Raw genomic sequence first — 228630 nt, forward strand, 5'->3', positions numbered from 1 at the left:
CCTCTCGGCGCGCTCTCCCGTAAGTACGGCAAACATGCGGTGCGCCAGCCCCCCGGCTCGGACACCCCGCATCGGTCCGTGTGCACCTGCCCGAGGGCGGGTGTGGCGAAATGATCCCCGTTTGATCCCTTCTTCGCCGGTCGGACTTGACCCCCTTGTTATTCATTCCAACGCTGCCGCCTCAAACATCTGAGCGGCTGGCTCGCGTTGTGTTTTCCCGTCCCTCTTCTTTCGTTGCCTTGCGGCTCGCCATGTTTGCATGGCACTCCTGCCCACTAACGGCAGGATTTAGCCGAACTTTAGGCGGCGCTTGAAACCCATCAGGCAAAGGTGTCGATGGCACCTTCGTGGCTGGAAACACGGCGCGGCGCCACGGCCAGGGTATCGGTCCGGTCTTGCGCGTTGCCGCTACCAAAGCGGCTACCGCTGCCCCCGTTGCCCGAACCACTGCCCTGACCTTGCGCCGACGAGCCTTGCGAGGCGCTCTGCTGCTGACTGAAATCGCCCGTGCTGACGGAGGTCTGCGTCAGTTGCATGCCGCCCTGGTGCATGGCGTCCCGCAGGCGCGGCATGGCGTCCTGCACGAGTTCAGCTACAGCCTGGTGCTGACACACGAAGCTCGCGTTGACCGCGCCGTTGTCCACCTCCAGCTTGACGTGCAGGCCGCCCAGCTCGGCTGGGTTCAGCTGCAGCTCGGCCGACGACTGGCGATGCACCTGCATGAACGCGAGCTGGCTGGCCATGCTCTGCGGCCATCCGGCGTCGCCAAAGGTGGGCAACGTATGGATTTGCTGCGGCGTGATCGATGCGGCCGCTGCAGCACCGCCTGTGCTGGCCGTGCCAACCGCAAATGTCGGAGCGGCTGCGCTGGCGTCGGCATGGGCGCGCGACAGGATGCCCTGGAACTGCGGGCCGGCGCCTTGCGCGTTAGCTTGCGCGTCTGCGTTGTCTGCGTTGCCGCCATTGCCGGTGCGGCTGGTGGCGTCGGCCACAGCGGCGGTTGCCGCCTGGGTGACGTTGCTATGGGCGTTTATTTCGGCGCGGCGCGGCAGGTCGCGTTCGCTGTTGGTGTTCTGTGCCGCTGACGCACTGCCAAGCTGGCGCACGGCCGGCGGCGTGTTATCGGCCACGGCGCGTGTGCGTGCCAGCGACTGTGCCAGCGCATTGCCGTCGGGCAGCGCCACGGCGGGCGGCGTCGGCGTACCAGCCACTTTGGCCTTGGCGTCCTTGGCCTCCTGGCCTTCCCTGGCGATCGGCACGGCGGGCAAGGTGACGCCCGCCGCTGCGGCAGGATCAGTGGGAGCACCCACGCCCTGGGCGCCGCCAGCGGCGGCATTCAGCGCGGCCAGCGTGGCGGTATCGGTCGCGGCCGATTGGCTCGCGGCCGGCTTCGACACGTCCACCGTGGCGTTGGAATCCGATTGCGCAGCGGGCTGCGGTGCCGGCAGTTGTGTCGCGGCAGCCGTCTGCTGGGCAGCCTGGCGTGCGGCTTCGATCTGGGCGGCCAATTGCGTGGCCGGATCGGCAATGGCCTGCTGCGCGGCGGTATCGATGTCCTTGGCGTTGACAGGGTGCAGCGGCTTGGCGCTGGCCGTGTCGGTCAGGCTGGCGGGCAGCGGCGTGGCGGCCTGAACTGGCGTGGCGTCATCCGCAGGCTTCGTGTCCTGATCGTTGCGCGCGGCATCGGTGCGCGCGGCATCCTTGCGAGCGCCGTCGGTACGGGCGGCTTCAGCGCGGCGGCTGGCATCGTCGGCGGCCGATTGCGCATCGGCGCGGCGGCGCGCGGCGTCTTGCATCATGCGGTCCGACAGCAGATTGCCGAACGTATCGGTGCCGGACGAGCCACCCTGCGCCTTGTCGGCGGCGGCGTTGCTGGCCGACAGCATGGCGCCCAGGTCTGTGGCGGCGGTGTTGGGGGTGGCACTCAAGCCCACGTTGACTCCGTCTTGCGAATGCGTGTTGGTACTCAAACTCAATGTCAATTGCCGCCCTGCGCCGCACGCATGCGGATCAGTTTGGCGGCGTGCTCGTCGTTGTCGCGCTGGGCGCGGCGCTCCTGGTCCAGGCGCTGCTCTTCAATGTGACGCTGGCGCAGGATGTCGAACGACTGTTCCCGGCGTTGCTTCTCGATCCAGTTGGCGCGGCTGGCCGCCAGTTGCTGCTCCAGCGCGTTGATGGTGCCCTTCTGGTGGTGCACGGCAGTGCCCAGCCGATCGATGAATGCGGTGTAGTTGCGCAGGCGCGTGGCATCGATGCCGCCCTCGGCGGTCGAGAGCATCTGCTGGTGGTAATTGTTGCGGTAGTCGGACAGCAGCGCCAGCTTTTGCGTGGCGGCCTCACGCGTGTTCATCAGGCGGCCGACTTCCTGCGTGGCGCGCTCGGTGTCCTTCTGAGCCAGTTCCAGCACGGTTTCGAGGCGGAACGGCGCGGTTCTAGTGGTCATGCGAGGCCCTCCAACTTTCCGTTACTTCAACCCAACGGTCACAAATCCGGCAGCTTTAGCCACGGGTTTGCCCAAGGGGGATGAGGCTTGCGTCTTCATAGTGTCAAGCGAGCACTGCATGCATCTTCTCCAGCGTGTGCTCGCGGCTTTCGCTCTCGAACATGCCCTGCTGCAGGAAGGCTTCCATGTCGGGGTAGCGGGCGATGGCCTGGTCGGTCACCGGGTCGCTGCCGCGTGCATAGGCACCCACGGCAATCAGATCTCGGTTGCGCTGGTACCGGGCGTAGAGCTGCTTGAAGCGGCGCGCGGTATCGAGCTGCTCGCGCGGCACGATGGCCGACATCACGCGGCTGATCGACTGTTCGATATCGATGGCCGGGTAATGGCCTTGCTCGGCCAGCTTGCGCGAGAGCACGAAGTGGCCGTCCAGAATGGCGCGCGCGGCATCGGCAATCGGGTCTTGCTGGTCATCGCCTTCGGCCAGCACGGTGTAGAACGCGGTGATGGAGCCGCCGCGGCCGCTGGCATCCACCATGCCGTTGCCGGCACGCTCCACCAGCGCCGGCAGCTTGGCAAACGCCGAGGGCGGATAGCCCTTCGTGGCCGGCGGTTCGCCGATGGCCAGGGCGATCTCGCGCTGGGCCATCGCATAGCGCGTGAGCGAATCGACGATCAGCAACACGTTGCGGCCGCGATCGCGGAAGTATTCGGCAATGGTGTGCGCATAGGCGGCGCCCTGCAGACGCATCAGCGGCGAGGTATCGGCCGGCGCGGCGACCACGGCCGAGCGTGCCAGGCCCTCTTCGCCCAGGATCTCGTCAATGAATTCCTTCACTTCGCGACCACGCTCGCCGATCAGGCCCACGACGACGACATCGGCCTGCGTGTAGCGGGCCATCATGCCCAGCAGCACGCTCTTGCCGACGCCGGAGCCGGCAAACAAGCCCAGCCGCTGGCCCTGGCCCACCGTGAGCAAGCCATTGATGGCGCGTACGCCGACGTCGAGCACGTGCTCGATCGGCTTGCGCTTGAGCGGGTTCAGCGGTGCCGGAGCCAGCGTGCCCCAGGCGAGTTCTTCATGCGTGCCCAGTGGCCCCTTGCCGTCGAGCGGCTCGCCGTTGGCATCGACCACGCGGCCGAGCAGGCGCGGGCCCACGGGCAGGAACTTGCTGTGCGAAATCGTCGGATCGGCCGCGTCTGCGGGCAGGCGCTGCGGTTCGAGCGGGAAGACGCGTGCGCCGGGCACCACGCCCACCAGGTCCGTCTGCGGCATCAGGAAGGCGCGTTCTTCGGCAAAACCCACCACTTCGGCCAGCACGTGGCGGCCATGCGGCAGTTCAACACGGCAGGCGCTGCCCACCGGCAGCTTCAGGCCGACGGCTTCCATGACCAGGCCGGCCACGCGCGTGAGCTTGCCGCACGTCACCACCGGGCGCGCCAAGTGCGCGCGCTTGGCCGTCTGGCGCAGGTGGGCTTGCCACATGCGCACGTTGGGGTTGTTGGCCGCGGTCTGATCAGCCGGCTGCACGGACTCAGGCAACATGCAGCGCCCCTCCCGCCACGCGTTCAGCTTCCGAGCGTTCGCTCGCAAGCCACGCGGTATCGCGGCCCAGCGCGCGGGTGAGTTCGGCCCAGCGGGTTTGCAGCGTGGCGTCGGTCTCGCCAAAGCGGGTCTGCACACGGCAGCCGCCGCGCTCGATGGCGGCATCGACGATGAGCGTCCAGCCGGCGGCGGCCAGCTCGGTACCGAGCGTCTGGCGGATCAGCTCCGCATCGTCGGCATGCACGCGCAGCATGGCCGGCGCCGGTGCGGTGGGCGCATCGCCCAGCACCTCGCGGATGAGCGGCAGGATGCGTTCGGGCTGTGCGTGCAGCGCGCCGTGCAGAAACTGCTGCGCCAGCTGCAGCGCAAGGTCGACGAGTTCTTCGGCAACGCTGCCGTTCAGCTGGTCGATCGCCTCGCGCACGGATTGCATCAGCGTGGCGATCTGCTTCGAATCTTCCTCACCCTGGCGGCGGCCCTGTTCAAAACCGTCCTGAAAACCCTGGGCAAAACCGTCGCGGCGGCCTTCATCGCGGGCAGTGGCCAGTTCAGCGTCGAGCGCAGCCTGCCACTCCTCTTCGGAAATCGGCGGCTCTTCGGGCTCGGGCGGCGGCGGAGGCGGTGCCGCTTCAGCGGCGACCTGGGTGGCCTGCATGGCCTGGCGCTCGAAGTCGGTCGGCTCCCACGGCTGGTACTCGACGAGCGTGTCACGCGGGATGATCGGCGGGCGCGGCATCTCAGCGCTCCATCACAGCAATGCGGCCGGCACGATCAAACATAGGCGTCCTCCGCCTTGCGGCCGATGGTGATCTCGCCTTCGTCGGCCAGGCGGCGCGCGACCATCAGGATTTCCTTCTGCTGCGCTTCGACTTCCGAGACCTTGACCGGGCCCAGCACTTCCAGCTCTTCCTTGAGCATCTGGCCGGCACGCTGCGACATGTTGGCGAACACCTTGTCGCGGAATTCCTGCTTGGCGCCCTTGAGCGCGACCACCAGGATGTCCTGGCCGATTTCGCGCAGCAGCGTTTGCAGCGCGCGGCCATCCAGGTCGATCAGGTTGTCGAAGACGAACATCTTCTCGACGATGGCGTCGGCCAGTTCCGGGTCGCGCGAGCGCACACCCTCGATAACGGCGGATTCCACGGCGCTGGGCACCAGGTTGAGGATTTCCGCCGCCGTGAGCACGCCACCCATCGCGTTCTTCTTGCGATGGTCGTTGCCCTGCAGCAGCTTGGTCAGCACGTCGTTCAGCTCGCGCAGGGCGCTGGGCTGAATGCCGTCGAGCGTGGCGATGCGCAGGATGGTGTCGTTGCGCAGGCGCTCGCTGAAGTAGGTGAGGATTTCCGAGGCCTGGTCGCGATCCAGGTGGACCAGGATCGTGGCGATGATCTGCGGGTGCTCGTTGCGGATCAGCTCCGCCACCGACGACGCGTCCATCCACTTGAGGCCTTCGATGCCGCTGGTGTCGCCGCCCGACAAGATGCGGTCGATGATGTTGGCGGCACGGTCTTCGCCCAGCGCCTTGCGGAAGACGGTGCGGATGTACTCGTTGGAGTCGACATCCAGCGGCAGGTCTTCGGCTTCGACAAAGAACGCGTCAAATGCGTCGAGCACGCGGTCGCGCGAGACGTTCTTCAGCGCGGCCATCGTCGCGCCCAGCTTCTGCACTTCGCGCGGGCCCAGGTGCTTGAGCACCTCGGCGGCTTCGTTTTCGCCCAGCGACATCAACAGGATGGCGCTGCGTTGGAGTCCTTCGGCGCTCATTCGTTACTCACCCATTGCTTGATGACGGCCGCGACGGCGCGCGGATTGCTCTGTGCCACGCGGCGCATGGTTTCGAGCTTCTTCTCGAAGTCGTTGTTCTTGAGCTGCGGCAGCGCGTCCGGCAGCGCTTCGGCGTCGGCTGCGGCCGCTGCCGGGCCTTCCAGCTCCGGCCCGGCCGAAGGCGCGGCGCCGGTGATGATCGGGGCGTTCGGGTCTTCGCCCTCGCGGCCGACGAAGGTGGGCGAGGCAGGCTCGTCCTTCTTATTCACCGAGCGGATCAGCGGGCGGATCACCGCAAACACCAGGATCAGGAAACCGATCGCCAGCGCACCATACTTGGCGGCCTGGATGCCGTACTGGATCATCTCCGGCTGCTTCCACAGCGGCAGGTCATCCTTGGCCACCGGCAGCGTGCCCGAGAACTGGCTGTTGACGACGTTCACGGAATCGCCACGCTTGGCGTCGAAGCCGACGGCGTCCTTCACCAGCGCGTTGAGATTGGCCATTTCGCCTTCGGACAGCGGCTTCCAGGTCTTGCCGTCGCCACGGTAGTTGACCACCACGGCCACCGACAGGCGGCGCACGGTGCCCACCGCGGCACGGGTGCGGCGCACAGTCTTGTCGACTTCGTAATTGGTCGTGGTGTCGCGCGTGGTCGACGAAGCGCCGGTCGACGTCGTGCCGCTGGTATTGGCTGCAGCGGCCGGTTGTTGCGGCTGGCCGGCTGCGGCCGGTTGCGAGGCCGACGCCGGGGCCGGTGCGGTCGGCAACATGCGCGGCGCGGTCGGCGGCTGGTTGGACAGCGCGCCCGGCACGCCGCCCTGGGCGTCGGCCTTGTTCTGCGTCGCTTCTGCGGTGTGCGTGCTGCGCACGGCAGCGTTGGCCGGGTCCTGGTTCGGACGGTACGTCTCGGCCATCTGCTCGGTGCTGTCGAGGTCGACATCGGCCGTCACCTGCGCGCGCACGTTGTCTTCGCCCACCACGGGGCCGAGGATGGCCTCGATGCGCTTGATATAGCCCTGCTCGATCTCGCGCACGTAGTTCAGCTGCGTCGGGTCCAGGCCGGAGGCGTTCTCCTGGAATGCCGTCGACAGCAGGCGGCCGGATTGGTCCACCACGGTCACGTTGGCCAGCGGCAGGTTCGGCACGCTGCTAGACACCAGGTGGCCGATGGCCTGCACCTGCGAGCGGTCGAGCATGCGACCCGGATACAGTTTGAGCAGCACCGACGCGCTGGGCTTGGCCTGCTCGCGCACGAACACCGACGGCTTGCTCATGGCCAAATGCACGCGGGCGGACTGCACCTCCTGCATGGCCTGGATGGTGCGGGCCAGTTCGCCCTCCAGGGCGCGCTGGTAATTGACCTGTTCGGCAAACTGGCTGGTGCCGAATTTCTGGTTTTCCATCAGCTCGAAGCCGGCCTGGCCGCCCTTGGGCAGCCCTTGCGACGCCAGCTTCAGGCGCGCTTCGTGCACATTGGCCTCGGGCACCATGATGGCGCTGCCGCCATCGGCAAAGCGGTACGGCACGTTCATTTGTTGCAGCGCGGCAATAATGGCGCCGCCATCGCTATCCGTCACATTGCTGTACAGGACGCGGTAATCCGGGGCACGGCTCCACAGCATGGCGGCGGCAATCACGGCCACCAGCGCGGCACCGCCAATCATCATCAGCAGGCGCGGCGACAGACGGCCGAGCGGGCCCAGCGCAACCAGCGCTCCCGCGTTCTGACGCCCCTTGGCGCCCTGGCCCACCGCCGGCATATCCACCGTACCGAGCGTGTCGGCGACAGCAACCGAATCGGCTGTCGTTGGCATCCCAAATCTCCTGACTGACTACGTTGCCTGGGCCAATACCCGAACTCAGGGCATGGCTCCGTGGTTGCCATTATCGGCAGCGGTCTGCCAAGCAAATCGGCAAGAAGAGGGCCTTTTCCCGCTCTTTTGAGGGCTTGAGAACGGGAGGCGGGCGGCTACCTTTGCATCACCGTGGCGTCATGGCGACCGGAAAAAGCCGGGCGGCAGCCGCCAGCAGAAAAGAGGAGCTCTCTTCACATGGATATTACGAACGCCAATTCAGTCGTGTCGCTGATGAACAGCGTCCTGGCCCCGACCAGCACGGTGGGCGGCATTGGCGGCAGCGCGGGCGGGGACGATGCCAAGGTCAGCGTCGACTTCGGCTCGGTGCTCAAGTCGTCGCTGGACCGCGTGGATGCTTCGCAGCAGAAAGCGGAGTCCGTTTCGCGCAGCTTTGAAATGGGCAGCAATGACGTTGATCTTCACGACGTGATGCTCTCGCTGCAGAAGGCCAACATCGACATGCAGACCGCGGTGCAGGTGCGCAACAAGCTGGTGTCGGCGTACCAGAGCATCATGAGCATGTCGATCTGAGCATCATGCGCCCCGCCGCCATCCGTGCTGGGCGCGCTCTCCTCACCGTGGGCGCCACGAATCTCAGGCAATGAAGACAGTCATCCTCGCGGGCGGGCTGGGCACGCGCATCAGCGAAGAGTCGCACCTCAAACCCAAGCCCATGATCGAGATCGGCGGCCGGCCGATCCTCTGGCACATCATGAAGATCTACTCCCACTATGGGATCAACGACTTCGTGATCTGCCTGGGCTACAAGGGTTATGTGATCAAGGAGTACTTCGCCAACTACTTCCTGCACATGTCGAACGTGACCTTCGACATGGCGCAGAACAAGATGGAAGTCCACCAGCGCTATGCCGAACCGTGGCGCGTGACGCTGATCGACACCGGGGCGGAAACGCTCACCGGCGGGCGCCTGAAGCGCGTGCGCGAATACGTGGGCGACGACACCTTCTGCTTCACCTACGGCGACGGCGTGACCGACCTGGACATCGGCGCGCTCCTGCAGTTTCACCGCCAGCACGGCAAGCTGGCCTCGGTCACGGCCATCCAGCCGCCGGGGCGCTATGGCGCGCTCAACTTGAACGGGCCGGCGGTGCAGAACTTTCAGGAGAAACCGGCCGGGGACGGTGCCTGGATCAATGGCGGATTCTTCGTTCTGGAACCCCAGGTGTTCGACTATATCGAGGGCGACCAGACCAGTTGGGAATCGACGCCGCTGCAGTTGCTGGCCGATCAGGGCGAGCTGATGGCCTACCGGCACGACGGCTTCTGGCAGGCCATGGACACCCTGCGCGACAAAAACCAGCTTGAAGACATGTGGGTCAGCGATCCGCGCTGGAAGGTGTGGGCATGACAGCGTTCGGTGACGCCTTTCGCGGCCGGCGCGTGCTGCTGACCGGGCACACCGGCTTCAAGGGCAGTTGGCTGGCCCTGTGGCTGCACCAGCTCGGCGCGCATGTCCATGGTTACAGCCTGGCGCCCGCTACCCGCCCGAGCCTGTTCGCGCTGGCCGACGTGGAGTCGACCCTCGCCAGCCACGTGCTGGCCGACATTCGAGATGCCGACACGCTGACCAAGGCCATGGCCACGGCGCGGCCCGATATCGTCTTCCACCTTGCGGCACAACCGCTGGTGCGTGCTTCCTATCAGGACCCGACGCTGACCTACGCCACCAACGTGATGGGCACGGTCAATGTGCTGGAGGCCGCCCGCCGGTGCGGCAGCGTTGCTGCCATTGTGGTGGTCACCACCGACAAGTGCTACGAGAACCGCGAATGGGCATGGGGCTACCGGGAAACCGACGCACTGGGCGGTCACGACCCCTACAGCGCCTCCAAGGCCTGCACGGAGCTGGTGGCGGCAAGTTACGCCCGAGCGTTCTTCGGTAGCGGGCCATTGCTGGCCACGGCACGTGCGGGCAACGTCATCGGCGGCGGCGACTGGTCTGAAGACCGCCTGATTCCCGACGCTGACCGTGCCGTGCGCGCCGGCGCCCCGCTGATCATCCGTTCGCCGCGCGCCACCCGGCCGTGGCAGCATGTCTTGGACTGCCTCAACGGCTATCTGATGCTGGCCGCGCGTCTGCTGGCCGGCGATACCGCCTGCGCCAGGGCCTGGAACTTCGGGCCGGACGCGCACGCTGTGCAGACGGTCGAACAGGTTCTGCAACGCCTGCAGCAGCATTGGCCGAAGCTGCACTGGGAGTGTCCGCCCGCCACGCGGCAGGCGCCGCACGAAGCAGGCTTCCTGCACCTGGATGCCAGCCTCGCGCGCCAGGGGTTAGGCTGGCAGACGATGTGGCCGATCCACATCGCCATGCAGGAAACGGCGCGCTGGTATGCCGACCTCCGCGAGGAACGCAGTGATGCCCGCACGCTGCTCGCATCGCAAATCGCGCGCTTCACCCAGGACGCGAAGGCAGGCTTGGCATGAACCGGCTGACGCTTCTTGGCACGCCGCTGAACGGTCTGTACGAGGTGACCCGGCAACTGCTGGGCGACGAGCGCGGATTCTTCACCCGCCTCTTCTGCGCCGAAGAGCTGGCAGCGCACGGGTTTCACGCACCGATCGCCCAGGTCAACCATTCGTACACCCAACGCCGCGGCACGATCCGCGGCGTGCACTTCCAGCACCCACCGCACGCCGAGACCAAACTGGTCAGTTGCCTGCGGGGTCGCGTCTTCGATGTTGCCGTCGACTTGCGGCACGGCTCCGCGACCTTTCTGCGCTGGCATGCGATCGAGCTGTCGGCGCAACGGCACAACAGCCTACTGATCCCGCCAGGGTTTGCCCACGGCTTCCAGACACTGGAAGACGATTGCGAAATGCTCTACCTGCATTCCGCACCCCATGTCGCCGCGGCCGAAGGCGGACTGCGCCCGACCGACGACAGGCTTGCCATCACGTGGCCGCTTGCGGTCACTGCATGCTCGGAGCGCGACCGCAGCCATCCTGCACTGACGAGCGCCTTCACCGGATTGACCGTATGAACTGCCGCCACTGCGCTGCCCCACTGCACCTTCCGCTGATCGACCTGGGCAAGGCCCCGCCGTCCAATGCGTATCTGGAGCCCGCTGCGCTGGCCCGGCCCGAATCGAGCTACCCGCTACGTGTCATGGTGTGCGAGCAATGCTGGCTGGTGCAGACAGAAGACTTCACGCGAGCAGATGAAGTCTTCAACGCGGACTACGCGTACTTCAGCGCCTACTCCGCCAGTTGGCTCAAGCATGCAGAGCGCTATGTCGCCGACATGTGCGCGCGTTTCGAGTTGAACGTGCACAGCCTGGTCGCAGAAGTCGCCGCCAACGACGGCTACCTGCTCCAGTACGTGCGCGCACGCGGCATCCCATGCTACGGCATCGAACCAACGGCCAGCACCGCCGCCGCGGCCAGAGCGCGCGGCATCGACATCATCGAGGCATTCTTCGGAATGCCGCTAGCTACTGCACTGGTTGAAGCCGGCAGGCAGGCGGACCTGATCGCGGCCAACAATGTGCTCGCCCACGTGCCGGACATCAACGATTTCGTACGCGGCTTCACGGCGCTGCTCAAGCCACAAGGCGTGGCGACGTTCGAGTTCCCGCAGTTGCGCAGCCTGATCGAAGGCGCCCAATTCGACACCATCTATCACGAGCATTTCTCGTATCTGTCGCTCACTGCGGTCGAGCACATCTTTGCGGCCAACGGACTGCACGTGTTCGATGTGCAGGCGCTGCCGACCCATGGCGGCAGCCTGCGCGTCTTTGCCCAGCGCGCAGACACGGGCCAATACCCGCGCGCCCCTGTCGTCGATGCGCTGCTTGCCGACGAACTCGCAGCCGGCATGAAAGACCCGGCGTACTACAGCGGCTTGCAGGCGCGTGCCGAGCAGACCCGCAATGGGCTGGTCGCTTGGCTGACCGAGTGCCGCAAGGCGGGCCTGCGCGTGGCCGGATACGGTGCCGCAGCCAAGGGCAACACCCTGCTCAACTTTGCCGGCATCACGCGGGAGCTGTTGCCGTATGTCGTCGATCGCAACCCCGCCAAGCAGGGCCGGTTTCTGCCGGGCAGCCGGATTCCCGTCAAGACGGAAGACACCCTGAGCGAGGACCGGCCCGATGTCGTCGTCCTGCTGCCGTGGAACCTGAAGGACGAACTGGCCGAGCAACTCGCCTACGTTCGGAAATGGGGCGGCCGGCTTGCCGTGGCCGTGCCGGCCGTTGAATGGCTGTAAGCGCCGCGCCGACAACCATCGCCACCTTCAACCCAATTGCTAACCGGGATAGGCGAGCGCAGTGTCTCGATCCTCCAACCCAACATTGACTCCCACATCATGAGTGAAATTGAAAAGTTCAAGAACGAGGTCCGGGAAAACATCCAGTCCCTAGGTCAGGATACGGATTTGCAAGAACTTTCCCGCCACTGGGCACTCAAGGCGAGCGCGCACAAATACACCTATAACTTCCGCTGGCTGGGACGCCCAATCATTCAACACCCGCAAGACATCCTGGCGATGCAGGAGTTGATCTGGGAGGTCAAGCCGGACCTGATCATCGAAACCGGCATCGCGCACGGCGGCTCGATCATCTTCTACGCGTCCATGCTCGAATTGCTGGCCCAATGCGGACACGGTGACGGTCTGGTGCTGGGCATCGACATCGACATCCGCCAGCACAACCGGGAGGCAATCGAGGCACACCCGATGCACCGACGCATCCAGATGCTGCAGGGCTCCAGCATCGACCCCGCCCTCGTTGAGCAGGTCCGGCAGATTGCCGCCAGCAAGCGCACCGTGATGGTCGTGCTCGATTCAAACCACACACACGACCACGTCCTGGCCGAATTGAACGCCTACGCACCACTCACCAGCGTGGACAGCTACTGCGTCGTGTTCGACACCTTTGTGGAAGACACCCCCAAATCGGCCTTCCCCGACCGTCCGTGGGGCCCGGGCAACAACCCGAAAACGGCCGTGCATGCTTACCTGCGGGCACACCCGGAATTTGCCGTCGACAAGGCGATCGAGCACAAGCTGTTGATCACTTCGTCGCCCGATGGCTTTCTTAAGCGCGTCAGCTAAGCATTGGAACGGAACCCGAAATCATGTCGAGCCCCGCTGACGTCATTACGCTGAGCATCTGCATTCCGACCTACAACCGAGCACGCTATCTCGATCAGCTGCTCAAGACGCTGGTCGACGACATTCCCGCGCTGGAGTTCAGCTACGAGATCGTGATCGGCGACAACGGCTCGACCGATCACACGCCCGAGGTGGTGGCTCGCCACACCGGCGCACTCAATATCCGCGCCTACCGCAACCCGCGCAACATCGGCCCCTACGAGAACCAGCGCAAGATTTACCAAAGCGCCCACGGCAAATACTGCCTGTACCTAGCCGATGACGATCTGCTGCTCATGGAGCAGATCAACGAGAACATCCGTACCCTGGAGAACAACCCCGGCGTGAGCGCAATCTACGCGCCGTGGGTGATGTACGACCGCGTGCGCGACGAGACCAGCTCGGCGTTCTACCAGCTGGATCAGGACTACCTGATCCAGCAGAATGACCACGCTGCGATGATGGCGCTCCTGCTCACGCGCCATATCTTTCCCGAGATCTATATCGCGCGGCGCGAATGCTTCCCTCTGCTCTACTTCGCCTACAACGACTACGCTTACTGGGCGTTCGTGCACAGCGCCGAGATTCTCAGTCGCGGCGCGATCCTCTTCAGCGCCACGCCGTACTACCGGGTCGTCACCCAATATTTTGACGACCACGTGCGTGTGCAAGCCGGCACAGAGGAAGTCAAAGTCTCGTGGGACCGCTACCGCGGTGGTCTGGAATATCTCTTCAATAAATTCAACAGCAGCCTGACGCCAGAGCAGAAGACCCAGTGGTTCGACGCCATCAACCAGTTCATCCGGATACGCATGAATGTTGCGCTGCGCATCCGGACCTTCGAGAACACCAGCCCCATCGACAACTACTACGTCGCCAACCGGCTGCGCGGGCTGGGCGATGGACAGGACTTACCGGTGCACTACGACTTCTACCGCGTCAACGCCGCGTTGGAATATCTGAACGCGCTGGACCCGTTCGTGAACGGCGCGACGCGCTTCGCGTACTTCCGCAGCCGGCCGCTGAGAATCCTGCCGCTTGCCCAGAAGTTTGGCGAGCTTGAATTTACTGCATTGGAAGACGGCCAACTCCCCACTGAGCCCACCGTCATCGTGACGCCGCACGGCGATGAACCAGGCCGGCCTGTGAGCAACTGTCACGATCACCTGGTCTTCACCTCGGAGCTAGACCTCATCTCCATGTTCCCCTAATGCGCCGACCACCCGACGCCTGCGCGCCTGTGCCCACACCATGATCGAGATCCATCCCAGCGCTTCTGTCTCCCGTCTCGCCGACATCGAAGATTCGGTGCGCGGCACCCGTATCGTCGTCGGCCCGGGCGCGCGCATCGATGCGTTCGTCAAGATCAAGCCCGCCGGCGGCAGCGGCGATGTGATCATCGGCGAGCAGTCCGTCATCAACTCCGGCTGCGTGCTCTACACCGGCAACGGCATCCGCATCGGCACCGGGGTTGCGGTGGCGGCCAATTGCACGCTTGCGCCAGTCAACCACGCATATCAGGATCGCGACACACCCATCCGGCAGCAAGGCTTCCTGCCGAGCAAGGGCGGCATCGTCGTGGAAGATGACGTTTGGATCGGGGCGAACTGTGTACTGCTCGACGGCGCAGTGCTGCGCCGGGGCTGCGTGATCGGGGCGGGCAGCGTGGTACGTGGGGAGGTCCCCGCCTATGCGGTAGTGGCCGGCAGTCCGTTGCGCATTGTCGGGCAGCGCCAATGACGCACACCTATACCATCCTGGGCGCCAGCGGTTTCATCGGCCAGCACGTGGTGCGCGCCATCCGCGCCGCCGGCGGTACGTGCTTCACCCCTCGGCGCGACGCACCGGAAGTCTTCGAACGCGATCTGGGCCACGTGATCTATTGCATCGGGCTCACCGCCGACTTCCGCCAGCGCCCGCTTGACACGGTGCATGCGCATACCGGATACCTGGCCCGCGTGCTGGAACGCGCCCGCTTCGACAAGCTGGTGTATCTGTCTTCCACACGGCTGTATGACGCGCTGCCGACCTCCACCTGCAGCGAAGACACCCCGCTGCAACTGGACCCGGCCAACCCACGCCACCTGTATGACCTGTCCAAGGCGCTGGGAGAAAACCTCTGCCTGACCGCCGCCGATGGCCGCGCCAGCGTCGCGCGACTGTCTTGCGTGTATGCACAGGCATCAGGCGCACCGGGCTTCCTATCGGACCTGCTGGCACGCTTGGCGCACGCACGCGCCGTGCATCTGAACTCCTCCTCTGGCTACGTGCGGGACTACGTTCACGTGGACGATGTGGTTCGGGCGTTGCTCCGCATGCTCGAGCAGCCCGCGCCCGGCATTTACAACGTCGCCAGTGGGGAGAACCTCTCCAACCAGGCGCTGGCCGACCTACTGCGCGCGCATGGCTACACGCTCACGCTGGCGCACAACAGCGCGCGCCAGCCGATGCCTGTTTGCGATATCACTAAGCTCAAATGCGCGCTGGGGGTCGACCCAATCACGGTCGGCGCCTTTCTGTCGCGCCATCTGCGAACAGTTGAACATGGGTCTGATTAACCATTGCGCCACACCCAAACGGGTTGGCAACCAGTCATGTCGAAACCATCCTTGAGCCCTGCTTCTCATCACCGGCTACCGACTTTGGCGCTGGTCGTCATCGCCCGCAACGAGGCAGCCTGCATCGAGCGCTGCCTGATGAGCGCTAAGCCCTTTGTCGATCGCATGGTTGTACTCGACACCGGGTCGACCGACAACACCGTGGCAATTGCGCAGGACTGTGGCGCACAGGTTGGGCACTTCACCTGGATCAATGACTTCTCGGCAGCCAGAAATGCGTCATTGGATCTTGCCAATGCCGACTGGAATCTGGTCATGGACGCAGACGAATGGATCGAAAGCGGTGGCGAAGCATTGCGTAGCGTCTGCAGTGGCAATCCCGTGATTGGCGTCGTGTGCCAACGCAGCGACTATGAAGTCTTCGGATCGGTCGAGAGAAAAAATACTTGGGTTTCACGGCTGCTGCCGCGTGGCGTTCGCTATGAGCGACGCATTCATGAGCAGCCCGTGTCGTCGTTGCCGCGCGCACGGCTGCCGCTTGTGCTCAGCCACGATGGCTACCTCGACGCAAAAATAGAAAAGAAGCTCGACCGCAATGTCAGCCTCTTGCTGGAAGAACTGGCCGACCGCCCTGATGATCCTTATGTGCTCTATCAACTCGGCAAGGATGCCGAGGTCATTGCCGAGGATTTCGCAAGAGCGAGTGACTTCTATACACGGTCGGCGGCGCTTGTTCCCAAAGACGCCGCGTACCGTCACGACCTGTGCGTCCGGTTGCTGTTTTGCCTAAGCAAATCGGGGCGATTGGAGGATGCCATTACCCGCTCCGGCGAGTGGATGGAAGACTGGTCGGAATCGCCCGACTTCTTCTTCACCGTGGGCATGCTGATGTTTGACGCCGCCGCGGCCCAGCCGAAACAGGCTGACGAGCAATGGCTCCCCATGGCCGAAAACGCATTCTTGCGGTGTCTTGAGATCGGCGAGCGCCCGGAGCTTGATGGTGTGGCCGGACGCGGCAGTCACATGGCCGCACACAATCTGTGTGTCATGTACCAAACACAAAGCAATACCGCGCGGCTTAAATCAAATTACTACCTCGATTTAGCGCGCAAATTAAGAACGAATGCTGAAGCCATCTAAAAACCCGTGCAAGGGGCCGTTAACCCAGAGTAGTGTCAGCCCCCTTCTGTAGGTCGAAAGCGAACATCATGTCAAAAAGGCATCATCACGGCCCCTATCCCAGTTTGGCACTCGTCGTCATTGCACGTAACGAGGCCGGGTGCATCCAGCGCTGCCTGATGAGCGCCAAACCGTATGTCGATCGCCTGGTGGTGCTCGACACCGGTTCCACCGACGACACCGTGGCAATCGCTCAAGCCTGCGGCGCAGAGGTCGGCCATTTCACCTGGATCGACGATTTCTCCGCGGCCAGAAATGCGGCATTGGTCTTGGCCAACTCCGACTGGAATCTGGTCATGGACGCAGACGAATGGATCGAAAGCGGTGGCGAGCATTTGCGCAGCCTATGCACCGCCACGCCTTACATGGGCGAGGTGTGTATCAGCAGCCATACGTTTCACGAGGACATCAAGATACAGGCCAATTCGCAGATCATTCGCTTGTTGCCGCGCGGGGTGCGTTATGAGCGGCGCGTGCATGAACAGCCGGTGGCACCGTTAGTCCAAAAGCGGGTGCCGATCGTCTTCGGGCACGACGGGTACACCGATGAAAAGGTTGAGAAAAAGCGCGGCCGCAATACGGCCCTGCTGCTCAAGGAACTCGTGGATCACCCGACTGACCCGTATGTGCTGTTCCAGTTTGGAAAGGACCTCGAACAAACCACTCTGGATTTCACCAGGGCTGCCGATTACTACGCACGCGCCCTCGAACTCACTGCGCCAAATGCGCCCTATCGGCACAATCTGTGCATGCGGCTCCTGTTTAGCCTGAACCGTGCGGGCCAGCTGGACACGGCCATCACGCGCGCCGGCGAGTGGATGGATGAATGGGCTGAATCCCCAGACTTTTTCTATCAGGTGGGGATTCTCATGACCGACGCGTCAACCAAATACCCCGACCAAGCATTGTCGCAATGGTTGCCAATGGCTGAGCAGGCGTTCCTGCGCTGCCTGGAAATTGGCGATCGACCAAATCTGGATGACAGCACGCTTGGCGTCGGCAGCCACTTCGCCGCCGAACGGTTGGCTGATGTCCACCAGCGACGTAGCCATTACCTTGCCAACAAGGCACATTATTACCTCACGCTGGCGGAGGAGCTCAAGCGCGGCGCCGCAACCACACCGTCGGCCGCAACATGAAATGCATCGGGGATCGACGGGGTGATGCGGAACACGCATATCGCATCTTTTAAGCGACGGCTGAAGCGCTTGTACGAGCCCTACACGGCGGACGCCCCAATTCCGATGCCGTCCGTGGCAAGATTGGCATCCCCTTGTCCATGGTCACGCGCCAAACGTTCGCACGCAGCACTGTCGCCCGCGCGCCGAGACCATTCCCCGGGAGTGCTCCGTGACCGACGCGCTGGCGCTTGATCAACAGCTTTGCTTTCCGCTCTATGCCGCCGGGCATTTGATGACGCGGCTTTACCGCCCGCTGCTCGATGAGCTGGAGCTGACCTATCCGCAATACCTGGTGATGCTCGCGTGCTGGCAACAGTCTCCATGCGCCGTGGGCGATCTCGGGCGCACGCTGTACCTCGATACGGGAACATTGACGCCGCTGCTCAAGCGGCTGGAAGAACAAGGACTGCTGACGCGTACGCGCGATCAAGACGACCAGCGTCGCGTGATCATTGCCCTGACCGATGCCGGGCAGGCGCTACGCGGGCGTGCCACCAAGGTGCCGGAAACACTGATGTGCCAGATTCCGCTGGAACCGGCAGAGATCGGCGCCACGCGTAATGTACTGCATAAGCTGCTGGATGCGCTTGCGGCAGCGGAAGACCGCGCTTAAGGCTGCTGCCGCACCGGCGCGCTTCAAACTCGGCGCGCTTGTTCAATAGCGCGCCATGGAGTCATACATCTGGCTGGCATTGTTGGCACGGCGCGCCGTGTCGATGCGCTTCTGCAGCCGGTCCAGACGCGGGTGCACGATGGCACGCACGCGGGCGTCGTCCTCCAGGATGCGCGTGAGCAGCGTGCGCTTGCGCTCCAGGTCCGCATGCGAGAGTTGCGGATGCGGCTCGGCGCGACGAAGCATCTCCACATACTGCGCACCCTCGCGCTCGAGTTCACTGACCACTTCCCAGTTACCCACTTCGGCGGCGCTGACCATCTCGGCGGTGAGATGCGCAATCGCCTCATAGCAGGCGAACAGACTTTCGCTGTCCTTGATGGGGAATTTCCGGAACATGTCTGTTGATCTCCGTAGTAGGCCGGAAAGATTCGAATGGACGCTGTCTGTTGAGCTAGCTGACAACATTCAAATGACGAGTGGGTACCGCTGCGGCCTGGTTGCCCTGACCGATTGCAAGCCATGCTTCTTGGATCGGCGCAAGCAGCCGGTCGACCTCCTCCAGCATGGCCTCGTCGTTGTTGATGTTAGCCAACGTGAGACGTCGCAGCATGTAGTCGTACAGGCTATCGAGCTGCTGGGCGATTTCGCCGCCACGCTGCGTGTCCAGACTGGCCCGCAAGCCTTGCCCGATGATAGAGACGGCCTTGTCGAATGCACGCACCTTCACCAGCACGTCGCCCGCGCGCGTTGCCAGCAACGCCTGGTTGATGGCTGAGCGCGCGCCTTCAAACAGCATGGCAATCAGCCGATGCGGGTTGGCATCGACCACCGACGTCTCTATACCGATTTTTGCGTATGCCCCAATGGCGCGTTGAGCTGCGTACATGAGAGGTTTCCTTGTCTTAGCGATCTTAGTTGGAACACCGATACGTCAAAGCGTGGAGATACGGCGTCTTTACACGTTACTTCGAAGATGGGCTCGTACCATTGGTCTGAGCGGCGAGCGCGGCGAGTTGCTGCGTTAGATACGACTGCGTCTGGCTCATGCTTGCCACCAGCGACGAGAGCGAGTTGAACTGCTTCAGGTACAGCGCCTGCTGCTGGTTCAACTGGTTCTGCATCGTGCTGATGCGGTTGGCCAGCGATGTCAGGGTGCTGTTCAGCGAGTGCTGCTCGTTCTGAACCATGCCGTTGGAGGCGAGCAACGTGGTCGCGGTCGTAAAGAATTGCGATGCGTAGCCGCGCTGCACCGTGACCGTCCCACGGCTACCCAGCGCCCCGCCGTTGACCTGCAAGGTCAAGCCAGCCACAGCCGAACCGGTGGCGCCAAACAACTGCTGCCCCGACGAGGTCGCCGCGACGCCATTGATCGTGCCTTGAACATCCACCCCGGTGGTGCTGGTGGGGCTACCACCGAACAGCGACGATGCTGCATTGCCCGAGACCGCGACGTTGGAAGTCGAACCGTACTGGTTGTTGCCGATGGTCAGCACGCCGTTGGCGTCGGCAGAAACATTGGCCGTGAGTTTGTGCGCCTGCAACGCGGCAGAGCCGTTGATCAAGCTCTGAAGCTGCGTGGCCAGCCCGCTGGCGGAATAGGTACCAGGTGGAATCGTCAGCGTAACCGGGGTGTTGCTGATAGTCACGTTCAGCGTGTCGTTTACGCCTTGCGTAATCGTGGTACCGGCTGCAGCCGAGCCGGTGAGCGCCCCTTGCGTGGCCAGTTGCGTGACGTTGATGGCATAGGTACCGGCCTGCGTCGTCTTCGCATACGCGTTCACACCAACCAGGGAATCCGTTGCCGTACCGGACTGCGCAAACAGCCGGGCGACCGCCGTAGGCGCCGTGGTAACGGCCGTTTGGAGCGCAGCAGAGTTCACCTGCATGGTGCCATCCTGCGCCAGCGTGATGCCAACGCTGCCCAAGGAAGAATACGAACCTGACCCGATCGCCTGGTTGAGCACGCCATTGACCTGCTCCACCAGGAGCCGCGTGGACGCATCGAACGCCAGGGGACCATTGTTGGCGCTGTTGCTGGTATCAACCTTGGTCGCCGCATTGAGCGTGGACTTCAGCGCGTTGTAAGCGCTGACGAAATTGTTGACCGCATTCACCGCCGCACTGGGGTTGTTCGCCACCGAAACGGTGGAACTGCCGGTGCCGGTCAGGGCGAGCGACATGCCCGGAATCGTGCCGCTGAGCGTGTTGGTCGGGCTCTGCACCTGCAGGCCGTTGATGGTGGCCACGGCGTTCTGCCCCGTGGTCACCTCGCTCATGTTCTGCGTGCCGGCCGGGTCTTGGCCCAGCAGCGATTGCAGTGCCGCGTCGCCCGAGACCGAGATCTTCATCTCGGAATTAGAGCCCCCGGCGGTTGAGGTCAGGGTCAGGCGATAGGGCGTGCCGGAACCATCATTGACGATACTGGCCTGCACACCGACATGGGCGGCGTTGATGGCGCTGGCAATCCCTTGCAGCGTATTGTTGGACGCGTTGATGGTGACGGTGCCGGTTGGCAGGTTGGCGTTGGGCGTGAATGTTGCCCCGCTGTATGCACCACCGGAAAACGTACCGCCCGAGACCGAGCCGAACGAAAACGAGATTGTCGTCGCAGCACCGCTGCCGATGGCAGTGCTGGTACTGGTCTGTCCTTGCGCCACCAGCGTTTGCGACTGGGCAAGCTGACTCACGTTGACCGCGTACGTGCCGGCCGACGGCCCCCCCGTCACAGACGCACCTACCACGGATGTATTCGAACTGCTCGCCTGCATAGCCGAGTAGCCCGACGTAAACGACAGCCCCGCCATCGCACTCTGGAACGTATACAGGGCGCTCTGCAATGACCCCACCGCCGACAATTGCGTCTGGTAAGAGGTCTGCTGCGCCTGCAGGTTGTTCAGCGGAATGGCCGCCACCTGCATCAGGCCCGACACGAGTGAGCTAAGGTTCAGGCTTGTGCCGGCACCGGGGTTGGCAAGCACCTGGGCAATGCTGGATGCAGCCGAACTGGCCGCATTGGAAGACGTGGCGGATGTAGTCGTCATGATCGAGGCGCTTCTAAGCGCGTATCGCTACGGGCATCGTTTGGAATAACGGCCGCTTTCCCCGCTTCTTTAATCGTTTGAGCGATCTGCCGCCGGCGCCGCTTAAGCAGAAAAAAAGCCGGGGCGCCTATTAAGGTGTCCCGGCTTTTTTTGTCCGCGTGAATCCATCAGAATTCACGCGACTCTCACCTATTAGCCCTTGAGCAGGCTCAGGATGCTGTTCGGTGCCGAGTTGGCTTGCGCCAGCATGGCCGTACCCGCTTGCTGCAGGATGTTCTGGCGGGTCATGTTCGACGTTTCCGACGCGTAGTTCGTGTCAGTGATGGCCGACCTTGCTGCGTTCAGGCTGATATTCACCGACGTCAGCGTGCTGACGTTGGAGGAAATACCTTGCAGTTGAGCACCGATTGCTGCGCGAGCCGTCTGAACCGAGGCCAAGTCCGCATCAACCTTGTTCTGCGCCGTCGTACCGTCAGCGCCACCGGTGTTGGAGGTGATTTGGCCAGCAGCCGAAGTAATGCTGGCGGTCATGTTCATGGTCTTAGCGACGACCGTGTCGTTCGTCGCGGACTGGCCAGTCTGGAACGTGACACCGGTGGCAGCCGCTGCGGTGAACAGCGAGTTGCCGTTGTAGTTAGCGCTGGTCTTGATCGCCGCGTTGGCACCAGCCAGTTGGTCATACACTGCGCCCAGGTTTTGCAGGTCAGCCGTACCGAGCGAGCCATCGTTGGCCTGCACAGCCAATTGGCGCATTTGCTGCAGGTTGTTTTCAACCTGGCCCAGGTACGAGTCGGCCGTTTGCAGGTACGAGCTGGCGTTGTTCGCGTTGGCGATACCCTGGTTTTGCGAGTTGATCGTCGTGGTCAGCTGCGAAGACACGGCATAGCCAGCCGCATCGTCCTTCGCGCTGTTGATGCGCAGACCGGTCGACAGGCGTTGCAGCGACGTTTGCAGCGCGCTCTGCGAGTTGTTCAGTGCTTGCTGCGTTTGCAGGGAGGAAAGGTTGGTATTGAGGCTGAGCATGACGGCTCCTAAGTTTCCCGATGGTTGAGCGCCCGAAGGGGTCGCGGGTTCCGGCGAGTGGCCAGCAACATGACCTGCAACTTGAAGGGGATCAGGTCCGTTGTACTCAGGTTATCGGTGGCCTCGGCAAAAAGTTTAGGGCCAACTTGACAAATTCGTGCGCGATGGGCGGTTTGGGGTTTCGGGGCACCGGCCCGGCGCCTCTCCGCCGAAAGAGGCGCCGGGCCATCTTCTGGGCAGGAAGGCACTCGGCTATACTCGATCGACCCAACCCGAGGCGCCCGGGATTTCCCTATATAGAAGCGCGCCACCGCACAGATGGGGAGTTGCAAGCGCGCCGACATGTCGCAACGACCTGGCGGCGGTGATCAGAGCGCAATGCGAGCCGCTTGAGCGCATTTGTGCCCGTTTGACCTGCAACACCCGCCATGCTGAATGTCCTGATCGTCGAACCGCACGATATTGCCCGTGTCGGCCTGCGCCAGATCCTCAAGGATTCGCGCCTGGCCCGGCAGATCGAGGCCGTGCCGGACCTGCGCGACGCCAACAACGACCTGCTCACCCAGCGCGAGTGGGACGTCATGCTGTTCTCGGTCGAGTCCGCCACCGGCGATGAATTCCAGACCATCAAGGCGGTGCGCCAGCAACATGCGCGCCTGGCCGTGCTGGCGCTGGGTCGCCACCCTGAAGCGCTGCTCGCCGTACGGGCGCTCAAGGCGGGCGCCGCCGGCTACCTGCCGATGGATGCCAGCCAGCCGCAGCTGCTCGCGGCCGTGAACGCCATTTCCAAGGGCAAGAAATACCTGCCCTCCGACCTGGTGGAGGTGCTGGCCGACAACCTGAACGTCGATTGGGACAAGCCCCGCCACGACATCCTCTCCGACCGCGAATTCCAGACCCTGCGCATGCTGGGCTCCGGCCGCACGCTGGGCGAGATTGCCGAGGCGCTGCAGATCAGCGTCAAGACGGTCAGCGTGTATCGCGGGCGCGTGCTATCGAAGATGAAACTGCGCAACAACGCCGAGCTGACCATGTACGTGGTCAGCAACAGCCTGCAGCTTTGAAGGCGCTATAAGAACCGCGGGGGGCGCTCGCCGTAGCGGCGCGCGTTCTCGCGCACGAAGTCCTGCACCGCTGCCGGTTCGAGCGGCCGCGTGAGCAGGTAGCCCTGGAACTCGTCGCAGCCGATTTCACGCAGGAACTCCAGCTGGCCGGCGGTCTCCACGCCTTCGGCCACGGTCTTCATGCCCATGGCCTGCGCCATCATGATGATGGCCCGCGTGATGGCCGCGCGCTCAGCCACGTGCGGCAGGTCCTGCACGAATGACCGGTCGATCTTCAATGTGTCGATCGGAAAACGGTGCAGATACGACAGCGACGAATACCCGGTGCCGAAATCGTCCAGCGCAAGCGACACGCCCATCGCGCGCAGCTCGGTCAGCAGCGCATGCAATGACGGATCGTCGCGAATCAGGATGCCTTCGGTCATCTCCAGCTCGACCGCGTTGCCCGGCAGGTTGCTGGTGGACAGCGCCCCGCGCACCATCGCGCTCAACTGGCCCGAGCTGAACGCCTGGCCCGAGAGATTGATCGACATACGCAGCTGCGGCAGCCCGATGCGGCGCCAGCGCGCCAACTGCTCGCAGGCGGCCCGCAGGATCCAGCGGTCGATCTCGACGATCAGGCCGGTCTCTTCGGCGTCCTGGATGAACTGGCCAGGCATCATGCGGCCGAAGTCGGCCGAATTCCAGCGGATGAGCGCTTCCACACCGACGATGCGGCCGCTCTTCACGTCCACGCGCGGCTGGTAGTCGGCATAGAACTCGTTGCGGTCGCTGGCGCGGCGCAGGCCCGATTCAATGCGGAAGCGGCGTGAGACACGGTCGTCCAGATCGCTCGTGAAGGTCTGGAAATTGTTGCGGCCGCGCTCCTTGGCCAGGTACATGGCAGCGTCGGCCTTGCGCAGCAGCGTGTTCGGGTCGTCGCCGTCGTGCGGTGCCACGGCAATGCCGATCGACACGCCCAGATACAGTTCCTGCCCCTCAATATGGAACGGTGCGCTGATGGCCGCGAGGATGCGCTCTGCCACGCGCCGCGTGCCCAGGCCATCGAGCGCTTCGAGCATGACGACAAACTCGTCCCCGCCCAGGCGGGCGACGGTATCGGCCTCTCGCGCGCAGGCCTGCAGGCGGGCGGCCACTTCGCGCAGCAGCATGTCGCCAAACTGGTGGCCCAGCGTGTCGTTGACGTTCTTGAAGCGGTCCAGGTCCAGAAACATGACCGAGACCCGCGAATGATTGCGGCGCGCAATGGCCAGCGCATGCTCCAGGCGGTCTTCCAGTGCGGAGCGGTTCAGCAGGCCGGTGAGCGTGTCGTGCGTGGCCAGATGCCGGATGCGCTGCTGCGCCTCGCGGATCTGCGTGATGTCGACCAGCGACACCAGCACCGAATACGGCGCCGCGCCAAGCTCGGGCGGACGCGGCGATGCCGTCATCGATTGGCCGCCGTCGGCATAGAGCGGCGTCCAGTTGCTCGACACCCACACCGTGCGGCCGTCCACGCAATGCAGCCCGAAAATCTGGTTCAGCTGGGGCTGGCCCTCGGCGAGAACATCGCGATCAGGCCAATCGGCTTCCTGGATGGCCGCGTCAAACTCATCGACGGCGGACGCCACCACAGCGGGCAGCAGGCGCCCTATCAGCGCTTCCACCGGCAACCCCAGCAGCCGTGCGGCACTCGGGTTGGCGTAGGTGACGCGGCGGTCCAGGTCGCACACCAGGATGCCCTCGGTCAGCGCATTGACCATCGACAGCAGGTCAAGCTTCGGGCAGAACCCCGGAGCTGCCCCGCGCGCCGGGCAGTCCGTCGGCAGGCCGCGGGTATCGGCAAGCGCAAAGTCGACGCGGGTAGGCAGGGACAAGGAATTCAAGGCGGCTTCCGGCAAAGGCAACGCAGGTTTTGCAGGGCCGGACGTACCGGCACCTTCTGCCCTCTACATCGGCAAGCGCACGCAAATCTTTCGGGCCGACGTCACTTTTGTGGCACATCGGCTGGATCAAGCGCCGGAAACGTCGCTTCCGTGATCGTTCCCGAGGCCGTTTAGTGATTTATTGGTCACTATTTTAGTGTGCCGCCATCCTCCTCACGGGCTGCAAACCCACGAGATAGGCAGGATTGACCGCGTTTCTTGGCGGAATGAGCTGGACAGGGGTAGGGAAGAATGCCATCCGAGAACCCGACTCTGTGTTTTGCGGCCGTTTTGCGCTGCTCCGCATACGCCGAGGCGGGAAAGCCCACCCCCCCTAGTCCCCCGAGTGATCCCCATGGCCGAAGCCGCTGCTGCCACCACTGCCCCCGCCCCCGCAAAGGGCGGCTCCACCAAGCTGCTGCTGATCATCCTGATCGTGCTCGTGCTCGTCGGCATGGGCGGCGGCGCTGCCTGGTTCTTCCTCGGCGGCGGCAACCACGCCGGATCCGCCTCCGCGCCGCCCAAGCCCAAGGAGCCGGTGTTCGTGGCCATGGAAACCCTCACCGTCAATCTGCAGCCCGAAGAGGGCAGCGACCGCTATTTGCAAATCGGCGTGACATTCAAGAGCTTCGACAAGCACGCCGAAGAAGAGATCAAGGCCTATACGCCCGAACTGCGCAGCAAGATCCTGATGCTGCTGGCCAGCAAGAGCCCCGCCGAGCTGTATTCGGCAGACGGCAAGTCCAAGCTGTCCAAGGAAATCGTCGAACTGTGCGAACACATCTTCAAGGCTGTCGGCAAGGAATCGCCGGTGGCGGATGTCTTGTTCACCAACTTTGTGATCCAGTGACATGCTCAAGGAAGAGTTTCTTTCCCAGGAGGAGATCGATGCGCTCCTCAAGGGCGTCACCGACGAGGTCGACGAGGAGCCTGCCGCAGCCGACCCCTCCGGTGTACGCATCTACAACCTGGGCTCGCAGGAGCGCATCGTCCGCGGGCGCATGCCCACGCTGGAGATCATCAACGAGCGGTTCGCGCGCAACTGGCGCATCGGGCTGTTCAACTTCATGCGGCGCAACGCGGAGATCTCCGTCGGCCCCGTGAAGGTCCAGAAGTACAGCGAGTTCATCCGCAACCTGGTGGTGCCGACCTCGCTCAACCTGGTACACGTCAAGCCGCTGCGCGGCACGGCGCTGTTCGTGTTCGACCCCAACCTGATCTTCCTGGTAGTCGACAACCTGTTCGGCGGCGACGGGCGCTTCCACATGCGCGTGGAAGGCCGCGACTTTACCGATGTCGAGCAACGCATCATCCAGCGCATGCTGCAGCTCGTGTTCGAGCACTACGCCAAGGCGTGGCAGCCGGTGTACCCGATCGATTTCGAATTCCTGCGCATGGAAATGCACACCGAGTTCGCCAACGTGGCCACGCCCAATGAAGTGGTGGTGACCACCAGCTTCAGCATTGAGCTGGGCAGCAATGGCGGCGACGTGCACATCTGCATGCCCTACACCATGATCGAGCCGATCCGCGACCGGCTGACCTCGGCCATCCAGGGCGAAGCGCTGGAAGTCGACAAGCGCTGGCTGCGGCTGCTGTCGCAGCAGGTGCAGACCGCCGAGGTGGAGCTGATCGCCGACCTGGCTACGGCCAATGTGCGCGTCTCCGACATCCTGAACATGAAGGCGGGCGACGTGGTGCCGCTGGAGCTGGACGACAGCGTGACGGCCAAGGTCGACGGTGTACCCGTCATGGAATGCAGCTACGGCACCTTCAATGGCCAATACGCCCTGCGGGTCAACCGCATGCTGAATATGAGCGGCAGCGAGCCTGCCATGGAGTCTGACGATGACAACTGAACCGACCATGAACCCCGAAACCGCCGCCGACGACTTCGATGTCGAGATGACGATGGAAGAGGCCATGGCCCTGGAAGCGGCCCAGCGCGCCGCCGCCAACCCGGCAACCAGCGCGCCCGCGGCTGCGCCGGTTGACTCCGGCCCGGTGTTCAAGCCCCTGACGGCCGACGGCCTGGGCAGCGCCCAGCGCAACGACATCGACATGATCCTGGACATCCCTGTGCAGCTGACGGTGGAGCTGGGCCGCACCAAGGTGCCCATCAAGAACCTGCTGCAGCTCGCGCAGGGCTCGGTGATCGAACTCGACGCGCTGGCCGGTGAACCGATGGATGTTCTTGTCAACGGGTACCTGATCGCCCAAGGTGAAGTGGTGGTGGTGAATGAAAAGTTCGGCATTCGCCTGACGGACATCATCACGCCGTCCGAACGCATCCGTAAGTTGAACCGCTGAGCTGAACCGTTAAGCCGCACGCCGGCACCCTGACAGCGACCAATGCTCCCCCCGGGCAAGGTGTTGAAATGAACCATGCAGTGGATTGGGCCCGCACGCTTGGCGGGCTGTTTGTAGTGTTGGCGATGATCGTGGCGGCCGGCTGGCTGCTGCGTCGCCTGCAGCACCGTGCGGGCATGGGCCCTGCGGGTCCGGGCCGACGTCGCGGCCAGGTGATCAGCGTGGTCGCGCAGCAAATGCTGGGCGCCCGCGAGAAGGTCGTCGTCGTGGATGTGGAAGGCACGTGGCTCGTGCTGGGCGTGACGCAGCAACACGTGCAGACGCTGCACACGCTGCCGCGCCCGGCGGAAGACACGCCCGCCACGCCGGACGACCCTTCCGGCACCGCCAAGCCGCCCCGCTTTGCGGACGCGCTATCGATTCAGCTCAAGCGCCACCTGACGGGGAAGTCGGAATGAACGCGCGTGCCTTCCTTCGTTGCCTGATAGCACTGGCACTGCTGGGCGCCGCGCCCGCCGTGTTCGCCCAGGCCCAACCGGGCCTTCCGCTGCTCACGGGCACCGCCGGTGGCCAGAGCTATACGCTACCGGTCCAGACGCTGGTCTTCCTTACGTCGCTGGGTTTCCTCCCGGCCATCATCCTGATGATGAGCAGCTTCACGCGCATCATCATCGTGCTGTCGTTGCTGCGCCATGCGCTGGGCACGCAAACCACGCCGCCCAACCAGGTGCTGATCGGGCTGGCGCTGTTCCTCACGTTCTTCGTCATGTCGCCCGTGCTCGACAAGGTGTACACCGACGCCTACGTGCCGCTGCGCGACAACAAGATCACCGTGGAACAGGCCATGGACACGGCCGCCACGCCGCTGCGCCACTTCATGCTCAAGCAGACCCGCGAGCCGGATCTCGCGCTCTTCGTGAAGATGGGCAACATCCCGGCCATCGCCAGCCCCGAGCAGACGCCCATGCGTGCGCTCATCCCGGCCTTCGTCACCAGCGAGCTGAAAAGCGCGTTCCAGATCGGGTTTGCCATCTTCATCCCGTTCCTGGTGATCGACATCGTGGTGGCAGCGGTGCTGATGTCGATGGGGATGATGATGGTCACGCCGTCGATCTTCTCGCTGCCGTTCAAGATCATGCTGTTCGTGCTGGTGGATGGCTGGCACCTGCTGCTGGGCTCGCTGGCCCAGAGCTTTGTGCAATAGCCGGATAAGGAGCCAGAGCACATGACACCGGAATACGTCTTGAACATGGCCCGCCAGGCCATGCAGGTTGCCATGATGGTGGGCGCGCCGATGCTGTTGGTGTCGCTCATTGTCGGCCTGCTGGTGGCGGTGTTCCAGGCCGCCACGCAGCTGAACGAGCAGACGCTGTCGTTCATCCCCAAGCTGCTGGCCGTGGCCGCCACCATGGTGCTCGCCGGCCCGTGGATCCTGAGCGTGATCGTCGATTACACGCGCGATCTGCTCACCAACATTCCCAACTACGTGAATTGACGCAGCCGAGCTGACGTAGCCGCGAATCAGCCCTGAATCAGCCATGATCCAATTCACCGCCGCCCAGCTCAACGGCTGGATCGCCATGTACTGGTGGCCGCTGGTGCGCGTGCTGGCGTTCATCGCCATTGCGCCGCCGTTTGCCAACACCGAGATCCCAACCTCGATCAAGGTGGCGTTTGGCGTGGTCATCACGGTGGCGCTGGCGCCCATGCTGCCCCTATCGCCGGACTTGGCCGGCGTGTCGGTGGGGTCGTACGAGGGGCTGTGGATCACGCTGGTGCAGGTGGCGATCGGGCTGGCGCTGGGGTTTTGCGTGCAACTCGTGTTCTCGGCCATCAGCGGCGCCGGCGAGGTGATGTCGGTGCAGATGGGCCTGGGCTTCGCCTCGCTGCTGGACCCGGCACAGACCGAAAGCAGCATGCTGCTCGGCCGCTTCCTCAGCCTCACGGCCATCACGGCGTTCATTGCCGGTGACGGCCATCTCGTGCTGCTGCACGCCCTGTTCGACAGCTTTACCGCCCTGCCCGTCTCGGCCGCACCCCTGGCCAACCCGGGCTGGCAGACGCTGGCCGGTGGCGGCACGATCGTCTTTGCGCTGGCCGTGCGCATCGCCCTGCCCATCATCGCCATCATGATGGTGGTCAACCTGGCCTTTGCCGTGCTCTCGCGCACGGCGCAGGCGCTCAATCCGTTCGCCGTGGGCATCGCCGCCACGCTGGTGGTCGGGTTGATGCTCGTCATGGTGATGATGACGTCGCTGGCGCCGGTGGTGGAGCGCTCGGTCATGGACGCGCTGGATCTGGGTGGGCGGGCATTCGGCCAATTTGGCACGCGCTGAATTCGCATTTCGCGGCATCCGCCAACGTAAATCGCCCGCCGTTTTACCCCCCCATTAGGTGGTCCGCAATCCGGTTTCAAAATGCGCGAACTCATAATCCCGCAATGACGGCATTGCGTCTTTCCGCGTTCGTCGCGCAAGTGACACGAAGTCACGTAAATGGTTGTTTTCCTGGGGAACTTTTCAGTATGATTCGGCCCGGGGTTGGGAAATAGCAAGCGCTTTGAAAGACAAAATCGGCCACGATAGCGGCCTGCGCGCTTACCCAAATCAATCGAAAACAATGAGAGCGAATCGGGTTCAGGCAACGTCGCGATAATGCGCGGCCGCCGACCCCGCGCCGGGCGTCGCGCAGCAAGGCGGCCACTGGCGGTGCTCCACACGCGAACACCGATATGCCCGATTTGCACTGGACTATCCCGGTTGCTCGCTGGTCCTGCTGGCCTGCCATTGGTTCTGATTCAGCGTCATCTCCAAACCTCGGTTTTATTGAGCCGATGGTGCGGCGCCGTCTGAGCACACTCTCTAAAAATGCCCTCCATGTCGCACACGATTGCGCATCCGACGTGCCCCGCGCGCGCATCGTGTTTGCCTCGCGCCATGGCGAATTGCGCCGCACCGCCGGCATCCTCGCCGACATGGACGACGCGCAGCCCGTTTCCCCCACCGCATTCAGCCTGTCCGTGCTCAACGCCATGAGCGGCGTCTTCGGCATTGCGCGCGGCGACACCTCGCCCGCCATTGCCGTATCGGCGGGCCCCGCCACGCTCGGGCTGGCGCTGCTGGAAGCGCACGCCCAATACGTATCGGACCCCGCCTTGCCGGTGCTGCTTGTCTATGCCGACGAGCCCGCCGACCCACGCTTTGGCGCGGTGGCCGATGAAGTGGAGGATTGCGCTCTTGCCATCCTGCTCGACGCCTCGGCGCCGGCCTCGCTGGTGTGCTCTCACAGTCCACAGGCTGAGGCCCACGACGCTGATGACGGCCTCACCACGCAAAGCCAAGCCGTGCTGCACTGCCTGGCATCCCGCACGTCCAGCACCTGGCGCCATGCAGACAGCGCCTGGACGTGGCAATGGCGCGAGGGCCCATGGCAACCACACTGAGCGCCCGCCTGAATCTGGCATGGCGCCTGGTGGCAACGGGGCTGGCCTTCATCGTTTTCGGCATCTGCGGGGTGCTGTTTTCCATCGTCGTGTTTCCGCTGGCGTGGTTGTGGCCGCACCGCGCCTCGCGCCAACGCACCGTCACATTCGTCATCCACTGGTTCTTCCGCGCGCTGGTACGTGCGCTGCAATGCCTGGGCGTGATGAAGCTGGAGTTGCAGGGCGTGGAGCAACTGCGCGCGGGCGGGCCAGCCATCGTGGTGGCCAACCACCCGACCTACCTCGACGTGATGGTGCTGCTATCGCTCACGCCATCCGCCTGCTGCGTGGTCAAGAACGCACATTGGGGCAACCCATGCTTCTGGGGCATCGTGCGCGCGGCCGAATACATCAGCAATGCCGACCCGACCGAGCTGGTGGAAGCCGGTGCGCGCCAATTGGCTGCCGGTTACACCATGATCATCTTCCCCGAGGGCACGCGCAGCCCTGCCAAGAACCGACTGCACCCGTTCTCGCGCGGCTTTGCGCACATGGCGCTGAACGTGGGCGCCCCCATCCTGCCCGTGCTGATGGACTGCGACCCGCCTGCCTTCACCAAGACCATGCGCTGGTACGACGTGCCGCCCCGTGCGTTCTGCATGAAGGTCGCCGTGCTCGAGCCCGTCAGCGTCGCACAGTACGTGCCGGAGGGCTCGCCGGCGGCATTGGCCGCGCGCGCACTCACCACCGGTATCGAAACCCATATCACCGACCACCTTCTGCAATATGGATTCCTTGAAGCTCGAAATTAAGCAGCTCCTGATCGAGGCGCTCGATCTGGAAGACATGACGCCGGCCGACATCGACGACGACGCCCCGCTATTCGATACCAACGGCATCGGCCTGGATTCCATTGATGCATTGGAAATCGGCATCGTGCTGCGCAAGCGTTATCAATTGACGATTGCCGCCAACGACGAACATACCCGCGAGCATTTCCGCTCGGTGAATACGCTGGCCGCACTGGTCAAGAGCCAACAATAATCGGCCGGGCATTGGCACCGGCAGGTACAGGGAGAAAAGAAAATCATGACGGACATCGAGATCCTCGAGCGCATCCGCGCCATTTTCAAAGAGAACTTCGATATTGCACCCGAGCGCGTCACGCCCGAGGCGCATCTGTTCGAAGAACTGGATCTGGACAGCATCGACGCGGTGGATCTGGCGATCAAGCTGCAGGAAATGACCGGACGTCGCATCAAGCCGGAAGAATTCAAGACCGTGCGCACGGTGGGCGACGTCATCGGCGCGGTCGAATCGCTGCTGGCGGCATAAGCGGATGCAGGCGCAACCTGCCCGCCCAGCCGCAGCACTGCCCCCCTGGATGCGCGGCGTCGCACAGGTGGCGCTGAAGATCGCGTACCCGCTGGTGCTGATCGGGGCGTGGCATTTCGGCAAGCCGCGCTATGCAGGCGTCGCGCTGCTGGCGTTGCTGTGGATGCAGCGCTGGATTGGCGCGGGTAGTGTGTCGGCATTGCTGCGCCGGCTCACGCCGCTCGATTGGCTGATCGCGGGAACGCTCACCTGCACGTCGGCCGCCGTCGCCATCACGGACAGCGAGCTGTTGCTGCGCCTGTATCCGGCGCTGGTCAACGCGGGGCTGCTGCTGAGCTTCGCGGCTACGCTGCGCTCGGGCCCTTCCATGATCGAAAAGTTTGCACGCATGCGCCTGCCCGATCTGCAGCCGCGCGCCGTTCGCTATACGCGACGCGTCACGCAGGTCTGGTGTGTTTTCTTCGCAATCAATGGGCTGACGGCCCTGTGGGCGGCGCTGACCTGGTCGCGTGGGGCATGGGCGCTGTACAACGGCGTGATCGCCTACGTGCTGGTGGGCGTGCTGATCGCGGCGGAAGCGGCGTTTCGCCACTGGGTGGTTCGCCCGCATGCGCCTGCGCATGTGCGTGGGTCGGGGGCTGCATGATCGCGCTGCATACCTTGCTGTCGGTGGCACGGCCAGATGATGCCGTCGTCTGCGTCGATGGCCAGCACGCCATTCCGTACGGTGCCTTCCGCGCCCGTGTGGCGGCTTGCGCAGCGGCATTCGCCAGCCAGCCGGCAACGCGCTACGCCCTGTGCGTGGACGACCCATTCGATTTCACTTGCGCACTGTTCGCGCTGTTTGCGTGCGGCAAGCCTGTCGTGATTCCGGCGAGTGCTGCCCCAGCGTATCTCGATACGCTGGCGGATGCGTACGACGCGCTCGTCACCGATGCCGACCTGGCTGCCATGGGCCCGCACGCCGGCGCGGTGACCTTCAACACGATTGCCCCGCACGCGCCGATCACGCTGTACACGTCGGGCAGCACCGGCGCGCCGAAGGCCATCCACAAGACGCTGGCGCAATTCGACGCCGAAGTCGTGACCCTGGAGCAGCAGTGGGGCGCGCAACTCGGCACCGGCGCGGTGATGGCCAGCGTGCCGCATCACCATATCTACGGGCTGCTGTTCCGCGTGTTCTGGCCGCTGGCGGCCGGGCGTGCGTTCAGCCGCGAGACGGTTACCGAGCCTTCGGCGTTGCACCGCGCGCTTGTGCAAAACGCAGCCGCAGCCTTTGTCTCCAGCCCGGCACAGCTGGCGCGCTGGCCACTGCTGGCGGGCTTCGATGCGCTGTCATCGCAGTCGCCGCTGCCGGCAGTGTTCTCGTCGGGCGGCCCGCTGGATGCGGTGGCGGCCGCGGCGTTTGCGGCCGCACATGGCAGCGCGCCCATCGAAGTGCTCGGCAGCACCGAAACCGGCGGCATCGCGTGGCGCCGCCAGGACCAGACCCTCGCATGGCAACCCTTTGCCAGCATCGAGGTCCGGCAGGAAGACGACGGCGCGCTCGCCGTGCGCTCGCCGCATTTGCCACACAACGACTGGCACCGCACCGACGACGCCATCGCCTTTGATGACAGCGGCCGCTTCATCCTGCGCGGCCGGTTGGACCGTGTCGTCAAGGTAGTCGGCAAACGTGTCTCGTTGCCGGAGGTGGAAGGCTGGCTGGGCGCGCATCCGTTTGTCGCGCGCGCCGCCGCTACGCTGCTGGCGGCGTCATCGCGTGAACGCCTCGGCGCGTTGATTGCGCTCACGCCTGCCGGCGTGGAAGCGCTGCGCGCACAGGGTCGCGTTGCACTGGCCAAGACGCTGCGCCGCCATCTCTCCGCTTACACCGAGCCCACGCTGATCCCGCGCCGCTGGCGCTTCTGCATGGCGATGCCGGTGGATGCGCGCGGCAAGCTGCCCGCGTCCGCTGTCGCCGCGGCATTCCGCCCGGGCACAGAGGGCTTCGAGACGCTCGCGCACGTGAGCGACGCCGACGGCGATCACTACGAGCTGCGCGTCAGCCCCGACCTCGCCCACTTCTCGGGCCACTTCCCCGGCCTGCCGATCCTGCCCGGCGTGGTACTGGTCGACTGGGCCGTGCGCCTGGCGGCTGCCCGCAACCCTGTCGCCCGCGCAATCACCTCGGTCGATCAGCTGAAGTTCATGGCGCCAGTCCCGCCGGGTGCCGTGGTGTCGCTGCGTCTGGCGCACGAGCCGGAGCGCTGCCGCGTGCGTTTCACCGCCCGGCTGGGCGCGCGCGATTGCGCCTCGGGTGTACTGGTCCATCGGGAGGCAACGTGAGCCCGAACACCGCCATCGTCATCCCGATCTATAACCACAAGGATGCGATCGGCAATACCGTCGCGCACCTGGCGGTGCATGGGTTGCCGATCTTCATCGTCGATGACGGCAGCGATGCGGCCACGCAAGCCGTGCTCGCCGCGCTGGCACAGCAGTACGGGCACCAGATCACGCTGCTGCGCCTGCCCGTGAACGGCGGCAAGGGCGCCGCCGTGATGGCCGGTCTGCGCGCCGCCTACGCCGCCGGCTATACGCACGCCCTGCAGATTGACGCCGACGGCCAGCACGATGCGGGCGATGTGCCGCGCTTCCTGGCCGCCGCAGCTGCCTCGCCGGACGCCGTCATCCTCGGGCGCCCCGTCTACGACGAGAGCGTGCCCAAGGCTCGCCTCTACGGCCGCTACGTCACCCACGTGTGGGTGTGGATCGAAACGCTGTCGTTCGACATCCGCGATTCGATGTGCGGCTTCCGCATCTACCCGCTGGCGCTGGCCTGCGAGCTGATCGACGACGTGGCATTGCCCACGCGCATGGATTTCGACATCGAGATTCTGGTACGCCTGCACTGGCGCCGCGCACGCATCGTCACGCTGCCCACACGCGTGACATATGAGCCGGGCGGCCTGTCGCACTTCGATGTGCTGTGGGACAACGTGCGCATCAGCAAGAGCCACACGCGCCTGGTGGCCGGCATGCTGCTGAGGCTGCCGCGGCTGCTCGCTGGCAAGTTGATGCCGCGCTGGCGCCATCCTGCCGCCTCCAACGCAACGCAAGGCTGGTGGCGCATGGCCGAGCGCGGCAGCCAGTTCGGCATGCAGTTGCTTGCGCTGAGCTGCCGCCTGTTCGGCACGCGGTTCACCTCGCTGTGGCTGTACCCGATCGTTGCGTACTTCCTGCTGACAGGGCGCACGGCGCGCGAGGCGTCTCGACAGTATTTCGCGCGGCTGCACTCGACAATGCCGGGCGCCGGCATGCCGCAGCCGGGGTGGTTCAGCGCCTACCGCCACATGATCGCGTTCGCGCAGTCGGGGCTCGACAAGCTGGCCGCGTGGTCGGGTCAAGTCAAAGCCGAACGCGTGCGCTTTGATGACCCGTCCGCGTTCGAGGCACTCATCGCCAGCGGACGCGGTGCGCTGGTGATCGGGGCTCACCTGGGCAACCTGGAGATGACGCGCGCACTGGCGGCCCGCAACGGGCACGCCAAGGTGACGGCCGTGGTCTACACCGAGCACGCGCAGCGCTTCAACCGGGTGCTGGCCCAGGCGCACCCCGATGTCGTCTCGCACCTGATGCAGGTGACCGATTTCGGCCCCGCCACCGCCATGCTGATGCAGGAGCGCATCGACGCCGGCGAGCTGCTGGTGATCGTGGGCGACCGCGTGCCCGCGCATGAATCGGGCCGCACGGTGCAAGCGCGCTTCCTTGGCGCATCGGCGCAGTTTGCGCAGGGCCCCTACGTGCTCGCGCACGCGCTGGGCTGCCCGGTCTACCTGTTCTTCTGCCTGAAGACCGGGCAAGACCACACGCTGTATTTCGAGCCGTTTGCCGAGCGCATCGAGCTGCCGCGTGCCGATCGCGCCCGCCACCTCGGCGCCCTCGCCCAACGCTATGCCGAGCGTCTGGAGCACTACTGCCGCAAGGCGCCTTTCCAATGGTTCAACTTCTTCGACTTTTGGGCGCGCCCCAAGAACGACACCGCCCATGGCTGAACATGATCTGAACGTGACCACAGAGCGGCACGTCGAGCCCGTCGTCATCGGCAACCGCCACCTGACGATCGAAGACGTCGTGGCCATTGCGCGTGGGCAGCAGCCAGTGGCGCTCAATGCCGATGCCGCCTGGCGTGATCGCATCGAGCGCGGCGCGCAATTCCTGCGCGAGCGCCTGGCCGAGGGCGCGACCATCTACGGCGTCAACACGGGTTATGGCGATGCCTGCCAGGTGAGCGTGCCGATGGCGCTCGTCGAAGCATTGCCGCTGCAGCTCACGCGCTACCACGGCTGCGGCATGGGCCGTCACCTGGAGCCATCTGAAACGCTGGCGGTGGTGGCCGCGCGGCTGAACTCGCTCGCGCACGGCTATTCGGGCGTGCGGTACGTGCTGCTGCAGCGCCTGTCCGATCTCATCAACCATCGCATCCTTCCGCGCATTCCTGCCGAAGGCTCGGTGGGTGCCAGCGGTGACCTGACGCCGTTGTCGTACGTGGCGGCCACGCTGGTGGGCGAGCGCGACGTGCTCTTCAACAACACACTGCAGCCGGCCGACAAGGCGTGGCGGCAGATCGGCCATATGCCCATCACCCTGGCCCCGAAGGAAGGGCTCGCGCTGATGAACGGCACGGCGGTGATGACCGGCCTGGCTTGCCTGGCGTATACGCGCGCCGAACAACTGATCCGCCTGTCGTCCAGGCTGACGGCATTGGCCACGGTGGCGCTTGACGGCCGCGCCGCGCACTTCCACCGGACCATCTTCGCGGCCAAGCCACATGCGGGCCAGGCGGAGGTCGCAAGCTGGATCCGCGCCGACCTGGCCGACTGGGACGACACCTCCGCCCACCGCGTGCAGGACCGCTACTCGATCCGCTGCGCGCCGCACGTGATCGGGGTCGCGCGCGATGCGCAATCGTGGATCCGCCGCGACATCGAGAACGAACTCAACAGCGCCAACGACAACCCGCTGATCGACCCTGATGCGCAGGAAATCCTGCACGGCGGCAACTTCTACGGCGGGCACATCGCGTTTGCAATGGATGCGCTCAAGACCGCCATTGCCAACCTGGCCGACCTGATGGACCGCCAGTTCGCGCTGCTGGTGGACGACAAGTTCAACAACGGTCTGCCGCGCAACCTGTCCGGCGCCACGGCGGAGCGCGCGCCGATCAACCACGGCTTCAAGGCGGTGCAGATCTCGTCGTCGGCATGGACGGCCGAGGCGCTCAAGCACACCATGCCGGCCAGCGTGTTCTCTCGCTCGACCGAGGCGCACAACCAGGACAAGGTCAGCATGGGCACGATTGCCGCACGCGACTGCCTGCGCGTGCTGGAGCTGACCGAGCAAGTGGCCGCCGCACACACGCTCGCCGCTGTACAGGCGGTGCGGTTGCGCTGCCAGCTCGACCCGTCGACGCAGGTTCCGGCGCCGGTGCAGGCGTTTGTCGACCGTGTGGGCGCGCTCTCGGCCTTCGTGAGCGAAGACCGTCCGCTGGAAGCCGATCTGCGCGCGCTCACGCTTGCCATCGAGCGCGGCGCACTCACCGAAGGGAATGCCCATGACCGCCCGTGACCTGCCTCCTGGCCATCCACCACTCGCCGCCAGCGCCCGCGTTGAGGTGCCCTTCCACGACGTCGACGCCATGGACGTCTGCTGGCACGGCCACTACCTGAAGTATTTCGAGATCGGCCGCGCCGCGCTGCTGCGCCGCTTCGACTACGACTACCGCGAAATGCGCGACTCCGGCTTCCTCTGGCCCGTGGTGGAAGCGCACCTGAAGTACATCAAGCCGGCCACCTACGGCCAGCAGATCGAAGTGCGCGCCACGTTGGCGGAATATGAGAACCGCCTGAAGATCGCGTACGAGATCGTCGACTGTGCCTCGGGCGCGCGCCTGACCAAGGGCCACACCACGCAAGTAGCGGTGTGCGCCCGCACCGGCGAGCTGCAATTCGTCTCGCCGCCCGTGATGATCGAACGCGTGGAGCGCGCATGGCTGGGCTGAACAACACGGTACGCGCCTGGGTTGCTGCCCTGATGCTGGCGACGTCCACGCTTGCCTACACGGCAACTGAAGCACCGGCGGACAGCATCCTCGTCTCGCAAGTCGCCGCGCAGTTGGCGCAGGCGCACGGCGTACGCGCACAGTTTGTACAGACGCAATCGCTGCAGGCCATGCAGAAGCCGCTGGTGAGCAGTGGCACGCTGCTGTTCCTGCGTGATCAGGGTGCCGTGTGGCGAATCGAGCAGCCGACCCGCATGACGTATGTGATGACCGACGCCGGCGTCACCACGCTCGATGCCAACGACAAGCCCATGGCACGCGGTGCGCGCAATGGTGCCGGTGTGGCGCAGGTCTCGCGCATGATGCGTGCGATGCTGGCGGGCGACCTGTCGGCGCTGTATTCGCAGTTCAGCGTCAATGCGCAGGGCAACACCAGCCGCTGGCAACTGAAGCTCACGCCTGCCCAACCGCAATTGGCACAGGCGCTGCGCGGGCTCGACCTGGCGGGCGATACCTACGTGCGAAGCATCCGCATCCGTGCGGCCAACGGTGATGAAACGCGCATCGAGTTCACCGGCAGCACGCGCGTGGATGCACCCAACGCCGCCGAGCGCACACTGCTGGGAGCCCCCTGATGGCGCAGGAACTGGCGCTGCGCACACCGAGCCAATCTTTCTGGGCCATCCGGCTCGGGTGGCTGGCGGTCGTGCTAACCGCTCTGCTCTATTGCGGCGTGCGCCTGCACGACGGCGCGGCGCTGCAGACCAACCTGCTCTCGCTGCTGCCCGCCACCGAGGCTGACGCGATCGCGGAGAAAGCCGTCGACACGCTCGCCACCTCACTGGGAGACCGCACCGTCTTCCTCGTCAGCAGCCGCGACGCCATGCACGCCAAGGCAGCCGCCATGCAGTTGGGCGCGCAGCTCACGCGCAGTGCGGCGTTCCGCAACGTGATCGCCGAGTTGCCGCCGTTCGATGCCAGCCAGATCACGCGGTTCTACCAGCCCTATCGCTTCAGCCTGCTGAGTGCCGCCGATCGCGCCGCGCTGGATAACGGGTCCACCGCATTGCCCGCGTTGCTCGCGCACCGGCTCTATGCGCCGGTCGAAACCGGCCTCAGCGCACCGCTGGCCGACGACCCATTCGGCTGGCTCAGCCACTGGCTGGCTGACCTGCCGCTGGCCACCACGCGGCTCGAGCTGGAAGACAACTTCCTGATCGCCCACTCCAGTGACGCAAGCGGCGACACGACCAGCGTGCTGGTCACCACCACGCTGGCGGCCTCCGCTTACGACGCGCAAATCCAGGCCGACGTCCGCACCGCTGTTGCCCAGGCCGAGCAATCACTGGCCCGCACCTTCCCCGACGTGACGCTCCTGCGTACCGGCGCGGTGTTCTACGCGTCGGCCGCGCGCAGCGCGTCGGAGCAGGAGTTGCACCGTATCGGCATCGTCTCCACCCTGGGCATTGCGCTGCTGATGCTGTGGGTGTTCCGTTCGCCGCGTTTCCTGTTGCTCGGGTTCGTATCGACCGGCATCGGTATCGTGTTTGCGTTGGCGGCGACGCTGCTCGTGTTCGGCAAGCTGCACCTGCTCACGCTCGTGTTTGGCGCCAGCCTGATCGGCGAGGCGGTGGACTACTCCATCCAGTATTTCGTCAGCCACCTCGGTGCAGATGCCGGCCAGGACGCGCGGCAAAGTGCCCGCGTGGTGCGCCCGGCGTTGCTGGTGGCGCTCACCACGAGTCTGCTTGGTTACGCGATCCTCGTGGGTGTGCCGTTTCCGGCGCTGCGCCAGATTGCATGCTTTGCCATCGCCGGGATCGGGGCGGCGTTCCTGTCGGTCGTGTCGCTGTTGCCCGCGCTGCTGGTGAATGCACCACGGCAACCGCACCGATCGTACCGCCGTGCCGCGCGTTGGTTGGGCGGCTGGCAGGCCGCGCTCTCGCGCCGGGGCGCCTGGCTGTGCCTCGCACTGATTGCGGCAGCCGCCGTGCCCGGCTGGCTGCGCCTGACCAGCGACGACGATATCCACCTGCTGATCCAGCGCGACCCCGAACTCGCGCGCCAGGAAGCCATCGTGCGCAAGGCCGTCGGCGTGGAGAACACCACGCAGTTCTTCGTCGTGAAGGGCGATTCCGCCGAGCAGGTGTTGCAGCGCGCCGAAGCCCTGCAGCGCAAGCTGGAAGCACCCATTGCAGGTGCGCCGCTCAAGGGCGTGCAGTCGGTCGCGCAGTTCGTGCCGTCGGCACGCCAGCAGTCGGAAGACCGTGCCCGCTTGGCCCGGCGCGTGTTCGCCGACCCACAAGCCCTGCGCGCCACCTTGACGGACGCCGGTTTCCGCGCCGACGTCGCCGCCGGTTACCTCAACGCCTTCGAGAGTGCCGCGAGCGACCCGCTCACCGTGGAGGCCTGGCTGGCGAAGCCGTGGTCGCAGCCCTATCGGCATCTGTGGCTCGGTCAGGTAGCGAACGGCACGGCAGCACCCGTGTTTGCGGCCATCGTCGTCCCAACCGGTGCCACTGCGGCGCAGTTGCCGGCCCTCGCCGCGCTGGCCGATGCCAATGCGGGCATCCGCTTCGTCGATAAGCCGGCCAGCGTTGCGCGCCTGTTCGCCACCTACCGCGTCGACAGCGGCTGGTGGCTGGCCGGAGCACTCACGCTGATCCTCGTGCTGTTCTGCGTGCGCTACGGGCTGGCCGCAGGGGTGCGGGTGACGTTGCCGGTAATCTGCGCGGTGGGCATTACGTTTGCCGTGTACGGCTATGCGGGCATCCCACTGAACCTGTTCCATTGGCTCGCGCTGATGCTGGTGCTGGGCGTGGGCGCCAACTACGCCGTGTTCCTGCGCGAAGGCTGCGCACGCGACCATGCCGACATCGGTGGTGTGTGGGTGGGCGTGCTGCTCTCAGCGGCCACCACGCTGCTGTCGTTTGGGCTGCTGGGCACGAGTGCCATGCCGGTGCTGCGCAGCTTCGGCATGACGCTCGCCCTGGGCATCGTCATTGCGGTGGCGTTGGCGCCGCTGGGGATGCCACTTTCGAGACATCGATCCTCATGACCGCCTCTTCTGTCTATCTGCATGCGCTGGGCATGGTCAACGCGCTGGGCGATGACGTGCCGGCCATTTGCCGCAACCTGGACGCCGGACACGCACCGGGCATGATGGCAGCCGAACGGCCGGATGGCACGACGGCCATCATCGGGCGTGCACTGGCTGCGCTCGAACTCGCGCCCCCTGCACCACTGGCTGCCTACGACTGCCGCAACAACCGGCTGTTGCTTGCCGCTCTCGCGCAGATCGAGCCTGCGCTGGACGCCGCACGTGCACAGTACGGCGCGCACCGGATCGGCATCGTGCTCGGCACCAGCACATCGGGCATCGACGCGGCAGAAGCGGCGCTTCGCCATGCCAAGGCGCACGGTATGCTGCCCGCCGCCTTCGACTATCGCCAGATGGAAATCGGCACGCTGGCGCCGTTTGCCGCCGCCGCGCTCGGCACCACGGGCCCGGCCTATACGGTGTCGACCGCATGCACGTCGAGCGCCAAGGCCTTCGCCTCGGCACGCCGGCTGCTGCAACTGCGTCTGTGCGATGCGGTGGTCGTGGGTGGGGTGGATTCGCTGTGCGAGCTGACGCTGCAGGGCTTTGCGTCGCTGGAGTCGACCAGCGCCGCGCGCACCAACCCGATGAGCCGCAACCGCGCCGGCATCAATATCGGCGAAGGCGCGGCCGTCTTCCTGATGACGCGCGAGCCCGGCCCCGTGCGCCTGGCCGGCGCGGGGGAGTCGAGCGACGCCCATCACATTTCGGCGCCCGACCCCACAGGGGCTGGCGCCGAGCGTGCATTGCGCGCCGCCCTGGCCGAAGCCGGCATCGACGCCAGCGCCATCGGCTACGTCAACTTGCACGCCACCGCCACGCGCAAGAACGACGGGATGGAAGCGCACCTCATGGCACGCGTCTTCCCGCACGGCGTGCCGACCAGCGGCACCAAGCCGCTGACCGGGCACACGCTGGGCGCGGCGGGCGCCACGGAACTCGGCTTTGCATGGCTTGCACTGGCGCATGACGGCATCACCCTGCCGCGCCACGTATGGGATGGCGAAGCCGACCCCGCACTGCCCGCGCTCGACCTGATCGAAGACACCCGCCGCCTGGCCGCCGGCCAGTATGTGATGAGCAACTCGTTCGCCTTTGGCGGCAGCAACGCCAGCCTCGTGCTGGGCCGGGGATGAGCATGACGGATACGCAACCGGGCGCGGCCTTTCCCACCGCGCCCATCGAATCGATCCTGCCGCATCGCGGCACCATGCTGCTGCTCGCAAGCGTCGACAGTTGGGACGAAGAATTCCTGGCGGCCATTGCGCACGCCGACCCCGCCGCCTGGTATGCCGACGCGGAGGGCAACATGCCAGCGTGGATCGGCATCGAGCTGATGGCGCAGGCGATTGCCGCGCACGTCGGCCTGCTGTCGACGCGCGACGGCAAGCCCGCACGGCCCGGCGTGCTGTTGGGTTCACGCAAATACGAAGCCAGCGTGCCGGCGTTCCCGCACGGGCAGCCGCTGCGCATCGAGGCGCGCGAGCTGTTGCGCGGTGCCGAGGGTCACGGCGCTTACGAGTGCACAATCAGCACTGACGGCGGTGGTGCCAAAAAGCGCCTGGCCAACGCGGTCATCAAGGTGTATCAGCCGACCGATTTTCAAGCATTCATCGAAGGGAGTTTCACAGCATGAGCCGCCGTGTTCTTGTGACGGGCGCCAGCCGCGGCATCGGCCGCGCGATCGCCTACCAGCTGGCGTCGGACGGGTTCGACGTCTCGGTGCATTGCCGCAGCGGCCGCAACGAGGCCGAGGCCGTGGTGGCCGGCATCCAGGCGCAGGGCGGCACAGCGAGCGTGCTGCAGTTCGACGTGCGCGACCGCAACGCCTGCCGCACCCAACTCGAAGCCGATGTCGAAGCGCACGGCGCCTACTACGGCATCGTCCTGTGCGCGGGCGTCACGCGCGACGCCGCCTTCCCCGCACTGACCGACGAAGACTGGGACATCGTGCTGGAGACCGGCCTGGACGGCTTCTACAACGTCGTGCATCCGCTCACCATGCCGATGGTGCGGGCGCGCAAGGGCGGGCGCATCGTCACCATCGCGTCCGTCTCGGGCGTGATGGGCAACCGCGGGCAGGTCAACTACAGCGCCGCCAAGGCCGGGTTGATCGGCGCCACCAAAGCGCTGGCGGTGGAACTGGCCTCGCGCAAGATCACCGTCAACTGCGTGGCGCCGGGGCTGATCGAGACCGAGATGCTCTCGCACGTCGAACATCTGGACCAGGCCCTGCAAACCGTACCGATGAACCGCGTCGGCCAACCGGCCGAGGTGGCGGCGGTGGTGGGCTTCCTCATGTCGGATGCGGCGTCGTACGTCACGCGGCAGGTGATCGGCGTCAACGGCGGGATGATCTGATGAAGCGCCTGATGAAACGCGTGGTCGTCACCGGCATGGGCGGCGTCACCGCGCTGGGCTCCGAGTGGAGCGAGATCCAATCGGCCATCGAACAAGGCCGCAACGCCGTGCGCCGCATGCCGGAGTGGGATTACTTCGACACGCTGCACGCGCGCCTGGCGTGTCCGCTGCCGTCCTTCACCACGCCGCCGGAATACCCGCGCAAGAAAACGCGCTCGATGGGGCCGGTGTCGGTGTACGCCGTGCGTGCGAGCGAGCTGGCGCTGGCCGATGCGGGGCTCACGGGTGACACCTCTATCGCCGATGGCCGCATGGGCGTGGCCTATGGCTCGTCGTCGGGCTCGGTGCAGCCGATCCGCGCGTTCGGCAGCATGCTCGATACGGGCTCCATGCAGGGCGTCACCTCCAACAGCTACGTGCAGATGATGCCGCACACCGCGGCCGTGAACGTGGCGCTGTTCTGGGACTTGAAGGGCCGCATCATCCCCACGTCGTGCGCATGCGCATCGGGCAGCCAGGCCATCGGCTATGCGTACGAGGCCATCGCCACCGGCAAGCAGACCATGATGCTGGCCGGCGGCGCGGAAGAGCTCTCCGCCCCTGCCGTGGCCGTGTTCGACACGCTCTACGCCACCAGCACGCGCAACGACGAACCGCACCTCACACCGCGCCCGTTCGACAAAGCGCGCGATGGCCTCGTGGTGGGCGAAGGCGCGGCCACGCTGGTGCTCGAAGACTACGACCACGCCGTCGCGCGCGGCGCACGCATCCATGCGGAGGTGGTCGGCTTCGGCTGCAACTCCGACGGCGCGCACATCACGCAGCCGACCGCCGTCACCATGGCCCAGGCCATGCGCATGGCCCTGCAGGACGCGCAACTGCCGCAAGACGCCATCGGCTACGTCAACGCGCACGGCACCTCTACCGACCTGGGCGACGTTGCCGAAAGCCAGGCCACGGCAGAAGTGTTCCGCCCCACCCTGCCGATCAGCTCGCTCAAGAGCTACATCGGCCACACGCTGGGCGCATGCGGCGCCATCGAGGCGTGGTGGACGATCGAGATGATGAAGCGCAACTGGTACGCGCCCACGCTCAACCTCGAACACGTCGACCCGGCCTGCGCGCCGCTGGACTACATCGCCGGGAGCGCACGCACGCTCGACACCGACTACGTGATGAGCAACAACTTCGCGTTCGGCGGCATCAACACCTCGCTGATCTTCAAGCGCGCCGCCTGATGCCGGTCAGCACCTTGCGCCCAGTGGGTCCGTTTGCAGCACCGGAACGCGTGGTCGTGACAGGCCTGGGCATCGTGTCGTGCCTGGGCAATACGCTCGACGCGGTATCGGCCGCGCTGCGCGATGGGCGCTCGGGCCTGTCGCACATGCCGGCCTGGCAGGCGATGGGGTTGTCGTGCCAGGTCGCGGGCGTGGCTGACCTGCATGACCTGCCGCTGTTTGCCCGCAAGTTCGAGCGCTTCATGGGTGACACCGCACGCATGGCGTGCCACGCTGCCCGCAACGCCATCGACGACGCGGGCCTCGATGCTGCCGACCTGCACACGCCGCGCGCAGGGCTCGTCGCCGGCTCGGGCAGCGGTGCGCTGGCTGCCTACGACACTGCGCTGGACACCGTCCGCACACGTGGCGTCGAACGTGCCTCGCCCTACATCGTGCCGCAGGTGATGAGCAGCACGATCTCGGCCAACCTCGTGCAGGTGTTCGGGATGGGCGGCATCAGCTATTCGCCGTCATCGGCCTGCACCACGTCGGCGTTGGCGATCGGGCAGGCAGCGCATTGGATCCGCTCGGGCCAGCAGGACGTCATGCTGGCCGGCGGCGCGGAAGAGCTGCACGACAGCTACGCGCTGTTCTTCGATGCCATGGGCGCTCTCTCGCGGGCGCCGGGCGACATGCCCCAACGTGCATCGCGCCCATACGACGTGGCCCGCGACGGTTTCGTGCTGGCCTCCGGGGCCGGCATGCTGGTACTGGAATCGCTCAGCCACGCGCGTGCCCGGGGCGCCCGCATCTACGCAGAGCTGACGGGCTTCGGGCAGAGCACCGATGTCGGTTCCATGGTGTCGCCGCGCGCGCCAGGCATTGCCCGCGCCCTCCAGGGCGCGCTGGATGAAGCCGGCGCCCGCCCCGACTACATCAACACGCACGCTCCCTCGACACCGTCGGGCGACGTGGAAGAACTGCTCGCCCTGCAAGCCGTGTTCGGGGCGGAAGTGCCGCCGTTCTCGGCCACCAAGAGCCTCACGGGCCATCCGCCGGGCGCAGCAGGCGCACACGAAGCCATCTATACCTTGCTGATGATGCGCGACGGCTTTATCGCAGGTTCGGCCGGCATTGAAACGCCCGACCCGGCCGTCGCAGGCCTGCCGCTGGTTCGGCAGACGCGTGCGGCGCGCATCGGGCGGGCGCTGTCCATTTCCTTCGGGTTCGGCGGCAGTTGCGCCGGCCTGATGTTTGACGCCAATGCCATCCATGGCGGCGATTTTTCAACGCAATAACAAGAACAGGAGTGCTCACGATGAAAACCCGATTGCTGCTGGCCGCAAGCATCGCCATGCTGACCCAGGTTGCGCACGCGCGCACCGAGGTCGTGACGTATCCGATCCAGCCCGTGCTGCAATCGCAGCAGTTCGCGCCCGGCGTGGCCTTGTACTTTGGCGACCAGCCGCATCCGGCCGTTCTGACCAAGCTCGGCGAAGTCACCAAGTCGTCCCACCCGCCGCGCAAGACCGCCACCGAGGTCGAGATCTGCAACGCCACGCTGGCCGATGCCCTGCGCCAGCTCGCAAACGTTGCGCACGACCGCGGCGCCAACGCCGTGATCAACATCAAGACCTGGTTCCACTCGACCGTGAGCACCGACGCCAGCAACTACACCTGCGGCGTCAGCGGCGTGTCGGCGGCACTGCGCGTGAGCGGCGAGCTCGTTACCGTCGAGCCCAACAAGTAGTCAGTCGTCGCAGGCCCTTCCCCAACCGTCATACCAACAACAAGGAGTCTGGAATGAAACGTCACCTGATGCTGGCTGCCCTGTGCCTTGCCACGTTGAGCACCGCCGCCCTGGCCCGTAACGACGTCGATTCGTACTCGATCGACGCCGCCCTCCACAGCGAGGGCTCGGAGAAGGTCGGTAGCGACATCGCGCTGGTTTTTGCCGGCCAGAAGCACGCAGCGGTTGCGAAGTCGATGGGCGAGATCGCCACCAACAAGAAGACCAACGGTGTTGGACGCAGCGACGAAGCGGCGTGCCAGTACGTCTTCCTGTCGGCCGTGCTGGCCCTGCAGGAACGCGCGCGCCAAATGGGCGGCAACGCAGTCATCAACATCAAGAGCAACTACAAGAACAACCTGACGGAGAGCGCAACGGACTTCAAGTGCGGCTCGGGCGCCATCATGTCGGGCGTGGCGCTGAAGGGCGAGGTCGTGACCCTGAAGAAGTAAGACGCCAGCAGGCGCTGCCGGCCGAAGCACTCGGCCGGTGGCCCGGCCACCTTCAGACAGCAGGCTTGGTGGCGACGACGTTGACGAGTGTCTCCCGCCGCTTGCCCGGCTTCGGATGATGCAGGCCCAGGCGCTCGAACAGGCCGAAATCGGTCGCGCGGCTCCACCACAGATACGGCAGCGAAACGTTGCGCTGATCAAAATCGAAACCGCTGGTACGCAGCATCTGCAGATAACCGTCGGCGCTCTTTTGAACTTCCATCGGATGCCGGAACAGCAAACGGATCACCCAGGATTTGATATACGCGTCGGTCGATTCGGCAAACAGCAGCACACCACCCGGTTTCAAGATGCGGCGGAATTCGGCCAGCGCCCGTTCCTGTTCGACGAGATGATGAAACGTCTGGTGGCAGAACACGATGTCGGCGCTGGCATCGGGCAGAGGCAGCGCCGCGCAGTCGCCCTGCAGGATATCGACGGAAGTGCCGACTGCGCTTGCCGCCTTGCGTGCGGCATCGAGCGACGGCGCATGGCAATCCACCCCGACAATGCGCCGCGGCGCAAACGCTTGCTCCAGTAGACGGAACGAAATGCCTTGTCCGCAGCCTACATCCACCAACACGGGCGCTTCGGGCAACGGCGTGGTCATTAGCCGCTTGAGGTCGTTGATGGCAACGCGCAGCACATGGTGCTCCCACGTATACGTGCGCAGGAACCAGACACCAAATGCGGTTTCCGGCACAAACGAACCGACATGCGCAGGCGTTGAAGTGGTTTCCATGGATGAACGGTGTTGTTCTGAAAATCAGCGCGGGTATTCAAAGCTGGCGCATTGTACCGACAATGAATGCCGGTTTTCAAAGCGATTTGGAAGACGTAAGCTCGCGCGTTATCTCGGCAGCGGCCAAACAGACAGCGATATTTACAAACGATAATGCACTCCACCTCTCAAGCCATCGAAAAGCACGAACACGTTGACGTCGCCATCATTGGCGCGGGCCCTTCCGGTGCGGTGGCAGCAGCACTGCTGCGGCAGGCCGGTCGCAATGTGCTGGTGCTTGAACGCCAACATTTTCCGCGCTTCTCCATTGGCGAAAGCCTGCTGCCGCAAAGCATGGCCTATCTCGAACAGGCGGGCATGCTGCAGGCCGTCGTGGAGGCCGGATTCCAATACAAGAACGGCGCATATTTTGTACACCGCGACAAAACCGCGTCGTTCGATTTTCGCGACAAGCATTCCGCCGGCTGGGGCACGACGTATCAAGTCGAGCGCGCGGTATTCGACAACGTGCTCATTCAATGCGCCGCCCAGCAAGGTGCTCACGTGCGTTTCGGCCATACGGTGCGCGCCATGCAGCCGGGCGATGCTCCCGTGCTGGAAGTGGAGGACGAGACCGGCAACGCCTATGCCGTCCACGCCCGCTTCGTGCTCGACGCGAGCGGCTTTGGCCGCGTGCTGCCCCGCCTGCTGAACCTCGAAGCGCCGACCGGCATGCCGACACGCGCGGCGCTGTTCTCGCACGTACGCGACGCACTGCCCGCCGGCAGCACCGACCGCGACAAGATCTGCATTGCCGTGCACCCCGAGCGCCGCGACGTCTGGTTCTGGATGATCCCGCTGGCCAACGGCCGCTCGTCGGTGGGCTGCGTGGCCGAAGCGAGCTTCCTCGATGTGCCGGAGGCCGAACGCGAAGCCACCCTGCGCCGCCTCATCCAGAGCGAGCCGAACATCGCCGCGCTGATCGGCGACGCGCCGTTCCTGATGCCGGTACGCCAGATCGGCGGGTATGCCGCCAACGTCGAGCGCCTGTATGGGCCGGGCTATGCGCTGCTCGGCAACGCAGGGGAGTTCCTCGACCCGGTGTTCTCGTCGGGCGTGACAATCGCCCTACGGTCGGCCGAGCTGGCCACGCGCGCGCTCATCCGCCAGCTCGACGGCGAAACCGTCGACTGGCTGGCCGACTACGACAAGCCGCTGCGCAAGGGCGTCGACACGTTCCGCGTCTTCGTCGAGCGCTGGTACACGGGCGAGCTGCAGGACATCATCTTCCACCCACGCCACGCCCCCGGCATCCGCCGCATGATCAGCGCAATCCTGGCCGGCTATGCGTGGGACGAAAGCAATCCGTTCGTGGCGGATCCGGTGCGGCGCTTCAATACGTTGTACGAGGTGTGCCGGATGGAGAACGCCTGATCTGCGCGGCGCTCGGCGATGTGTCGGCCGCTACCGGCGGCGCGTCAGCAGATCATCCACCACCGGCACCACGGCCAGCAGCATCAGGATCGAAGCCAGCGGAATGGTGGCCGCATAGCCAAGGTGCTTGAACCCGAGGGCACCGGCCACCCCACCCACGAAGAACATCCCCAGCAACGAGGCCAGCAACCGCAGCTTGGGTCGGTTGGCGACCACCGTCGGCAGGTGGGGATGGCCGTGGTTCCAGTACAGCGCCTTGCCGATCTCGATACCGATATCGGTGGCCAGGCCGGTCACATGCGTGGTGCGGATCTCCGCCTTCGAGATCTTGGTGATGATGGCGTTCTGCAACCCCATCAGGAAACACAGCAGCGCCACCGTGGCGGGCACGAACACGACGCGGTATTGCCCCAGCGACGTGCCCATCAGCCCGAAGAGCAACAACAGCCCCGCTTCCAGCATGAGCGGCAGCGCGAACTCGCTTTGCGTGCTGCGCCGGCGCCCCCAGTTGACGAGCACCGCCGTACAGGCCGCCCCGCACAGGAACGCCAGCAGCGAGGCAAAGCCCGCCAGCACGAGCACCAGATCGCCCAGCACGAGGTCGTCGGCCATCGCCGAGACGATGCCGGACATGTGCGACGTGTACTGTTTGACGGCGAGGAATCCGCCTGCGTTGGCCGCGCCCGCGACAAAAGCAAGGGATTGCCCGAGGCGCCGGTTTGCCGCCTCCGAGCGTTCGGGGCTGGTCAGGCGGCGGAGGTATTGGATGGGCATGGCCAATCCCGACGGTAGGTGAGCCGACATGATACGCCGCGCCCTCCTGCCGCCCACCCGCAGCGGATCAGGGGTTGATGTACTGGAACAGCGACAGCCCCTGCATGGACGCAAAGGTCTTCTGCGCGGCCTGCAAGGCGGTCTGCTGCTGCGAGAACTGAGAAATGGCGCTGGTGTAGTCGACCGATTGCAGGTTGGAGATCTGCTCCTTCAACTGCTGCGCATAGTCGGAACCGCTGCTGTTGAGCGTGGTGATCTGCGCCTGCTGCGAGCCCACGGTCACCTGCGCCTGCAGCGCCGCCTGGTACGCGCTGTTCAGGTTGCCTTCGGCGGTCTGCACGGCCGTCTGGATGGCAGCAACGCCGCCACCGCCCGCCGTGATCGGCTGAGACAGTGCCGCGATCAGATTCTCGTAGGTCTTGAAGACGCTCTGGTTGGCATTGGGGTTGGCCGGGTCACTGTTCGGAACCCGCATGAACACAGCATCGCCCGCCACCGAATTCTGCATGGAGATGTTCGACGCAACCTGGACGGTAGGCGGTTGCCCGGTACCTACGTACTGCACCGTGCCGCCACTGGTGATGAATGGCGTGGCCACGCTGTTGGCGCCGCCAAACAAGGACACCCCCGTGGCGTCCTTGCGGTTAGCGATCGACACCAGTTGTTGATACTGCTGCTGAACCTGCGACAGGATGGAGACGCGCTGCGCGTCCGACAGCGTGCCGACGTTGGCCGAGATCGTCGACTGCAGGCCCTGCTGAATGGTGGAGATCGTGTCCGTCAGCGCCGAGGACACCGTGTTCAGGCGCGCATTGGTCGCGTCTCGGTTGGCCTGGTACTGGTCGTTGGCATCCTGCGCCTGCTGCAGCTGCAGCATCTGGTCCATCTTTGCAGGATCGTCGCCGGCCGAGTTCAGCGCAACGCCGGAGGCAAGCTGCTGCTGCAGCTTGACCAGGTTCGACTGCGCGCCCTGCATCGAGGTAGTGGACTGGGAATAAAACTGCGCGGTGCTGACTCGCATGATCGGGCCCGGAAAGGAATCTCTAGCGTTCTATATCGGCAGATGTGCGCGATTCTTCAGCGCCTGGCTCAGCGGCCGGCAATCGACAGCAGCGAATCAAACAGCGAATTGGCCGTCTGCATGACCTTGGCCGAGGCTTGGTAGGCCTGCTGGTACTTCATCAGGTTCATGGCCTCTTCGTCGAGGTTGACGCCGGACACCGACTGCTGCTGCGCGGTGGCGCTGGCGAGCAAGGCCTGCTGCGAGGTGAGGTTGCTGCTGGCCTGATTGGCCTTCAGGCCCACCTGCGTGACCACGCCGCTCCACACCGAGCCGATGGTGGCCGTACCGCCGTTGAGCAGTGTGGCATTGCGTAGGCCGGCCAGTGCGCTGGCGTTGCCGTTGTCGGTGCTGTTGGCCTTGTTGGCCGACACCGTAAAGGTATCGTTGTTGGCCGGGCTGCCGGTCAGCGTGAGCTGGACGCCGTTGAATGCGTAGGTGGCGCCCTGGGTATAGGGCACGCTGCCCGAATAGGTGGTCGAGACGCCGTTGGCCGTGACCGTCACGCTGCCCGGAAAGCCCGACAGCGTGCCGCTGGCAGAACTGTATGTCAGGGTCACGGGGGAGGTGAGCGGCGCCCCGGGATACGTGCTGTTCACCGTCAGCGACGACACCGATGCGCCGCCCGTGTTGTTGCTGCCCAGGTTGGCGACCACCGGCGTGGCTGCCGCCACGTTGTGGTAATCGGTGATCAGCGTCTGCATGGTCGATGCCGCATTGGCAGTCGGCCGCACCAGGAACGAATCGCCGTTGTTCATCGTACCGGCCAGGTTGAGCGTGACGCCGTCGATGGTGGTCGGCCAGCTTGTCACCGTCACGGCGGCGGAGCCATCCGGAGGGTAGTGCGACACCGTGTAGTTGCCGCCCGCGTACTGCACCTGGTAATCGAGGCCCTTGCCAACGTTGGCATTGGTGATGGTGGCCGTCAGCGTACCGGTGCCGGTGTTGGCATTGCTGGCGGCCACGCTCGGGCTTGCCGTGGAAAACATCGCCGTGCCCATGTTGCCGTTGGCATCCATGCCCAGCTGGTTCTGTGCGTTGATATCGGCCGACACCGCAACCGCCAGCTGGCCCAGGCTGTTCTGCGCCGGCACCAGCGTGTTCTGGCGAAAATCCATCAGCCCGCCGAGCGCGCCGCCGCCCAGTTGGCTGTCGGCAATCATCACAATACCCGCCGGCCCCTTGTAGCCGACCGACAGCTGATTCGGATCGTACGGCGAGCTCACCGCCGCCAGTTGATAGCTCTGGTTGCCCTGCACCAGCGCCTGCCCGTTGCCGACGTAGACGTTGTACTGGCCGTCGCTGGTCTGCACCACGCTGGCCTTGACCGACTGGTTGAGCGTCTGCACCAGTTGGTCGCGCTGGTCACGCAGATCGTTGGCCGGCTGGTTGGATTGCGCTTCGGCCTCGGCGATCTGCTTGTTCAGCGCGGCAATCTGCTGGCTGATGCCGTTGACCGTGCTGACCTGCGACTGAACCTGCTGATTGACCTGACTGGCCAGCCCGTTCATTTGATTGGCGATGGCATTGAACCGGCTCTGCAACGCCGAGGCCGCGCTGAGGAACACCTGCCGCGTGGAGGTATCGGAGGGATTCGACGCCAGCCCATCCGCGGCATTGAAGAAATTGGTGAGCGCCGGGCCCAGGCTGCTGTTGCTGTCCGAGAGAAACTTGTCGAGGCTCGAAGCCAGCGTGTTGAGCTGGTTTGCCGCACTGGCCGACGCCTGGCCGCTTTGCACCTGCGCGGTCAGGTACTGGTCATAGATGCGCTTGACCGTGGTGATGTTAACGCCCTGCCCCAGAAAGCCCGCGCCGCTGGCCATCGGGATGTTCTCCGTCTGCACTGCCTGCTGCCGCGAATAGCCCGGCGTGCTGGCGTTGGAGATGTTGTTGCCGGTCACCTGCAGGTTGATGTCGGCAACACGCAGGCCGGTCGCGCCAATGTTCAGGAGGGAGCTGCTCATGTCTGTCTCGCGGATGGTCTCGAACCAGGCAGCACAACGCCGCCTGGATGAACCCTAGAAACAACATCGGCCGGCCCAGAACAAACTTGAGCCAGCCGATGCGGTGTTGTGTGCTTCAGGCGTCACCTAAGCGATCTGCTTGAGCACCGCCATGATCTTGTGGGCGTAGTTCGGATCGGTGGCGTAACCCGCGCGCTGCAAGCCCTTGGCGAACGACGCCGCATCGTTGCCGTTGCCGGCCGCCACCACGTGGCTGTAGCGCGGGTTGTTGGACAGCAGGTTGGCGTAGTCCTTGAACGCCTCGGCGTATGAGCTGTAGGCGCGGAACTTCTCCTTGACCTTGTGGGCGATGCCGCCCACGTATTCGGTGGTCGTCACCTCGGCCGTCTTGCCCGTCCACGAGCCGCCGGCCTTGATGCCGAACAGGTTGTGCGTGTTGCTGCCGTCGCGGGCCTTGATCTCGCGGCGGCCCCAGCCGGATTCCAGCGCGGCATGGCCGATCATGAAATTGGCCGGAATGCCGGTTTCCTGTGCCGCCTGCGAGGCATGTCCGATCAGCTTGTTGTAAAAGCTGCTCATGCGATCGCCGCGCGGCTCGGACGCCACCGTGGACAAGTCCACATCGGGCGGCGCACTGGCCGTCGTCTTTTCCGCTTCGGCCTGCTTGCGCAGGGCGGCGAGCGCACGCTGCACGCGTTCTTCCAGGCCGGGGCGCGGCACGGTGCTGATCCCCGAGCCGTCATCTTCGGTGCCGGATGCGGCAGACGTGGCAGACGCGGCAATGCTGTTGAGCGACGAACGCGCGATGGCCTTGGCTGCATCGCCCGTGGCGCCGGTGCTGCCCAGCGCGGTGTTGGTGGCCGTGGTGTTGGACAGCGCGGTGTTCACCGGCGTGGTCGCCGCATCCGGGTTCACGCGGTTGGCCTGACGCAGCATCTGCTTGAGCAGCTGGTCGGCCACACCCACGCCGCGCGCGGCCATGGTTTGCGAAAGCTGCTGGTCGAGCATCGACGTGTACATCTTGCTCGACGATGAATCGAGCGGCCCGTTCTGCGGCGATGCATCGCGCATCTGCTTGAGCATCATGTTCACGAAGATCGCGTCGAACTGCTTGGCGACGGTCTTGGTGGCGCCGGTGGGGTCGGTGCGCGCGGTCTGCTTGAGCGACTCGAAACCCTTGGAGTCGAGCGCCAGACGGCTAGTGAGGTCGGTCGGGTTCATGGTGAGTTTTCCTTACCTTGCCCCGGCGTCAGATGATTTCCAGCTCGGCGCGCAGCGAGTTCGCTGCCTTCATGGCCTGCAGGATCGAGATGAGGTCTTGCGGGTTGGCGCCAATCGCGTTGATGGCCTTGACCACGTCCGCCAGGTTGGTACCGCCCTTCACGTTGATGAGGCTGCCGCCCTGCTGCTTGACTTCGATGTTCGAACGCGCGGCCGCCACCGTCTGCCCTTGCGAGAACGGCGCCGGCTGGCTCACCACCGGATCGGTGCTGATGGTGACCGACAGGTTGCCGTGCGCCACTGCACAGGGTTCAAGCTTGACGAGCTGGTTCATCACCACCGAGCCGGTACGGGCGTTGACCACCACGCGCGCGGCGGCCAGCGCCGGCGTCACGTCAATGTTCTGCAGCTTGGCAAGAAACCCAACGCGGTCCGACGCCAGCGCCGGCGCACGCACGTTGATCGTGCGGCCGTCAGCAGCTTGGGCGACATCCGAACCGAACTGCTTGTTGATGGCGGTGACGATGTTCTGCACGGTGCCGAAGTCGGTCGTGCCGGTGTCGAGCTGGACGCTGCCAGCCTCGCCCACCGTGGCCGCCACCGCGCGTTCCACCGTCGCCCCGTTGGCGATGCGGCCGGCGCCCAGCTGGTTGATCTGCACCTTGCTGCCGTTGGCCGACGCGCCTGCGCCGCCGATCACCACGTTCCCTTGCGCCAGTGCGTAGAGCTGGCCGTCCACGCCCTTGAGCGGCGTGAGCAGCAGCGTGCCGCCGCGCAGGCTCTTGGCGTTACCGATGGACGACACCGTCACATCAATCGTCTGGCCCGGCCGCACAAACGCGGGCAGCGTGGCCGTCACCACCACGGCGGCGGTGTTCTTCAACTGGATGCTCGCGCCGGCTGGCACGTTGATGCCGAACTGCGTGAGCATGTTGTTGAAGCTCTGGACGGTAAACGGCGTCTGCGTGGTCTGGTCACCGCTGCCATCCAGGCCGACGACGAGGCCGTAGCCGATCAGCGCGTTGTCGCGCACGCCGGCAACGGTGGTCAGGTCCTTGATGCGGTCTGCGTGCGCCGCACCTGAAATTGCGCTCAGTGCCACCAGGGCCGCGCCGATGATTCGCTGCAAAGTCATGGCAGACCCCTTAGAACGGTGACACGGTCAGGAAGAACCGCGACAGCCAGCCCATCTGCTGCGACTCGGCTACATAACCCGTGCCGCGGTATTCCATGCGTGCGTCCGCCACCTGGGTGGACAGCACGGTGTTTTGATTGTTGACGGTGGTCGGGTTGACCACGCCCGAGAATTTGATGGACTCGGTGCCCTGGCCCACGGCCATCTGCTTCTCGCCGCTCACCACTAGGTTGCCGTTGCCCAGCACCTCCACCACCGTGACGGTGATGGTGGCAGTGAAGTTGTTCTGCGCACCGTTGGCGCCCTTGCTGTCGAACTTGTTGGCGTCGCTGGCCGAGATGCCCAGCAGCGACAGCACGCCGGCGTTCATGCCGGCAAACGTCGGCACCGAAGCGCTCATGCTGCCGGAGCGGTTCACGCTGCCCGAAGTCTGCTTGCTGGCCGCCGTGTTCTCGGTGATCACGATGGTGATGGTGTCGCCCACCATGTGTGCGCGGCGGTCTTCAAACATGCCGCGAAAGCCGCCGCTGCCCGATGCCACTTCCTGGTAGATCGCCCCGTTCTGACGCGGCGCCATCACCGGCATCGGCGGGCGCGCGGTGGTCGGACCCTGCACGATCGGGGCCGGCGGCGGCAGCATGCCGCACGCCGTCGCGAGCAAGGCTGCCGTGCCGAGCACAGCCAATCGAACGAACCGGACAGCGCGGCCGCTATCCGCAAGCGAGTAAACCGGGGGGGTATGCATCGCACTACATCCTTAAAAACTACGCTGTCCGGCTCAGAGCTGTGACAGCTTCTCCAGCATCTGGTCGGACGTCTGCACCGACTTGCTGTTGATCTCGTACGCGCGCTGCGTCTGGATCATGTTGACCATTTCTTCCACCACGTTCACGTTGGACGTTTCAACGTAGTTCTGATTGAGGGCGCCCACGCCGTTCGAGCCCGGGTTGGCCAGGGTGGCGGTACCGGACGCTTCGGTTTCGGCGTACAGGTTTTCGCCCATGCTGCGCAGGCCGGCCGGGTTGATGAAGTTGGCCAGTTGGAACGTGCCCACCTGCGTGTTGTTAACGGCGCCCGGCGTGGTGACGGTGACAACGCCATCTTTGCCGATGGTCAGGCTGGTGGCGTTTTGCGGCACGGTGATCGCCGGTTGGATCGGGTAACCGCTGGAGGTCACGAGCTGACCTTGTGCATTGATCTGGAAGCTGCCGTCGCGCGTGTAGGCCAGCGTGCCGTCGGGCATCTGCACCTGAAAGAAGCCGGCGCCGTTGACGGCCACGTCGGTTGAGTTGCCGGTCTGCTGCAGGTTGCCCTGCGTGTGCAGACGCTCGGTGGCGACCACGCGCGTGCCCGTCCCGATCTGCATGCCAGAAGGCAGCGTGGTCTGTTGCGAGGACTGCGCACCGGGCTCGCGCACGTTCTGGTACAGCAAGTCTTCGAACACGGCGCGCGAGCGCTTGAAGCCTGTCGTGTTGACGTTCGCCAGGTTGTTCGAGATGACATCCAGCTGCGATTGCTGGGCGTCCATCCCGGTCTTGGAAATCCACAGGGAGCGAATCATGTTCGAGTCCTTGGTTGAATCTGATTAAGCGCCGCCGCTTTTTGCATCAGGCGTGGCGCAGCAGTTCATTGGCCGACTGGGCATTCGTGTCGCTCGTGTGCAGCGATTTCATCTGCATTTCGAGCTGGCGCGAAATCTCAATCATGTTGACCAGTGAGTCGGTGAGGTTGACGTTGCTGCCTTCCAGCGCCCCGCCGGTAATGCGCACCTTCTCGTCCACGCCGGCGTCTTGACCGTCGCGCTGGCGGAACAGGCCGTCGGTGCCGCGGTCGAGGTTTGACGGGTCGATATTCACCAGCTTCAGGCGACCCAGTGCCACGGGCGGCGTGCGGCTGTCGGCGCTGATCGCGTTGACCGTGCCGTCCTTGGCGAACTGCACCGTGGTACTGGGCGGCAGCGTGATCGGGCCACCGTCACCCAGCACGGGCTGCCCCGAGAGCGTCTGGATCGTGCCGTCAGCGCCCAACTGGAACGTGCCGGCACGGGTGTAGGCCTCGCCGCCATCGGGCGTCTGCACGGCAAAGAAGCCTTGCCCGTCGATGGCCACGTCCAGGCTGCGGCCGGTGGTCTCGATCGGGCCTGGCGTGAGGTCCGTGCCGATGGCCGAGGCCATCACGTAGCTGCGCGTGGGCGAGCCGTCGCCCTGCACGCCCACCGTATGGAACGCGTCGATCTGTGCCTTGAAGCCGGTGGTGCTGGCGTTGGCGAGGTTGTTCGCGCTGGCAGCCTGTTGGTCGAACAGGTGCTTCACGCCAGTCATCGACACGTAGATCGAGCGGTCCATGCAGGGCTCCGGTGTAGGCGGTCAGCGAACGTTACAGGCCGGTCACCAAGGTCTGCAGGATGGTGTCCTGCGTCTTGATGGTCTGGGCGTTGGCCTGGTACTGGCGCTGCGCAATGATCATGTTGACCAGCTCTGCAGACAGATCGACGTTGGACTGTTCCACCGCCGACGCCTGCAGCAGGCCGAACGAGCCCATGCCAGGCGTACCGAGTGTGGGCGCGCCGGAATCCGCCGTTTCCACCCATTGGTTGCCGCCGATGTTCTGCAAGCCGTTATCGGCCTTGAAGTTGGCCATGGCGATCTGGCCCAGCACCGCGGTGCGGCCGTTGGAGTAGCGCGCCGTGATGGTGCCGTCGGTGCCCACGCCGTAGCTGGCGAGGCGGCCCGTGGCATAGCCGTCCTGCGTGACGGTGGTGTCGTTGAAGCCGCCACCGTACTGCGTCGTACCCGTCAGGTCGACGTTGGCAATCGTCATGCCGCCAAACGTGACCGGAATCTTGCTGGGGTTCGTGGTCAGCTGGCCGCTGCTGTTGAAGGTGAGCGTGGCGATCGCGCCGCCCGCGTTGGGCGAGGTCTGCCCGACGCCATCCACCTGCGAATACACGCTCCACTGACCGGGCGCGGTGTTCACGTAGTAGTTGGTCAGCATGTGCGGCGTACCCGTGCCGTCGTAGACCTGCTCGGACACCGAGTGGTTGAACGTGGCCGAGTTGGTGGAGAGGAACGGCGACGAGGCCGGCGGCGTGGCAGCCGCGTCCAGGTTGATGGCGAATGCGGTGTTGGTTGTCGCCAGCGGCGCCAGATCGTTCACCGGAATCCGCAGGTTCTGCAGGACGGCGGTGTTGACCTTGCCGGTGTTGTCCACGCCATAGCCGGTCAGGTTCTGGCCGGTGGCGGAGATGATGTAGCCGTTCTTGTCGGTCTGGAACTGGCCGTTACGCGTGTACGACACCTGGCCGCTGCCCGGATCGACCATGCGATAGAAACCCGTGCCGTTGACGGCGATATCGAGCGGGTTGCCCGTCACCGTGATGTTCCCCTGCGTGAACGCCTGCGTCACCTTGGTCACCTGCACGCCCTGGCCCACCGCATTGTCGGTGGCACCCACCAGCGAGCGCGCGTAGACGTCGCCAAAATCCACCGTGCCGGACTTGAAGCCCACGGTGTTGGCGTTGGCCACGTTGTTGCCGATCACGTCGAGGTTTTTGGAGGCGGCATCGAGACCGCTCAAGCCTTGCTGGAAACCCATTGATTTCTCCCGTCGGAAGATGAAAGCGCTGCGGACAGCCTGTTATTGAATGGTCGTAATGCTGGACAACGGGGCTGATCCGCCCGTGGCCAGTTGCAGTTGCGTGGTGCCGTTGTTGATGGTGACGCCGGTGACGGTGGTGGTGGCCAGCGTGCTGGCTGCCGCCGTCTTGCCCGCCAGCTTGGCCGACACCGACATCGCGTACTGGCCGTCGGCCAGCGCGTTGCCCTTGTCGTCCTTGCCGTTCCACGTGAAATTGCTGGTACCGGCCGGCAGCGCGCCCAGATCGACGGTGCGCACCGCCACGCCGGCAGCGTTGGTGATCGTGAGTACCGCGTCGTCCGCACCGCTGGGCGCCGAGATGCCGAAATTGGCCGCACCCGAAGCCAGAGTCAGGTTCGAAGCCGGCGCCGCCACCGTCCGGCCGATCAGCGCGGCACCTTGCGAGGCTGCCGACTGCAGGGCCATGTTGGACATCGTCGTGTTCAGCTGCTGGATGCCGCTGACGGTGTTGATCTGGGCCAACTGCGCGGTCATCTGCGAGTTGTCCATCGGGTTGAGCGGGTCCTGGTTCTTCAACTGCGTCACCAGCAGTGTCATGAACGTGTTCTGCAGGTCTGCGCCGCTCTGGCTGCTCATGCCGCCAGGGCTGGCGGCAGCTGCCGTGCTGGTGGCGCCGGTGGTCGAACTGATGGTCATGGTCGTCCCTTGTGGAATGGCAGGCGGCTTACTGGCCGAGCGTGAGGGCCTTGGAGGCCATTGTCTTGGTGGTGTTGGCAACCTCCACGTTGGCCTGGTACGAGCGCGACGCAGAAATCATGTTGACCATTTCATCCACCACGTCGACGTTCGGCATGGTCACGTAGCCGTCGGCATCGGCCAGCGGGTTGCCCGGCTGGTGCATGCGCTTCATGGGCGTGACGGTGTCTTCCACCACGCGGTCGACCGACACGCCGGTGGCGTAATCGTCGGACGCCTGCACCGGCGAGAACACCACCTGCTTGGCGCGATAGGCCTGGCCATCCGGGCCCGTCACGCTCTCGGCGTTGGCCAGGTTGGAGGCCACCACGTTCATCCGCTTGGACTGCGCGGTGAGCGCGCTGCCAGCCACATCCATCACCTTGAATAGCGACATGTTGATTCCGCTGTCTTCAAAACTGTTGCCGGTCCGAACCGGTGTGTCCTCGGTGTGTTCTGTATGGCGGCATGCTCCGGGCGGATATCACCCGCCCCGGAGCGCCACACAGTTCCCGCCCCTCTTTCGCCGCGCATTGCTGCTGCGCGGTCGTCTTGCTTCGTGCGTGCTAGCTGTTCTGGATGGCCGCCAGCATCGACTTGATCTTCTGCGTCACGATGGTCAGGTCGGCCTCGTAGCGCACCGTGTTGTCGGCAAAGCGCATGCGCTCGCCATCCATGTCCACCGTGTTGCCGTCAATGGAGGGCTGCTGCGACGTGCGGTACTGCACCTCGCCCTGCAGCGCCTTGGTCTGTTGTGACAGGGATGCTTGCATCAACGTCACATCGCCGGCCGGCGCGCCGTCAACCGACAGGTGCCCGGCGGCCGTGGCCGTCATCGGCAGGCTGCTGCCGTTTTGCTGGCCGACCGCTTTCTGCAGCGCCGACTGAAAATCGAAGTCGCGCGCCTTGTAGTTGGGCGTATCGGCATTGGCGATGTTCGAGGCCAGGATCTGGTGTCGCTGCGAACGCAAGTGCAGCGCCTGCTCCTGAAAACCGAACAACTGATCCAGCTTGTCGACCATGTCTGTCATTCCTTGCGCGTGGGCGCCCTGCTTGCTGCGCCACCCGCCGGGTTGTATTCCGTGTGCTTGTTGCGTGTTCCGTCACGCCGGAGAACCCGGCATCGGCAGCCCCTTCAAAACCGCCGATGCCGTCCCCCTAACCGCCGTGTTGCTGAGTTGCCGTCATGCAGCCTCAGTGGAAAAGACCTGTCTGCGAATCCGAAAGCCGGCCGGGAAACCGGCGCCCGGGACAGGCTGCACAGTCACAGACCGCACAACGCCAGGGACTTCACCACGTTGCAAAGTCTAGGGGCCGGCTGGCAAGACCATTCGTCCGAATAAGGGGGGGATTGGCCGACATTTCAGGATTTGGCGCCCCCGCGCGCGTGACTACACTTCACCGGACTTTTGATGAAGGGGCTTTCCATGTCCACGCGGTCTGCACGCAGCGCTCAGCAACCCACCCGATCCGCCGCCACGGCCAAGCCGCTGGCCGTGCACCGGCGCGCGCTGCTGCTGATCCTGGCACTGGGCCTGCTGGCCAGCGTTGCGCATCCGATCCTGGCGCACGCCCAGGGGATGGTGCGGGTCGGCTATCCGCCGGCCGCCGCCAACATGCCTGCGCCAGCCCCAGCCGTACAACCGGCCGCACAGACCACCATCCAGGGCCCGAACGCCATCCAGATGCAGATCCGGCAGCAACTGCAGTCGCAACTGGACATCCTGGGCGGCACCAACGAGGCCGGCGCGCCGCGTGCGTCCGTGGAAGTGGGCCCGGTCGACCCGCGCGTGGCCAACCAGCCGTGCGACCAGATCGACCTGATGCTGCCGGCGGCCAACCGTCTGCGCGGCCGTATACAAGTGGGCGTGCGCTGCCGCTCGCCGCACGCCTGGGCGGCGTGGGTCCCGGCCACCATCCAGATCACGGGGACGTATTACGTGGCCTCGCACCAGTTGCCGCCGGGCAAGACGCTCGACATGGCGGACCTGGAAGCCCGCACGGGGGATCTGTCGATGCTGCCGCCCTCCGTGGTGCAGCAGCCCGCCGACGTGGTGGGGCGCGTACTGCTCACCAGCGTGGCGGCCAACCAGCCGCTGCGCGCCGAGAGCCTGCGGCTGCCGATCGCTGTGCAGGCGGGCCAGACCGTCAAGCTCGTCGCTGAAGGTGGCGGCTTCCAGGTCACCAGCGACGGCCGGGCGATGAATCAGGCCGCGGTAGGCCAGGTGGCGCAGGTGCGCACCGCCAACGGCAACGTGATTTCCGGGATCGCACAATCAGCAGGCGTCGTGGCCGTGCAGTTCTGAGCGGTGATTGAGATTGATGGATCACTTTCACGCCGTGATGCGCAATCCATACCCGCCGCTAAAGTTTGGGCCGGGGTTGGCCGATATGGGTGTTAGGATGAACGCGCTCTTCGGAGACACCCGTGAAAATCAACCATATCAACAACACGCCGGCCATCGCGCCGACCAAGGACGCAGCGTCCGGGTCGACGCGCGCGACCGGATCGCCCTCGGCCCCCACAACGGCGTCGGGCCCGACCCGCAGCCACGGCGATGCGCCGCTGCTGTCGGTCCAACAAGTCTCCCGCCAGGTAGGCAGCGGCGACTTCGACGCCGCGCGCGTCGAGCAGATCCGCAACGCCATCCAGAACGGCACGCTCAAGATGGACGCCGGCAAGATCGCCGACGCCGCGCTTTCCGACGCGCAGTCGCTGCTTTCCACGCATTCCAAGAAGGTCTGACGGGGTTTCCCGTCGTCCGTCCCTCGTCTTTTCTAATGCCGCCAGTCCATTCGGACTGCTGCGGCGGGGCGGTGTGCCAGCCGGCGGCTGCCCAAGCTCACGCTTTGAGGTAGCCAAATGGACAACACACTGCTGCTCCGCACCCTTGCCGACGAGCAGGAACTGCTGCGCGCCACCACCCAGACCCTGGATGCCGAAGCGCAAGCGTTGCGCGATGGCGACATGGACGAACTCGAGCGCATCACCCAGACCAAGCAGAAACAGCTGGCCGCTCTGGCCGAGGCTGACCGCGAACGCCGCCTGTGGTGGGCGCAGCACGGCGGCACCGATCCGTACGGGCTGGTCAAATACCTGCGCTCGGACGAAACCGCCAGCCGCCTGTTCGACGAGAATCTGGCCCTGGCCCGCCTGCTGCGCCAGCGCAATACCGACAACGGCACCCTGATCGACCTGCGCCTGCGCGCCACGCAGAACGCGCTGTCCGTCCTGCATGCCGCCAACAATGGCGGCGGCACGCCTTACGGCCGCAACGGCAAGCAACCGCTGTCAATGCCGAGCTTCTCGGTCGTCGCACAGTAAGCCACCACCCCTTTTTTTGGGACGAACACCCCGCTTCACGCCCACGTCAATGGCCGTGAAGTGGGGCTAGCTGCTGCCACCTGATACTGCTATCTATCGAGGGGCCTAGTACACATCCGATCGGGGTAAACAAAAAGGTTTACATCCCATTGATGGGTGCAACAAGCAAGCTGGGGATTTATTCTGCGATTTTGGCGGGGTTAATGCTCCGCGCCTGGCGACATAAACAAGCAAAACCGGAAGGAAATTGCGCCTGAATGGCGTGCTAAGGTTTCGGCCCGGCAGCACCACACTGTGGTGACCGCTGGTTGAACGGGGAATATACCGAGACCGCGCGCCATTGCGTTTCCACAAGCACGTCTGCATGGATTTTGGATCTGCCGGTCCAAAGCCCTGCAGCGAAAGCAGATCCGGAAATGGGAAAACAACCATAACCAGACAGGCAGCGCAGTGAAATCAATCGTGGTAGAGGCGCACCCTCTGGTGCGGGCCGGTGCAACGCATGTTCTGCAATCGTTGCCGGCCGTGACTGAGGTCGTCAGCATCGAGCCGGACGACGCCCTCTTTGAGAATCTTGCGGCGCATGCGGACGCCGAACTCGCCCTGATCGGCCTGCCGCTGCCCGGCATCGACGATCTGCCGGCGCTCTCCCGGCTATTGCAGCAGCCGCATCCCAGACATATCGCCGTATTGGGCGAAACCGATTCCGCCGCGCATGTGCGCACGTTGATGCAATTGAATGTGTCGGCATATCTGCTGAAAAGCTATTCCGGCAAACTGATTGCGGCGGCACTGGAATTGGTGCTCGCAGGCGGACGTTATGTGCCGCCTTCCATTGTGCTGACGCGGCCGGACACCATTGCCGCAGGCGCACCCAATGGCAGTGACGATTGCGCATTACTGGGCCTGACGCAGCGCCAATACGAGATTCTCGTCTTGCTATCGCGCGGGCATCCGGTCAAAACCATCAGCCGCATGCTGAGCATTTCGGAGGCGACGACGAAGGCGCATATCAATGCGCTATATCGCCGCCTGGAAGTGCGCAGCCGCACCGAGGCCGTCTTCGTAGCCACGCAGCGCGGCGCCATGCTGCTGAATCAACCGCAAATCGCGGGCGAGGCCGCATTGCAGCCCTCGCTTCCCTCGCCTCCGTTACGGCTGGCGCGCACCGCCTGACGTTTTTCCGCCGCACAACAAAAAACGGCGCCCGGAGAAATCCGGACGCCGCTGCAAAATGCCCGCCCGCGCTGTCGAGACGCGGGCGGTGACAAGGAAAACGGGAACGCGAAAGGCTTAGAACTTTGCGCGCATGCCTACACCGAAGGTATCGGCGCTCGACAGGTCCGACACCTTGTCGCGGAAGTACGCGGCATACACATCGGTGCGCTTGGACAGCGAATAGTCGTAGCCCACCGCCCAGGTGTTGCGCTTCACGTCAGCCGCACCCGAGGTCTTGGTGTAGGCGTACGAAGCCAGGATGCTGCCCGGGCCCACCGGAATCGATGCACCCAGCTGGCCGCCGTTGCTCTTGGCGTCGCCCGTGTTGATCGTGTTCTTGATGTACTGGTACTGGCCATACAGCTTGACCACGCCAAAGTCATACGTAGCACCCAGCTGCGCCGCGCTCTGGCGCGAGAAGCCCGCCACCAGGCTGTTCAGGTCGCCCGGCGCGCCGTCAAAGCGCACTTGCTGGAACGCCGCCGTGGCCGCGAAGTTACCGTGGAAGTACAGGACGTTGCCGCCCCACTTGTTCTGGCCGTTGTGGCCGGCCTGCTCACCCGCGCCGTAGATCAGGTTGGCGGTCAGGCCACCCATGTCCGGCGTGGAGTACATGATCGAGTTGTTCCAGCCCGAATCGCCCACCAGGCCCGAGATGCCGGCTGCACCCGTACGGCCGTTGCCGAGGTAGGTGTGGAACACCATTGGCGAGAAGGTGTACGAGTCGATGAACGGGTTAAACAGGATCGTCGAAACAAAGTACGGCGGCGTGTTGCGACCGAGCTTGATCGAACCCCACGAATTGGACTGCAGACCGACGAACGAATTACGGGCGAAGAAGGTGTCGCCATCAAAACGGCCGAACTTGCCGGTATCGGGGCGGAAGAAGGCTTCCAACGTGAAGATCGCCTTCAGGCCGTTGCCCAGGTCTTCGCTGCCCTTCATGCCCCAGTACGACGTCGACATGCCGCCGGAGTTGACGCCCCAGGCGCGGTCCTGGCCCAGGTTCTTCGTGGCACCCGCCCAGGCGTCCACCTGGCCGTACAACGTCACGGACGATTGGGCCTGCGCGGCACCTGCGGTCAGTGCAGCAGCAAAGGCCAGCACGGCCAGCGTGAAACGTCGCTTGAGTTGCATCGTTGATTTCTCCCTCTTGTGGTTCCGGTGTGTTGAATCGACTGAATCAGCGTTGAGGCGGCAGATGGCTCAACCCGCCGCCGCTGAGATGGCGCAGTGAATGCAACAGCCGTGCCAATACGCCGTCGGCAAAGCGTCGCTTCACAAATGAATATGTTTCTGGGGAAGGGGCGCAGACTAGCTTGAATACCCCAGCCAGACAAGTCCCTGTTTCGGCGTGTGTGGCGCCGTGTCTGCACCGCCGTGGCGCAGTGCGGTTTCAGTCGTTTTGCAGCACGCGGATGTCGACTTCGCGGGTATAGCGTTCCGGCGAGAAATCGCAGTAGGTGAGGGAGATCGGCACGTCGGCCACGCTGTAGCCGATGCGGCGCACACGCACGAGCGGCACGCCTGCTTGCACGCCAAGCTGGGCCGCCTGATGGGCATCGGCCACGCAGGCCAACGGTGCCTCGCGCGAGCGCGCGATGGTCAGATTGGCGCGCTGGAACACCTGCACGAACAGGCGATCCTCAAAATCACGGGCCTCGAGCATGGCCGCCAGCCGCGAAGTCAGCCACGTGCGCAACAGCATGATCGGCTGCCCATCCACCTGCGCGCGGCGCTCCACGAAGGCCACCTGCGCCCCCGTCTGCAGGTCGAGCGCGGCGGCCACGGTGTCGTCGGCCGCTTCCAGCCGGAACGCGCTGACGGTGTAGACGGCGCCCGGCACGTATTCCAGCGCCGCATCGGACTGACCCGGCGCGTACAGCACCGGCCGGTGTGGCCCCACGCGGTCGAGTACGACGCTGCGCTGCCCGCGCGAGCGCTTCAGCAACCCACGCGCGGCCAGTTCATTGAGCGTGCGCCGCGCCGTCAAACGCGAGACACCGTAGCGCTGGGCGACTTCATTCTCGCTGGGGGCAATGCTGCCGGCCGGCAAGGTGCCGTGCAGGATGTCGAGCCGAATGCGATCGGCCAGTTCGAGGTATTTGGGCAGGCGGGGCGTCATGCCGTCGTTATACAGGAAGGCGCTTCAACCGCACCAATGCAAACGGCCCACCGGACGGGTGGGCCGCAATGCGCGCAAAGCGCCAATCAAGCGATCAGGAATTTATCGCGGTTCTTGCCGATCCAGGCCGGGGCGCGGCCGCGGCCGGACCACGTTGCGCCGGTCTTCGGGTCGCGGTACTTGGCCGGCACCGGCGCCTTGGCACCGGCACGGCGGCCACGGCGCTGGGCAAGCCCCAGGTCCTCAGCCGTCAGCCCATATTCGGCAACCGTCTGGCGCACTTGCTGGATCACGGCTTCCAGTTCTTTGGCGCGTGCCGTTTCGATCTGCTCTTCCAGCTTGGCCTTCTGTGCAATCAATTCCTTGTATGTCGCCATATGCGCTCCTGATAAAGTCTGATGCGAAGTTTGGTGTGGCTCGGATATTAGATCAATTGTATTCATAACTGAAATTAAATTTCAATATTTTTGACAGACGCCATCGACTGCACAACTCAGCCAAAGAACAGAACTCGGCTGGCCGGATGCTCAAGTTTCAACCCCCAGGAATCAGATGAAGCCAGACGCAGTCGCGCAAAACTTCACGACCCGCTGCAGCGCTGCAATTCAGTGCACTTACCATAGCAAGCGCTTCCTGGTCCCGCAATTCGGCATCGATGGTGAATACACCTATCCGCAATGTCCGGTGTATGACCGCCTGCGCCACACGGGTTTCTCCATAGCTCGGAGCTTGCTGTGTTGGTGTGCCATTGCCTCGCCATGGGGCGCGCTTTCAGATTGGCGGTAAAGCAATGCAAAGCGGCGTGTCTGTCCAATTGACGTGGACTTTGGCCGCATTGCGCCTTCCCAGCGCCGTGTCGTTTTTACGCGCTGCTTTTTCGCTTTGACATATCGCTGTGCAATTTTTTTACCGTGGCGGCGCCATTCTTTTGGCGAGGTTCAATGCGATGTGCCCGCAAGCATTGCCACATGACAATAGAAACATGCGTTTTGATATGCGCAAGGGCTTTGCCCATCATGCCGCGTCAGATCAAGCCATTTTTCGCGCTGCGAGGCAGACGAAGACGCTTCGGATATCGGAATGACGATGCTCCCCCTCGCGAATCCGGCGAAAGCGCGTTTCAACACCACGACGCAACTTAGAACGAACGCCGTCGCACCATTCCATGCTTGATGTGTTGTATTCAGCACAAACAAGCCTTTGCGCCGAGCACGAGTTTTGCGCATCATGAAGAACATTGCCCTTGACTTCGGCAGGCCGGCGCTTTTCCGTCGCGCGCCACCTGGAGTCCGTGCGTGGCGAGATGTTGTGGGCAATACCTCTGGTTGGAGCGTGGGATGCAAGACGAAATTTCCTACCCGTTGTCGGCGCAAAGCCTTCCGGTTCCGCTCTATGTGGTTCTTGAAGGGCGCATCGTGTATGCCAACGCGGCAGGCGTCTGCATGGTGCGTGCGCTTTCGGCCGACCAGTTGCTGGGGGAGCCCTTCTCACGCTTTTTCCAGGATGTTCCCGCGTGGCTGGGTGGACGCGCGGCCGACGATGTCGATGCGACGATGCAGGACGCCCCGTCCGTGCCCGCAGCACAGCTGGTCTCCGCCCTGTCTGCCGGGGATGCTAATGAGGTGGTCAGCGTCCGCCTGACCGTCACCCCCACACGCTTCGACGGGCTGCCCGCGCAGCAAGTGGTGGTGCATGGGCTGCCCCTGCCGCTCGAAGCGCAATTGCCGGGCAAGGGCGGTGAACGCGTTCTAAGCGCCGAGGCCCTCGGCGCTGCGCTTCCGTACGAACATCTCGATCATCTGCTGTCCACCCTGCCCTCTGCGGCCTCGCTCGGTGAGCGGCTGCATGCGGCGCTGCGGGCCCTGGAGGCAGCGCTGCCATCCACACTGTGTGTGGTGGTGCGTATCGTATCCGGACGGGCGCGGCTGTATGGCACACAAGCGGCGCGCGTGCGGCTCGCCCTGGGTGATGACCATGCTGCCCACCTGGCGGGCGCCGCGCAGGGCGTATTCGATATCGAACTCGCGCGCATCGCGCCGCTGATCAACGCGCTGGCGCCCATTGAACTGATTCGCCAGGCCAATGCTCCCGCCGCCCTGTGCGACGCGCTCGCGCGCGCGCTGGGCGCCACGCAACCGGCGTGGCTGTGCCGCATGCCGGCCCAGCACGGCGGCATGGCCGCTTCCGACGATCTGCTCTGCCTCTTCTACGCCGCTTCAGCCGACACGCCGCCGGATGATGCAGCGCTGCGCGCCGAGTGCGGCCGCTACGTCGCCGCGCTCGTCAAGCTGCTGCGCCTGGAGAGCGAATACCGCCAGGCCCGCGAACTGCGCGATCAATACCGGTTGGTCGTCAACCACCTGAGCGAAGGCGTGCTGACGCTGTCCACCGATGGCCGTGTGCTGTCGTACAACCGCAGCGCGGCAGAGATTCTGCGCATGTCGGGCGCGTCATGGAAAGGCCGCCCGCGCCTCGCATTGAGCGACATGATGCTGGGCGAAGACGGCGCCATCCTGCCGCGCGCTGCATGGCCTTCCACGTTGGCTGCCCGCACTGGGCGCGCCATCAGCAACGTCGTCGTGGGCGTGCCGGCCGGCACCGGGCAGATCGTGTGGCTGCGCGAATCGGTGCTGCCGATGTTCTCGCCCGACAGCGCATCGCCGCACGCGGTGCTGGTCATCTTTACCGACATCACCGCAGAACGTTCCGCCTACGAGCAACTGCGCCTGCTGGAGACGAAGGATTCGCTCACCGGCCTGCCGAATCGGGCGGCGTTCATCGAGCGGCTCGATGCGCGGCTGGCGTTGCCGTCCACGGGCGAATCCGCGCTGCTGTATATCGGGCTGGACCACTTCAAGACCGTCAACGAGGCGATGGGCCACCACGTCGGCAACCAGGTGCTGAACATGGCCGCGCAGCGCATTCGTGCGCAGGCCGGGCAGCGCGCGTTGCTGGCCCGCTTGGGCGGCGACCAGTTCTGCTTGGCGATCGACGATCCGAAAGCCGCTGACACCCTCGCACAGCAGGTGCTTGATGCGCTGGCCCGGCCCTTTACCGGCGGTGAACGCGAGGTGCATCTGTCGGCCAGCATCGGCGTGGCGGCCTTCCCGGAAGACGGCAGCGATGCCGCCGCACTGGTCAGCCATGCCGAGGCTGCCATGTACCGCGCCAAGGAAAACGGCCGCAACCGCATCGCCCGCTATTCGCGCGCGCTGGAAACGCAGATGCTGCGCCGCTTCACGCTCAACGAGCGCATGCGCCGCGCGCTCGGGCGGGGCCAGGTGCGACTGGTGTATCAACCCAAGTACGCGCTCGGCACCGGCGAGCTGGTGGCGGTCGAAGCGCTGATGCGCTGGTCCGATCCGGAACTGGGCGCGGTGTCGCCCTCCGAGTTCATCGACGTGGCGGAGGAGTCGGGCTACATCCTCGAACTCGGCCGGTGGGCGCTTATGCAGGCCTGCACGCAGGGGCAGGCGTGGGCGAAAAATTTTGGCTTCATCGGGCGCATCGCGGTAAACGTATCGGCACGGCAATGCGACGCCGGCGTGATCGAGCGCGATGTGGACGAGGCGCTCAAGGCATCGGGCATGACACCGGGCCGCCTGGAACTGGAGTTGACCGAGAGCGTGCTGCTGGCCGACCGGCTGTCGACGCAGCGCCTGCTGACAAGCCTCACCGCGCGGGGCGTACGCATCTCGCTCGACGACTTCGGCATCGGGTTTTCGTCGCTGTCTTACCTGCGCAGCCTGCCGATCCACAACATCAAGATCGATCGATCGTTCATCAGTGGCGTGCCCGCGGTGGCCGACTGCGTGGCGCTGACCAAGACCATCATCGCGATGGCCCGGGCGCTGAACATGACCGTCACGGCCGAGGGCGTGGAGACGCCCGAGCAATCGGCCTTCCTGGCCGCGCATGCGTGCGACGAGGTGCAGGGCTTCCTGTTCGGGAGGCCACTGGAAGTACCGGCGCTCGAAGAACTGCTGCGCTCTCGCAGCCGCGCCAAGGCCTGAGAAAAAAACGGACCCGAAGGTTCAACCCAGGGTCCGTCTCTCTTTGGCGCGTCGGACGTGCTCAGGCTGCCACGTCCCGCAGCGCCGGGTAGTCCGTCAGGCCATGCGCACCGCCACCAAACAGCGTGTTGCGATCGTGCAGCGCAAGCGGCGCTCCCGTGCGCAGGCGCGCCGGCAAGTCGGGATTCGCCACAAACGGACGGCCAAAGGCCACCAGATCAGCCCAGCCGGCGGCAATCGCCTCGCGCGCACGTTCGGCGGTGTACTTGCCTGCGTAGATCAGCACGCCCGGATAGGCCACGCGCAGCTGCTGCTTGAAGGCCACGGGCATCAGCGGTGCATCGTCCCAGTCCGCTTCGGCGATGTGGATGTAGCCGACACCGTAGCCCGCGAGCAATTTTGCCGCGGCGAGGTATGTGGTTTCCGGTTCGTCGTCCACGCAGCCGTTGAGCGTGGTCAGCGGCGCGAGGCGGATGCCGACGCGGGAGGCATCGCCCGTGCCTTCGATCAGCGCCTGCGTCACCTCGTCGAGAAAGCGCAACCGGTTCTCCAGCGAGCCGCCATAAGCATCCGTGCGCGTGTTGGCCTGCGAGTCGATGAACTGGTTGACGAGGTAGCCGTTGGCGCCGTGCAGCTCGACGCCGTCAAAGCCGGCGTCCATCGCGTTGCGCGCGGCTGTGCGGTATTGGCCCACCACTTCGCCAATCTCGTCGATCGTCAACGCGCGTGGTTCTGAGGCCTGCACAAAGCCAGGCACGCCGGCCGCCTCGCCCGCAATGAACACGTTCACCCCCTTGGCCTGCACGGGCGACGACGACACCGGCTGCTGGCCGCCGAGCAGGCTCGTGTGGCTCAGTCGGCCGACGTGCCAGAGCTGCGCAAAGATGCGGCCGCCCGCCGCGTGCACGGCGTCGGTCACCTTGCGCCAGCCCGCCAGTTGCTCGGGCGTGTGAATGCCGGGCGTCCATGCGTAGCCCTTGCCGAGCGGCGCAACGTAAGTGCCTTCGCTGACGATGAGACCGGCGCCCGCCCGTTGCGCGTAGTACGCAGCCATCAGGTCGTTGGCGACATCGCCGGGTTGGCTTGCGCGCGAGCGCGTCATGGGCGGCATGACGATACGATTCGGCAGCGTCAGTGCGCCGAGCTGCAGCGGTTGAAACAGCGGGTCGTTCTGCATGATGTGTCCTATATGGTGTTCGTGTTCAGTCCCACTGCGGCGCAAGACCATCGGGGCTGACTTCGCGGCCATTGCGCTCCAACGCGGTAATCTGCGCCATGTCGTCGTCGGTCAAGTGCAGCGTCTGCGCGAGCAGGTTGCTGGCCAGGTTCTCGCGTTTGGTGGACGACGGGATCACCGAGTAGCCCAGTTGCAGCGCCCAGGCCAGCACGACCTGTGCGGGCGTCGCCTGATGGCGTCGCGCAAGCGCGCCGATCACCGGGTCGCTCAGCACCTTGCCGTAGGCGAGCGTCATGTACGAGGTGACGTGAATGCCTTCGCTCTGCAGGAACGCCACAAGCTTGCGGTTCTGCAGATACGGGCTCAGCTCGATCTGGTTGGTGGCGATGGCGTCCTTGCCGACGGAGGCAATCGCTTGCTTGGTCAGGTCGATGTTGAAGTTCGAGATGCCGATCCGGCGCGTCAGGCCGCGCGCCTTGGCGTCGGACAGTGCGGTCATGAAGGCGTCGACGGAGACGCCGTTGCCGGGCGCGGGCCAGTGGATCAGCGTGAGGTCGACGTAATCGGTACGCAGCTTGGCGAGGCTCTCTTCGAGGCTCGGCACGAGCTTGTCTTTGCTGGTGTTGTCGACCCAGATCTTGGTGGTCAGGAAAAGGTCTTCGCGGCGCACGCCGGAGCCGGCAATCGCCGTGCCCACGTCGGCTTCGTTGCCGTAGATCTGCGCGGTGTCGATCGCGCGGTAGCCGAGTTCGAGGCCGTTGCGCACGGAGTCGATGACAACCTGGCCCTGCAGGCGAAACGTGCCGAGGCCGAAGGCGGGAATCTTGCTCATGGGGTGCTCCGGGAAGCGAATGAATCGGGAGGGGTTGTCCGGCATTCTGGCGACTTCGACTGATGAGATAAACGCCGCTACCAGACAAAAATAGTTGATTTCATATCAAATATTGGGCAGACGAAAACCGCTCAGAGCGCGCGCAGGCTGCCCTGCAGCCGATAGAAGTCGAGCGATGCTGCAGTGAAGAACGAGCGCGACGTGCCGGCCGCGAAATCGTCCAGATGCACCACGGTCGAGCGGTCGGCTTCCTGCCACGAGATCGCGTACATATCGCCGGCCACGTGCTGCCACATGTAGGCAACTTCGCCCTTGGCACCCGCCAGTGCGCCTTCAATGATCTCGTAGCGCATGTGGATGCCGTCCTCGGCATAGGCATTGGTGGCGGTGAGCCCGTCGTAGCGGACTTCGAACGTCTTGCCGGCGAATGGTGGAAGTTGCGAGGCGCGTTGGGTTGGTGCGTTCATGTTGGTGATCTCGGAAAAGAAAAGCGAATTCAGTGGGCCAGTTCAGTGGGCCAGTTCAACCGACTCTGCCGTGCGTGCGGGCAGGCCTTCGCGCTGGTCCAGCATGCCGCTCAGCGCGGTCAGAGCAAACGCGCCGAGCGTGACGGCCGCGGCAATCCACGGCGTATGGCCAAGGCCCACATGCGCCACGATCAGCCCGCCGAGCGAAGCGCCGCCCGCCACCCCAAGGTTGAACGCCGCGATGTTGAAACCCGAGGCCACATCGGTGGCATCCGGCGCGAAATGCCGCGCCTGCTTGACGACGTACACCTGCAGCCCCGGCACATTGCCGAAGGCGACCGCGCCCCAGGCCAGCATCGTCAGCACAGCGAACCACTTGGCGTGGATGGTGAAAGTGAGCGCCAGCAGCACCAGCGCAAGCAGCAGGAAGATTTGCTTGAGCGCCTTGACCGGGCCGATGCGATCCGCCAGCTTGCCGCCCCACACGTTGCCGAGCGCCACCGACACGCCATAGCCGACGAGCACCAGGCTGACCTGCGACGGCGTAAAACCCGCCATCTGCTCCAGCAGCGGCGCCATGTAGGTGAAGGCGATCAGCGAACCGCCGTAGCCGACCGCCGTCATGGCGTACACCAGCAGCAGACGTGGCTGCGCCAGCACGCGAAACTGGCGCGCGAGCGGTGCGGGCGCCGTTTGCGGCAGCCGGCGCGGCACGAACGCCACCGCACCGATGAACGCGATAACTCCGAACAGCGCCACGATCAGGAACGTCGCGCGCCAGCCGAAATGCTGGCCGATGAAGGTACCCAGCGGAATGCCGGCCACGAACGCCACGGTCATCCCGCCGAACATCGTGGCGATGGCGCTGGCAGCCTTGTCCTTCGGCACGAGCGTCGTCGCAATGATGGAGCCGACCGAGAAGAACACGCCGTGCGCCAGGCCCGTGAGCACACGCGCCACGATCAGCGATTCATAGCCGGGCGATTGCCATGCGACGAGGTTGCCGACGGTGAACAGCGCCATCAGGCCAGCAAGCAGCAGCTTGCGCGGAACGCGACCGGTCAGTGCGGTCAGCAGCGGCGCACCAATCGCAACGCTGAGTGCATACAGGCTGACGAGCAACCCGGCGGAAGGCAGGCTTACGCCCAGATCGGACGCGATGGTCGGGATCAGCCCGACGATCACGAATTCGGTGGTGCCGATGGCGAAGGCGCTGATGGTCAGCGCAAGTAAAGCGAGTGGCATGGTGGCACTCCAGGGGGCCGGTAGGAATGGAGCGCAGTGTGCCCGCTTTACTTTTGCGTAAAAACCGGCCTATAAACGAAATTATTTTGATTTCAAATCAACAATGAAGGTCACGCTCGACGAACTCCAGGCCTTTGCCACCGTGGTGGACACGGGCTCGATCACGGGCGCGGCGCAGCAGCTCGACCTGACTGTGTCGGCCACGAGCCGCACGCTGGCGCGGCTGGAAGAGAAGCTGAAGACCACACTGCTGCGCCGGACCACACGCCGCCTGGAGCTGACAGAAGAGGGCCGCGCCTTCCTGCAGAACGCGCGCGCGATTATTGATTCGGTCGAGAACGCGGAAGAGCAGATGCTCACGCGCCGCGAAAAGCCCTCGGGACGCCTGCGGGTGGATGCCGCGTCGCCGTTCATGCTGCATGTGATCGTGCCGCTGGTGCGCGGCTACCGCGAGCGCTTTCCGCAGGTGGAACTGGAGTTGAACAGCAACGAGGGCATCATCGACCTGCTCGAGCGGCGCACCGACGTCGCCATCCGCATCGGGCGGCTGAAAGATTCAACGCTGCACAGCAAGCTCATCGGCCACAGCCGGGTGCGCATGCTCGCCAGCCCGGCGTATCTTGAAGCGCACGGCCTACCACGCAAGGTGGAAGACCTGGCCAAGCACGCGCTGCTCGGCTTCAACCAGCCCGAATCGCTGAACGTGTGGCCGATCCTCGGCCCGGACGGCGAGCCCTACCGCATCGCGCCGGCCGTATGCTCGTCCAGCGGCGAGACATTGCGGCAACTCGCGCTGGAAGGCGCGGGTATCGTCTGCCTGTCGGATTTCATGACAGCGCAGGATCGTGAATCGGGGCGCCTCGTGCAGATCCTGGCGCGCCAGACGCAGGATGTACGGCAGCCGATCCAGGCCGTCTACTACCGCAACACGGCCATCTCCGCACGCATTGCGTCGTTCGTCGACTACCTCGTCGAGGCGCTCGGCGGCAAGCACCCAGCGCAGCGGGCGGCAACGTGGCGGGTGCAAGCCTGACCGGCGCTCCCTCACCCATCCGTGATGACGCAAGCGTGCTGCCCCGACGCTCGGTGCTTCAAGCCTGATCCATCGGTCGACGGCGGCGTCTTCTTTGAAGGTCTCTTAACGAATGCCCGGCCGTGCCGCATTCGCGGGCAACGCCGACCAGAACCCGCAACCATGCGGCCTGCGTGAGGTTTCCCACAGACTTATCCACATGTTCTGTGCATAACCCGCTGTGCCGCCAAAGGCTCAAGTCACCAAAGGGCTTGACGGGTTTCGGCAAACGTGCCGATGACGCAAAACGGGTGCGCGAAGGGGAAGTTATCCACATCGGCGGAGCCCGTTACATCCTGCAACAAACCCTTGTGCATCAACCGGTTGCGGTGGGTTCTGCATGCGATGTGGGCGCTGCTGTGGATAAAGTGAGGCGCGGATGAAAGCGGTGAGTGAAGCGCTCGATTAGTTGTGGATACGGTGTTCGATTAGTTCGGGATACAAGCTGCGACTGCGATCCGGAACGCCTCACCGGGCGTGGTGTATCCAAAACTAATCGACGGTGGAGGAAATGTGGACGACGGCTGTTGCTGCAAAGCGGCATTGGAGCCGTGGACCTCTTTGCCATTGGCATTGTGCTCGACCTTCGTACCCAGCTCCGCTTGCTTGAGCGCGAACGCAATCTGCGCCTCGGTAAACTTGCTCATCTTCATGGCATGTCTTCCACCTCAAATCGTGAAAATCATGCCGGATTCTCTACTTCTCAGCAGTACTGTTTCTTGGTGTAGGGTCAGCGCGCCAGACGCCTCGCATGCATATCAGCACTAAAATTGATAGCCCACCGATAGAAAGCTCGCCAACGGGTTGATCCGCACCTTCGATGTCGTTGTCACGGTGCCAATCGGCGCCTGCGTCGTCAGCGTCGCCGTGGTGGATAGCCACATGTACGACACCGATGCACCAATCGACCAATGCGCGTCGATGTTGTACGTCAGGCCTCCATTGATGAGAGGCGCAAACGACTTGCTCAGCGATGCCGTGGTCGGGCCGACCAGCATGGAGCCAGTCGTTGGTGAAGCGAGAATCTGCCCGGTTGCCAACGGCCGGCTCAACTCAATATCGCGATACCAGACATAGGCCAGCCCGGCGCCGAGATACGGCCGGACACGCGCGGTCGGCTCGCCAAAGTGGTATTGCACTTGCGCGGCCGGACTCCATGCCCGTGCGGTGCCCATCTCCCCTACGGACGCCAGCGTTCCTGTTCCGCTCAAGTGCAGCTTGGGTGGAATGCCGAGCACGGTTTCGAGCGCCACATGGTCAGTGACGAAATACCGCGTAGTGAGCGCGAATGTATTGGCGTTGGCCAGCGTCGAACCGCTGCCGGGCACCACGGCCGATTGCCCGAGGGCATGCACCGTCAGCGGTTGGCTGGAATCTTGAGGGGCGAGATGCATCCAGCCTGCATTGACGACCCACTGCCCTGCTGACTGCGCATGGGCGAGCGAGGTCGCCGCGATCGACAAGAGCATTGCCGCGCGTGTGTACTTCATGTTGTCTCCGATTTTTTAATGGTGGAACTGCAGCTGCAGGAATGCGCCGCCATGCGGCGCGGGGCACTTCGCCCGCTCACTGGATGGTGGGCAGGCGAGGAATTCCTCCTTCGATCGGGTGCGTCAGAACGTTCGGCTCACCCGCGCTTCAATTGACGTAAAAGGGAAATGGGAAGCAGCCAAGCACCTCGCGTGCGGCGGCAATCGATGCGGACTCGTCGAGCTTGACCGAGGCAACGAGGCCTCTTGACTTGTCCTCGGCAACATCCAGAGCATCAAACGCAATGCCCGCATCGCTGAGTGCCGCAGACAGGGCTTCTCGCGTTTCACGGTGCTTGAGTGCGGGCTTGAAGATCTTGCCGACCGCAGTCAGGGGCATCGTTTCAATGATGTTGACTTGGCGGGGCAGCGCCGCACGTTCGGCAATCTCCGCCTTCAGGAAGGCCAGCAAATCGGCTTCGGTGACCGAGGCACCGGCACGCAACTGCACGTACGCAACCGGCAACTCCCCTGCATGCATATCCGGACGCCCGACGGCAGCAGCAATCTGCACTGCCGGGTGACGATGCAGCGGCGCTTCGATGGTGAGCGGATCGATGTTGTGGCCGCCCCGGATGATCAGCTCCTTCTTGCGGCCCGTGAGCCAGAAGTAGCCTTGTTCGTCTTGTCGAGCCAGGTCACCAGTGTTGAGCCACCGCTGGCCATCGCCCGTATCCACCCAGAGCCCCTCGTTCTGCTCACCCTGACGGTAGCCCGCAAAGACATTGGGCCCAGACACCAGCAGCACGCCCACCTCATCTACAACGCAATCACGCAGGTACGCACCGCCATCGCCCAACACGACGGTCTTCATCTGCTGCATGGGAACGCGCAAGCCGATGGAGCCAAGACGGCGCTCGCCCATTGGCGGGTTGACGCTGCTCACACACGTCGCCTCGGTGAGCCCATAGCCCTCGAGGATCCTGATACCCGTCTGCTCCTCAAAGCGGCGAAACACTTCAATGGGCATGGGCGCGGCACCGCAGAGGCCGTATTCGAGCGATCGCACATCGCGCTCGCCGACGGGCACCTGCAGCAGCGACGCATAGAGCGTCGGCACACCGCTGAAGAAGTTCACGCGATGGTGTTCGACGATCTCCCAGAAGTGCTGGATCACGCCATCGCCGCGATAGCCTTGCGGCGTGCCGAGCATGACATGCGCCCCCTTGGAGAACGGCAACAACCCTGTCACCAGAACACCGTTGACATGGAACAACGGCAAGCCGCAAAACACCACCTTGCCGGGGCCGATCCCGTCGCCCAGCACTTGCGCAGTGCTCCATGCATTGGCGACTTCATTGCCGTGGGTGCGCATCGCAATCTTCGGCAAGCCCGTGGTGCCGCCCGTACAGAAATACGAAGACGCGTCTTGCGCGGCAATGCGCCGCCCACTCTTCAAGCCGTCCGACCGTTGCGCCTGGATGGCGCCGTTGAAGTCGTGGATGCGCACCGACATCGGGACCGCGCCATGCAGCCCCCGGGGGCCGAGCAATCGCAGGGCTTCGTTCTTTTGCATTTGCGTCGCGCATTGCGCTGCCCCATGCACGCGGTCAGCCAGATTCACCAGCACGAGGTGCCGCAGGCTCTTGATTGCGGGCAAGTGCGGCTGTAGCTTGGCCCAGATGTCGGTGCCGGGAAACGGTGCCAGCGTGACCAGCACCGATGCGCCCGCGGCATTGAGCAGTTCCGCCAGCGCGGGCCCTTCGAGCAGCGGATTGAACGCTGCGACGATGCCCGCAGCCTGCCCGCCCCAGATCACAAAATGCGTTTCGGGAAGGTTGGGCAGCACGAAGGCAATCACGCTGTCTTTCTCAACGCCAATGCTGTCAAAGAAGTTCGCCGTTTGTGTGATACGCGCAAGAAGCTCGGCGTAGCTCCACGTTTGCGGTGTGCGGTGGTCATTGACGCTGAGGAAGAAGCTCAATGCTGGCGCCTCCGGGTTCAGGCTGGCACCACGGCGGATCATCTCGTATGTGCTCTGCGGAAGATCAGGCGGTAGACCGTGTGCTTCCGCTGCTTCCACGTCGTGCAGGTTGGCGAATCCAGACATGGCGATCACTCCTCCGCAACGATGCGATTGCGCTGCGTACCCAGATCGATCCGTCCGTCCGACGAGTGGATCCGCGCTTCCACCACATCGCCCGGCTTCAGGTATTGAGGGCGCGCAGCCTGCACCTTCAGGAACATCTCCCACTTCGCCTTCTCTGGCAGCATCGCGGCCATCTTCTGCTTGGTCGGTGATGGCACGGACAACGCGCAGCCTGCGGGCGTGCCGGTGGCCAGCAAATCGCCCGGCTCCAGGTCGTGGACCCGAGACAGTTCGGTCAGTGTCTCGGCCGGGCCGTAGACGAGGTTGGCCGTCGTGTCGTCCTGCCGGAGCTTGTCGTTGACAGTCAGCTGGAGCTGCAAGCTCCTTAGCGCCGCAAAATCGCGTGGCTCCAACAGCGTGAGCCACGGGCCCACCGGGCCGAACGTACGGAACGACTTGCCCTTGTAGAACTGCATCTGCGGAATCTGCACATCGCGCGCGGAATAGTCATTCACGATCACGGCGCCGGTCACGTACTCGTGCAGGTTGTCGTCTGTCACGTCAACCGCACCATGAATCGCCTTGCGCATCACCAGCCCCAACTCGATCTCGTAATCGAGAAACTGCACGCGCTTCGGCTTGATCACATCGCTGTCGGCCGGGACGATGCAGCTCGATGCCTTGGTGAAGATCATGTTGTACGTCTTCACGTCCGGGTCCATGCCGGACTCGATCATGTGCTGACGATAGTTGGCGCCCTGGCAAATGAACTGCTGGTTGCGCGTCACCGGAGACAGGAGCGTCACGGCGGCCACCGCGATCGCTTCACCATCCAGAGTGGCAAGCTCGGCCAACGTTGTATTGCGAACGAAGTCGCCCGTCGTGGCATAGGTGCCTGGCACGGGCGTAATGCATGTATCGCGGATCACGCCCCATTGGGTCTGGCCCTGGTATTCAAAGCGAACAATATTGATCGACATGGCAAAAGGAATGCGTTGGATGAATGACGCTTCAGGCAAAGAGCCGAGCGAGCGTTACGAGCTTGCGGAACGTCAGGTCGGGGCTGCGGCGCAGGTTGCGAATGAGCGCCGCGATGGCAGTAGGTGACAGCTTCGGCTTGGTGAAACTGGCCGGCATCGACTGGCCCCACTGCGACATGGCCTCTCGACTGACCGGGTGGATGCCGGTCGGCTGGTCTGCAGTGAACAAGTCACCGTCGCAGTAGTGCTCGTGCTTGTCGCCCCAAGGGTCTTGCCAGTAGTCGAAAATCTGGCTGCCGAGGATGTGCCGGCCCAGCCCCCAGGCGTGCGCCCACCCCTGCTCGCTCAGCATGCGATGGCCCATGCCGACGGCATCGGCATCGATCAGTTCGAACGCGCTGTGGCTGTACTTCGAGACAAAGCCCTGCGCAAGCGCGAGCGTGTGGTGATCAGCGGGCGTATCCCCCAGATCCAGCCGCATGAATGCAACCGCAGGTGAGCCGTCCGGCAGCACCTGAACGTCGCTTGGAATAAAGCCGAAGTGCTGCGTGTACCAGGCGCACGTCGCTTGAAAGTCGGCAAGCTCCAACACGACATGCCCGAGGCGAATCACCTCTGGCGCACCCACGGGTGGTCGTTGGGTTTCGTTGATGCGCAATGAAGCATCCGCAGAATTGAGCGGCAAGGGTGCGCGGTGCGGCAATTCGGCTGTGGGCGCCTGACCAGCAACGGCATCGACGCGGAACCCGGACGGATCGACAAGACGCACGCGATAGCCAGCGCCCGGCCAATCCGACGGCTCCACGGTCGATGCCCCAGGGAGTTTCGCCAAGGCATCCAACGCTGCACGTCCGGACACCTCCAACCCGAAGCCGGCAAACGCGGCCTTTGGCGCCTTGCGCACGACATAGCAGAACGGTGCCGCACCCGTTCCGCGCAAGAGCAATGTCGCCTCGTCGCGCTGAATCGTCACGAGACCAAAGTCATTGAGAAACCGCTCGGCGCGTTCGAGATCAGGCCGATCAAACATCAGGTAAGCGAGCGACAACGCCTTCGTCGTCGGCTGCGGATGGCGTGCGGGCTGTACTGTGGTGAGTTTCATGGCAAGGCACTCAGGCGGATTGAACGGCGGCGGCAACTGCGGGCATAAGCTCCTGCTGACCGCCCAGCAGCGCAAGGCTTTCGCGAACGAGGCGGTCTGCCTCAGCGGCGGGCCCGTCATGCACCACCGTGCGATCTGGGCGAATGACGGCGGCCCAGCCAACGGGGACCGCGTCGGGAAGAAACGTGCCGTTGATGTCTTCCCAAACGCTCGAGGCTTCACGGTGTAGCGACTGCCCACGATGTGCGATCTGCACGCACACGCCACCCAGGCGCGCAAACGCGGCTGCCGTTTCGGGCTCCAGTGCCGCGCGGGCATCGCAGCCGAAACTGACAAGCGTGTATCCGTGGCCGAGCACGTCGTCGCTCAGGCACGTGCGCCCGTGCGCATTCCTGACCCAGCCTTGTGGGATCACCCCGCCGCGCGTCAGCTTGGTGGATGAGCATCCTTTGACGAACAGCCCGGTCCTGAACGCGTTCTTCGGCTTGATGCGCAGTTCTTCAAACTGCGAGCGCAAGCCGGGCACCAGCCGGGTCAGGCGCATCAGGCCATGCGTCAACAACGCGATGGGGGCACTGCGCGGCATCACCAGCTTGCCCATGAACCGCGCGAGATTGATCATGGCTTTCGCATGCGGGCGGCGTTCCTCGTCGTAGCTGTCGAGAATCCGAGCATCCGCCCGGCCCTGCAGCACCCAGGCGAGTTTCCAACTCAAGTTGGCGGCGTCTCGCAGGCCGGCGACCAATCCTTGGCCGACAAACGGCGGTGTAATGTGAGCCGCATCGCCGACGAGGAAAACGCGGCCAACGCTGAACCGATCCACCGTTCTGGCATGAAAGCGATAGACCGCCTTGCGCTCGATCGTGATGCTGTCAACGTCCGTCCACGGCGCCAGCAACGCGCGGATGCGGCTGTCCGACTCCATCTCTTCGCGGCGCTCGCCTGGCTCGAGCATGAATTCCCAGCGCTCGCGCGCGCCGGGGGCGACCATGTGCGGCGTAGGGCGACGGTGGTCGCAGAGGAATTCAACGTGATCGATCGGCTTTGGAACATGACGCGCATCGACGATGAGCCAATCCTCGGCATACGTCGTGCCCCGGAATTCCTGCCCGATCAGATGGCGCACGAGCGAATTCGCGCCATCAGCCCCCACAACGTAACGAGCGCGAACCCGGTGTACCTCACCGTGCCCGATATCGAGCGAAGCCAACACGCAATCGCGCTGATCCGTGATGCTGAGCAGCGTCGTTCCCAGCGCGATGTGTACGCCATCGTGCGCCGCCAAGCGTGCGCGCAGGCAGCGCTCCAGATCGGGCTGATAGAAGGTGACGAGCTTCGGATGGCCGTCCAGGCTGCCCAGCGTGTTGACCCGGCCGAATTCACCCAGCCAGGGCGAGTGCATGCGGACATGCGGAATGGCCACCGTTTCGAAATCGCCCTCGCCAATACCGGCCTGTTGCAGGATGCGCAAGGCTTCGTTGTCCAGCGCAATGGCACGCGGTGCCATATAGATGTCGGGCGCCTTGTCGATAGCCATCACGCTCACGCCATGACGCGCCAGCAGATGGGCCACCATGGCCCCGACCGGGCCGAGCCCCACAACAAGAATGTCTATCTGGGATGGCAGACCACCATCCCCATGGGGGCGTGCGCCGTCCTCAACGCGTGAACTGGCACGCGCATGTGCATTTGTCTCCACCGCTACTCCGTGTCTTTGTCGATGTCTTTACAGGCTTCGCTCGCCTTTTTGACATTAAAGTCATCACTGATGATTTTGTCAATATCGACATTCGAATCTATAATTGAAGCCACAACAAGGACCGCAGACCACCATGGCCACCACCGAGACTCGCCGCACCCCGAAGCGCGCCTCTGCAAAGACGCCCACCCCTCCGGCACCCGCCGTAGAGGAGCGCGAGCCGCGTGGCGCGCGGCGCAAGCGGGAAACACGCGCACGACTGCTGGATGCCGCACTCCGGCTCATGGCCGATCGCGGCATGGAAGGCGTTGCCATCAACGAAATTACCGAGGCGGCGGATGTCGGCTTCGGGTCGTTCTACAACCACTTCGAATCGAAGGAAGCCATCTACGCCGCACTGGTGAGCTCGGTGTTTGAAGAGTTCGCCGATTCGCTCGACAAGGTCACCGAAGGGCTCGCCGACCCGGCTGAGATCATTTCCGTGTCGGTGCGGCATACGCTCGTCCGCGCACGACGCGAGCCGGTGTGGGGGCGCTTTCTCATTCGCGAGGGCTTCTCGGCGCGCGTGCTGACACAAGGCCTTGGCCAGCGGTTGCGGCGTGATATCGAGCGCGGCATCACCGCAAAGCGGTTTGTCGTGGCCGATCCGTTCATTGGCTTCCTGTCGGTCGGCGGCACGGTGCTTACGGCCATCTCGGCCGAGCTCAATTTTCTGGCGCCCGATGCGCCGGCTGCCGACATCCTCAAGGAGCTGGGTTTCACGGGGGAGCATTTCCCCGAACGCACGGCAGCGGTGCTGCTCCAAACGCTGGGGCTCAAGCGCGCCGAGGCCGAGAAAGTGGCCGCCCGACCGCTGCCCGTTGTGGAGATTGCAGACAGCGCAAGCTGATCTGATCAGCGGCGCTGCGGCACCGCCGATCGACCAACTTCACTTAGCCAACATACTGGCGGCCGAATCCAGACAACCTGGCATCGACCGCGCCGCCTCTGATGGTGCGGCGGCGTAAGCCAGTAGAGGCTCCGCCATCTGCGAAGCCAGCGTCTTCAACGCGCGCCGATGGCCCTGCACTAGGTCATCGATCCCTGCGGATACGGCCTCCGGGACAACGCTGCGGCAAGTCAGCACTTGACGGTCTTCCGCCGTCCGAATCGTCCAGACGGCATCGATCGAGACATGCGAGTCACGCCACGACTCAAACCGCTGCACTTCCATGGCTACGCGGTAGACCGGGCGCTTTCCATCGTAGGGAAGACCGTGCACGTCCATGGCGCCGGTCTGCAACACCAGCGCCGAGGACAGCGCGGCTCGGATCTCATCGGCCACGGGCGAAGCCCAGCGGTCCATCTCGAGTACGTCGACCTGGCCTGAGTTGCCTTGCACTACCAGCCGCCTGCCCGCCACGGCCGGCGGAACACGAACCGGCAGCACATCAACGATCAGGGCCGGTGCCGCTGCGGGCGCTGCCACCGCGACCCTATCGGCAGCGAGCAAGCTATGGAAACGCGCAGGAGGCGAGCTGCACGCTGCCAGCGCTAAGCAAGCAACCGCATCGACCAGGACGCTGCGAAACGGGAACCCAAACAAATTCATCGCGCATCCCCCTTCTTGCCAAACAGCAGCGATTCCGGATGACGCTCCAGATAGTCCGTCAGTGCGTTGAGCGATTGCAGCGTGCGCGTCAGCTCCTGCATCGCCTCGTGCACATCGGACTGGAGCGGTGAATCCTGCCGCAAGGTCGCCTGCGCCGCATTGAAGGTCTGCTGCGCAGAAGCCAGCGTGTCCCGCGCCTGTGGCACCACGTCCTTATCCAGATGACCGAACAGGCGGTTGGCATTGTCGAGCGCGCCGTTCAGGTTGTTGCCGATCTTGTCGAACGGCACCTGGTTGAGCTTCTTCGCAATGTCGGCAAGCTGCACCTGCAACTCGTCGAGCGAATTCGGAACGGTCGGCAGCTCCACCGGCGAGCGATGGACATCGACAGTCGCACGCGGCGCCTTGGGGAACATGTCGAGCGCGACGTACAACTGCCCCGTCAGCAGATTGCCCATGCGAAGCTGACCGCGCAGCCCCTGCATGACCAAGTGCTGCAGCATTTCATGGCCGCCCGGTGTGTCGGGCGCAGGCAGCGACGTATTGCTGCGCCGGCTGAGTCGAGACGGATACAGCTCCATCACGACACGCATGCTGAACGCCTTTGCTGTCTCGTCATATTCGATGCCGATGTCCGTGACGTTGCCCAGCACAATGCCGCGCAAATCCACAGGCGCGCCGACAGACAAGCCACGCAACGACTGGTTGAACCGCATGACCACAGTCTGCGGCGCACCGTCGGGCTCGCGCATGGCGTCCGCTTCATCGGATGCCAACTGGAACACGGTGTTATCCGGCGGCGGCGGCCCATCAGCCTGCCCCTGCGGGGACTGAAACGCCAGGCCGCCCACGATGACTGTGGCGAGCGATTGCGTATTCAGCTTCAATCCGCTGGAATCGAGCCTAAGGTCCACTCCGCTTGCATGCCACCACCGCGTATTCGTGCCGACGTACTTGTCGTAGGGCGCGTTTACGAACACATTCACCTGCACCCCGCCGCCTTGCCTGTCCAACGCAAAGCCCACCACTTGCCCCACTTGCAGATGGCGATAGAAGACCGGCGCGCCAATGTCGACGGACCCGAGCGAATCGCCGTGCAACGAGAACTGACGTCCTTGTTGGTCCGTCGTGACGGAGGGCGGACTCTCCAGCCCCACAAACTGAGTCTGACTGTCTTTGGAGCGACCAATATCCACGCCGATGTACGCGCCGGACAGCAACGTGCCCAGCCCGGAAATGCCGCTCGCACCCACACGCGGCCGGACTACCCAGAACCGGCTGTCCTTGCTCGCAAAGCGTTCGGCTTCGCGCGCCAGTTGTATCTTCACCATCACACGCTTCAGATCCGGGGTGAGCGAAATGGATTGAATCGTGCCGATCTCGACGTCCTTGTATTTCACCTTCGTCTTGCCGGCCTCCAGGCCCTCGGCATTGGCAAAGGTGACAGTGACAACCGGGCCTTTCTCGGCGAGGGTCTTGGCGACCAGCGCGACCCCGATCAACGCCGCAATCAGCGGCACGAGCCAGACAAGCGAGGGAAGCCAGGGCCGTCGCGGCGTGATCTCGGGCAGGGGTAGATCAATAGGACGCATTGCTTGAAAAGAGAAGGTGGCGGACGAGTGTTGTGCGCGGAATCCGATCAGGAATCGTCTCGCGCGGATTCGGCGGCGTCGGGGACGGCGTCCCAGATAAGCCGGGGGTCGAACTGCATGGAGGCGATCATGGTGAGGATCACCACTGCGCCAAAGGCCAGTGCCCCCGGGCCAGCGGTAATGACCGCAAAGGAGCCGAAGTGCATCAGGGCAACGGTGAGCGCCACCACGAACACATCGAGCATCGACCACCTGCCAATGCGTTCGACAAGGCGATAGAGCCGTGTCCTTTCGTGCGGGCGCCAGGTGGAGCGCCGATGTGCCGCGAATACCAGAAACGCCAGAATGGCAAGCTTGAGCATCGGCACGACCACGCTGGCAATGAAGACGACCGCAGCGAGCCCAAAATCGCCGGAGGTCCAGAAGTACGCCACCCCGCTCAGGATGGTGTCGTCTTCCGAACGGCCGAGTGAGGTGCTGTGCATCACCGGCAGCAGGTTGGCCGGGATGTAAAGCAGCGCGGCAGCCAGAAGCAATGCAGCGGTCCGCGAAACGCTGGCCGGACGGCGCACGTGTAGGGGCGTGTGGCAACGATGGCACCGCGGGTGCGCTTCGCCGTCATGTAGTGGCTGCACGCTGCCGCACGTATGGCAAACCAGCAGCCCGGCCTGCTTGGCCGACACGACCTTCATCGACCCAGCCACTGTCGATGCTTCGGGCGGCGATTCAGTGCGCTTCGTTGCGGGTGGTGTCGCATCATCCCGCGTTTCGATGTCGTCGCAGGCGTGCCAGAGCCTGTGTGGATCGAACCGCGAAACCAGCGCAAGCAGCACCGTCAACGCGCCGAATGCAAACAAGCCGGCACCAGGAATCACCCGCGCCAGGCTGACCATCTTCACCGTCGTCACCAACACACCGAGCATGAAGACTTCGATCATTCCCCAAGGCCGAAGCCATTGCAGAAACTTGATGACGTAACGAAATCCAGGAGGCACGCTGGCTGCCCGCAAAGGAAGCAACACGTAGAGCAACGCGAGCAATTCCATCGATGGAAACAGCGTGGTCGTGAAAAACACGACCGCAGCCACGATCTGCATTTGCCCCGTCCACAGCGAAGACGCGGCGTCGAACAAGGTGGCTTGCGACGTCATGCCCTGCGCGTTGAGCGCAATGATCGGGAAGCATTGCGCGATCACCAACGTCACGAGCGCCGCAACCGCCATGGCGCAAGTGAAATCGAGCGTTGGGCGGGCGTGGTGGGCACCGCTTAGCTTGCTCGCACAACGCGAACAGCGGAGGTGCAAGCCATCTAACGGTGGCGGCCGCCGAAACACGCGGTCGCATTCATGACAGGCAATCAGGTGGGCGGATTCCATGGGCGTGGCCTAAGCCGATCGGCGTTGCAGGCGAGGCGCGGCACTCCACGCTTGGGGCGTAGAGGCCGGGCCTATCCAACGGCAATGTCAGTCTTTGGCGATCGTCTGATCGGTGTGGGCGGGCAGTTCACCCATGGCCTGCAGCAACGCAGCCGTGTCGCTCATGCGCCGGCTGGTCGCACGCACGGTGTCGAGTTGCGCGTTCAGGTACTGCTGCTCGCTCGACTGTTCTGCGGATGCGGGCAACGCGCCCAGCCGACGCCGAGATGCCGTCTCGGTGAAGGCTGTATGTGCCGCGGTCGATGCCACCTCGGCTGAAGCCAGCGTCTGCGCATCGTTCTCCAATGCGGCGAGCGTGTCGGCAACGTTCTCGAATGCCGACAGGACGGCCGACTTGTACTGCAGCACTGTGGCGTCATACAGCTCGAGCGTGGCCCGGCGGTGCGCCATCAATGCGCCACCGTGGAAGATGGGCTGCGATAGCCCCGCACCCACGGCCCACAGCCCGCCCGCGCCCGAGAGCAAGGCTGGCCAGCTCAACCCGCCGCGGCCGAGCGAGGCCGTGAGCGACAGGCTAGGGAAGAGCTGTGCGGTGGCCTCGCCCGCGTCTGCAGACGCCGCCTTGACCGCAGCGGCAGCAGCGCGGATATCCGGCCGAGCCCGCAACAGATCTGACGGCACGGCCACAGGCACCTGGTTTGGCAGCGAAAGACTGCTGAACTCCGGCACCGCAGGCGCTGCGTCCGGTGTGCGGCCCAGCAGCACAGCCAGTGCATGGATGGACACCGCACGCTGCTGACGCAACTGCGGCAGCGTCGCCGCAAGCGATGCGGCGCTCTGCGTCGATGCCAGCGCCTGCGCATGCGACAGTGCCCCCAGCTCATACCGCCGCTGGCTGTCCCGCGCCGTCGCGTCTGCCACCACCACCAGACGTTCCATCAATGCGATCTGCTGGTCCAGCGCGGCTGCATTGATTACGGTGCCGACAATATTCGCGGCGAGCACGCGCCGTGCCGCCTCCAGTTCGCAGCCGCGCACGTCCACCCGCGCGGCGCTCGCGGCATTGGCATAGCGCGTCGCGCCAAACAGGTCGAACGTGTAGTGCGCCTGCAGTTGCCCAACGAACACGTTGTAGCGCAGCGCCTCGGGCCCCACGCCCGTGAAGTTTGGCGTGCGCTGGCGCGCAACCTCGGCGCCGGCATCAATGGACGGGAGCGTCGATGCACCCACCTGTGCACGCAGTTCCTCCTGCGCGGCGGACAAGGTCTTCTGCGTTGCAGCCAGCGTGGGGTTGTTGCGCAAGCCCTCTTCCACTAACGCGTTCAATGCATCGGAGCGATAGAGCTTCCACCATTGCGGCACGGGCGCGGCGCCCACATCAAACTGCTGGGCCACGCCGGCCGCTTCCACTGTCTTTTCAGACTGCGTGGTCACGCCATAGTGCTCCGGCGAAGGCATGGCAGGCGGCGCGCTTGTTGGCGCCAAGGAGCATGCCGTCATGGCGAACATCGACGTTGCGGCAAGCGCCCACGTCATACGAGAGAGTTTCATGATCAATTCTCCAGGGCGGCAGTGCTGGCCGCAGGCACTTCCCGCTCGTCGGGGCGCACCTTGAAACACGCGGCGTACAGCGCCGGCAAGAAGAAGATGGTCAGTACCGTGGCGATGGTGATGCCGCCCATCAGCGCGGTGGCCATCGGCCCGAAGAAGCCCGAGCGCAGCAGCGGGATCAACGCCAGCACTGCCGCTGCAGCCGTGAGCATGATTGGCCGGAAGCGTCGCACCGTCGCGCCGATGATGGCGTCGAAGCGTTTTTGGCCCGACGCGATGTCTTGGTCGATCTGGTCGACCAGAATCACGGAGTTGCGCATGATGATCCCGAACATGGCAATCACCCCGAGCAGCGCCACGAAGCCGAATGGCTTACCGAACAGCAGCAACGCAGTCACCACGCCAATCAGCCCCAACGGCGCCGTCAACACGACGATGAACGTGCGTGAGAAGCTCTTGAGTTGGATCATCAGCAGCGTCAACACGGCAATGATCATCAGCGGCATCTCTGCATTGATGGAGGTCTGGCCCTTCACGCTTTCTTCCACCGCGCCGCCAATCTGGATGCGATAGCCGACTGGCAGCTTGGCACGTTCGGCGGCCAGCGCCTGATCGATGTCACGCGTCACGCCAATGCCTTGCGCGTTGCCGCGCACGTCGGCCTGCACCGTAATGGTCGGCTGGCGATCGCGTTCCCAGATCACGCCGTACTCGAGCTTGTTCTGCACGTGTCCGAGTGCGCCGAGCGGAACCGAGCCGTTGGGCGTGGGCATTGCCATGCCTGCGAGCTTGGCAGGGTCGATGCGTTCAGTCTTCGGCGCGCGCAGATCGACGTTGATCAACTTGTCGCGCTCGCGATACTGCGTGACCGTGTAGCCGGACAGCGTCATGGCGAGGAAGTTGGAGACATCCTCCGACGTCACGCCAAGCTGGCGCGCCTTGATCTGGTCGATCTCGAACGACATCGAACGCTCTGCCGGTTCATCCCAATCGAACTGCACGTTCTGGGTGCGGGCATCGGCGCGTACCTTCTCGGCCACCTTGTCAGCGATATTGCGTACGGTGGCGATGTCGTCGCCGCTCACACGGAACTTGATGGGGAAGCCGACGGGCGGACCGTTCTCAAGCTGCGCGACACGGGTGCGGACACCGGAGAAGTCCTTCTCCAGCGTGGCGTTGAGCCAACGCGACAGTTCATCACGCTCTTCCACGTTCTTCGCGGTGATCACGAACTGCGCAAAGTTCGGCTGTTGAAGCTGCTGGTCCAGCGGCAGATAGAAGCGCGGTGCACCGGTGCCGACGTAATCGACAAAGTGTTCGATCTCCTTTCGGCCATCCAGCGCTTTCTCCAGACGCTTTGCCTCGCGCAGCGTGGCATCAAACGACGCCCCTTCCGGCAAGCGAAGATCCACCAGCAACTCAGGCCGCTCGGAATTCGGGAAGAACTGCTGCGGCACCCGCGTGAAGGCAGCCATGCCCAGTGCGAACAGCACAGCCGTCACGCCCAGGATCATCCAACGGCGCTCGATGCAGAACGAGATCCAGCCCGACAGGCGCTGATAGAAGCCCGTGTTGTAGATATCGTGCTCATGACCATGCTCGGCAGCGCCGTTCTTGTGCTCGGGCAGCATGTGATAGCCCAGCAGCGGCACCAACACCACGGCGGCAAACCACGACACGATCAGCGAGATGGCGGACACCTCGAAGATCGAGCGCGTGTACTCGCCCGTGCTCGACTTGGCCAGCGCGATGGGCAGGAAGCCGGACACCGTCACTAGCGTCCCGGTCAGCATCGGGAATGCCGTGCTCGAGTACGCAAAGGCAGCCGCGCGCATGCGGCTCCACCCCTGCTCCAGCTTCACGGCCATCATCTCGACGGCAATGATGGCGTCATCCACCAACAGCCCAAGCGCAAGCACAAGGGTGCCCAGCGAGACCTTGTCCAGCCCGATGCCGAACATGTGCATGCACAACGCCGTGATGGCCAGCACGATCGGGATGGAGATCACCACGACCATGCCGGTCCGCAGGCCCAGCGATACCAGGCTCACCACCAGAACAATCGCCACGGCTTCACCCACCGAGCGCACGAACTCATCCACCGAATGCTTCACGGCGTGCGGCATGCTGGAAATGGGAGACAACTTCAGCCCAGCCGGCAGCGTCGCCTGCAGTTCACCTGCTGTGGCATCAAGCGCCTTGCCGAGGTCAATCACATCCCCGCCCTTCTGCATCGTGACGCCGATGCCCAGCACGGCATGCCCGTTTGTGCGCATCTGCGTGACAGGCGGGTCGTCGTAACCGCGCGTGATCTTGGCGATGTCACCCAGCCGGAATGTGCGCTTGTTCACGGTGATCAGCATGTCGGCCAGCGCCTGCACATCCTTGAACGCGCCGGTGGGCCGCACGAATACGCGGTCATCGGCCGTCGTGATGGTGCCGACCGGTGCCACGGTGTTCTGTGCGTCGATGGCCTGCGCGATCTGCTGCGGCGTGATGGCGAGTCGCGTCAGCTGTGCGTTGGAGATTTCGATGAAGACGTGTTCCGCCGGATCACCGAAGTAGTCCACCTTGGCGACGCCGGGTACACGCAGCAGAACGGTACGCAGCTTGTCTGCGTAGTCGTGCAGTTGCGCGGGCGAAAAGCCGTCGCCTTCCAGCGCGTAGATGTTGGTGTAGACATCACCGAACTCGTCGTTGAAAAACGGCCCGACCGTGCCCTTAGGCAACGTTGCGCGAATGTCGCCCACTTTCTTGCGCACCTGATACCAGGTCTCCGGCACATCCTTGACCGGGGCGGAGTCCTTCATGGCGAAGAAGATCATCGACTCGCCGGGGCGCGAATAGCTCTTGATGTTGTCGACATACGGTGCAGCCTGAAGCTGACGCCCGATGCGGTCGGCGATCTGCTCCTGGACTTCACGCGCAGTGGCGCCCGGCCAGTACGTCTGGATGACCATCGTCCGGAACGTGAACGGCGGGTCTTCTGACTGCGCGAGATGCGTATAGCCGATGACACCGAAGAGCGTCGCCAGCCCGATCAGGAAGATCACCAACTGCTGGTGGCGCAGTGCCCATGCCGACAGGTTGAAGCCGCCCTCGTCCGCCTGGGAGGCTGAGGCAGTTGCCGGCGCCGGGTCTTGCACGATTTCGCGATCGCCGGCGCTCATGATGCGAAGTCCTCAGGGTGCAGAGGCGGGACCACCTGCACGTGTTGACCGGCATTGACGGCATGCACGCCCTGCATCACCACGCGGTCGCCATCGCGCAAGCCGGAGGCGACCAGCACGCTGCGCTCGTCGTAACGCGCGATGGTGACGGGGCGCAGCTCCAACGTATCCGTGTTCGCGCGCACTACCCACACAGCAGGCTCTTCGCCGCGATGGAACAGCGCTGTCACCGGTAGCTTGAACGGGCGTGCACCTGTCGCATCACCCTTGGCATCGAAGTCGATATTGGCGGTCATGCCCATGCGCACCGCGGCGTTCGGCGCCACGAGCGACAACTTGACGCGCCACGTGCGGCTTTGCGGATCGGCCGCGGGCGAGACCTCGCGCACGCGCGCCTCAAAGGTTTGCGACGGCACGGCCGGCAGGCTCACGCGTGCCGTGCTGCCAACCGTCAGAGAGGACAGCGCACGCTCCGGTGCATCGCAAACGATATCGACGTCGCCCGCCCAATCGAGGTGATAGATCGATTGGCCGGCCTGAACGTTCTGACCGGTGTCGGCATCCTCGGAGGTGATCACGCCATCGTGGTCCGCCACCAGCGTGGCGTAGCGCAGGCGGTCGCCAACGAGGGTGGCTTGCGCGCGAGCGGAATCGCGTTGCGCCAGCGCGGAGGCATAGGACTCTTGCGTCTGCTCCATCTGCGCCGGCGCAATCAGGTTCGCCTGCGACTGGGCACGGTCGCGATCCAGCTGTTGTTTGGCATAGACGAGACGATGTTCAGCGGCTTCCAACTGCGCCCGAGCGTTGGCCAGGTCGTTACGCAGATCAGCCTGATCGAGCATCGCCAGCACCTGCCCTTCCTTGACGGCATCGCCCAGCCGCACGCGGCGTTCGACCACTTTGCCGCCAACGCGGAACGATAGCGGCGTGGAGTAGCGCGCTTGCACCTGCCCGGGCAATGTGTTCGCAACGGTGTTGCCGTCCGGGTGCAGGGCCAGCGCAACGACTGGCTTGGGCGCACTGACAAGGGTTTCTTTGTGGTGGCAGCCCGCCAGCAGCGCAACGCAGCAAGCGGCAATGACAAGAGGCGCGCGTTTGGAGCGCCCGACGACGGACAGATGGGGGCGCGCTGTCGTTCGCGCATGACGACCGGGATATTTCACGATGTTTCCAAGCAAGTGATGGCCTAACAAACAATGGGTAACGCGCATCCCAGATGTCGCGCTTCTTCTGCGCAATCGGCTCTCGGGCAACACGTCACGGAACTCGGATGTTGGGTACGCGAGTCGCCTGTCTCCACGGCGTTCAGGAACCACTTCTCGGCAAATGGGCTGCCCTTAGCTGGCAAGCAATGGCGACTGGCTCTCTGGCCTTTGCCACCGGGTGCTTGCCCCATCACCGCGTCCTAACTCAGGGCACTTGACCCCGATCGACCCTACGGATCGACATTAAACTCATAACTGATAATGTTGTCAACTATGACGCAAGCCACTATCATCCGCAGCGTGAACACCACTCCCAATCCCTATGCGGACCCTCAGGAATCGAGCGGCAGACGACTGCCGCCAGCGGCGCGGCACGCGGCGCAAGCAAGAAACGCGGGCGCGCCTGCTTCACGCGGCGTTGTTGCTGCTGTCTGAAAAGGACATCGAGCGCATCGCCATCAACGAGATCACCGAAGCCGCCGATGTGGGTTTCGGCTCGTTCTACAACCATTTCGAATCGAAGGAAGGCCTCTTTTCCGCCCTCATCGACTGGGCGTTTGAAGACTTCGCCGACAGGTTGGATGGCGTTGCGGATGGCTTGAAGGATCCGGCCGAGGTCATCGCCATCTCGGTCCGTCACACCTTGCTGCGGGCGCAGCGCGAGCCGGTCTGGGGCCGGCTGCTGATGCGGGAAGGTGTGTCTACTCGCGCGCTGACACGCGGCCTCGGCTTGCGCCTGCTACGCGACAGCAAGCGCGGGCTTGCCGTCCAGCGCTTTGTGGTGGCCGACCCGCTGACAAGCGTGCTTTCCGTGATTGGGACCGTGCTTGCCGGTGTTGCGGCCGAGCTGCACTTTGCAACGGCATCGGCCACACACGGGCGCGGCCACCTAGGCGCCGCCACTCGGGTGGAGCACCTGGCTGAACGTGCGGCTGTCTTCGTACTCCAGGCCCTTGGCATCAAGCGCGCCGAGGCGGAAAGAATCGCGCAATTGCCATTGCCGATGGTCACAGACGGCGCCGCTGCAAGCCCTGCGTGAGCCGTCGCGGCGCCCGGCAAGGGGCGCGCATCGATCAGGCTTGATACAGCTCGCTGGCGAGATAGCGGTGACGCAGTTCCCGCAGCCCGGCCGCAAGAATGGCGCTGACCGGCAACGCCAGCAGCACCCCAAAGAACCCGAACAGGTGGCCAAAGGCCAACAACGCAAAGATCACCGCCAACGGGTGCAAGCCAATGCGCTCGCCAATCAAGCGCGGCGTGAGGAAGACGTTCTCAAGGATCTGGCCAAGGCCATACACCAGCGCAACCGCGCAGAGACCGTAGAGGTCGCCAAACTGCAGTACGGCGGCCAACACAGCCAGCGCAAGGCCGGCGGCGAATCCGACATAGGGAATGAACACCGCCAGGCCTGTGAACAACCCCAGCGGCAAGGCAATGTCGAAGCCCGCCAGCGTCAAGGCGATGGGGTAATACGCAGCCAGCGCGACCATCACAAGAAGCTGCCCACGCAGGTACTGCGACAGCATCCGATCAATGTCGATGACGAACGCCCGCGTCCTGGCAAGCCACCGCCGCGGGACCAAGCTTTCCATGCGTCGGAACATCTGGTGCCGATCGTAGAGCAAATAGAACAGCACCAATGGGACCAGTACCACGTTACCCACCACGGTCAACATTACGTTGCCGCTTGTGCGCACGTATTGCCAGATAGCGAGGACGGCGGTGCCATCGCCGCCACTGCGCGGCGTTGCCAGCAGATTGCGCAGATGGATCAAATTCAGGTCCACACCCAGCCCCAGAAAGGCCAGCTTCGGTTGGAGCCATGCATTCAGATTCGCAAACAGCCCGGGAATCTTCGCCTGAAGTTGAGGGCCTTCGGTCTGGACTACGGCGAACATGAGCGTGACGAGTAACGCCGCTATCGTCGCAATGCACAGGATCATCGCGAGCGCCGCAAGCCATCGGGGCACACGGTGCCGCGCCAGCCACTCCACTCCCGGCTGCAGCATGTAGGCGATGAGCGCGCCCAGCAGAAACGGCGTGAGCACAGGCCGCAGCGCCCACATGAGGACACCCATGGCGAGCGCCACAAGCCCCCATAGCCAAGCCTGCCGCCGGATCAACGTGGACACCAGTGTCTTCGATAGCCGAAAACCACCTTGGTGGTGGGCGTTGCACCGTTCGCAATAAGGGAGGGGGGTCGTCCTAGAAGACGGTCCTCGCACGTCACCTCTCCTCAAAGTACGCGACAGCGTGGTCAATGAAGGCCGGGACTCTGGCCGGAACCGACGGCGATACCCCGACCATCTGCCCTGCCCGCCTGAAGCTCCCGCCTTCGACAATCGTACGAAAGAGCCGCCAGCTCTCGAAATGATCCATAAGCACCTCGAACAAGGCGCCGCGGATACGGCGCACATTGACGCGGCGGCTGAGCCGCATGTGCTACAGGGCACGCTCAACTGCACACCAGCAGCCCGTCCACGGACCGTCCCTGCCGCGACAATGCACAATCTAGTCATACTTGATATTATTGTCAATTATGACGAATGAAGATACGAATTCGGAGCTCCTCAGAAAGGCCGCCCGCCAACTGCGGCGAGGTGCCTATGCAGGCCGATGGCCGATGAGGACGAGGCCTTTCGCTCCTATGACCGCCCTCCACAACAGCGATTTCAATCTTCTCTATTGACCTTTCTGCCGGACGCACTGTCGTGTTGGGAGAATGCGTTGTAGGGGTGATCATGTTCTGGAAGCCAGCCACCGCAGCGGCGGCAAGTTGCCCCGGCTAACTCAGGGGTTGCTCAAGCATTTCCGAAACGGAACATCAACCCTTCCCAAATAGCTCCGCGGTTGCAGACGGGAATCGCTACAGTGGGTGCCATCCTTAGCACACAGACCGCGCCGACGGTCTTGCCTGCGCGGGAATACGATGCCGATACCAGTGCCCGGACCCAACGCTCGATAGAAGCTCGGTCATGCGACAAGGAGACAACCATGCAGCGCCCCCTGACAGCGGACAGCGTACCGACTGCCATTGCTCAACCCGATCAAGACACCCGCGCCGCCGCACTCTCTGCACGGATGGACCGCCTGCCCATCACACGCAACCTGTGGATGCTGGTGCTGTTGATCTCGCTGGGCGGATTTTTCGAGGTCTATGACTTGATCTTCACGGGCTACATCGCGCCGGGCATGGAGAAGAGCGGACTCCTCAGAGCCACGACCGATGCGTTTTTTGGCCTGCATGGCATGGCGGGCTTCATTGCGGCCACGTTTGCAGGGCTCTTTGTCGGCACGTTCGGGTTGGGCTGGTTGCCCGACCGCTACGGGCGCCGCACGGTGTTCACGGTATCGCTGCTGTGGTACTCCATCGGTTCGGCCATCATGGCCTGCCAGCAGAGCCCCGAAGGCCTGCTGATCTGGCGTTTTCTTACCGGTATCGGTGTCGGCATCGAAATTGTGACCATTGACAGCTACGTCACCGAACTCGTACCGCAGCACATGCGTGGCCGTGCGATGGCGTTCAATCAGATGGTGATGTTTGCTGCTGCGCCAGCGGCCGCCATTCTGTCGTACTGGCTCGTGCCCACCACCGTCCTCGGTATCGAAGGCTGGCGTTGGGTGGTGCTGCTTGGGTCCGCTGGTGCGGTGCTGGTGTGGTTCATCCGCCGCGCCGTGCCGGAAAGCCCCCGCTGGCTGGCCATGCATGGCCACGGCGATGAGGCCGATGCCGTCGTCCGCCAGATGGAAGCCGCCGCCGAGCGCGAATCCGGCAGCACCTTGCCGCCGCCGCAGCAAGCCGTTGCGCAGCCGCCGCACCGCCGTGCATCGTTGGCGGAACTGTGGCGGCCGCCGTATAGGTCGCGCCTGATCATGCTGATCGTCTTCAATTTTTGCCAGGCCATTGGTTACTACGGCTTTGCCAATTGGGTGCCGACGCTACTCATCGGCCACGGCATCACCGTCACCAAGAGCTTGCTGTACTCGTTCATCATCGCCATCGCGCTGCCCGTAGGGCCGCTGCTGGCCATGGCGTATGCCGACCGCATCCAGCGCAAGTGGCTGATCGTCGGAGCGGCGTTTGCCGTCATCGCGTTTGGCTTGACGTTCGGGCAATTGAAGGAGCCGCTCGCACTGATTGTTCTGGGTGTGCTGATCAGCCTGGCGGGGCAGACCATCTCGGTGTGCTATCACGCCTACCAAGCCGAGCTGTTCCCGACTTTTATCCGCTGCCGCGCCAATGGCATCGTCTATTCGGCCAGCCGCATCGGCGCCATGTTCTCGGGCTTCCTGATTGCATTTCTGCTGCGTCACTTCGGTGTGCCGGGCGTGTTTGCCGGGATCACCGCGTGCATGCTGGTGGTCATGCTGGCCATTGGCGGCTTCGGCCCGAAGAGCAACGGTGTGCGACTGGAAGAACTATCGCACTAGCCTTGCCGGAACGCCGCAGCGCTCACGACGCGGAAGGGATTTTCCGCGTTGTTTTCTTTATCCGGGCAGGCGTGGCCGGTTCGGCAGTGGAATCGCCCGCGGCCAGATGCTCCACGAGCAGGCGTGCCGCCGGCGACAGCGACTCCAGATTGCGAAAGCACACCGCAAAGCGACGACGCGCCCAGTCGTCGCTCAACGGCACCACGCGCAAGCCGAACGTCGGGACGAACGGCTCGGCAATCTCGGCCGGCACGATGGCCAGGCCCAGGCCCGCGCGTACGCAGCGCAGCGATGCATCGAAGGTCGACACAACGGCACGGTACTTGATCGTGCGGCCGAGAATCGCCGCGTAACGCGCCAGCATCGTGTGCACGGCCGTCTGCGCCGGCAAGCCCACGTGATCGAACTCCAGTGTGTCTTCAAAGCGGCAATGCTCGCGCGTTGCCAGCGGATGCGTTTCGTGCACGGCTACGGCCAGGTGGTCGGCCCGGTATGGCCGCGTTTCGAACCCCTCCAAGTCGGCCGCATCCCAGCAGATGCCCAGCGGTGCCGAGCCCTCGCGCAGCGCACGCACAATGTCGCTGCTCAGGCTTTCCTCCATCGTCACGCGGATGTCGCGGTGCTCGGGGCGGTTGAGGAATGCGGCGATGTCATCGGGCAACGATTCCGCCATCGACGATACGGTGGCCAGCAGCCGCACCTGACCACGGACACCGCTGCCATATTCGGCCATGTCACGCGCCACCCGGTCGGCGGCAGACAGCATGGCGCGGGCATGCGCCAGCACGATGTCACCCGCCGGTGTGGGAATCACACCGCGCCGCCCGCGTTCGAGCAGGACCGCGCCCACCGTGTCTTCCAGTTGCGCCAGCCGCTTGCTGATGGCCGACGCCACGATGTTCTCCTGCTCGCCCGCGCGCGCCATATTGCGTGTCTCGCACACGGCAACGAACAGACGCAGGGTGGTGAGATCAAGGTCACGCATTGGGGGCTCGGTGAGGCATTCCGGTCCGGAACGAACATGGAGAAATGCTAGCGCTCGCTGGCGCTACAGGAAACCCTGGAATGTCCGTATGCCACTTTCCAGACTTTCCCATCCGGAACGAAAACGTGCGTATTTGATCGCTGTAGCTTCTGTACAGAACGGCATACAGTCGGAGCATCGATTGACGCCTGCCTGACGCAATGTCCCTCATCAACATCCCCCTGCCCAGCACCGCCGTGATCCGCGAAGTCGGCTTGCGAGACGGGCTGCAAAGCATTCAGACGATTCTGCCCTCCGAGCACAAACGTGCATGGGTGCAGGCCGCCCACGCCGCCGGTGTGCGCGAGATCGAGATCGGCTCGTTCGTGCCCAAGCGCCTGCTGCCGCAGCTGGCGGACACCGCCGAGCTTGTGGCCTACGCGCGCACGCTGCCAGAACTGTTCGTGTCTGCGCTGGTGCCGAACCTGCGTGGCGCAGAGAACGCCATCGCCAGCGGCGTGGACCTGATGATCGTGCCACTGTCGGCCAGCCATGCACACAGCCTCGCCAACCTGCGCAAGACGCCCGACGAGGTGGTGGCCGAGGTGGCACGTATCCGCGCGGCGCGCGATGCCGCGGGCGCCAAGACCTTGATCGAAGGCGGTGTCGGCACGGCGTTCGGCTGCACGCTGCAGGGTGAGGTCGAACCCGATGAAGTCCTTCGCCTGATGCAGGCCCTGCTCGATGCCGGTGCCGATCGCGTCAGCTTGGCAGACACCGTGGGCTACGCCGGCCCCGCTGCCGTATCACGGCTGTTCGAGCGCGCCGTCGCCATTGCTGGCGAGCAGTTCTGGTGCGGTCACTTTCATGACACGCGGGGCCTGGGTCTGGCCAACGTCTACGCCGCCATGCAAGCAGGCGTGACGCGCTTCGACGCGTGCCTGGGCGGCATCGGCGGTTGCCCGCACGCACCCGGCGCCAGCGGCAACGTCACCACGGAAGACCTCGCCTTCATGCTGGAGAGCATGGGCGTTGGAACCGGGCTCGACATCGGCCAATTGCTGTCCCTGCGCGAACGCCTGAGCGACTGGCTGCGCGGCGAGACGTTGCACGGCACGCTGTGGCGCGCCGGCCTCCCCAAGACCTTCCATCCGCATTCCTCCCAAGCGGCACAGTCCGCCATCCTGGCCTGACGAACATGCATCACGACGACACTTCATCGCTGCCGCTTGCCGGCATCCGCGTGCTGGAATTCACGCACATGGTCATGGGCCCTACCTGCGGGATGATCCTGGCCGACCTCGGTGCCGAAGTCATTAAGATCGAGCCGCCCGGCGGGGACAAGACGCGCAATCTTCCGGGCCTCGGCATCGGCTTCTTCCGCGCGTTCAACCGCAACAAGAAGAGCGTGGTGCTCGACATCACCACGGACGAAGGCCGCGCCACGGCGCGTGAGCTTGCCGGTCAGTGCGATGTGGTGCTCGAAAACTTCCGCCCAGGCCTGATGGAAAAGCTCGGGCTCGACCATGCATCGCTAACAGCCGACTATCCGCACCTCATCTATGTGTCGCACAAGGGCTTTCTGCCGGGGCCGTACGAGAACCGCCTGGCGCTGGATGAAGTCGTGCAGATGATGGGGGGGCTGTCGTATATGACCGGGCCAGTGGGGCGCCCGCTGCGCGCAGGCACCTCCGTCAACGACATCATGGGCGGCATGTTCGGCGCCATCGGCGTGCTCGCGGCGCTGCGCGAGCGCGAGCGCACCGGCAAGGGTCAGGAGATCCAGAGCGGGCTGTTCGAGAACTGCGTGTTCCTGGCATCGCAGCACATGCAGCAGTACGCCATGACTGGTGAATCGCCGCCGCCGATGCCTTCGCGCGTATCGGCATGGAGCGTCTACGACATCTTCACGCTGGCCGGTGGAGAGCAGCTCTTCATTGGTGCAGTGAGCGACAAGCAATTCACGATGCTGTGCCAACTGCTGGGCCATCCTGAACTGCTCGACAACCCGCAATACGCCAACAACACGCTGCGCGTAGCGGTGCGTCCACAATTGCTGCAGGAGCTGGGCGACATCCTGAGCGACCACGACGCGACCAAGCTCGCGCCCAAGCTCGAAGCGGCGGGCATTCCCTACGCGCCCATCGTCCGACCGGATCAACTGCTCGACGATCCGCACCTCAAGGCGAGCGGCGGTCTGGTGCCGATGCAGATGGACGATGGCTCGACAGGCCCCGCCGTGTTGCTGCCGCTGCTGATGGGTGGCCAGCGACCGGGCGTGCGTCATCCGCTGCCAAAGGCGGGCGAACACAACGACGAAATCCTCTCCGGGCTGGGCGCACACGGGGCCTGACACAACGGTAGGCGCAACAGGAAAGGGCAATAGCCATATCGCCTTGCTCGGTCCCCGGCGGCGCCATCACCGGTTAGCAGATCGTGATGTGCGGCGGCGCCTCGCTGTCAGCAAACCCGGTGGGATTACCGCGCCAGATCGGCCGGCGTATCGACGTCGCGCAGGATGCCTGCGTCATCGGTCTCGATGCGGACGAGTGCGCCGGGATCGAGCAGGCGCCGTGCGCCTTCGTCACCGTCGAGCGAGGTCAAGCCAGCGAAGAAATCGGCACCAAAGCCGATGGGGTGGCCTCGCTGCCCGGCGTGGAACGGCGCGACGCAGTGATGTGCATGGAGTGCCCGGGCGACCTGCGTGATGGTCTCGGGTGCAATCCACGGCATGTCGGCCAGGGCGATGATCCAGCCAGCCGCCTGAGGCCGGGCGCCCACACCAGCGGCCAGGCTGGCGCCCATGCCACGTGCGGCGCCGGAGCATCGCAGTACTTCGCAGCCCGCGTCGGCCAGCCATGCAGCCAACTGATCGACCTGTGCGCCATGCGTGGCGGCAGCAGGCACCACCGCCACCACGTCGCCCAATGCCTGCTTCAGATGCCGCGCGGACTGGACCGCCACGGGTGTTCCATCCGGCAACGGTGCGAGCAGCTTGTTGGCCGCGCCGGCCGGGTCAAACCGGCTGCCGCGGCCCGCAGCCAGCAACACACCAACAACAGGCCGCTGCACCATCACACCACCTCGGTCTTGAGCGTGACTTCCACGTTGTTGCGCGTGGCGTTCGAATACGGGCACACCTCATGAGCCTTGGCGACGAGCGTTTCCGCATCGCTCTGCGACAGGCCGCTGATGCGTGCGGTAAGGCCCACCTTCAGGCCGAAGCCGCCTTCCGGCCTCGTACCGATGCCCACATCACAGAGGATCTCGATGTTGCTCGGATTGAGCTTGAGCATGCTTTTGGCGACGAAGTCGCAAGCGGAGCCAAAGCAAGCCGCGTAACCGGCCGCAAACAGATCTTCGGGTGTGGTGGTGTTGGGCTTGCCCGGGCCGCCCATCGATTTCGGCACCGACAGGTCATGCGAGACCTGGCCGTCTTCGGTTTGCGTATGGCCGTTGCGGCCGCCCGTGGCCTTGGCGTGGGCGGTGTACAGGATGTTCAATGCCATGACTGTTTCTCCGGTGGGGTAGACAACGCAAGCACGGACGCAAGAAGTGGTCCGTTGAACAACAAAGCCGGCACACATTGCTGCATGCCGGCTCCAATCCCATCACATGAGGATGACGACTACACCGTATCGAACGGCAGCTTGCGCAACCGCTTGCCGGTGAGCGCAAACACCGCATTGGCCACGGCGGGTGCAATCGGCGGCGTGCCGGGTTCGCCCAGGCCGGTGGGGTTGTCTTCCGACGGCACGAAGAACACGTTCACCGGCGGCGCGTCTGGCATGCGCACGGGCGGGAAGTCGGTGAAGTTGCTGTTCTTGGTCGCACCGTTTTCGATGTCGATGGCAAAGCCCGGCTGGATCATCGCCAGGCCAAACACGCAGGCGCCCTGGATCTGTGCTTCCGCACCCATCGGGTTGACCACGCGATTGGCATGCACGCCCGCCGTCACGCGATGCACGCGCGGCTTGCCTTGCTCGACCGACACCTCCACCACATACGCCACCACCGAGTCGAACGATTCATGCACGGCCACGCCCCAGGCCTGGCCCTTGGGCAGCTTGCGCTTACCGTAGCCCGACTTGTCGACAGCCAGTTGCAGCGCCGCGCGATGGCGTTCGTGCTCCTTGCCGGTAAAGCGCGCCAGGCGGAAGGCCACGGGGTCTTGCTTGGCGGCGTGCGCCACCTCGTCGACCATCGTTTCCATCACATAGGCCGTATGCGTGTGGCCCACGGAGCGCCACCACAGCACCGGCACGTTCACGTCCGGGTGGTGCACGCTCACCTGCATCGGGAAGCCGTAGTCGTTCTCGACCACGCCCTCGGTCATGGTGCTGTCCACCCCGTTCTTGACCATGAAGGCCTCGAACGGCGTGCCCTTGAGGATCGACTGACCGACGATCACGTGGTCCCAGCCGACCACCTTGCCGCTGTTGTCGACGCCCACGCTGACGCGATGCAGATGCATCGGGCGATAGTAACCGCCGCGGATGTCGTCTTCACGGCTCCAGATCACTTTGACGGGGCCGTTGTGTCCGGCTGCCGCATAGGCCTTGGCCACGTTGGCCGCTTCCGCCAGATAGTCCGACGTCGGCACCGCGCGGCGACCGAAGCCACCGCCAGCCATCATCGTGTTCAGCTCGATCTTCTCGGGCGAGACGCCCAGCACCTTGGCAATCGCGCCCTGGTCGATGGTCTGGAACTGCGAGCCGACCCACACCTTCGCGCCGCTGACCTTGCCACCGGGTTTGCCACCCTCGTTCTGCACGTCGATCGTGCAGTTCAGCGGCTCCATCGGCGCGTGCGCGAGGTACGGGAACTCATAGTCGGCCTGGATGCGCGTGGCGGCAGACTGGATCGCACTCACATCGGCCGCCTTGGCCACCGTGCCGGGCTGGCCGGCTAGCTTCTTGTATTCCTCCATCAGCGCGGGCGTGGACACCTTCGAACCGGCGTCCTCCCACGTGACCTGCAGCGCGTCGCGCCCCATCTTGGCAGGCCAGTAGCCATCGGCGATGACAGCCACGCCCGTGCCGCCACGGTCGGTCGGGATCTGCAGCACATCGACCACGCCCTTCACTGCCTTGGCCGCAGCCACGTCGTACTTGGCCACCTTGCCGCCAAAGCGCGGCGGGCGCGCCAGCACCGCTACCTTCATGTTCGGCAAGCGCGTGTCCAGACCAAACTTGAGCGAGCTGTCGAGCTTTGCACGTGCGTCCAGACGCGGCGTGGGTTTGCCGACAATACGGAACTGCGACGGGTTCTTCAGCGTGACCTGCGCCGGCACCGGCAGTGCCATCGCGGCCTGTGCGAGTTCGCCGTACGTGGCGCGGTTGCTGCCCGAGGTGATCACGCCATTGGCCGCGCGACACGTCGACGGCTCGACCTTCCAGCGCTGCGATGCCGCCGAAATCAGCATCGCGCGCGCACGCGCACCCAGCTCGCGGTATTGCTGGAACGAGTGGTTCAGTGCAGTCGAGCCGCCCGTCATCTGGATGCCGAAGCCCGGGTCCTTGTATGGATCGGCTGCCGGCGCGAGCACGGCGTGCACGTTGCGCCAGTCAACGTCGAGCTCTTCGGCCAGCGCCATCGGCAGCGCCGTGTGCACGCCCTGGCCGAACTCCAGCCGGTTCACCGCCACAGTCACGGTGTTGTCCGGCGCAATGATGATGAATGCCTGCGGTGGCGAGGGCGGCTTGGCCTTCGCGTCCTGCGCGCCCGCCAGCACCGGCGCCACGCCGAGCGCCAGACCGCCGCCCGCCAGCGTGGTCAGTTTCAGAAAGCTGCGGCGATCAAGCGTTGCCGCTCCGGTGTCAGCAGACGCCGGCTGATGTTGCGCGCCGCCACCGGCCAGCGCTTCCAGGTTTCGAATACGCATCGTGAGTTCTCCGGTGGGGCTCAGGCCAACGTTTTCGCGGCGTCGTGAATCGCCGCGCGAATACGTTGATAGGTCGCGCAGCGGCACAGGTTGCCGGCCATCGCGCTGTCGATATCGGCATCGGTCGGCTTCTTCTTGCTGCGCAGCAGACCCACCGCGCTCATCATCTGGCCGCTCTGGCAGTAGCCGCACTGCGCCACGTCGTGCTTGACCCAGGCATCGAGCACCGCCTTGCCGATCTTGTCGTCGGCGATGTGTTCGGATGTCGTGATCTTCTGACCGGCCACCGCGGAGATCGGCAGCACGCAGCTGCGCGTGGGCTGGCCATTCAGGTGGACGGTGCAGGCACCGCACGATGCGACACCGCAACCGAATTTCGTGCCGGTCAGGCCAAGGTTGTCGCGCAGCGCCCAGAGCAGCGGCGTCGACGGATCAGCATCAACTTCCACCGGTTTGCCGTTGATATTCAACGTGACCATTGTGGGATTCTCCTTGTGGGGCGTGAGGGGGGTCTTACCGTTATGAAGCCGCTGATATTGCGGGCCAGCGGTAGGGACGGGGTGTATTAAAGCAGGTTCGGACCGGTCTTGCTGGCGAGTACTTCACATCAAAATCGCGTTGTGATTTTCGGTGTAACCATCCTGGTGCATCGCTGTTTTTGGCGGGCATCCGCTTGACAATACTGATGTTCCGCCCTCACTATCGACGAATGCACTTCCAGCAGACCACCCTCCTCACCGCTCCTGCCCGCACCCTCTCGTGCGTGCGCGGTCTGCTATCCGCTTCTCTACTACGCGTGTAAACGCGTAGACCTCTCTTTCCCCCCTCGTTCCGGTGTTTGACCGGTCCGTGCCGTAACCGGCCACGGGCCTTGTCTCAGTGATGTCATTCGGCAGTCTGTGCGCCGAATCGTTGGAGCCCACCATGCCCGCCTCGATCCTGCTTTCGCTACGACTACCGATCGGTTGCCAGACCACGCGCCCGTGGCTGTCTGGCCGCCACACCCTCATCCCGATTCCGGCCACGCCGGACGCCGCACGCGCGGTCGTCCCCGACGTACCCCATCGATCTCGATCTCACAGCACACACGCACCATGTTGAAGAACCCCGCCACCAAATACCGCCCCTTCCCCGCGATTGCCCTCGCTGATCGCACCTGGCCCAGCAAGACCATCACCCGTGCCCCGATCTGGATGAGCACGGACCTGCGCGATGGCAACCAGGCCCTGTTCGAGCCCATGAACGCCGAGCGCAAGATGCGCATGTTCAAGATGCTCGTGCAGATCGGCTTCAAGGAAATCGAAGCCGCCTTCCCCGCCGCCTCCCAAACCGACTTTGATTTCGTGCGCGAGCTGATCGAGGGTGGACACATCCCCGACGACGTCACCATCGAAGTGCTCACGCAGGCGCGCGAAGATTTGATTCGCCGCACCATGGAATCGCTGCGCGGTGCCAAGAAAGCCATCATCCACGTCTACAACGCCACGGCGCCGGTGTTCCGCCGCACGGTGTTCAACACCGACCGGGAAGGCGTCAAGCGCATTGCCGTGCAAAGCGCCAAGCTGATCCGCGAGATTGCAGAATCGATGCCCGAGACGCAGTGGACGTATCAGTACAGCCCCGAAGTCTTCAGCGGCACCGAGCTGGACTTTGCGCTGGAGGTCTGCAACGCAGTCACCGAGGTATGGGACCCCACGCCCGACCACAAGATCATCTTCAACCTGCCCGCCACGGTGGAGATGGCCACACCTAACATTTACGCTGACCAGATCGAATGGATGCACCGCAACCTAGTGCGCCGCGATTCGATCATCCTGTCCGTGCATCCGCACAATGACCGCGGCACAGCCGTGGCAGCGGCCGAACTGGCTGTGATGGCCGGCGCCGACCGCGTGGAAGGCTGCCTGTTCGGCAACGGCGAGCGCACCGGCAACGTGGATTTGGTCACGCTGGCACTGAACCTGTACTCGCAGGGCGTCGATCCGGAGCTGGATTTCTCGCACATCAATGACGTGGCACGTACCTGCGAAGACTGCACGCAACTGCCGGTGCATCCGCGCCACCCGTACGTGGGCGACCTCGTGTTCACGGCGTTCTCGGGCTCGCACCAGGATGCGATCAAGAAGGGCTTTGCGGTGCAGCAACCCGATGCCATATGGGAGATGCCCTACCTGCCAATCGACCCGGCCGACGTGGGCCGCACGTACGATTCGATCATTCGCGTGAACAGCCAGTCGGGCAAGGGCGGCATCGCGTACCTGCTCGAATCGGGCTATGGCGTGGCCATGCCGCGCCGCCTGCAGGTGGAGTTCAGCAGCACCGTGCAGCAGTTGACGGATGAAAGCGGCCGTGAAGTGACCGGCGCGGACATCTGGACGCTGTTCCAGCAGACGTACCTGCGCACGGATGGCGCCATCGGTTACGTATCGCACCGCCTGACCGAGCAGGATGACGGCAGCCAGCACATCCGCCTGGTGGTCAACATCGCCGACCACGAGCACATCTGTGAAGGCACCGGCAACGGGCCACTGGATGCGCTGGTGCATGCGCTGTCGCACGTACTGACGGCGCCCGTGTCGATCCACCACTATGAAGAACGCGCGCTGGGCCAGGGCGCCAACGCCGATGCCATCGCGTTTGCGGAAGTGGCCGCACCGGGCGTGGCGGGCAGCGTGTTCGGCGTGGGGGTGGATGCCAACCTGACGACGGCGTCGATCCGCGCGGTCGTGGGTGGCATCAATCGCCTGATCGCGCGTGCGGGCGCAGGCATGCTGCGCAGCGGCAAGAGCGAAGCGCAAGCAGCGTAACGCGCAAGTCGGGCTCACGCAGCGGAGCGCCAGTTGCTAAATTGGAGAGATGCGGCCCGGATGACGCCGGGCGCATCCTTCAATGCGCGCCTGCGTGCACATCCACTGCCAAAGGAGAACCGACATGACCACTCGTCCGACCGCGAAAGAGAATGCCAAGCGCTTTGCCAGTGTGATCCAGGCGCTGCAGACTTGTGAGGCCGCTTGCACTCATTGCGCGACGGAATCCGGCAAGAACGGCCACGCTGAAGCCATGACGCGCTGCATCAGCGTGTGTACGGATTGCGCGGAATATTGCGCGCTCACGCGCAGATTCCTCGAGCGCAACAGCGAATTCGCAGAACTCCTGCTAGAAGACTGCGCCGAGATCTGCTCGCAGTGCGCGGAAGAATGCGATCATCACGGGCAAGGCCATTGCAGCGCCTGCGCAGCTGCCTGCCGTGCCTGCATGGACGCCTGCCTGAAAGTCGCCGGCGTTGAAGCGGCCACTGCCGAACCGACCGTCTTCTGATCCCTGTTTTGCAACGCGTATGAAAATTGGCGAGCTCGCCCAGCGCACGGGCATCAGCATCGAGACCATCCGTTTCTATGAAGCGCAGGGCCTGTTGCCCCCGCCGGCGCGCGCCGCCAACAATTACCGCGTCTACACGCCCGAGCATGCCGAGCAACTGGCCTTCATTGCGAAGTGCCGCTCGCTCGACATGGCACACACTGAAATTCGCCGCTTGCTTGAACTGCAGGCGAACCCGCAGGCTTCGTGCGAAGAGATCAACCACCTGCTTGATGAACACCTGCGACACGTCGAGGCGCGCATTGCCGAACTGACCGATCTCAAGCGCCAGATCGAGGCGATCGGGCAGCGCTGCACGACGGCAGCGTCGGTGGCGGAATGCGGCGTGCTGCAGTCACTGCACGAAGAACCCGTTGCGGCCAGCCACCACGGTCACAGCCACGAACATGGCGAGGGCGAGCACGCGCATCGGCATATTCGCGGCGTGCATCGCTGACACCCTCCTGCAACGGGCTCAAACGCGCGCGCGCATCACCCGCAGCCCGTTGAACACCACCAGCAGGCTCGCGCCCACATCGGCGAAGATCGCCATCCACAGCGTGGCATCGCCCATCACAGCCAGCGCCAGGAACACCGCCTTGATGCCCAGTGCCAGCACGATGTTCTGACGTAGCACAGCCACCGTACGACGGCTGATGCGGATGAAGCTGGCGAGCTTGCGCGGGTCGTCGTCCATGATGGCGACGTCGGCGGCTTCGAGCGCCGTGGCCGTGCCGGCCGCACCCATGGCGAAGCCGATATCGGCGCGGGCCAGTGCCGGGGCATCGTTGATGCCGTCGCCGACCATGCCGACGAATCCGTTTCGGGGTGCAAATTCGGCCGCGAGTTCGGCGACCACGCGTTGCTTGTCGGCGGGGAGCTGCTCGGCGTGCACGTTGTCGATACCGACCGTTTTGGCAATGGCTTGCGCGGCGCGGCGGTCATCGCCGGTGAGCATGACGGCCTGCACGCCCAGCGCACGCAGATCGGCGATGGCCTTTGCGCTTTCCGGGCGCTCACGATCACGCACGCCGAACAGTGCCACGGCACCGTTCGCGTCGCACAGCGTGACGGCAGACATGCCTTCCGCCTGCAGCGATTCAGCCGCGGTGCGCCACGTCGCGTTGTCGAAGCCGCGATCCGCGACGAGCGCCGCGTTACCAAGATGCCAGCGCACGCCATTGAACGTGCCGGCCACACCGCGGCCTGGCAGCACCGACAGGTCTTGCACCGAGTTCGCGTCCACCGCACCATGCGCGGCGGCAGCCTGCACGATGGCCACGGCGATCGGATGCGTAGTGTTGGCATCCAGCGCCGCCGCCACGGCCAACGCTTGCAGGTGTCTGGCATCGGTCGCCGCGTTCAGCTCGGCCACAGCGCGGCGCGCCCCATCGGGCAACACCACCGCATCCAGTACCGGGCGACCCGCCGTCAGCGTGCCCGTCTTGTCCAGTGCCAGTGCGCGCAGCCGGCGACCGCTTTCCAGATAGACCCCACCCTTGACGACGATGCCGCGTCGGGCGGCTGCCGCGAGGCCACTCACCACCGTCACGGGGGTGGAGATCACCAGCGCGCATGGGCAGGCGATCACCAGCAGCACCAGCGCGCGATACGTCCACGCCAGCCAGCCCTCGGCGGTGACCAGGGGGCCGACGAGCGCCACCGCCAGTGCCAGCAACATCATCGCGGGCGTGTAGATGGACGAGAATTTGTCGACGAAACGCTGCGTGGGCGCACGCTGCGACTGCGCCTCCTGGATGGCCGCGGCGATGCGTGCGAGCGTACTGTCGGCCGCCACGGCAGTAGCCTCCGCCTCGACCACACCATCCGTGACGATGGTCCCGGCGAGGATGGTGTCGCCAATGGCCTTTTCCACCGGCAGGCTTTCGCCGGTCACGGGCGATTCGTCCAGCGCCGCGCGGCCGCTCACGATGCGTGCATCCACGGGAACGCGGCTGCCGGTGCGCACGCGCAGGCGCGCGCCAATGACGACGGTGTCGATCGCCACGTCGCGCCAGCCGCCGGCGCCATCCGTCAGCTCGGCGGTATCGGGAGCGATGGCGGTGAGCGCGCGCACGGCATCGCGGGCACGCACCAGGGCGCGCGCTTCGATAGCCTCAGCCACGGCAAACAGGAAGATCACCATGGCCGCTTCGGCCCACTTCCCGATCAGCAACGCGCCGATCACGGCCACCGCCATCAAGAAGTTGATGTTGAACGTGAACGCGCGCAGGGCAATCCAGCCCTTGCGCAGCGTCGGGCCGCCCGCCAACCCGATGGAGGCGAGCGCCAGCGCCAACACCGGCCAAGCGTGATCGCCGAGGGACCAGGCGATGGCCTCGGCACCGAATGCCGCCACGCCGCCCACGCCCAGCAGCCATGCGCGACGCGAAATACCGGTGGGCCCGGCAGACGCAGCCGCCATGCGATCGCGCTGCTCAAGCACCTCGCCGTCCATGCCGATGGCACGCAGCGCCTCCAGGAAGGGCGTCACGTCGTCAACGGTGTGGTGGATGGTGAGATGGCGCTCCAGCAGGTTGAAATCCAGCGCGACCACGCCGTCGGCGCTGCCCAGCTTGGCACGGATCATGCGCTCTTCGGTCGGGCAATCCATCTGCTCGATGCGCACGGTGGTGCGGCCGGTGGCCGCTGCCAGTGCGGCGGCATCGACGGGCTCGGCTGCTTCGTGCGCGTGATCGTGATCGTGGTCATGACCGTGATCGTGCGCGTGATGGGTGGCGTCCCTGGCGACCGGATGCGCATGGCCGCAGCAACCGCCGCAGCCGGAGGCTTCCGGCTTGGCATGGTCGTGGACAGGCAGGGTGGAGGCGAGATCGGGTTTCATGCCTCCATTCAAAACCCTGAAGAAGCTTCAGGGTCAAGCCCGCGCCTCAAATGAGGTCTTTCATCCACTTGGTGACGATCGCACGGGCTTCCGGCCAATCGCCCAGGCCCGATTCGGCATTGACGTGGCCACGCGCTCCCAGGTCGACGGGTTCGGCGCCCCACGCCTCGGCTTGGCGCTGGCTCCAGCCGGCGTCGCTAAACGGGTCATTGGTGCTGAAGACAAGCACGGCCGGAAAGGGCAGGCGCTGCTGCGGGATGGGGCGAAAATCCGCCAGTTCCGGCGGCATGCCGGTGCGTTCGAGCTGCGGCGGGGCGACCAGCAAGGCGCCACGCACCCGCACCGCACGGGCGGAAGCGGCCGCCCAATGCGCCGTCAGCACGCAACCCAGGCTGTGCGCCACCAAAACGACATCGCTTGGCGCCGCACTGACCTCAGCTTCCAGCGCGGCAATCCAATCCGCGCGTTTGGGCGTGAACCACTCGCGCTGCTCGACGCGGCGATCCCCATGCAGACGCTCCCAGCGAGACTGCCAGTGCGCGTGGCCGGAGTTCTGCCAGCCGGGCAGGATCAGGACAGTGGGGGTGGCGCTCACGTGCTCTCCGGGGTGGTAGCCGATTTTTTTTGGGGAATGCGGCCCATTTTGCCGGGATCTGGCGGAGCACGCTGGCCGTGCTCATCGACAAACTCGCACAATCCATCCAAATATTCTGTTTCACAGGCAGATCGACACCTTCTACAGTCGCTGCATAAATCCCGCCAACAGGGATTCCGAATCCAGAACTCGGAGGAGACCATGCTCGCACTGCTCGGGCTGCTGACCATCGTTGCGCTGTTTGTCGTCATCCTGACGAAGCGCATGTCGCCGCTGGTTGCGCTCATCGCCATTCCCGTCATCGCCGCGCTCGTGGGCGGCTTCGGGCTCAACACCAGCAAGTTCATCATCGGCGGCATCAAGGATGTCGCACCGGTGGCGGGGATGTTCATCTTCGCGATCCTGTACTTCGGCATCGTCACGGACGCCGGCATGCTGGACCCGATCATCGACCGCATCCTGCGCACCGTGGGCAGTCGGCCTCCGCGCATCGTGGTGGGCTCGGCGCTGCTGGCGCTGTTGATTCACCTGGACGGCTCGGGCGCGGTGGCGTTCCTGATCACCATTCCGGCCATGCTGCCGCTCTATGACCGGCTCGGCATGGACCGCCGCATCCTGGCGTGTGTAACGTCGATGGCATGCGGCGTGAACTTCCTGCCGTGGACGGGCCCGATGATCCGCGCCTCAGCCTCGCTGCATATGCCGGTGACGGACATCTTCAACCCGTTGATCCCGGTGCAGATCGCGGGGCTCATCTTCGTGTTCGTGTGTGCTTGGCTGCTGGGCAAGCGTGAAGAGAAACGCCTCTGCCTCGCCAACCACGATGGCGCCACGCAGGTCGTCGCGCGCCCGCTCACGGATGCGGAACAGGCGCTGCGCCGCCCGCGCAATTTCTGGATCAACCTCATCCTCACCGTCGTCGTGATGGGCGTGATGGTGAGCGGCAAGGTCGACCCGGTGGTGATGTTCATGCTGGGCGTGGTGGCCGCGCTGCTCATCAACTACCCGAACGTGGATCAACAACGCCAGCGCGTGGACGCCCACGCCAAGGCTGCGCTGATGATGGCGAGCATCCTGCTGGCGGCAGGCGTGTTCACCGGCATCATGAGCAAGTCGGGCATGTTGACGGCGATGGCGAAGACGGCGGTCGACTTCATCCCGCCCGGCATGGCGCATCACATTCCGGTGGTGCTCGGCGCACTGTCGATGCCGCTGTCGCTGCTGTTCGACCCCGATTCGTTTTACTTCGGCGTACTGCCAGTGGTGGCGGAAGCTTCCAAGATGTTGGGCGTGGCACCCGTGCATGTGGCGCAGGCCGCCGTGCTCGGCCAGATGACGACCGGTTTCCCGGTGAGTCCTCTCACACCCGCCACCTTCCTTGTGGTCGGCCTGTGCGGTATCGAGCTGGCCGACCACCAGAAATTCTCGATCCCCTTCCTGTTTGGTGCCTCGCTGCTGATGACCGCAGTGGCCGTGGTGCTGGGCGTGCTTCCGTGGTGATGGCATGAAGAAATTACGCATCGGCGGCGGCGCCGGTTATTCGGGCGACCGTATCGAACCGGCACTCGAACTCGCAGAGCACGGCGACATCCACGTGCTGATGTTCGAATGCCTGGCCGAGCGCACCATCGCGCTCGCACAGCAGGTGCGCCGCAAAGACCCGACGCACGGCTACGACCCGCTGCTCGAAGCGCGTATGCGCGCGGTGTTGCCGGCCTGCGCGGCACGCGGCATCCGCATCGTCACCAACATGGGCGCGGCCAACCCGCAGGCCGCAGCCGAACGCACGCGTGACATCGCCCGGGAACTGGGCCTTAAGCTGCGCGTGGCGGCTGTCACCGGCGACGATGTCTTCGACCTGCTGCAAGCGCGCGGCCACGACTTCACGCTGATGGACGGCGGTGCGCCCGTCGCATCGCTTGGGCGCCGCATGGTGTCGGCCAATGCGTACCTCGGCGCGCAAGGCATCGTCGATGCATTGGCGCAGGGCGCGGACGTCGTCATCACCGGGCGCGTGGCTGATCCCGCGCTGGCACTCGGGCCGCTCGTCCACGCGTTCGGCTGGCGCATGGACGACTGGCACCGCCTGGGCTGCGGCACGCTCGCCGGCCACCTGCTCGAATGCGCGGGGCAGATCACGGGCGGCTACTTTGCCGACCCGGGCGTGAAAGACGTGCCAAACCTCGCACGCCTGGGCTTTCCCATCGGCGAGGTCGGGGAAGACGGCTCGGTACTCATCACCAAGGTCGCCACGGCTGGCGGGCTCGTGACCGAGGCGACGTGCAAGGAGCAGTTGCTGTATGAAATTCACGACCCGGCGCGCTATCTCACGCCCGATGTCGTAGCCGATTTTTCCAACGTACGCATGCGCAGCGATGGCAAGGATCGCGTCGTCATCGAAGGCGCCACCGGCACGCCGCGCACCCATCAACTGAAGGTCTCGATCGGCTATCTCGACAGCTACATCGGCGAAGGTCAGATCAGTTATGCCGGGCCCAACGCAGTGGCGCGCGGCCGGCTGGCGCTGGACATCGTGCGCGAGCGGCTTGCGCTCACAGGTGTACAGATGACGGAAACGCGCTTCGAGCTGATCGGCGTGGATGCGCTGCACGGCGCGGCGCTCTCGCGCACCGATGCCCAACCGTACGAAGTACGCGTGCGCGTCGCCGCCCGCACCGAATCGATGGCCGAGGCCGTCCGCATCGGCAACGAAGTCGAAACGCTGCTGACCTGCGGCCCCTCCGGCGGCGGCGGCGCAACCAAGAGCGCGCGCGAAGTCATCGCCGTGGCGTCGACGTTGATCCCGGCTGAACTGGCACCGCACGCCGTGCACATTCTGGAGAGCTGACATGACCCGCACACTCCGCGACCTCGCCCACACCCGCGCCGGCGACAAGGGTGATATCTCCTGCATCTCCGTGATCGCACATCGGGCAGAAGACTTTGCCGTGCTCGAACAACACGTAACGGCCGAACGCGTGCGCGCGCATTTCGCTGAACTCGTGCACGGCGATGTCGAACGCTACGTGCTGCCGCAACTCGGTGCGCTCAACTTCGTGCTGCACGGCGCGCTGGCCGGCGGCGTGACGCGTTCGCTAGCGCTGGATGCGCATGGCAAGTCGCTCTCCAGCGCGCTGCTCACGCTGGAGATTCCAAGCTAAGCTGGCGCATCACGCCCCGGCTTCCGCCATGAACCTCTCCGTCAAGCAGCTTCGCGCCTTTGCCGCGCTACGCGAGCACAAGAACTTCACGCAGGCGGCGCAGACCTGCCACCTGTCGCAATCGGCCTTCAGCGCGCTGATCCAGAACCTGGAGGCCGATGCCGGCGTGCGTCTGTTCGACCGCAACACACGCCATGTCGAATTGACGCCCGAAGGTGAAGCCTTTGCCGACTCCGCCCTGCGCCTGCTGGCCGATTTCGAGGCCACCTTTGCCGAACTGCGCGACCGTGCGGCCGCACGCACGGGGCGCGTGACAGTGGCCGCGCTGCCATCGATTGCGGCAGGCATCCTGCCCGGCGTGCTGGCAGCGTTCTCTGCGCAGCATCCGGGCATTCAGCTGGCGCTGCACGATCAACTGTCGGATCCGTGCATCAATATGGTCCGGCGCGGTGCAGCGGATTTCGCCATCGCAGCCATCGGCGCCGATATGGCGGGGCTCGCCGCGCAACCGTTCTGCACGGACGACTTCCATCTCGTCTGCCACCAGGATCATCCGCTCGCGCGCAAGCGCTCGATCGGCGTGAGCGACCTTGTCGATGCGCCGTTCATTCACCTCGCACGCAACACGAGCATCCGGCAATACCTCGATGCCGCCCTGCATCCGACCAAGCTGCGCAGCGGCATGGAGGTGGAGCACCTGGCCACCGCGGCCGCGCTGGTGGCGGCCAATCTGGGCATCACCGTCATCCCGGCGCTGGCGCTGTTCCAGTTCCGCTTGCCGGAGTTGGCGGTACGTCCGCTGCCGTTGCCGGGCCTGGTGCGTACGCTGTATGTGATCCGGCGCGACGGCCGCAGCCTGTCGGTGGCAGCACAAGGGCTGCTGGATCTGTTGATGGCGCACGCTGCGCATACGGGCGCGCCATCGGCTTGACGCTGCCGGTTTGATACCGCGCAAGCCGGAGACAAACCCGGGTGCAGCATCCCCCACCCGCGCTGCTACAGTGACGGCATTCCCATTCCAATCTTGCGGAGCGCCCATGCATCAACGCATTCTTGCTGCCTTTGACGGCACCCACGAAGCCCACTTGGCGGTGGAAGAAGCCGCCGCGCTCGCCCGCGCATTCCAGGGCCGGGTGCGCGTAGTCTGGGCCGTCGGCTCGCCGGCCATGCCTGAATCGCGCGAAATCTACAGTGTGGACAAACTCCGCGAAGAGGCCCACCGCACGGCCAGCGCCTCACTGGTCGAACTCCAGCGCCAGTTCGACGCTAGCGGCACCGCCGCCGAAACCGGCGTCCTGATGCTCGACGCCACCGACGACGACATCGGCAGCGCGCTGGAACACGAGGCGGTGCGCTGGCAGGCCGACACCATCGTGGTCGGCTCGCAGGGCAAGCACGGACTCGCCCGCATCCTGCTGGGCAGCGTGGCCGAGCGCACGGTCAAGCTGTCGCACCGCACCGTCATCGTGGTACGTGCACCGCACCCGGAATCGAGCGCCGGCTGAACCGTCTGGACGCGTCGAATCGCTCCACTATGCAACTTGTTGCATAGTGGAGAAAGGCTGTGCTATCGTGCCCCCACATTGATGCAACCCGTTGCATTTTTTGCTCAGGAGCCACTGTGACGCAGCCGATTCCTTCCACCCTGAACGCCCCCGCGCAAGCCACACTCGACGCCTGGCACGTCATGCTCGAGAGCGGCAACATGGACAACCTCGACGGCCTGTTCGCCGATGACGTGGTGTTCCGCTCACCCGTGGCGCACACGCCCTACCCGGGCCGCACGGCCACCACGCTGGTGCTGCGCACCGTCAACACCGTCTTTGAAGATTTCAAATACCACCGCAGCTTCGCCACCGACGATGGCGCGAGCGTGGTGCTTGAATTCAGCGCCAACGTGAGCGGTAAAGCGCTCAAGGGCATCGACATGATCCGCTTCAATGCCGACGGCAAGATCGTCGAGTTCGAAGTGATGGTCCGTCCGGCCACCGGCCTGCAGGCACTCGGTGCCGCCATGGGCGCCAAGCTGGCCGACAAGCTCGGCTTGCTCAAGGCCGGCGCCTGAACCGCTGCCCCATTTCATTCCCATATCCAGACCTACGGAGACTGCCATGTCGCTGCCGCCGATCCTGCAACACCGCCTGTCCGTGCCCGTAGTGGGCTCGCCGCTGTTCATCATTTCCAACCCCGACCTCGTGATTGCGCAGTGCAAGGCGGGCGTGGTCGGTTCGTTCCCGGCGCTCAACGCGCGCCCGGCCGAGCTGCTGGAGACCTGGCTGCAGCGCATCACCACGGAGCTGGCCGAATACGACGCGCAGCATCCGGACAAGCCGTCCGCGCCGTTCGCCGTCAACCAGATCGTGCACAAGTCGAACGACCGCCTGGAGCACGACCTGGAACTGTGCGTGAAGTACAAGGTGCCCATCGTCATCACCTCGCTGGGTGCGCGTGAAGACGTCAACCAGGCCGTGCACAGCTACGGCGGCATCGTGCTGCACGATGTGATCAACAACAAGTTTGCCAAGAAGGCGATCGAAAAAGGCGCGGATGGCCTGATCGCAGTGGCCGCGGGTGCGGGCGGCCACGCAGGCACGACCTCGCCATTTGCGCTGATCCACGAGATTCGTGAATGGTTCGATGGCCCGCTGCTGCTGTCGGGCGCGATTGCCAACGGCAACGCCATCCTCGCAGCGCTGGCGGCCGGTGCAGACCTGGCCTACGTCGGATCGGCCTTCATCGCCACGGAAGAAGCCAACGCGATCGAGGGCTACAAACAGGCCATCGTGGAATCCACCGCCAGCGACATCGTCTACACGAACCTGTTCACCGGCGTGCACGGCAACTACCTGCGCAAGAGTATCGAGAGCGCGGGCCTGGACCCGGAAGCCCTGCCGGAGTCCGATCCGAGCAAGATGAACTTCGGCTCGGGCGGCGGCGCCAAGGCCAAGGCATGGAAGGACATCTGGGGTGCCGGCCAGGGTGTGGGCGCGGTCAAGCGCGTGGTGCCGGCGGCAGAACTCGTCAAGCGCTTTGCCGAGGAGTTCGAGGTGGCACGCCGCCGCCTGAACAACGTCGAGGCGCTGCGTGCTCCGGCGGGTGACAAGGCGACGGCCTGATTCCGTCTTAAGCAGTCATCGAGGCTGGCTCCAGCAACGGCAGTACATCGTCTGCCCACGCGAGCCAGCCTTCTTCGTAAACGATGCCGCGCTGGAGCACCGCGTGCTGCAGCTGCTGCGCACGCGTGAGATCGGGGCGCGCAAAATCGCGCTGCTCGATCTCGCGGAAGGTGTTCAGGCGCGTGCGGTGCTGCTCAACCAAGCGCTGCATCTCGTCGGCAAAACCGAGCGGGCCGATCACGGCTTCGGCGCGCAGCTTCACCAGCACCTCTTCCCGATTGTCCGACGACACCGTCGGCTCCAGCACCCAGCGCGCGAGTTCTTCGCGGCCCGGCGGCAACACCGTGTAGGTCTTCTTGCGGCTGTCTTCCTGTTCTTCCGCACTCACCCAGCCCGCCTCGGCCATGCGGCCCAGCTCGCGGTAGATCTGCTGATGCGTGGCACTCCAGAAATAACCCATCGATTTGTCAAAGCGGCGGGCAAGCTCGTAGCCGGACGAGGGCTTTTCAAGCAGGGACGTGAGCAGCGCGTGTTGGATGGACATGAGAGAAGATCTGGCGCAAGTCTTTGTTTCTGGAATCCATGACCCAGGATAAGGGGTTGAATACCGCTATCTGGTCCGATCTGCGAACTTTACAGAACAGTGATGGGCGCGTCATGCATTGTTTGCCGTGCTGGATCACACAGCAGGATTTCGCCGACCGCACGCACGTCTGCCTCGAGCCGCAGCCTTCGATCCCGATTCATCCGATCGCCTCCGCAGTGCCCCGCCCGATTTGCCGCAGCATTGGACGGTTCAGAAGCCGACGCGCAGCAACGTTTCGCTCAAGCGCTCGGCAACGTCGACTTTCACGAGCACAACCTTCGAACGGCAATGCATGCCGCCGCGATGACATGCCGGCGACTAGGCTCGACGCAATCACCTCACACAAGGCCAAGCCAGATAAGGCTCAAGCTTCCCCGGGAAGCGTCACTTCGTTCGCGAGCAGCGCCTCCACCATCTCGACTGCAGCACGCTGCAACTCGGGAACGAAGCGCCTGACTGCCTCTGCCGGGCTGATCGCCTGCTCGAGGTACACAACATTGAGGCTTGCCAGCACGCGGCCCTGCGCCTCGATCGCCACGGCCACCGCACCGATCTTGCGCTGATCGGACCAATCCCCGTGGTTTGACCCGAACCCGTTCGCACGTGTCTGGCGCACAAGGTTGCGAATGTAGGCATCGTCTTGCGCGAGCTTGAGCTGCTGCTCCCCGCCCGCGCCCGAACGCAAGACTTCCAGGATGTCTTCCCGCTCGGGTTCCGGACACATCGAAAAATACGCACGTCCGGCCGCGGTCAGCAGCATTGGCAGGCGCCGGCCCACCATAGAACGATGGAACGACAGCGGACTGAAGCGGTGGGTCGTCTCGCGGATGATCATGGCGTCGCCGTCGGGCGTGGTCAGGTCTGACGGCCACACCACGCGTTGCAGTAACCGCCCCATGATCGGCGGCGCTACGGTGGCAATGCGTTCGTCGTCGGTGAAGCCCTCGCTGAGCGAACGCACATCGAGCGTCAGGCGGAAGGTGTCGTCCGACGCGCTGCGCCGTACGCATTTCTCCTCCACCAACGTCTCCAACAAGCGCCGCACGGTGGTGCGGTGCAGACCGGTCGCCTCGCTCAACTGCTGGCTTGTCGCACGGCCTTTCTCCATCGCATTGAGGGCTCGAAGTACTTGCAGGCCACGCGCCAGGCCCCGCACGCTTGCATACTTCGTCATGGAAAATCCCCTTAAAAATCAATGACGTGCATTCTATGCACATTTTTTAGAAATTGTTGAGCGGGCGTCGGCCGATGCCTAGACTCCTTTTCAAAATCAAGCCGACGGAGACGCCCTCATGCCTGACCACCCGCTCTGCCCTCCCCGAGTTACCCGCGCGCTCGCGAGTAGCGTCTGATCCACACGCGGCCGATCGGCCGCTCCTGAATTGTCCATCGCATCAAGCGCCAACACATGGCTGGCGCAGGGGCGCACTCGCGCCTACAGGAAGGAGACACATGAATACCCTGACTACCCCGACGGCTCGCGAAGACCGTCAACAAGCGTTGTCCACTGACGTTGCTATCGTCGGTGCAGGCCCGGTTGGGCTGATGCTCGCGAACATTCTCGGCCTCCAGGGCGTGCGGGTGACGATCATCGAGAAGCTGGATCAGTTGATCGACTATCCGCGCGCCATCGGGCTGGACGACGAAGCGTTGCGCGTATTCCAGGCCGTTGGGCTGACCAGCGAACTGCTGCCGCACACCACGCCCGATCACTGGATGCGTTTTGTCACGCGCAGCGGCCATTGCTTTGCCTCCATCGAGCCGCGCACCGATGAGTTCGGCTGGTCGCGCCGCAACGCGTTCATCCAGCCGCTGGCCGACAGTGTGCTCTTTGAGGGCCTCAAGCGCTTCGAGCATGTCCGCATTCTGTTTGGCCATGGCGTGGAATCCATCCGCCAGGACGCCGACGGCGTAAGCATCGAGGCGTGCACCGCCAGCGGTGATGTGCTTACCGTCCGTGCGGCGTACGTGGTCGGAGCCGACGGCGGGAACAGTTTCGTGCGCCGTGCGCTGGGCGTTCCGTTCGAGGGCCGCACCAAGCCCAACCAGTGGATCGTCGTGGACGTGCGCAACGACCCGATCGGCACGCCGCATGTCTACCTGCATTGCGATCACGAGCGGCCCTATGTGTCGGCGGCGCTTCCGCACGGTATCCGCCGCTTCGAATTCATGGTCATGCCGGGCGAAACGGAGGAAGAGCTCTCCAAGCCCGAGAACATGGCTGCCCTGATCCGCAAGGTCGTCGCGCATCCGGAGAAGGTCGACTACATCCGCAAGCGTGTCTACACCCACAACGCGCGGCTCGCGTCCACCTTCCGGGTCAACCGCATCCTGCTGGCCGGCGATGCCGCGCACATCATGCCGGTATGGCAAGGCCAGGGATACAACAGCGGCATCCGCGACGCCAACAACCTCGGCTGGAAGCTCGCGATGGTGGTCAAGGGCATGGCAGGCGATCGCCTGCTCGACACCTACACCGCCGAGCGCCGGGCGCACGCGCGCTCGATGATCCATTTGTCGGAGGTGGCAGGCGACATCTTCGCGCCCACCACGCGGTTTGGCGTGCGCTTTCGCGATGCATTCGTGCGCACGTTCAACATCGTGCCGTCGATCAAGCGCTACTTCGTCGAAATGCGCTTCAAGCCCATGCCGCGTTACGAAGAGGGCGTGGTTCTGCTGCCACCGCCCGCCAAGACCGGCGGCTGGCTCGCCCGTGTACTCGATCGCGCAGGCAACTCCGCGCCGGGACGCCTGCTGGGCCTCATGAGCGAAAAGCGCGATTCCCTCCTCGGACGCGTGGTCCATGGCCGTGACACGCTGGCGGGCTCGCCGGTTGGGCGGCTGTTCATTCAGCCCAAAGTGCGCACGCCAGACGGACGCATCGCATTGCTCGATGACGCTATCGGCAATGGCTTCGTGGTCCTCGGCTGGGGCGCGAATCCAACATTTGGTTTGACGCAGCAGGCGCACGCACTGTGCGAGCGGGCCGGCGTGCGCTTCGTCATCGCAAAACCCGACGTGCAGCTCGCCCACGGCGACGACGTGCCGCAAGACGTGACGGCCATCGGCGATGTCACCGGCCGGCTCAAGGACTGGTTCAGCCGGCTGCCGGAATCCGTCGTGCTGCTGCGCCCCGATCGATTCGTGGCCGGCGTGTGTACGCCGCAACAGGTGTCCGAAGCCATCGTCGCGCTTGCCGGCAAGCTTGGCATGGCCGATGCACCGGTGCCGGCCAGCGCGCCGACGCCGCTGCCGCCATCGGCGCGCCCACAGCACGAAGACCTGGCCGCCGCACAAACTGCCGGAGCATGACGATGCCGATTCATTTGGAATGCCTCTCGCACACGCCCCTGCACGGCTACGTCGACCCCGCTCCGGAAGTGGTTGCCGAAGTGGCGCGCGTGCAGGCCGCAGCGCAGGAACGCGTGCGCGCGTTCGCCCCCGAACTCATCGTCATCTTTGCGCCAGACCACTTCAACGGCTTCTTCTACGACGTGATGCCGCCCTTCTGCATCGGCGCGGCCGCCAACGCCATCGGCGATTTCAACAGCCTGGCTGGCACCCTGCCCGTGCCGACCGATCTGGCTACCGCAATGGCACAAGCCGTGCTGGACGCTGACGTGGACGTATCGCTCTCGTACCGCATGCAGGTGGACCATGGTTGCGCCGATGCGCTCGCTGCGCTGACCGGCGGGCTGGACCGCTACCCGGTCATCCCCGTCTTTATCAATTCGGTGGCGCCACCGATGGCCACGCTGCGCCGCACTCGTCTGCTCGGGGATGCAGTGGGGCGTTTCCTCGGACAAACGGGCAAGCGCGTGCTGGTGGTGGGATCGGGCGGTATTTCGCACGAACCGCCCGTGCCAGAACTGGCCGGCGCCACCGCGGAGGTCGCCGAGCGGCTGATCGCAGGGCGCAATCCATCGGCCGAATCACGCGCGGCGCGGCAGGCGCGCACGGTGGCGGCGGCTCGGGCGTTCGCGGCGGGCGACAGCCCCCTGCACCCACTCAACCCCGAATGGGACCGCGCATTCCTTGCGCGCCTCGCTTCGGGCGAGGTCGCCTCGGTGGACGACATGACCAACGACGCCATCACCCGCGACGGCGGCAAATCGGCACACGAGATCCGCACTTGGGTGGCCGCCTTCGGCGCGCTGGCCGCCTGTGGCCCGTACCGCGCGTCACTCGACTACTACCGCGCCATTCCAGAATGGATTGCAGGCTTCGCCACCATGCACGCGGTGCCGCACACCCCATCGGCTGCGACAGCCTGATTGAACCAGGAGAAACGAATGTCCGATCACACGATCGTGAACACCATTGCCGCGCGGCTGCGACAGGCGCAAGCCACCCGTCGGACCATTGCGCCGGTACGCGGCGAAATTGCCCTCGACGACATGGCAACAGCCTATGCCGTGCAGCAAGCGAATGTCGACGCGCGCGTGGCCGCGGGCGAGCGCATCGTCGGCCGAAAAATCGGCCTGACCTCGCTGGCTGTGCAGAAGCAGCTCGGCGTGGATCAGCCTGACTTCGGCGCGCTGTTCGCCAACATGGCCTACGGCGACCATCAGCCGATGCCGCTTTCCAATCTGATCCAGCCGAAGGTCGAGGCGGAAATCGCGCTCGTGCTCGAACGCGACCTGGTACACGAAAAGCACACCTTTGCCGACCTGCTGCGCGCAACGGCCTACGCGGTTGCCGCCATCGAGGTGGTCGACAGCCGCATCCAGGACTGGGACATCCGCTTCGTCGACACCGTGGCGGACAACGCATCGAGCGCGCTGTTCGTCCTAGGCAGCCGACCCGTTCCACTGACGGACATCGACCTCGCGGCGTGCGCCATGACGCTGTCGCGCGACGGCGAAGTGCTCTCACGCGGCAACGGCAGCGCGTGCCTGGGCAATCCGCTCAATGCGGCGGTCTGGCTGGCAGACCGCCTTGTACAGCTCGGTACGCCGCTGCGCGCGGGCGATGTCGTACTCACCGGGGCGCTGGGCCCCATGGTTGCCGTCACACAGCCCGGCTCGTTCACCGCCCACATCGAAGGGCTGGGCAGCGTCCGCGCGACCTTTACCGAATAACGAGGGCCATCCCATGACTTCCGAAAAACTCAAGGCCGCGATCATCGGCTCAGGCAACATCGGCACCGATCTCATGATCAAGATCCTGCGCAACAGCAAGCACCTGGAGATGGCGGCGATGGTCGGTATCGACCCCGCGTCGGACGGTCTTGCGCGAGCCGCGCGCCTGGGCGTGGCCACCACGCACCAGGGCGTACAGGGGCTGGTGGACCTTCCCATCTTCGACGACATCGACTTCGTGTTCGACGCGACCTCCGCTGGCGCCCACGTGAAGAACGATGCGCTCTTGCGCCAGCGCAAGCCCGGCCTGCGCGTGATTGACCTCACGCCGGCCGCCATCGGCCCGTACTGCGTGCCGGTGGTGAACCTCGATGCAAATATCGACGCACCGAACGTGAACATGGTGACTTGCGGCGGCCAGGCCACGATCCCGATGGTGGCAGCCGTGTCGCGTGTGGCAAAGGTACATTACGCCGAGATCGTCGCGTCGATCAGCAGCAAGTCGGCGGGGCCCGGCACGCGCGCCAACATCGACGAGTTCACCGAGACGACGTCCAAGGCCATTGAAGCGGTGGGCGGTGCCGCCAAGGGCAAGGCGATCATCATCCTGAACCCGGCCGAGCCGCCGGTCATGATGCGCGACACCGTTTATGTGCTGTCGGAAGCGGCCGACCAGGCCCAGGTCGAAGCGTCCATCGAAGAGATGGCCAAGGCCGTCAACGCCTATGTGCCGGGTTACCGCCTGAAGCAGACCGTGCAGTTTGACGTGATTCCGGAAGACAGCCCGCTGAACATTCCAGGCCTGGGCAAGTTCAGTGGCCTGAAGACCTCGATCTTCATCGAGGTGGAAGGCGCCGCGCACTACCTGCCTGCCTATGCGGGCAATCTCGACATCATGACGTCCGCCGCGCTGGCCACCGCCGAGCGCATGGCCGAGAACATGCTCAAAACCACCGTGGCCTGAGGAGTACGCACATGAGCAAGAAACTCTATATTTCCGACGTGACGCTGCGCGACGGCAGCCACGCCATCCGCCACCAATACTCCATCCAGAACGTGCAGGACATTGCGCGTGCGCTGGACAAGGCCAAGGTCGACAGCATCGAGGTGGCTCACGGCGACGGCCTGCAAGGCTCGAGCTTCAACTACGGCTTTGGTGCACACAGCGATCTCGAATGGATCGAGGCCGTTGCCGACGTGATCTCACACGCGAAGATCGCCACGCTGCTGCTGCCGGGCATTGGCACCCTCCACGATCTGAAGGCGGCGTACCACGCCGGCGCGCGCATCGTGCGCGTGGCCACGCACTGCACAGAAGCGGATATCTCAAAACAGCACATCGAGTACGCCCGCGAACTCGGCATGGACACCGTCGGCTTCCTGATGATGAGCCACATGACCACGCCAGAAAATCTCGCGCAGGAAGCCAAGAAGATGGAGAGCTACGGCGCAACCTGCATCTACGTGGTGGACTCAGGTGGCGCGCTCAGCATGAACGACGTGCGCGCGCGCTTCCGTGCGCTCAAGAACGTGCTCAAGCCGGACACGCAAACGGGCGTCCATGCGCACCACAACCTGAGCCTGGGCGTGGCCAATTCGATTGTCGCTGTGGAGGAGGGCTGCGACCGGATCGATGCATCGCTCGCCGGAATGGGCGCGGGCGCAGGCAACGCACCGCTCGAGGTGTTCATTGCCGCGGCTGAGCGCCTGGGCTGGAATCACGGGACCGACCTCTACACCCTGATGGATGCTGCCGATGACATCGTGCGCCCGCTGCAGGACCGCCCCGTGCGCGTGGACCGCGAAACGCTGGCGCTCGGCTATGCCGGTGTGTACTCCAGCTTCCTGCGCCACTCCGAAGTGGCCGCGAAGAAGTACGGCCTGAAGACGGTCGACATCCTGGTCGAGCTCGGCAAGCGGCGGATGGTGGGCGGCCAGGAAGACATGATCGTCGACGTGGCGCTGGACCTGAAGAAGCGCGCGCTCGAAGCACAGCAGTAACACCACCCACTCGGATCGCCAAATCCCCAGACAGAGGCTGCGACCCACAGCAGCCCATGACATCGGAGACTACCCATGAATACGCCCCGAACCGGCACCGCTGCCACCATCGGCCTCTGCCTGGCCATTGCATTACTCGAAGGCTTGGACTTGCAATCGGCCGGTGTGGCCGCGCCGCGCATCGCCAAGGAGTTTTCACTCTCGGTGGCACAGATGGGCTGGGCCTTCAGCGCCGGCGCCATCGGTCTGCTGCCCGGCGCGGCGCTGGGCGGGCGGCTGGCCGATCGCCTCGGCCGCAAGCGTGTGCTGATGCTATCTGTGGCGCTGTTCGGCGTCTTCTCGCTGGCTACCACCTTGGTATGGGATTTCCAGAGCCTGCTGCTCGCACGCCTGCTCACCGGCCTGGGGCTTGGCGCTGCCATGCCAAACCTGATCGCGCTGTGCTCGGAAGCAGCCGCCTCCCACCAGCGCAGCACAGCGGTAGGGGCCATGTACTGCGGCATGCCGTTTGGGGCCGCACTGGCCGCAGCAATCGGCATTGTCAGCCCGGCCGATGCAAGCTGGCGGCACATTTTCTATGTGGGTGGCTTCGGCCCGCTGCTGATGCTGCCCCTGCTGGCACTGTGCCTGTATGAGTCCGCACAGTTTGTGCGCGCGAAAGCGGACTCAGCGCGCAATGCAAACGGCACACCCGGCTTCGTCGAGGCCCTGTGGCGCAACGGGCGCGCACAAACCACGCTGGCCCTGTGGATCAGCTACCTGGGCACGTTGATCGTGCTCTATTTCCTGATGAACTGGCTGCCGTCGATGGTGTTGTCAAACGGCCTGACCCGTGCGCAATCGGGCATCGCCATGATGGTGTTCAACATCGGGGCCGGCATCGGCGCCGTAGGTATCGCCAATGTGATGGACCGCTTCGGCCAGCGGCTGACGGTGATCGTCATGTACGCGGGCATTGCGGCAGCGCTGGCCGGGCTGGCAGCCGCAACGGGAAGCACCTTGATGTTCTGTGGCGCGTTCTTCTGCGGCCTGTTCCTGGTGGGTGGGCAGTCGGCGCTGTATGCGCTGGCAGGCCAGGCGTATCCGACGCAGGTGCGCGGCACGGGGGTCGGCGCCGCCGTTGCCATCGGCCGTCTGGGTTCGATCCTCGGTCCGCTCGTTGCGGGACAGCTGTTCGCGCTCGGCCAAAGCCCATCGATGCTCGTCGGTGCCAGCATTCCGCTCATCATCATCGCCGCGCTTGCCGCGTTGATGGTTGTGGGCTCCTTCTCCTCGCATGTGGAACCCGGTGCGGCGCTAGCCGACGGGCACAACGCCTGACGAATGCGAGCAGACATTCCCTCGTTCAACTCTCCGCCTCAAAGGACAGCCATCATGGGTGCCACCGTACAGACCTTCACCGAAGCTTCAACGAGCAAATTCGTCACCATCCAGGATGGTGAAACCGAGTTTCGGATTCATTACAACGACACCGGCACCGGCGCGCAGACCGTGGTCATGTTGCACGGCTCCGGGCCAGGCGCAAGCGGATGGGCCAACTTCAACCGCAACGTGGAACCGCTGGCTGCCGCCGGCTATCGCGTGCTGCTGGTGGACTGCCCGGGCTGGAGCAAAAGCGATCCGGTGGTCAACACCGGTTCACGTTCAGAGCTCAACGGCCGGGTGCTCAAGGCCGTGCTCGATGCATTGGACATCGAGCGCGTGCACGTCATCGGCAACTCGATGGGCGGACACAGCGCGGTGGCCTTTGCCCTGGCCAACCCCAAGCGCGTCGACAAGCTCGTGCTGATGGGCGGCGGCACCGGCGGGCCGAGCCAGTTCGTTCCCATGCCCACCGAAGGCATCAAGCTGCTCAACGGGCTGTACCGCGAGCCGACCATCGAAAACCTGAAGCGGATGATGAACGTGTTCGTGCACGACCCCAGTTCACTGACCGATGATTTGATGCAGGCCCGACTGGATAACATGCTCGCGCGCCGCGACCACCTCGAAAACTTCGTCAAGAGCCTCGAGGCCAACCCGAAGCAGTTCACCGACTACGGTGCGCGCCTGGGCGAAATTGCAGCGCCCACGCTGGTGGTCTGGGGCCGCGACGATCGTTTCGTGCCAATGGATGTCGGTCTGCGTCTGCTCGCTGGCTTGCCCAACGCGCAGATGCACGTCTTCAACCGCTGCGGGCATTGGGTGCAGTGGGAGCACGCTGACGCATTCAACCGCATGGTGATCGACTTCCTCGCTCATTAAGGCACCACCGGCGCTCGACCATGGCGAGCCCTATGTCTCAACTATGTTTTGCCATTCAGACTGCCCGCAACGGATACACACCAGCGGGAGATACCTGTCATGGATGCGCTCAAAACGTCCCGGTCCCAGCAGGGACTTAGCAAGGTTCCGGAGATCACCCTCGCGTTCTGGGTGATCAAGGTCCTGTCCACCACGGTCGGAGAGACGGCCGCCGACTTTCTGGCGGTCAACGCCGGTTGGGGCCAGGGTGTGACGCGTCTGGTGATGGGAGCCCTGCTGGCCGTGGCCCTTGCCGCCCAGTTGCGCACCAGACGCTACACCCCGTGGCTCTACTGGTTGTCCGTGGTGTTGGTGAGCATCGTCGGCACCCAGATCACGGATTGGCTGACCGATGGCCTGGGCGTCAGCCTCTACCTCAGCACCGCTGTCTTCGCCATCGCACTGGCTGCCATCTTTGGCGCCTGGTATCGGCTGGAACGCACGTTGTCCATCCAGGACATCGTCACGCGCAGGCGGGAGCGCTTCTACTGGGGCGTCATTCTTTGCACGTTCGCGCTTGGAACGGCCGCCGGTGATCTGGCGACCGAAGCCTTGGGGCTGGGCTTCACCTGGGGGGCCATATCGTTCGGCGCAATGCTTGCCATCGTCTATCTGGCCTGGCGCAGCGGCTGCAACGCTGTACTGACGTTCTGGACCGCTTACATCCTGACGCGTCCATTTGGCGCCGCACTGGGTGATCTGCTCACGCAGGCCAAGACCTACGGCGGCCTTGGCTTGGGCGCGCCGCTGACCAGCGCCGTGTTCCTCGCCGTGATCGTCATGCTGGTGGCCGCCGCCCAATTCAGCGCAAGCCGCCCCCAACACGCCCACGCGGCCGACTAACTCCCACCGCCACCTTCAAGGAAATGCTTATGCGCCATGCCTACTGCTCCATCCCCCGCTGTGCCGCCGTTGCGGCTGCCGTGGCTGTCCTATTGCTCGGGACAGGGTGCTCGAAGCCGATCGATGCAAACGCTGCGAGCCCCGGCCAACCCTCTGCAACGCGCACGGCGTCAAAACTCGGCGATCTCACCCCGTTTCGGATCATCGTCGCCGACGTGGCCAACTTCGTAGACGAGGGAAACCTGGTCGCAGCCAGAACGCGGATCAAAGATCTCGAAGTCGCCTGGGACTCGGCGGAAGCCGGCCTGAAACCCAGGGCGCCGGAAGATTGGCACCTGCTGGACAAAGCCATTGACCGCGCATTGGAGGCACTGCGGGCCAACCCGCAAAACTCCGCCGACTGCAACGCGGCCATGGCAGCGTTGCTCAAGACCTTCAATTCGCTCGGTTGAACTTGACGAAGGGCCCGCTGCAGGACCCTCGTTGATGTCCGCGACGTTGCCCGGCGAGCACCGCCGTGGCAACGACCGCACTATCGGGTGATCTGCAGGCCCAGGTAGACCAGCAGTTGCTGCCGGTCTTCGGCGGGCGCACCAAACTCGCGGCCGACGGCACCCAGCAGCGTGTAGGTGTCATTGATCTTCCAGTGCATGCCCAGGTTGAGCAACGTGTGGTGCGCGCCGGGCGCCTGCGTCCTGCGCACCTCGGCAATGCACTCGCGCCCGTCACCGCAAGCGTGGCCGGCCACGATGCCAGCGACCCACTGGCTGTCGCCGCCCCCCGAGACGAAGTTGCGGCCAACTTCGGTCGACACGCCGAAACCGCCGACATCGGTAGCCACCTCAAGCGGCAGGAAGAACTCGTGCCCATCGCTCGCAATGCCTCGCCGCGTGGATCCATCCAGCATGCTGCGGCTGTACTGCGGATAGGTCGACACCGAGAACCCCGCCTGTTCCTGATCGATGAAGCGCCATTTCACGCCGAAGTTGCCGGTTCCCAGCCCCGACTTCCAGCGCTGGCCATCGTCGCGGACAAAGGTCCAGGGAATGTCGGCCTTGAGCTGGATGTGGTCGCCCCAGCCGTAGTTGATGTCGGCATCGGGCGCAGCCACCTGTAGGCGACCGTGTGTACGGGTTGCGATCGCACCGAGGTTGACTTCCCAATGACCGTCGCCGGGTGTTTCGGGGTCATCGGTCACCATGGGTGGCCCGCCTTGCGCCAACACGGGGCCGGCGATTGCGGCACTCGCAATGAGTGCCATCCAGCGCGACATGCAGCGCAGGCGTGCCTTCATGCTGTTCGGAAATGGCTGATGCATAAGCGTCTCTTGATGGGTGGAGAAGGAAATGAAAGGGTCCGCTCAAGATTGGGGGGAGACCGCGGACACGGGCTTCGGTCGCGTGCGTGACGCGCCAAGCGAATCGAACCCGAGGTACAGCACCGGGGTGATGAACAGCGTGATCAGTTGGGAGAGCAGCAGGCCGCCCACGATCGAAACGCCGAGCGGCTGGCGCAGCTCAGCACCGGCACCCATGCCCAGCGCGATGGGCAGCACGCCCATCAACGCGCACAGCGTGGTCATCATGATCGGGCGAAAGCGCAGCAGGCAGGCCTTGCGGATGGCATCTTCCGCGCCCAGCCCTTCGTCGCGGCGCGCCCCGATCGCGAAGTCGATCATCATGATCGCGTTCTTCTTCACGATGCCGATCAACAGCAGAATGCCGATCATGGCGATGAAGCTGACCTCCATGCCGGACCATCGCAAGGCAAGCAGCGCGCCGAGCGCCGCAGACGGAATGCCGAGCAGGATCGTGACCGGATGCACCCAGCTTTCGTACAGCATGCCCAGGATCACGTAGATGACCGCAACGGCAATCACGATCAGCCACAGCTGCGTCGTCTGCGATTGCTGGAACAGCGCCGCCTGCCCGCCGAAGGCACCGAAGACGGTGGCCGGCATCTTCAACGCCTGTTGCGCCGAAGCGATGGCGGCGGCCGCGTCCGACAGCGACTTTCCGGGGGACAGTTCGAACGACAGCGTCACCGCCGGCAACTGCGCCTGGTGGTTGACGGCAATCACACCTTTGCCGCGCGTGACGGTGGCAAACGCGCTCAGCGGCACGGTCTTGCCGGTCGCGCTGCGCACCTCGATCGCCAGCAGGTCGTTCTCGTCGCGCCGCTTCTCATCGACGACTTCCAGGATCACCTGGTAGCTGTCTTCCGGCGCGTAGATGGTCGACACCTGGCGGCTGCCGAACGCGCCATACAGCGTATTGCGCAGCGTCGCCATGTCGATCCCCAGCTGCGCGGCCTTTTCCCGATCCACCTGCAGTTGCGCTTCCAGACCGTTCTTCTGGTAGTCGCTATTCACGCCGACCAGCACATCGGAATGGCGCAGCACATCGACCAGCTTGCCGGCCCAGACATCAAGCTCGCCCGCACCGACCGACTGCAGCGTGTACTGATACGTGCTCTTGGACGCGCGACCACCCACGCGCAGGTTCTGCACCGGGCTGAAGTACACCCGGATGCTGGGCAGGAACGACGTGGACCGCCGCAGTTGCGCCAGTACATCGTCCAGCGGCGGCCGCTGGCTGCGGTCCTTCAAGTCGATCACGAGCTGCGTCGTGTCGTGGTCCACCTTGGTCGCCACGGCCGCCACACTGGCGTCATTGAGCACGACGCGTTCGATCTGCTGCATCACCGCCAGCCGGCCCGCGAACGACATGTCCTCCGGCGCATCGACGTTCGCGATCAGCTGCCCGATGTCCTCGCGGGGGAAAAACCCCTTTGGCGCGCCAACATAAAGCCAGGCCGTGACCGCGAAGGTGGCGGCGCCGATGATCAGCACGGCGGTGCGGTGCCGCAGCGCCACGTCGAGCGCACGCGCGTAGCCCGCCGCGCAGCGCTCGAACCCGGTTTCGAAGAGGCGACTCCAGCGTCCCGCTTCGCGATGCGCGACCGGCATGCGCATCACCAGCGGCACCAGCAGCGGGATCAACGTCAGCGCCACTGCCGCCGACACCAGGATCGCCAGCGACACGACGATGGCGAACTCATGAAACAGCCGGCCGATCGTGCCCGGCATGAAGAAGATCGGGATGAACACCGCCACCAGCGAGATCGAGATCGACATCACCGTGAAGCCCACTTCCCTCACACCTGCCGCTGCGGCTTCGCGCGGCGTCATGCCCTCCTCGATGTGGCGGATGATCGCTTCGAGCACGACAATCGCGTCGTCCACGACGAGCCCGACCGCGATGGTCAGCCCCAGCAGCGAAATGTTGTCCAGGCTCAGGCCACACGCCGCCATCAGCCCGAAGGTGCCGAACAGCGACAGCGGCACGCTGAGCGCCGGTACCAGCGTGATCGCCACCCGGCGCAGGAACAGCAGCATCACCATCACGACCAGCGCGATCGTCAACAGCATGGTCAGGTTGACATCGTGGATCGCATCGCGAATCGAGATCGAGCGGTCACCGCGCGTCTCGATCGAGACCGACGCCGGCAGCGCGGCCTGCAGCTTCGGCAACAGCGCACGCACCGCGTCGACCACCGCCACCGTATTGGCATCGGGTTGACGCTGCACCGACAGCAGGATCGATGGCTTGCCGTCGAGCGTGCTGACGTTCTGCACGTTCTCGATGCTGTCTCGCACGTCGGCCACATCGCTCAAACGCAGGACACGGCCCTGGCGGTTGGCGACCACGATCTGCGCGAAGTCGGCCGCGTGCCGCAGGTTGCCGCTGATCTGCACGGTCAGCATCTGGCGCTGGTTGTCGAGCTGGCCGATGGGCGCGTTGGAGTTCGCGTTCTTCAGTGCGGCGGCAAGCTCCGCGAGTGTCAGATCCAGCGCAGACAGCCGCGCCGGATCTGCCTGGATGCGCACCGCGTAGCGTTTCTGCCCCGTCACCTGCACCTGCGCCACGCCCTTGATGGCAGACAGCGCCGGCACCACCACGTTGTCGCTGTAAGCGTTGAGGTCTGACAGCGACAACGCCGGAGAACTCAGGCCGACGAGCAGGATCGGCATGTCGGCCGGGTTCACCTTCTTGTACGAAGGCGGCGCCGGCAGCTCGCTCGGCAGGGAGCGCGTGGACCGGAACAGCGCCGCCTGCACGTCGGCGGCCGCCGAGTCGATGTCACGGCTGGCGTCGAATTCCAGCTGGATCTTGGTTTCACCCTGAATGCTCGATGACGTGGACATCACCAGCCCGGGAATCGCCGAGAACTGCTTCTCCAGCGGCGTCGCAATGGAGCTGGCCATGTTCTGCGGACTCGCGCCGGGCAGCTTGGCGCTGACTTCCAGCGTTGGCGTGTCGTACTGCGGCAGGGCCGAGATGGGCAGTTGCAGCCAGCAGACCACGCCTGCGACGAGCACGCTGATCCAGAACAGCATCGTCGCAATGGGGCGTCGCAGGCAGGCCTCGGATAGCTTCATCGCGCGTCCTTGCTCGTGCGTGCCGCAATGCGCACCGCGGCCCCGGGCTTGAGGCCGGCCTGCCCCTCGGCAACCACGCGCTCCCCGCCGTTGAGGCCGTCGACCACCGCCATCTGGTCTTGCAGACGGAGCAAGGTGACCTGCCGCACCTGCGCCTTGCTGTCCGTATCGAGCACGTAGACGAAGCGGCCCTGCGGCCCCTCAAGCAGTGCCTGTGGCGGCAGCACGATGGCGCCGTGGCTCACGCCCGCATCGATGGCGAGGTCCACGTAGGCGCCTGGCCAGAGCGAGCGCGTCGCGTTCGGAAACGACGCCTTGAGCGTGATCGTGCCGGTGTCCGTATTGACGGTGTTGTTGACGAAGACGAGCGAGCCGGGCTGCCGGCCGCCATCGGGCGTCTGCAGTTCAATGCGGACAGCCCCGGTGGCGCGCGCATCCAGCAGCCGCGCCAGTTGCGATTCCGGCAGCGAAAACTCAACGCCGATCGGGTCGATCTGCACCACCGTCACGAGCGGCACGGCGGCTGTCGTCTGCGCGAGGCTGCCGGGGTGGACGGTCAGCGCGCCCGTCAGGCCCGCCATGGGGGCCGCAATGTGCGTGCGCTCCACCTGCAGGCGGGAGCTCGCCACTTCGGCCTGAACGGCCTTGTACTGCGCCTTCAATGATTCGAGCTTGCTGGCGCTGGTGTCGACCGCGCTCGTCGAGTAATAGCGCAGCTTCGCCAGCTGCCGGATGCGGGCCAGGTCGCGCTCGGCATCGTCCACCTGCGCCTCGATCTGCGCCGCGCTGGCCTGGGCGCGCTCGAGTTGCGCGGTCACGTCACTCGCGTCGATGGTGAACAGCAGTTGCCCCGCCTTGACGTCATCGCCCTCTCGAAAGTGGATGCCGCGCACCGTGCCGCCCACCTGGGGGCGCACGTCGACCTGATTCAGCGGCACCACGTGCCCGTGCGCGGACAATTTGACGGGCAAGTCACGCGCCTCGGCCTGCACCACGCTGACCAGAGGCAACGCCTTGGCCGGCGATTTCGCGGCATCGGATTGCCTGCCGAAGAGAGTGACCTGCATCAATGCGATCACCAGCCCCATGGCTCCCACGGCGATCGCACCACGCAACATGAAAGGCTTGTTCAGCGTCATGGTTCGTTGCTCATCTGGCGGGGCCGAGTGCCGCATTGACTTGCGCCAGGACCGCATCGTCCAGTGCGCCGGCAGAAGCTGCCAGCTGCAGGCGCGCATACAGGTAGTCGGACCGGGCGGACGTGAGGTTGTAGAGCGTCTGGTAGTAGTTCTGCTCGGCGTTGAGCACGTCGATGATGGTGCGCACGCCTACCTCCTGGCCCACCTTGCTCGATCGCACCGATGACTCGCCGGAGACACGGGCGCGCTCCAGCGCCCGAATGCGCTGGGCGCCGTCTCGCAGGCTGGCAAAGAACTGGCGCGTGGCACGTTGCGCCTCGCGCAGTCCGGCTTCTAGCGCGTAGCGTTGCTGGTCCTGAATGGCCATCGACTGGCGCAGCAAGGATTGGCGCATACCGCCGTCGACGAGCGGGATCGTCAGGCGCAGCCCGATCGTTCCGCCCGTGGTGACGTCACGACCGCCTGACTTCGAAATACTGCCCGCATCGTACTGCCGCCCTACGCTCGCAACCGCCGTGATGACCGGCGCGCCGCGCCAGGTGTACTGGTCGCCGGCCAGCTCCGCGATCTCCACGCCCAGCTCAAGCTGGCGAACGGCGGGATTGGAGCGCCGCGTCTGGTCGAGCCAGACCTCCTGCGTTGCGGGCGGCAGCTCCGTCGCAGAGAAGCCGGACAGGATTGGCGCCAACTTTCCCGAGTTCACCCCGGTCAGCACGGCAAACGCGTCCGACTTGTTGGCCAGGTCGTTCTGGTTGGCAATCAGCGCCGCCACCACACCGTCGTACCGGGCTTGCGCATCGTCGGTATCGCTGGCTGTGCTCAGGCCCAGCGCATACGATTGTTTGGCCAGCGCCAGTTGTTCACTGATGGCTTGCGCCTGGGTGTCCGCCAGCGCAACGTTCTCGCGCGCGACGAGCACGTCGAAGTAGCTGCGCGCGACCCGCAGCATCAGATCCTGTTCTATTTGCTGATACTGAATCCGAGCCTGTTCGGCTTCGCGATGCAGACGCTCCCGGGCGAAGTTCGCACTCGCGTCATACAGCGGTTTGCTCCAGACAACGCTCGTGCCGTAGCTCTGGCCACTCGTGTACGAGGCCGGGTGTGACGATGTTTCCAAACCCGGGCGATAGTCCTGACCGGCCTGTCCAGCGTTGGCCGTCAGGTCAACATGCGAGGCCGTCAGCGCATCACCCTGCGCAATCTTTTCTTCCGCGGCACGCAGCGCGGCCTGCGATGCCATCAGCGCGGCATCATTCGCGCGCGCTGCCTGCCAGGATTCGACCAGATCGACCGCGCGCGCCGAGGAACACACCGCACCCAGAAGCAGGAGGACGATCGGCGCAAACAGGCGGTGGGGACATCGCAGCATTGCGGAGGCTCAAGAACGTGCGAAAAAAACGTGCGGCGGGCGCAGTGCGCCCCCGGGCAACCACGGAGGTCGCGCAGGGATGCGCCCGGTGCTGCGCAGCGCTACTTCGCGTTGCCGGGCAGCACGTCGTACCGCAGTAGTCCGGCCTTGGTGTCTGCCGAACCACCAACGGCCACGTACAGCCGATGGAGTTCGGGCACCAGGAACGCCGTCTTCGCGCCCTTCTCCGACGGCACGCGCGCAATCTCGTCGTAGTGATCGGCATCGCGCTGCTGGAACACCGCAACGTAGTCATCACCCGCCGCGTAGATGCGATGGTTCCTTGCGTCGAACATCATGCCGTTGGTTCGGCCCGGCGCATCGAAGCTCGCCACCGATTGCCCGGTCTCCGTGTTGATCACCACGAGCTTGAACGGCTTGCGCGTAATCACGAACAGGCGCTTGTTCTTCTCGTCGAGATCGATCTGCGAGTTGTCCTTCCCTTCCTTGATCTGCCAAGTGTTCAGCAGCTGGCCCGTTTTCTTGTCGAGCACGGCAATCTCGCCCTTGCCGGCCACATTGACGAACACGCGCGATCCGGCCTGCTCGGCCACGATGCCTTCGGTAAAGTCGGTGTCAAACGTGGTCTCGCCCAGCGTCTTGCCCGAGTCGACATCCACCTGCGTCACCAGCGTTTTCGCCATCTTGGTGGGCGCGTTCTTGCCACCGGTGACAAACCACAGGCGGCGCGACGAGGGGTCGTAGCTCATCACATCGGCGCCCGGTGTGAGCTTGATCGTGCCGGTCACGGCATAGCTCTTGCCATCCAGTACCTTGCTCAGGCTTGCGCCGCTGTTGCTGACAAACAGCCGATTGCTCTTCGGCTCGTAGTGGATGGCGTGCGGCGTCTCCATGCCTTTGACGGTCTTCAGGTGTGCGCCGCTGCGCAGGTCGAAGACCTCCAATGTTCCGCCGTCTTCGCCGGCCAGAAACAGCCGGTTGCCTTTGATGTCCGCGCCGAAGTGATCGAAATCACCGTCGTAACCGGGCAGGTCGGTGCGGCTGAGCAGGCGCAATGGCTCGCCGGCCACGGCAACGTTGGACAACAGCGTCGCTGCTGCGAGCGCCACGGCAGTGGCGACCGTGCGAATGTTCGCTTTCATGGGAGTCTTCACCCTTCGCAAATGCGGCGCGCCGCTTCAGTTGGCCTGATCGAACAGGGCGTCGTAGCTCGGGATCTTCTTGGCCAGTGCGTCCCGCAGCGCGTTCGACTTCTTCAGGAACGCCAGTTCCTGGCTGCTGGTGTTCGGGTTGGCCGGCGGATTCTTGAACGCGTAGACCACCAGGCCGATGTTGTTGCCCTTGGCATCGCGCATGGGCATCAGCACGACGAACTTCTTCGGGTTGTCCTTGGTGCGGTTCCAGCGCGGATCGACAATGGTGATGCCCTTCTTGATCACGTCGATGTCATCCGGGTCGTCCGCGTTGCCGATACGCTCGGGGTAGGAACCCGCGAACATCGTGAAGATGTCGGTCTGGCCCGGCGGGGTGCCATGCAGCGTGATGCTCAGCAGTTCCGGATGCTTGGACATCGTCTCGTCAGACAGTTTCTGGCCGTAGATCTTGTGGGACGGCGGTGTCCAGTTCTTGTCCGCCCAGGAGGGCGCACTGCTCAAAGCGGCCATGCCGGTCAGTGCCGTTGCCAGCGCCAGCTTGAAAAAGGTGCTCATGGGGTGTCTCCGTTCTTGAGATGTCGTTGGTCGCATCCGATCCGTGGAAGCGTGGACCGAGTCTAGGGGGGGACTCTGTACGCTTCCTGTAGTGATCCTTAAAATTCATTCAGCCAAGCCGGCGCCGGATCGAATAGCATCCACGGGAACGATCCTCGCCGCGCTATAAGACTGGAGCACCCCGCATGAAGTCGATCGGCAGCCGCATCACTCTCTGGTATGCCATTACCGTCACGGCAACGCTGGCTTGCCTCTTCATCGCCGGCCATTTCCTGCTCGACCGCTATCTCGTCAAGCAGCTCGATGAGCTGAACGAGGCGCAGTTCAAACACCTCAAGGCCACCCTCGGCCGGGACTACGCCAAGCTGACGCCACCGGAAATCGACGACCGCATCCGCCAGGCCACCGAATCAGCGTCGTCGTTGTTCTATATCGACATGCATGCATCGATGGCGAACCGGTTCTTCAAGTCGCGCAATCTGCATGGGCAGTCGATCCCGGACATTGCGGGCGAACGTGCGTATTCCATCAGCATGAACACGATCGGCGAGGTGCGGGTGAGCGAATTCCAGCTCGCGCCGTTCGATGTCATCGTAGCCACGCCGCTGGCGCCGGTGAAGGATCTGATGGCCGGATACCGGCTGGTCTTCTTCGGCTTGCTCGGCACGGCGCTGGTGATCAGTGTGGCGGTGGGCTACGGCCTGAGCCGGCTGATCCTCCACCCAGTGCGCGTGATCCAGGCCACCGCCAACCGCATCCGCTCCGACGATCTCAGTCAACGCATTCCGGTGGGCGATGTGAAGGACGAGATCGCCCAGTTGTCGGCGTTCCTGAACCAGATGTTCGACCGGCTGGAGATGTCGTTTGCCGAGATCCGGCGCTTCGCGGCGGAGGCATCGCATGAACTCAAGACGCCCATGTCGCTGGTGGCGCTGCATGCCGAGCGGCTGCTGGTCAGTGATGGACTGACGCAGCAGCAGATGGATTCGGTGGCCGTCATCCTGGAGGAGCTCGGCCGCGTGAACCGGATCATCGATGAGCTGTTGTTCCTCTCGCGCGCCGATGCCGGCGCGGTGCTTGTCGAGCTTCGGGCGCAGTCTCCGGCCGCCCTCCTGAGCACCTTCGGTCAGGATGCCTCGGCCCTGGCCGAGCACGGTGGCAAAGTCTTCGCCTGGTCGCACCGCGGCGAGGGTGAAGTCAACATCGATGGCCCCCGCATCCGGCAGGTCCTGCTGAACCTGCTGACCAACGCCTTACGGGTGAGCCCGCAGGGCGGCGTGGTGTATCTCGACTCGACCTTGGCGGCCGGTACTTGGCGCATCAGCATGGTGGACGAAGGCCCCGGCCTGACACCCGAAGAATGCGAGCGCATTTTTGAACGGTTCGTGCGCCTGCCCTCCCCCGGCCAGGACCAGCGCGGTAGCGGCCTGGGCTTGGCCATCTGCCGCAGCATTGTGGCAATGCACAAGGGAAAGATCTGGGCCACCAGCCGCGACGTCGGGCGCGGCCTGCGCGTCGTCATCGAGATTCCCGCCGCGCCCGCGGCGTGACGCTGACCGCAACGTTGCTGCAGGCCGCCATCGATTCTGCTTGAGCCATGCCGCGCCATCAGCGCCCTACTACGTGGCCGCGCACGCCTGGCCACCTCCACGGTTGCCCCGGCAACCCTTCGCGCGGCCTCGGCTTCTAGGGAAAACCCACCCCACAAACCGGCGTGACCTGAACGCGCTTTCAGAATCGGTTCACGTTCGAGACAGGCTGACTGTCTAGTGTATGGGCACGGTTGGAACACCCAACTACTACCACGTGATCCCTCGCAACCAAGGACGCATAACGATGAAAACCCGAGACAAACTCCTGCTGTGTTCCGCCATCGCCAGCATGATGGCCGCAGCTCCCGCCGCACAGGCAGCCGACAAGATCACCCTGATGGTCGGTGGCTACGAGAAGATCATCTACCTGCCCGCCAAGCTTGCCGAGGGCCTGGGTTACTTCAAGGACGAAGGCCTGAACGTCGAGCTGCTCAATGAAGGCGCGGGCGTGGATGCCGAGAACGAGATGCTGGCGGGCGCCGTGCAAGGCGTGGTCGGCTTCTATGACCATTGCGTCGACCTGCAGGCCAAGGGCAAGTACATCGAATCGGTTGTGCAGCTCGCACATGCGCCGGGCGAGGTCGAGCTGGTGTCGAACAAACACCCGCAGGTCAAGAGCATGGCAGACCTCAAGGGCAAGACGATGGGCGTGACGGGACTGGGTTCGTCCACCAACTTTCTCACCCAGTACCTGATGGTCAAGTCTGGTGTGCCGGTGGGCCAGTTCACCTCGCTGCCGGTGGGCGCAGGTACGACGTTCATCATGGCCATGCAGCAAGACAAGATCCAGGCCGGCATGACGACCGAACCCACCATCTCACGCCTGCTCAAGACCGGCGAGGCGCGCGTCCTGGTTGATCTGCGCACCGCTGAGAAGACCAAGGAAGCGCTCGGCGGCACCTACCCGGCCGCCTCGCTGTACATGCCGACGGACTGGGTCGAGAAGAACAAGCCCACCGTACAGAAGCTCGCCAACGCCTTCGTGAAGACGCTGCGCTACATCAATACGCACAGCGCTGCCGAGATTGCCGAGAAGATGCCCAAGGACTTCTACGTGGGCGACAAGGACGGCTACGTCAAGGCCCTGGAAGGCGGCAAAGCCATGTTCACCGCGGACGGCATGATGCCCAAGGGCGGCCCGGACACGGTGCTGTCGGTGCTGAGCACGTTCTCGCCGAACGTGAAGGGCAAGAAGATCGACCTTGCAAAGACGTACACGACCGAGTTCGTAACCAAGGTGAAGTGATCATGGGCGCAGCAATGGCACCAACGGCAGCAACCTCCGACCCGGCCATCGAGCTGATCAACGTCAGCCGCCGCTTCCTCACGCCGGACGGCAAATCGATGACCGCCATCCGGGATTTCACGATGACCGTCGAGCGCGGCGAGTTCGTTGCCGTTGTCGGCCCGACCGGCTGCGGCAAGTCCACCACGCTCAACCTCATCACCGGCCTGGCGAAACCCTCGGCGGGCGAGGTGCGGTTGTTCGGCAATCCGATCGACGGCATCGACAGCCGCATCGGCTTCGCCTTCCAGACCGATGCGCTCTTCCCCTGGCGCAGCGTGATCGACAACGTCGTGGCCGGGCCGCTGTTTCGCGGTGTGGCGCGTGAAGAGGCCTATGCCAGCGCGCGCCAATGGCTTGCGCGCGTGAATCTGGCGGGGCACGAAACCAAGTTCCCGCACCAGCTCTCGGGCGGCATGCGCAAGCGGGTATCGCTTGCGCAGACCTTCATCAACGGCCCGCAGATCCTGCTGATGGACGAGCCGTTCTCCGCGCTCGACGTGCAGACCCGCGTGCTGATGCACGACGAGCTGCTGCGCCTGTGGTCGCAATCGAAGGCGTCGGTGGTGTTCGTCACGCACGATCTGGAAGAGGCCATCACGTTGGCCGACAAGGTCTACGTGCTGACCTCCGGCCCGGCGACCGTCAAGTCGGTCTACCCGATCGACATCCCCCGGCCGCGCGTCGCCAGCGAAATCCGCTACGACCAGCAATTCATCGACATCTCGCGCACGATCTGGAATGACCTGCGCGAAGAAGTGCGGCGCGGCGCCTCGCAAGAGGAAGCCCGCGTTGCGGAGGTTGCAGCATGAACAATCAGGCCACCCTGAAGCCCCCGGTCGGCGTCTCCGTCCCCTCTGCGGCAGAGATTGAAGCCGCCGCCGCGCGCAGCGCCAAGCGCCGCAAGCAGACCGTCTACTTCTGGCGCTACTTCATCCTCATCCTCTTCCTGGGCGGCTGGGAAGTGCTGGTGCGGATGAAGCTGATCGATGAATTCTTCTTCTCCAAGCCGTCAGAAATCCTCTCGCGCCTCTACACCTGGTTGACCGAAGGCACATCCGACGGCCCGCTGTGGTACCACCTGTGGGTGACCATGGAGGAGTCCATGCTGGGCTTCATCACCGGTGCGGTGGCCGGCATCATCGCGGGCATCGCGCTGGGGCGCAATCGCATGCTGTCCGATGTGTTCTCCGTCTACATCAAGGTGATCAACTCGGTGCCCCGTGTGGTGCTGGCACCGATCTTCATCATGATCTTCGGCCTGGGGCTGACCTCCAAGGTGGCGCTCTCATTCGTGATGGTGTTCTTCGTGGTGTTTGCCAACGCGTTCCAGGGCGTGCGCGAGGCGGACCGCAACCTGCTGGCCAATGCGCAGATCCTGGGGGCGCGCGGCTGGCAGCTGACACGCTCGGTGGTCATCCCGTCGGCCATGAGCTGGATCTTCGCCTCGCTGCACGTCAGCTTCGGCTTTGCCATCGTGGGCGCCATCGTCGGTGAGTTCGTGGGCGCGCGGTATGGCATCGGCCTGCTGATCAACATTGCGAAGGGCTCGTTCGATGCAGCCGGGATGTATGCGGCGATCGTCATCATCATGGTGGTCGCGCTCGCGGCCGAATACCTGATGACGCTGGTCGAAACGCGCCTGGCCAAATGGCGTCCGGCACCGCTGCAGGACACGCACTGAGCGCATCCGGGTTCGCTGGCGACCGGCGAACCCGCCTTTCACCTTCCCGGCGGCCAGTGCCCTGCCCCACAACCTCATCATGATGATCAACCACACAACAGCGAAGGGACTCGCCGACTGCGTCTGCAAATACGCCATCGCTGCCGTGGCACTCGCTGCCGCAGCCGTCGCGCAAGCCCAGGTTCCTGCTGGGTTTCCGGTCAAGAGCTACGCCCAGGAACTCGTTGACCGCACCGTCGCGCAGCATCCCGACCTGCGGGCCGTCGTGATGCACGTGACCCCGCCCAATGCGGCGGACAACGTCGTCATTGCCTCGAACATCGGCCGCATCGGCAAGCCCGCCGATGCCGATGACCTCGACGTGATCGCCACCGGCAAGACCCGAATTGCCATGGATCACGGCAACAAGCGCATCGAGATCGAGCTGCCGCTGCATGACGTGGGCGGGCAGACCGTCGGCAGCCTGGGCCTGGTCTGGCGGTATCCGGTCGGCGGCAACCACGCGGAGTTCGAGCGCATCGCCGGCGTCATCCGCGATGCGCTGTCCCGACGTATCCTCAGCCTGCCAAACCTGATGGACCCCTACCCGTTCGCGCCGCTGGTGACCACAAAATCCAGGGCGCAGACGCTGGTGGAGGAAGCCCTCCAGCGCCACCCCGAAGTGACGGTGCTGGCCTTGCGTGCAAAGGTGCCGCCCAAAGGCGAGCTGGTCCTGCTGGGCTCCACCTTCGGTCGCCACGGCAAGAAAGCCGATGCGGACGACATGAAGGTGCTCGACGCCGCCGCCCCCATCACCGGCGTGTATTCGAACGGCAAGCGCTTCGGCGTCGACCTCCCGATCCGCAACCGCAGCGGCATCGCCATCGGCACGCTCAACGTCGGCTACGCCTACGGCAGCGGCCAGGATGCGAAAGCCCTCACAACGCACGCCGTCACGCTGCGCGACGAACTGCAAACACGCATTGCGGCAACGCCGGCGCTGGAGGAGATCGACCCATGATGCCGAAGCTCAGGAACGCGTTCGCCCCGCTGCTGGCGGCCACGCTGCTGACCGGCACAGCCTGCGCGAGCGCTGCTGTGCCCGCACAACCGGGCACCGGCACCACGACGCTGTCCAGTGTCGGCAGCCGCGAGATGGGCCCGCTGATGAACGCCTGGCTGCAGGCATTGCACCAGCGGCAGCCCGGCTTCAACCAAGGTCCGCGCTGGCAGCATGTGGGCGATGCCGCGGCAATCGGCGCGCTGATGTTTGAACTCGCGGACGTCGCCCCGATGACGCGCCCACCGCTACCGGCCGAGCTCGCGCCCTACGCGCACCAGTTCGCCGGCGACATGATGAAGACGCCGGTGCTCGTGCAGGTGGCCCAACGCAACGGCAAACCCGTCTACCTGGCGTTCAACAAGCGGCCGGACTCGCCGCTGCCGCCGGCAATCCTGGAATTCGCCACGTTTGCTCTGAGCCCCGAGGGGCAGCAGATCGCCGCACACCAGCCCGGCTTTGCACCGCTGCCCACCAACCAGATCGCGCAAGAACTACCCAAGCTCGATGGCTATCGCGCCACGCTCGATCCCGCGCTGCCCTGCTACGTTGCGGGTGCGCCGGTCAAGGGCGAGATCCGCAGCGTCGGCAGCGACGGCATGAAATCGTTGATGGAGCGCTGGATGCACGACTTTCATGCGCTGCAGCCCGGCGTTCGTAAAGGTGACCGCTGGGAGCACCTTGGCACGCTGAACGGCTTCCATGCGTTGATGGCCGGCGAAACCGATCTGGCTCCCATGGGGCGCGAACTCTGGCCCGACGAGGCGGCATCGTTCGCCCAACTGAATGCCGGGCGCGAACCGTTCGAGATCCGGGTCGCGCGGGGTGGGTTCGATACCCAGCAACGCACCACGGCGCAGGCGGTGTTCGTGAATGCGGACAACCCGATCGCACGCCTCACGATGCAGCAGCTCGCCGGCATCTTCGGCCAGTCGCCCACCATCACGCGCTGGGGCCAGCTCGGGCTGACAGGCGCATGGGCCGATCGCCCGATCACGCTCGACGTACCGCCCCTCGTCACGCCGAACGCCATGTCGATGCAGATCATGGCGCTCAAGGGTGGCGCATGGAGCAACACCGTGCACGAGGCGTCCGTCGCCGATACCGCGAAAGCCATCGCCGCCGACACGGGAGCGATGGGCTTCGGCGGCTTCGAAGATGGCGGGCCGGGGGTGAAGCCCGTGCCGATTGCGCGGGACGCAAGCAGCCCCGCCATCAGTGGAACGCATGAAACCGCATCCAATGGCCGCTACCCGCTGACGCGCTACATGTACATCCGCCTGCGGCGCAACCCTGGCGAGTCGCTGCCTGCGCCAATCAAGGCATTCCTGCGCTACGTGCTCAGCCGCCAAGGACAGGAGCCCATCCTGTACTCCGGCTACTACCCCCTGACCGCGCAAGAGGTCAAGGAAGAGCTTGCCAAGCTCGAATAGGCTGGAAGGCAAACACGAACCGGCATAGAACGACAACACGAGAGGAGATAACCGCCATGAACCGATCCATCACGCTGGCCGCCACGGCGCTGGCCGCCGCCGCATCGCTGGTGATGCTGGCGCCGGCCCACGCGCAGGCACAGCCGAGCGCGACACCCATGTTGATGTGGGTCACGCCGACGACCCCGACGAACGCGCCGCAGACCGAAGCACAGGCCAAGGCCGGTGTGGAACACGGCCGCGACCTGCCGGCGCCGGAAGTGCTGCAGCCCACGCTGGACGCGCAGCTCCCGTCGTATCAGCCGCGGCGCGACATCAAGATCAGCGGCACCTTCAAGGGCGCGGCATCCGACGTGATGGTGGTCCTCGCGCAGAAGTGGATGGAGAAGTTCAAGACTTACTACCCGGACGTCAATCTGTCGATCTCGCCGCCGTATGCGGGCAGCCTGGGCGCCATCGAGCTGATCAAGGGCGACCTGGACTTCGTCTTCGTCTCGCGCGAGCTCAAGCCCGATGACATCAGCAAGTTCAAGGCCAAGTTCGGCTACGACCCGCTCAGCGTGCCGATCTCGGGCGGTTCATACCGGCACTTCGGCGCGCTCGATACCGTCGCCTTCTTCGTCAACAAGGACAACCCGATCGAGCAGATCACCTTCCAGCAGCTCGACCAGATGTACTCGTCCACGCACGCCCGTGGCGGTGCTGCCATCACCAAGTGGGGTGACCTGGGCTTGACCGGCGAGTGGGCCGACAAGCCGATCCACCTGCACGGCATCCGCCCGTGGAATGGTTTTGAGGAGTTCGTCCGCCAGCGAGTGCTGAGCGCAGACGGCAAGCGCGGCGAATGGCGCGATGGCATCAAGTTCGAGAAGCTCGTGTTCCCCATGGCCAAGGACGTCGCCACCGACCGGTACGCCATCGGGTATTCGGGCATGGCCTACATGGACGCGCCGGTCAAGCTGGTGCCGCTGGTCGAGAAGGCGGGCGACACGCCGCAAGCCCCGACGTATGAGAACGTGGCCCTGGCCACGTATCCGTTGAGCCGCTTGACTTACTTCAACACCAACAAGGCCCCGGGCAAGCCGCTACCCCCGGCGCTGGAGGAATTCCTGAAGTTCGTACTCAGCCGCGAGGGACAGCAAGTGGTACTCGACCATGCACGTTACGTGCCGCTGCGCGCATCGCAGGTGAGCCCGGCGCGCGCATTGGTGGAGGGCCGCGCCAACTGACGACGCCACGGACCTGCTGAAACAGGCCGATGCCCGCAACGGCATCGGTCGGGCAGTACCAACACGCACCGAGCCGACATGACAGGCCGGGCAACAATAAAGGTGGAGACAATATGAAACTGGCCAAGACAACGCTGGCTCTGGCGATCCTGTTGGCGATCCCGCAAATGCGCGCACTGGCTGCGGATGCACAAACGCCGAGCGCGCAGGACAGCCAGGTCGATCGCAAGGGCGGGGCGCAATCCTATGCGCAGTATCTCGTCGACAGTTACGCACGGCGGCATCCGGAACTGACCGGCATCGAGCTGCACGCCACACCGCCCAGCGGACAGAGCACGATCGTGGCATCGAGAACGCCGGCCCTGGTGGGCACCCCCTCCAGCCCCGAAGACGTGGCCGTGTTCCGCACCGGGCGGGCAATGGTCGAGATCAACCGCAAGGGTGACCAGAATGTCGAGGTGACGCTGCCGCTGTTTGACATCGCCCGGCGGCCCATTGGCATTGCGGAGCTGACCTTCCCCTATGTGCCCGGCACCGATGAAGACGCCCTGCTGCGCCAGGCCGCGCAATACCGCAATGACCTCAGCCGCCGCATTCTCGATCCGGAGAGCCTGACGGCGCCGATGCAGCTCGACGAACGCATCCCCACCGAGTCCTATGCGCAGTTCCTGATTGACGATGCGCTTGAAACGTATCCCGGAGTCGAGGTTCTGGCGCTGCACGCGCGTACGGCGAAGGTCTCGGGCTATCCCATCGTTGCCTCCAACATCGGCCGATACGGCAAAGCAGCAGAGCCCGGTGACTTGGCCGTCATTGAGAGCGGCACACCCCACGGGGCCGTCGATGCACATGGCGCCCGCTATGAATGGAAGGTACCCGTCAAGGACGCGGTGGGCACCACGATTGGTGTCCTGGCTGTGGTGTTTCCGTATTCCTCCCGCACGGATCCGGAGGCGTTGCGCAAGCAGGCCGAGCGCATCGCCGGCGGCCTGCGCGAGCGCATTTCGATCGCGTCCGGGCTGGATGCCCCATACGCGGCCGCGGGTGTGGCACCGCGCAACGACGTCATGAAGGAATACAACAAGCCGGAGCTTGCCAACGAACAAAGCCTGCCGATGACCAAGGAGGTCTCGTCCGGCCACGCACTGAGCCAGACGCAGGAAGGCTATTCGGAGGCCATCAAGAACGTGGCCGGCGTCGTCTCTACCAACTCGTCCGGCAGCGCCAACGATGCCTTCGCCATTCGCGGCATTAAGCTCAACCTGTTCTCCAACTACCGCCTGGACGGTGGCCTGCCGATTACCGGCGTCATCACCAACCCGACCGAGAACAAGGAGCGCGTTGAAACGCTCAAGGGCGCCAACGCGCTGATGTTCGGGATCGCCAGCCCGGCCGGCATCATCAACTTCGTCACCAAGCGCGCGGGCGAGCAGGATGTCACCACGTTTGGCCTGGCAGGCAACACATTCGGGCAGTACGGCGGCAGCGTCGACATTGGCCGGCGCTACGGCCCGCAAAAGCAGCTTGGCGTGCGGCTGAACGCGTCGGCCACGCACTACGAGAACGGTGTTCACGACCTGGGCGGCAACGGCGAATTCGTCAGCCTCGGCCTGGACCTGAAGGCCACCTCGCGGCTCACCTTCCAGAGCGACTTCGAGTACTACCGCCGCGAGGTACCCGAGCAGGCCGGCATCTCGCTCAAGCCAGCCGTCAACGGCGTCATACCGATCACGCCCGTGCCGGATCCGCGCAACCTGCTCTCGGGCCGGTGGGACCTGTACACCCCAGAAACCTTCAACTGGCAGGGTCGCGCCGACTACCAGATCAGCGACGACTGGAAGGTGTTCACCCAGCTCGGCTACTCAGGCTCGCACCGCCACCGCACCACCGTGCGCATCTCCGGCTACGACCTGAACACCGGCGCCAACGGCGTGGTGAACGTGCAGCCGGTCACCAACGAATATCGCAACACCTTCTTCCGCACCGAGGTGCTGGGGCACTTTGCGACCGGGCCCATCGCGCACGATCTCACCATTGGTGTCTCGCGCACGTCACGCTATTCGCTGGCTGCGGACGTGCAGAACATGACGCTGCCGCAGCGCCAGAACATCTTCGACCCGATCGTCCTGAACCCGCCGGTCTACACCAAGCCCGGGGTGACCAGCCCGTCGCAGACGAGCACCGACGAAGCGGTGTATGCCTACGACACGATCGCGATCACCAAGCGGCTGAAGTTCCTGGTGGGCGCGCGCAAGGTGCTCGACACGGAAGAGTCCGGCCTTGTCACATCGCAGAACCATGTGTTCTCGCCGGCGTACGGCGTGCTGTTTGATGTGCTGCCCACCACCACGCTGTTCGCCAGCTACATGCAGGGCCTGGAGGCCGGGGGCACGGCACCCGCCAACGCCGCAAACGCGAACGTGATCCTGGCGCCGGCCATCTCCAAGCAGAAGGAAATCGGCATCCGGGATTCGTTCTTCAAGGGGTTGTCGATCAGCGCGTCGTATTTCGAGATCACGCGTGGCAATGCGGTGACCGATCCGGTCACCAACATCTTCGGCTACAGCGGCGACCTGTCGTATAAGGGTGTCGAAGCCACGGCAACCTATGAAATCAACCGCGCCTGGCGCATCCACGCCGCCGTGCTACGCCTGAAGGCCCGGCAGGAAGCGCCCAACCAGCCGCTGATCAACGGCATGACGCCGGAGAACACCCCGGACTGGACCGGCAACCTGGGCGTGTCGTACAGCCCTGCCGCCGTGCCTGGGCTGACGTTGCGTGGCGGTATTGCGCTGATCTCCAAGCGGCCCGTCAACGCGCAGGATCAGGGCTACATCCCGGGCTACAGCCTATACAACATCGGTGCCAGCTACACCACGCGCATCCAGGGGCGCCGGACCACGTTCCAGCTTGCCATCGACAACCTTGCCAACAAGCGCTACTGGAACTCGGTGACGACCGGCACCTACGGCATCGGCATGGACCGCACCATCAAGTTCAACGTCAAGTTCGACATGTAATCGGAGCACCGTGGCAGACGTGCGTACGCTTCACGTTTGCCGCGGCCGATCCTGAACGAACTTTCAGGTCACATTCATCCTGCGTTCGGATGGGGTGCCTAAGCTAGTGACGATCACGCCCAACCGAGCGTCGACACCCAAACCAGGAGACATCCATGAGAACGACAGCCACCCTGGCCGTCAGTATCGCAGCCGCACTCTGCGCGCTGAGCGCCGTACCCGCCCATGCACTGAAGTACGCCGCGCCGGAGCATTCGCTCAAGGCCGATCCGTCGATTCCGAAATGGAACCCCGGCCCGGTCGAAAGCAAGCCGGAAGAGGAGCTGAACATCGTCGGCGCCGACATCATGGACGAGATGGTGATGGAGTGGACCAAGATCTATCGCAAGCAGTATCCGCGCCTGTCGCTCACGATGGATCTGCGCGCGTCCGGCGCCGGCGCACCCGGCCTGGTCTCCGGCAAGGGCGAGCTGGCACCCGTCGGCCGCGAGATGTTCCCGGCTGAACGCAAGGCCTTCGTCGACAAGTTCGGCTACGAGCCGCTGGAAATCAAGGTGGCCACAGGCAGCGTCGGCTCGCTGGGCAAAACCGCGGCCAGCATCATCCTCGTCGACAAGGACAACCCGATCGACTGCCTGAGCCTGCCGCAACTCGACGCCATCTACTCAAAGACGCGCAAGCTCGGCTACAAGGAGGTCAACACCTGGGGCGACCTCGGCGCAACGGGGGATTGGGCTTCTCGCCCGATTCATCTTTACGGCCTCAAACCTGTCAACGGCATCGAGCAGTATTTCAAAGAGATCGCGATGCACGGGGGCGAATACAAGGACAACATCCAGTTCGTCAAAGGCAAGGGCTTCACGCACGCGTTCACCGTCGCGGCGGAAGACATGGCCACGCATCCGGGCGGACTGACGTATGCACTCATGGCGAACGTCACGCCCAACGTCAAGGTCTTGAAGCTCTCGTCCACGCAAGGCGGCACCTGCTATGCGCCGACGGTGGAGAGCGTCTATGCGCACAAGTATCCGTTCAGCCGCTACGTCTACATCTACGTCAACAAGGCGCCTGGCAAACCGCTTGAACCGAAGGTGAAGGAATTCCTCAAGCTGGTGCTGAGCCAGGAAGGCCAGCAGGCGGTGGCCAACGAACGCGTCTTCATTCCGCTGCAGCCGGAAGTGGTGAAGGAAGAGCTGAAGAAGCTCGATTAAGAAGACGCAACCTGAGTCGCCACGGCGCAGCCGTTCGCTACAACGGAAGCGCTGTGGACGACGCAGACCGGATGGAAGGCGGCCCCATGCATGTAATCGCCATCCGGCGGAGAGTGCGCCAAGTTGGAGTCACCATCGCTGTCGGCGCAATGTTCGTTGCATCCGCAGCCTCGACTGCAAGCAGCGACACATCAGCCGAAACACGGCAGGCGAGTGGCGATGCATTGCCGCACTTTCAGCCCGCACCACTCCGGCCACCCGCCGGTGCGCCTTACCAGAATGCCGACGGTGCCATCCGGATCATCGGCTACAACGACATGCAGGGCATGCTGGTCAGGATCAATGCGCTCTTCCGGCGCTTCCATCCTGAATTCACGTTCGAACTGATCCTCAAGGGGACACGCACCGCACCTGGCGCACTCGCAAGCGGCACATCCCTGCTTGCGCCCATGGGCGCGGAGCTCTCTGACGCAGAACTGGCGAACTATGTGAAGCAAACCGGAACCACGCCGGTCATGTTCAAGGTCGCCCATGACTCGCTGAATCCGGCTGCGTTGTCTGCGCCGCTGGCCATCTTCGTGGGCGCGCGGAATCCACTGCCCCGCCTCAACATGGCGCAGCTGTCCCGGGTGTTCTCGGCCTCGCAGAACGGCATCACGACGTGGGGTCAACTCGGGTTGGACGGCGAATGGGCTTCGCGTCCCATCCGCCTGTGCGGGCTTGCGCCTTCCACCGCGTTGGGCCGGCGCATGCAGCACCAACTGGGCGACAAACCATTCGCGAACGGCTTCGCTGCGTTCCCACAGTCGCGAGATGCCGTTGCGTGCGTCGCCGCAGACCCGCTGGCAATCGGATTCGCCGCCATCAATCGGGGCGTCCCGGGAGTCAAGGTGGTACCGCTGTCGGAGCGTGAGGGTGATACGCCTTCAGCCGGTTCGCGAGAGGACATCGTCGCCAATCGCTACCCTTTGGATCGCCATCTGCTGATCTACCTCCGTACCGATGCGCAGCAGAAGGCCGATCCGATCGCCCGAGAGTACCTGCGTTTGATGCTGTCGCACGAAGGACAGCAAGCCATCGCAAATGATGGGCTCGGATACCTGCCGTTGAACGCCAGCGAGTGTGCGCAAGAGCTGCAGCGCCTGTCTGCGCTGGAGTGATTTCACGTCACCGGCGCTGCAGGCACTGCAGGCGATACACCCGCGCAGATCAAAGAAGCTGGTACCCCACGCCGCGCACGGTCTTGAAAAGCGGCTTGCCCGGGACTTCGAGCTTGGCACGCAGCCGGCTCATGTAGACGTCCAGCAGATTCGTATCGACGTCGTAGTGCGCGGACCAGATCTTCTCCGAGATCAGCGTGCGCGGCAGGATGCGCCCCTGGTTCTGCATGAAGACTTCGAGCAGTGCGTACTCCCGGCTGGTCAGGTCGATCGGCTTGCCGTTGAGCGTGACGGTGTGGCTGAGCAGATCCAGGCAGATTCCGGCATGTTCGAGCACCACCTGTTTGACCGAGGAATGGCGACGCACCAATGACCGCACGCGTGCAAGCAGCTCTTCCAGGCTGAATGGTTTGGCGAGGTAGTCGTCCGCACCGATATCCAGCCCCTTCACGCGGTCCTGCACGCCATCACGCGCGCTCAGGATCAGTACCGGCTCCTGGAAGCCGCCCTTGCGCCAGGTATGGAGCAGGTCAAGGCCATCGCCGTCGGGCAACCCCAGATCGAGGATCACGACGTCGTAAGAAGACTCGACGATCGCGTCAGTCGCGGCTGCGCAGGTGCGCGCGAGCGTGACGGTGTATGAGCACTCCGTCAGCCCTTGCTGAAGGAACCGGCCTAACCGATCTTGATCCTCAACAATCAACGCCTTCATACGCATTCCTCTGCAAGTTCCTGGTGCTTCACGCCACAAAGCGGACGCAAGACCACACTTCAAGATGATGAATTCTTGATAGGAAAACGCAATCCGGTTTGGTACTTAGAGACGGGTTTTCTCGGCCGTTTCATGCGGTATTGAGCAAGTGCCGGGCACAGAAGATGCCTATGAGTGAGCTAAGTCTGAACGCGGAAACTTGCGAACCAGAGTCGGTCACACCGTCACATGCATCAGCCCTGGGAGATAGAACAATGTCAGTCAGTAAAGCACTCAAGCCAACACAGGCCGCCCTGGCCAAAGTCCCGGAGGTCACACTCGGGTTCTGGATCATCAAGATCGCTGCAACGACGCTTGGAGAAACCGGCGGCGATGCCGTCTCGATGTCCATGAACCTGGGCTACCTGCTCAGCACGGGCATCTTTGCGGCGATCTTCCTCGCGCTGGTGATGGCGCAGATCAAGGCGAAGGCATTCCACCCGTTGCTCTACTGGACCACCATCATCGCCACCACCACCGTCGGCACCACGCTGGCCGATTTTGCAGACCGGTCGCTCGGCATCGGATACGCCGGGGGCTCGACCTTGCTGCTGATCCTGCTGCTGGGCTCGCTCATCGTGTGGCATCGCACGCTGGGCTCCATCTCGGTCAGTACCGTCAGCACGCCCAAAGCGGAGGCGTTCTACTGGGTGACGATCATGTTCTCGCAGACGTTGGGCACAGCGTTGGGCGACTGGACCGCCGACTCGGCAGGCTTGGGCTACACCGGCGCGGCGATCGTGTTCGGCGGCCTGCTGGCCCTGATCGTGATGGCCTACTACTGGACCAACGTGTCGCGCACCGTGCTGTTCTGGGCTGCGTTCATCCTGACCCGCCCGCTGGGTGCCGTCGTGGGTGACTTCCTCGATAAGCCGCTGAACGCCGGAGGCATGGCACTGAGCCGCTATTCCGCTTCGGCTGCGCTCGTCGGGTTCATCCTGGTCAGCGTGTTGCTGGTGCGGCAGAAGGCTGCCAGCACCGCCCACTGAAGAGAACAGGTGCCCTGCTTCAATGGAACGGAATCTCGAAGATCCACTTGATCGTCCAGCGATCGGTCGCCCGTGTCAGGCCACGGCCGATGCCGACGTTGAAGACGAACGGTTTCCGGTCGATGTCGAATGCGAGGAAGACGGTGTGCTGCTGCTCGTGCAAGGGCGCCAGATGATTGATGCGCCCCAGCCCCGCGTAGTACTCCACGCCGGCGCGCACGCCGGTCGCCACCGTGCGTGCCACCTTGAAGGCGGGAGCGAACTCAGGCACGCCGCTACGTTCCGGGCCGCTCAGGTTCCAATCGAGTACCGGGTTGACGGCCCACAGCCATTGTTCGTTCTGAAAGCCATAGATGGGTCGCAACTCCGCCGCTTGCTGGGACTGCTCGAAGCGCGATGCCACATGGGCCAGCTCCACGTTGATACCGGCAAAGCGGCCAACGCCATCTTCGGGCCGCACGGGCATCCACTTCACGCGCACCTTGGGGCCGGTGACGTAGAACGTGTTGTCCCGCGTGAGCGCGGTCGGGATGTACAGTCCGAGCTCGATCGACGGCGTCAAGCCATAGGAGAACTCGGCGGTGGCGCGCCAGCCGTGCGGCGTCGTGACCTCGCCGGGATACGACGGCTCGCCGATGCCGCTGGGCGTGGTATTGAGATGCAGCTCCAGGCCCACTTCGCCCGGCGCGTTGATGTCGCCGGTGTAGACCTGGATCTCATCGGGGAGCGCAGCGTGCGCCGACCATGCGGACAACCCCAGCATGGCGGCGAACCCGGCGGTACGCGCAACGCGCAATAACGGCATCGATCGCTTCCTCGTCTTGTTCTCAGGGCGCGTCATGTATCAGCGCAAGGTCTTCAACGCTTCGTCGACGAATACGTTGGTATAAGTCTGGGCGACGTTCACCGAGGCGTAGCTCGAATTGGCTGCCGTCAGGATGCGCCACTCCTTCACTGCACCGTCCTCCGGCATGCGCCCGTCGTTGGCGAACATCGGAATCTCTTCCTTCAGCACCTTCAGATAGGCGGCCCGGTCCTTCCCGCTGATCTCCGGCGGAATCACAGCCAGGATCTGCTCCGGCGTGTGGGTGTTGATGTAGTGCAGTGTACGCACGAATGCACCGGCCAGGTGCCGTGCGATTTCCGGGTGGGCCTGCACGCGCGCGCTCGACATGTAGACCGTGCTCGATGGGAACAGCGCGCCCAGGCTCCGGCGCGTGCCCTCAACGGTGGTCAGGTCGGCAAACACGGTCGCCACGCCTTTGGATTCGTAGACGTCGCCATCCGGGGTGGGCGCGACAACGAACTCCGCGCGCCCATCGCGCAGCGCTTCGATGTTCTTGTCCTTCCCGTCCGTCCCGAGCCGCGTGTAGTCGCCAATGCCGTGTCCGCCCGCCAGCACCAGTGCGTTTGCCAGCGTGCTCTTCGACGAACCGGCCCCGCCGGCGATGAAGCGCGCGCCCTTGAGGTCGGCCACGCCGCGGTACTTCTCCTTCGCCTGGTTGGCCACGAGCACCTTGGCGCCGGGCGTGACACCCAGCGTCACAACCGCCTTGGTATCGATGCCGCGCGACTGGTTGACCACGTTGTGGTGGTAGTAGGCCATCACGGCGTCAACGCGGCCGTCCTTGAGCATCTCGGCGGTCGATACGTCGTCACGGATGTTCATGACGGTCACGGTGGTCCGTCCATCGTTCAGATAACCGAGGCGTTCGGCCAGGACCACAGGGAAGTTGCGGATCGCCTTGATCTCGTCGACCAGCAGAACGATACGCTCCGGCGCGGCAGAGGCATCGGCAACAGCAACAGCCGGCTCGGCCGCCAATGCGCGGCCGGCGAGCAGGGCAAGAAGGGTCAGGGCAACGATACGGGTTTTCATGGGAGCGTCCTCAAAGGCGTGTGCTTCACGGATTCACGGCAATGCCATCGGCGATCACGACTTGCAGTTCGTTGCGCACCTCTTTCTTGCTGTCGCTGATGGCCTTCCATTCGGGGTTGGCCTTCAGGCGCCCGCGCACCTTCGCGACGATCGCCTCGCGCGCGCTCAGCGCGGCTTCATCCTTGTATTGCAGCACCACCATCGCGTTCCACGGGCGTCCGGCCGGGAACCGGCTCGTGTAGAGCGAATACCCCTGCAGCACGCCCTCGTCCATCCAGCCCTTGAACTGTGGAATGACATAGCCGTCTGCGTACTTTTCATAGTCGGTCTCGGACACCAGCGTCTTGTACGGGATGACTACGTACACGGCATGCGCCGACTTGGCGTCCAGCGGCGCCACGCGCTTCATGTCAACCGGCGCCGTGTGGATCGAGGTGGTCACGGCCGCAGCCTCCTTCGGAAGGCCGGCCGGTCGCGTCTGCTCGATTTCACGCCAGCGATACAGGTCGTCCGACGTGGCGAATGTCAGCACGGCCATGGCATCCCAGTTGTCAGAATCGGCATAGCGGTTGAAGAGCAGGTTGTACTGCTTGATCCGTCCTTCCTGCTTCCAGCGGGCAAGCTCGTGCGCAGTCGACTGTTCCATCGCCTGGCGCAGCACGGGCCGGTTTGCGGGGGTGGTCTGGTAGGTGATGATCAATGACTGCGCGTCGCCCGCCGCGGGCTCGGCAGCGGCGGCATGGCCCGCACCCGTCAGTGCTGCGATGGCAGCAACGCTGCGCGCGAATGCTCGAATCCAGTTGGCTTTCATGAGTGTTCCGTCAAGACGACGTCGTAAGAGAAGAGAAACCGCGGCGCCCATGGCCTGAGCACCCGGCCGGGTCAGATGTCCAACACGAGAAGCTCGCCCTTTGCGCGCGAACAGCACGGCGTGAAGTGCCCGTTCCGCTGGCGCTGCTCCTCCGTCAGCACACAATCGAGATGCTCCACCTCACCGGCGATCACGCGCGTGACGCACGTTCCGCAGACGCCCTCTCCGCAGGAGGTCGGAATCTTCACGCCATGCTCGGCCAGCAAGGCGGTGACCGTCATGTGCTGGGGAACGCGGTACACCTTGCCCGTGCTTGCAAGCTGCACGTCAAAGGCATGCGCCGTGGTGGGCTTGCTCGCAATGGGCCCGAAGCGTTCGCAGTGCAGTTGCCGCTCCGGCCAGCCGCGCTGCCGTGCGGCGGTCAGTGCCGCGTTGACGAAGCCCGATGGCCCGCACACATACAGATGCGTGCCAGCCGGCTGCCGGTCGAGCACCTGCTCGACGTTGAGCCGGTGCAGCATGCCCGCGTCACTGAAGTGATACGTCACGCGACGCGCAAACGGCGCACGCGCGAGCCGCTGCAAGAATGCCGCCCGGGACCGCGAGCGCGCACAGTAGTGCATTTCGAATTCCACCGCGCGGCGCGACAGCCGGTCGGCCATGCAGATGATGGGCGTAATGCCGATGCCACCCGCAAGCAGCAACGAATGCGGTGCAGACTCGTCCAGCGCAAAGCGGTTGCTGGGCTTGCCGATCTCGATCAGATCGCCTTCGCGAACGCGCTCGTGCATCGAGATCGATCCGCCGCGTGAAGGGTCGGTTCGCAGCACCGCAATCACGTAGCGATGTTGCTCCTGCGGATCGTTGCACAACGAGTACTGGCGCACCATGCCGTTGCCCATGTGTACGTCGATATGCGCACCGGCGGAAAACCGCGGCAGCTTCTTCCCGGCCGGGTGCACCAGTTCGAACGCGCAAACGGCATCGGCTTCCATCGTCTTTTTTGCCACGCGCACCACCAAGCGCTGGTGGTTGGACGACCCACGCCGCAACCGGCGAAGGTAGTTCCGGATACCGGTGTAGGCCAGCACGGGCACACACAGCGCACCGAACATCAGCAGCAACCTCCCGAACACACCGCCCACCAGCCCGGTATGCCATGACAGCAACCAGAAGTAGAGCTTGTGCCCGAGGCTGCTCTGCGTGTACGGCACGTACTTCAGCACCTTCCCTGAGTACGCATCCATGAACAGCATCGTGCGTGCGTTCGCATGCGGCGCATCGCGGTCGATCAGATACATCTCCACCGGCGCGCGGGGTTTTTCCGGAATGTGCAGCAGCGCATCCCGCGGCTCGGGCGACAACGACTGCGCAGTCTGCCAGAAGCGCTCGAGCGGCAGGCGTGTCGCACCGCTCGCGGGCACCTCCGACTTGGGCGGCTTGGCGGGCGTGGGTGAGCCCACGAGCGTGTAAAGACCATGCGCATACCAGTCGAACGCTTGCGGCAAGCCGCTCAGTACCATCGACAGGAGGATCAGGCCGCCATAGATGCCCGCCGTCCGATGCAGGCGATACGTCGACACAGCCCGCGTCGTTCCAGACCGCAGCGAGAACGCATCCCGCCAGCCACTGCGCGTGCGTGGCCACCAGAGCGCGACGCCGCCGCCAATGAGCAACACGCCGAACACGATCGCGCTGGTCCCGGTGATGAGACTGCCGTTCTGCATGAACCGGAAGCGGTGGATTCTCTCAATGGTGCCAAGCAGGCCGCCATAGCGTGCACGCTCACCCAGCACTGCGCCGGTACATGGGTTGAGATAGACGAAATGCTGATCGGTGAACCGCACCATCGCAGACGGCATGCGCGCCTCACCGGGCTCGCCAGCAATCATGCGGACGTAGTCGAGCGTTGCGTTGGGCCGCAACGCGGCGGCATTGGTGGCGAGCGTGTCGAGCGGCACGCGGGCTGTGCAGGCCGGTACCGTCAGCAGTTCCGGGTTGAGCACGGGCTCAAGCGTGGGTCTGAACGCAATCGATGCACCGGTCACCGCCATGAGCAGGATCACCAGCCCGACCGTCAGGCCGGCGTAGCGATGCATCTGCAGAAGGATGGAATGGAAAGCGGGTTTCATGCGCGGCTCGAGCAACGACGGTTCGTGCCGCAATTCTTGGATGCCAACCTGAACGAAATCTGAATTCGGGGCAAGCATCAGGGTAAGTCCCAGGGCAAAGCCGGATCGCACGCCGAGCATGGGCCGCCATGCGCATTTGGGTGACCCGATTCGACGTTGAGGTCAATGCGCCCATGTCTCTCAAAATGGGCAGCGATACCGTGCCCCGAGCCACAAGCGGATAATCAACCGCGACGGGGATATCGACAGAAAATACGCATGAAACCGGAAGAAAATCACACGACCGTGCTACGCAGATTTTTGGATAATCCCCTCATTCCCCCCGCGCCACCGGTCGCGCGCTGACGGCACGCGAGAATGGCAACACGCGGAGGACGTATTTGTGCCCCTACAACTACCTAATCTCTTTTGATTCGCACCAAATGGGTGATTCTTTTTATCCACCGTTAATGCTAGCCTCAGCAGACGCTTCCAAGGACATTTAAAACGAGCGGAAGTGACGAAAACAAGGCACGCGTGCCAAAGAACAAAATGAAGTGCCCTGTGGCGCTCCCTGCCCAGTCATTGCACTTCACAGAGACAAACACCATGCTTGCCCATGAAGTTCAATTGCGCCCGGCTTCTCTCGCTGACTGGCGCGACGTTGCTGCACTCCTCGCACATTGCGGTCTTCCGGCCGAAGACACGCAGGAGATCATCGAAGCCTTTCACCTCGCGCTGGACAAGGGCCGCATCATCGGCTGCGCGGCGGCAGAGCAGCGGGCAGACGCCATCGTGATCCGCTCGGCGGCCGTTGACCCGGCGTATCGAGACCACGGCATTGCCAGCCGGCTGATCGGCACGCTGCTGGTACGCGCGCGTGCATCGGGCGTGCGTGAGGCCTATTTGCTTTCCACCAGCGCGCCACTCTATTTCGCGCGCTGGGGTTTCTATCTCTTCCCTGCGGAAGACGCCCCCGCTGCCGTCAAGGCGTCGGCGACGTTCCGGGATGCAGAGCAGACGTCCGCGCTGTGCATGCGGTGCGATCTGCGCTGACGATCACGCCATAGCCACAGGGCTTCCATCCTCTGCGCAACGGCGCAAGCCCTGGCGCCAACCTTCAGCGTGCAGTGCCACCCACGTCGGTGATGGCGCTGTACACCAGCGTGCGCAACTGCCGCCGCACAGGGTACGCAGACGACGGCAGAAGCTGCGTCAGGAACAGCCCGATCAGGTCTTCCTGCGGATCCACCCAGAAGAAGGTGCCTGCCGCCCCGCCCCAGAAGAAATCGCCCGCGCTGCCGGGAATGAGCGTGGCCGGCTGCGCAATCGTCGTGGCGAAGCCGAGCCCGAATCCAACGCCATCGTAGGCGGCCTCGCTGAACATCGAGCGCGGCGACAGGGTCGGAATATCGGCCCCGCCCGGCAGATGGTTGGCGGTCATCAGCGCCAGCGTCTTCGGTGCGAGCAGGCGTACGCCGTCCAACTCGCCGCCCTGCAGCAGCATGCGCGAGAAGCGCAGGTAGTCCGCCGCCGTCGACACCAGTCCGCCGCCGCCGGAAATGAAGCTCGGCGGCTTCAGGTAGGGGCTGGTGCGCGGATCGTCCTGCAGGATCGGCCGCTCGGACACCACCTTCGAGCCGAGCGCCCCCACTGCATAGCACGCGCAAAAGCGCGACGCCCTCTCTTCCGGCACATGGAACGCCGTGTCGACCATGCCAAGCGGGTCGAAGATCTGCTCCTTCAGGAAGGTCTCGAACGGGATGCCGCTGATCTTGCCGACAAGGTAGCCCAGCACATCGGTGGAGACGGAGTAGTTCCACGCCTCGCCCGGCGAGAACTCCAGCGGCACGGTGGCCAGCTTCTCGATCATCTCGTCGAGCGTGCCCGCGGTGGCGACGTCGCCCAGCTTCAGCTTGCGATATGCCGCATCGATATTGGTGTTCTGGTGGAAGCCATAGGTCAGACCGGAGGTATGGCGCAGCAAATCGACGATCAGCATCGGGCGTGTGGTGGGGCGCATCTGGAAGCTTTCCATGAAACCTCCAGCGTGCACGCCCAGGTGTTCCCACGCGGGGATGTACTTGCTGACCGGGTCATCCAGTGCGACCTTGCATTGCTCAACCAGCATCATCAACGCCACCGACGTGATCGGCTTGGTCATCGAGTAGATACGGAAGATGGAATCCTCGGCCAGCGGCACCTGCCGCTCGCGGTCGGCCATGCCCAGCACGGAGTTCAAGGCCAGCTCGCCGCGCCGCCATACCTGCACGAGCGCGCCGGGCAGCTTGCCGGTCGCCACATAGGCGTCATCGATAAAGCGTTCGACCCGGTCGAGCCGGTCGCGAGACATCCCGAGCGTTTGCCTGCCTTGCCTGTCCATGCCTTCTCCTTGGTTGCATGCCCGCGCCGGCGGCACAGGCCCGATCGATACTGTACAGCCCCGGCCTGCGGCGGGCGCACTCCTATGCTTCAATCGCGGTTTGCTCCAACTCACGCCTCCCGCGCCACGCCAACATGAAGCGCTTCGACGACCTGTATCTCTTTACGCGCGTGGTGGAAGCCGGTGGCTTTTCTGCTGCAGAGCGCGCCACGGGCATTCCCAAATCACGCCTGAGCCGGCGCGTTGCTGAACTGGAAACGCAGCTCGGCACGCGGCTGCTGCAACGTTCGAGCCATCGCGTGTCGGTCACGCCGGTGGGTGAGGCGGTGTATCGCCATGCGCGCGACATGGCCGATGCCTCGGCCGCCATTGAAGCGCTGGCCGGTGCGGCGCGCAGCGAACCGGCAGGCGTGCTGCGCGTGGGCACATCGCCCCTGCTGGCCGAAACGCTGGTCGCCGGCTGGCTGGCCGAGTTTGCAGACGCCCACCCGAAGCTGCGCATCGAGCTGGATCTCTCCAACACCTATGTCGACCTGATCGAGCAGCGCATCGACGTGGCCATCCGTGCGGCCACGGGGCCGTTGCCTTCACGCGATGTGGTGGCGCGGCATCTGGCGATCTCGCCGCGCGTGCTGGTGGCCAGCCCCACGCTGATGGCACGCGTGGGGGACCCGGATACACCCGCCGCGCTGGAAGCCCTGCCCTGCCTCGGCCAGGGCTCACTCACGCGCAGCCGCGACTGGGTGCTGCAAGACGAGCGCGGCCAGCGGCTGGCGCTTCCGATTCGCCCGCGCTTTGCCACCGACAACATCGTCGCCCTGCGCGAAGCCGCCATCGCGGGGCTGGGCCTGGCCATCCTGCCGCAGCACTGCTGCCATGCCGCGCTGGTCGATGGCCGCCTGCGCACCGTGCTGCCGGGCTGGGCACCCGAGCCGGCGGACCTGCACGCGTTGTATCCATCGCGCGCGGGCGCGCCGCCTTCGGTGAAAGCGCTGGTGGCATTTCTGCGTGAGCGCCTTGCGCAGGAGCCCACCATGAAGCCATTCGGTTGAGCCTTGGCTTCAACCGTCTACATGCACATTTCCCGGTTACATGAAATTTCTCCATCGCACGCATGCCGATTTGTGATGCCAAACAAAATGGGCACACCAACTGGCGTGCCCGCTGGATGCGCAATGGAGCCGGAGAACTCAGCGGAGCCGTTCGAGCGCCTGAGCGGCAATGCGCCGCGTGATGGCCTCGGCGGCGTCTTCCGTAGCCAGCCGGCCGGCCTGGCCTGACCACAGGTTGATGAAATCGCCCGAGCCAGTCGGTTCCGTCTTGGCGCGCAGCGGCGCCAACGCACCACCGGCCGTGGGGAAGGCCGGTGCAAACGCGCTCATCGGGCCGATCTCGCGCATCAGCCGGTTGACGATGCCGCGCGCCGGGCGGCCGGTGAACAGGTTGGTAAGCGCGGTATCGGCATCGGTGGCCCGCTTGAGCGCGGCGCGATGGATGGCGGACGTCTTGGCCTCCGGCGACAGCATGTACGCCGTGCCGATCTGCACCGCAGACGCGCCCAGCGCCAGCGCCGCCACCACGCCGCGCGCATCGCCGATACCGCCGGCGGCAATGATGGGCACCTTCACGGCATCCACCACCTGCGGCACCAGCGCAAACGTGCCGACCTGCGATTCGATGGTCGTGGCGAGAAACATGCCGCGGTGGCCGCCCGCTTCGTTCCCCATAGCGATGATGGCGTCCACGCCACGCGCTTCCAGCCAGCGCGCTTCTTCCACGGTGGTAGCAGCGGAGATGATCTTGGCGCCCGCGGCCTTCACGCGTGCCTGCAACTCGGGCGCGGGCAGGCCGAAGTGGAAACTCACCACTTCCGGCTTCAGTTCTTCCACCAGCGCGCAGGTGGTCTGATCAAACGGCGTGCGGTTGGCGGCCGGTGCCTGGGCGTTGGGGTCGATGCCGAATTCCGCGTAGTACGGCGCCAGATGCGCACGCCACCTGGCATCGCGCTCGGGGTCCGGCTGCGGCGGCGTGTGGCAGAAGAAGTTCAGGTTGACGGGGCCGCGCACGGCCGCACGAAACTGCTCGACCTGCTGGCGGATCTGCTCGGCACTCAGCATCGCGCACGGCAACGAGCCCAGGCCGCCGCCGCGCGCCACGGCAATGGCCAGCTCCACGCCGGCCACGCCTGCCATCGGCCCCAGCACGATTGGCACCTCGATGTTGAACAACGCCAGCACGCGTGTATCAGGCCATGCGCTCATGATCGTCTCCGGCAGGGAACTTGGATGACACATGGTAATGCGGCGGTCTTTGCGCCAGATCACCGCGCTAGCCCGTGCGACCCGCAAGTAACCTGATTAACCGACATCAGTAGTTACACTACGGCCATCCGACTTGTTGTCTGCCACCATGCCCACACCCGCTGCCTCGCCCGATGCGCCCCATGCTCCCCATGCTCCCGATAGGCCCGTGCTGATCGCCGATGATCCGGTGCTCGACATGCTGAACACCATGGCCCGCGTCAACGGGCAGATGCTCGACTTCTGGCAGGCCGATGAGGATGTTTCCGACTGGCTGGTCCACACAGGCTGGCTGTCCGAGCCGCTGGCGGGCCGTTATCCGGTTGGGGCTCTGCTGGCGGTGGCGCGGCACCTGCGCGAGGTGATCCGCGTGCTGGTGGAAGCGCGCAAGACCGGGCGCCCCGCAAGCACCGATGCGCTCAACGTGTTTCTGCGGCAGGCGCCGAGCCATCCGGTGCTGGTGTGGGAAGGCGGCACGCCGCGCGTGGAGCGCCTGCGCCCGGCGGATTCGGTCGAGCAGTGCCTTGCCCCGTTGGCCGAAGCCGCCGCGCAACTGCTGGCCGAAGGCGACTTCCAGCGCGTACGCATGTGCGAACACCCCGGGTGCACGCTGTGGTTCCACGATCGTACGAAGTCGCACAGGCGCCGCTGGTGCAGCATGGCGACCTGCGGCAACCGGCACAAGGTGGCCGAATACCGCAAACGCCAGCAGGGCTGACAAATCGTTCCAACGCTGCAACGCCGCGTCGCTGCCAGGCCCGCTGCGCGCTGGAAGCCTGATTCGTAAGCTGTTCTCCCGAAACATTGCCCCCCTTCAGGAGAACGACATGCCTCAAACCCCACCCACCCCCACACGTCTGGCACGCCTGGCAGGCCGCACGGCTATCGTGACCGGCGGCTCTCGCGGCATCGGCGCAGCGGTGGCACACCGCCTGACGGCAGACGGCGCGCGCGTGGCCGTGGTCTATCGCAGCAACGCAGCCGAAGCAGACGCCGTGGTCAGCGCGATCCGCAGCACTGGCGCAGAAGCGATTGCCGTGCAGGCCGACGTGAGCGATGCCGCGTCGGTTGACGCCATGGTCACCACTGTGCGCGAGAGCTTCGGCGCCATCGACATCCTCATCAACAATGCGGGCATTCTGGAAAACCAGCCGGTGGGCAGCATCGACCTCGCATCGTTCGACGCGCAGTTCCGTACCAACGCGTTCTCGACGATTCTCGTGACGCAGGCCGTGCTGCCGCATGTGCCGGCGCACGGCGGGCATATCGTGAACGTGTCGTCGAGCCTCGTGTACCGGCCGCGCGCCGGGCTGTCGGTCTATGCCGCGAGCAAGGCCGCCGTGAGCGCCCTCACCCACGCATTTGCGGTGGAACTGGGCCCGCGCAACATCACCGTCAACGCGGTGGCGCCCGCACTCACACGCACCGACATGACCGCACCGATTCCCGACGAGGTGAAGGCACGCATGCGTGAATCAACGCCGCTGGGCCGCCTGGCCGAGCCGGAAGACATTGCCGACGCCATCGCTTTCCTGGCCTCGGATGATGCACGGTGGATCACAGGCCGAACGTTGATGACAGACGGCGGCTTCATCTAAGCCTCCAACCAATCCCTCGACCCTCGCCATGCCGCCCACACCTGCACCCAGACGGTGTGGCCGTTGACGTTCCTGCCCTAGATGGCGCCTTGGATTTTTGTCGCGGGAAGGAAAAAGGAAGGAGCTTTGTCTGAGCGCAGCGAGTTTGGCTTCTTCCCCTCCGCGTGACAAAAATCCAAGGGGAAGTCGCCATCGGGCGCGCCTTTCTTTTGCCTACTTTTCTTTGGCAAGACAAAGAAAAGTAGGTCGTGCCCGGCAGGGTACGAAACAGGGATGGACAACCAAGGCCAATCAGCTAAAACCGCGCCCGCAAACACAGACGCGGCACCCTTAAAGCGGGGCCGACCCTAAGGCCGACCCCGAAGTTTAGCCTCGCGGCAGCCACTTCTCTGCCCGGGCAACCCATCGGAAACCGTGCGTTACATCGCCACGCGGAACACCGCCACCGTACGGCGCAGCTCGTCCGCTTGTTCTTCCAGCGCTTGCGCGGCGGCCGCGGCCTGCTCGACCAGCGCGGCGTTCTGCTGCGTCACGTCGTCCATCTGCGTGACGGCTTCGTTGATCTGCTCGATGCCGGTGCTCTGCTCGGCCGAGCCCGCGCTGATCTCGCCCATGATGTCGGTCACGCGCTTCACCGCCACCACGATCTCCTCCATCGTCTTGCCGGCACGTGCCACCAGCGTCGAGCCCGATTCCACCCGCGTGGCCGAATCTTCGATCAACGATTTGATTTCCTTCGCGGCGCCCGCGCTGCGTTGCGCCAGCGTGCGCACTTCACCGGCTACCACCGCAAAGCCGCGGCCTTGCTCGCCGGCACGCGCAGCTTCCACTGCGGCATTCAACGCGAGGATGTTGGTCTGGAAGGCGATGCCTTCAATCACAGCGATGATGTCGGTGATCTTGCGCGACGACTCGCTGATCTCGCCCATGGTCGTCACCACGTCCTGCACTACGGCACCGCCCTGCACGGCGATCTCGGAAGCGCTCACCGCCAGCGTGCTCGCCTGACGGGCGTTGTCGGCGTTCTGCTTCACGATGCTCGTGAGCTCTTCCATGCTCGACGCGGTTTCTTCCAGCGAGCTGGCCTGTTCTTCCGTGCGCTGGGAGAGGTTGGTGTTGCCGGCCGCAATCTGCTGCGTGGCCGAGGCGATCGACTCGCTGCCGCGGCGCACCGTCACCACGGTGTCCTTCAGCTTGTCCTGCATCTGCTGCAGGCCCTCCATCAGCACGCCCATCTCGTCACGCGAGTGGATGCGGATGTCGGTTGTCAGGTTGCCGCTGGAGATCTCGCGGAAGTGCACCAGCATGTCGGCCAGCGGACGCGAAATGGCACGCGAGAGCACGAGGTAGCAACCAGCGGCCAGCGCGATGCCCACCGCAATCACAACCACAAACGCCCACACCAGGTTGCTGAAGAAGGACTGCGCATTTGCATAGGCCGCGGCAGACACCTCAGTCTGGATCGCATCAAGCCGCTCCAGCTTCGCCAGGTACGGCGTGGAAAGCGCAAAGAGCTTGTCCATCACCAGGGCCTTGGCGGCCTCGGTGTCGTGGCGCTTGAAGGCGTCAAAGGTCGGCTCCATGCCGTCCTTCATAAATGCGTCGAGCAAGGTCTTGGCTTCGCCTGCCGTGCGTTCTTCTTCCGAGGTGGCAAACGGCAGATCGTTGTAGGCCTTCCACGCGGCCAGTGCTTCCTTGTATCGGTCCTGGGCGGCCGTCACCAGCGGGGTGACCTTGGCGTCATCCGTTTCGTAGATGGCACGATCCAGCGCGGTACGCGCCTGGCCCACACGGGAGATCGCCTGGCCCAGCGCATGCGCCGAAGCCAGTTGATTGCTATACGTTTCCTTGAGCGCTGCGTTGGAGCGCATGTTGCCGTACAACCCAGCGCGCCAACGCCTGCGAGAAATACAGCCAGAACAAAAAGCACCAGCGCCAGCCGGGCCTTGATGGAGAGCGTCTTCATATCTGCCGTGCACTACATGTGGGAAAACTTTACCGTGTACGCCTGGTGGCACCGGTATGCACGAAAGTAACGACAGATTCATAACGTTCTTTAATCACTGTAAGACGCTGTCACAACTCCACGGACGTATCACTGCGATGCAAAGCTTTGCATCGCGCACCCCAAACTCAACTGCAGCTCAGAGCTGCGTCCATGTCATCAATGCGTTGGCCAAGGGCACACCGCGCACCGTCACCGTCTGCCGCGCTGTCACGGCAAACCCGTTGCGCGCGAAGAAGGGTTCGGCACTCAAGCTCACGTGGGCCTGCACGCGCCCCAAGCCACGTTGCTTGGCCAGCGCAAGAATGTGATGCATCAGTTGTTGCCCGATGCCCTGCCGCGCATGAGCGGCGGATACGAAAAAGTGATCGATATACCCGTTCGCCTGCAGATCGGCATAGGCCACGGGTTGCCCGTCGATTTCCACCACACAGGGCTGGATGCGGCGGATGCGGTCATTCCACTGCGCGGCATCGTAGTCGGTGGGGGCCCAGGCTTCGAGTTGCTCGGGGCGATAGTGGCTGGCAGCCAGTCCATGCACGGCAGTGTGGAAGATGGCGTGCAGGCGTGACTCATCACCGGCCCGGAAGAGGCGGATCACCACAGGTTGGTGTTGCAGTGGCGCGTTCATGATCATTGCCCGGCGTACGGCAAATCCATCGACGCTAGCACGTCTTTGATGTGCTGCGCCGCCTGCTGGGCATTCTGCGCGGCAGGCACGGGCGGCTGTTGATCGGTCGACAGGTTGCGCACGTGGTCGTCAATGCTGATGCCAGTGCCCAGCGGCGCGAGCATCGTCGCCGATTCATGCATGGCCCACTGGAAGTCATTGAGCGGTGCGTTGCGCGCGGCCTGCAGGCCGGCCGGGTCCGCCGCCATGGTGCGGGCGACGACGGGGTCGCGATTGTCGTCTGGCGCAGCCAAGGCGAGCACCTGGGCCAGATCGGGCGCGCTGGCATCGCGCGCGGTGAGCGGTGTCTGGATGTTGTAGCGCACGCGCAGCGTCTTGATGATGGCGGTGTGGTCATACGGTTGCGCCACGGTCGAGCGAAAGATCGTGCCCTTGGGAATCCATGGCGACACCACCACCGTCGGCACACGCACGCCCAGTCGATCAAACGCAAAGAGCTGCCCGGGCTGCGGCGGGCTGGGCGGCACGGCTGCGGGCGGCGGCACATGGTCGAAACAGCCGCCGTGCTCGTCGAAGGTGATGACGAGCATTGTCTGGTGCCATTGCGGTGAATTGCGCAGCGCGTTGTACACCCGCGCGACCAGCGCATCCCCGTAGCCGATGTCGTGCGGCGGGTGCATATCGTTGGGCCAGTCGATGTCGGCAAAGTAGCGCGGCTCGATGAAGCTGTACGCGGGCAGCTTGCCGCTGGCGGCGTCGGCCAGGAAATCGTCGAACAGGTGGAAGTGATCCAGATGCAGCCACAGCCGCGTGAGCGTGAGCGCCTGCGCGAAGTCGTGGTAGTAGACGGCCCAGTCGCGAGGGGCCACGTCGTCAAGCACGTTGAACAGCGTGGGCATCAGGTATGGAAAGTGCACCGGCGAATTGTTCGGATAGCCATGCGCGGTACCGGTGTGCACGAAGAAGCGATTGGGCCACGTCTGGCATGGCGCAGAGGCAAACCATGCATCGCACACGGCGTAGTTGCGCGCCAGCGTGCTGAGCGCCGGCACCTGGTCCGACGTGAAGAAATGCATGATGTCGCGCGGGTCGCCACCGTTCTTCGCGTAGTTGGTGGTGAAACCCTGCATGGTGGGCGTCTGCCCCAGCGGCATCTGCTGGCCGAAGAGTTGCTGGTTGATGTCGGTGAAGAGCTCGCCCGGGTCGGGGTTGGGCAGCGTCATCACGTTGGCCGGCGCAGGGGTGGTCCACACGCGGATGGGTGTACCGCTGCCGTCGGGGTTGGTTTCGGTGCCCGAGAGGCCGTCGAACTCGGCGCTCTTGGAATACAGCGTGCCGAACAGGTTGTCGAATGACCGGTTCTCCAGCATCAGCACGACCACGTGCTGGATTGCGCCCAAGCCTGCCATGGTGGCCCCCTCGTTTCTGGTTGTGCCGGTCACTATAGGAAGAAACGAAAGGGATTGGCGCCGCGCAGCCCTTGGACGCCGATCAACGTACCGCCGGCAGCACTCGCCACGCAATCAACGCGCTGCTGGTGGTGGACCGGTCAGCCGCCGCAATCAGTGCGGCGCTTGGGCCGCTTGGGCCGCTCAGACCGCTCGGGACACGCGCGCCGGGTTGCGCAGCGCCCGTCGCGACCGCAAATCCGTTACCCTGACGCGCTCGAAATCTGCACCGTTTTTGCATCCGCACCGATGTCCACTGACCACGCCCTGCCGCTGCTCTACAGCTACCGCCGCTGCCCTTACGCCATGCGTGCCCGCCTGGCGATGCTGCAAGCCAACCGCCGCTTCCGGACTTTCGAGATCGTCATGCGCGACAAGCCGGCCGAGTTGCTGGCGCTATCCCCCAAGGGCACCGTGCCGGTGCTGCACCTGCCCGATGGCGCGGTGCTGGAGGAAAGCCTGGACATCATGCGCTGGGCGTTCGCCCCGTCAGACGCCGAAGGCTGGTGGCGCCTCGCCCAGACCGACGACAACCTCGCCCTGCTGCGCACCAACGACGGCGAGTTCAAGCGCCTGCTCGATCGCTACAAATACCCCGACCGTTACCCGGACGAAACCGCGCCGCGCGAGACGGCGCGCGCACAGGCGGTGGAGACCTTGCTGCTCCCGCTGGAATCACGCCTGCGGGATCAGCGCTATCTTGGCGGCTCAACGCCATGCGGGACCGACCTGGCGATCTTCCCGTTCGTGCGGCAGTTTGCTGCGGTCGAGCCAGCATGGTTTGCCAGCCAGCCGCTGCCCGCCGTGCAAGCCTGGCTGGCCGGGTGGCTCGGCAGTCGGCTGTTCGAGGTCTGCATGACGAAGCAGCCCGTGCAGGCCGTTGCCGTGTTTCCTGCGTATCAGCATTCCACCTGACGTTGATGGAGGTGTGTCCACGATGAGCGAACCACAGACCGCAGCCCCCGACAGCACCGCCGCACGCGTCGCATTGTGGCGCGCCTTGCACGTGCAAGTGGATGCGCCGCCGCACGTGCTGGAAGACGAGGTGGGCCTGAAGCTGCTCGCGCCCGAACCCGGCTGGCAAGCGCGCGGCGACATGGACGCGCAATTCACCCGGCCGTTTCGCGCGTCCATCGTGGCGCGCGCTCGCTTTATCGAAGACCTCGTCATCGAGCAGGCCGCCCGGGGGCTCGCTCAGTACGTGATCCTGGGTGCGGGGCTGGACAGCTTTGCGCAGCGCCGGCCGGACGTGGCATCGCGCATGACGGTGTTTGAAGTGGATCCGCCCGGGCCGCAGGCCTGGAAGCGCCAGCGCCTGGTGGAACTGGGTGTCGGCATCCCCGATTGGCTGCGTTTCGTGCCGGTGGATTTCGAGGCGCGCGCGTCCTGGCAGGATGCGCTGGTTGCGGCGGGTTTTGATGTGCGCAAGCCGGCCATCGTCGTATCTACGGGCGTGAGCATGTATCTGACCAAGGAAGCCAACGCCGCCACACTGCGGCAGGTCGCGTCCCTCGCGCCAGGCTCGATGCTGGCCATGACGTTTCTACTGCCGCTGGAGATGGCGGACCCCGATGTGCGCCCCGGCCTGGAGATGGCCGAGAAAGGCGCGCGTGCCAGCGGCACGCCGTTCATCAGTTTCTTCACGCCGGCCGAGATGCTTGCACTGGCACGAGAAAACGGCTTTCGCGATGCGCAGCACATCTCGGCAGATGCGTTGACTGCGCGCTACTTTGCCGGCCGTGCCGATGGCCTGCGGCCGCCACGCAATGCCGAAGAACTGTTGATCGCCACCGTCTAGCCGCCCAGGTTCGCGTTACTCACCTGCTGCTCACCTATCGCTCACGAACGGGCCCCGGCAGCGCCTTCAGGCCGATCCACAGCACGCCGATGACCACGTTGACGGGCACGCTCAGCGCGCTTGGCACATAGAAGAGCACGGACAGGCCGGGCGTCTTGAGCCCGAGTTCCAGCGCGCCGCCCAGCGCGTAGCAGAACAGCCCGCACCAGAGCCAGCGCCGCATGTAGGCCAGCAGCCAGTGTGCATGCGCCTGGTTGAAACGCCACGCGGCCGAACGCTCGAACAGGTTGCCGCGGCTGGCATCCTTGAACAGCCAGCCGAAGAAAAAGTAGCGGTACAGCAGGGTGCGAAACGCGAGCTCTTGCATGATCACTCCTTCAGCCCACGGCCTCAGGCAAGCAAGTTTGGCTCCAAATTCCCCCGCGCGCCACGCCCTTCCATACTGAGTCGACGATGACGCACACAGGCGTGCATCATCCCCCGGTCAACTGGCCAGCTTCTTGAATGTTTCGAGCACCGCATCGCCCTTGAACGGCTTGACGATCCAGCCCTTCACGCCGGCGGCCTTGCCGCGGTCTTTCATGGCGGGGCTGCTTTCGGTGGTGAGCATGATGACGTTGACCGTTTTGTTGCCCAGTTCGCCGCGCACCTTCTCGACCATGGTCAAGCCGTCCATGTTGGGCATGTTCACGTCGCTGATGACGAGCTTCACACCGGGGTTGGCCTTGATCTTGGCCAGGCCGTCCTTGCCGTCTACAGCGGTGTCCACGGCCAAGCCGTGCTTCTTCAGAAAGCCCGCCACTTCGTCGCGCACGGTGCTCGAATCGTCGACAACCAGAATCTTGCTCATGAATCGTTCCTCGTTCTCAAACTGCTGAATCAAAACAGTTCCAGCTCGCCGCTGGATTCCACCTCGTCGCGCACGTCGGCCACGAAGTCCAGCGGTGCATGGGTGCAGACACACACCGTGGCGGCCACCCGCACCGCTTCATTGATCGTCACGGCATAGGCAGCGACGTATGCCGGCTTCAACACATCGAGATACGGCAGGCAGCGTGCGCTCACCACATAGGGCGTCGACATGCCCAGGTCGGGAAACACCTGCAGCAGCTCCTGGTTCAGCGCACCGCAGCACAGGTTGCCGATTTCCAGGCGGGCCTCTTCAAACGAGCGCCCCGTACCTTCACCGGTGAAGTACGTGCGCGTGGCCTCGGATTCATCAAAGCGCAGCACCAGCAACAGGCGGAAGGCGATGGACGAGATGGTCAGGATCAAGGCCTGCTCGCCGCCCATGCCATCGCCCTCGGTGGCGGTGGTGATATGGCACGTGTCTTCCGTCTGCCGCACCAGCCGGGTGCGCGCGGCCTTGCGGAAGATGCGGTCGAAACTCTCTTGCGCGTTACTGCTGATCACGACGTACCCGCCTAGTGAAGCTGTGATTGAAACTGGCTGGCGAGCGCCTCGACACTCGACAGCGACGCCGTGATCATCTTGCCGCCTGCCTGGATGTCCTGGAACGTGGCGGTGGTGGTCAGATCATTCAGGTGCAGGCTGTTGCGGTAGCTCTTCGACAGCTCTTCCGAACGCGCCGCCAGTGAACGCACCTCGCTGGCCACCACGGCAAAGCCACGGCCTGCCGTGCCCGCGCGCGCCGCCTCGATGGACGCATTGAGCGAGACGATCACCACGTGCCGCACGATCGACTGCAGCTCCTGGTTCTTGGCATGCATGTCGTGGTTCTGCTCCATGAGCGAGATCATCTGCTCGTGCCAGCGCTCGAACGTGAGCGCGAGGCCACGCAGGCGTGCTGCCTCTTCGGTGATCTGCCGTGCGCGGTCGGCCCATTGCTCCTTGGCCTGCATGGCGGATTGCAACTCCGTGCGCAATTGCTCGATCACTTCCAGCTGATCGGCAGAGGCGTCGCGCATTTGCGCGACCGTGGTCTCCAGCGCCGCCACCTCTTGCGCGCCCGTTTCGACCAGCGCGGCCTGCCTTGCCAGATCAGCCGACAGGGCAGCGATGCGGTGATCGGCGTCACCCAACGCATGCGCCGCGACCTTCAACCTGCGCTGCTGAATCCCCCACACCAGCACGCCCACCACCAACCCGCCGGCAAGGGCGGCCAGAACAATCGAACCCATCACGACGCTTCCTTATCCAGATCCAGTTGCACCGACGGCTGGCCGTTCAGCGCGGCATTCACGCTATCCACCGCAAAACGTTCGGGCAGGCAAACCACCGTCTGGAACCGGCGGAACGCGGCGCCCTTGTGGTCGTCGGTGAAATGCAGCTCGATGCGGCCGTGCTCGCGCTTGAGGAATTCCTGCACGGCATCCATGCCGACGCCGCGGCCGGAGACTTCCGTCACGGTGTCCGCCGTCGAAAAGCCGGGGCGGAAGATGCACTGCGCGATGGTCTCGTCGCTCACGTGCTCATCGGCGCCGATCCAGCCGCGCTCGACCGCGATGCTGCGGATGCGGTCCAACGCGAGGCCGCGGCCGTCGTCGCACAGCGTGATCTGCAGCATGCCCTGGTCGACACCCACTTCGATATCGATGGTGCCGGCGGCCGGCTTGCCGTGTGCCATGCGCACATCGGCGGGCTCGATGCCGTGGTCGATGGAATTGCGCAGCAGGTGCATGAACACGTTCTGCAGGATTCCGCGCGCCTCGGTGCGCACGCGGTAGCCGTTGTCGTCGATGCGCACGGCCACGCTCTCCTTACCCAGCTCCTGCGCCAGCGACGGCAGCGATTGCAGCGCACCAGAGAGCACCGCTTCCACCGTCTCGCTGCCCAGCAGGCGCAGCAGTTGATACACGGAGTCGCGCATCGTCACCAGTTCGTACAAGCTGCCCGGGTTGGCCGATTCCAGCAGGCGCAGGCTTTCCCGAATGCGCAGCATCGCATCCGGCGCGGCTTGTGCGGCGCCGCCTTGCACGGCATCGGCCCTGCGGCCGAGCTTCACCTCGTTGATCCGGGCGTAGTGCTCGATGGCCTCCCGCACGCGGGTCAGTTCTTCCATCAACCAATCCTGATCCCACGTGTGCCCGCTGTCGGGCTCGCGCAGCGCGTGATAGGTCTGCTCGGTCTCGTGCACGACGTTGGTCAGATGCTGCAGGTTGTACGTGCGCGCGTTGCCCTTGATGGTGTGCATGTTGCGGAACAGCGCCGCAATGGCCGCGCTGTCTGCCTGCGAGTACTGGCGGATGATGCGCTCGTTCTCGTGCACGAAGCTGGTGGAACTGTCGATGAAGTGCTGGAACTTCTCCTGGCTCACCGCCAGGATCTCGCCGATCATCTCCAGGTTGCGGCGCTGCTCGCTGGCTTCCGCCGCCAGCTTGCGCAGCTCTGTCACGTCGCGCACGCACAGCATCAGGCGCAGGATGGTGTCGCTCTCGTCTGTAATGGCCGACCACGAAAGGTCGAGCGTCTTCACACGGCCATCCGGCATCCGCTTCTCAACTTCGCTCACCAGCAGGTGCTGGTTGAACGCGAAGTTGATGATGTCCTGCCCCAGGCACGCATCCACCGCGGCATCCACCTGCGACAGCGCATCCGCGCCGAGGCTCGTGTCGGCAAAGATCAGGTCCATCAGCTTGCGGCCCGCGATCTCCTGCGTCTCGAAGATCGATTCCAGGTAGATCGAATATTCCTCGTGCACTACGCCGCCATCGACCACGGTCAGGATGCCCTGCTGCATGTTCTGCAGCATCGCCTGGATGTCGGCCGTCTTCTGCTTGAGCAGCGCGGCGTTCTCCTGGATCTTCTCGATCATCTGGTTGAACGCCACCACCGAGTGGCCGATCTCGTCCATGCGGCCGACCGGCACGCGGCGCGTGAAATCCTGGCTGGTGGCGATCTCGCTCATCTCGGCCTGCATGCGTGTGAGCGGGCGGGTGATCTGCCGATACAGCAGCATGCCGATGGCCGTGAGCAGCACGATGGCCACGCCGCTCACCACACCGATGGTGGTGGCCGTGCTGGCCAGCTTGCCGTTCAGGCCGGCGATGGCGTCGTCCTTCTCGCGGTTCTTCTCAATGCGCAGCGTCTCGACGATCTTCTCCAGCACGTCGCGATAGCTCGCCACGTTGGCAAACAGAAACGCTTGTGCCAGTTCATTCTTACCCGCCAGCTTCATGTCGGTGGTCTGGCCGATGGCCTCGACGTAGCTGTCGACGCTCTCCTTGGCCTGCGCGACCAGCCCTTCCTGGGCGTGGCTGTTGGCGCGCTTGGCCTGCACGTCCAGCGCGGCCTGCAAGGCGGCTTCCTTGGCCTTCAGGTCGTCCTTGGCTTGCGCGACGATGTTGTCGTCGGGCGCATAGACGAGCGTCATGGTCGCGAGCTGGACGTCCTTGACGAGCGACACCAGGTCCGCCGACGCCAGCGCGCTCGGCACCACACCCTCGGTCACCTGCCGGACTTCGGCTGCCCCGCTGCGGGTCTGGTAGACCGCATACCCGCCAATGGCCGCCAACGCGACAAACATCAGCACCACCAGCAATGTAATGCGATGACGAATGGTCATTTGAAATTCTCTCGATTCAATCGCCGCCCCTGAAAACCGGAGTGCGCGCCAACCTGTTTGCCTAAACATCCAAGGCGCAATTATTGAAGTCGAAAGATGACCAATCGATGACGGTCACATCCATCATCGGGGGTATTGCCGCATTGAATACAAACACACGGGCAGTGCATCATGGACCCGCATTACGCCTATGTTTGCGGTCCAAATCGTTCAGCACCCCCCACTCAAGTGGGGAATCAAAGAAAAAAGCTCAAGTTATTTTCCAATTTGCCGTTTATATTGCGCCGCATTATTTTCTGTTTGTTTTTATCGCCAATCATTCGCCTTAATTTCAAATACAACAGAAAGGCGTTTCCGGGTTTCCCTTCCCGGCGCCCGCCAAGCCTCGCACCCCCTTGCTGATTGGCTACCGGCCCGCGTTCCTGCCAAACTGTTCTGCTGATCCCATCACGGAGGCAGCCCCCATGAAGAAGAGCACGCCGGACAACGCCGCACCCGCGTCCGAACTGATCGACGCACGCATTGCCGAGCTGAACGACTGGCGCGGCGAGATGCTCGCGCACCTGCGGGCGCTCATCCGGGCGGCTGACCCGGACGTGGTCGAGGAATGGAAGTGGAGCGTGCCGGTGTGGTCGCACCACGGCCTGATCTGCACCGGCGAGGCCTACAAGCAGACCGTGAAGCTGACGTTTGCCAAGGGCGCCTCCGTGCCGGACCCGACGGGCCTGTTCAACGCCAGCCTGGACGGCAACGTGCGGCGCGCCATCGATTTTCGCGAGGGCGACAAGGTCAACGAGAAGGCCTTGAAGGCGCTCATCCAGGCCGCCGTTGCCGTGAACAAGGCCGCCGCGAAGCGGTGAACCAACGCAGAACCACGCTGGGGCTCGCGCGGGTCATGCCGAAGCCGTTAACATACGGCCCGCCTGATCAACCAACGGAGCCACAGCCGTGATTCAACCGACCCCCGTATTCAAGGACAACCTCGCCCAACTGCCCGCCATTGACGGCATCGAGCGCATCGATCTGGTCGACGGCCAGGGCGCCGTGGTGGCCGACATCGAAAACAAGCCGGGCAAGCAAGGTTCGCTGGCGGTGTATCACTACCTGCAGCAGACGTTCGGCCAGCTCGACGCCCGCGCCGCCGAGCACGGCCTGGCCGTGTTTGCCGAGCACACCGCCGACGCGCGCAACCGCCCGGGCGCCCACCCGAACATCGACCGCCTGCTGGCCATCGTGGCCGGCGAGCCCGCTCTGCGCATCCACGTCGTCGCCAAGGCCTGACGACGCTCACCGGCATGCAGCGAGTGAGCCTTGCTTCTCGCTGCACTGCACAGCAACATCGACCCAGCCATCGCCCTCGCCCAGCTGATTGCCAGCCATGGGCACGCGGCGTAGCATGAGGCAGCCCATTTTCGGGAGCTGCCCATGTCTGCCCAATACGAAGACAAGGTCCGCCAGCACATGGCGGATGCAGTGGCCCTGGCACGCGAACGTGCCCCCGATATCGCCCCCCTGTTCGAGCCGTTCCTGCGGCACTACTACGGCCTGGCAGACCCCGAAGACGTGATCTCGCGCAGCGTGGCCGACCTCTACGGTGCGGCGATGGCGCACTGGCAGCTCGGCCAGAAATTCGTGTCGGGGCAACCGCGCGTGCGCGTGTACAACCCGAGCCTCGAACAGCACGGCTGGTACTGCGGCCACACCGTCGTCGAGATCGTCAACGACGACATGCCCTTCCTGTTCGACTCCGTGACCATGGAGATCAACCGGCAAGGGCTTGCACTGCATTCGGCATTCCATCCCGTCTATCGCGTACAGCGCAACGCCGCAGGCGCGCGCGTGGCGGTCTCGGCTGGTGGCGGCGCACAACGCCCGGCAGCGCTCGCGGGCGACATGCCCGACACCCCCGCCGATGCGGACAGCGAAACCGGCGGCGCAGCCCGCTTCGAGTCGACCATCCATATCGAGGTCGACCGGTTCTCCGAGCCGGAACGCATGCAGGCGCTGCACGACGGCCTGATGCGCGTGCTGGGCGACGTGCGCGCCGCGGTGGAAGACTGGAAGCCGATGCAGGCCCAGGCCCAGGCCTCCATCGAAGCGCTGACGGCGCGCGCTGCGCAGGCAGCGACGGCCGAAGTGGAGCGCGCGGAGATTGCCGAAACGCAGGCCTTCCTGGCCTGGATGCTCGAACGGCATTTCACCTTCCTCGGCTCGCGCGACTACGAGCTCGTCGTCCAGGACGATGGCCTCTACCTGCGCGGCATGTCCGGCACCGGCCTTGGTGTGCTGCGCGAGGCGCTGCGCGACCCCACCGCACCGGATATCTCGCGGCTCGCCCCCGACGCCGCCCGGATCATCGACGCGCCCGAGCCGATCTTCCTCACGAAGGCCAACTCGCGCGCGACGGTGCATCGACCGGGGTATCTCGACTACGTGGGCATCAAGCTGTTCGACGCCGAAGGCCGCGTGCGCGGGCAGCGGCGTTTTCTCGGGCTGTACACCTCGAACGTCTACATGGTGCCGGCGCAGGACATTCCGCTGGTGCGGCGCAAGGTGGCCAGCGTGATCGAGCGCACGGGCTTCCTGCCGAACGGGCACCTGGCCAAGACGCTCGCGACCATTCTTGAGCAGTACCCGCGCGACGAACTGTTCCAGATCGACAGTGAAGCGCTGCACGATATCGCGCTCGGCATCCTGCGCTTGCAGGAGCGCCAGCGCACGCGCCTGTTCGTGCGCCGCGACCCGTTTGACCGGTTCGTGTCGTGCCTCGTGTTCGTGCCGCGCGAGAAGTTCAACACCGACCTGCGCCTGCGCATCCAGGGGCTGCTGCAAGCGGCGTACAACGGCACCGCTGCGGAGTTCACGCCCCTGCTGTCGGAGTCGATGCTGGCACGCATCCACATCACCGTGCGCACGCAGCCGGGCAACGTGCCCGAGGTGGACGTGGCCGAACTGGAAGAGCGCATCGTGCAGGCCGCCCGGCGCTGGCAGGACGACCTGGCCGACGCGCTGCTCGAACGCGGTGGCGAAGAGCGCGGCAACCGCCTGCTGCGCCGCTATGCCGGCGCGTTTCCCGCCGGCTTCCGCGAGGACTACGCGGCCCGCCTGGCCGTGCGCGACATCGAGCTGATGGAACCCCTGCTCGGTGACAACGGCGCCACGAATCAGCTCACCATGCAGCTGTACCGGCCGCTGGAAGCGCCCGCCGGTGCGCTGCGCTTCAAGATCTATCGCGCTGGCCAGCCAACCTCGCTTTCGCACAGTCTGCCGATGCTCGAGCACCTGGGTGTGCGCGTCAACGAAGAGCGGCCCTATTGCATCGAGCCCGCCGACGCCGCACCCATCTGGATGCACGACTTCGGCATGGAGACCATCGACGGCAGCGAGGTTGATCTCGACGAAGCCCGCGCGCGCTTTGAAGACGCCTTCGCCCGCATCTGGAGCGGCGAGCTGGAGAACGACGATCTCAACCGCCTCGTGCTGCACGCCGGCCTGACCTGGCGCGAGGTGCGCATCCTGCGTGCGTATGCGCGCTACATCCGCCAGATCGGCTCGACCTTCAGCAACGCCTACATGGAGAGCGCGTTGAACGGCAATCCGGCCATCGCCCGGGCGCTGGTGCATCTGTTCCTCGTACGCTTCGACCCCGCGCTCGACGAGGCCGAACGCACACGCGAGGCCGAGACGCTGCGCAAGCAGATCGACGAGGCCCTGGAAGACGTGCCCAACCTGGATGAAGACCGCATCCTGCGGCAGTTCCTGGGCGTGCTCGAAGCCACGCTGCGCACCAACTACTTCCAGAACACGGCGCAGGGGCAACCCAAGCCGTACCTGTCGTTCAAGTTCGATCCGGCGCGCGTGCCGGGGCTGCCCGAACCCAAGCCGATGTTCGAGATCTGGGTGTATTCGCCGCGCGTGGAAGGCGTACACCTGCGCGGCGGCAAGGTCGCGCGCGGCGGGCTGCGCTGGTCTGACCGGCGCGAGGATTTCCGCACCGAAGTGCTCGGTCTGGTGAAGGCGCAGATGGTCAAGAACACCGTCATCGTGCCGGTCGGCTCCAAGGGCGGCTTCGTCGTCAAGCAGCCGCCGCCGGCCAGCGACCGCGATGCGTATCTGGCCGAAGGCGTGGCGTGCTACCAGACCTTCCTGCGCGGGCTGCTCGACCTGACCGACAACTACGCCGACGGCCGCGTCGTGCCACCCCCCGACGTGGTGCGCTACGACGAGGACGACCCCTACCTGGTCGTCGCCGCCGACAAGGGCACGGCCACGTTCTCCGATTACGCCAACGCCATCTCGGCCGAATACGGCTTCTGGCTGGGCGATGCGTTCGCCTCCGGCGGCTCGGTCGGCTACGACCACAAGAAGATGGCGATCACTGCGCGCGGCGCGTGGGAATCGGTCAAGCGGCATTTCAGCGAGATGGGCGTCGACACGCAGACGCAGGACTTCACCGTGGTGGGCGTGGGCGACATGTCGGGCGATGTGTTCGGCAACGGCATGCTGCTCTCGCGCCATATCCGGCTGCTGGCGGCGTTTGATCATCGGCACATCTTTCTCGACCCGTCGCCCGATGCGGCCACGAGCTTTGCCGAGCGCGAGCGCCTGTTCAACCTGCCGCGCTCCAGCTGGGCCGACTACGACCGCGCGCTGATCAGCCCGGGCGGCGGCGTGTTCCCGCGCACGGTCAAGGCGATTGCGCTGTCGCCAGAAGTGCGCGCCATGCTCGATGTGACCGCCACCGAGATGGCGCCGAACGATCTGCTGCACGCCATTCTCAAGGCGCCGGCGGACCTGCTCTACAACGGCGGCATCGGCACCTACATCAAGGCCAGCACGGAAACGCACGCCCAGGTGGGCGACCGCGCCAACGACGGCCTGCGCGTGAATGGCGCGGAGCTGCGCTGCAAGGTGGTGGCCGAAGGCGGCAACCTGGGCTGCACGCAGCTGGGCCGCATTGAATACGCGCAACACGGCGGACGCATCAACACCGACGCCATCGACAACTCGGCCGGCGTGGATTGCTCCGATCACGAGGTCAACATCAAGATCCTGCTCGGCCAGGTGGTGGCTGAAGGCGAGATGACCCTCAAGCAGCGCAACACGCTGCTGGCCGAAATGACCGACGAAGTGGGCGACCTGGTCCTGCGCGACAACTACTTCCAGACGCAGGCGCTCTCGCTCGCGCGCACGCGCACGGCGCTGTGGCTCGACCCGGAGGCACGGCTGATGCGGCACCTGGAACGCGGCGGGCGCCTGAACCGTGCGATCGAGTTTTTGCCCGCCGATGAAGAGATCGACACCCGGCGCGCAAGCGGCGGCGGCCTGACCACACCCGAGCGCGCGGTGCTGATGGCCTACAGCAAGATGTGGCTGTACGACGTGCTGCTGGGCAGCGACCTGCCCGACCAGCCCTTCGTTGCCGATGGCCTGCCGGCGTATTTCCCGCACCCGCTGCACACGCGTTGCGCAGCGGCGATCCCACGGCACACGCTGCGGCGCGAAATCCTGGCAACGATGCACGCCAACGCGCTCGTCAACCGTGCCGGCGTAACGTTCGTCCACCGCATGGCCGAAGAAACCGGCGCCGAGCCGATTGCCGTGGTGTGGGCGAGCCTGGTCGCGCGCGCCGTCTACCGGCTCGACGCTCTCTGGCAAGACGTGGATGCGCTGGATGCGAAGGTGCCGCACGAAACGCAGACGGCGCTGTTCACCGCACTCGCGCAACTGCACGAACGCGCCACGCTGTGGTTCCTGCGGCGGCGCACGTCGAACGTGCTTGACGTGCCGGCCACGGTGGAGCGCTTCCGCGCGGCAGTCGATGCCCTCGCGCCCGACATCGACACACTGCAGACAGAGGAATCCGCACAGGCTGCCGCGCAACAGCGGCAGGCCTTTACCGAAGCCGGCGTGCCCGAAACGCTGGCACGTGTGGCGACCGGCGTGCCGGCCCGTGTGTCGCTGCTCGACATTGCCGAAGTGGCCACCGACAGCGGCTGCGACGCCAGGCTTGCCGCACGCGTGTACTTCGCGCTGGATCAGCCGCTGGGCTACGGGTGGCTGCAAGGCGGCATTCTGAGCTTGCCGACGCAAACCCACTGGCAGATGCTGGCCCGGGCCACGCTGCTCGAAGAGCTTGGGCAACTGCGGCGGCGGCTCACCCGCTCGGTTCTGCAGAACGCGGCGGCAGGCGCCACCGCCGACACCCTGATCGACACCTGGCGCGCCTCGCGGCAGGATGCGCTGGCGCGCTACAACCGCGTGATCGCCGATCAGGTGGCCGCCGGGTCGGCTGACCTGGCGATGCTATCCGTGGGGCTCAAGGCACTGGCGGAAGTGGACGCCTGAAGCCAGCGTGAAGTGGGCCACTAAGAGCCGCTAACAAAACCCAGCGCAGCGGTCCTGGCCAGGCGGCCGACGCAGACCGTACAAGGAGTACGGCAAGGAGGCCCAACGACGCCGGGAGGGTTCTGTTGCGGCTCTAACGGGCGCGCGCCAGTGCCGCATTGACATGCACCGGGGGCGTCTCATGCGAGAACGGCGGCTGCACGAAAAATGCATCGATGACATCCGGCTCGAAGAACAGGCAGTAGGTCGAGCCGCCGTACTGGAAGAAACCGAGCTCTTCGCCCTTGCACACGTGCTGGCCGGGGGTGACGTCGATCATGCACGACGACACCTCCGCCATGCCCACGAACACGCAGCCCACTGTGCCGACGGCCGGGTCGTCACAGGCAATCGTGACGACCGCACGCGCAGCCAGGGCGGCGCTGTAGCCTTGCGAATCGTTCAGCCCTTCCGGGTCTGGGCCCTCCGATTCCGCACACGAGTAGTAGGTGCCATCCAGGTGATAGGTATCGACGATGGTGCCGCTCACGGGCGCATGCCAGCGGTGGTAGTTGTAGGCGCTCAGGAAGGCTTGATAGACGCTGCCGCCGGCAAAGCGCTCCGCCAACCGAGCCCTGCCCGGCCCGAAGATGTCGCGCAGTGAATAGGGCTGCGCCTTGATCCAGAAGGCGTCTTCGTAGCGTGCGCCATGGCTGATGTTGTAGGGCGCGGCCTCGCACGCGCTGACGATCAGTTTCCGGTCATCCTCGCCTGCCACCGGCCGCATGCCGGCACGGAAGCGGCGCGTGAAGAAGTCATTCCACGAGGTGAATCCCCAATACGGCAGTGATGGGTCAGATAGAAACTGCTCCATGCCAACGCGCCGCGTCGCTTCCGGGCTGAACCAACCGTCGGGCTCGCGCGTGTTCAGGCAGGCGCGCGAATGCGGACCGCTGAGAAAAGCGCTCCACCCGTTGAGCACGGCCTTGAGCGCATCGTTGAAGCGTCGATCACGAAACAACGCGTAGCCCGACGGCATGCACATCGGCCAGTCGAGCAGTGCATTGAGCGGGCACACCACCAAGCTGCTTTCGCTGAAGCGCGGCGCACATGTCACGACGTGGTCGATGGCGAGCAGCAGCTCCGCACTGTCGCGGTAGCCGAGTTCGTAGCCACGGCCCCGCGCCTCCCCAATGGCGCGTGCGAGGTGCATGCGCAGTGCCGGCTCGCCATCGATGAGCGCCGCAAGTGCGCGCACGGCGGCAACGGATGGCGTTTTTGTGGGGCGCGAGAGCGCCTGCGCGACAAGCTCGGTACGAAACGCGGCCAGCTTTTCTTCGCCTTCGGGCAACCAGCCGCCCAGCCGGCGGCGATGGTCCAACGGAACATGCGATGCAGCGTCCAACATGGCCTCCTGGTCAATGCGGGAGACCAAGCAACGTACATTCCACACGCGGCCTATGGCACCGGGGTTGCTTCGCGCTTGTCACCCGCCCCGGTCTGCCATGAAGAAACCCGCACACCCCACCCCGCCACCGTCTGACGAAACCGACCCCGCCCAGCAGCCGGATTCGCTCGAGGCGTGCCGGCGGTGCGACCTTTGGCGCCACGCCACACAAGCGGTGCCCGGCGAGGGCAGACGCCGCGCGCGCATCATGCTCGTCGGCGAACAACCGGGTGATGGCGAAGACCTCGCCGGCAAGCCGTTCGTGGGCCCGGCGGGCAAATTGCTCGACCGCGCGCTGGCCGAGGCCGGCATCCCGCGCGATGACGTGTTCATCACCAACGCGGTCAAACACTTCAAATGGGAACTGCGTGGCAAGCGGCGCCTGCACAAGACCCCGGGGCAACGTGAAGTGGAAGCCTGCATGTACTGGCTCGAACGCGAGCTGCAGCAGGAGGCGCCGGCGGTGGTGGTGGCACTAGGCGCGACCGCATTGAAGGCATTGCTGGACGACGCGCACGCTCGGCTGCAAGAGCACTTCAACAAGGTCACGCGCCGGGAAGGTCGAGCGGTGCTCGCAACATGGCACCCCTCCTATGCACTGCGTGCGCCGGACGCTGCCGCGCGCGAGCGTGCCTATCTCGACATCGTCAGCGCGCTCGAACACGCGCGCCAGCTTGCTGCCGGCAAATAGCCGCGCGGGCGCGCGAGTTGCGTCAGCAACCGGCACCTTACTGGAGCCACCATGATGATCCACACCCCCGCTTATGTGCCGGGCCTAGCACGTGCCCTATGCGTTGCGGCAGCAGTGGCCGCACTGGGCAGCAGCGCGGCGATGGCGCAAGCAACGGGCGCGCAATCCGGCAGCAGCAACAACGCGCCCGCCGCCAACCCGGAGAGCACCACCGCCACCGGCACCACCGGTCGCACCGACAGCCCCACCGGACGTGATGCCACGCGCAACCGCACCCGCAACGACCGCGCCAACCCCTCCGGCGAATACGTGCCGCGCACGGGCTCCAGCTCGCATCGGGACAAGAACGGCAACGTGGTGAAAGACACCTCCACCGGCGGCAGCCCGCCGGGGCGTGAGCGCCCGCCCGCCAGCCCGCCGAACATCCCAGCCACGCAGCCTTGAGGCCATACCCAGGAGCCCACCATGAACAACGAGACCCCCATCCCCGGCATGCCGCCCGCCGCCGTCGCGCCCGGCGATGAAGCAGCGCCCGGATCGCCCGGTAGCGGCGAGGCCGTCTGCCCCGATTGCAACGGCACCGGCCAGCGCGACGGCAACCCCTGCCCCACGTGCGAGGGCAGCGGCAAGATCATTCAGGGCATTGGTGGGGGTTGAGGCGCAACGCGTTACTGCGCGTGCGCGATGCGGGGGCGGGCGGTATTCGGGTTGAAATGACGCCCGGTTCGCGGGCGCCATGATGGGCGCCCGCGGTGGTCAACGGTGCTCCATCTCTTCGTGCTCTTCATGCTCGTGTAGCTGGTGCGCGCGATCCTTCAGGGCATCGCGGTCTCGCCTCAGGTCGCGGCGTTCGTCCTTGAGCTCGCGGTGCTCTTCGTGCCGTCTATGCTCTGCGCGTTCACGTTCAGCGCGTTCGTGTTCCATATCGTGCCGCATTTCCTGATGTTCGTCCGAGCCCGGCACCACTACAACTGCCGGCTGCCCGAACGCGAGCGTACCGGCCGAAGCGAACAAAACGGCAATCAGCGTGTGTTTGGTTTTCATGGTGGCTCCTCTTGAATTGTCGGGCTGCCGCCCCCGGAACACCACAACCGGCTGCCGAAGCAGCGGCTGCGTCATGTTCGAGGGCCGGCATCTGCAATCCAGCAAGAAGCTCGCCCCGCGCAGCGCGCGGGCGCAGCTCTGCCACCGGCAGTGTGTTTCTGGTTGTATCGACGCGCGCGCGTCACCCTTTGCCGGGGCCGGAACCCCGGGCAACAGGCGATGCGTTGTTGAGCAGGAGACTCAGTGCGATACGGCTACGGCACGGCGCCCGCTTGAGCGGACGTGTCCGGAAGCCTTGAGCAGGGCGTAGCCCTGGAGCGTCACCCGGGCATAGCAGTTGTCAGGGCCGCGGCACTCCATCGTGACAAGCTGCCGCTCGATCAGCGCTTCGACATCGGCGCGGTCCAAGTCGTCGGATGCGGCGCCGTCGTTGACGAGAAGCAGAACGGCAAATTCATGGGGACTCAGCACAGTGGGCTCCATCTTGTCTGTTGGCCACGGCTGCAACCCCGTGGCGGCGGGCGTGCGTATCACTGACACCATGAGCACTGCAAGAGCCCCGAAACACCGAGAGAGAGGGGCGCTGAACTTGCAGGAGAAGCCAGCATAGGCACGCGCGCGACAGCATTCAAGAGGGCAATTCAGCGCTTCTTCGTTCCGCCCGGACACTCCGCTGCCGAGCGTGTTTCGCCAACCGTTTGCAGTGCTGCACAAGGCACCGGCGGCAACGATTGCGCAGTGCACGCAATGGCGTTCTCCTCCGTTTGCGCTAAATCAATTTGCCAAAAAAATGCGCCCCGGCGATTCGCATCGCCCGGGGCGCGGAGGCTGGTTCGGTGGGGCCCGCTTACACGTCAGGAGCGACGATGTTGGCGCGGCGGCCGAAGCCGTGCAGCGGGTCCACGCGCTCGTAGCGTTCGAGTCGCGCATACGGATCGTCCAGCTGTGCGTGCGCGCCGAATGCGTGCAAAGCACGGTGGCGTTCGGTCACGCGTTCAGCCGCCTGCGCAGCCGCGCGGCCATGCACCACGGCGGTCACGCTGCCGTAGTGGCGGGCCATGCCCGGACGCATGGCATACGTCTGCGAGGGTGCCTGCGGCTCCACCCAATCGCTACGGCCAAGGCGGCCGCGATAGCCAAAGCGATGGAAGCCCGCAGCATCGGCCGTCACCTCATCCACAGCCTTTGCCACGGCCTTCACCTCAGCCAGCGGCTGCGGTGAAGGCACATCCGCGCGTACCAGCGTCGGCTCTTCGCGGTCGATGTTCTCCAGGACGATGGCCTGGCTGACGGGGCTCGCCGCCAGCACGGGCTCGTCCGGGTCATACTCGGGGCTGCGGGTAAATGGCGTCGGCGGCGTGGCGGTGCCGGCGGGTGCCGGCCGGCCCGACCACTCCTGCCACGAGCGCACGTGGGTGATATCGCCGTCATCGTCGTGGTCGACCACCATCAGGCGCGTGTTGCGCGGGCGCTGCCAGGCCGGCTGCTGATCGCCATGCCGCGCCGCGCGCGACGCGGCCGTGGAGCTGCCGGATGCCACGGTCGGGCGGAAGACCGGCGCACGCGTCATCTTGCGGCGGATGGCACGATCCAGCCGCGACAGGATCATCCACACCACCAGCACGCCACCCATGCCAGCGATGACGTTCCCGTACATGCGCAGCTGCTCGAATGGCAGGCCGCTTGGGCCCACGCTGCTGATGGAGTAGCCCACATACAGGCCCAGCAACCCCCAGATCGAGATCACGAGCACCGGCCGGAAGATGCGGAACCACAGCACATGGTGCAGGGTGCCGACGACACCCTTGTCCGAGAACGACTGTCGGATCGAGTTTCGTGAGACATCAATGACGAGCATGGTCATGGCGAATTCCCCTGTTGTTGTTGGATACCCCGGTCAGGGCTGGTCCAGCGGGCACGGGCGCGTGTGCGCTGGAAGGCGACGGCCGGAAAGCCGACCACCGTGGTGACAAGGTTCAGGATCCAGAACGCCACCGGATACCAGACCGTGTCGATGAAGTAGCGCAGGATGTTGTCGTCGTAGCGTCGATCGATGAAGCAGCCGATCAGCAACTGCAGCACGCACGTGATGAAGAGCAGCGTGCCGTGCCAACGCGGGAGGGCTTCCATGCGCCACTCGGGCGGCAACTCGATGAAGAAGCTGACGATCGACCACGTAATGACGATCAGCATGTTGTACGCCCACACCACCGACAGCGCGTATTCGAAGAAGATCGGCCACATCATCGATTGGCGCAGGCTCAGCATGGCGGGCGCATACTTGATGAGCGCCTGGATGCCGCCCTTGGCCCAGCGCAAGCGCTGCTTGTACAGGCCACGGAAGGTCTCGGGCATCAGGATCCACGACAGCGCGCGCGGCTCATAGCGGATCATCCAGCCGCCCACTTGCAGCTTCCAGCTGATGTCGATGTCTTCGGTGAGCATGTCGTTGCTCCAGTAGCCGACATCCTCGATGGCGTGCTTGCGGAACATCACCACCACGCCCGACACCGTCAGCAGCCGGCCATACACCTGCTGCGTGCGCTTGATGAGCCCCACGATCGACGAGAACTCGCCCACCTGCATGCGCCCGAGCAACGTCGAGCGCGTGCGGATGCGCGGATTGCCCGTCACCGCACCCACGTTCGGGTTCTCCATCAGGTGGCGGATCATCCAGGCGATCGCGTCCACGTCGAGGATCGAATCGCCGTCGATGCACATCAGGTATTCGGCGTCGGTCACCTGCGCGGCGGTGGTGAGGCCGATCGCCTTGCCCTGGTTGGACGACTGGTGAATCACCACCAGCTGCGGATACTCCGCGGCCAGTTCGTTCAGCCGCTCGCCGGTGCGGTCGGAGCTGCCGTCATTCACGGCGATGATGTCGTAGTTCGGATAGCGCATGCGGGCCAGGTGGCTGATCACCTCGCGCACATTGGCCTCCTCGTTGTAGCAAGGCACGATGATCGACACCTTGGGGTAGCTCTTCACTCCCAGCAGTGCCAGCGGGTGCCGCACGTGCTCCGTCCCCCGTTCGAGCAGGAAGTAGTGCAGCAGCCCGCCGATCATCCAGAAATACGACATGAAGAACGGGTAGTAGAAGACGAAGTCGGAGATCCAGCGCTTGGCCAGAAGGAAGTCCACTTCCATGTCAGCCTCCCGCCTTGGTGTTGGACGACGTGGCCGCTTCGGTCGTCGCCGGCTTCTTGTCCGCTCCAGCCGCATTGGCCGCAGTGGCCCCATTCGGCGGCTGGCTCTGCGGCAGCGACGTGCTGTTGAGCTTTTCAACACTGCCCTTGTCGCCGCCAGGCGGCTTGCGTGTCTCGATGTATGTCTTGAGGGACATCACGTCACGCAGCACCTCGGTATCGGGCCGGCCGGCGATGAAGTCATCCGGGTAGTAGCCATAGTTGAGGGCGCCTGCCGAGCGCAGCGCTCGCATCTGGTCACGCAGCTCGGTGGTCGGGATCGGCTTGTCGTTGTTGCGCCAGTCCACGGCCTGCAACTCGAAGATGGTCTTCCTCAGGCCATCCTTGTGCTTGGCCACGGCCGCCGTCAGCTTCTTCATCCAATCCTTCGGGTCCTTGGCTTCTTCCATGTACGGCATGGCTTCGAGCGCCACGTAGTCGTACGCCTCCAGGAAATCGTCATAGTTTTGCGCCGTCCAGGTTTCGGCCTTGGGGTCGAGCACCGGGCTCGCGAAGATGTTGCGCGCGGTCAGCATGTCGCGGCCGTTCTGGTAACCCTGCGCCACCGAGGTCAGCTCTTTCGAGAACGAAATCAGCGCAGCGGTCTTGGCACGCGTCCACTTCTGCATCAGCTCGGGCGACTGGCGAATCTGATTGATGTCACCCGGCAAGCCCATGGCCTCGTAGGCCTTGAGCGCGGCGGGGCTGGCATCTTCGTAGTCGTCGAGCACGCCATCGTCGTGGAACAGGATGCCGTCGACGGTCGCGTTCTTGGCCAGGTCTTCATAGATGTCGCGAATCATCTGGCGCGCCTGCGGATCGAACGGCGACAGCCGTGGCGGCTTGACCGTGCCCGGTTTCTGCGGCGCGCCTGGCACGGCCTGCACGAGATGCGTGGCGGCCGGGTTGTTGGCCGGCAGCTTGTACGACAGCATCGGCAGCCATGCATACACCTCCACCTTCGCGCGCGTCTTCAGTTGCCACGACACGCGCGAAAACAGGTCCGCACGCATCGGCATGTGGCGGTTCGGAAAGTACACCGCGTCTACCGCGCCATTGCCCTTCGGGTCAGCAAAGGCCTGCAGGTAGACCACGCGCGGCGCGAGGTCCTTGATGCGATCGATCAGCTTGCCGAGGTTGGCCTCCTGCTGCTTCGGGTCCGGGTCGTAGATGTAGTCCATGTCGACATGCACCACGCGCTGCACGGGGTTGATCATGCCGTGGTGCGTCACGGGCTCGCGCAGCGAGCGCTCAAGGTCGCCCGTGTTGGTGTCGTAACCCATCAGGCTGCGGCGGATGGCGGTGAGCGGCACATCCGGCGTGTTCGGGCCCGGCTCCAGCGTGAGCATGTACTTCAGGCCCACGTTGGCGGCCTCCTGGTCAGCCATCAGGTTGTGGGCGCCATACGGCCACACCACGGTCTGCACCTTGGCGCCGACGTTCTTCTGGATGATGTCGATGCTGCGCTGCAGGTCGGCCCGCACGCGCTTGCGGTATTCGTCGTCGGTTTCATACCGGCCGAGCTTGGGCAGGTATTCATGCGTGGTCGCGGTCGGCATCTCGTTGCCCTGCGGATTGCCCAGCGCGCCGTGGTGCATGTCGTGCGTGTGGGTGGCGAACTCCGCCAGGCCGGACGCCTGCATCTCGCGGATCTGATCCCAGTTCATGAAGAAATCACGCGGCACGATCTGCTTGTCCGACAGCTTGATCTTCGCGCCCGGGGGGGCGTTGGTCCATTCCGTCACCAAGCCGAACACTGCGGGGAAGCGGAATTGCTTGAGCAGCGGGAAGACCTTCGAGTAGTGGCTCTCGTAGCCATCGTCGAACGTCAGCAAGATCGGGCGCTTGGGCAGCGGCTTGCCGCCGTTGCGCGCCGCGTCGATCTGCGTGAGCGTGACCGGGTGGTAGCCGTTGGCCTGGATCCAGCTGAACATGTTCGTCAGCATCTTCGTGTCGACGGCAAACCCATCGGGCAGGGTCTCGAAGCTGGCGCGCAGATTGTCGCGGATGTCGTGAAAGCACAGCACGCGGAAGGTCTTGCCGTCGTCCGGATCAGGCTTGGGCAGGAAGTCCACCTGAACGGCGGCGGCCGGACGCACTGCAGCCACGAAGGCCAGTGCCACGGTCAGGGCCATCCAGGCGAAGAATCGTCGCAATGACGTTTGTCGGGAGAGTTGCATGGGCATCACAGCGGAATGTTGAGGTTCAGGTACAGGAACTTGCGGTTCTCGGGCTGGCCGTCGTAGCGATGGCGGCCAAAGCCGATGCCGTAAGAGACCTGCGTCTTGCGGCTGATCTGCCACACGTGCTCCAGCCGCGCTTCGTACATCGGGCTGTTGCCGAACGACTGCTGGTTGTACATGCCGCCGGTCAGGTAAACGCGCTGCGTGAACGACTTGTCGGCATAACGCCAGGGTGTCCACGACCAGATGGCGGTGGCCTGCCCGCTGTAGTCGCGAGACGGCGTGAAGTAGTTCAGGCCCGTCATCGTGTTGCTGCTGGTGTCGGCGCCAAAGAGCACACCGATCGTGTGGCGCGGCGAGACGAACACCTGCTGATAGAAATTCGCGCCCCAGCGCTGGCGCAGGTTGCTGTCGGAGTAGCGCGACACGCCGTACGTGAGCGAGGCGTAGCGCGTTTCATCCCACGTGTAGCGCACGTTGCCGGAGAGCGTCTTGCCGGTCACGCCCACCTGGTACGCCTTGTAGGGCACCTCAAGGTCGTCGGTGGTGGCCATGCCCGACACCTTCCAGTGGTCGCTCGGTATCCACGTTGCATCGAGCGTGCCGCCGGTCTTGCCTGCCGATCCGACGGACTGGTGCACCTCGCCGTTCACCTCCACGCCGGTGTCGAACCACTGCACGCCCGCGCCATTGCGCACGCGGCTCTGCGATGCACCGTCAAACTGTGCGCGGCCCGCGAAGTTGTGGAAGAACAGGCGATAGTGATCGGCGAACGGGCTGCTGTAAGCCTTGGTGTCCACGCCATATTCGTTGTTGGCGAACACCGAATTGCCCTTGTCCGCCGTCGACTGGATGATGAGCTGCGGGCTCTGGTACACATCCAGATCCTTGCGCAGCGCATGCACCGAACCGTTCTCGGGAAAGCGCTCGTCCAGCCCATTGGCGGTGTCCTTGGCGGTCTTCAGGTCGTCCACCGCCAGCGATGCGCGGCCATAGCCGGCCACCACGCTCAGGTCGTCGGGGTGCTCGGCCAGCGCGGTCTTGTACATCTCGCGCGAGCGATACGGCTCGGCCTGCACCATGGCGCCATCGGCACGCGCGCTCACCAGTGATGCAGCGAACGGTGCTTCGTGCCGCCATTTGTCCATCTCCGAAATACCCTGGTGCGTGCGGCCCGTCAGCACCAGGTACTGCGCTTCCAGACGCTTGACGCGCGAGTAGTCCGGGTTGGGCGTGCCGGCTTCGGGCGCCAGGCGCACGTATTCCGGGTTGTCAGCCTTCATCTTGTCGAGCAGCGCTCGGGCCTCTTCAAAGCGCCCCGTGTCGAGCAGCGCGTAGAACAGGCCTTCTTGGACGTCCCCGGTTTCGATCTCGCCCGGGCCCGCATCCTTGAGGGCGCGCGAGTAGGCGGCTGCCGCCTTGTCCGGCGTATCGAGATACGCATACGCATCGCCCGCCGCCACACGCGTGTAGGCCGGCACCTTGCCGGTCTGCGACATGGCTTCGTAGCGCTTGACGGCATCCTTCATGCGCCCGCGCGAGGCCAGCGCCACCACTTCGTCCGCCACGATCTCCTGGCGGAATTCCGCGTTCTCGGGCGTGTCGGGCACCTTCTTGAGCAGCGCTTCGATCTCGGCCACGGCCTGGTCGATGATGACGAAGCGCTCGGGACCGTTGATCACCTTCAACTGCTGGCGGCCCCAGCGGATGCGCTGCGCCGCGGCGGCATGGTCGACATGCCACGACTCGGCCTCCGTGAACCAGTCAGGATGCTGGCGCAGGTTCTCCTGGGCCAGCGTGGCCGCGCCCTCGCGCGACTCGCGCATGACTTCATCGTGAAAGGCCTGGCGGTCCGTCGGCAACGGGCCGGTCTGGGCGTTGTCGGGCGCATTGCCGGCGGCATGCGTAGCTGCCGCACTGGCCGCTTCCGGCGACACCTGCAGCGGTTCCAGCGCGCCCGGGCCTTGGGCGCTCGGGCCCGCCGGCGCAGCGGGGGTTTGCATGGCAGGTGCCGCCGCATCCGGCGACGGCACGCCCGGCGGCAGCACCACCGTGGGCGACGTCGGCGCAGGCGGCGCAGCTTCGGCGGCCGGCATCGGCGCGGGCGGCGGTGACGTTGTTGCGGGCGAGGTTGTTGCCGGCGCATCCGCAGTTGGCGCGGGCTGCTGGGCCACCAGCATCGATGCGGCCGGAGACGTCGGCAGATCCTCACCGCCGGCCACCACCACCGTGGTGGATGCAAAAGTGGCCGGGCCCTTGGCGGCGGCGTCGGTCAGTTGCGAGTCGATCAGGCGGCGCGTGGCCGCGTTGGAAACATCATCGGCAGCGTGTGCGAACACGGGCGCCGAGCCGACCACCACAACGGTGGCCGCGGCGATTGCGCAGCGGCGGGGGTGCCATACTGCGGCCGTGCCGGTGCGCTCGGCCGGCATCGAGGAAATGGGCTCGTGGGTTGTCATTGTTGTCATGTCCAGTGAGCGGAGCGCGCACGTGCGCGGCATCCGCAGTGCATGAAGAGCTGCCCGGGCAGAGTCAGCCCAGGCGCGCCGTACCGTTGGCGGTGCGCACGGGGGCACGCATCGACTTGGCAGGCGTCACGCCGCCGGTCACGCCCCCAAATGCGCGTGTCATGGCCGCCCAGCGCGATTCAGCGCCCGCTTCGGCACCCGGATCGGGCGCTCCCGGCTGGGGGGATGAGGAGACCATCACTGCATCCTGCGCGGGCCGGCCGGCCTGAAGCGCGTACGGCGCCGATACAGTTGCAGGTGCAGTGGTTTGCACGAACGCGTCATCCGCCTCTGCAGACACCTGGACCGATGTCTGCGAAGACGGCACAGCCGTGCCTTGCAGTTCAAGCGGAATGCCCAGGCGCATGGCGGCGTACACCGCCTCGCTCTTGTTGCGCACGCTCAGGCGCCGGTACAGCGTGCACGCGTGCGTCTTGACGGTGGCTTCGGAAATACCCAGCAGACGCCCGACGCCCTTGACCGAGTGCCCGCGCGAGAGCAACACGAGCACTTCGTATTGCCGCAGCGACACATTGAGCCGCTGTGCCGCTTCCGATGCATCGAGCGTGAGCATCGGCATGGCAGTGTTGGCCGCACGCGGCATCACCGCCGGATAAGACTGGCCGCCGGCCAGCACCAGCCGCAACGTGGCCAGCAGCACCTCGGGGGACTGGGATTTGGCAACGTAAGCGTCCACGCCGCACGTCATGGCGACATGGGCCTCTTCGGCAGACACGCTGGCCGCGAGCACTACCACGCGACTGGCTTCGCTGCGGGCAATGGCCTCGCGCAACTGGGCGACGTCGACCGGGGCACTCGCCTCGTCCAGACCGACGACAAGCAGATCGGCGCGCTCATCGCAAACATGCAGTTCGCCCGGCTCATCAGCCGGCAGTACCGGGGCGACGACCTCCAGGCCGAGGGTGGGATGCGCGAGCAATTGCGCAAGTCCGGCTCGCAGCAACGGATGATTCTCCAGCAGGACTGCTTTCATGGTTTCCTCGTTTTCTTGTGAAGCGATTCCGGTCAAACGCGCGCAGGCCTGCCGCAGCGAGCGAACACGCGCATGACCGTCGAAACCCCGGGACCGTCCGAGAGAAGCGCCCTGCCACCGGCCATACGCCGGCTGTGGAGAAGCGAAGTGCGAATGCCGTGGAGACCGCGCGGGCCCCGGATTCGCTTATGGGTAGAACGTGTTCTGCATGTGGCGGAAACGCCCTGCACACGCAGAGTGACCGCAGGACATTGAGCAAACATCGGGCCAGGGCCGTGCAGCGCAACATCTGCTTACATTTCCGGCACAAAAAGCGCAGCGTGAGGGACGGCCGAGAGCCGCGCTGGCAAAGGATCGCCGGGCAGCTAAACGATATGCTGCACCGCCGCGTAAACGACGATTCCCTGTAACGACCCGGTTACGAATGCATGACAAGTGACGCGGGCGTGATCCTGCGGCCGGATGTCGTCTGAACGTTTTTACAACCTGTTTTAAAACTTACCGAGGGAGCGAAGCAGGCGCCACATACGATGCGATGTGAACGCGGGTCAGAGGGCCGATGCGCCCCTTCAGGGCTTGTTGCGCATGGCAAAGAGGAACAGGCTGTCGATCGCGCCCACCATGAAGATGAGGGCAGCTGCGGTATGCAGTATCCACGCGCCATCGGCAAACGGCAGTTGGATCGACGTATGCGGAATGGCCGCCACCAGGCAGGCCGCCACCGAGGTGCGCACCACGGGCACCCACCACGTCCGCTTTGCAGGCGGCGGATCGTCGCGATGACGCGGGGCCGGGTCGGTGGAGGCGCGGCGATCGTCGGGCGTCGGGCAAGGCATGCGGCGTGGATGAGATGTGATGGCCATGCTGCATTGTTGAACACAACCGATCGAAGCGAAACAGAAAACACACTGGGGGAACGCCCGCATTTCCCCCAACAGACATTGCCTAGGCTTTCTGGGTGGTGTCCGCCTCACCTGGGGTCGCCAGATGGGCCAGGTTCTTCAGCATATCGGCGGTGATCTCGGCCAGGCCGAATTCAGGTTGCCAGCCCCAGTCGTGCCGGGCCCGGGTGTCGTCAATGGAGTTGGGCCAGCTGGCGGCAATCGCCTGGCGGAAGTCCGGCGCGTAGGCCACATCGAATGACGGACGGTGCCGCCGGATTTCCCCCGCCAGTTGCTCGGGCGTAAAGCTCACCCCCGCGAGGTTATAGCTGCCGCGTTCGGTAATGCACTCGGCCGGGGCCTCCATCAGCTCGATGGTCGCGCGCACGGCATCGGGCATGTACATCATGGGCAAGGCCTCGTCATGCTCCAGAAAGCATGTGTAGCGCTCGCCCTTCACCGCCGAATGGAAGATGTCGATGGCGTAGTCCGTCGTGCCGCCGCCGGGCGCGGTCTTGTATGAGATCAGCCCCGGATAGCGCAGGCTGCGTACGTCGATGCCGTGGTGTTCGAAATACCAACGGCACCAACCCTCGCCCGCGAGCTTGGAAATGCCGTACACGGTCTTGGGCTCCATGATCGTGCTCTGGGGCGTGTTGTCTGCAGGCGTGGTGGGGCCAAAGGCTGCAATCGAACTCGGCCAGAAGATGCGTTCGAGCTGGTGGTTGCGGGCAGCTTCCAGCACGTTCAGCAGGCCGTTCATATTGAGCTGCCACGCCCATGTGGGCGACTGCTCCGCCGCTGCCGACAGCGCCGCCGCCAGGTGATAGATCTGCGTGATGCCGTGGCGCTCGATGATCTCGCGCAACTGGCCACGGTCCGTCACGTCGAGCGTCTCGTGGCGGATCTGCGGGTGACGTCCCTTGGGGACCATGTCGCTGGTCACCACGTTGTTGTTGCCGTAGCGCTCGGCCAGTGCGGCGGCCAGTTCGGTGCCCAGCTGTCCGTTGGCGCCGATGATGAGGATGCGCGGCGCCGTGCCGGTGGTTCCAGTGCCGGTGCTCATCAGATGATCCCCAGTTCCTTGCCTGCTGTTTCGAACGCCTTGAGCGCCGCGTCGAGCTGCTCGCGCTCATGCACCGCGCTGATCTGCACGCGGATGCGCGCCTGCCCCTTCGGCACCACCGGGTAGAAGAAGCCGATCACATAGACACCGAGTTCCAGCAGGCGCTTGGACAAGGCCTGCGCCTTCTGCGCGTCATACACCATGATCGGCACGATCGGGTGGTCGCCCGGCTTGATGTCGAAACCCAGCTCGACGATCTTGTGGCGGAAGTACAGCGCGCTGGCTTCCAGCTTGTCACGCAGGGCGGTATCGGCTTCCAGCAAGTCGAGCACCTTGATGCTGGCCCCGACGATGGACGGCGCCACCGTGTTGGAGAACAGGTACGGCCGCGAGCGCTGGCGCAGCAGCGCCACCACTTCCTTGCGCGCGCTGGTGAAGCCGCCCGATGCGCCGCCCAGGCCCTTGCCCAGCGTGCCGGTGATGATGTCGATCTTGCCGAACACGCCGCGGTGCTCGTGCGAGCCGCGCCCGCGCTTGCCCATGAAACCCGTGGCATGGCACTCGTCAATGCCGAGCAGCGCACCGAATTCGTCGCAGATGGCGCGGATCTCATCAAGCCGCGCAATCGTCCCGTCCATCGAGAACACACCGTCGGTAAACACAAGCTTGAAGCGCGCGCCCGCGGCATCGGCCGCCTTCAATTGCACGCGCAAGTCGTCCAGATCATTGTGCTTGTAGCGATAGCGCTGCGCCTTGCTCAGGCGGATGCCGTCGATGATGGATGCGTGGTTCAGTTCGTCGCTAATGACGGCGTCTTCTGCGCCGAGCAAGGTTTCGAACAGGCCGCCGTTGGCATCAAATGCCGAGCCGTAGAGGATGGTGTCTTCCGTACCGAGAAACTTGGCCAGACGTGCTTCCAGCGTCTTGTGCAGATCCTGCGTGCCGCAGATGAAGCGCACCGAGCTCAGGCCAAAGCCATGCGTGTCGAGCGCCTCATGCGCTGCCTTGAGCACCTCGGGGTGCGACGACAAACCCAGGTAATTGTTGGCGCAAAGGTTGATGACCTCCTTGCCATCGTCTGTGCGGATCACGCTGCCCTGCGGCGAGGTGATGATGCGCTCGGTCTTGTAGAGACCAGCCTCCTCGATCGCTTCCAGCTCGCGGCGGATGTTCGCGTAGAAGGCGTCGGTTGACGCATTGGCTGTCGTTGTCCCCATGGTGCTGCTCCTGTAGACTGCGTTGATCGATAAATCGAACAAGTTCGATATATCGAATAATTCGTTCAATTTACAAGATACCAACCGATGGCACAAGCCCCCGCCACCCGTCCGTTCGACGACGGCCTCGCCGACGGCCCGCCGGCCGTTGGTGCCAAGCTGCAGACGCTGCGCCAGACGCGCAAGCTCTCACTCGATGAGCTGTCGCGCCGCGCGGGCGTATCCAAGTCGATGCTCTCGCAGGTGGAGCGCAACCTCGCCAATCCGACCGTCGCCGTGCTGTGGCGTCTGGCCACGGCGCTGGGCGTGGGGCTGGCGGATTTCCTCTCGCCCGAAAGCGCGGCCGATGCGGCGCCCACGGTGACGGTCATCCCCGCTCACTCCATCCCAGTCATCAAAAGCCCGGATGGCAAGTGCGAATTGAAGATTCTTGGCCCCGTAGAGCTGGCGGCGCGGTTTGAGTGGTATGAGCTGGCGATTCAGCCGGGCGGCGTGCTGGCGTCCGAGCCGCATGAAGCGGGGACGAAGGAGCACCTATCAGTGCTGAGCGGCACGGTGACGGTGCAGTCCGGCCCGAGTGAGAAGAAAGTGCGGCACGGGGAATCGGCGCGCTACCCAGGTGATGTACAGCACGCGATTTCGAATACCGGCAAGACGGTGGCGACGGCGTTGCTGGTGGTCGAATACGCGCAGTAATGGCTGCGCGGCGAAGGGGCTAGGCTGCCTAGGCCGCTTGCAACTGTGGCGCCCGCAACACTCTGGGCAGTAGCACCCCGAGCATCAACCCACGCAGCGCCATGAAACCCAGCATGGCCAGCCACAGCCCATGGTTGCCCCACAGCGGCTGCAGCGTGACCGACAAGCCCCAAAACGCCGCAGCCGCCACAGCCATCGTCACCAGCAGTTCACGCGTGCGCGTGGCGCCGATGAACACGCCGTCAAACTGAAAGCCCCACACCGATACGACCGGCAGCAGCGCGGCCCACACCAGGTAATGGCGCGCGGCTTCGCGCACGGCGGGCTGATCGGTCAGCACGCCAATGATGGCGGCACCCGCCAGCGCATATACCGCCGCAAACAGCCCCGCCCCGAGCACCGACCAGAACGTCGACACGCGGATCGCCATGCGCAGCGCAGTACGATCCCGCGCACCCAGTGCCGCGCCCACCAGCGCTTCGGCCGCGTGTGCGAAGCCGTCCAGCCCATAGGCCATGAAGGTCAGGAAGTTGAGCAGCAGCGCGTTGGCGGCCAGCACCACGTCGCCCTGCTTGGCACCTGCATGGGCAAACCAGCCGAAGGCGGCCAGCAGGCAGAGCGTGCGCAGGAAGATGTCGGTGTTCAGGCCCATCAGGCGGCGCCAGGCATCCCGCGCGAGCAGCTCGGCGCGCGTGAGCGGCGGCAAACCCACCGGCCGTTGCAGCCACAGCAAGAGCATGCCGAGTGCGAAGCCGGCGATGTCCGCCAGCGCCGTCGCCCCGCCAATACCTCCCACGCCAAGGCCTGCGCCGAGCACCAGGCCCAGCACCGCCGCCATGTTCACCGTGTTGATGAACACCTGAAGCAGCAATGCGCGCCGTACCTGCTGGCGCCCGAGCAGTGTGCCAAGCACCACGTAGTTGGCCAGTGCAAACGGTGCCGACCAGATCCGCGCATGGCAATACACCTCGGCCATGCGCGTGACGGAGTCGCTCGCCCCCAGCAGCATCAGCGTGAGGCGGATGGCCGGCCCCTGCAGCACCAGTAGCGCCGCCCCGATGGCCAACGCCAGCAAGAGCGCGCGCACCACGCTCGCTCGCAGCGCTTGCGTATCGCCCGCCCCATGCGCCTGCGACACCAGCCCCGTGGTGCCCATGCGCAAGAAGCCGAATCCCCAGAACACGAAGTTGAAGAACACGCCGCCCAGCGCCACGCCGCCGATGTATTCCGGCCCCGGCAAATGCCCCGCCACGGCCGTATCGACCGCCGACAGGATCGGCTGCGTCAGATTGGCCAGGACGATGGGAAACGCCAGCGTCAGCACGCGCCGGTGCCACTGCGCAGGTGATGCAGGTGCAACCGATGTGACGGAAGAGGACTCCATGCCGATAAAAAACTGCGATGAACGGTGAAAAAGGCGGTGCAACCGCCAGCGATTTCGCTATCATTGCGCCCCATTGCGAGCTCCGGCATCGGGCGGCAAGTGCGGCACCCCGCACAACGTCGCCGGTGACTATACGCGAATCCCCCCGGAGGGCAGCCATCGCGCTCTGCCCCTCCATCGCGGCCGGACTGGTTCGGATGACGCTGCGCGTCAACCCGTGCACGCATGTCCCGCTCGGTGACACCCACCGCGCAGGACGGTGGGCGATGCCCAAACCGCATCGCCTCGGTAGAACTAAGCGGAATCGTCACTAGACCGCGATGCCCCGTCGAGCCCCGACTCGCCGGGCGGAGACTCCCTTTGGAAAAAAACGTACAACGCAACCTCGGCGCCTGGGCACTGATGCTGACCGGGCTAGGCTCGATCATTGGGTCGGGCTGGCTGTTCGGCGCCGGCCATGCGGCACAGGTGGCAGGCCCCGCTGCCATCTTTACCTGGATCATCGGTGCCGTCGTCATCCTGGCGATTGCCCTGACGTATGCCGAACTGGGCGCGATGTTCCCCGAATCGGGCGGCATGGTGCGCTATGCGCGCTACTCGCACGGCTCGCTGGTGGGCTTTGTGGCGGCCTGGGCCAACTGGATCGCCATCGTCACCGTCATCCCCATCGAGGCGGAGGCATCCATCCAGTACATGAGCAGCTGGCCTTGGCCGTGGGCGCAGTCGCTGTTCCAGCACGGTGAGCTCACGGCGCCTGGACTGGTGCTCTCCGCCGTGCTGGTCGTCGTGTACTTCCTGCTGAACTACTGGGGCGTGAAGGTGTTTGCCAAGGCGAACAACGCCATCACCGTCTTCAAGTTCATCATTCCGGCCGCCACGGCGGTGGCCCTGGTTGCGGCGGGTTTCCACCCGGGCAACTTCGGCACCAGCACCGGCGGCCAGGGCTTTGCGCCCTACGGCTGGTCTGCGGTGCTGACCGCCATTGCCACCAGCGGCATCGTGTTCGCCTTCAACGGTTTCCAGAGCCCGATCAACCTGGCGGGCGAGGCACGCAACCCGGGCCGCAACGTGCCGATCGCGGTGATCGGCTCGATCCTGCTGGCGGCGGTGATCTACGTGGCGCTGCAGGTGGCGTTTCTGGGCGCGGTTCCGCCGGAGTCGCTCGCGCGCGGCTGGCACGGCATCGACTTCCATTCGCCGTTTGCCCAGCTGGCGATTGCGCTGAACCTGAACTGGTTGGCCATCGTCCTGTACATCGACGCGTTCGTCAGCCCCTCGGGCACCGGCAGCACGTACATGGCCACCACCACGCGCATGATCTACGCGATGGAGCGCAACAACACCCTGCCGGCCATCTTCGGCCGCGTGCATCCGGTGTTTGGCGTGGCGCGTCCGGCCATGTGGTTCAACCTGGGCGTGTCGTTCATCTTCCTGTTCTTCTTCCGCGGCTGGGGCGCACTGGCGGCCGTCATCTCGGTGGCGACGGTCATCTCGTACCTGACGGGGCCGATCAGCGTGATGTCGCTGCGCCGCACGTCGCCGGGGCTGCATCGTCCGCTGCGCCTGGCGGGCCTGTCGCTTATCGCGCCGTTTGCGTTCGTGTGCGCATCGCTGATCCTGTACTGGGCCAAGTGGCCGCTCACAGGCGAGATCATCGTGCTGATGCTGGTGGCCCTGCCCGTGTACTTCTACTACCAGGCCAAGGCCGGCTGGCCCGACTTCAAGACCGAACTCAAGGGCGCCTGGTGGATGATCGCCTACCTGCCGACCATCGCCGCGCTGTCGTACTGCGGCAGCACGGAGTTCGGCGGCCACGGGTTCATCCCCTACGGCTGGGACATGGGCATCGTGGCGGTCATCTCGCTGGTCTTCTACCACTGGGGCGTGGCCAGCGGCTGGCATACGCGCTATCTGGAAGAGGTGGACAGCGTGCATGAAGAGGCTGCACCGCAACGCGGCCAGCGCGTGCCGCGCGGTGTTCCCCAAGGCACCTGAGCCCCACGCCCACGCTGCATAAAGAACGCCCGACCGGCTTGCCGGCGGGCGTTTTTTTCATGCGCGCAACTCAGCGACGATGCGCTCGGCCAGAAAATCGCAGGGTGGCCGGTTTGACGTGACACTGCGCGCCAGGACAATCTCCAGCGAGCCGATCTCCGGCAGGCCGTGCGCGGGCCCCAGCAACGTGAAGTCCGACGGCACGGCGCACTGCGCGAGCGAGGTAATGGCCAGGCCCGCGCGGGCCATCGTCAGCAGGCCCAGCAGGCTCGGGCTTTCATACGAGGTTCGGTAGGCGATCTTTGCGCGCTCCAGACTGCGGATCGCCTTCTCGCGCGCGACGCTGCCCGGCAGAAACACGGCAATGGGCAGCGGCCGCTCACGCCAGATGTCTGTCGCGCCGGGCGCTGCCGCCCACACCATCGGCTCGTGTCGCAAGAACTCGCCGGTCAGCCCTTTCACCCGTGTCGCGCAGACGAGGTCCACCGTGCCGTCGCGCAACATCGGCGCGAGCGCGACGCTGGGCAGGCCGATCACCTGGATCTCGACCTTGGGATAGGTGGCCGAGAACTTCTTGAGAATCGGCGGAAACAGCGACGACGCGTAATCGTCCGGCACGCCGATCACCACGCGGCCCGTCACATCCGGCCGCACGACCGCCGCCCAAGCCTCATCGCGCAACCCAATGATCCGGCGCGCGTACGCCAGCAGCACCTCGCCGTCTTGTGTTGGTATCACGCTACGCGGCTTGCGGATGAACAACGCTTTTCCGAGCGCCGATTCCAGTGTCTTGATCTGCATGCTCACCGCCGATTGCGAGCGGTGCACGGCCTCCGCAGCGCGGCTGATCGTGCCCGTGTCGGCAACGGCAACGATCATGGTGAGAACGTCGACGTCCAGGGCCTTCATCTCGGTACTCATGTGCACTCGCTTGCGTCGATGTATCAGAAAAACTGAAAGATTCCATCAATATTATGCGATTTCCTTTTCCATCGCGGTGCAGCAAAGTCTCGGAAAACGGAGTTTCAACAATGAACGCGCGAACGCCCCTGACGACCCTGGCTCTTGCCGGTGTCTGGCCACAACCCGCCTTTGCTTCCACCGCCTCGGGCACCTCGGTGCCCTACGTGGAGGCCGGCAGCGGCGAGCCAATGGTCTTTGTGCATGGGTCGTTGTGCGATTACCGCTATTGGGATCCGCAGCTCGCCGCGTTGTCGAAGCAGTTCCGCTGTTTTGCGCCGAGCCTGGGCCACTATTGGCCGGAGACCCACGCGTTCGGGCACGGCGATTTCAGCTGGGAAGCGCACGTTGTGGAGATGGCGGAGTTCATCGAAGCGCTGGGGCTCGGGCCGGTGCACCTGGTTGGCCACTCACGTGGTGGCTGCGTTGCGTTTCATCTGGCGCGCCAATACCCGCACCTGGTGAAGACGCTCACGCTGGCCGACCCGGGCGGCCCGTTGCAGGCGACGCCGCAGGCCGCAACCGGCACATTGCCACCCGCCACCCAGGCCTTGCGGGCGCAGGCCGCAGACCTGATCGAGCAAGGCGAATTCGACGCCGGCCTGAATCTGTTCGTCGACTCGGTCACCCTGCCCGGCTTCTGGAGCAAGAGCACCCAGAGCTTCCGCAGGATGGCGCTGGACAACGCGCTCACGCTGCCGAAGCAGCTGCGCGATCCGCTGCCCGCCTACACCCCCGAAGCCGCAGGTGAGATCCAGTGCCCGACACTGTTGATCGACGGGCAGAAGAGCCCGCGCATGTTCCGCAACACCGTCGAGAAGCTCCACGCGTGGATTCCATGCGCCGAGCGCCAGACCATCGCCGGCGCCTCTCATGGCATGAACATCGCCAACCCGGGGGCGTTCAACCGGGCGGTGGCGGCGTTGGCTGGCCAGTAACGCACCGCATTGCCGAAGGCGCCTGCCACAACAGCAGGCGCCTTTTTCTTGCGCGCTTGCCGCAGGACGCCCGCGCAAGACGCAGGCGTGTCCTGCATTCCCAGCCACGCCCCTCTGTGGTGGGGACCACGCCCCGCGCACCCGCGCCGCCGCGTGCGTCATAAAAAATTCATTGAACGCCGTGTTCAGGGGGCACCCTGGTGACCGTTTAGGCGGAATGTCCGCTTTTGCGTCCATCGTTGCGTCCAACGCCATGACCTCCTCACCGCTCCCCTTGCCCGCGGGCATTGCGCCCGAGATGCTGCGCACGGTGTTCCAGCCGATCTTCCGTCTATCCACCACCGAGGTGCTCGGCTACGAAGCGCTGCTGCGCGGGCCAGCAGGCTCGGCCATGGAGTCGCCCGCAGCGCTGTTCGCGGCGGCCTCGGATACCGCCGGCACGATCGCGCTGGAGACCACGGCCGCACGCCTGGCCATCGCGCGATTCTCGGCGATGCGTCTGCCGGGCAAGCTGTTCCTGAACTTCAGCGCGCAAGGCGTGCGCCAATTGCTGCAAGACCACGCCCGCCTGCTACACGCGATTGCCGACCACGACCTGCAGCCCTCGCGCATCGTCATCGAATTGACCGAACAGACGCCCATCGACGATCTCGCCAGTTTTGCGCGGGCGCTGTCGGTGGCGCGCGACTTCGGCCTGCAATGCGCGCTGGACGACTTCGGCACCGGCAATGCCAACCTGAACCTGCTGATCGAACTCGCGCCCGACTACATCAAGCTCGACAAGTATTTCCTGCGCGATATCGCCAAGCATCCGGCCAAGCTGGACATCGCGCGCACGTTGCAGCAGACGCTCGAGGGCGGCGCGACCAGCATCATTGCCGAGGGGCTGGAAACCGAAGACGAACTGGGCGTAGTGCGCGACCTGGGCATCCGCTTCGGGCAGGGTTTTTTCCTCGCGCGCCCGCACGACACGCCCGCAAGCGACATGTCGAGCCACGCGGCGCGCGTGCTGCAGTCTTCGCAGATTGCAGTGTTTCCGCAGACCGTGCGCGTGGGCTGGCGCGCCATCACCGCCAGCAAGCTGCTGCGCGTGGCCCCCACCCTGCCCCTGCGTTGCAGCAACGACGACGTGCTGCACCTGTTCAACCGCCACCCCGATCTGCATGCCGTGGCGCTGCTCGATGAAGACACACACCCGCTCGCGCTCATCGCGCGCCGCGCCTTCATCGACCGGTATGCGATGCCGTATCACCGCGAGCTGTACGGTAAGAAACCGGCACTGGCGTTTGCCAACCGGCAGCCGGTGCTGGTGGAGAAATCCGCATCGCTCGAAGATATGTCGGCGCTGCTGATGAGCGAAGACCAGCGCTACCTCACCGACGGTTTCATCATCACCGAGCATGGCCGCTACCTGGGCCTGGGCACCGGCGAAGAGCTGGTGCGCACCGTCACGGAAATCCGCATCGAGGCCGCACGCTACGCCAACCCGCTCACGTTCCTGCCGGGCAACATTCCGTTGAACCTGCACATTGAACGTTTGCTGGAAGCGCCCGCGGCGTTCTACGCCTGCTACGTGGACCTGAACCACTTCAAGCCCTTCAACGACCAGTACGGCTACTGGCAGGGCGACGAGATGCTGAAGATGGCCGCCGCGGTACTCGCCAACGCCTGCGAGCCCACGCGCGATTTTCTCGGCCACGTGGGCGGCGACGATTTCCTGATCCTGTTCCAGAGCGCCGACTGGCAGGCACGCATCACGCAGGCCATGGCCGCCTTCAACACCAACGCGCTCGCCATGTACACACCGGCTGACCGCACGGCCGGCGGCATCCATGCCGAAGACCGCAAGGGGCTGCCGGCGTTCTTCCGTTTCGTGACCATGGCGGTGGGCGCGCTCCACGTGCACCCGGGCGCCGCGCACAACAGCGACGACATCGGCACTGCCGCCGCGCTCGCCAAGCGGCGCGCCAAGCAAAGCGACAACGGCTTCCATCTGGAGACCATGCGCCCCGCCGGGCCCGTATATGCGACCGCTTGATTGGCTGAATCAACCCCGTACGCAAGAACCCATATGCGTGATCTGGAAATCAGCAGCAGCGACGCGCCGGGAATATAAAAATCCGGAACTGAATTGCACGCCACGCACTTGAACTAAACCGAGCTGATTTTCAAAGCGCGGATTTTCTCGGCAGCCTGATAAATCACCCAGCAATAGAATCAATACGCTCGGAAGCATCAGAATGATGCGACCTTGGATTTCCTCATAACCAGCACGCCGGAAAGGTGCGGTTGAAATCTTTGCGGCGGAGTCGGTCTGTCTTACATCCAGGACACGCCGATTTCGCATCCGGAACTTCTGATGTGATGCGCCGGATTCATCGCTGTCCACGTTCACTCCCATGATTCCCGCCGGGTGGCACATGCGCCGCAGAGCGTGCGCTGGCGCCGACATTCGCCCGGTGCAGAAGTGCGACACCCAGCAAAGTTTGCACCTCAACCGCGCGGCAAAACGTCGCAGTAAAAATAACAATAACGGCAATGTACGTGCAGTGTGGGCAACGTCCGGAAAAATTGACGTGTCAGATTTACACGGCCATGTGGCGGCCCGCTCCCACGCAGGCGATTTAAGGCAAGAACGCCTTTCTTATTACGCTTTCGGATTGTCAGCGGAACCCTTACAGTCTCGTCCGCGACTCGCCCTCTCGATGTAGTCGAGACCCCGACAACAAACACGACGGTACGAAGCAACAGGGTTTTTTGGCGCGTCTTCACTCCTGATCACTTTCCGGTTTTTGGGGCTTTTTTCAAACTCGGGTGCGCCCGGGATTGGCGAAGCTTTGCCCAAATTCAGGCAGGTGATGCGGAATTAATACGGCGGCAGCCCCCGCCACCGACCCATTTGCTTAGGAAGTCCCGTTCATGCGTATCCGTTCTCTTTCCCTGGGCCTTATCGCCGGTGCCACGCTTGCACTTCTTTCGGCGCCCAGCCACGCCAACTGCGTTGCCAATCCGCCCACGCAGTCCAACACCACCTTTCCGGCCAGCCTGACCGGCAAGCTCGCGTACCACAGCTACGTGAGCTACGGCGACGGCACGAGCCAGATCTTCATCTACGACTTTGCGGCCCGCACGCTTACGCAGGTGTCGAAGAGCACTTGGGGCATCCAGGACCCGATGAACGCGGTGTTCAGCCCCGACGGCAAGTGGATCGCCTTCATGGGCATCACCAACAACGCATGGAACGTGTTCTTCTGGCAGGTCGGCTCCAGCAACATGCCGATCAACCTGACCAACAGCACCGGCCAGACCCGCAATGAAGACCCGAAGTTCAGCGCCGACGGCAAGTCGCTGCTGTTCAAGCAGAACGGTGACGTGATGCAGGCCGCCCTGTCGTACACAAGCTCGGGTCCGGTGTTCACCTCGCTCGCGAACCTGACACGCACCGCGCCGAGCTTGGAAGACTCGATGCCCTTCCCCACGCCGGACGGTACAGCCATGTACTACGCCCAGGGCACCGGTTCGGGCATGGGCCTGTACAAACAGACCATGGGCAGCACCACCAGGGTGGCCTTCGACGCGCCGGCCGGCCTCGCTACGTACTACCCGATCGTACGTGCGGACGGCACCGTGTTCTACGCCCGCTGGCTCGATGCCACCAGCCAGGCCGACCAGATCTACACCAAGGTCAACCCGAGCGATGCGCCCAACCAGCTCTCGCTCAACGACTGCAACAGCAACAACTCCGACCCGTCGCCCGTGAACGGCACCAACTACGTGTTCTTCTCGTCGACCAGCGCCGGCGGCTACCAGCTCTACCTGGGCGATGCGAGCACCGGCCAACGCTGGAGCCTGTCGCAGTTCGGCGTGAACTCGGATACCACCAAGGCCAAGCTTGGCTCGAACTACTACGCAGGCGGCCCCGCCACCGCTGCACCGTCCGTCACGCTGCTCTCGCAGGGCAAGCCGGCCAGCGCGTCGTCCAGCTACAGCGCCAGCCTCGGCCCGGCGTATGCGTTTGACGGCAACACCACCAACACCCGCTGGGATTCCATCGAAGGTTTCGCCGGCACGCAGTGGCTGATGGTGGACCTGGGCTCGACCCGCACCATCACCGGCGTCGACCTCTACTGGGACGCAGGCGCCAAGGTGTACTACATCCAAACGTCGAACGACGGCGTGAACTGGACGAACATTTACTCGACCTCGAGCGGTGTTTCGTGGGGCCACACGTCGCTGGCCAACCTGAAGGGCAGCGGCCGCTATGTGCGCATGTACGGCACGCAGCGCGCCACGCAGTGGGGTTACTCGCTGGACGAGATGCAGGTGTGGGGCTACTGATCGCTTGATCGATCGGCAAGGCAACACCCGCCTCATTTGACATGACAACGCCCCGGCGGCTTCGGCCATCGGGGCGTTTGTCTTTGGCGCGCTACGCGCAGCCTCAGCCCGCCTGGAATTCTCCAGGAGCCCAGGCAAACGGCTTGGCAATACGGTTCCACGTGTTCATCTGCGCGACAACCAGCGAGAGGTTGGCCAGTTCCTGCTTGTTGAAGTGGCGCAGCATCTCGTTGATCAGGTCATCGCCGATGGTGTGCTCGGCCAGCAGCGTGATGGCATCGGCCCAGCGCAGTGCGGCACGCTCACGCTCGGTGTAGAAGGGCGTCTCTTCCCACACGGGCAGCGAGTACAGGCGCATGGGCGTCTCGCCGGCGTGGACACCTTCCTTGTAATGGCGGTCCAGGCAATACGCACAGCCGTTGAGTTGCGAAATGCGATAGCGCAGCAGCTCGAGCAGGCGCATCTCAAAACCGCAATGGTTGACGTACGACTCCACTGCCAGCACAGCTTCGACCAAGCCGGGCGGCAGTTCTGCAAAGGAAATGCGTTCGTTCATCTGAGGGCTCCGTGAGAAAAACCGGGGCCATGGTAGGCAGCGTCCGGTCTTCACGGACTGCGCACACCGCGTATAGCCAGGATCACGCGGGCAGAATGCGGCGCAACGCATTCGCCACACTGGGGGCTACCCTTACATTGTCAAACGCTGAACAATCCGCCGGGGCGCGAGCCGGCACGATGGCGGCTGGCCTGACCCTTCCGCAACATCGGCAACAAGGAACTGCATGGCGAAGATCTGCATCGTGGGGGCCGGCTCGATCGGCTGCTATCTGGGTGGCCGCCTGCTGGCCGCAGGTGCCAACGTAACGTTCGTCGGCCGCGCACGCATCGGCAACGAATTGCGCACGCACGGCCTTACGTTAACGGACTACCGCAACGGCCGCTGGCAAGTGCGCGCCGCCGACGTGCGCTACGTCACCGACCCCCATGCCGCTGCCGATGCCGACCTCGTGATGGTGACGGTCAAATCCGCCGCGACGCAGTCCGTGGCCGACGAGCTGAAACCCGTGCTGCGCCCCGGCGCCACCGTCATCAGCTTCCAGAACGGGCTGAGCAATGCCGACGTGCTGCGGGCGGCCTTGCCGCAGCAAGCGGTATTGGCCGGCATGGTGCCCTTCAACGTGATGCAGCCGGGGCCGGGGGCCTTTCATCAGGGCACGGGCGGTGAACTGGAGGTCGCCGCATCGCCCGTGTTGCAACCGTTTCTCGATGATTTCCAACGGGCCGGGCTACCGCTCATGGAACGCACCGACATGACCGCGGTGCAATGGGCCAAGCTGCTGCTCAACCTCAACAACGCCATCAATGCACTGGCCAACCGGCCGCTGAAAGAAGAGCTGTCGCAGCGCGCGTATCGGCGCTGCCTGGCACTGGCGCAAACCGAGGCGCTGCGGCTGTTGGCGCGTGCAGGCATCCAGCCCGCCAAGCTGACGCCGGTGCCACCCGCGTGGATCCCACGCCTGCTGGCCACGCCCGATGCAGTGTTTGCGCGACTGGGCGGCAAGATGCTCGCCATCGACCCGTTGGCGCGGTCTTCCATGTCCGACGATCTGGCCGCCGGACGCGCAACGGAAGTCGACTGGATCAACGGCGAGGTCGTCCGATTGGCAGAACGCCTGGGGCAACGCGCGCCAGTGAATGCGCAACTGTGTGCGCTGGTGCATGCCGCCGAAAGCGCCACCGCACGCCCGAACTGGTCGGGCGGCAATCTGCTGACGGCCTTGCGCACAGCGGCCTAGTCGGCGCCGGCTTCGCTGGCTTCCAGCAACAAGGCCATGTCCTGAATTTCGATGTGGCCGTAGCGCAGGCGGATCGCCCCGAGTTTGACGAGCGCCTGCAACTCCTTGCTGAGCGTCTGCCGGCTGATGCCCAGCATCATGGACAGCGCGTCCTGCGAGGTGGAAATGTTCGCGCGCCCTTGCGCTGCTTGCGACATATCGCCGTGCGCGAGCGCTGCAATGCGCCGTGCCACGCGCGCCCGCGTGCCTTGCAAGGCTGCACCGGCCAGCGAGCCGTAGGCCAACCGCAAGCGCGCCGCCACGAGCCGCGCAATCGCACCGGCAAACGCGGCATCGCGCATCAACGCCTCAAAGCGCTCCACGCTCACGCCCAGCACTTCGGCATCTTCCAGCGCGATCGCGCAATGGCCGCGCGGCTGCTGGTCCAACGTGGATACGCCACCAAACCAGTTGCCCGGTTCGACCAGCGCGAGGATCGCCTCGTCACCCTCAGCGTTGAAGATCGACAGCTTGAGGACACCGCTCGCCACACCAAAGAAGGCGAGCGAGCCCGCATCCATTGGATCGCCCTGCCGAAAGAGGAACGCCCCCGCAGCAACGGACACAGGCACAGCGGCCTGGAGCAGCGCATCGGCCGCGTGCGGCGGGAGGCTCTGGAACCACGGGTTGGTGTTGAACGCCGACATGGTTACCCGCGCTTGCCGGCTTTCGCCCAGTACGCGAACGGTGTTTCGTGGCACTCATAGTCGAGTTCGGACACACGCGCATGCAGGCGTTCCTGCACATCCTGCACGGCGAGGTTGTAGACCACGGGGCCGATCTCCTCCAGAAAGAAGCCCAGTAGCGCACCGGCCTGGATGTTGCCGATGCGCTCTTCCATGTGCTCGGTGAAATAGCGCTGGAGGGATTGGACGGCCTGTTCGCGGATGTCGCGGTCGAGTTCGATGGGCATGTGCGGCACTTGCAGAGGCAGAGGAAGCCGCCAGCTTACTGCCCGCGGCCTTACGTATCCAGCGCCTTGCATGCCAGTCGGCGTGGTCTATCGTGGAAGCGGTTGCACGCGCCATCGGCAACGGTGGCGTTGCGCGTCAGGTGTCACTTTGGGAGCCCACATGCCCATCGAGCTGAACCACACCATCGTCTGGTGCCGCGACAAGCAGACATCCACCCGCTTTCTGCGCGACATCCTCGACCTGCCCGAGCCGATCCCGTTCGGCCAGATGCTGGTCGTGCCGCTGTCGAACGGCGTGTCGCTCGATTTCTTCGACAGTGACGAACCGATCGCCGCGCAGCACTACGCGTTCCTCATCAGCGACACGGAGTTCGACCGCGCATTCGCACGCGTGCAGGCAAAAGGTTTGACGTACTGGGCGGACCCCGCCCGGCAACGCCCCGGACAAACGTATACGCATAACGGCGGGCGCGGCTTCTACTTTGAGGATCCGGATGGGCACTTTCTGGAAGTCATGACGCGGCCGTATGACATGGGGCCGTAAGGCCGCATCAAGCCACTGTCCTACGTCCGCACCACCTCATACCGCATCTCCACAAACGTGTCCTTGTACGGCACGGCTGACGTCAGCTTCAGCGCCGGTTGCACGATCCGACGCGGCAGCAGCGGCAAGCCGGTACCCAGCGTGACGGGCATCACCTGCACGATCAGTTCATCCAGCAAACCCGCGTCGAGAAACTGGCCGGCAAGTTCGCCGCCGCCGACAATCCACACGTTGCGGCCGTTGGCTGCCGCGTGCATCTCCCAGTGCACGGGCACCACGTCGCCCCGTACAAAACGAATGTCTGCACCCTCCACCACCGGCAGCGTGCGCGAGGTGAAGACCCACGCAGGTTGTGTGTAAGGCCACGGTTGCGCCTGCCCGGTGCCTGGCTTGACCAACTCGCGCAGCAGCCACGCGTAGGTGGAGGCGCCCATCGCCAGTGCGCCTACGTCGCCAATGAAGGCGTCGTAGCTCGTGCCCTCGAGCGAGCCGAACTGCATCAGCCAGTCAAGCGAATGATCGGTCGTGGCAATGAACCCGTCGAGGCTGGCGGCGGCGTAGTACTGCGTCTTCGGCATGGCATTCGCTCTCATTGGTGTTGAGGGCAAGATCCTACGCCGCGCGGATTGCCAACGCCTTGCGCACCTGCGTTGTGCTGTTAGGCCACCATCGCACCGATGTCCGCGCCACTGTTGGAATAACCACCCGGCTTCGCGTCCTCACACAGACCGTCGATCACCGGCGACGGCAGCGCTCTTGGTAGAGGCGCCGTGCGGGGCTACTAGGTGGCATCAGGAGTCGTCGACATGAACGCGCGCGGCGGTCAACGCAATCGCTACATTCTAGAGCCGTCGCACGCCGTGTTCAGGTGCGGGGTGTCGGGGGATTGGGGCCGAGGTCGTCGACAGCGTGTCCGCCGGTTAACTGCAACGCCGCTTCGGCGGCATCCACCTGGGCGGGCTCGGCGTCGACCGTCAGCAGGAAGCGGCCGCCGATCACGACGTTCTGGAACTTGCGCTCGTAGGTTTCGGCGTTTTCGCCATCGGGCTGGTGGTCGCCGCAGAGAAAGTTGCCGCACACGGCCCCTGCCTCGTCGGCCTGATGCGACAGCGCCACTCGCTCCAGCGTGAGGCCGGTATTGAGCACGGCCTGGCGGGCCGCCTCAGCGGCGGCGTGATCGGTGAAGATGCGGACGATGGTCGGCATGTGGGTTCTCCTGGCTGGGTGAACCCAAATCTGACGCATCGGCCGTGCCCGGCCACGCGTCTGGCGGGCGCCTCAGAACAACGCCATCTGCCGCATCCCGAACCCGATCGCCTCTTCCACCCGCAGGCGCGCGTGCGTGAGCGACCCTTCGATGCCCGAGAGCGTGCCGGCCAGCCAGCGATACAGGAGCGGCGCCTCGCCGCGCGGGCTCAGGTGGATTTCACCGAGCTTCTTGCCACGCTTGTCGCGGTAATAGTGGGAGCGGTAGCCGCGTTCCCAATGCGTGATCGGACCGCGCCATCGGCGCGAGCGGCGGAGTTTGGTGGGGGACGTTTCAGTTGGCGATGCAGACGCCGGTTCCTCCCAGCCGAAAGCGGGTTTGGCGAACAGCGGCAAACCATCCAGATCGGGGTAGAAATCCATCGTCGTATGCTCAGCTAGCCGCGCCGCCGCAGGCTTTGCAGACAAATACGGCGCGTAGTCCGCATGATACCTGGGTTTGCGACAGACGGCACGTGCAAATGGCCTAACGGTGCGCACTAGCGCCCATCCGAACAGCGGCGCACGCGCCAGGCGAATTCCGCTTCGGTATGATGGCCGCTCCCGCCTCCTGACACGCGGCATTCGACCGGTACCGAGCATGACGAGCGCCTTTAACACGTTGATGACACCACGCCTGACCTGCGCATTGCTGCTGGCCGTCAGCTGCGCCGCCCCGGCGTACGCGCAGGACAACGCCTTTGCGCCGCTGCTCCGCCATCTGGCGGATCGCCTCGCTACCGCAGATCAGGTGGCCCTGAGCAAATGGGACAGCGGCAAATCGGTGTACGACCCCGAGCGGGAGGCCCAGGTCGTCACCAATGTCTCGGCACAGGCGTCCGTCTACGGCCTGGCGCCGGCCGACGTGGGCAACGTGTTCACCGACCAGATCGAGGCGAACAAGGAAGTGCAGTACGCCCTGCTCAATGACTGGCGGCGCGCCGGCGCTGCGCCCACCGCCCCGCGGCAGAGCCTGCCGGATGTCATCCGGCCGAAGCTCGACGGGCTGCAGACATCCATCCTGCAAGCGCTGCGCGATGCTGCCCCGGCACGCGGGCAGGCGGATTGCCCGGTGCAGGTAGCGAACGCAATCGGCCGTGTCGCGCATGAAAAGTCGCTCGATACGCTGCACCGCATTGCGCTGGATCGGGCGACGGCGCGGCTTTGCCAGACACGCTGAACCCTGCGCTGAGCCCATGAAAAAACGGCGCGGCCCTCATCGGGCGCGCGCCGCAACATACAGGCATCGAGAAACAGGTTCAGCCAGCGTCAGCCCAAATCCACCGGCACGAAGATCTTCGTATCGTCGCGCTGCACCAGCAGGGCGACATGCTTGCCGGCGCGATCCACCAACGTGCGCAGTTCCTGCACCGATGACACCGGCGTGCCGTTGAGCGACAGGATCACGTCCCCCGGCTGGATGCCGACCTTGGCCGCTGGGCCGGCCACGTCCAGTACCACCAAGCCGCCGGGCAGACCGCTCTGGCGCTTTTCTTCCGGCTGCAGCGGACGCACGGCCAGGCCCAGACGGCCCTGGTCGGGCGCGGCCTTTGTACTGGATGCCACCTTCGCATCCTTGGCCGCACCAATGGTGACCGTCAGCGTGGTCGGCTTGCCCTGGCGGATGATCTGCAGCGAAACGGTCGTCCCGGGCTTGATGTCGGCCACTTGCTCGGGCAGGTCACCCGAATGGTCGATGCGCGCACCGCCGATCTGCAGGATCACGTCGCCGGGCTGCAGGCCGGCCTTGGCGGCGGGGCCGTCGGATTCCACCGAGTTGACCAGCGCGCCCTCGGGCTTGGGCAGCTTGAAGGAATCGGCCAGCGACTGGTCGACCTCCTGCACCGCAATGCCCAGGCGGCCGCGCGTGACCTTGCCGGTGGACACGAGCTGCTGCTCCACCTTCATCGCCACGTCGATCGGCACGGCAAACGACAGGCCCTGGTAGCCGCCGGTCTGGCTGTAGATCTGCGAGTTGATGCCGATCACCTCGCCGCGCTGGTTGAACAGCGGGCCACCCGAGTTGCCCGGGTTCACGGCCACGTCGGTCTGGATGAACGGCACGTACGTATCGTCCGGCAGCGAGCGCGACTTGGCGCTCACGATGCCCGCCGTGACAGTGTTCTCAAAGCCATACGGCGAGCCGATCGCCAGCACCGGTTCGCCCACCTTGGTGTTGGCGGGGCTGCCGATCTGCACCACCGGCAGGTTCTTGGCCGAGATGCGCAGCACGGCCACATCGGATTGCTTGTCCACGCCCAGCACCTTGGCCTTGAACTCGCGCCGGTCGGTCAGCTTGACGTTGACCTCCTGCGCACCGTCCACCACGTGGGCGTTGGTGAGGATCAATCCATCGGCCGAGACGATGAAGCCCGAGCCCAGCCCGCGCACGATCTGGTCGCCACGTTGCTGCGGCATCTGCGGCATGAAGCGCTTGAAGAATTCGGAGAACGGATCATCTGGGCTCATGCCCGGCGGCAGGCCCTGCATGCTGGTGCGCTGGGCATGCGCGGTGGTGCTGATATTGACCACCGCCGGGCCGTAGCGCTCGACGATGCCGGAGAAGTCCATTGGCGCGGCCACGGCAACCGGAGCGGCGCCCGGGGCAGGCGCTGTGGTTGCCGTGGCGGTTGCCACGGGAGCGGCCACCGCACGCGAAATCATGTCTTTCTGCAGATAGGCATAGCCGCCCGCAACGGCGACCACGGCGGCCAGGCCAGCCGCGCTACGAGCCAGGGTTTGGCGTGTCATTGTCGTGTCCTCTCATGCTTGCTGCGAGGGCCACGGCTGGCGGGTTGCCTGTCGTGCCCATCGGTTGCAAGCATCGTAGGCACACAGACTTAAACGAGACTTAAGCGGGTCGGCGTCACATGCAAAAAGTGTGTGCAGCCGGTGTGCCGCTCGTGTCGGCTATGCGTCGGCCCTGAACGGGAAGCGCAGCACTACGCGCAGGCCGCCGCCCTCGCGTGCTTCCAGCGCCAGTGTCGCGTCATGCGCCTGCGCAATCTCACGCACGATGGCCAGGCCCAGGCCGCTGCCGCCGGTGGGCGCCTGCGCGGGGCGATAAAAGCGGTCAAGCACGCGCTCGCGTTCCTCGGCGGGGATGCCGGGGCCGTTGTCTTCCACCACAAGCTGCGCGCCGCCATCAGGCGCGTGACCGGTCGACACGTCGACACGCGCCCCACGTGGGCAGTATTTGAGTGCGTTGTCGACGAGGTTGACCAGCAGCACTCGCAGCGCATCGGCATTGCCGTTGACGGACGCCGGTTGCGACTCCATTGCGATCCCCAGGTCGATCCCCTTCTCCACGGCCGCCGGCGACAGCTCGGCAATCACGTCGGCCGCCACGGCATCGAGCGCGACCGGCGCACGCTGCGTGTCGGCCGCGCCCGGCTCCTGACGCGCAAGCGTGAGCAACTGACCGACGAGCCGGATCATGCGCTCCACACCGCGATGCAGATCGGCATGCGCGGCGCGGCGTTCGTCTTCATCCTGCGCGCGGTCGGCCACCTGCAACTGCAGCTTGAGCGCGGCCAGCGGCGTTCGTAGCGCATGCGCAGCATCGGCGACGAACGCACGTTGATGCGCAAGCGCGGTGCCAAGGCGCGCGAGCAGATCGTTCAGCGCGTTGGTCAGCGGGCGAATCTCGTCGGGCAGCCCCTGCGTGGGCAACGGCGACAGCGCCGCCGCATCGCGCGCCTGCACCTGCCTGGCGACCGACCCCAGCGGCGCAAGCCCGCGCCCGACGGCCAGCCACACGATCCACCCGAGCAGCGGCAGCAGGATCAGCAGCGGCGCCACGGTGCGCAGTGCCATGCGCGCGGCCACCTCGTGTCGCGCGCTGTACGGCTGCGCAATCTGCACCACGGCAGGCCCGAAGGCGACGCTGTACACGCGCCATGGCCCCTCCGGCGTCTTCGCATCAGAAAAACCCAGCTCGACCTGGTCCGGCAGATCGGGCCGCGCATGCGAGAGGTAAAGGCTGCGGCCGGTGCCATCCCAGATGCGGATCACCACATCGTCGTCGCGCGCGATGCCGGCCAGCGCCGGCGGCGGCGGGTCGATCCACTGGCTCGGGAGCGCAGCCGCCACCTGCTGCATCTGGTAGTCGAACAGCGCGTTGGCTTCCTGGCGCGCCTGCGCGTAGATCAGGCCGGTGGCAATGACGATGCCCGCCAGCAGGCCGCCGGCCAGCCACCACAGCAGGGTTTTACGAATCGATTGCATGGGCTATTGATGGTCTTCGCCGCCGGCAGGTTCCGCAGGCGATGCGGGCGTCTCTCGTGGAATCACATACCCCACGCCGCGAATGTTCTGGATGAAGTGACTGCCGAGCTTCTTGCGCAACGCGTGGATGTAGACCTCCACGGTATTGCTGCCGACTTCTTCATCCCAGCCATAAAGGTTGTCCTGCAACTGCGCGATCGACCACACCTTGCCCGGCCGTGCGAGCAGCGCATGCAGCACCGCAAACTCGCGTCCCGACAGCTTGACCGGCAGCCCCGCGCGCAGCACCTCGCGCGTGACGGGGTTGAGCAGCACCTCGCCGTGGCGCATCAGTGGATCGGCGCGGCCGCCTTGCCGACGCAGCAAGGCATGCATGCGCGCAGCCAGTTCCTGCAGGTCGAACGGTTTGACGAGGTAGTCATCCGCACCGGCATTGAGACCAGCCACGCGGTCGGCCACCGCATCGCGCGCGGTCAGGATCAGGATGGGAATGGCGATGCCGCGCTGGCGCACTTCACGCACCACCTCCAGCCCGTCGCGCTTGGGCAGACCGAGGTCGAGCAGCATGAGGTCGAACATGGTGGTGCCGGGTTCGGCACTGCTCGCGCTAGGCGCCGTGACCGCCTGCACGGCGGCCTCGCCATCGCGCACCCAATCGATGGCAAAGCCGTCGTGGCGCAAGCCCTTGCGCACGCTGTCGCCGATCATGTCGTCGTCTTCTACGAGGAGCACCCGCATGACAAAGAAGAAAAGGAGCCGGGGAAAGGCCCATTGTAGAACTGCCGCCCACCGCACTGGCGGTTGCGCATGGCCCGGCTTGCCTTTATCGTGACGCGATCCCCCATTGGAACCCGCGCGCAATGAGCGCCCAGCACGCACCCTCCCAGACGCCTGCCGAACCGCCGACCGACTTGCGCGAGCGCATCCGCGCGGCACGCCCGACGCTGTCTCCGGCCGAGCGCCAGGTGGCCGATTGGGTGCTGCGCCAGCCCGGTACCGTGCTGAGCCTGCCGGTGGCGGCCATCGCACGCGAAGCCGGCGTCAGCCAGCCGACGGTGATCCGGTTCTGCCGATCGATGGGCTGCCATGGCCTGTCGGATTTCAAGTTGCGGCTGGCACAGGGCAACGTGGTACCGGAAGCGGTGCGTGGTGCCAGCGCGACTCGTGTGGCAACACCGTCCGGCACGCGCGTGCTGCAGAACACCATCGACGCGCTCACAGCGCTGCAAGATCGCTTCGACCCGCTCACGCTCGATGCGGCTGTCGCACTGGTGGACGCGGCGCACCGCATCGACCTGTACGGCTTCGGCAGCTCCGGCGTAGTGGCGGCCGACGCGCAGATGAAGTTCTTCCGCTACGGTATTCCCGCGAATGCGTACAGCGACCCGTACCTCGTGTCGATGTCGTTGAATGTGTTGCAGGCGGGGGACGTGGTAATCGCCATTTCCAAATCGGGCGAGCTGCCCGAACTCCAGACGGCGGTGGAACGCGTGCGCGAACTCGGCGTGCACGTGATTGCCGTGACGGCGCCCGGCAGCCCGCTGGCCGCACTTGCCGACGTGGTGTTGCCTGCCGGCGTGGACGATGCCGTGGCCGACCGCTCGATGGTGGCGCGACTGCTGCATCTGGCATTGCTCGATGCGCTGGTGCTGGAGGTGGCGCTGCGCAAGGGCAGCACCACCCTGCCGAACCATCAGTTGCCCGAATAGACCGGGCTGCGCTCGATCAGCACATACACGCGGCTGTCTGCCCACATGGCTGGCAGCAGTTCATTGATCGCCACCGACGTGCTGTCACCGCGGGGCGTGAAATTCCATGCAGCGATGCGCGTGCCGCTGCGAAATGCCACGGTCTCGCCCGATGTCACGCGCACCACGCTCTGGCCGCGCAGCTCGATCGTGCGGCCCGCCGCCTTGGCATCGGCCGGTGTGCCGAACAAGTGAGCATAGGCGCCTTGTGCAGTCGCTTCCTGCACCGTCATCTGGGTCACAGCCTGCGCCGGAACCGCGACAAGAAGGCCCGCGAGCGAAACAGCCGCAGGTACGACGTAGGAAGAAAAGAAGGTCATCGCAGACTCCGTCTTGGGTAAAGAACGGAATCAGCGTAAGCGGCAGCCTCCAACGAGAACGTGGCGCACAGATGACAAATCCATCATCCATGCCACCACGGCCTCAATGCCCCTGCGCCACCGCGTGGTCCATGGCCGCACACAGCCCGATCAGCCCGGGGTACGGCGAGTGGATGACATACACCGGCATCGCCGCCACATAGGCCGAGAAACGGCCCTTGTCTTCAAAGCGCCGCCGGAAAGGTGAATTCGCAAATGCCGGCCCCAGGCGCGGCACGATGCCGCCACCGATGTACACCCCACCGCGCGCACCGAGTGTGACTGCCAGGTTGGCCGCGATGGTGCCCAGGAACGCGCAGAACATATCGACGGCATAGCGGCAACGCGCGTGGTCTCCGGCGGTGTCCTCCATCTCGCCGAGGGCGATGGCGGTGATGTCGGCGGCGCGACGCAAGGTGGGGCCCTGCTGCCAGAGTTCGAAGCATGCACCCAGCGCCTCGTAGATCAACTCCAGCCCCATGCCCGAGATCAACCGCTCGCCCGACACGTGGCCGAAGCGTTCATGCGCATAGCGCCAGATGACGACCTCCTCGTCATTCATCGGCGGAAAAGCCACATGGCCACCCTCACCTGCCACGGCGATGAACCGGCCATCCGGCGTCGGCAGCAATGACGCCACGCCCAGGCCGGTTCCGGCGCCCAGCAGCGCGCGCGGCGCATCCGCCAGGCTCGCCCCGCCGCCTACCTGCTCCAGTTCTTCCGCCGGCAGATACGGCAGCGCATGCGCCAGCGCGGCAAAGTCATTGAGCACGACGAAGGTGTCGAACCCCATCGCCCGCCGCATCGCCTCAGTGGAGAACGCCCAGTCGCGGTTGGTCATGCGAATCTCGTCGCCCAGCACAGGGTTGGCGATGCCGATGGCTGCGTGCCGTACATCGGCAGCCGCAATCTCGGGCGGCAGCGACGCGAGATACGCGCGCATGGCCATTTCGAGCGAGGGGTAGTCATCGCCGGCCAGCACGCCGATGTGGGCCAGGCGCATGGGCGCCATCTCGAGCGCAAAGCGCACGTTGGTGCCACCCACGTCGGCCACCAGGCGCGGGTAGGCCTGCGTGTGGGCCAATCGGTCGGCCGCGGTGCCCGCGCTCACCTCATGCAGTCCAATAGACATCGAGCGGCACCTCCCGCTGATGGATGACATAACTCACCGGTAGCGTGCGCTGTGCCACGCCTTGCGCGGCCTCGTCGAACACACCGCGTTTGACCGGCCCCGTGATGGAGAGGAACAAGCGCCGCGCGGCGCACAGCGCCGACAGGTTCAGGCTGATACGCCGATGCGGCGCCACGCCCGGGCGCACCGGCAGATACGCGGGCGCGTGCGTGCGATCGATGCCCTCGTCCAGCTCCGGCGCGTCGGGAAACAACGAAGCCGTATGCCCATCGTCGCCCATGCCGAGAATCGCGACGTCGGGTTGTTGAAACGGATCGTTGGCAGTTGCCACGCACGCATCCACATCGACCGATCCGCCATGTACATGCGGCGGCAGCACCAGCGGAAAGAACCGCGCCGCTGCCGCCGCATCCTGCAGCAGGTGTTCGCGCACGAGGCGGGCGTTGCTGTCAGGATGCTCCGGTGGCACGGCACGTTCGTCGACCAGCGTGATCGACACGTCGGACCAGCGCACCGGCAGCACACGCAGCGCGGCAAACAGCGCGATGGGCGAGCGCCCGCCCGACACGGCGAGGCATACACTGCCCTGCTCGTTGATCACGTGCGTGAGCGTGCTCGCGATGGACTCGGCCAGGGCCTGAACCTGCGCCGTTGCGTCGGGAACTGCGTGCCAGCGCACCGGGCTCATTTCACATCTCCTCGTGCCAGGCCGCGTCGTCGCGCGAGAGCAGCGCGCTCGATGCCGCCGGGCCCCAGCTGCCCGCCGTATAGCCCTTGGGCGGCATGCGGACTTCGTTCCATGCCTCGATGATGGGCTCGACCCAGCGCCAGGCTTCCGCCTGTTCATCGCGACGCACGAACAATCCCAGCTTGCCGTTGACGGCGTCCATCAGCAGGCGTTCATACGCGCCGGCGTGGCGCACGCCGCCGTGGTCGCTGAAATCCAGGTCCAGCGTGGAAGGCTGCAAACCCAGCGCCGCACCCGGCGTCTTGGTCAGGAACTGCAGGCGGATGCTTTCTTCCGGCTGCAGGCGGATAACCAGACGATTTTCCGGAAACTGAATGAGCGGCTTGGGAAACAGCGCGTGCGGCACATCATGAAAACGCACGACGATCTCCGCCAGCCGTTGCGGCATGCGCTTGCCGGTGCGCAAGTAGAACGGCACGCCGGCCCAGCGCCAGTTGGCAATCTCGGCCTTGATGGCGACAAACGTTTCGGTGCGGCTGTCCGGCGGAATGCCCTGCTCGTGCAGATAGCCCTGCACCGGTTGCCCGGCGATGGCGCCTTCCAGGTACTGGCCGCGCACGGTCTTCTCAGGCACTTCTTGCAGCGGGATCGGCTTGAGCGCCTTGAGGATCTTCAGCTTCTCATCGCGGATGGCGTCTTGCGAGAGGCTCGACGGCGGCTCCATGGCAACGATACACAGCAGCTGCAGCAGGTGGTTCTGCACCATGTCGCGCAGCGCGCCGACGCCGTCGTAGAAATCACCACGCTTTTCTACGCCGAGCTGCTCGGCGATGGTGATCTGCACGTCCTTGATCCACTCACGACGCCACAGCGGCTCGAACAACGCGTTGCCGAAGCGGATCGCCATCAGGTTCTGCACCGACTCCTTCCCGAGGTAGTGGTCGATACGGTAGATCTGGTCTTCGGCAAAGTACTCGGCCACGGCGGAGTTGATGCGCTCGTTGGAGGCCAAGTCAGTGCCGAGCGGCTTTTCCAGCACGAGGCGCACGTTGGGGGTGTTCAGCCCAACGCGGGCCAACTGCGCGCAGATATCGATGAAGAAACCCGGCGCGGTGGCGAGGTAGCACACCGTGACGGGCGCGCGGTCCTCGCCCAGCGCAGCGGCCAGCCCGTCGAATTGCTCGGGTTTGCGGGCATCGACCTGCTGGTAGACGATGCGCTCGGCAAACGAGGCCCAGGCGTCGTCGGAGACAGGCGCGCCGGAGTACAGGCGCATGGTCGGGCGCGTTTCGCGCTCCAGCAGGGCCAGGTAGCCCGCAGTCTCCAGCGGCTGGGTGCCGATGGCGAAGATCCGCCCGCGCGGGTGCAGTTCGCCGCCCTGATGCGCATCGAACAAGGCCGGGATCAGCTTGCGGCGGGCAAGATCGCCCGTACCGCCGAACAACACCATGTCGAATGCGGGCACCGACATCGTCATCTCCTGTGTGTGAGCCATCGATTAGGCTAGCCTAGTCGACTAGCAAGACACCACGTGTTTTAAGCGCATTTTGTAGTATTACTACACGCCGAGCAAGACGTTCGTGAAACTGCCCAAGCAAGCGTTTCCAGCCCGTATTCTGGCGCTTTCCTAGACTACTGGCGCGCTTTCTGGCACGCAATTCGCGTGCGCGGCGGCGACAACTCGGTGGGACCCGCTCGATACCTGTGGAAAACCCTGTCCCACGATCGCTCCGTTTGTAGGAAAATTACAGGATTCGTCCCACCCGGACCGCCCCCCCACTTCCAGGAGAACCCGCATGGCCCTGCACAGCGTACTGGCCGACGTTACCCAGCGCATCATCGACCGCAGCCGCGGCCCCCGTCAGGCCTATCTGGACGTTACCCGCAAGAACGCCGGCCGCAAGGTCGAACGCACGCTGCTGTCCTGCACGAACCTGGCCCACGGTTTTGCGGCCATGCCCGGGGAAGCGAAGATCCGCCTGAAGGCGCTGGAGCGGCCGAACATCGGCATCGTGTCGGCGTACAACGACATGCTGTCGGCCCACCAGCCGCTGGAGGTGTTTCCGGCATGGCTCAAGCAGGCGGCGCTGGAAGCCGGCGGCACTGCCCAGTTTGCCGGCGGCGTGCCGGCCATGTGCGATGGCGTGACGCAGGGGCAGGACGGCATGGAGCTGTCGCTGTTCTCGCGCGACACGATCGCGCTGTCCACCGCCGTGGCGCTGTCGCACCAGATGTTCGATGCGGCGCTGTACCTGGGTGTGTGCGACAAGATCGTGCCGGGGCTGGTGATCGGCGCGCTGTCGTTCGGCCACCTGCCCGCCGTGTTCGTGCCGGCCGGCCCGATGACCACCGGCATCAGCAACGACGAGAAGGCCCGCACGCGCCAGCTCTACGCCGAGGGCAAGCTCTCGCGCGCCGACCTGCTGGAAGCGGAATCCAAGTCGTACCACGGCCCGGGCACCTGCACGTTCTACGGCACCGCCAACTCCAACCAGATGCTGATGGAGATCATGGGCCTGCACCTGCCGGGCACCGCCTTCATCAACCCGGGCACGCCGCTGCGCGAAGCGCTCACGCGGGAATCGGCGCGCCAGGCCCTCAAGCTCGTTTTCAGCGGCGATCAGTACACCCCGATCGCCGACGTGCTGGACGAGCGCGCCTTCGTCAACGGCATCGTCGGCCTGCTGGCCACGGGGGGCTCGACCAACCATACGCTGCACTTGATCGCCATGGCACGCGCCGCCGGCATCCTGCTCACGTGGGACGACTTCAATGACCTGTCGGGCGTGATTCCACTGCTGGCGCGCGTGTACCCGAACGGCAAGGCCGATGTGAATGAATTCCAGGCGGCGGGGGGGTTGTCGATTGTGATCCGCGAGTTGCTCGATGCCGGGCTGCTGCACGACGACGTGACGACGATCATGGGCAAGGGCCTGCGCCGCCATGCACAGGAACCCTTCCTGGAAGGCACAGAGGGTAACCAGCGACTGGTGTGGCGCGACGGCGCAGCCGCCTCGCTCGACACCAATATCGTGCGCGGCGTGGCCGAGCCGTTCTCGCCCGACGGCGGCCTGCGCGTGCTGGACGGCAACATCGGGCGCTCGGTCATCAAGGTATCGGCGGTCAAGTCGGAGCATCGTTTTGTGGAGGCACCGGCGCGTGTGTTCATGGCGCAGGACGATCTGATCCACGCGTTCAAGGCCGGTGAACTGGAGCGCGACTTTGTGGCTGTGCTGCCGTATCAGGGCCCGGCGGCCAACGGCATGCCCGAGCTGCACAAGCTCACGCCCACGCTGTCGGTGCTGCAGGAGCGCGGCTTCAAGGTCGCGCTGGTGACGGACGGCCGCATGTCGGGTGCATCGGGCAAGGTGCCGGCTGCCATCCACATCACGCCGGAAGCGCTCAACGGCGGGCCGCTGGCGCGCGTGCGCGATGGCGACATCGTCGTGCTGGATGCGGAGGCGGGCACACTGCAAGTGCGCGTGCCGGAGGCGGAGTGGAATGCCCGCCAGGTCAGCACACCGGATCTGGCGCACTACCACGCAGGCGTTGGGCGGGACTTGTTCTCGGGCTTCCGCCGCAATGTGTCAGCGGCGGAAGAAGGCGCCTGCACGCTGTTTGTGTCGGCAGGCGCATAAGCTGACGGCAATGCGTGCCGGCCCGACGCCAGGGCCGGCCGCGGTGACACGATTACAACGTCGACTTGTCGATCGCGATGCCCAGTTCGCCTGCCATCTGTTCGACCAGCGCCTGAAGCCGGGCCACCTGGTCGGCCAGTCGCTTCTGCTCGGCTTTCAGCGCTTCGAATTCGGACGGCGCGATGGTGTCGTCGGCGGCGCCGCTCTGCGGCATGTCTGCCGCTGCAACTTCACCGCACAGCAAGTGCATCCAGCGGCTTTCACGTTCCCCCGGCATGCGCGGCAACTTCACGACATAGGGTGGATCTTTTTCGGCCAGCTCTTCCAGAAACGCTTCAACGGACGAGATATCGGCAAAGGCATGGAACCGCGCGGCGTTCAGGCGCAGTTCAGCGGCCGTCTGCGGGCCGCGCAGCAATAGCACGGTGAGCAACGCGATGGATTGGCTCGGCACGCCAAGCACGCGGTTCATGTTGTGCTCGAAACGCGGCACACGGCTGCTGCTGCCCTCCATGACCAGACTCAGCGATTTCAGCCCGTCGATGGCGGTGAGGATCTCGGCTTCGGTCACGCTCATCACCGGCGCGCGTGCAGTCTTCTGATTGCAGCCGGCAGCCAGCGCGTTGAGCGTGAGCGGATAGGTGTCAGGTACCGTGTGCTGCTTTTCGACCAGGACGCCGAGCACGCGCCCTTCAAGCGCGGTCAGGGTACGGATGGCGCGACGCTGCGGGGCGTCTGGATTGACGTTCATGGTGGGAGGGCGGCGGATACGTTGGTTCTGGGGCGGACCGGACCGCAAGCCTGTGCGGTCCGGCGTTGGATCCAACATGATATCCGGCGCGCAGGTGGGCGCCTCCGCCTGCGCGACGTCCGTCGCGCTCAGCCCTTGGCCTGCCCGCGCACCAGCAACACCGGCGTGGTGGCTTGGCGGATGAACTTCTCCGCCACGCTGCCGAGCATGGCGTGCGCCAGGCCGCGGCGGCCGTGCGTGCCGATCACCACGACATCGGCGCCGCTTTCCACGGCTTCGCGTTGCAGGGCGCTCGCTACGTCTTCACCCACACCTGTGGTTTCCACCAGCGTGGTTTCGTTTGCCAAGCCCGCCGAGGTGAGCGTGGCGGCGGTGTCGGCCAGCAACGCCGTGCCCGCCTCGATGAATGACTTGCGCAGTTCGGTGGGGTCGTAATAGCCGACGTCGAACAGCATCGCCGGGCTGTCGACGATATACACGGCGCGCACGGTGCTCTGGAAGTCCTTGGCCAGCCGCACGGCCTCGGCCAGTGCCAGTTTGCTGGTGTCGCTACCGTCAACAGCGACCAGGATTTTCTTGTACATGATTCGGCCTCGCAGGAGAGTGGTTGTCGGAATTGGTGCTGGGGCAGCATCTTGACTGCTCACAGACTATTCTGTGACAACCTCGGCCCCTTTGCGTTGCGCCAGATCAGACGGTCGTGACCAAGTGACACAACCATGCACCGCCTGCCGCCCGCCCCCACGCCTGAATTGACGGCCGCGTATCGCAGCGCGCGATACCGCGTGAGCGCGCCGCAGGGCGATGTGCTGTTGCGCGTCGATGCGGTCAACCCGTGCGTGGCCGCGTTGCTCGCGCAGGCCGATGCACCGTGGGCCGTGTTCGTGACGGCGTGCCAGCCGTTCTCGCGACCGGTTTCTGCCGACGAGAATGCCGCACGGCAGACCGAGTTGCTTGCCTGGGCCATCGCACGCGGCATGCCCTGGCTCGCAGGCGAAGGCGGGCCGCCGGAAGACGCCCCCACCCCCGCGTGGACGCCCGAGCCCAGCCTGCTCCTCTTCATCGATGACCCGGCCATTGCCGACACGCTGATGCTCACGTTCGAGCAGAACGCGGTAGTGCTGTGTGACGCGCATGGATTTTGTACCTTGCGTTGGCACCCGTATCTGCCAGACTGATTTGGCACAGGGGCACTTGGCGAGTGGCACTTTGCAGCACCATAAGTGGCGCTCCCGATTCTTAAGTGCTGAAGCAGAATCATCAGCAGCAGGAGGTTCGTATGGAACTGCACATGCAATCGCATCATTGGGAGCGCCGCATGCCCGACTGGCTCGCGGCCAGCGTGGCGGGTCTCGTGGGCGGCGCACTGGTCATCGTGCTGGAGTTCTTCTGGTCGACCATGGTGCTCAATGAAAGCCCGTGGCGGCCGACGCACAAGATCGCGGCCATGGTGATGGGCCGAGGCGCGCTCGAAGAGATGTCGCTGTTCAGCTTCAGCATCGTTGGCACGGCACTTGTGCTGCACTTCGTGCTGGGTGCCCTCATGGGGATGATTCTCGCGGCCATCATCGCGCCGTTCCACTTTGATTCGAGCCCGGGCATGCTCGCGGCCATCGGGCTGGCATTCGGGATCGTGGCGTACGTGGTCAACTTCTATGGCATGACGGCGGTGTACCCGTGGTTTGCGTCCGAGCGCGGCTCAGGGCCGCTGCTGGCGAATCTGCTCTTCGGGGTGGTGACCGCGGTGGTGTACGGCATGCTGGAGCGGCCCACGCGGGAACCGCTGCGCTGACGCATCCCAGCCTCCACTTTTTTTCCTGCGGCGCCGCAAGCGAAACGGCGCCAGCAGGGGGCGGCCGCTGCCGGTACCCATGCCGGCGGCGGCCGTTTTGCATTGCGGCGCAGCACACAGATGCCGGACCGGCGCGATCCGTATGCGGGGTGCGCCTCGTCCTTACGTTGCCTTGCACGATCCGGGTGCGCGACCTAGCCTAGCTTTAGCGTGTTGAGGAAGCATCCTCTGCGGAGGCGCCATGGCCCTTGCGATTGCGCTCGTCCTGATCGTCGTGCTGGCGGTGGGGTTCCACTTTGCCAGTCCGTGGTGGATCACCCCAATCGCCTCCAACTGGGTGCGCATGGACGACACGCTGACGATCACCATCGTCATCACCGGCGTGCTGTTTGTCGCCATCAATCTCTTCGTCGTTGCCGCGCTGCTGCGCTATCGCCATCGCGATGGCCAGCCTGGCCAGCGTGCCGCCTACGAGCCTCATAACAAGCGCCTGGAATGGTGGCTGATCGGCATCACCACCGTGGGTGTGGCGGCGCTGCTGGCGCCAGGCCTGTTCGTCTATGCCGACTACGTGCGCCCGCCGGCGGGCGCGCTGCAGATGGAGGTGCTCGGCCAGCAGTGGCAATGGCGCTTCCGCTTTGCCGGCCCCGGCGGCAAGCTCGGCACGACCGACGTGCGCTACATGACCAACGACAACCCGTTCGGCATGAACCCCGCCGACCCGAATGGACGCGACAACTACCTGATCGAGACGCCCGAGTTGCACCTGCCGCTGAACCGCCCGATCCAGGTGCTGGCACGCTCGCGCGATGTGCTGCACGACTTCTATGTGCCGCCGTTCCGCGCACGCATGAATATGGTGCCGGGCATGATCACCACGTTCTGGTTCACGCCCACCAAGGCGGGCCGCTACGACATCCTGTGCGCGCAGCTCTGCGGCGTCGGCCACGCCAACATGCGCGGCGTGGTGGTGGTGGAAGACGAGGCATCGTTCGCGCGCTGGCTCGCACAGCAAACCACTTTTGAGCGGAGCCAGAAAGCGAAGGTGCAGGCAACTCCCGCCGCAGCGGGTGGAAGCGCCCAAGCCCTGGCGGATCAAGGCAAGGCGCTGGCGCAAGCCAAAGGCTGCGTGGCCTGCCATAGCGTGGACGGCAACCCCGGTGTCGGCCCCACATGGAAGGGCCTCTACGGTAAGACCGAAACCATGGCCGACGGCAGCACCGCACATGTCGACGAGGCCTACCTGCGCGCGTTCATCCGCGATCCGAAGGCGCGCGTGGTGAAGGGCTTCGCGCCGATCATGCCGAACTTTGACCTGAGCGAGCAGGAGCTGTCGGCGCTGGTGGCGTACATCAAGGCGCAGGGTGGTACGTCGGCGGCAATCACAGCGAAACCGTAGCGAGGAGGAACGATGTCCTACGGTCAGAACGATCACGAACATGGCCCGCAGAGCTTCTGGACGCGCTACGTCTGGAGCCAGGACCACAAGGTCATCGCGGTGCAGTACTCGCTCACGGCCATCGCCATCGGGCTGGTGGGGCTCGTGCTGTCGAACCTGATGCGGCTGCAGCTGGGCTTTCCGGGCAAGTTCGCCTTCATCGACGTCAATCATTACTACCAGTTCGTCACCATGCACGGGATGATCATGGTGATCTACCTGCTCACGGCGCTGTTCCTGGGCGGTTTCGGCAACTACCTGATCCCGCTGATGCTGGGCGCTCGCGACATGGTGTTCCCGTTCCTGAACATGCTCAGCTACTGGGTCTATCTGCTGGCCGTGCTGGTGCTGGTGGCGAGCTTCTTCGTGCCGGGCGGCCCCACCGGTGCGGGCTGGACGCTGTATCCGCCGCAGGCCATCCTGCCAGGCACGCCGGGCACCGAATGGGGCATCGTGCTGATGCTGGTGTCGCTGGCGATCTTCATCGTTGCAGCCACGATGGGCGGGCTCAATTACGTGACGACCACCCTGCAGGCACGCACGCGCGGCATGACGCTGATGCGCATGCCGCTCACAGTGTGGGGCATCTTTACGGCGACCATCCTCGCACTGCTGGCATTTCCCGCGCTGTTCGTGTCGGCCATCATGATGCTGCTCGACAAGACACTGGGCACGAGCTTCTTCATCCCGGCGGTGGTGTCGATGGGGCAGACGCTCAAGCATGCCGGCGGCAGCCCGCTGCTGTTCCAGCACCTGTTCTGGTTCTTCGGCCACCCCGAGGTGTACATCGTTGCGCTGCCCGCATTCGGCATCGTGTCAGACCTCATCAGCACGCACGCGCGCAAGAACATCTTCGGCTACAGAATGATGGTGTGGGCCATCCTGATCATCGGTGTGCTGAGTTTCGTCGTGTGGGCACACCACATGTTCGTGGCGGGCATGAACCCGTACTTCGGCTTTTTCTTCGCCACCACCACGCTCATCATCGCCATCCCGACAGCGCTCAAGGTCTACAACTGGGTGCTCACGCTGTGGCGCGGCCATATCCACCTGACGGTGCCGATGCTGTTTGCGATCGGCTTCATCAGCACATTCGTGATCGGCGGGTTGACGGGGTTGTTCCTCGGCAATGTGAGCGTGGACATTCCGCTCTCGAACACGTACTTCGTGGTCGCGCACTTCCACATGGTGATGGGCGTGTCGCCGATCCTGGTGGTGTTCGGCGGGCTCTACCACTGGTACCCCAAGGTAACGGGCCGCATGCTGAACGACACGCTGGGCCGCGCGCATTTCTGGATCACCTTCATCGGCACGTACCTGATCTACTTTCCGATGCACTACCTGGGCGTGCTGGGCATGCCGCGCCGGTACTACGCGTATGAGGGCTACAGCTTCATCCCGCCGTCTGCGCAGACGCTGAATACCTTCATCACCATCGTCGCGATCATCGTGGGGGTGGCGCAGTTGCTGTTCCTCTTCAACCTGGCGTGGAGCCTGGTGCGCGGTAAGAAGGCCGACGGCAACCCGTGGCGCGCCACCACGCTCGAATGGCAGACGCCGCAAACGCCGCCGGTGCACGGCAACTGGGGGCCGACGCTGCCGGTGGTCTATCGCTGGGCGTATGAGTACAGTCCGCCCGGCCGTGCGGATGACTTCGTACCGCAGAACGAGCCGCCGTCGGGGGCACCTGAAACGGAAGCGGACATCCTTCACGCTGGCGAGGTGCGCGCATGACGACCTTGCCCCGCAGCTTCGTTCCGGATGCGCCAGCCGCATTACCAAGCGCTGGACGCATCGGCTTACGCGTGCTCATGTGTGTGGTGACGGCGCTGTTCTCGCTGCTGCTCCTGGCCTATGCAATGCGCATGCGTGAAGCGGACTGGATGCCGGTGCCCCACCCGACGCTGCTGTGGTGGAACACCAGCGCGCTCACGCTGGCCAGTGTGGCGATGGAGATTGCACGGCGCACCGACGCACGCCGCGCGCTCTGGCTGCTGGCAGGCGGCGCGCTGGCCGTGCTGTTCGTGTTCGGCCAATGGATGGCGTGGCAACAGCTGTCGGCCAGCGGAGAAGGCGTCACGGCCAATCCGTCCAACAGCTTCCTCTACGTGTTCACCGGTCTGCATGCCGTGCACGTGATCGGCGGCGTCATCGTCCTGGCGGTGACGGCAGCGCGCCTGCACAGCCATGTCGATCGCGCCCGCCGCGCAATCGCCCTGTGCGCAACGTACTGGCACTTCCTGCTGGCTATCTGGCTCGTGCTGCTGGCGGCGATGTGGTGGATCACGCCCGCGTTCGTCAGCGCCATCTGCGGGCCGCTGTACGGAGCCACGCCATGAGCAACCCCACGCTCCAAACCGATTCCCCCGAAGCCTTGCCCCAAGGCTGGCGCGGCGTCGCCCGCGACTGGTCGGACGACCGCGAAGCCTTCAAGGTGCCGTGGGGCAAGGCCATGATGTGGATCTTCCTGCTATCGGACACCT

Annotated in this window: 211 protein-coding genes (1 of these 211 cut by a window edge); 108 read left to right on the top strand and 103 right to left on the bottom strand. The window is 64.8% G+C overall.

Annotated elements, in window-relative coordinates:
* Positions 1-320: 320 nt before the first annotated feature.
* The 6 genes from NG900_RS18815 to fliF all read right to left on the bottom strand — a co-directional run bounded on the left by NG900_RS18815 (position 321) and on the right by fliF (position 7567).
* The gene (locus tag NG900_RS18815; RefSeq protein ID WP_252683260.1) at positions 321-1934 is read right to left on the bottom strand and encodes a flagellar hook-length control protein FliK; all 1614 of its coding nucleotides are present in this window, start codon (positions 1932-1934) and stop codon (positions 321-323) included.
* Positions 1935-1978: 44 nt separating this feature from the next.
* On the bottom strand, positions 1979-2443 hold the full coding sequence (fliJ, locus tag NG900_RS18820; protein ID WP_252682887.1) for a flagellar export protein FliJ: 465 nt from the start codon (positions 2441-2443) through the stop codon (positions 1979-1981).
* 103 nt (positions 2444-2546) lie between these two features.
* Positions 2547-3986, bottom strand: coding sequence for a flagellar protein export ATPase FliI (gene fliI, locus NG900_RS18825; protein ID WP_252682888.1), 1440 nt, complete (start codon positions 3984-3986; stop codon positions 2547-2549).
* Positions 3976-4722 carry a flagellar assembly protein FliH gene (fliH, locus tag NG900_RS18830; RefSeq protein WP_252682889.1) on the bottom strand — a complete coding sequence of 249 codons (747 nt, stop codon included), beginning with the start codon at positions 4720-4722 and terminating at the stop codon, positions 3976-3978. Before fliH ends, fliI begins: the two co-directional genes overlap by 11 nt.
* Before the next feature lie 35 nt (positions 4723-4757).
* Complete coding sequence (fliG, locus tag NG900_RS18835; protein WP_252682890.1) at positions 4758-5750, bottom strand: flagellar motor switch protein FliG; 993 nt, start codon at positions 5748-5750, stop codon at positions 4758-4760.
* A complete protein-coding gene (fliF, locus tag NG900_RS18840) occupies positions 5747-7567 on the bottom strand; it encodes a flagellar basal-body MS-ring/collar protein FliF (RefSeq protein ID WP_252682891.1) in 1821 nt (606 codons plus the stop codon). Before fliF ends, fliG begins: the two co-directional genes overlap by 4 nt.
* A 237-nt stretch (positions 7568-7804) precedes the next feature.
* Between fliF and fliE the strand changes: the two genes are divergently transcribed.
* The 12 genes from fliE (at position 7805) to NG900_RS18900 (ending at position 18253) form a co-directional block, all read left to right on the top strand.
* Positions 7805-8140: a flagellar hook-basal body complex protein FliE gene (fliE, locus tag NG900_RS18845; protein ID WP_252682892.1), complete on the top strand. Its 336-nt coding sequence runs from the start codon at positions 7805-7807 to the stop codon at positions 8138-8140.
* A gap of 70 nt (positions 8141-8210) precedes the next feature.
* Positions 8211-8978, top strand: coding sequence for a glucose-1-phosphate cytidylyltransferase (gene rfbF / locus NG900_RS18850; RefSeq protein ID WP_252682893.1), 768 nt, complete (start codon positions 8211-8213; stop codon positions 8976-8978).
* The gene (gene rfbG / locus NG900_RS18855; protein ID WP_252682894.1) at positions 8975-10057 is read left to right on the top strand and encodes a CDP-glucose 4,6-dehydratase; all 1083 of its coding nucleotides are present in this window, start codon (positions 8975-8977) and stop codon (positions 10055-10057) included. Before rfbF ends, rfbG begins: the two co-directional genes overlap by 4 nt.
* The gene (locus NG900_RS18860) at positions 10054-10614 is read left to right on the top strand and encodes a dTDP-4-dehydrorhamnose 3,5-epimerase family protein (RefSeq protein WP_252682895.1); all 561 of its coding nucleotides are present in this window, start codon (positions 10054-10056) and stop codon (positions 10612-10614) included. The genes rfbG and NG900_RS18860 overlap by 4 nt, the downstream gene beginning before the upstream one ends.
* Positions 10611-11837 (top strand): class I SAM-dependent methyltransferase, encoded by a 1227-nt coding sequence (locus tag NG900_RS18865; protein ID WP_252682896.1) that lies wholly within the window; start codon positions 10611-10613, stop codon positions 11835-11837. Before NG900_RS18860 ends, NG900_RS18865 begins: the two co-directional genes overlap by 4 nt.
* Before the next feature lie 99 nt (positions 11838-11936).
* Positions 11937-12683, top strand: a complete 747-nt coding sequence (locus tag NG900_RS18870) for a cephalosporin hydroxylase family protein (protein WP_252682897.1) — start codon at positions 11937-11939, stop codon at positions 12681-12683.
* A gap of 23 nt (positions 12684-12706) precedes the next feature.
* On the top strand, positions 12707-13933 hold the full coding sequence (locus tag NG900_RS18875; protein WP_252682898.1) for a glycosyltransferase family 2 protein: 1227 nt from the start codon (positions 12707-12709) through the stop codon (positions 13931-13933).
* Positions 13934-13973: 40 nt separating this feature from the next.
* Positions 13974-14462: an acyltransferase gene (locus NG900_RS18880; protein ID WP_252682899.1), complete on the top strand. Its 489-nt coding sequence runs from the start codon at positions 13974-13976 to the stop codon at positions 14460-14462.
* Complete coding sequence (locus NG900_RS18885) at positions 14459-15280, top strand: NAD-dependent epimerase/dehydratase family protein (protein WP_252682900.1); 822 nt, start codon at positions 14459-14461, stop codon at positions 15278-15280. Before NG900_RS18880 ends, NG900_RS18885 begins: the two co-directional genes overlap by 4 nt.
* Before the next feature lie 36 nt (positions 15281-15316).
* Positions 15317-16420 carry a glycosyltransferase family 2 protein gene (locus NG900_RS18890; protein ID WP_252682901.1) on the top strand — a complete coding sequence of 368 codons (1104 nt, stop codon included), beginning with the start codon at positions 15317-15319 and terminating at the stop codon, positions 16418-16420.
* Positions 16421-16488: 68 nt separating this feature from the next.
* Complete coding sequence (locus NG900_RS18895) at positions 16489-17598, top strand: glycosyltransferase family 2 protein (RefSeq protein WP_252682902.1); 1110 nt, start codon at positions 16489-16491, stop codon at positions 17596-17598.
* A 211-nt stretch (positions 17599-17809) separates the two neighbouring features.
* The gene (locus NG900_RS18900; protein WP_252682903.1) at positions 17810-18253 is read left to right on the top strand and encodes a MarR family winged helix-turn-helix transcriptional regulator; all 444 of its coding nucleotides are present in this window, start codon (positions 17810-17812) and stop codon (positions 18251-18253) included.
* Positions 18254-18295: 42 nt separating this feature from the next.
* On the opposite strand, the gene NG900_RS18905 is transcribed toward NG900_RS18900, so the two are convergent.
* From NG900_RS18905 to NG900_RS18920, 4 genes are all read right to left on the bottom strand, one after another.
* On the bottom strand, positions 18296-18652 hold the full coding sequence (locus NG900_RS18905) for a flagellar protein FliT (RefSeq protein ID WP_252682904.1): 357 nt from the start codon (positions 18650-18652) through the stop codon (positions 18296-18298).
* A gap of 55 nt (positions 18653-18707) precedes the next feature.
* Positions 18708-19142: a flagellar export chaperone FliS gene (gene fliS / locus NG900_RS18910; RefSeq protein WP_252682905.1), complete on the bottom strand. Its 435-nt coding sequence runs from the start codon at positions 19140-19142 to the stop codon at positions 18708-18710.
* 76 nt (positions 19143-19218) lie between these two features.
* Positions 19219-21297, bottom strand: a complete 2079-nt coding sequence (gene fliD / locus NG900_RS18915; protein ID WP_252682906.1) for a flagellar filament capping protein FliD — start codon at positions 21295-21297, stop codon at positions 19219-19221.
* A 192-nt stretch (positions 21298-21489) separates the two neighbouring features.
* Positions 21490-22320: a flagellin N-terminal helical domain-containing protein gene (locus NG900_RS18920; protein ID WP_252682907.1), complete on the bottom strand. Its 831-nt coding sequence runs from the start codon at positions 22318-22320 to the stop codon at positions 21490-21492.
* 428 nt (positions 22321-22748) lie between these two features.
* On the opposite strand from NG900_RS18920, the gene NG900_RS18925 reads away from it, so the two are divergent.
* Positions 22749-23384, top strand: a complete 636-nt coding sequence (locus NG900_RS18925; protein ID WP_252682908.1) for a LuxR C-terminal-related transcriptional regulator — start codon at positions 22749-22751, stop codon at positions 23382-23384.
* 5 nt (positions 23385-23389) lie between these two features.
* Here the strand turns inward: NG900_RS18925 and NG900_RS18930 are convergent, their stop codons facing one another.
* Positions 23390-25126: a putative bifunctional diguanylate cyclase/phosphodiesterase gene (locus tag NG900_RS18930; protein ID WP_252683261.1), complete on the bottom strand. Its 1737-nt coding sequence runs from the start codon at positions 25124-25126 to the stop codon at positions 23390-23392.
* Positions 25127-25643: 517 nt separating this feature from the next.
* On the opposite strand from NG900_RS18930, the gene fliL reads away from it, so the two are divergent.
* The 25 genes from fliL to NG900_RS19055 all read left to right on the top strand — a co-directional run bounded on the left by fliL (position 25644) and on the right by NG900_RS19055 (position 47319).
* On the top strand, positions 25644-26138 hold the full coding sequence (gene fliL, locus NG900_RS18935) for a flagellar basal body-associated protein FliL (RefSeq protein WP_252682909.1): 495 nt from the start codon (positions 25644-25646) through the stop codon (positions 26136-26138).
* Position 26139: 1 nt separating this feature from the next.
* Complete coding sequence (fliM, locus tag NG900_RS18940) at positions 26140-27147, top strand: flagellar motor switch protein FliM (RefSeq protein WP_252682910.1); 1008 nt, start codon at positions 26140-26142, stop codon at positions 27145-27147.
* A complete protein-coding gene (gene fliN / locus NG900_RS18945) occupies positions 27137-27598 on the top strand; it encodes a flagellar motor switch protein FliN (protein ID WP_252682911.1) in 462 nt (153 codons plus the stop codon). The genes fliM and fliN overlap by 11 nt, the downstream gene beginning before the upstream one ends.
* Positions 27599-27666: 68 nt before the next feature.
* Complete coding sequence (gene fliO, locus NG900_RS18950) at positions 27667-28056, top strand: flagellar biosynthetic protein FliO (RefSeq protein WP_252682912.1); 390 nt, start codon at positions 27667-27669, stop codon at positions 28054-28056.
* Positions 28053-28802 (top strand): flagellar type III secretion system pore protein FliP, encoded by a 750-nt coding sequence (gene fliP, locus NG900_RS18955; RefSeq protein WP_252682913.1) that lies wholly within the window; start codon positions 28053-28055, stop codon positions 28800-28802. The genes fliO and fliP overlap by 4 nt, the downstream gene beginning before the upstream one ends.
* A 21-nt stretch (positions 28803-28823) precedes the next feature.
* Positions 28824-29093, top strand: coding sequence for a flagellar biosynthesis protein FliQ (fliQ, locus tag NG900_RS18960; protein ID WP_252682914.1), 270 nt, complete (start codon positions 28824-28826; stop codon positions 29091-29093).
* A 43-nt stretch (positions 29094-29136) separates the two neighbouring features.
* Positions 29137-29934, top strand: coding sequence for a flagellar biosynthetic protein FliR (fliR, locus tag NG900_RS18965; RefSeq protein WP_252682915.1), 798 nt, complete (start codon positions 29137-29139; stop codon positions 29932-29934).
* A gap of 395 nt (positions 29935-30329) precedes the next feature.
* Positions 30330-31040, top strand: a complete 711-nt coding sequence (locus tag NG900_RS18970; RefSeq protein ID WP_252682916.1) for a beta-ketoacyl synthase chain length factor — start codon at positions 30330-30332, stop codon at positions 31038-31040.
* A complete protein-coding gene (locus tag NG900_RS18975) occupies positions 31025-31831 on the top strand; it encodes a lysophospholipid acyltransferase family protein (RefSeq protein ID WP_420804169.1) in 807 nt (268 codons plus the stop codon). Before NG900_RS18970 ends, NG900_RS18975 begins: the two co-directional genes overlap by 16 nt.
* Positions 31806-32063: a phosphopantetheine-binding protein gene (locus tag NG900_RS18980; protein ID WP_045220295.1), complete on the top strand. Its 258-nt coding sequence runs from the start codon at positions 31806-31808 to the stop codon at positions 32061-32063. The genes NG900_RS18975 and NG900_RS18980 overlap by 26 nt, the downstream gene beginning before the upstream one ends.
* A gap of 45 nt (positions 32064-32108) precedes the next feature.
* Positions 32109-32354: an acyl carrier protein gene (locus NG900_RS18985; RefSeq protein WP_252682917.1), complete on the top strand. Its 246-nt coding sequence runs from the start codon at positions 32109-32111 to the stop codon at positions 32352-32354.
* A gap of 4 nt (positions 32355-32358) precedes the next feature.
* Positions 32359-33000, top strand: coding sequence for a COG4648 family protein (locus NG900_RS18990; protein WP_252682918.1), 642 nt, complete (start codon positions 32359-32361; stop codon positions 32998-33000).
* Positions 32997-34682 carry an ApeI family dehydratase gene (locus NG900_RS18995; protein WP_252682919.1) on the top strand — a complete coding sequence of 562 codons (1686 nt, stop codon included), beginning with the start codon at positions 32997-32999 and terminating at the stop codon, positions 34680-34682. The genes NG900_RS18990 and NG900_RS18995 overlap by 4 nt, the downstream gene beginning before the upstream one ends.
* Complete coding sequence (locus NG900_RS19000) at positions 34679-36391, top strand: glycosyltransferase family 2 protein (RefSeq protein WP_252682920.1); 1713 nt, start codon at positions 34679-34681, stop codon at positions 36389-36391. The genes NG900_RS18995 and NG900_RS19000 overlap by 4 nt, the downstream gene beginning before the upstream one ends.
* A complete protein-coding gene (locus tag NG900_RS19005; protein WP_252682921.1) occupies positions 36384-37964 on the top strand; it encodes an HAL/PAL/TAL family ammonia-lyase in 1581 nt (526 codons plus the stop codon). The genes NG900_RS19000 and NG900_RS19005 overlap by 8 nt, the downstream gene beginning before the upstream one ends.
* Positions 37951-38397 carry an acyl-CoA thioesterase gene (locus tag NG900_RS19010; RefSeq protein ID WP_252682922.1) on the top strand — a complete coding sequence of 149 codons (447 nt, stop codon included), beginning with the start codon at positions 37951-37953 and terminating at the stop codon, positions 38395-38397. Before NG900_RS19005 ends, NG900_RS19010 begins: the two co-directional genes overlap by 14 nt.
* Complete coding sequence (locus tag NG900_RS19015; protein WP_252682923.1) at positions 38385-39032, top strand: LolA family protein; 648 nt, start codon at positions 38385-38387, stop codon at positions 39030-39032. The genes NG900_RS19010 and NG900_RS19015 overlap by 13 nt, the downstream gene beginning before the upstream one ends.
* Positions 39032-41455, top strand: a complete 2424-nt coding sequence (locus NG900_RS19020) for an MMPL family transporter (protein WP_252682924.1) — start codon at positions 39032-39034, stop codon at positions 41453-41455. The genes NG900_RS19015 and NG900_RS19020 overlap by 1 nt, the downstream gene beginning before the upstream one ends.
* Positions 41452-42633 (top strand): beta-ketoacyl-[acyl-carrier-protein] synthase family protein, encoded by a 1182-nt coding sequence (locus NG900_RS19025; RefSeq protein WP_252682925.1) that lies wholly within the window; start codon positions 41452-41454, stop codon positions 42631-42633. The genes NG900_RS19020 and NG900_RS19025 overlap by 4 nt, the downstream gene beginning before the upstream one ends.
* A gap of 2 nt (positions 42634-42635) precedes the next feature.
* Positions 42636-43133: a hotdog family protein gene (locus NG900_RS19030; protein WP_252682926.1), complete on the top strand. Its 498-nt coding sequence runs from the start codon at positions 42636-42638 to the stop codon at positions 43131-43133.
* Positions 43130-43858: a 3-ketoacyl-ACP reductase FabG2 gene (locus NG900_RS19035; RefSeq protein WP_252682927.1), complete on the top strand. Its 729-nt coding sequence runs from the start codon at positions 43130-43132 to the stop codon at positions 43856-43858. The genes NG900_RS19030 and NG900_RS19035 overlap by 4 nt, the downstream gene beginning before the upstream one ends.
* Positions 43859-43869: 11 nt before the next feature.
* Positions 43870-45096, top strand: a complete 1227-nt coding sequence (locus NG900_RS19040) for a beta-ketoacyl-ACP synthase (RefSeq protein WP_252683263.1) — start codon at positions 43870-43872, stop codon at positions 45094-45096.
* Positions 45096-46376, top strand: a complete 1281-nt coding sequence (locus tag NG900_RS19045) for a beta-ketoacyl synthase N-terminal-like domain-containing protein (RefSeq protein WP_252682928.1) — start codon at positions 45096-45098, stop codon at positions 46374-46376. The genes NG900_RS19040 and NG900_RS19045 overlap by 1 nt, the downstream gene beginning before the upstream one ends.
* Positions 46377-46396: 20 nt before the next feature.
* Positions 46397-46828, top strand: coding sequence for a hypothetical protein (locus NG900_RS19050; RefSeq protein ID WP_252682929.1), 432 nt, complete (start codon positions 46397-46399; stop codon positions 46826-46828).
* Between the two features lie 53 nt (positions 46829-46881).
* On the top strand, positions 46882-47319 hold the full coding sequence (locus tag NG900_RS19055) for an excinuclease ABC subunit A (protein WP_252682930.1): 438 nt from the start codon (positions 46882-46884) through the stop codon (positions 47317-47319).
* Positions 47320-47371: 52 nt separating this feature from the next.
* On the opposite strand, the gene NG900_RS19060 is transcribed toward NG900_RS19055, so the two are convergent.
* The gene (locus tag NG900_RS19060) at positions 47372-48100 is read right to left on the bottom strand and encodes a class I SAM-dependent methyltransferase (protein ID WP_252682931.1); all 729 of its coding nucleotides are present in this window, start codon (positions 48098-48100) and stop codon (positions 47372-47374) included.
* A gap of 153 nt (positions 48101-48253) precedes the next feature.
* On the opposite strand from NG900_RS19060, the gene NG900_RS19065 reads away from it, so the two are divergent.
* Positions 48254-49513, top strand: coding sequence for an NAD(P)/FAD-dependent oxidoreductase (locus tag NG900_RS19065; protein ID WP_252682932.1), 1260 nt, complete (start codon positions 48254-48256; stop codon positions 49511-49513).
* Between the two features lie 30 nt (positions 49514-49543).
* Here the strand turns inward: NG900_RS19065 and NG900_RS19070 are convergent, their stop codons facing one another.
* The 12 genes from NG900_RS19070 to flgB all read right to left on the bottom strand — a co-directional run bounded on the left by NG900_RS19070 (position 49544) and on the right by flgB (position 61021).
* The gene (locus NG900_RS19070) at positions 49544-50287 is read right to left on the bottom strand and encodes a YoaK family protein (protein ID WP_252683264.1); all 744 of its coding nucleotides are present in this window, start codon (positions 50285-50287) and stop codon (positions 49544-49546) included.
* A gap of 67 nt (positions 50288-50354) precedes the next feature.
* Entirely contained in the window at positions 50355-51308 is a 954-nt protein-coding gene (flgL, locus tag NG900_RS19075; protein WP_252682933.1) for a flagellar hook-associated protein FlgL, read from the bottom strand.
* Between the two features lie 68 nt (positions 51309-51376).
* On the bottom strand, positions 51377-53311 hold the full coding sequence (gene flgK / locus NG900_RS19080) for a flagellar hook-associated protein FlgK (protein WP_252682934.1): 1935 nt from the start codon (positions 53309-53311) through the stop codon (positions 51377-51379).
* Between the two features lie 126 nt (positions 53312-53437).
* Positions 53438-54532 (bottom strand): flagellar assembly peptidoglycan hydrolase FlgJ, encoded by a 1095-nt coding sequence (gene flgJ / locus NG900_RS19085; RefSeq protein ID WP_252682935.1) that lies wholly within the window; start codon positions 54530-54532, stop codon positions 53438-53440.
* Between the two features lie 28 nt (positions 54533-54560).
* Entirely contained in the window at positions 54561-55667 is a 1107-nt protein-coding gene (locus tag NG900_RS19090) for a flagellar basal body P-ring protein FlgI (protein WP_252682936.1), read from the bottom strand.
* A 10-nt stretch (positions 55668-55677) separates the two neighbouring features.
* Positions 55678-56412 (bottom strand): flagellar basal body L-ring protein FlgH, encoded by a 735-nt coding sequence (locus tag NG900_RS19095; protein WP_252682937.1) that lies wholly within the window; start codon positions 56410-56412, stop codon positions 55678-55680.
* Between the two features lie 33 nt (positions 56413-56445).
* Positions 56446-57228, bottom strand: coding sequence for a flagellar basal-body rod protein FlgG (gene flgG / locus NG900_RS19100; RefSeq protein ID WP_252682938.1), 783 nt, complete (start codon positions 57226-57228; stop codon positions 56446-56448).
* A gap of 46 nt (positions 57229-57274) precedes the next feature.
* Complete coding sequence (gene flgF / locus NG900_RS19105; protein WP_252682939.1) at positions 57275-58012, bottom strand: flagellar basal-body rod protein FlgF; 738 nt, start codon at positions 58010-58012, stop codon at positions 57275-57277.
* A gap of 31 nt (positions 58013-58043) precedes the next feature.
* Positions 58044-59261, bottom strand: a complete 1218-nt coding sequence (gene flgE / locus NG900_RS19110) for a flagellar hook protein FlgE (protein WP_252682940.1) — start codon at positions 59259-59261, stop codon at positions 58044-58046.
* Between the two features lie 42 nt (positions 59262-59303).
* A complete protein-coding gene (locus NG900_RS19115; RefSeq protein ID WP_252682941.1) occupies positions 59304-59960 on the bottom strand; it encodes a flagellar hook assembly protein FlgD in 657 nt (218 codons plus the stop codon).
* Between the two features lie 28 nt (positions 59961-59988).
* Entirely contained in the window at positions 59989-60396 is a 408-nt protein-coding gene (gene flgC, locus NG900_RS19120; RefSeq protein ID WP_252682942.1) for a flagellar basal body rod protein FlgC, read from the bottom strand.
* Between the two features lie 169 nt (positions 60397-60565).
* Positions 60566-61021: a flagellar basal body rod protein FlgB gene (gene flgB / locus NG900_RS19125; protein ID WP_252682943.1), complete on the bottom strand. Its 456-nt coding sequence runs from the start codon at positions 61019-61021 to the stop codon at positions 60566-60568.
* Between the two features lie 405 nt (positions 61022-61426).
* Here flgB and flgA point away from each other — a divergent pair, with 405 nt between their 5' ends.
* The 4 genes from flgA to NG900_RS19145 all read left to right on the top strand — a co-directional run bounded on the left by flgA (position 61427) and on the right by NG900_RS19145 (position 64500).
* On the top strand, positions 61427-62305 hold the full coding sequence (flgA, locus tag NG900_RS19130) for a flagellar basal body P-ring formation chaperone FlgA (protein WP_252682944.1): 879 nt from the start codon (positions 61427-61429) through the stop codon (positions 62303-62305).
* 122 nt (positions 62306-62427) lie between these two features.
* Positions 62428-62745 (top strand): flagellar biosynthesis anti-sigma factor FlgM, encoded by a 318-nt coding sequence (gene flgM / locus NG900_RS19135; protein WP_252682945.1) that lies wholly within the window; start codon positions 62428-62430, stop codon positions 62743-62745.
* Between the two features lie 117 nt (positions 62746-62862).
* Complete coding sequence (locus NG900_RS19140) at positions 62863-63324, top strand: flagella synthesis protein FlgN (RefSeq protein ID WP_252682946.1); 462 nt, start codon at positions 62863-62865, stop codon at positions 63322-63324.
* Between the two features lie 450 nt (positions 63325-63774).
* Entirely contained in the window at positions 63775-64500 is a 726-nt protein-coding gene (locus tag NG900_RS19145; protein ID WP_252682947.1) for a LuxR C-terminal-related transcriptional regulator, read from the top strand.
* A 117-nt stretch (positions 64501-64617) separates the two neighbouring features.
* Here the strand turns inward: NG900_RS19145 and NG900_RS19150 are convergent, their stop codons facing one another.
* The 3 genes from NG900_RS19150 to NG900_RS19160 all read right to left on the bottom strand — a co-directional run bounded on the left by NG900_RS19150 (position 64618) and on the right by NG900_RS19160 (position 67044).
* The gene (locus tag NG900_RS19150) at positions 64618-65679 is read right to left on the bottom strand and encodes a porin (RefSeq protein ID WP_252682948.1); all 1062 of its coding nucleotides are present in this window, start codon (positions 65677-65679) and stop codon (positions 64618-64620) included.
* Positions 65680-65938: 259 nt separating this feature from the next.
* Positions 65939-66667 (bottom strand): GntR family transcriptional regulator, encoded by a 729-nt coding sequence (locus NG900_RS19155; RefSeq protein WP_252682949.1) that lies wholly within the window; start codon positions 66665-66667, stop codon positions 65939-65941.
* A gap of 86 nt (positions 66668-66753) precedes the next feature.
* On the bottom strand, positions 66754-67044 hold the full coding sequence (locus NG900_RS19160; RefSeq protein WP_009240021.1) for an H-NS histone family protein: 291 nt from the start codon (positions 67042-67044) through the stop codon (positions 66754-66756).
* A gap of 960 nt (positions 67045-68004) precedes the next feature.
* On the opposite strand from NG900_RS19160, the gene NG900_RS19165 reads away from it, so the two are divergent.
* A complete protein-coding gene (locus NG900_RS19165; RefSeq protein WP_252682950.1) occupies positions 68005-70680 on the top strand; it encodes a putative bifunctional diguanylate cyclase/phosphodiesterase in 2676 nt (891 codons plus the stop codon).
* Positions 70681-70741: 61 nt separating this feature from the next.
* Here NG900_RS19165 and NG900_RS19170 read toward each other — a convergent pair whose 3' ends face one another.
* From NG900_RS19170 to NG900_RS19185, 4 genes are all read right to left on the bottom strand, one after another.
* Positions 70742-71857 carry an alkene reductase gene (locus NG900_RS19170; RefSeq protein ID WP_252682951.1) on the bottom strand — a complete coding sequence of 372 codons (1116 nt, stop codon included), beginning with the start codon at positions 71855-71857 and terminating at the stop codon, positions 70742-70744.
* A 25-nt stretch (positions 71858-71882) separates the two neighbouring features.
* Positions 71883-72689 (bottom strand): 2,5-didehydrogluconate reductase DkgB, encoded by an 807-nt coding sequence (gene dkgB, locus NG900_RS19175; protein ID WP_252682952.1) that lies wholly within the window; start codon positions 72687-72689, stop codon positions 71883-71885.
* A gap of 131 nt (positions 72690-72820) precedes the next feature.
* Complete coding sequence (locus tag NG900_RS19180; protein ID WP_252682953.1) at positions 72821-73156, bottom strand: MoaF-related domain-containing protein; 336 nt, start codon at positions 73154-73156, stop codon at positions 72821-72823.
* Between the two features lie 42 nt (positions 73157-73198).
* On the bottom strand, positions 73199-74401 hold the full coding sequence (locus NG900_RS19185; protein WP_252682954.1) for an MFS transporter: 1203 nt from the start codon (positions 74399-74401) through the stop codon (positions 73199-73201).
* 103 nt (positions 74402-74504) lie between these two features.
* Here NG900_RS19185 and NG900_RS19190 point away from each other — a divergent pair, with 103 nt between their 5' ends.
* A complete protein-coding gene (locus NG900_RS19190) occupies positions 74505-75434 on the top strand; it encodes a LysR family transcriptional regulator (RefSeq protein WP_252682955.1) in 930 nt (309 codons plus the stop codon).
* A gap of 467 nt (positions 75435-75901) precedes the next feature.
* Here NG900_RS19190 and NG900_RS19195 read toward each other — a convergent pair whose 3' ends face one another.
* The 6 genes from NG900_RS19195 to NG900_RS19220 all read right to left on the bottom strand — a co-directional run bounded on the left by NG900_RS19195 (position 75902) and on the right by NG900_RS19220 (position 82812).
* On the bottom strand, positions 75902-76126 hold the full coding sequence (locus tag NG900_RS19195) for a hypothetical protein (RefSeq protein WP_252682956.1): 225 nt from the start codon (positions 76124-76126) through the stop codon (positions 75902-75904).
* Positions 76127-76237: 111 nt separating this feature from the next.
* Positions 76238-76963, bottom strand: coding sequence for an OmpW/AlkL family protein (locus NG900_RS19200; RefSeq protein WP_252682957.1), 726 nt, complete (start codon positions 76961-76963; stop codon positions 76238-76240).
* 148 nt (positions 76964-77111) lie between these two features.
* On the bottom strand, positions 77112-79052 hold the full coding sequence (locus NG900_RS19205; protein ID WP_252682958.1) for an acyl-CoA synthetase: 1941 nt from the start codon (positions 79050-79052) through the stop codon (positions 77112-77114).
* A 5-nt stretch (positions 79053-79057) separates the two neighbouring features.
* On the bottom strand, positions 79058-80011 hold the full coding sequence (locus NG900_RS19210) for a fumarylacetoacetate hydrolase family protein (protein ID WP_252682959.1): 954 nt from the start codon (positions 80009-80011) through the stop codon (positions 79058-79060).
* A 31-nt stretch (positions 80012-80042) separates the two neighbouring features.
* Positions 80043-81113 carry a VOC family protein gene (locus NG900_RS19215; protein WP_252682960.1) on the bottom strand — a complete coding sequence of 357 codons (1071 nt, stop codon included), beginning with the start codon at positions 81111-81113 and terminating at the stop codon, positions 80043-80045.
* A gap of 10 nt (positions 81114-81123) precedes the next feature.
* On the bottom strand, positions 81124-82812 hold the full coding sequence (locus NG900_RS19220) for a bifunctional 3-(3-hydroxy-phenyl)propionate/3-hydroxycinnamic acid hydroxylase (RefSeq protein WP_420804170.1): 1689 nt from the start codon (positions 82810-82812) through the stop codon (positions 81124-81126).
* Positions 82813-82945: 133 nt separating this feature from the next.
* On the opposite strand from NG900_RS19220, the gene NG900_RS19225 reads away from it, so the two are divergent.
* The gene (locus tag NG900_RS19225; protein WP_252682962.1) at positions 82946-83701 is read left to right on the top strand and encodes a TetR/AcrR family transcriptional regulator; all 756 of its coding nucleotides are present in this window, start codon (positions 82946-82948) and stop codon (positions 83699-83701) included.
* A 39-nt stretch (positions 83702-83740) separates the two neighbouring features.
* Here NG900_RS19225 and NG900_RS19230 read toward each other — a convergent pair whose 3' ends face one another.
* The 6 genes from NG900_RS19230 to NG900_RS19255 form a co-directional block, all read right to left on the bottom strand.
* A complete protein-coding gene (locus NG900_RS19230) occupies positions 83741-84403 on the bottom strand; it encodes a PqiC family protein (RefSeq protein ID WP_252682963.1) in 663 nt (220 codons plus the stop codon).
* Positions 84400-85995, bottom strand: a complete 1596-nt coding sequence (locus tag NG900_RS19235) for a PqiB family protein (protein ID WP_252682964.1) — start codon at positions 85993-85995, stop codon at positions 84400-84402. The genes NG900_RS19230 and NG900_RS19235 overlap by 4 nt, the downstream gene beginning before the upstream one ends.
* Before the next feature lie 47 nt (positions 85996-86042).
* The gene (locus NG900_RS19240; RefSeq protein WP_252682965.1) at positions 86043-87371 is read right to left on the bottom strand and encodes a paraquat-inducible protein A; all 1329 of its coding nucleotides are present in this window, start codon (positions 87369-87371) and stop codon (positions 86043-86045) included.
* Positions 87372-87458: 87 nt separating this feature from the next.
* Positions 87459-88922: an efflux transporter outer membrane subunit gene (locus tag NG900_RS19245; RefSeq protein WP_252682966.1), complete on the bottom strand. Its 1464-nt coding sequence runs from the start codon at positions 88920-88922 to the stop codon at positions 87459-87461.
* A gap of 2 nt (positions 88923-88924) precedes the next feature.
* Positions 88925-92092, bottom strand: coding sequence for an efflux RND transporter permease subunit (locus NG900_RS19250; RefSeq protein ID WP_252682967.1), 3168 nt, complete (start codon positions 92090-92092; stop codon positions 88925-88927).
* On the bottom strand, positions 92089-93255 hold the full coding sequence (locus tag NG900_RS19255) for an efflux RND transporter periplasmic adaptor subunit (protein ID WP_252682968.1): 1167 nt from the start codon (positions 93253-93255) through the stop codon (positions 92089-92091). The genes NG900_RS19250 and NG900_RS19255 overlap by 4 nt, the downstream gene beginning before the upstream one ends.
* A 364-nt stretch (positions 93256-93619) precedes the next feature.
* Between NG900_RS19255 and NG900_RS19260 the strand changes: the two genes are divergently transcribed.
* Positions 93620-94336, top strand: coding sequence for a TetR/AcrR family transcriptional regulator (locus NG900_RS19260; protein WP_315862381.1), 717 nt, complete (start codon positions 93620-93622; stop codon positions 94334-94336).
* A gap of 34 nt (positions 94337-94370) precedes the next feature.
* Here NG900_RS19260 and NG900_RS19265 read toward each other — a convergent pair whose 3' ends face one another.
* Positions 94371-95375 carry an AI-2E family transporter gene (locus NG900_RS19265; protein WP_252682970.1) on the bottom strand — a complete coding sequence of 335 codons (1005 nt, stop codon included), beginning with the start codon at positions 95373-95375 and terminating at the stop codon, positions 94371-94373.
* Positions 95376-96291: 916 nt separating this feature from the next.
* Here NG900_RS19265 and NG900_RS19270 point away from each other — a divergent pair.
* Positions 96292-97728, top strand: a complete 1437-nt coding sequence (locus NG900_RS19270; protein ID WP_252682971.1) for an MFS transporter — start codon at positions 96292-96294, stop codon at positions 97726-97728.
* A gap of 22 nt (positions 97729-97750) precedes the next feature.
* Here the strand turns inward: NG900_RS19270 and NG900_RS19275 are convergent, their stop codons facing one another.
* Positions 97751-98713 carry a LysR family transcriptional regulator gene (locus NG900_RS19275; protein WP_252682972.1) on the bottom strand — a complete coding sequence of 321 codons (963 nt, stop codon included), beginning with the start codon at positions 98711-98713 and terminating at the stop codon, positions 97751-97753.
* Between the two features lie 200 nt (positions 98714-98913).
* Between NG900_RS19275 and NG900_RS19280 the strand changes: the two genes are divergently transcribed.
* Positions 98914-99885: a hydroxymethylglutaryl-CoA lyase gene (locus tag NG900_RS19280; protein ID WP_252682973.1), complete on the top strand. Its 972-nt coding sequence runs from the start codon at positions 98914-98916 to the stop codon at positions 99883-99885.
* 5 nt (positions 99886-99890) lie between these two features.
* Entirely contained in the window at positions 99891-101045 is a 1155-nt protein-coding gene (locus tag NG900_RS19285; RefSeq protein WP_252682974.1) for a CaiB/BaiF CoA transferase family protein, read from the top strand.
* A gap of 125 nt (positions 101046-101170) precedes the next feature.
* Here NG900_RS19285 and NG900_RS19290 read toward each other — a convergent pair whose 3' ends face one another.
* The 4 genes from NG900_RS19290 to NG900_RS19305 form a co-directional block, all read right to left on the bottom strand.
* The gene (locus NG900_RS19290; RefSeq protein ID WP_252682975.1) at positions 101171-101767 is read right to left on the bottom strand and encodes a nucleotidyltransferase family protein; all 597 of its coding nucleotides are present in this window, start codon (positions 101765-101767) and stop codon (positions 101171-101173) included.
* Positions 101767-102201 (bottom strand): organic hydroperoxide resistance protein, encoded by a 435-nt coding sequence (locus tag NG900_RS19295; protein ID WP_252682976.1) that lies wholly within the window; start codon positions 102199-102201, stop codon positions 101767-101769. Before NG900_RS19295 ends, NG900_RS19290 begins: the two co-directional genes overlap by 1 nt.
* Positions 102202-102320: 119 nt before the next feature.
* Positions 102321-104576 carry a xanthine dehydrogenase family protein molybdopterin-binding subunit gene (locus NG900_RS19300; protein WP_252682977.1) on the bottom strand — a complete coding sequence of 752 codons (2256 nt, stop codon included), beginning with the start codon at positions 104574-104576 and terminating at the stop codon, positions 102321-102323.
* Between the two features lie 20 nt (positions 104577-104596).
* On the bottom strand, positions 104597-105055 hold the full coding sequence (locus tag NG900_RS19305; RefSeq protein WP_252682978.1) for a (2Fe-2S)-binding protein: 459 nt from the start codon (positions 105053-105055) through the stop codon (positions 104597-104599).
* 615 nt (positions 105056-105670) lie between these two features.
* Between NG900_RS19305 and leuA the strand changes: the two genes are divergently transcribed.
* From leuA to cadR, 3 genes are all read left to right on the top strand, one after another.
* Entirely contained in the window at positions 105671-107383 is a 1713-nt protein-coding gene (leuA, locus tag NG900_RS19310) for a 2-isopropylmalate synthase (protein ID WP_252682979.1), read from the top strand.
* Between the two features lie 124 nt (positions 107384-107507).
* The gene (locus tag NG900_RS19315) at positions 107508-107894 is read left to right on the top strand and encodes a four-helix bundle copper-binding protein (protein ID WP_315862385.1); all 387 of its coding nucleotides are present in this window, start codon (positions 107508-107510) and stop codon (positions 107892-107894) included.
* Between the two features lie 19 nt (positions 107895-107913).
* Positions 107914-108390 carry a Cd(II)/Pb(II)-responsive transcriptional regulator gene (gene cadR, locus NG900_RS19320; RefSeq protein ID WP_252682981.1) on the top strand — a complete coding sequence of 159 codons (477 nt, stop codon included), beginning with the start codon at positions 107914-107916 and terminating at the stop codon, positions 108388-108390.
* Between the two features lie 18 nt (positions 108391-108408).
* On the opposite strand, the gene NG900_RS19325 is transcribed toward cadR, so the two are convergent.
* The gene (locus tag NG900_RS19325; RefSeq protein WP_252682982.1) at positions 108409-110778 is read right to left on the bottom strand and encodes a heavy metal translocating P-type ATPase; all 2370 of its coding nucleotides are present in this window, start codon (positions 110776-110778) and stop codon (positions 108409-108411) included.
* A 46-nt stretch (positions 110779-110824) separates the two neighbouring features.
* On the bottom strand, positions 110825-111373 hold the full coding sequence (locus tag NG900_RS19330; protein WP_252682983.1) for an RBBP9/YdeN family alpha/beta hydrolase: 549 nt from the start codon (positions 111371-111373) through the stop codon (positions 110825-110827).
* Positions 111374-111574: 201 nt separating this feature from the next.
* On the opposite strand from NG900_RS19330, the gene NG900_RS19335 reads away from it, so the two are divergent.
* The 7 genes from NG900_RS19335 (at position 111575) to NG900_RS19365 (ending at position 117650) form a co-directional block, all read left to right on the top strand.
* Positions 111575-112873: a CitMHS family transporter gene (locus tag NG900_RS19335; protein WP_252682984.1), complete on the top strand. Its 1299-nt coding sequence runs from the start codon at positions 111575-111577 to the stop codon at positions 112871-112873.
* 4 nt (positions 112874-112877) lie between these two features.
* Positions 112878-114221 (top strand): acyclic terpene utilization AtuA family protein, encoded by a 1344-nt coding sequence (locus tag NG900_RS19340; protein WP_252682985.1) that lies wholly within the window; start codon positions 112878-112880, stop codon positions 114219-114221.
* Between the two features lies 1 nt (position 114222).
* Positions 114223-114534 (top strand): AtuA-related protein, encoded by a 312-nt coding sequence (locus NG900_RS19345; RefSeq protein ID WP_252682986.1) that lies wholly within the window; start codon positions 114223-114225, stop codon positions 114532-114534.
* Positions 114535-114562: 28 nt separating this feature from the next.
* A complete protein-coding gene (locus NG900_RS19350; RefSeq protein ID WP_252682987.1) occupies positions 114563-115465 on the top strand; it encodes a LysR family transcriptional regulator in 903 nt (300 codons plus the stop codon).
* A 106-nt stretch (positions 115466-115571) separates the two neighbouring features.
* Positions 115572-116039 carry a universal stress protein gene (locus NG900_RS19355; protein WP_252682988.1) on the top strand — a complete coding sequence of 156 codons (468 nt, stop codon included), beginning with the start codon at positions 115572-115574 and terminating at the stop codon, positions 116037-116039.
* A 116-nt stretch (positions 116040-116155) separates the two neighbouring features.
* Positions 116156-116599, top strand: a complete 444-nt coding sequence (locus NG900_RS19360; protein ID WP_252682989.1) for a nuclear transport factor 2 family protein — start codon at positions 116156-116158, stop codon at positions 116597-116599.
* A gap of 46 nt (positions 116600-116645) precedes the next feature.
* Positions 116646-117650, top strand: coding sequence for an NAD(P)H-dependent flavin oxidoreductase (locus tag NG900_RS19365; protein WP_252682990.1), 1005 nt, complete (start codon positions 116646-116648; stop codon positions 117648-117650).
* Positions 117651-117657: 7 nt separating this feature from the next.
* On the opposite strand, the gene NG900_RS19370 is transcribed toward NG900_RS19365, so the two are convergent.
* Positions 117658-118194 (bottom strand): PadR family transcriptional regulator, encoded by a 537-nt coding sequence (locus NG900_RS19370; RefSeq protein WP_252682991.1) that lies wholly within the window; start codon positions 118192-118194, stop codon positions 117658-117660.
* 406 nt (positions 118195-118600) lie between these two features.
* Positions 118601-119410: a DNA-binding transcriptional regulator gene (locus tag NG900_RS19375; RefSeq protein WP_252682992.1), complete on the bottom strand. Its 810-nt coding sequence runs from the start codon at positions 119408-119410 to the stop codon at positions 118601-118603.
* 278 nt (positions 119411-119688) lie between these two features.
* On the opposite strand from NG900_RS19375, the gene NG900_RS19380 reads away from it, so the two are divergent.
* From NG900_RS19380 to NG900_RS19420, 9 genes are all read left to right on the top strand, one after another.
* Positions 119689-121548: a bifunctional 3-(3-hydroxy-phenyl)propionate/3-hydroxycinnamic acid hydroxylase gene (locus NG900_RS19380; protein ID WP_252682993.1), complete on the top strand. Its 1860-nt coding sequence runs from the start codon at positions 119689-119691 to the stop codon at positions 121546-121548.
* A 2-nt stretch (positions 121549-121550) separates the two neighbouring features.
* A complete protein-coding gene (locus tag NG900_RS19385) occupies positions 121551-122510 on the top strand; it encodes a 3-carboxyethylcatechol 2,3-dioxygenase (RefSeq protein ID WP_252682994.1) in 960 nt (319 codons plus the stop codon).
* Between the two features lie 18 nt (positions 122511-122528).
* Positions 122529-123317, top strand: coding sequence for a 2-keto-4-pentenoate hydratase (mhpD, locus tag NG900_RS19390; protein ID WP_252682995.1), 789 nt, complete (start codon positions 122529-122531; stop codon positions 123315-123317).
* Positions 123318-123330: 13 nt separating this feature from the next.
* Entirely contained in the window at positions 123331-124281 is a 951-nt protein-coding gene (locus NG900_RS19395) for an acetaldehyde dehydrogenase (acetylating) (RefSeq protein WP_252682996.1), read from the top strand.
* An 11-nt stretch (positions 124282-124292) separates the two neighbouring features.
* Positions 124293-125318, top strand: a complete 1026-nt coding sequence (gene dmpG / locus NG900_RS19400) for a 4-hydroxy-2-oxovalerate aldolase (protein ID WP_252682997.1) — start codon at positions 124293-124295, stop codon at positions 125316-125318.
* Between the two features lie 75 nt (positions 125319-125393).
* A complete protein-coding gene (gene mhpT / locus NG900_RS19405) occupies positions 125394-126638 on the top strand; it encodes a 3-(3-hydroxy-phenyl)propionate transporter MhpT (protein ID WP_252682998.1) in 1245 nt (414 codons plus the stop codon).
* Positions 126639-126692: 54 nt separating this feature from the next.
* Positions 126693-127562 (top strand): alpha/beta fold hydrolase, encoded by an 870-nt coding sequence (locus NG900_RS19410; protein ID WP_252682999.1) that lies wholly within the window; start codon positions 126693-126695, stop codon positions 127560-127562.
* Positions 127563-127661: 99 nt separating this feature from the next.
* Complete coding sequence (locus NG900_RS19415; protein WP_252683000.1) at positions 127662-128444, top strand: COG4705 family protein; 783 nt, start codon at positions 127662-127664, stop codon at positions 128442-128444.
* Positions 128445-128467: 23 nt separating this feature from the next.
* Positions 128468-128896, top strand: a complete 429-nt coding sequence (locus NG900_RS19420) for a hypothetical protein (RefSeq protein WP_252683001.1) — start codon at positions 128468-128470, stop codon at positions 128894-128896.
* Between the two features lie 80 nt (positions 128897-128976).
* Here NG900_RS19420 and NG900_RS19425 read toward each other — a convergent pair whose 3' ends face one another.
* The 6 genes from NG900_RS19425 to NG900_RS19450 all read right to left on the bottom strand — a co-directional run bounded on the left by NG900_RS19425 (position 128977) and on the right by NG900_RS19450 (position 137102).
* Positions 128977-129762: a hypothetical protein gene (locus tag NG900_RS19425; RefSeq protein WP_252683002.1), complete on the bottom strand. Its 786-nt coding sequence runs from the start codon at positions 129760-129762 to the stop codon at positions 128977-128979.
* A 42-nt stretch (positions 129763-129804) separates the two neighbouring features.
* Positions 129805-132885 (bottom strand): efflux RND transporter permease subunit, encoded by a 3081-nt coding sequence (locus NG900_RS19430; RefSeq protein WP_252683003.1) that lies wholly within the window; start codon positions 132883-132885, stop codon positions 129805-129807.
* Positions 132882-134024, bottom strand: coding sequence for an efflux RND transporter periplasmic adaptor subunit (locus NG900_RS19435; protein ID WP_252683004.1), 1143 nt, complete (start codon positions 134022-134024; stop codon positions 132882-132884). The genes NG900_RS19430 and NG900_RS19435 overlap by 4 nt, the downstream gene beginning before the upstream one ends.
* Positions 134025-134034: 10 nt before the next feature.
* Positions 134035-135393, bottom strand: coding sequence for a TolC family outer membrane protein (locus NG900_RS19440; protein ID WP_252683005.1), 1359 nt, complete (start codon positions 135391-135393; stop codon positions 134035-134037).
* Positions 135394-135494: 101 nt separating this feature from the next.
* Positions 135495-136535, bottom strand: a complete 1041-nt coding sequence (locus NG900_RS19445) for an outer membrane protein assembly factor BamB family protein (RefSeq protein ID WP_252683006.1) — start codon at positions 136533-136535, stop codon at positions 135495-135497.
* 36 nt (positions 136536-136571) lie between these two features.
* A complete protein-coding gene (locus tag NG900_RS19450; protein ID WP_252683007.1) occupies positions 136572-137102 on the bottom strand; it encodes a hypothetical protein in 531 nt (176 codons plus the stop codon).
* A gap of 185 nt (positions 137103-137287) precedes the next feature.
* On the opposite strand from NG900_RS19450, the gene NG900_RS19455 reads away from it, so the two are divergent.
* The 10 genes from NG900_RS19455 to NG900_RS19500 all read left to right on the top strand — a co-directional run bounded on the left by NG900_RS19455 (position 137288) and on the right by NG900_RS19500 (position 150755).
* On the top strand, positions 137288-138652 hold the full coding sequence (locus tag NG900_RS19455) for a HAMP domain-containing sensor histidine kinase (protein WP_252683008.1): 1365 nt from the start codon (positions 137288-137290) through the stop codon (positions 138650-138652).
* Between the two features lie 286 nt (positions 138653-138938).
* Positions 138939-139940 carry an ABC transporter substrate-binding protein gene (locus NG900_RS19460; protein WP_252683009.1) on the top strand — a complete coding sequence of 334 codons (1002 nt, stop codon included), beginning with the start codon at positions 138939-138941 and terminating at the stop codon, positions 139938-139940.
* Between the two features lie 2 nt (positions 139941-139942).
* Positions 139943-140791 (top strand): ABC transporter ATP-binding protein, encoded by an 849-nt coding sequence (locus NG900_RS19465; protein WP_252683010.1) that lies wholly within the window; start codon positions 139943-139945, stop codon positions 140789-140791.
* A complete protein-coding gene (locus NG900_RS19470) occupies positions 140788-141663 on the top strand; it encodes an ABC transporter permease (RefSeq protein ID WP_252683011.1) in 876 nt (291 codons plus the stop codon). Before NG900_RS19465 ends, NG900_RS19470 begins: the two co-directional genes overlap by 4 nt.
* 79 nt (positions 141664-141742) lie before the next feature.
* Positions 141743-142663 (top strand): hypothetical protein, encoded by a 921-nt coding sequence (locus tag NG900_RS19475; RefSeq protein WP_252683012.1) that lies wholly within the window; start codon positions 141743-141745, stop codon positions 142661-142663.
* Positions 142660-144135 (top strand): substrate-binding domain-containing protein, encoded by a 1476-nt coding sequence (locus NG900_RS19480; RefSeq protein ID WP_252683013.1) that lies wholly within the window; start codon positions 142660-142662, stop codon positions 144133-144135. The genes NG900_RS19475 and NG900_RS19480 overlap by 4 nt, the downstream gene beginning before the upstream one ends.
* Positions 144136-144191: 56 nt before the next feature.
* Positions 144192-145364 (top strand): PstS family phosphate ABC transporter substrate-binding protein, encoded by a 1173-nt coding sequence (locus tag NG900_RS19485; protein ID WP_252683014.1) that lies wholly within the window; start codon positions 144192-144194, stop codon positions 145362-145364.
* A gap of 113 nt (positions 145365-145477) precedes the next feature.
* Positions 145478-148384: a TonB-dependent receptor gene (locus tag NG900_RS19490; RefSeq protein ID WP_252683015.1), complete on the top strand. Its 2907-nt coding sequence runs from the start codon at positions 145478-145480 to the stop codon at positions 148382-148384.
* Between the two features lie 155 nt (positions 148385-148539).
* The gene (locus NG900_RS19495; RefSeq protein ID WP_252683016.1) at positions 148540-149595 is read left to right on the top strand and encodes a PstS family phosphate ABC transporter substrate-binding protein; all 1056 of its coding nucleotides are present in this window, start codon (positions 148540-148542) and stop codon (positions 149593-149595) included.
* Between the two features lie 317 nt (positions 149596-149912).
* Entirely contained in the window at positions 149913-150755 is an 843-nt protein-coding gene (locus tag NG900_RS19500; protein ID WP_252683017.1) for a PstS family phosphate ABC transporter substrate-binding protein, read from the top strand.
* Positions 150756-150804: 49 nt separating this feature from the next.
* Here NG900_RS19500 and NG900_RS19505 read toward each other — a convergent pair whose 3' ends face one another.
* Positions 150805-151467 (bottom strand): winged helix-turn-helix domain-containing protein, encoded by a 663-nt coding sequence (locus NG900_RS19505; protein ID WP_252683018.1) that lies wholly within the window; start codon positions 151465-151467, stop codon positions 150805-150807.
* 254 nt (positions 151468-151721) lie between these two features.
* On the opposite strand from NG900_RS19505, the gene NG900_RS19510 reads away from it, so the two are divergent.
* Positions 151722-152495 (top strand): COG4705 family protein, encoded by a 774-nt coding sequence (locus tag NG900_RS19510; RefSeq protein ID WP_252683019.1) that lies wholly within the window; start codon positions 151722-151724, stop codon positions 152493-152495.
* A 19-nt stretch (positions 152496-152514) separates the two neighbouring features.
* On the opposite strand, the gene NG900_RS19515 is transcribed toward NG900_RS19510, so the two are convergent.
* From NG900_RS19515 to NG900_RS26690, 4 genes are all read right to left on the bottom strand, one after another.
* Positions 152515-153300 (bottom strand): hypothetical protein, encoded by a 786-nt coding sequence (locus NG900_RS19515; RefSeq protein ID WP_252683020.1) that lies wholly within the window; start codon positions 153298-153300, stop codon positions 152515-152517.
* Between the two features lie 39 nt (positions 153301-153339).
* A complete protein-coding gene (locus tag NG900_RS19520) occupies positions 153340-154374 on the bottom strand; it encodes an ABC transporter substrate-binding protein (protein ID WP_252683021.1) in 1035 nt (344 codons plus the stop codon).
* 25 nt (positions 154375-154399) lie between these two features.
* On the bottom strand, positions 154400-155185 hold the full coding sequence (locus NG900_RS19525; protein WP_252683022.1) for a hypothetical protein: 786 nt from the start codon (positions 155183-155185) through the stop codon (positions 154400-154402).
* A 71-nt stretch (positions 155186-155256) separates the two neighbouring features.
* Entirely contained in the window at positions 155257-157317 is a 2061-nt protein-coding gene (locus tag NG900_RS26690) for a PepSY domain-containing protein (RefSeq protein ID WP_315862382.1), read from the bottom strand.
* Between the two features lie 588 nt (positions 157318-157905).
* Between NG900_RS26690 and NG900_RS19540 the strand changes: the two genes are divergently transcribed.
* A complete protein-coding gene (locus NG900_RS19540; protein ID WP_252683023.1) occupies positions 157906-158352 on the top strand; it encodes a GNAT family N-acetyltransferase in 447 nt (148 codons plus the stop codon).
* 64 nt (positions 158353-158416) lie between these two features.
* Here the strand turns inward: NG900_RS19540 and NG900_RS19545 are convergent, their stop codons facing one another.
* Positions 158417-159679, bottom strand: a complete 1263-nt coding sequence (locus NG900_RS19545) for a serine hydrolase domain-containing protein (protein ID WP_252683024.1) — start codon at positions 159677-159679, stop codon at positions 158417-158419.
* A 134-nt stretch (positions 159680-159813) separates the two neighbouring features.
* Between NG900_RS19545 and NG900_RS19550 the strand changes: the two genes are divergently transcribed.
* Positions 159814-160731, top strand: coding sequence for a LysR family transcriptional regulator (locus tag NG900_RS19550; RefSeq protein ID WP_252683025.1), 918 nt, complete (start codon positions 159814-159816; stop codon positions 160729-160731).
* Positions 160732-160869: 138 nt separating this feature from the next.
* Here the strand turns inward: NG900_RS19550 and NG900_RS19555 are convergent, their stop codons facing one another.
* Positions 160870-161940: an NAD(P)H-dependent flavin oxidoreductase gene (locus NG900_RS19555; RefSeq protein WP_252683026.1), complete on the bottom strand. Its 1071-nt coding sequence runs from the start codon at positions 161938-161940 to the stop codon at positions 160870-160872.
* Positions 161941-162088: 148 nt separating this feature from the next.
* On the opposite strand from NG900_RS19555, the gene NG900_RS19560 reads away from it, so the two are divergent.
* Positions 162089-162697 (top strand): CGNR zinc finger domain-containing protein, encoded by a 609-nt coding sequence (locus tag NG900_RS19560; RefSeq protein WP_289813891.1) that lies wholly within the window; start codon positions 162089-162091, stop codon positions 162695-162697.
* Positions 162698-162806: 109 nt separating this feature from the next.
* Entirely contained in the window at positions 162807-163577 is a 771-nt protein-coding gene (locus NG900_RS19565; protein ID WP_252683027.1) for an SDR family NAD(P)-dependent oxidoreductase, read from the top strand.
* A 419-nt stretch (positions 163578-163996) separates the two neighbouring features.
* Here the strand turns inward: NG900_RS19565 and NG900_RS19570 are convergent, their stop codons facing one another.
* The 3 genes from NG900_RS19570 to NG900_RS19580 all read right to left on the bottom strand — a co-directional run bounded on the left by NG900_RS19570 (position 163997) and on the right by NG900_RS19580 (position 167622).
* On the bottom strand, positions 163997-165448 hold the full coding sequence (locus NG900_RS19570; protein WP_252683028.1) for a methyl-accepting chemotaxis protein: 1452 nt from the start codon (positions 165446-165448) through the stop codon (positions 163997-163999).
* 273 nt (positions 165449-165721) lie between these two features.
* Positions 165722-166213: a GNAT family N-acetyltransferase gene (locus NG900_RS19575; protein WP_252683029.1), complete on the bottom strand. Its 492-nt coding sequence runs from the start codon at positions 166211-166213 to the stop codon at positions 165722-165724.
* A 2-nt stretch (positions 166214-166215) separates the two neighbouring features.
* Positions 166216-167622: an alkaline phosphatase family protein gene (locus NG900_RS19580; protein ID WP_252683030.1), complete on the bottom strand. Its 1407-nt coding sequence runs from the start codon at positions 167620-167622 to the stop codon at positions 166216-166218.
* Between the two features lie 288 nt (positions 167623-167910).
* Here NG900_RS19580 and NG900_RS19585 point away from each other — a divergent pair, with 288 nt between their 5' ends.
* Complete coding sequence (locus NG900_RS19585; RefSeq protein WP_252683031.1) at positions 167911-168576, top strand: glutathione S-transferase; 666 nt, start codon at positions 167911-167913, stop codon at positions 168574-168576.
* 22 nt (positions 168577-168598) lie between these two features.
* The gene (locus tag NG900_RS19590; RefSeq protein ID WP_252683032.1) at positions 168599-169459 is read left to right on the top strand and encodes a class I SAM-dependent methyltransferase; all 861 of its coding nucleotides are present in this window, start codon (positions 168599-168601) and stop codon (positions 169457-169459) included.
* 34 nt (positions 169460-169493) lie between these two features.
* Here NG900_RS19590 and NG900_RS19595 read toward each other — a convergent pair whose 3' ends face one another.
* The 5 genes from NG900_RS19595 to NG900_RS19615 all read right to left on the bottom strand — a co-directional run bounded on the left by NG900_RS19595 (position 169494) and on the right by NG900_RS19615 (position 173984).
* Positions 169494-169826, bottom strand: coding sequence for a hypothetical protein (locus NG900_RS19595; protein WP_252683033.1), 333 nt, complete (start codon positions 169824-169826; stop codon positions 169494-169496).
* Between the two features lie 117 nt (positions 169827-169943).
* Positions 169944-170309 carry a response regulator gene (locus NG900_RS19600; RefSeq protein ID WP_004631346.1) on the bottom strand — a complete coding sequence of 122 codons (366 nt, stop codon included), beginning with the start codon at positions 170307-170309 and terminating at the stop codon, positions 169944-169946.
* A gap of 29 nt (positions 170310-170338) precedes the next feature.
* On the bottom strand, positions 170339-170872 hold the full coding sequence (locus tag NG900_RS19605; RefSeq protein ID WP_252683034.1) for a hypothetical protein: 534 nt from the start codon (positions 170870-170872) through the stop codon (positions 170339-170341).
* An 11-nt stretch (positions 170873-170883) separates the two neighbouring features.
* Entirely contained in the window at positions 170884-171600 is a 717-nt protein-coding gene (locus tag NG900_RS19610) for a methyl-accepting chemotaxis protein (RefSeq protein ID WP_252683035.1), read from the bottom strand.
* Entirely contained in the window at positions 171600-173984 is a 2385-nt protein-coding gene (locus tag NG900_RS19615; protein WP_252683036.1) for an ATP-binding protein, read from the bottom strand. The genes NG900_RS19610 and NG900_RS19615 overlap by 1 nt, the downstream gene beginning before the upstream one ends.
* Before the next feature lie 464 nt (positions 173985-174448).
* Here NG900_RS19615 and NG900_RS19620 point away from each other — a divergent pair, with 464 nt between their 5' ends.
* The 3 genes from NG900_RS19620 to NG900_RS19630 all read left to right on the top strand — a co-directional run bounded on the left by NG900_RS19620 (position 174449) and on the right by NG900_RS19630 (position 180332).
* Complete coding sequence (locus NG900_RS19620) at positions 174449-174844, top strand: DUF1801 domain-containing protein (RefSeq protein WP_252683037.1); 396 nt, start codon at positions 174449-174451, stop codon at positions 174842-174844.
* Between the two features lie 88 nt (positions 174845-174932).
* Positions 174933-175265 carry a DUF2322 family protein gene (locus tag NG900_RS19625; RefSeq protein WP_252683038.1) on the top strand — a complete coding sequence of 111 codons (333 nt, stop codon included), beginning with the start codon at positions 174933-174935 and terminating at the stop codon, positions 175263-175265.
* 144 nt (positions 175266-175409) lie between these two features.
* On the top strand, positions 175410-180332 hold the full coding sequence (locus NG900_RS19630) for an NAD-glutamate dehydrogenase (RefSeq protein WP_252683039.1): 4923 nt from the start codon (positions 175410-175412) through the stop codon (positions 180330-180332).
* A 133-nt stretch (positions 180333-180465) separates the two neighbouring features.
* Here NG900_RS19630 and NG900_RS19635 read toward each other — a convergent pair whose 3' ends face one another.
* The gene (locus NG900_RS19635; protein ID WP_252683040.1) at positions 180466-181719 is read right to left on the bottom strand and encodes a phosphatidylserine decarboxylase family protein; all 1254 of its coding nucleotides are present in this window, start codon (positions 181717-181719) and stop codon (positions 180466-180468) included.
* A gap of 97 nt (positions 181720-181816) precedes the next feature.
* Here NG900_RS19635 and NG900_RS19640 point away from each other — a divergent pair, with 97 nt between their 5' ends.
* The 3 genes from NG900_RS19640 to NG900_RS19650 are packed head-to-tail and all read left to right on the top strand — an operon-like array spanning position 181817 to position 183106.
* On the top strand, positions 181817-182449 hold the full coding sequence (locus NG900_RS19640) for a UdgX family uracil-DNA binding protein (protein WP_252683041.1): 633 nt from the start codon (positions 181817-181819) through the stop codon (positions 182447-182449).
* A 51-nt stretch (positions 182450-182500) separates the two neighbouring features.
* Positions 182501-182893, top strand: coding sequence for a hypothetical protein (locus tag NG900_RS19645; protein WP_252683042.1), 393 nt, complete (start codon positions 182501-182503; stop codon positions 182891-182893).
* Positions 182894-182914: 21 nt separating this feature from the next.
* The gene (locus tag NG900_RS19650) at positions 182915-183106 is read left to right on the top strand and encodes a hypothetical protein (protein WP_252683043.1); all 192 of its coding nucleotides are present in this window, start codon (positions 182915-182917) and stop codon (positions 183104-183106) included.
* Between the two features lie 99 nt (positions 183107-183205).
* Here the strand turns inward: NG900_RS19650 and NG900_RS19655 are convergent, their stop codons facing one another.
* The 10 genes from NG900_RS19655 to kbl form a co-directional block, all read right to left on the bottom strand.
* Complete coding sequence (locus NG900_RS19655) at positions 183206-183493, bottom strand: hypothetical protein (protein WP_252683044.1); 288 nt, start codon at positions 183491-183493, stop codon at positions 183206-183208.
* Between the two features lie 240 nt (positions 183494-183733).
* Complete coding sequence (locus NG900_RS19660; RefSeq protein WP_252683045.1) at positions 183734-183964, bottom strand: hypothetical protein; 231 nt, start codon at positions 183962-183964, stop codon at positions 183734-183736.
* Between the two features lie 376 nt (positions 183965-184340).
* A complete protein-coding gene (locus NG900_RS19665) occupies positions 184341-185357 on the bottom strand; it encodes a PgaD family protein (RefSeq protein WP_252683046.1) in 1017 nt (338 codons plus the stop codon).
* Positions 185354-186640, bottom strand: coding sequence for a poly-beta-1,6-N-acetyl-D-glucosamine synthase (pgaC, locus tag NG900_RS19670; protein ID WP_252683047.1), 1287 nt, complete (start codon positions 186638-186640; stop codon positions 185354-185356). Before pgaC ends, NG900_RS19665 begins: the two co-directional genes overlap by 4 nt.
* Position 186641: 1 nt before the next feature.
* Entirely contained in the window at positions 186642-188858 is a 2217-nt protein-coding gene (gene pgaB, locus NG900_RS19675) for a poly-beta-1,6-N-acetyl-D-glucosamine N-deacetylase PgaB (RefSeq protein WP_420804171.1), read from the bottom strand.
* A 5-nt stretch (positions 188859-188863) separates the two neighbouring features.
* Positions 188864-191320: a poly-beta-1,6 N-acetyl-D-glucosamine export porin PgaA gene (gene pgaA / locus NG900_RS19680; protein WP_252683048.1), complete on the bottom strand. Its 2457-nt coding sequence runs from the start codon at positions 191318-191320 to the stop codon at positions 188864-188866.
* A 73-nt stretch (positions 191321-191393) separates the two neighbouring features.
* Positions 191394-192362 (bottom strand): LuxR C-terminal-related transcriptional regulator, encoded by a 969-nt coding sequence (locus NG900_RS19685; protein ID WP_252683049.1) that lies wholly within the window; start codon positions 192360-192362, stop codon positions 191394-191396.
* 569 nt (positions 192363-192931) lie between these two features.
* A complete protein-coding gene (locus NG900_RS19690) occupies positions 192932-193225 on the bottom strand; it encodes a hypothetical protein (protein WP_252683050.1) in 294 nt (97 codons plus the stop codon).
* Positions 193226-193307: 82 nt separating this feature from the next.
* Positions 193308-194309: an NAD-dependent epimerase/dehydratase family protein gene (locus NG900_RS19695; protein ID WP_252683051.1), complete on the bottom strand. Its 1002-nt coding sequence runs from the start codon at positions 194307-194309 to the stop codon at positions 193308-193310.
* Positions 194309-195526 carry a glycine C-acetyltransferase gene (gene kbl, locus NG900_RS19700; RefSeq protein WP_252683052.1) on the bottom strand — a complete coding sequence of 406 codons (1218 nt, stop codon included), beginning with the start codon at positions 195524-195526 and terminating at the stop codon, positions 194309-194311. Before kbl ends, NG900_RS19695 begins: the two co-directional genes overlap by 1 nt.
* An 87-nt stretch (positions 195527-195613) precedes the next feature.
* Here kbl and NG900_RS19705 point away from each other — a divergent pair, with 87 nt between their 5' ends.
* The gene (locus NG900_RS19705) at positions 195614-196222 is read left to right on the top strand and encodes a helix-turn-helix domain-containing protein (RefSeq protein WP_252683053.1); all 609 of its coding nucleotides are present in this window, start codon (positions 195614-195616) and stop codon (positions 196220-196222) included.
* A gap of 28 nt (positions 196223-196250) precedes the next feature.
* Here NG900_RS19705 and NG900_RS19710 read toward each other — a convergent pair whose 3' ends face one another.
* The gene (locus tag NG900_RS19710) at positions 196251-197606 is read right to left on the bottom strand and encodes an MATE family efflux transporter (protein ID WP_252683054.1); all 1356 of its coding nucleotides are present in this window, start codon (positions 197604-197606) and stop codon (positions 196251-196253) included.
* A gap of 360 nt (positions 197607-197966) precedes the next feature.
* Between NG900_RS19710 and NG900_RS19715 the strand changes: the two genes are divergently transcribed.
* Positions 197967-199601 (top strand): APC family permease, encoded by a 1635-nt coding sequence (locus tag NG900_RS19715; RefSeq protein ID WP_252683055.1) that lies wholly within the window; start codon positions 197967-197969, stop codon positions 199599-199601.
* Between the two features lie 57 nt (positions 199602-199658).
* On the opposite strand, the gene NG900_RS19720 is transcribed toward NG900_RS19715, so the two are convergent.
* Positions 199659-200510: a LysR substrate-binding domain-containing protein gene (locus NG900_RS19720; protein ID WP_252683268.1), complete on the bottom strand. Its 852-nt coding sequence runs from the start codon at positions 200508-200510 to the stop codon at positions 199659-199661.
* A gap of 122 nt (positions 200511-200632) precedes the next feature.
* Between NG900_RS19720 and NG900_RS19725 the strand changes: the two genes are divergently transcribed.
* Together NG900_RS19725 and NG900_RS19730 are read left to right on the top strand one after the other, a co-directional pair.
* The gene (locus NG900_RS19725) at positions 200633-201499 is read left to right on the top strand and encodes an alpha/beta fold hydrolase (RefSeq protein ID WP_252683056.1); all 867 of its coding nucleotides are present in this window, start codon (positions 200633-200635) and stop codon (positions 201497-201499) included.
* Between the two features lie 253 nt (positions 201500-201752).
* Complete coding sequence (locus tag NG900_RS19730; protein ID WP_252683057.1) at positions 201753-203537, top strand: phosphodiesterase; 1785 nt, start codon at positions 201753-201755, stop codon at positions 203535-203537.
* A 9-nt stretch (positions 203538-203546) separates the two neighbouring features.
* Here NG900_RS19730 and NG900_RS19735 read toward each other — a convergent pair whose 3' ends face one another.
* Positions 203547-203888, bottom strand: a complete 342-nt coding sequence (locus NG900_RS19735) for a hypothetical protein (RefSeq protein ID WP_252683058.1) — start codon at positions 203886-203888, stop codon at positions 203547-203549.
* A gap of 530 nt (positions 203889-204418) precedes the next feature.
* On the opposite strand from NG900_RS19735, the gene NG900_RS19740 reads away from it, so the two are divergent.
* Positions 204419-205837 (top strand): discoidin domain-containing protein, encoded by a 1419-nt coding sequence (locus NG900_RS19740; protein WP_252683059.1) that lies wholly within the window; start codon positions 204419-204421, stop codon positions 205835-205837.
* A 103-nt stretch (positions 205838-205940) separates the two neighbouring features.
* On the opposite strand, the gene NG900_RS19745 is transcribed toward NG900_RS19740, so the two are convergent.
* Complete coding sequence (locus NG900_RS19745; RefSeq protein ID WP_252683060.1) at positions 205941-206393, bottom strand: carboxymuconolactone decarboxylase family protein; 453 nt, start codon at positions 206391-206393, stop codon at positions 205941-205943.
* A gap of 226 nt (positions 206394-206619) precedes the next feature.
* Here NG900_RS19745 and NG900_RS19750 point away from each other — a divergent pair, with 226 nt between their 5' ends.
* Complete coding sequence (locus tag NG900_RS19750; protein ID WP_252683061.1) at positions 206620-207633, top strand: 2-dehydropantoate 2-reductase; 1014 nt, start codon at positions 206620-206622, stop codon at positions 207631-207633.
* Here the strand turns inward: NG900_RS19750 and NG900_RS19755 are convergent.
* Positions 207630-208319: a Crp/Fnr family transcriptional regulator gene (locus NG900_RS19755; protein WP_252683062.1), complete on the bottom strand. Its 690-nt coding sequence runs from the start codon at positions 208317-208319 to the stop codon at positions 207630-207632. The genes NG900_RS19750 and NG900_RS19755 overlap by 4 nt on opposite strands.
* 2 nt (positions 208320-208321) lie before the next feature.
* Positions 208322-208585, bottom strand: coding sequence for a DUF2164 domain-containing protein (locus NG900_RS19760; RefSeq protein WP_252683063.1), 264 nt, complete (start codon positions 208583-208585; stop codon positions 208322-208324).
* A 160-nt stretch (positions 208586-208745) separates the two neighbouring features.
* Between NG900_RS19760 and NG900_RS19765 the strand changes: the two genes are divergently transcribed.
* Positions 208746-209129: a VOC family protein gene (locus tag NG900_RS19765; protein ID WP_252683064.1), complete on the top strand. Its 384-nt coding sequence runs from the start codon at positions 208746-208748 to the stop codon at positions 209127-209129.
* A gap of 20 nt (positions 209130-209149) precedes the next feature.
* Here NG900_RS19765 and NG900_RS19770 read toward each other — a convergent pair whose 3' ends face one another.
* The 3 genes from NG900_RS19770 to NG900_RS19780 form a co-directional block, all read right to left on the bottom strand.
* Positions 209150-209707 (bottom strand): dihydrofolate reductase family protein, encoded by a 558-nt coding sequence (locus NG900_RS19770; RefSeq protein ID WP_252683065.1) that lies wholly within the window; start codon positions 209705-209707, stop codon positions 209150-209152.
* Positions 209708-209993: 286 nt separating this feature from the next.
* Entirely contained in the window at positions 209994-210335 is a 342-nt protein-coding gene (locus NG900_RS19775) for a hypothetical protein (protein ID WP_252683066.1), read from the bottom strand.
* Positions 210336-210407: 72 nt separating this feature from the next.
* Complete coding sequence (locus NG900_RS19780) at positions 210408-210758, bottom strand: hypothetical protein (RefSeq protein WP_252683067.1); 351 nt, start codon at positions 210756-210758, stop codon at positions 210408-210410.
* Between the two features lie 217 nt (positions 210759-210975).
* Between NG900_RS19780 and NG900_RS19785 the strand changes: the two genes are divergently transcribed.
* On the top strand, positions 210976-211554 hold the full coding sequence (locus NG900_RS19785; protein ID WP_420804172.1) for a chorismate mutase: 579 nt from the start codon (positions 210976-210978) through the stop codon (positions 211552-211554).
* A gap of 89 nt (positions 211555-211643) precedes the next feature.
* Here NG900_RS19785 and NG900_RS19790 read toward each other — a convergent pair whose 3' ends face one another.
* The 3 genes from NG900_RS19790 to NG900_RS19800 all read right to left on the bottom strand — a co-directional run bounded on the left by NG900_RS19790 (position 211644) and on the right by NG900_RS19800 (position 215339).
* On the bottom strand, positions 211644-213125 hold the full coding sequence (locus NG900_RS19790; protein ID WP_252683068.1) for a DegQ family serine endoprotease: 1482 nt from the start codon (positions 213123-213125) through the stop codon (positions 211644-211646).
* Positions 213126-213284: 159 nt separating this feature from the next.
* Positions 213285-214601: an ATP-binding protein gene (locus NG900_RS19795; protein ID WP_252683069.1), complete on the bottom strand. Its 1317-nt coding sequence runs from the start codon at positions 214599-214601 to the stop codon at positions 213285-213287.
* Between the two features lie 3 nt (positions 214602-214604).
* The gene (locus tag NG900_RS19800) at positions 214605-215339 is read right to left on the bottom strand and encodes a response regulator transcription factor (RefSeq protein WP_252683070.1); all 735 of its coding nucleotides are present in this window, start codon (positions 215337-215339) and stop codon (positions 214605-214607) included.
* 122 nt (positions 215340-215461) lie between these two features.
* On the opposite strand from NG900_RS19800, the gene NG900_RS19805 reads away from it, so the two are divergent.
* A complete protein-coding gene (locus NG900_RS19805) occupies positions 215462-216310 on the top strand; it encodes a MurR/RpiR family transcriptional regulator (RefSeq protein WP_252683071.1) in 849 nt (282 codons plus the stop codon).
* Here the strand turns inward: NG900_RS19805 and NG900_RS19810 are convergent.
* The 4 genes from NG900_RS19810 to zwf form a co-directional block, all read right to left on the bottom strand.
* Positions 216295-216669 carry a CzcE family metal-binding protein gene (locus tag NG900_RS19810; protein WP_252683072.1) on the bottom strand — a complete coding sequence of 125 codons (375 nt, stop codon included), beginning with the start codon at positions 216667-216669 and terminating at the stop codon, positions 216295-216297. The genes NG900_RS19805 and NG900_RS19810 overlap by 16 nt on opposite strands.
* A gap of 103 nt (positions 216670-216772) precedes the next feature.
* On the bottom strand, positions 216773-217840 hold the full coding sequence (locus NG900_RS19815) for a glucokinase (protein WP_252683073.1): 1068 nt from the start codon (positions 217838-217840) through the stop codon (positions 216773-216775).
* Complete coding sequence (gene pgl / locus NG900_RS19820) at positions 217821-218528, bottom strand: 6-phosphogluconolactonase (protein ID WP_252683074.1); 708 nt, start codon at positions 218526-218528, stop codon at positions 217821-217823. The genes NG900_RS19815 and pgl overlap by 20 nt, the downstream gene beginning before the upstream one ends.
* 1 nt (position 218529) lies before the next feature.
* The gene (gene zwf / locus NG900_RS19825; RefSeq protein WP_252683075.1) at positions 218530-219999 is read right to left on the bottom strand and encodes a glucose-6-phosphate dehydrogenase; all 1470 of its coding nucleotides are present in this window, start codon (positions 219997-219999) and stop codon (positions 218530-218532) included.
* Positions 220000-220324: 325 nt separating this feature from the next.
* Here zwf and edd point away from each other — a divergent pair, with 325 nt between their 5' ends.
* The gene (gene edd / locus NG900_RS19830; protein WP_252683076.1) at positions 220325-222166 is read left to right on the top strand and encodes a phosphogluconate dehydratase; all 1842 of its coding nucleotides are present in this window, start codon (positions 220325-220327) and stop codon (positions 222164-222166) included.
* Positions 222167-222218: 52 nt separating this feature from the next.
* Here edd and NG900_RS19835 read toward each other — a convergent pair whose 3' ends face one another.
* Together NG900_RS19835 and NG900_RS19840 are read right to left on the bottom strand one after the other, a co-directional pair.
* The gene (locus tag NG900_RS19835; RefSeq protein ID WP_252683077.1) at positions 222219-222917 is read right to left on the bottom strand and encodes a YceH family protein; all 699 of its coding nucleotides are present in this window, start codon (positions 222915-222917) and stop codon (positions 222219-222221) included.
* A 128-nt stretch (positions 222918-223045) separates the two neighbouring features.
* Positions 223046-223501 carry a universal stress protein gene (locus NG900_RS19840; protein ID WP_252683078.1) on the bottom strand — a complete coding sequence of 152 codons (456 nt, stop codon included), beginning with the start codon at positions 223499-223501 and terminating at the stop codon, positions 223046-223048.
* Positions 223502-223636: 135 nt separating this feature from the next.
* Here NG900_RS19840 and NG900_RS19845 point away from each other — a divergent pair, with 135 nt between their 5' ends.
* The 6 genes from NG900_RS19845 to NG900_RS19870 form a co-directional block, all read left to right on the top strand.
* Complete coding sequence (locus NG900_RS19845) at positions 223637-224095, top strand: DUF3293 domain-containing protein (RefSeq protein WP_252683079.1); 459 nt, start codon at positions 223637-223639, stop codon at positions 224093-224095.
* A 101-nt stretch (positions 224096-224196) separates the two neighbouring features.
* A complete protein-coding gene (locus tag NG900_RS19850) occupies positions 224197-224709 on the top strand; it encodes a hypothetical protein (protein WP_252683080.1) in 513 nt (170 codons plus the stop codon).
* A 241-nt stretch (positions 224710-224950) separates the two neighbouring features.
* Positions 224951-226108 carry a c-type cytochrome gene (locus NG900_RS19855; RefSeq protein WP_252683081.1) on the top strand — a complete coding sequence of 386 codons (1158 nt, stop codon included), beginning with the start codon at positions 224951-224953 and terminating at the stop codon, positions 226106-226108.
* A gap of 12 nt (positions 226109-226120) precedes the next feature.
* Positions 226121-227881 (top strand): cytochrome c oxidase subunit I, encoded by a 1761-nt coding sequence (gene ctaD / locus NG900_RS19860; RefSeq protein WP_252683082.1) that lies wholly within the window; start codon positions 226121-226123, stop codon positions 227879-227881.
* Entirely contained in the window at positions 227878-228486 is a 609-nt protein-coding gene (locus NG900_RS19865; protein ID WP_252683083.1) for a cytochrome c oxidase subunit 3, read from the top strand. Before ctaD ends, NG900_RS19865 begins: the two co-directional genes overlap by 4 nt.
* On the top strand, positions 228483-228630 hold the start of the coding sequence (locus tag NG900_RS19870; protein ID WP_252683084.1) for a heme-copper oxidase subunit III family protein. It continues 545 nt past the right edge of the window; 148 of the gene's 693 nt are visible here — the first part of the coding sequence; the start codon lies at positions 228483-228485; its stop codon lies off the right edge, out of view. Before NG900_RS19865 ends, NG900_RS19870 begins: the two co-directional genes overlap by 4 nt.

It is taken from the genome of Ralstonia soli (genome assembly GCF_023955655.1).
Taxonomy (GTDB): Bacteria; Pseudomonadota; Gammaproteobacteria; order Burkholderiales; family Burkholderiaceae; genus Ralstonia; species Ralstonia soli.

Coding starts and splice junctions, on each gene's coding strand:
- flgJ (WP_252682935.1), bottom strand. CDS start 54,532: ATGAACCCGACCGACCTCACTAGCCGTCTGGCGCTCGACTCCAAGGGT.
- ctaD (WP_252683082.1), top strand. CDS start 226,121: ATGTCCTACGGTCAGAACGATCACGAACATGGCCCGCAGAGCTTCTGG.
- NG900_RS19420 (WP_252683001.1), top strand. CDS start 128,468: ATGCTTATGCGCCATGCCTACTGCTCCATCCCCCGCTGTGCCGCCGTT.
- NG900_RS19430 (WP_252683003.1), bottom strand. CDS start 132,885: ATGAAGCTATCCGAGGCCTGCCTGCGACGCCCCATTGCGACGATGCTG.
- NG900_RS18905 (WP_252682904.1), bottom strand. CDS start 18,652: ATGTTCCGGAAATTCCCCATCAAGGACAGCGAAAGTCTGTTCGCCTGC.
- NG900_RS19650 (WP_252683043.1), top strand. CDS start 182,915: ATGAACAACGAGACCCCCATCCCCGGCATGCCGCCCGCCGCCGTCGCG.
- NG900_RS19550 (WP_252683025.1), top strand. CDS start 159,814: ATGAAGCGCTTCGACGACCTGTATCTCTTTACGCGCGTGGTGGAAGCC.
- NG900_RS18930 (WP_252683261.1), bottom strand. CDS start 25,126: ATGGTCAATGCGCTGACCGAGGGCATCCTGGTGTGCGACCTGGACCGC.
- rfbG (WP_252682894.1), top strand. CDS start 8,975: ATGACAGCGTTCGGTGACGCCTTTCGCGGCCGGCGCGTGCTGCTGACC.
- pgaA (WP_252683048.1), bottom strand. CDS start 191,320: ATGACAACCCACGAGCCCATTTCCTCGATGCCGGCCGAGCGCACCGGC.
- NG900_RS19510 (WP_252683019.1), top strand. CDS start 151,722: ATGTCAGTCAGTAAAGCACTCAAGCCAACACAGGCCGCCCTGGCCAAA.
- NG900_RS19460 (WP_252683009.1), top strand. CDS start 138,939: ATGAAAACCCGAGACAAACTCCTGCTGTGTTCCGCCATCGCCAGCATG.
- NG900_RS19600 (WP_004631346.1), bottom strand. CDS start 170,309: ATGAGCAAGATTCTGGTTGTCGACGATTCGAGCACCGTGCGCGACGAA.
- NG900_RS19775 (WP_252683066.1), bottom strand. CDS start 210,335: ATGCCGACCATCGTCCGCATCTTCACCGATCACGCCGCCGCTGAGGCG.
- NG900_RS19645 (WP_252683042.1), top strand. CDS start 182,501: ATGATGATCCACACCCCCGCTTATGTGCCGGGCCTAGCACGTGCCCTA.
- NG900_RS19785 (WP_420804172.1), top strand. CDS start 210,976: ATGACGAGCGCCTTTAACACGTTGATGACACCACGCCTGACCTGCGCA.
- NG900_RS19325 (WP_252682982.1), bottom strand. CDS start 110,778: ATGAAACCCGATCTCGCCTCCACCCTGCCTGTCCACGACCATGCCAAG.
- NG900_RS19465 (WP_252683010.1), top strand. CDS start 139,943: ATGGGCGCAGCAATGGCACCAACGGCAGCAACCTCCGACCCGGCCATC.
- NG900_RS18925 (WP_252682908.1), top strand. CDS start 22,749: ATGCTGAATGTCCTGATCGTCGAACCGCACGATATTGCCCGTGTCGGC.
- NG900_RS19090 (WP_252682936.1), bottom strand. CDS start 55,667: ATGACTTTGCAGCGAATCATCGGCGCGGCCCTGGTGGCACTGAGCGCA.
- flgA (WP_252682944.1), top strand. CDS start 61,427: ATGTCCACGCGGTCTGCACGCAGCGCTCAGCAACCCACCCGATCCGCC.
- fliS (WP_252682905.1), bottom strand. CDS start 19,142: ATGTACGCAGCTCAACGCGCCATTGGGGCATACGCAAAAATCGGTATA.
- NG900_RS19010 (WP_252682922.1), top strand. CDS start 37,951: ATGACCGCCCGTGACCTGCCTCCTGGCCATCCACCACTCGCCGCCAGC.
- NG900_RS19340 (WP_252682985.1), top strand. CDS start 112,878: ATGAAGAAATTACGCATCGGCGGCGGCGCCGGTTATTCGGGCGACCGT.
- NG900_RS19250 (WP_252682967.1), bottom strand. CDS start 92,092: ATGAGCGCCGGCGATCGCGAAATCGTGCAAGACCCGGCGCCGGCAACT.
- NG900_RS19635 (WP_252683040.1), bottom strand. CDS start 181,719: ATGTTGGACGCTGCATCGCATGTTCCGTTGGACCATCGCCGCCGGCTG.
- NG900_RS19385 (WP_252682994.1), top strand. CDS start 121,551: ATGCCGATTCATTTGGAATGCCTCTCGCACACGCCCCTGCACGGCTAC.
- edd (WP_252683076.1), top strand. CDS start 220,325: ATGGCCCTGCACAGCGTACTGGCCGACGTTACCCAGCGCATCATCGAC.
- NG900_RS18970 (WP_252682916.1), top strand. CDS start 30,330: ATGCCCGATTTGCACTGGACTATCCCGGTTGCTCGCTGGTCCTGCTGG.
- NG900_RS19425 (WP_252683002.1), bottom strand. CDS start 129,762: ATGCATCAGCCATTTCCGAACAGCATGAAGGCACGCCTGCGCTGCATG.
- NG900_RS19070 (WP_252683264.1), bottom strand. CDS start 50,287: ATGCCCATCCAATACCTCCGCCGCCTGACCAGCCCCGAACGCTCGGAG.
- NG900_RS19840 (WP_252683078.1), bottom strand. CDS start 223,501: ATGTACAAGAAAATCCTGGTCGCTGTTGACGGTAGCGACACCAGCAAA.
- NG900_RS19745 (WP_252683060.1), bottom strand. CDS start 206,393: ATGAACGAACGCATTTCCTTTGCAGAACTGCCGCCCGGCTTGGTCGAA.
- NG900_RS19440 (WP_252683005.1), bottom strand. CDS start 135,393: ATGCTGCGATGTCCCCACCGCCTGTTTGCGCCGATCGTCCTCCTGCTT.
- NG900_RS19060 (WP_252682931.1), bottom strand. CDS start 48,100: ATGGAAACCACTTCAACGCCTGCGCATGTCGGTTCGTTTGTGCCGGAA.
- flgG (WP_252682938.1), bottom strand. CDS start 57,228: ATGATTCGCTCCCTGTGGATTTCCAAGACCGGGATGGACGCCCAGCAA.
- NG900_RS19115 (WP_252682941.1), bottom strand. CDS start 59,960: ATGACCATCAGTTCGACCACCGGCGCCACCAGCACGGCAGCTGCCGCC.
- leuA (WP_252682979.1), top strand. CDS start 105,671: ATGTTGAAGAACCCCGCCACCAAATACCGCCCCTTCCCCGCGATTGCC.
- NG900_RS19335 (WP_252682984.1), top strand. CDS start 111,575: ATGCTCGCACTGCTCGGGCTGCTGACCATCGTTGCGCTGTTTGTCGTC.
- NG900_RS19435 (WP_252683004.1), bottom strand. CDS start 134,024: ATGACGCTGAACAAGCCTTTCATGTTGCGTGGTGCGATCGCCGTGGGA.
- NG900_RS19755 (WP_252683062.1), bottom strand. CDS start 208,319: ATGTCGGCGTTCAACACCAACCCGTGGTTCCAGAGCCTCCCGCCGCAC.
- NG900_RS19470 (WP_252683011.1), top strand. CDS start 140,788: ATGAACAATCAGGCCACCCTGAAGCCCCCGGTCGGCGTCTCCGTCCCC.
- NG900_RS19495 (WP_252683016.1), top strand. CDS start 148,540: ATGAGAACGACAGCCACCCTGGCCGTCAGTATCGCAGCCGCACTCTGC.
- NG900_RS19265 (WP_252682970.1), bottom strand. CDS start 95,375: ATGGGTGTCCTCATGTGGGCGCTGCGGCCTGTGCTCACGCCGTTTCTG.
- NG900_RS19095 (WP_252682937.1), bottom strand. CDS start 56,412: ATGCATACCCCCCCGGTTTACTCGCTTGCGGATAGCGGCCGCGCTGTC.
- NG900_RS19415 (WP_252683000.1), top strand. CDS start 127,662: ATGGATGCGCTCAAAACGTCCCGGTCCCAGCAGGGACTTAGCAAGGTT.
- NG900_RS19760 (WP_252683063.1), bottom strand. CDS start 208,585: ATGCCCATCGAACTCGACCGCGACATCCGCGAACAGGCCGTCCAATCC.
- NG900_RS19570 (WP_252683028.1), bottom strand. CDS start 165,448: ATGCGCTCCAACGCAGCGCTCAAGGAAACGTATAGCAATCAACTGGCT.
- NG900_RS19365 (WP_252682990.1), top strand. CDS start 116,646: ATGTCGCTGCCGCCGATCCTGCAACACCGCCTGTCCGTGCCCGTAGTG.
- fliN (WP_252682911.1), top strand. CDS start 27,137: ATGACAACTGAACCGACCATGAACCCCGAAACCGCCGCCGACGACTTC.
- NG900_RS19395 (WP_252682996.1), top strand. CDS start 123,331: ATGACTTCCGAAAAACTCAAGGCCGCGATCATCGGCTCAGGCAACATC.
- NG900_RS19140 (WP_252682946.1), top strand. CDS start 62,863: ATGGACAACACACTGCTGCTCCGCACCCTTGCCGACGAGCAGGAACTG.
- NG900_RS18995 (WP_252682919.1), top strand. CDS start 32,997: ATGATCGCGCTGCATACCTTGCTGTCGGTGGCACGGCCAGATGATGCC.
- NG900_RS19050 (WP_252682929.1), top strand. CDS start 46,397: ATGAAAACCCGATTGCTGCTGGCCGCAAGCATCGCCATGCTGACCCAG.
- NG900_RS19720 (WP_252683268.1), bottom strand. CDS start 200,510: ATGAAGGCCCTGGACGTCGACGTTCTCACCATGATCGTTGCCGTTGCC.
- NG900_RS19380 (WP_252682993.1), top strand. CDS start 119,689: ATGAATACCCTGACTACCCCGACGGCTCGCGAAGACCGTCAACAAGCG.
- NG900_RS19290 (WP_252682975.1), bottom strand. CDS start 101,767: ATGGTGCAGCGGCCTGTTGTTGGTGTGTTGCTGGCTGCGGGCCGCGGC.
- NG900_RS19615 (WP_252683036.1), bottom strand. CDS start 173,984: ATGACCATTCGTCATCGCATTACATTGCTGGTGGTGCTGATGTTTGTC.
- NG900_RS19865 (WP_252683083.1), top strand. CDS start 227,878: ATGACGACCTTGCCCCGCAGCTTCGTTCCGGATGCGCCAGCCGCATTA.
- fliJ (WP_252682887.1), bottom strand. CDS start 2,443: ATGACCACTAGAACCGCGCCGTTCCGCCTCGAAACCGTGCTGGAACTG.
- NG900_RS19455 (WP_252683008.1), top strand. CDS start 137,288: ATGAAGTCGATCGGCAGCCGCATCACTCTCTGGTATGCCATTACCGTC.
- dmpG (WP_252682997.1), top strand. CDS start 124,293: ATGAGCAAGAAACTCTATATTTCCGACGTGACGCTGCGCGACGGCAGC.
- flgF (WP_252682939.1), bottom strand. CDS start 58,012: ATGGACCGCTCGATCTACGTGTCGATGACTGGCGTGAAGCACCTGTTC.
- NG900_RS19560 (WP_289813891.1), top strand. CDS start 162,089: ATGCCCACACCCGCTGCCTCGCCCGATGCGCCCCATGCTCCCCATGCT.
- NG900_RS19855 (WP_252683081.1), top strand. CDS start 224,951: ATGGCCCTTGCGATTGCGCTCGTCCTGATCGTCGTGCTGGCGGTGGGG.
- NG900_RS19410 (WP_252682999.1), top strand. CDS start 126,693: ATGGGTGCCACCGTACAGACCTTCACCGAAGCTTCAACGAGCAAATTC.
- NG900_RS18875 (WP_252682898.1), top strand. CDS start 12,707: ATGTCGAGCCCCGCTGACGTCATTACGCTGAGCATCTGCATTCCGACC.
- NG900_RS18890 (WP_252682901.1), top strand. CDS start 15,317: ATGTCGAAACCATCCTTGAGCCCTGCTTCTCATCACCGGCTACCGACT.
- NG900_RS19750 (WP_252683061.1), top strand. CDS start 206,620: ATGGCGAAGATCTGCATCGTGGGGGCCGGCTCGATCGGCTGCTATCTG.
- NG900_RS19035 (WP_252682927.1), top strand. CDS start 43,130: ATGAGCCGCCGTGTTCTTGTGACGGGCGCCAGCCGCGGCATCGGCCGC.
- NG900_RS19155 (WP_252682949.1), bottom strand. CDS start 66,667: ATGACGCCCCGCCTGCCCAAATACCTCGAACTGGCCGATCGCATTCGG.
- NG900_RS19685 (WP_252683049.1), bottom strand. CDS start 192,362: ATGAAAGCAGTCCTGCTGGAGAATCATCCGTTGCTGCGAGCCGGACTT.
- NG900_RS19230 (WP_252682963.1), bottom strand. CDS start 84,403: ATGAATTTGTTTGGGTTCCCGTTTCGCAGCGTCCTGGTCGATGCGGTT.
- NG900_RS19790 (WP_252683068.1), bottom strand. CDS start 213,125: ATGACACGCCAAACCCTGGCTCGTAGCGCGGCTGGCCTGGCCGCCGTG.
- NG900_RS19585 (WP_252683031.1), top strand. CDS start 167,911: ATGTCCACTGACCACGCCCTGCCGCTGCTCTACAGCTACCGCCGCTGC.
- NG900_RS19345 (WP_252682986.1), top strand. CDS start 114,223: ATGACCCGCACACTCCGCGACCTCGCCCACACCCGCGCCGGCGACAAG.
- flgB (WP_252682943.1), bottom strand. CDS start 61,021: ATGGTCGACAAGCTGGATCAGTTGTTCGGTTTTCAGGAGCAGGCGCTG.
- NG900_RS19640 (WP_252683041.1), top strand. CDS start 181,817: ATGAAGAAACCCGCACACCCCACCCCGCCACCGTCTGACGAAACCGAC.
- fliE (WP_252682892.1), top strand. CDS start 7,805: ATGGATATTACGAACGCCAATTCAGTCGTGTCGCTGATGAACAGCGTC.
- NG900_RS18895 (WP_252682902.1), top strand. CDS start 16,489: ATGTCAAAAAGGCATCATCACGGCCCCTATCCCAGTTTGGCACTCGTC.
- NG900_RS19610 (WP_252683035.1), bottom strand. CDS start 171,600: ATGGGTTCGATTGTTCTGGCCGCCCTTGCCGGCGGGTTGGTGGTGGGC.
- NG900_RS19370 (WP_252682991.1), bottom strand. CDS start 118,194: ATGTCCATCCAACACGCGCTGCTCACGTCCCTGCTTGAAAAGCCCTCG.
- NG900_RS19160 (WP_009240021.1), bottom strand. CDS start 67,044: ATGGCGACATACAAGGAATTGATTGCACAGAAGGCCAAGCTGGAAGAG.
- NG900_RS19695 (WP_252683051.1), bottom strand. CDS start 194,309: ATGAGCACCGGCACTGGAACCACCGGCACGGCGCCGCGCATCCTCATC.
- NG900_RS19375 (WP_252682992.1), bottom strand. CDS start 119,410: ATGACGAAGTATGCAAGCGTGCGGGGCCTGGCGCGTGGCCTGCAAGTA.
- NG900_RS19295 (WP_252682976.1), bottom strand. CDS start 102,201: ATGGCATTGAACATCCTGTACACCGCCCACGCCAAGGCCACGGGCGGC.
- NG900_RS19765 (WP_252683064.1), top strand. CDS start 208,746: ATGCCCATCGAGCTGAACCACACCATCGTCTGGTGCCGCGACAAGCAG.
- pgaC (WP_252683047.1), bottom strand. CDS start 186,640: ATGGAAGTGGACTTCCTTCTGGCCAAGCGCTGGATCTCCGACTTCGTC.
- NG900_RS19690 (WP_252683050.1), bottom strand. CDS start 193,225: ATGGCCATCACATCTCATCCACGCCGCATGCCTTGCCCGACGCCCGAC.
- NG900_RS19545 (WP_252683024.1), bottom strand. CDS start 159,679: ATGGACAGGCAAGGCAGGCAAACGCTCGGGATGTCTCGCGACCGGCTC.
- NG900_RS19170 (WP_252682951.1), bottom strand. CDS start 71,857: ATGCAGAACGACCCGCTGTTTCAACCGCTGCAGCTCGGCGCACTGACG.
- NG900_RS19770 (WP_252683065.1), bottom strand. CDS start 209,707: ATGCCGAAGACGCAGTACTACGCCGCCGCCAGCCTCGACGGGTTCATT.
- NG900_RS18990 (WP_252682918.1), top strand. CDS start 32,359: ATGCAGGCGCAACCTGCCCGCCCAGCCGCAGCACTGCCCCCCTGGATG.
- NG900_RS19630 (WP_252683039.1), top strand. CDS start 175,410: ATGTCTGCCCAATACGAAGACAAGGTCCGCCAGCACATGGCGGATGCA.
- NG900_RS19215 (WP_252682960.1), bottom strand. CDS start 81,113: ATGAAACTCACCACAGTACAGCCCGCACGCCATCCGCAGCCGACGACG.
- NG900_RS19315 (WP_315862385.1), top strand. CDS start 107,508: ATGACCACTCGTCCGACCGCGAAAGAGAATGCCAAGCGCTTTGCCAGT.
- NG900_RS19525 (WP_252683022.1), bottom strand. CDS start 155,185: ATGAAAGCCAACTGGATTCGAGCATTCGCGCGCAGCGTTGCTGCCATC.
- cadR (WP_252682981.1), top strand. CDS start 107,914: ATGAAAATTGGCGAGCTCGCCCAGCGCACGGGCATCAGCATCGAGACC.
- flgL (WP_252682933.1), bottom strand. CDS start 51,308: ATGCGAGTCAGCACCGCGCAGTTTTATTCCCAGTCCACTACCTCGATG.
- NG900_RS19590 (WP_252683032.1), top strand. CDS start 168,599: ATGAGCGAACCACAGACCGCAGCCCCCGACAGCACCGCCGCACGCGTC.
- NG900_RS19540 (WP_252683023.1), top strand. CDS start 157,906: ATGCTTGCCCATGAAGTTCAATTGCGCCCGGCTTCTCTCGCTGACTGG.
- NG900_RS26690 (WP_315862382.1), bottom strand. CDS start 157,317: ATGAAACCCGCTTTCCATTCCATCCTTCTGCAGATGCATCGCTACGCC.
- NG900_RS19270 (WP_252682971.1), top strand. CDS start 96,292: ATGCAGCGCCCCCTGACAGCGGACAGCGTACCGACTGCCATTGCTCAA.
- flgK (WP_252682934.1), bottom strand. CDS start 53,311: ATGAGCAGCTCCCTCCTGAACATTGGCGCGACCGGCCTGCGTGTTGCC.
- rfbF (WP_252682893.1), top strand. CDS start 8,211: ATGAAGACAGTCATCCTCGCGGGCGGGCTGGGCACGCGCATCAGCGAA.
- NG900_RS19150 (WP_252682948.1), bottom strand. CDS start 65,679: ATGCAACTCAAGCGACGTTTCACGCTGGCCGTGCTGGCCTTTGCTGCT.
- NG900_RS19810 (WP_252683072.1), bottom strand. CDS start 216,669: ATGACCTTCTTTTCTTCCTACGTCGTACCTGCGGCTGTTTCGCTCGCG.
- NG900_RS19195 (WP_252682956.1), bottom strand. CDS start 76,126: ATGAAGATGAGCAAGTTTACCGAGGCGCAGATTGCGTTCGCGCTCAAG.
- NG900_RS19235 (WP_252682964.1), bottom strand. CDS start 85,995: ATGCGTCCTATTGATCTACCCCTGCCCGAGATCACGCCGCGACGGCCC.
- NG900_RS19595 (WP_252683033.1), bottom strand. CDS start 169,826: ATGCAAGAGCTCGCGTTTCGCACCCTGCTGTACCGCTACTTTTTCTTC.
- NG900_RS19210 (WP_252682959.1), bottom strand. CDS start 80,011: ATGTCGATCAATATTGTTCGCTTTGAATACCAGGGCCAGACCCAATGG.
- fliI (WP_252682888.1), bottom strand. CDS start 3,986: ATGTTGCCTGAGTCCGTGCAGCCGGCTGATCAGACCGCGGCCAACAAC.
- fliO (WP_252682912.1), top strand. CDS start 27,667: ATGAACCATGCAGTGGATTGGGCCCGCACGCTTGGCGGGCTGTTTGTA.
- NG900_RS19730 (WP_252683057.1), top strand. CDS start 201,753: ATGACCTCCTCACCGCTCCCCTTGCCCGCGGGCATTGCGCCCGAGATG.
- NG900_RS19065 (WP_252682932.1), top strand. CDS start 48,254: ATGCACTCCACCTCTCAAGCCATCGAAAAGCACGAACACGTTGACGTC.
- NG900_RS18920 (WP_252682907.1), bottom strand. CDS start 22,320: ATGCTCAGCCTCAATACCAACCTTTCCTCCCTGCAAACGCAGCAAGCA.
- NG900_RS19055 (WP_252682930.1), top strand. CDS start 46,882: ATGAAACGTCACCTGATGCTGGCTGCCCTGTGCCTTGCCACGTTGAGC.
- flgC (WP_252682942.1), bottom strand. CDS start 60,396: ATGTCGCTATTCAAGGTGATGGATGTGGCTGGCAGCGCGCTCACCGCG.
- NG900_RS19185 (WP_252682954.1), bottom strand. CDS start 74,401: ATGCCACTCGCTTTACTTGCGCTGACCATCAGCGCCTTCGCCATCGGC.
- NG900_RS19350 (WP_252682987.1), top strand. CDS start 114,563: ATGAACCTCTCCGTCAAGCAGCTTCGCGCCTTTGCCGCGCTACGCGAG.
- NG900_RS18860 (WP_252682895.1), top strand. CDS start 10,054: ATGAACCGGCTGACGCTTCTTGGCACGCCGCTGAACGGTCTGTACGAG.
- NG900_RS19165 (WP_252682950.1), top strand. CDS start 68,005: ATGCAAGACGAAATTTCCTACCCGTTGTCGGCGCAAAGCCTTCCGGTT.
- NG900_RS19300 (WP_252682977.1), bottom strand. CDS start 104,576: ATGCGTATTCGAAACCTGGAAGCGCTGGCCGGTGGCGGCGCGCAACAT.
- NG900_RS19480 (WP_252683013.1), top strand. CDS start 142,660: ATGATGCCGAAGCTCAGGAACGCGTTCGCCCCGCTGCTGGCGGCCACG.
- NG900_RS19710 (WP_252683054.1), bottom strand. CDS start 197,606: ATGGAGTCCTCTTCCGTCACATCGGTTGCACCTGCATCACCTGCGCAG.
- dkgB (WP_252682952.1), bottom strand. CDS start 72,689: ATGAGCAAGATTCCCGCCTTCGGCCTCGGCACGTTTCGCCTGCAGGGC.
- NG900_RS19245 (WP_252682966.1), bottom strand. CDS start 88,922: ATGAAACTCTCTCGTATGACGTGGGCGCTTGCCGCAACGTCGATGTTC.
- mhpT (WP_252682998.1), top strand. CDS start 125,394: ATGAATACGCCCCGAACCGGCACCGCTGCCACCATCGGCCTCTGCCTG.
- fliP (WP_252682913.1), top strand. CDS start 28,053: ATGAACGCGCGTGCCTTCCTTCGTTGCCTGATAGCACTGGCACTGCTG.
- NG900_RS19575 (WP_252683029.1), bottom strand. CDS start 166,213: ATGAACGCGCCACTGCAACACCAACCTGTGGTGATCCGCCTCTTCCGG.
- NG900_RS19180 (WP_252682953.1), bottom strand. CDS start 73,156: ATGAACGCACCAACCCAACGCGCCTCGCAACTTCCACCATTCGCCGGC.
- NG900_RS19850 (WP_252683080.1), top strand. CDS start 224,197: ATGGAACTGCACATGCAATCGCATCATTGGGAGCGCCGCATGCCCGAC.
- zwf (WP_252683075.1), bottom strand. CDS start 219,999: ATGTCGGTGCCCGCATTCGACATGGTGTTGTTCGGCGGTACGGGCGAT.
- NG900_RS19475 (WP_252683012.1), top strand. CDS start 141,743: ATGATGATCAACCACACAACAGCGAAGGGACTCGCCGACTGCGTCTGC.
- pgl (WP_252683074.1), bottom strand. CDS start 218,528: ATGAGCCCGGTGCGCTGGCACGCAGTTCCCGACGCAACGGCGCAGGTT.
- NG900_RS18870 (WP_252682897.1), top strand. CDS start 11,937: ATGAGTGAAATTGAAAAGTTCAAGAACGAGGTCCGGGAAAACATCCAG.
- NG900_RS18980 (WP_045220295.1), top strand. CDS start 31,806: ATGGATTCCTTGAAGCTCGAAATTAAGCAGCTCCTGATCGAGGCGCTC.
- NG900_RS19240 (WP_252682965.1), bottom strand. CDS start 87,371: ATGGAATCCGCCCACCTGATTGCCTGTCATGAATGCGACCGCGTGTTT.
- NG900_RS18865 (WP_252682896.1), top strand. CDS start 10,611: ATGAACTGCCGCCACTGCGCTGCCCCACTGCACCTTCCGCTGATCGAC.
- NG900_RS19490 (WP_252683015.1), top strand. CDS start 145,478: ATGAAACTGGCCAAGACAACGCTGGCTCTGGCGATCCTGTTGGCGATC.
- NG900_RS19445 (WP_252683006.1), bottom strand. CDS start 136,535: ATGAAAGCGAACATTCGCACGGTCGCCACTGCCGTGGCGCTCGCAGCA.
- fliQ (WP_252682914.1), top strand. CDS start 28,824: ATGACACCGGAATACGTCTTGAACATGGCCCGCCAGGCCATGCAGGTT.
- NG900_RS19305 (WP_252682978.1), bottom strand. CDS start 105,055: ATGGTCACGTTGAATATCAACGGCAAACCGGTGGAAGTTGATGCTGAT.
- fliL (WP_252682909.1), top strand. CDS start 25,644: ATGGCCGAAGCCGCTGCTGCCACCACTGCCCCCGCCCCCGCAAAGGGC.
- NG900_RS19520 (WP_252683021.1), bottom strand. CDS start 154,374: ATGAAAACCCGTATCGTTGCCCTGACCCTTCTTGCCCTGCTCGCCGGC.
- NG900_RS19655 (WP_252683044.1), bottom strand. CDS start 183,493: ATGAAAACCAAACACACGCTGATTGCCGTTTTGTTCGCTTCGGCCGGT.
- kbl (WP_252683052.1), bottom strand. CDS start 195,526: ATGGGGACAACGACAGCCAATGCGTCAACCGACGCCTTCTACGCGAAC.
- NG900_RS18985 (WP_252682917.1), top strand. CDS start 32,109: ATGACGGACATCGAGATCCTCGAGCGCATCCGCGCCATTTTCAAAGAG.
- NG900_RS18975 (WP_420804169.1), top strand. CDS start 31,025: ATGGCAACCACACTGAGCGCCCGCCTGAATCTGGCATGGCGCCTGGTG.
- NG900_RS19025 (WP_252682925.1), top strand. CDS start 41,452: ATGACCGCCTCTTCTGTCTATCTGCATGCGCTGGGCATGGTCAACGCG.
- mhpD (WP_252682995.1), top strand. CDS start 122,529: ATGTCCGATCACACGATCGTGAACACCATTGCCGCGCGGCTGCGACAG.
- NG900_RS19355 (WP_252682988.1), top strand. CDS start 115,572: ATGCATCAACGCATTCTTGCTGCCTTTGACGGCACCCACGAAGCCCAC.
- NG900_RS19485 (WP_252683014.1), top strand. CDS start 144,192: ATGAACCGATCCATCACGCTGGCCGCCACGGCGCTGGCCGCCGCCGCA.
- fliD (WP_252682906.1), bottom strand. CDS start 21,297: ATGACGACTACATCCGCCACGTCTTCCAATGCGGCCAGTTCGGCTGCA.
- NG900_RS19205 (WP_252682958.1), bottom strand. CDS start 79,052: ATGTCTGGATTCGCCAACCTGCACGACGTGGAAGCAGCGGAAGCACAC.
- NG900_RS19620 (WP_252683037.1), top strand. CDS start 174,449: ATGAAGAAGAGCACGCCGGACAACGCCGCACCCGCGTCCGAACTGATC.
- fliM (WP_252682910.1), top strand. CDS start 26,140: ATGCTCAAGGAAGAGTTTCTTTCCCAGGAGGAGATCGATGCGCTCCTC.
- NG900_RS19815 (WP_252683073.1), bottom strand. CDS start 217,840: ATGTCTATTGGACTGCATGAGGTGAGCGCGGGCACCGCGGCCGACCGA.
- NG900_RS19020 (WP_252682924.1), top strand. CDS start 39,032: ATGGCGCAGGAACTGGCGCTGCGCACACCGAGCCAATCTTTCTGGGCC.
- NG900_RS19515 (WP_252683020.1), bottom strand. CDS start 153,300: ATGCCGTTATTGCGCGTTGCGCGTACCGCCGGGTTCGCCGCCATGCTG.
- NG900_RS19030 (WP_252682926.1), top strand. CDS start 42,636: ATGACGGATACGCAACCGGGCGCGGCCTTTCCCACCGCGCCCATCGAA.
- NG900_RS19500 (WP_252683017.1), top strand. CDS start 149,913: ATGCAGGGCATGCTGGTCAGGATCAATGCGCTCTTCCGGCGCTTCCAT.
- NG900_RS19285 (WP_252682974.1), top strand. CDS start 99,891: ATGCATCACGACGACACTTCATCGCTGCCGCTTGCCGGCATCCGCGTG.
- NG900_RS19725 (WP_252683056.1), top strand. CDS start 200,633: ATGAACGCGCGAACGCCCCTGACGACCCTGGCTCTTGCCGGTGTCTGG.
- NG900_RS19225 (WP_252682962.1), top strand. CDS start 82,946: ATGGCCACCACCGAGACTCGCCGCACCCCGAAGCGCGCCTCTGCAAAG.
- NG900_RS19705 (WP_252683053.1), top strand. CDS start 195,614: ATGGCACAAGCCCCCGCCACCCGTCCGTTCGACGACGGCCTCGCCGAC.
- pgaB (WP_420804171.1), bottom strand. CDS start 188,858: ATGCAACTCTCCCGACAAACGTCATTGCGACGATTCTTCGCCTGGATG.
- fliF (WP_252682891.1), bottom strand. CDS start 7,567: ATGCCAACGACAGCCGATTCGGTTGCTGTCGCCGACACGCTCGGTACG.
- NG900_RS19280 (WP_252682973.1), top strand. CDS start 98,914: ATGTCCCTCATCAACATCCCCCTGCCCAGCACCGCCGTGATCCGCGAA.
- NG900_RS19800 (WP_252683070.1), bottom strand. CDS start 215,339: ATGCGGGTGCTCCTCGTAGAAGACGACGACATGATCGGCGACAGCGTG.
- NG900_RS19845 (WP_252683079.1), top strand. CDS start 223,637: ATGCACCGCCTGCCGCCCGCCCCCACGCCTGAATTGACGGCCGCGTAT.
- fliR (WP_252682915.1), top strand. CDS start 29,137: ATGATCCAATTCACCGCCGCCCAGCTCAACGGCTGGATCGCCATGTAC.
- NG900_RS19260 (WP_315862381.1), top strand. CDS start 93,620: ATGCGGACCCTCAGGAATCGAGCGGCAGACGACTGCCGCCAGCGGCGC.
- NG900_RS19045 (WP_252682928.1), top strand. CDS start 45,096: ATGCCGGTCAGCACCTTGCGCCCAGTGGGTCCGTTTGCAGCACCGGAA.
- NG900_RS19505 (WP_252683018.1), bottom strand. CDS start 151,467: ATGAAGGCGTTGATTGTTGAGGATCAAGATCGGTTAGGCCGGTTCCTT.
- NG900_RS19555 (WP_252683026.1), bottom strand. CDS start 161,940: ATGAGCGCATGGCCTGATACACGCGTGCTGGCGTTGTTCAACATCGAG.
- NG900_RS19740 (WP_252683059.1), top strand. CDS start 204,419: ATGCGTATCCGTTCTCTTTCCCTGGGCCTTATCGCCGGTGCCACGCTT.
- NG900_RS19565 (WP_252683027.1), top strand. CDS start 162,807: ATGCCTCAAACCCCACCCACCCCCACACGTCTGGCACGCCTGGCAGGC.
- NG900_RS19580 (WP_252683030.1), bottom strand. CDS start 167,622: ATGGCAGGCTTGGGCGCAATCCAGCACGTGGTCGTGCTGATGCTGGAG.
- NG900_RS19805 (WP_252683071.1), top strand. CDS start 215,462: ATGAGCGCCCAGCACGCACCCTCCCAGACGCCTGCCGAACCGCCGACC.
- NG900_RS18880 (WP_252682899.1), top strand. CDS start 13,974: ATGATCGAGATCCATCCCAGCGCTTCTGTCTCCCGTCTCGCCGACATC.
- NG900_RS19795 (WP_252683069.1), bottom strand. CDS start 214,601: ATGCAATCGATTCGTAAAACCCTGCTGTGGTGGCTGGCCGGCGGCCTG.
- NG900_RS19275 (WP_252682972.1), bottom strand. CDS start 98,713: ATGCGTGACCTTGATCTCACCACCCTGCGTCTGTTCGTTGCCGTGTGC.
- fliH (WP_252682889.1), bottom strand. CDS start 4,722: ATGCCGCGCCCGCCGATCATCCCGCGTGACACGCTCGTCGAGTACCAG.
- NG900_RS19040 (WP_252683263.1), top strand. CDS start 43,870: ATGAAACGCGTGGTCGTCACCGGCATGGGCGGCGTCACCGCGCTGGGC.
- flgE (WP_252682940.1), bottom strand. CDS start 59,261: ATGGGTTTCCAGCAAGGCTTGAGCGGTCTCGATGCCGCCTCCAAAAAC.
- NG900_RS19190 (WP_252682955.1), top strand. CDS start 74,505: ATGAAGGTCACGCTCGACGAACTCCAGGCCTTTGCCACCGTGGTGGAC.
- NG900_RS19200 (WP_252682957.1), bottom strand. CDS start 76,963: ATGAAGTACACACGCGCGGCAATGCTCTTGTCGATCGCGGCGACCTCG.
- NG900_RS19450 (WP_252683007.1), bottom strand. CDS start 137,102: ATGAGCACCTTTTTCAAGCTGGCGCTGGCAACGGCACTGACCGGCATG.
- NG900_RS18885 (WP_252682900.1), top strand. CDS start 14,459: ATGACGCACACCTATACCATCCTGGGCGCCAGCGGTTTCATCGGCCAG.
- NG900_RS19665 (WP_252683046.1), bottom strand. CDS start 185,357: ATGACCATGCTCGTCATTGATGTCTCACGAAACTCGATCCGACAGTCG.
- NG900_RS19005 (WP_252682921.1), top strand. CDS start 36,384: ATGGCTGAACATGATCTGAACGTGACCACAGAGCGGCACGTCGAGCCC.
- NG900_RS19780 (WP_252683067.1), bottom strand. CDS start 210,758: ATGGATTTCTACCCCGATCTGGATGGTTTGCCGCTGTTCGCCAAACCC.
- fliG (WP_252682890.1), bottom strand. CDS start 5,750: ATGAGCGCCGAAGGACTCCAACGCAGCGCCATCCTGTTGATGTCGCTG.
- NG900_RS19015 (WP_252682923.1), top strand. CDS start 38,385: ATGGCTGGGCTGAACAACACGGTACGCGCCTGGGTTGCTGCCCTGATG.
- NG900_RS19835 (WP_252683077.1), bottom strand. CDS start 222,917: ATGAACGTCAATCCAGACGCCCCGCAGCGTCGCGCCATCCGTACCCTG.